This is a genomic window from Cupriavidus sp. U2 (assembly GCF_009663685.2).
In the GTDB taxonomy this organism is placed as follows: domain Bacteria; phylum Pseudomonadota; class Gammaproteobacteria; order Burkholderiales; family Burkholderiaceae; genus Cupriavidus; species Cupriavidus necator_C.
Map to the genome: position 1 here is coordinate 57,672 of NZ_RCOG02000027.1, position 227,994 is coordinate 285,665.

At 67.1% G+C, this 227,994-nt stretch carries 201 protein-coding genes and 1 pseudogene (1 of these 202 cut by a window edge); 99 read left to right on the forward strand and 103 right to left on the reverse strand.

Going from position 1 to position 227,994, the window contains the following annotated elements; genetic code table 11:
* Positions 1–60: 60 nt before the first annotated feature.
* Entirely contained in the window at positions 61–228 is a 168-nt protein-coding gene (locus D9X30_RS19840; RefSeq protein ID WP_194946553.1) for a hypothetical protein, read from the reverse strand.
* A gap of 349 nt (positions 229–577) precedes the next feature.
* On the opposite strand from D9X30_RS19840, the gene D9X30_RS19845 reads away from it, so the two are divergent.
* Positions 578–1,060, forward strand: coding sequence for a cupin domain-containing protein (locus D9X30_RS19845; protein WP_153948808.1), 483 nt, complete (start codon positions 578–580; stop codon positions 1,058–1,060).
* A 24-nt stretch (positions 1,061–1,084) separates the two neighbouring features.
* On the opposite strand, the gene D9X30_RS19850 is transcribed toward D9X30_RS19845, so the two are convergent.
* The 12 genes from D9X30_RS19850 to D9X30_RS19905 all read right to left on the reverse strand — a co-directional run bounded on the left by D9X30_RS19850 (position 1,085) and on the right by D9X30_RS19905 (position 14,656).
* Positions 1,085–2,347 carry an MFS transporter gene (locus D9X30_RS19850; protein WP_153948807.1) on the reverse strand — a complete coding sequence of 421 codons (1,263 nt, stop codon included), beginning with the start codon at positions 2,345–2,347 and terminating at the stop codon, positions 1,085–1,087.
* Positions 2,348–2,488: 141 nt separating this feature from the next.
* Positions 2,489–3,604 carry an NADH:flavin oxidoreductase/NADH oxidase gene (locus tag D9X30_RS19855; RefSeq protein WP_153948806.1) on the reverse strand — a complete coding sequence of 372 codons (1,116 nt, stop codon included), beginning with the start codon at positions 3,602–3,604 and terminating at the stop codon, positions 2,489–2,491.
* A gap of 131 nt (positions 3,605–3,735) precedes the next feature.
* Positions 3,736–4,620 carry a DUF1214 domain-containing protein gene (locus D9X30_RS19860; RefSeq protein ID WP_228770986.1) on the reverse strand — a complete coding sequence of 295 codons (885 nt, stop codon included), beginning with the start codon at positions 4,618–4,620 and terminating at the stop codon, positions 3,736–3,738.
* Positions 4,550–5,248, reverse strand: a complete 699-nt coding sequence (locus tag D9X30_RS19865) for a DUF1254 domain-containing protein (RefSeq protein WP_228770985.1) — start codon at positions 5,246–5,248, stop codon at positions 4,550–4,552. Before D9X30_RS19865 ends, D9X30_RS19860 begins: the two co-directional genes overlap by 71 nt.
* 113 nt (positions 5,249–5,361) lie before the next feature.
* Positions 5,362–6,000, reverse strand: coding sequence for a CDP-alcohol phosphatidyltransferase family protein (locus tag D9X30_RS19870; RefSeq protein ID WP_153948805.1), 639 nt, complete (start codon positions 5,998–6,000; stop codon positions 5,362–5,364).
* 69 nt (positions 6,001–6,069) lie between these two features.
* Entirely contained in the window at positions 6,070–6,360 is a 291-nt protein-coding gene (locus D9X30_RS19875; RefSeq protein ID WP_153948804.1) for an antibiotic biosynthesis monooxygenase family protein, read from the reverse strand.
* A gap of 115 nt (positions 6,361–6,475) precedes the next feature.
* On the reverse strand, positions 6,476–6,937 hold the full coding sequence (locus D9X30_RS19880) for a DUF2127 domain-containing protein (protein ID WP_153948803.1): 462 nt from the start codon (positions 6,935–6,937) through the stop codon (positions 6,476–6,478).
* Positions 6,938–6,978: 41 nt separating this feature from the next.
* A complete protein-coding gene (locus tag D9X30_RS19885) occupies positions 6,979–7,374 on the reverse strand; it encodes a hypothetical protein (protein WP_153948802.1) in 396 nt (131 codons plus the stop codon).
* 149 nt (positions 7,375–7,523) lie between these two features.
* Positions 7,524–9,008 carry an efflux transporter outer membrane subunit gene (locus tag D9X30_RS19890; RefSeq protein WP_153948801.1) on the reverse strand — a complete coding sequence of 495 codons (1,485 nt, stop codon included), beginning with the start codon at positions 9,006–9,008 and terminating at the stop codon, positions 7,524–7,526.
* 11 nt (positions 9,009–9,019) lie between these two features.
* On the reverse strand, positions 9,020–12,211 hold the full coding sequence (locus tag D9X30_RS19895; protein WP_153948800.1) for an efflux RND transporter permease subunit: 3,192 nt from the start codon (positions 12,209–12,211) through the stop codon (positions 9,020–9,022).
* A gap of 103 nt (positions 12,212–12,314) precedes the next feature.
* Entirely contained in the window at positions 12,315–13,553 is a 1,239-nt protein-coding gene (locus D9X30_RS19900) for an efflux RND transporter periplasmic adaptor subunit (RefSeq protein ID WP_153948799.1), read from the reverse strand.
* 227 nt (positions 13,554–13,780) lie between these two features.
* Positions 13,781–14,656: an alpha/beta hydrolase gene (locus tag D9X30_RS19905; RefSeq protein ID WP_153948798.1), complete on the reverse strand. Its 876-nt coding sequence runs from the start codon at positions 14,654–14,656 to the stop codon at positions 13,781–13,783.
* A 369-nt stretch (positions 14,657–15,025) separates the two neighbouring features.
* On the opposite strand from D9X30_RS19905, the gene D9X30_RS19910 reads away from it, so the two are divergent.
* Entirely contained in the window at positions 15,026–15,952 is a 927-nt protein-coding gene (locus tag D9X30_RS19910) for a LysR family transcriptional regulator (RefSeq protein WP_092598624.1), read from the forward strand.
* Positions 15,953–16,010: 58 nt separating this feature from the next.
* On the opposite strand, the gene D9X30_RS19915 is transcribed toward D9X30_RS19910, so the two are convergent.
* Complete coding sequence (locus tag D9X30_RS19915; RefSeq protein ID WP_153948797.1) at positions 16,011–17,288, reverse strand: M20/M25/M40 family metallo-hydrolase; 1,278 nt, start codon at positions 17,286–17,288, stop codon at positions 16,011–16,013.
* A 108-nt stretch (positions 17,289–17,396) separates the two neighbouring features.
* On the opposite strand from D9X30_RS19915, the gene D9X30_RS19920 reads away from it, so the two are divergent.
* Entirely contained in the window at positions 17,397–18,464 is a 1,068-nt protein-coding gene (locus D9X30_RS19920) for a GlxA family transcriptional regulator (protein WP_153948849.1), read from the forward strand.
* Here the strand turns inward: D9X30_RS19920 and D9X30_RS19925 are convergent, their stop codons facing one another.
* Positions 18,465–19,196, reverse strand: coding sequence for a BON domain-containing protein (locus tag D9X30_RS19925; RefSeq protein WP_153948796.1), 732 nt, complete (start codon positions 19,194–19,196; stop codon positions 18,465–18,467). It abuts the gene before it with no gap.
* Positions 19,197–19,640: 444 nt separating this feature from the next.
* Here D9X30_RS19925 and D9X30_RS19930 point away from each other — a divergent pair, with 444 nt between their 5' ends.
* Entirely contained in the window at positions 19,641–20,306 is a 666-nt protein-coding gene (locus D9X30_RS19930) for an SOS response-associated peptidase (RefSeq protein WP_153948795.1), read from the forward strand.
* A 15-nt stretch (positions 20,307–20,321) separates the two neighbouring features.
* On the opposite strand, the gene D9X30_RS19935 is transcribed toward D9X30_RS19930, so the two are convergent.
* Positions 20,322–22,442: a TonB-dependent receptor family protein gene (locus tag D9X30_RS19935; protein ID WP_153948794.1), complete on the reverse strand. Its 2,121-nt coding sequence runs from the start codon at positions 22,440–22,442 to the stop codon at positions 20,322–20,324.
* A gap of 269 nt (positions 22,443–22,711) precedes the next feature.
* Between D9X30_RS19935 and D9X30_RS19940 the strand changes: the two genes are divergently transcribed.
* Both D9X30_RS19940 and D9X30_RS19945 read left to right on the forward strand, forming a co-directional pair.
* The gene (locus D9X30_RS19940; protein ID WP_153948793.1) at positions 22,712–22,882 is read left to right on the forward strand and encodes a hypothetical protein; all 171 of its coding nucleotides are present in this window, start codon (positions 22,712–22,714) and stop codon (positions 22,880–22,882) included.
* Positions 22,883–22,995: 113 nt separating this feature from the next.
* The gene (locus D9X30_RS19945) at positions 22,996–24,078 is read left to right on the forward strand and encodes a calcium:cation antiporter (protein ID WP_153948792.1); all 1,083 of its coding nucleotides are present in this window, start codon (positions 22,996–22,998) and stop codon (positions 24,076–24,078) included.
* A gap of 95 nt (positions 24,079–24,173) precedes the next feature.
* Here the strand turns inward: D9X30_RS19945 and D9X30_RS19950 are convergent, their stop codons facing one another.
* The 3 genes from D9X30_RS19950 to D9X30_RS19960 are packed head-to-tail and all read right to left on the reverse strand — an operon-like array spanning position 24,174 to position 26,649.
* Positions 24,174–25,166 (reverse strand): tripartite tricarboxylate transporter substrate binding protein, encoded by a 993-nt coding sequence (locus D9X30_RS19950; RefSeq protein ID WP_153948791.1) that lies wholly within the window; start codon positions 25,164–25,166, stop codon positions 24,174–24,176.
* Positions 25,167–25,195: 29 nt separating this feature from the next.
* Positions 25,196–25,474, reverse strand: coding sequence for a muconolactone Delta-isomerase (gene catC / locus D9X30_RS19955; protein ID WP_153948790.1), 279 nt, complete (start codon positions 25,472–25,474; stop codon positions 25,196–25,198).
* Between the two features lie 50 nt (positions 25,475–25,524).
* Positions 25,525–26,649 (reverse strand): muconate/chloromuconate family cycloisomerase, encoded by a 1,125-nt coding sequence (locus tag D9X30_RS19960; protein WP_153948789.1) that lies wholly within the window; start codon positions 26,647–26,649, stop codon positions 25,525–25,527.
* 122 nt (positions 26,650–26,771) lie between these two features.
* Between D9X30_RS19960 and D9X30_RS19965 the strand changes: the two genes are divergently transcribed.
* Positions 26,772–27,653, forward strand: coding sequence for a LysR family transcriptional regulator (locus D9X30_RS19965; protein WP_153948788.1), 882 nt, complete (start codon positions 26,772–26,774; stop codon positions 27,651–27,653).
* Positions 27,654–27,668: 15 nt separating this feature from the next.
* Here the strand turns inward: D9X30_RS19965 and D9X30_RS19970 are convergent, their stop codons facing one another.
* Complete coding sequence (locus tag D9X30_RS19970) at positions 27,669–28,811, reverse strand: OpgC domain-containing protein (RefSeq protein WP_249641019.1); 1,143 nt, start codon at positions 28,809–28,811, stop codon at positions 27,669–27,671.
* Positions 28,812–29,135: 324 nt separating this feature from the next.
* Here D9X30_RS19970 and D9X30_RS19975 point away from each other — a divergent pair, with 324 nt between their 5' ends.
* Entirely contained in the window at positions 29,136–29,708 is a 573-nt protein-coding gene (locus D9X30_RS19975) for an FkbM family methyltransferase (RefSeq protein WP_194946552.1), read from the forward strand.
* 28 nt (positions 29,709–29,736) lie between these two features.
* Here the strand turns inward: D9X30_RS19975 and D9X30_RS19980 are convergent, their stop codons facing one another.
* On the reverse strand, positions 29,737–30,312 hold the full coding sequence (locus D9X30_RS19980; protein WP_153948785.1) for a TetR/AcrR family transcriptional regulator: 576 nt from the start codon (positions 30,310–30,312) through the stop codon (positions 29,737–29,739).
* A gap of 86 nt (positions 30,313–30,398) precedes the next feature.
* On the reverse strand, positions 30,399–31,250 hold the full coding sequence (locus D9X30_RS19985) for a class II glutamine amidotransferase (RefSeq protein ID WP_153948784.1): 852 nt from the start codon (positions 31,248–31,250) through the stop codon (positions 30,399–30,401).
* A 244-nt stretch (positions 31,251–31,494) separates the two neighbouring features.
* Between D9X30_RS19985 and clsB the strand changes: the two genes are divergently transcribed.
* Positions 31,495–32,736 (forward strand): cardiolipin synthase ClsB, encoded by a 1,242-nt coding sequence (clsB, locus tag D9X30_RS19990; RefSeq protein ID WP_153948848.1) that lies wholly within the window; start codon positions 31,495–31,497, stop codon positions 32,734–32,736.
* A complete protein-coding gene (locus D9X30_RS19995; RefSeq protein ID WP_153948783.1) occupies positions 32,733–33,710 on the forward strand; it encodes a lysylphosphatidylglycerol synthase domain-containing protein in 978 nt (325 codons plus the stop codon). The genes clsB and D9X30_RS19995 overlap by 4 nt, the downstream gene beginning before the upstream one ends.
* A 56-nt stretch (positions 33,711–33,766) precedes the next feature.
* On the opposite strand, the gene D9X30_RS20000 is transcribed toward D9X30_RS19995, so the two are convergent.
* Together D9X30_RS20000 and D9X30_RS20005 are read right to left on the reverse strand one after the other, a co-directional pair.
* Complete coding sequence (locus D9X30_RS20000) at positions 33,767–35,173, reverse strand: dihydrolipoyl dehydrogenase (RefSeq protein WP_153948782.1); 1,407 nt, start codon at positions 35,171–35,173, stop codon at positions 33,767–33,769.
* A gap of 208 nt (positions 35,174–35,381) precedes the next feature.
* On the reverse strand, positions 35,382–36,116 hold the full coding sequence (locus D9X30_RS20005) for a glutathione peroxidase (protein WP_153948781.1): 735 nt from the start codon (positions 36,114–36,116) through the stop codon (positions 35,382–35,384).
* Between the two features lie 236 nt (positions 36,117–36,352).
* On the opposite strand from D9X30_RS20005, the gene D9X30_RS20010 reads away from it, so the two are divergent.
* Positions 36,353–38,098, forward strand: coding sequence for a dipeptidase (locus D9X30_RS20010; protein ID WP_153948780.1), 1,746 nt, complete (start codon positions 36,353–36,355; stop codon positions 38,096–38,098).
* Between the two features lie 80 nt (positions 38,099–38,178).
* On the opposite strand, the gene D9X30_RS20015 is transcribed toward D9X30_RS20010, so the two are convergent.
* The 3 genes from D9X30_RS20015 to D9X30_RS20025 form a co-directional block, all read right to left on the reverse strand.
* The gene (locus D9X30_RS20015; protein WP_153948779.1) at positions 38,179–38,658 is read right to left on the reverse strand and encodes a nuclear transport factor 2 family protein; all 480 of its coding nucleotides are present in this window, start codon (positions 38,656–38,658) and stop codon (positions 38,179–38,181) included.
* 167 nt (positions 38,659–38,825) lie between these two features.
* Positions 38,826–39,902 carry an alpha/beta fold hydrolase gene (locus D9X30_RS20020; protein WP_153948778.1) on the reverse strand — a complete coding sequence of 359 codons (1,077 nt, stop codon included), beginning with the start codon at positions 39,900–39,902 and terminating at the stop codon, positions 38,826–38,828.
* A 295-nt stretch (positions 39,903–40,197) separates the two neighbouring features.
* A complete protein-coding gene (locus D9X30_RS20025; protein ID WP_153948777.1) occupies positions 40,198–40,500 on the reverse strand; it encodes a hypothetical protein in 303 nt (100 codons plus the stop codon).
* A 438-nt stretch (positions 40,501–40,938) separates the two neighbouring features.
* Between D9X30_RS20025 and D9X30_RS20030 the strand changes: the two genes are divergently transcribed.
* Positions 40,939–41,916, forward strand: a complete 978-nt coding sequence (locus tag D9X30_RS20030; protein ID WP_153948776.1) for a hypothetical protein — start codon at positions 40,939–40,941, stop codon at positions 41,914–41,916.
* A gap of 94 nt (positions 41,917–42,010) precedes the next feature.
* Here D9X30_RS20030 and D9X30_RS20035 read toward each other — a convergent pair whose 3' ends face one another.
* Both D9X30_RS20035 and D9X30_RS20040 read right to left on the reverse strand, forming a co-directional pair.
* Positions 42,011–43,003 (reverse strand): tripartite tricarboxylate transporter substrate binding protein, encoded by a 993-nt coding sequence (locus tag D9X30_RS20035; RefSeq protein WP_153948775.1) that lies wholly within the window; start codon positions 43,001–43,003, stop codon positions 42,011–42,013.
* 177 nt (positions 43,004–43,180) lie between these two features.
* Positions 43,181–44,935 (reverse strand): FAD-dependent oxidoreductase, encoded by a 1,755-nt coding sequence (locus D9X30_RS20040; protein ID WP_153948774.1) that lies wholly within the window; start codon positions 44,933–44,935, stop codon positions 43,181–43,183.
* Positions 44,936–45,362: 427 nt separating this feature from the next.
* On the opposite strand from D9X30_RS20040, the gene scpC reads away from it, so the two are divergent.
* The 8 genes from scpC (at position 45,363) to D9X30_RS20080 (ending at position 52,428) form a co-directional block, all read left to right on the forward strand.
* Positions 45,363–46,889, forward strand: a complete 1,527-nt coding sequence (gene scpC / locus D9X30_RS20045; protein WP_153948773.1) for a succinyl-CoA:acetate CoA-transferase ScpC — start codon at positions 45,363–45,365, stop codon at positions 46,887–46,889.
* Positions 46,890–47,185: 296 nt separating this feature from the next.
* Positions 47,186–47,458 carry a hypothetical protein gene (locus tag D9X30_RS20050; protein WP_153948771.1) on the forward strand — a complete coding sequence of 91 codons (273 nt, stop codon included), beginning with the start codon at positions 47,186–47,188 and terminating at the stop codon, positions 47,456–47,458.
* 9 nt (positions 47,459–47,467) lie between these two features.
* Entirely contained in the window at positions 47,468–47,992 is a 525-nt protein-coding gene (locus D9X30_RS20055) for a helix-turn-helix transcriptional regulator (protein ID WP_153948770.1), read from the forward strand.
* A gap of 112 nt (positions 47,993–48,104) precedes the next feature.
* Positions 48,105–49,064 carry a patatin-like phospholipase family protein gene (locus D9X30_RS20060; RefSeq protein ID WP_153948768.1) on the forward strand — a complete coding sequence of 320 codons (960 nt, stop codon included), beginning with the start codon at positions 48,105–48,107 and terminating at the stop codon, positions 49,062–49,064.
* A complete protein-coding gene (locus D9X30_RS20065; RefSeq protein WP_194946551.1) occupies positions 49,048–49,887 on the forward strand; it encodes an AraC family transcriptional regulator in 840 nt (279 codons plus the stop codon). Before D9X30_RS20060 ends, D9X30_RS20065 begins: the two co-directional genes overlap by 17 nt.
* A gap of 81 nt (positions 49,888–49,968) precedes the next feature.
* Positions 49,969–50,367, forward strand: a complete 399-nt coding sequence (locus D9X30_RS20070) for a cupin domain-containing protein (RefSeq protein WP_153948764.1) — start codon at positions 49,969–49,971, stop codon at positions 50,365–50,367.
* A gap of 220 nt (positions 50,368–50,587) precedes the next feature.
* Positions 50,588–50,956, forward strand: a complete 369-nt coding sequence (locus D9X30_RS20075; protein WP_153948762.1) for a hypothetical protein — start codon at positions 50,588–50,590, stop codon at positions 50,954–50,956.
* A 221-nt stretch (positions 50,957–51,177) separates the two neighbouring features.
* Positions 51,178–52,428 carry a BON domain-containing protein gene (locus tag D9X30_RS20080; RefSeq protein WP_194946550.1) on the forward strand — a complete coding sequence of 417 codons (1,251 nt, stop codon included), beginning with the start codon at positions 51,178–51,180 and terminating at the stop codon, positions 52,426–52,428.
* Positions 52,429–52,504: 76 nt separating this feature from the next.
* On the opposite strand, the gene D9X30_RS20085 is transcribed toward D9X30_RS20080, so the two are convergent.
* Both D9X30_RS20085 and D9X30_RS20090 read right to left on the reverse strand, forming a co-directional pair.
* The gene (locus tag D9X30_RS20085) at positions 52,505–54,448 is read right to left on the reverse strand and encodes a methyl-accepting chemotaxis protein (RefSeq protein ID WP_283780843.1); all 1,944 of its coding nucleotides are present in this window, start codon (positions 54,446–54,448) and stop codon (positions 52,505–52,507) included.
* A gap of 215 nt (positions 54,449–54,663) precedes the next feature.
* Positions 54,664–55,428 carry an SDR family NAD(P)-dependent oxidoreductase gene (locus D9X30_RS20090; protein ID WP_029050733.1) on the reverse strand — a complete coding sequence of 255 codons (765 nt, stop codon included), beginning with the start codon at positions 55,426–55,428 and terminating at the stop codon, positions 54,664–54,666.
* 160 nt (positions 55,429–55,588) lie between these two features.
* Between D9X30_RS20090 and D9X30_RS20095 the strand changes: the two genes are divergently transcribed.
* Positions 55,589–56,215 (forward strand): TetR/AcrR family transcriptional regulator, encoded by a 627-nt coding sequence (locus D9X30_RS20095; protein WP_153948759.1) that lies wholly within the window; start codon positions 55,589–55,591, stop codon positions 56,213–56,215.
* Between the two features lie 72 nt (positions 56,216–56,287).
* Positions 56,288–57,586, forward strand: a complete 1,299-nt coding sequence (locus D9X30_RS20100) for an MFS transporter (RefSeq protein WP_153948757.1) — start codon at positions 56,288–56,290, stop codon at positions 57,584–57,586.
* Between the two features lie 24 nt (positions 57,587–57,610).
* Here the strand turns inward: D9X30_RS20100 and D9X30_RS20105 are convergent, their stop codons facing one another.
* On the reverse strand, positions 57,611–58,477 hold the full coding sequence (locus D9X30_RS20105; RefSeq protein ID WP_153948846.1) for a LysR family transcriptional regulator: 867 nt from the start codon (positions 58,475–58,477) through the stop codon (positions 57,611–57,613).
* A 122-nt stretch (positions 58,478–58,599) separates the two neighbouring features.
* Here D9X30_RS20105 and D9X30_RS20110 point away from each other — a divergent pair, with 122 nt between their 5' ends.
* The 4 genes from D9X30_RS20110 to D9X30_RS20125 all read left to right on the forward strand — a co-directional run bounded on the left by D9X30_RS20110 (position 58,600) and on the right by D9X30_RS20125 (position 61,445).
* Positions 58,600–59,022, forward strand: coding sequence for a VOC family protein (locus tag D9X30_RS20110; protein ID WP_029050737.1), 423 nt, complete (start codon positions 58,600–58,602; stop codon positions 59,020–59,022).
* 43 nt (positions 59,023–59,065) lie between these two features.
* The gene (locus D9X30_RS20115) at positions 59,066–59,761 is read left to right on the forward strand and encodes a fumarylacetoacetate hydrolase family protein (RefSeq protein ID WP_153948756.1); all 696 of its coding nucleotides are present in this window, start codon (positions 59,066–59,068) and stop codon (positions 59,759–59,761) included.
* Positions 59,762–60,160: 399 nt separating this feature from the next.
* Positions 60,161–60,610: a copper resistance protein CopQ gene (locus D9X30_RS20120; protein ID WP_153948754.1), complete on the forward strand. Its 450-nt coding sequence runs from the start codon at positions 60,161–60,163 to the stop codon at positions 60,608–60,610.
* A gap of 229 nt (positions 60,611–60,839) precedes the next feature.
* Positions 60,840–61,445, forward strand: a complete 606-nt coding sequence (locus D9X30_RS20125) for a TetR/AcrR family transcriptional regulator (RefSeq protein WP_153948753.1) — start codon at positions 60,840–60,842, stop codon at positions 61,443–61,445.
* Between the two features lie 145 nt (positions 61,446–61,590).
* On the opposite strand, the gene xth is transcribed toward D9X30_RS20125, so the two are convergent.
* A complete protein-coding gene (gene xth / locus D9X30_RS20130; RefSeq protein WP_153948751.1) occupies positions 61,591–62,562 on the reverse strand; it encodes an exodeoxyribonuclease III in 972 nt (323 codons plus the stop codon).
* 116 nt (positions 62,563–62,678) lie between these two features.
* On the opposite strand from xth, the gene D9X30_RS20135 reads away from it, so the two are divergent.
* Together D9X30_RS20135 and D9X30_RS20140 are read left to right on the forward strand one after the other, a co-directional pair.
* The gene (locus D9X30_RS20135) at positions 62,679–65,012 is read left to right on the forward strand and encodes an ATP-dependent DNA helicase (RefSeq protein ID WP_153948750.1); all 2,334 of its coding nucleotides are present in this window, start codon (positions 62,679–62,681) and stop codon (positions 65,010–65,012) included.
* A gap of 81 nt (positions 65,013–65,093) precedes the next feature.
* On the forward strand, positions 65,094–65,420 hold the full coding sequence (locus D9X30_RS20140; protein ID WP_153948749.1) for a thioredoxin family protein: 327 nt from the start codon (positions 65,094–65,096) through the stop codon (positions 65,418–65,420).
* 181 nt (positions 65,421–65,601) lie between these two features.
* On the opposite strand, the gene D9X30_RS20145 is transcribed toward D9X30_RS20140, so the two are convergent.
* Entirely contained in the window at positions 65,602–66,075 is a 474-nt protein-coding gene (locus D9X30_RS20145) for an Lrp/AsnC family transcriptional regulator (RefSeq protein WP_153948748.1), read from the reverse strand.
* A 206-nt stretch (positions 66,076–66,281) separates the two neighbouring features.
* Between D9X30_RS20145 and hppD the strand changes: the two genes are divergently transcribed.
* The 3 genes from hppD to D9X30_RS20160 all read left to right on the forward strand — a co-directional run bounded on the left by hppD (position 66,282) and on the right by D9X30_RS20160 (position 70,202).
* Positions 66,282–67,355: a 4-hydroxyphenylpyruvate dioxygenase gene (gene hppD / locus D9X30_RS20150; RefSeq protein WP_153948746.1), complete on the forward strand. Its 1,074-nt coding sequence runs from the start codon at positions 66,282–66,284 to the stop codon at positions 67,353–67,355.
* Between the two features lie 193 nt (positions 67,356–67,548).
* A complete protein-coding gene (locus D9X30_RS20155) occupies positions 67,549–68,937 on the forward strand; it encodes an amino acid permease (RefSeq protein WP_153948744.1) in 1,389 nt (462 codons plus the stop codon).
* 68 nt (positions 68,938–69,005) lie between these two features.
* Positions 69,006–70,202: an amino acid aminotransferase gene (locus tag D9X30_RS20160; protein WP_153948742.1), complete on the forward strand. Its 1,197-nt coding sequence runs from the start codon at positions 69,006–69,008 to the stop codon at positions 70,200–70,202.
* 108 nt (positions 70,203–70,310) lie between these two features.
* Here the strand turns inward: D9X30_RS20160 and D9X30_RS20165 are convergent, their stop codons facing one another.
* Positions 70,311–71,066: an SDR family NAD(P)-dependent oxidoreductase gene (locus D9X30_RS20165; RefSeq protein WP_153948741.1), complete on the reverse strand. Its 756-nt coding sequence runs from the start codon at positions 71,064–71,066 to the stop codon at positions 70,311–70,313.
* A gap of 161 nt (positions 71,067–71,227) precedes the next feature.
* Between D9X30_RS20165 and D9X30_RS20170 the strand changes: the two genes are divergently transcribed.
* The gene (locus tag D9X30_RS20170) at positions 71,228–72,148 is read left to right on the forward strand and encodes a LysR family transcriptional regulator (protein WP_153948740.1); all 921 of its coding nucleotides are present in this window, start codon (positions 71,228–71,230) and stop codon (positions 72,146–72,148) included.
* A 127-nt stretch (positions 72,149–72,275) separates the two neighbouring features.
* On the forward strand, positions 72,276–72,965 hold the full coding sequence (locus tag D9X30_RS20175; protein ID WP_249641020.1) for a hypothetical protein: 690 nt from the start codon (positions 72,276–72,278) through the stop codon (positions 72,963–72,965).
* A 55-nt stretch (positions 72,966–73,020) separates the two neighbouring features.
* Here the strand turns inward: D9X30_RS20175 and nfsB are convergent, their stop codons facing one another.
* The 3 genes from nfsB to D9X30_RS20190 all read right to left on the reverse strand — a co-directional run bounded on the left by nfsB (position 73,021) and on the right by D9X30_RS20190 (position 75,944).
* Complete coding sequence (gene nfsB / locus D9X30_RS20180) at positions 73,021–73,674, reverse strand: oxygen-insensitive NAD(P)H nitroreductase (protein WP_153948737.1); 654 nt, start codon at positions 73,672–73,674, stop codon at positions 73,021–73,023.
* A 174-nt stretch (positions 73,675–73,848) separates the two neighbouring features.
* On the reverse strand, positions 73,849–75,273 hold the full coding sequence (locus tag D9X30_RS20185; protein ID WP_249641021.1) for a heavy metal sensor histidine kinase: 1,425 nt from the start codon (positions 75,271–75,273) through the stop codon (positions 73,849–73,851).
* Complete coding sequence (locus D9X30_RS20190; protein WP_153948736.1) at positions 75,270–75,944, reverse strand: heavy metal response regulator transcription factor; 675 nt, start codon at positions 75,942–75,944, stop codon at positions 75,270–75,272. Before D9X30_RS20190 ends, D9X30_RS20185 begins: the two co-directional genes overlap by 4 nt.
* A gap of 186 nt (positions 75,945–76,130) precedes the next feature.
* Between D9X30_RS20190 and D9X30_RS20195 the strand changes: the two genes are divergently transcribed.
* Genes D9X30_RS20195 through D9X30_RS20205 form a run of 3 tightly spaced genes read left to right on the forward strand, consistent with a single transcriptional unit; the run spans position 76,131 to position 82,011 of the window.
* Positions 76,131–79,349 (forward strand): efflux RND transporter permease subunit, encoded by a 3,219-nt coding sequence (locus tag D9X30_RS20195; RefSeq protein WP_153948735.1) that lies wholly within the window; start codon positions 76,131–76,133, stop codon positions 79,347–79,349.
* Positions 79,346–80,530 carry an efflux RND transporter periplasmic adaptor subunit gene (locus D9X30_RS20200; protein WP_153948734.1) on the forward strand — a complete coding sequence of 395 codons (1,185 nt, stop codon included), beginning with the start codon at positions 79,346–79,348 and terminating at the stop codon, positions 80,528–80,530. Before D9X30_RS20195 ends, D9X30_RS20200 begins: the two co-directional genes overlap by 4 nt.
* A gap of 20 nt (positions 80,531–80,550) precedes the next feature.
* Positions 80,551–82,011 carry an efflux transporter outer membrane subunit gene (locus tag D9X30_RS20205; RefSeq protein ID WP_153948733.1) on the forward strand — a complete coding sequence of 487 codons (1,461 nt, stop codon included), beginning with the start codon at positions 80,551–80,553 and terminating at the stop codon, positions 82,009–82,011.
* A 694-nt stretch (positions 82,012–82,705) separates the two neighbouring features.
* On the opposite strand, the gene D9X30_RS20210 is transcribed toward D9X30_RS20205, so the two are convergent.
* From D9X30_RS20210 to D9X30_RS20225, 4 genes are all read right to left on the reverse strand, one after another.
* Entirely contained in the window at positions 82,706–83,287 is a 582-nt protein-coding gene (locus tag D9X30_RS20210; RefSeq protein ID WP_153948732.1) for a hypothetical protein, read from the reverse strand.
* Positions 83,281–84,486 carry a glycoside hydrolase family 19 protein gene (locus D9X30_RS20215; protein WP_249641022.1) on the reverse strand — a complete coding sequence of 402 codons (1,206 nt, stop codon included), beginning with the start codon at positions 84,484–84,486 and terminating at the stop codon, positions 83,281–83,283. The genes D9X30_RS20210 and D9X30_RS20215 overlap by 7 nt, the downstream gene beginning before the upstream one ends.
* 1,905 nt (positions 84,487–86,391) lie before the next feature.
* Entirely contained in the window at positions 86,392–87,045 is a 654-nt protein-coding gene (locus D9X30_RS20220; protein WP_153946069.1) for a response regulator transcription factor, read from the reverse strand.
* Positions 87,042–87,458, reverse strand: a complete 417-nt coding sequence (locus D9X30_RS20225; RefSeq protein ID WP_153946068.1) for a response regulator transcription factor — start codon at positions 87,456–87,458, stop codon at positions 87,042–87,044. The genes D9X30_RS20220 and D9X30_RS20225 overlap by 4 nt, the downstream gene beginning before the upstream one ends.
* 291 nt (positions 87,459–87,749) lie before the next feature.
* Between D9X30_RS20225 and D9X30_RS20230 the strand changes: the two genes are divergently transcribed.
* The 3 genes from D9X30_RS20230 to D9X30_RS20240 are packed head-to-tail and all read left to right on the forward strand — an operon-like array spanning position 87,750 to position 90,291.
* Positions 87,750–88,571 carry an alpha/beta fold hydrolase gene (locus D9X30_RS20230; protein WP_153946067.1) on the forward strand — a complete coding sequence of 274 codons (822 nt, stop codon included), beginning with the start codon at positions 87,750–87,752 and terminating at the stop codon, positions 88,569–88,571.
* Positions 88,572–88,600: 29 nt separating this feature from the next.
* Complete coding sequence (locus D9X30_RS20235; protein WP_153946066.1) at positions 88,601–88,798, forward strand: hypothetical protein; 198 nt, start codon at positions 88,601–88,603, stop codon at positions 88,796–88,798.
* Positions 88,780–90,291, forward strand: coding sequence for an MFS transporter (locus D9X30_RS20240; protein WP_153946065.1), 1,512 nt, complete (start codon positions 88,780–88,782; stop codon positions 90,289–90,291). Before D9X30_RS20235 ends, D9X30_RS20240 begins: the two co-directional genes overlap by 19 nt.
* A 69-nt stretch (positions 90,292–90,360) precedes the next feature.
* Here the strand turns inward: D9X30_RS20240 and D9X30_RS20245 are convergent, their stop codons facing one another.
* Positions 90,361–91,539 (reverse strand): HlyD family secretion protein, encoded by a 1,179-nt coding sequence (locus tag D9X30_RS20245; protein WP_153946064.1) that lies wholly within the window; start codon positions 91,537–91,539, stop codon positions 90,361–90,363.
* Positions 91,536–93,035: an efflux transporter outer membrane subunit gene (locus tag D9X30_RS20250; RefSeq protein ID WP_153946063.1), complete on the reverse strand. Its 1,500-nt coding sequence runs from the start codon at positions 93,033–93,035 to the stop codon at positions 91,536–91,538. Before D9X30_RS20250 ends, D9X30_RS20245 begins: the two co-directional genes overlap by 4 nt.
* Positions 93,036–93,300: 265 nt before the next feature.
* Between D9X30_RS20250 and D9X30_RS20255 the strand changes: the two genes are divergently transcribed.
* The 5 genes from D9X30_RS20255 to D9X30_RS20275 all read left to right on the forward strand — a co-directional run bounded on the left by D9X30_RS20255 (position 93,301) and on the right by D9X30_RS20275 (position 97,482).
* A complete protein-coding gene (locus tag D9X30_RS20255; protein ID WP_153946062.1) occupies positions 93,301–93,456 on the forward strand; it encodes a hypothetical protein in 156 nt (51 codons plus the stop codon).
* Between the two features lie 151 nt (positions 93,457–93,607).
* The gene (locus D9X30_RS20260) at positions 93,608–94,618 is read left to right on the forward strand and encodes a helix-turn-helix transcriptional regulator (RefSeq protein WP_153946061.1); all 1,011 of its coding nucleotides are present in this window, start codon (positions 93,608–93,610) and stop codon (positions 94,616–94,618) included.
* Positions 94,611–95,087, forward strand: a complete 477-nt coding sequence (locus D9X30_RS20265) for a DUF3331 domain-containing protein (protein ID WP_153946060.1) — start codon at positions 94,611–94,613, stop codon at positions 95,085–95,087. Before D9X30_RS20260 ends, D9X30_RS20265 begins: the two co-directional genes overlap by 8 nt.
* A 6-nt stretch (positions 95,088–95,093) precedes the next feature.
* On the forward strand, positions 95,094–96,494 hold the full coding sequence (locus D9X30_RS20270) for a cytochrome ubiquinol oxidase subunit I (RefSeq protein WP_153946059.1): 1,401 nt from the start codon (positions 95,094–95,096) through the stop codon (positions 96,492–96,494).
* Positions 96,495–96,510: 16 nt separating this feature from the next.
* Entirely contained in the window at positions 96,511–97,482 is a 972-nt protein-coding gene (locus tag D9X30_RS20275; protein WP_153946058.1) for a cytochrome d ubiquinol oxidase subunit II, read from the forward strand.
* A gap of 75 nt (positions 97,483–97,557) precedes the next feature.
* Here D9X30_RS20275 and D9X30_RS20280 read toward each other — a convergent pair whose 3' ends face one another.
* The gene (locus tag D9X30_RS20280; RefSeq protein ID WP_153946057.1) at positions 97,558–98,031 is read right to left on the reverse strand and encodes a Dps family protein; all 474 of its coding nucleotides are present in this window, start codon (positions 98,029–98,031) and stop codon (positions 97,558–97,560) included.
* Positions 98,032–98,329: 298 nt separating this feature from the next.
* On the opposite strand from D9X30_RS20280, the gene D9X30_RS20285 reads away from it, so the two are divergent.
* Complete coding sequence (locus tag D9X30_RS20285) at positions 98,330–99,802, forward strand: sensor histidine kinase (RefSeq protein ID WP_153946056.1); 1,473 nt, start codon at positions 98,330–98,332, stop codon at positions 99,800–99,802.
* 90 nt (positions 99,803–99,892) lie between these two features.
* On the opposite strand, the gene D9X30_RS20290 is transcribed toward D9X30_RS20285, so the two are convergent.
* Positions 99,893–100,030 (reverse strand): hypothetical protein, encoded by a 138-nt coding sequence (locus tag D9X30_RS20290; RefSeq protein ID WP_153946055.1) that lies wholly within the window; start codon positions 100,028–100,030, stop codon positions 99,893–99,895.
* An 8-nt stretch (positions 100,031–100,038) separates the two neighbouring features.
* A complete protein-coding gene (locus D9X30_RS20295) occupies positions 100,039–100,302 on the reverse strand; it encodes a hypothetical protein (protein ID WP_153946054.1) in 264 nt (87 codons plus the stop codon).
* A 294-nt stretch (positions 100,303–100,596) separates the two neighbouring features.
* Here D9X30_RS20295 and D9X30_RS20300 point away from each other — a divergent pair, with 294 nt between their 5' ends.
* The 3 genes from D9X30_RS20300 (at position 100,597) to D9X30_RS20310 (ending at position 106,490) form a co-directional block, all read left to right on the forward strand.
* On the forward strand, positions 100,597–102,915 hold the full coding sequence (locus D9X30_RS20300) for an FdhF/YdeP family oxidoreductase (protein WP_153946053.1): 2,319 nt from the start codon (positions 100,597–100,599) through the stop codon (positions 102,913–102,915).
* A gap of 460 nt (positions 102,916–103,375) precedes the next feature.
* Positions 103,376–105,499 carry a di-heme oxidoreductase family protein gene (locus tag D9X30_RS20305; protein ID WP_194946450.1) on the forward strand — a complete coding sequence of 708 codons (2,124 nt, stop codon included), beginning with the start codon at positions 103,376–103,378 and terminating at the stop codon, positions 105,497–105,499.
* Between the two features lie 31 nt (positions 105,500–105,530).
* The gene (locus tag D9X30_RS20310) at positions 105,531–106,490 is read left to right on the forward strand and encodes a glycosyl hydrolase (RefSeq protein ID WP_228770768.1); all 960 of its coding nucleotides are present in this window, start codon (positions 105,531–105,533) and stop codon (positions 106,488–106,490) included.
* Positions 106,491–106,522: 32 nt separating this feature from the next.
* On the opposite strand, the gene D9X30_RS20315 is transcribed toward D9X30_RS20310, so the two are convergent.
* On the reverse strand, positions 106,523–107,524 hold the full coding sequence (locus tag D9X30_RS20315; RefSeq protein WP_153946052.1) for a hypothetical protein: 1,002 nt from the start codon (positions 107,522–107,524) through the stop codon (positions 106,523–106,525).
* A gap of 243 nt (positions 107,525–107,767) precedes the next feature.
* Between D9X30_RS20315 and D9X30_RS20320 the strand changes: the two genes are divergently transcribed.
* The gene (locus D9X30_RS20320) at positions 107,768–108,475 is read left to right on the forward strand and encodes a glutathione S-transferase N-terminal domain-containing protein (RefSeq protein ID WP_153946051.1); all 708 of its coding nucleotides are present in this window, start codon (positions 107,768–107,770) and stop codon (positions 108,473–108,475) included.
* A gap of 30 nt (positions 108,476–108,505) precedes the next feature.
* Here D9X30_RS20320 and D9X30_RS20325 read toward each other — a convergent pair whose 3' ends face one another.
* Positions 108,506–109,324, reverse strand: coding sequence for an IclR family transcriptional regulator (locus D9X30_RS20325; protein WP_153946050.1), 819 nt, complete (start codon positions 109,322–109,324; stop codon positions 108,506–108,508).
* Between the two features lie 101 nt (positions 109,325–109,425).
* On the opposite strand from D9X30_RS20325, the gene D9X30_RS20330 reads away from it, so the two are divergent.
* Positions 109,426–110,397, forward strand: a complete 972-nt coding sequence (locus D9X30_RS20330; RefSeq protein ID WP_153946049.1) for a Bug family tripartite tricarboxylate transporter substrate binding protein — start codon at positions 109,426–109,428, stop codon at positions 110,395–110,397.
* Between the two features lie 29 nt (positions 110,398–110,426).
* A complete protein-coding gene (locus D9X30_RS20335; RefSeq protein WP_153946048.1) occupies positions 110,427–112,790 on the forward strand; it encodes a cytochrome P450/oxidoreductase in 2,364 nt (787 codons plus the stop codon).
* Here the strand turns inward: D9X30_RS20335 and D9X30_RS20340 are convergent, their stop codons facing one another.
* The 7 genes from D9X30_RS20340 to D9X30_RS20370 all read right to left on the reverse strand — a co-directional run bounded on the left by D9X30_RS20340 (position 112,791) and on the right by D9X30_RS20370 (position 120,235).
* The gene (locus D9X30_RS20340; RefSeq protein ID WP_153946047.1) at positions 112,791–113,795 is read right to left on the reverse strand and encodes a transketolase family protein; all 1,005 of its coding nucleotides are present in this window, start codon (positions 113,793–113,795) and stop codon (positions 112,791–112,793) included.
* Positions 113,792–114,637 (reverse strand): transketolase, encoded by an 846-nt coding sequence (locus tag D9X30_RS20345; RefSeq protein ID WP_153946046.1) that lies wholly within the window; start codon positions 114,635–114,637, stop codon positions 113,792–113,794. The genes D9X30_RS20340 and D9X30_RS20345 overlap by 4 nt, the downstream gene beginning before the upstream one ends.
* 19 nt (positions 114,638–114,656) lie before the next feature.
* The gene (locus tag D9X30_RS20350; protein ID WP_153946045.1) at positions 114,657–115,988 is read right to left on the reverse strand and encodes an MFS transporter; all 1,332 of its coding nucleotides are present in this window, start codon (positions 115,986–115,988) and stop codon (positions 114,657–114,659) included.
* An 84-nt stretch (positions 115,989–116,072) separates the two neighbouring features.
* On the reverse strand, positions 116,073–116,822 hold the full coding sequence (locus D9X30_RS20355) for an SDR family NAD(P)-dependent oxidoreductase (protein ID WP_153946044.1): 750 nt from the start codon (positions 116,820–116,822) through the stop codon (positions 116,073–116,075).
* Positions 116,823–116,965: 143 nt separating this feature from the next.
* A complete protein-coding gene (locus tag D9X30_RS20360; protein ID WP_153946043.1) occupies positions 116,966–117,868 on the reverse strand; it encodes a LysR substrate-binding domain-containing protein in 903 nt (300 codons plus the stop codon).
* An 87-nt stretch (positions 117,869–117,955) separates the two neighbouring features.
* A complete protein-coding gene (locus D9X30_RS20365) occupies positions 117,956–118,957 on the reverse strand; it encodes a class I SAM-dependent methyltransferase (RefSeq protein WP_228770767.1) in 1,002 nt (333 codons plus the stop codon).
* A gap of 213 nt (positions 118,958–119,170) precedes the next feature.
* A complete protein-coding gene (locus D9X30_RS20370; RefSeq protein ID WP_153946042.1) occupies positions 119,171–120,235 on the reverse strand; it encodes a VWA domain-containing protein in 1,065 nt (354 codons plus the stop codon).
* A 72-nt stretch (positions 120,236–120,307) separates the two neighbouring features.
* Between D9X30_RS20370 and D9X30_RS20375 the strand changes: the two genes are divergently transcribed.
* From D9X30_RS20375 to D9X30_RS20390, 4 genes are read left to right on the forward strand one after another with little or no spacing between them, the layout of a single operon-like run.
* Positions 120,308–121,249 carry a S1C family serine protease gene (locus tag D9X30_RS20375; RefSeq protein ID WP_153946041.1) on the forward strand — a complete coding sequence of 314 codons (942 nt, stop codon included), beginning with the start codon at positions 120,308–120,310 and terminating at the stop codon, positions 121,247–121,249.
* Between the two features lie 12 nt (positions 121,250–121,261).
* Entirely contained in the window at positions 121,262–122,275 is a 1,014-nt protein-coding gene (locus D9X30_RS20380; RefSeq protein ID WP_153946040.1) for an AAA family ATPase, read from the forward strand.
* Positions 122,253–123,251: a DUF58 domain-containing protein gene (locus D9X30_RS20385; RefSeq protein ID WP_153946039.1), complete on the forward strand. Its 999-nt coding sequence runs from the start codon at positions 122,253–122,255 to the stop codon at positions 123,249–123,251. Before D9X30_RS20380 ends, D9X30_RS20385 begins: the two co-directional genes overlap by 23 nt.
* Positions 123,248–124,321, forward strand: coding sequence for a VWA domain-containing protein (locus tag D9X30_RS20390; RefSeq protein WP_153946038.1), 1,074 nt, complete (start codon positions 123,248–123,250; stop codon positions 124,319–124,321). Before D9X30_RS20385 ends, D9X30_RS20390 begins: the two co-directional genes overlap by 4 nt.
* Positions 124,322–124,342: 21 nt before the next feature.
* On the opposite strand, the gene D9X30_RS20395 is transcribed toward D9X30_RS20390, so the two are convergent.
* The 3 genes from D9X30_RS20395 to D9X30_RS20405 form a co-directional block, all read right to left on the reverse strand.
* Positions 124,343–124,816: a PaaI family thioesterase gene (locus D9X30_RS20395; RefSeq protein ID WP_249641023.1), complete on the reverse strand. Its 474-nt coding sequence runs from the start codon at positions 124,814–124,816 to the stop codon at positions 124,343–124,345.
* Between the two features lie 123 nt (positions 124,817–124,939).
* On the reverse strand, positions 124,940–126,181 hold the full coding sequence (locus D9X30_RS20400; RefSeq protein ID WP_249641024.1) for a GGDEF domain-containing protein: 1,242 nt from the start codon (positions 126,179–126,181) through the stop codon (positions 124,940–124,942).
* A gap of 235 nt (positions 126,182–126,416) precedes the next feature.
* On the reverse strand, positions 126,417–127,190 hold the full coding sequence (locus tag D9X30_RS20405) for an IclR family transcriptional regulator (protein WP_153946037.1): 774 nt from the start codon (positions 127,188–127,190) through the stop codon (positions 126,417–126,419).
* Between the two features lie 192 nt (positions 127,191–127,382).
* Between D9X30_RS20405 and D9X30_RS20410 the strand changes: the two genes are divergently transcribed.
* Positions 127,383–128,609, forward strand: a complete 1,227-nt coding sequence (locus D9X30_RS20410; protein ID WP_153946036.1) for an MFS transporter — start codon at positions 127,383–127,385, stop codon at positions 128,607–128,609.
* Here D9X30_RS20410 and D9X30_RS20415 read toward each other — a convergent pair whose 3' ends face one another.
* The 5 genes from D9X30_RS20415 to D9X30_RS20435 form a co-directional block, all read right to left on the reverse strand.
* Complete coding sequence (locus D9X30_RS20415) at positions 128,610–129,377, reverse strand: class I SAM-dependent methyltransferase (protein ID WP_153946035.1); 768 nt, start codon at positions 129,375–129,377, stop codon at positions 128,610–128,612.
* 67 nt (positions 129,378–129,444) lie between these two features.
* A complete protein-coding gene (locus tag D9X30_RS20420; protein WP_153946034.1) occupies positions 129,445–130,314 on the reverse strand; it encodes an ABC transporter permease in 870 nt (289 codons plus the stop codon).
* Positions 130,315–130,333: 19 nt separating this feature from the next.
* Positions 130,334–131,206: an ABC transporter ATP-binding protein gene (locus D9X30_RS20425; RefSeq protein WP_153946033.1), complete on the reverse strand. Its 873-nt coding sequence runs from the start codon at positions 131,204–131,206 to the stop codon at positions 130,334–130,336.
* Between the two features lies 1 nt (position 131,207).
* Positions 131,208–132,233: an ABC transporter substrate-binding protein gene (locus tag D9X30_RS20430; RefSeq protein ID WP_153946032.1), complete on the reverse strand. Its 1,026-nt coding sequence runs from the start codon at positions 132,231–132,233 to the stop codon at positions 131,208–131,210.
* 42 nt (positions 132,234–132,275) lie between these two features.
* The gene (locus tag D9X30_RS20435; protein WP_153946031.1) at positions 132,276–133,154 is read right to left on the reverse strand and encodes a TauD/TfdA dioxygenase family protein; all 879 of its coding nucleotides are present in this window, start codon (positions 133,152–133,154) and stop codon (positions 132,276–132,278) included.
* A gap of 210 nt (positions 133,155–133,364) precedes the next feature.
* On the opposite strand from D9X30_RS20435, the gene D9X30_RS20440 reads away from it, so the two are divergent.
* The 5 genes from D9X30_RS20440 to D9X30_RS20460 all read left to right on the forward strand — a co-directional run bounded on the left by D9X30_RS20440 (position 133,365) and on the right by D9X30_RS20460 (position 138,553).
* Positions 133,365–134,348 carry an aliphatic sulfonate ABC transporter substrate-binding protein gene (locus D9X30_RS20440; protein WP_153946030.1) on the forward strand — a complete coding sequence of 328 codons (984 nt, stop codon included), beginning with the start codon at positions 133,365–133,367 and terminating at the stop codon, positions 134,346–134,348.
* 171 nt (positions 134,349–134,519) lie between these two features.
* Positions 134,520–135,611 carry a pyruvate dehydrogenase (acetyl-transferring) E1 component subunit alpha gene (gene pdhA / locus D9X30_RS20445; protein ID WP_153946029.1) on the forward strand — a complete coding sequence of 364 codons (1,092 nt, stop codon included), beginning with the start codon at positions 134,520–134,522 and terminating at the stop codon, positions 135,609–135,611.
* Positions 135,604–136,584 carry an alpha-ketoacid dehydrogenase subunit beta gene (locus tag D9X30_RS20450; protein ID WP_153946028.1) on the forward strand — a complete coding sequence of 327 codons (981 nt, stop codon included), beginning with the start codon at positions 135,604–135,606 and terminating at the stop codon, positions 136,582–136,584. Before pdhA ends, D9X30_RS20450 begins: the two co-directional genes overlap by 8 nt.
* 23 nt (positions 136,585–136,607) lie before the next feature.
* Positions 136,608–137,741 (forward strand): dihydrolipoamide acetyltransferase family protein, encoded by a 1,134-nt coding sequence (locus D9X30_RS20455; RefSeq protein ID WP_153946027.1) that lies wholly within the window; start codon positions 136,608–136,610, stop codon positions 137,739–137,741.
* Positions 137,742–137,896: 155 nt separating this feature from the next.
* On the forward strand, positions 137,897–138,553 hold the full coding sequence (locus tag D9X30_RS20460) for a peroxiredoxin (RefSeq protein WP_153946026.1): 657 nt from the start codon (positions 137,897–137,899) through the stop codon (positions 138,551–138,553).
* Positions 138,554–138,892: 339 nt separating this feature from the next.
* Here D9X30_RS20460 and D9X30_RS20465 read toward each other — a convergent pair whose 3' ends face one another.
* Positions 138,893–139,855 carry a chemotaxis protein gene (locus tag D9X30_RS20465; protein ID WP_153946025.1) on the reverse strand — a complete coding sequence of 321 codons (963 nt, stop codon included), beginning with the start codon at positions 139,853–139,855 and terminating at the stop codon, positions 138,893–138,895.
* Positions 139,856–140,338: 483 nt separating this feature from the next.
* Between D9X30_RS20465 and D9X30_RS20470 the strand changes: the two genes are divergently transcribed.
* Positions 140,339–141,721, forward strand: coding sequence for an NCS2 family permease (locus D9X30_RS20470; protein WP_153946024.1), 1,383 nt, complete (start codon positions 140,339–140,341; stop codon positions 141,719–141,721).
* Positions 141,722–142,295: 574 nt separating this feature from the next.
* Positions 142,296–142,610, forward strand: coding sequence for an H-NS histone family protein (locus D9X30_RS20475; RefSeq protein WP_092598452.1), 315 nt, complete (start codon positions 142,296–142,298; stop codon positions 142,608–142,610).
* A 28-nt stretch (positions 142,611–142,638) separates the two neighbouring features.
* On the opposite strand, the gene D9X30_RS20480 is transcribed toward D9X30_RS20475, so the two are convergent.
* A complete protein-coding gene (locus D9X30_RS20480) occupies positions 142,639–143,208 on the reverse strand; it encodes a hypothetical protein (protein ID WP_249641025.1) in 570 nt (189 codons plus the stop codon).
* A gap of 269 nt (positions 143,209–143,477) precedes the next feature.
* Positions 143,478–144,407, reverse strand: coding sequence for a LysR family transcriptional regulator (locus D9X30_RS20485; RefSeq protein ID WP_153946022.1), 930 nt, complete (start codon positions 144,405–144,407; stop codon positions 143,478–143,480).
* Between the two features lie 128 nt (positions 144,408–144,535).
* Between D9X30_RS20485 and D9X30_RS20490 the strand changes: the two genes are divergently transcribed.
* Both D9X30_RS20490 and ahbB read left to right on the forward strand, forming a co-directional pair.
* Entirely contained in the window at positions 144,536–145,768 is a 1,233-nt protein-coding gene (locus D9X30_RS20490) for an MFS transporter (protein ID WP_228770766.1), read from the forward strand.
* Between the two features lie 154 nt (positions 145,769–145,922).
* Positions 145,923–146,921, forward strand: a complete 999-nt coding sequence (gene ahbB, locus D9X30_RS20495) for a siroheme decarboxylase subunit beta (RefSeq protein ID WP_153946020.1) — start codon at positions 145,923–145,925, stop codon at positions 146,919–146,921.
* Here ahbB and ubiT read toward each other — a convergent pair whose 3' ends face one another.
* The 4 genes from ubiT to D9X30_RS20515 all read right to left on the reverse strand — a co-directional run bounded on the left by ubiT (position 146,922) and on the right by D9X30_RS20515 (position 150,336).
* On the reverse strand, positions 146,922–147,374 hold the full coding sequence (ubiT, locus tag D9X30_RS20500) for a ubiquinone anaerobic biosynthesis accessory factor UbiT (RefSeq protein ID WP_153946019.1): 453 nt from the start codon (positions 147,372–147,374) through the stop codon (positions 146,922–146,924).
* A complete protein-coding gene (locus D9X30_RS20505) occupies positions 147,371–148,297 on the reverse strand; it encodes a U32 family peptidase (RefSeq protein WP_228770765.1) in 927 nt (308 codons plus the stop codon). The genes ubiT and D9X30_RS20505 overlap by 4 nt, the downstream gene beginning before the upstream one ends.
* A gap of 72 nt (positions 148,298–148,369) precedes the next feature.
* Positions 148,370–149,398 (reverse strand): ubiquinone anaerobic biosynthesis protein UbiU, encoded by a 1,029-nt coding sequence (ubiU, locus tag D9X30_RS20510; protein WP_194946448.1) that lies wholly within the window; start codon positions 149,396–149,398, stop codon positions 148,370–148,372.
* 86 nt (positions 149,399–149,484) lie between these two features.
* On the reverse strand, positions 149,485–150,336 hold the full coding sequence (locus D9X30_RS20515) for an IclR family transcriptional regulator (protein ID WP_153946017.1): 852 nt from the start codon (positions 150,334–150,336) through the stop codon (positions 149,485–149,487).
* A gap of 197 nt (positions 150,337–150,533) precedes the next feature.
* Between D9X30_RS20515 and D9X30_RS20520 the strand changes: the two genes are divergently transcribed.
* The 4 genes from D9X30_RS20520 (at position 150,534) to D9X30_RS20535 (ending at position 153,797) form a co-directional block, all read left to right on the forward strand.
* Positions 150,534–151,982 carry an NAD-dependent succinate-semialdehyde dehydrogenase gene (locus D9X30_RS20520; RefSeq protein WP_153946016.1) on the forward strand — a complete coding sequence of 483 codons (1,449 nt, stop codon included), beginning with the start codon at positions 150,534–150,536 and terminating at the stop codon, positions 151,980–151,982.
* Positions 151,983–152,058: 76 nt separating this feature from the next.
* Positions 152,059–153,216, forward strand: coding sequence for an iron-containing alcohol dehydrogenase (locus tag D9X30_RS20525; RefSeq protein WP_153946015.1), 1,158 nt, complete (start codon positions 152,059–152,061; stop codon positions 153,214–153,216).
* Positions 153,217–153,410: 194 nt separating this feature from the next.
* The gene (locus tag D9X30_RS20530) at positions 153,411–153,569 is read left to right on the forward strand and encodes a DUF3309 family protein (RefSeq protein WP_092598422.1); all 159 of its coding nucleotides are present in this window, start codon (positions 153,411–153,413) and stop codon (positions 153,567–153,569) included.
* Between the two features lie 39 nt (positions 153,570–153,608).
* A complete protein-coding gene (locus D9X30_RS20535; protein WP_153946014.1) occupies positions 153,609–153,797 on the forward strand; it encodes a DUF3008 family protein in 189 nt (62 codons plus the stop codon).
* A gap of 124 nt (positions 153,798–153,921) precedes the next feature.
* Here D9X30_RS20535 and D9X30_RS20540 read toward each other — a convergent pair whose 3' ends face one another.
* Genes D9X30_RS20540 through D9X30_RS20550 form a run of 3 tightly spaced genes read right to left on the reverse strand, consistent with a single transcriptional unit; the run spans position 153,922 to position 155,913 of the window.
* Complete coding sequence (locus D9X30_RS20540; protein ID WP_153946013.1) at positions 153,922–154,539, reverse strand: ParB-like protein; 618 nt, start codon at positions 154,537–154,539, stop codon at positions 153,922–153,924.
* 19 nt (positions 154,540–154,558) lie between these two features.
* Positions 154,559–155,038, reverse strand: coding sequence for a hypothetical protein (locus tag D9X30_RS20545; RefSeq protein WP_153946012.1), 480 nt, complete (start codon positions 155,036–155,038; stop codon positions 154,559–154,561).
* A 17-nt stretch (positions 155,039–155,055) separates the two neighbouring features.
* The gene (locus D9X30_RS20550) at positions 155,056–155,913 is read right to left on the reverse strand and encodes an SDR family oxidoreductase (RefSeq protein ID WP_153946011.1); all 858 of its coding nucleotides are present in this window, start codon (positions 155,911–155,913) and stop codon (positions 155,056–155,058) included.
* A gap of 254 nt (positions 155,914–156,167) precedes the next feature.
* Between D9X30_RS20550 and D9X30_RS20555 the strand changes: the two genes are divergently transcribed.
* Positions 156,168–156,818, forward strand: a complete 651-nt coding sequence (locus D9X30_RS20555) for a ParB-like protein (protein ID WP_153946010.1) — start codon at positions 156,168–156,170, stop codon at positions 156,816–156,818.
* Positions 156,819–156,854: 36 nt separating this feature from the next.
* Here D9X30_RS20555 and D9X30_RS20560 read toward each other — a convergent pair whose 3' ends face one another.
* Entirely contained in the window at positions 156,855–157,457 is a 603-nt protein-coding gene (locus tag D9X30_RS20560) for a hypothetical protein (protein ID WP_153946009.1), read from the reverse strand.
* 105 nt (positions 157,458–157,562) lie between these two features.
* Positions 157,563–158,642, reverse strand: coding sequence for a DNA topoisomerase IB (locus tag D9X30_RS20565; RefSeq protein WP_153946008.1), 1,080 nt, complete (start codon positions 158,640–158,642; stop codon positions 157,563–157,565).
* 209 nt (positions 158,643–158,851) lie between these two features.
* Between D9X30_RS20565 and D9X30_RS20570 the strand changes: the two genes are divergently transcribed.
* A complete protein-coding gene (locus D9X30_RS20570) occupies positions 158,852–159,481 on the forward strand; it encodes a DUF4142 domain-containing protein (RefSeq protein WP_153946007.1) in 630 nt (209 codons plus the stop codon).
* 7 nt (positions 159,482–159,488) lie between these two features.
* Here D9X30_RS20570 and D9X30_RS20575 read toward each other — a convergent pair whose 3' ends face one another.
* From D9X30_RS20575 to D9X30_RS20585, 3 genes are all read right to left on the reverse strand, one after another.
* Positions 159,489–160,424, reverse strand: a complete 936-nt coding sequence (locus D9X30_RS20575; protein ID WP_153946006.1) for an alpha/beta hydrolase family protein — start codon at positions 160,422–160,424, stop codon at positions 159,489–159,491.
* A complete protein-coding gene (locus tag D9X30_RS20580) occupies positions 160,411–161,601 on the reverse strand; it encodes a DUF3182 family protein (protein ID WP_228770764.1) in 1,191 nt (396 codons plus the stop codon). The genes D9X30_RS20575 and D9X30_RS20580 overlap by 14 nt, the downstream gene beginning before the upstream one ends.
* Before the next feature lie 76 nt (positions 161,602–161,677).
* The gene (locus D9X30_RS20585) at positions 161,678–162,187 is read right to left on the reverse strand and encodes a low affinity iron permease family protein (protein ID WP_228770763.1); all 510 of its coding nucleotides are present in this window, start codon (positions 162,185–162,187) and stop codon (positions 161,678–161,680) included.
* A 231-nt stretch (positions 162,188–162,418) separates the two neighbouring features.
* On the opposite strand from D9X30_RS20585, the gene D9X30_RS20590 reads away from it, so the two are divergent.
* Positions 162,419–162,772 carry a BON domain-containing protein gene (locus tag D9X30_RS20590; RefSeq protein ID WP_153946004.1) on the forward strand — a complete coding sequence of 118 codons (354 nt, stop codon included), beginning with the start codon at positions 162,419–162,421 and terminating at the stop codon, positions 162,770–162,772.
* A 103-nt stretch (positions 162,773–162,875) separates the two neighbouring features.
* Here the strand turns inward: D9X30_RS20590 and D9X30_RS20595 are convergent, their stop codons facing one another.
* From D9X30_RS20595 to D9X30_RS20615, 5 genes are all read right to left on the reverse strand, one after another.
* The gene (locus D9X30_RS20595) at positions 162,876–163,340 is read right to left on the reverse strand and encodes a PRC-barrel domain-containing protein (RefSeq protein WP_153946003.1); all 465 of its coding nucleotides are present in this window, start codon (positions 163,338–163,340) and stop codon (positions 162,876–162,878) included.
* An 82-nt stretch (positions 163,341–163,422) separates the two neighbouring features.
* Complete coding sequence (locus tag D9X30_RS20600; protein WP_153946002.1) at positions 163,423–163,992, reverse strand: hypothetical protein; 570 nt, start codon at positions 163,990–163,992, stop codon at positions 163,423–163,425.
* 109 nt (positions 163,993–164,101) lie between these two features.
* Entirely contained in the window at positions 164,102–164,434 is a 333-nt protein-coding gene (locus tag D9X30_RS20605; RefSeq protein WP_153946001.1) for a hypothetical protein, read from the reverse strand.
* 209 nt (positions 164,435–164,643) lie between these two features.
* Positions 164,644–165,465: a sensor histidine kinase gene (locus D9X30_RS20610; protein WP_228770762.1), complete on the reverse strand. Its 822-nt coding sequence runs from the start codon at positions 165,463–165,465 to the stop codon at positions 164,644–164,646.
* Between the two features lie 134 nt (positions 165,466–165,599).
* Positions 165,600–167,003, reverse strand: coding sequence for a sigma-54-dependent transcriptional regulator (locus tag D9X30_RS20615; protein WP_153946000.1), 1,404 nt, complete (start codon positions 167,001–167,003; stop codon positions 165,600–165,602).
* Between the two features lie 310 nt (positions 167,004–167,313).
* On the opposite strand from D9X30_RS20615, the gene D9X30_RS20620 reads away from it, so the two are divergent.
* The 6 genes from D9X30_RS20620 to malQ all read left to right on the forward strand — a co-directional run bounded on the left by D9X30_RS20620 (position 167,314) and on the right by malQ (position 182,196).
* Positions 167,314–168,330, forward strand: coding sequence for a sigma-54 interaction domain-containing protein (locus tag D9X30_RS20620; protein ID WP_249641026.1), 1,017 nt, complete (start codon positions 167,314–167,316; stop codon positions 168,328–168,330).
* 339 nt (positions 168,331–168,669) lie between these two features.
* Entirely contained in the window at positions 168,670–172,020 is a 3,351-nt protein-coding gene (locus tag D9X30_RS20625) for an alpha-1,4-glucan--maltose-1-phosphate maltosyltransferase (protein WP_249641027.1), read from the forward strand.
* Positions 172,017–175,418: a maltose alpha-D-glucosyltransferase gene (gene treS, locus D9X30_RS20630; RefSeq protein ID WP_153945999.1), complete on the forward strand. Its 3,402-nt coding sequence runs from the start codon at positions 172,017–172,019 to the stop codon at positions 175,416–175,418. Before D9X30_RS20625 ends, treS begins: the two co-directional genes overlap by 4 nt.
* The gene (gene glgB, locus D9X30_RS20635; RefSeq protein ID WP_153945998.1) at positions 175,405–177,678 is read left to right on the forward strand and encodes a 1,4-alpha-glucan branching protein GlgB; all 2,274 of its coding nucleotides are present in this window, start codon (positions 175,405–175,407) and stop codon (positions 177,676–177,678) included. Before treS ends, glgB begins: the two co-directional genes overlap by 14 nt.
* Positions 177,679–177,757: 79 nt before the next feature.
* Positions 177,758–179,905 (forward strand): glycogen debranching protein GlgX, encoded by a 2,148-nt coding sequence (gene glgX / locus D9X30_RS20640; RefSeq protein ID WP_153945997.1) that lies wholly within the window; start codon positions 177,758–177,760, stop codon positions 179,903–179,905.
* Positions 179,902–182,196, forward strand: a complete 2,295-nt coding sequence (gene malQ, locus D9X30_RS20645; protein WP_153945996.1) for a 4-alpha-glucanotransferase — start codon at positions 179,902–179,904, stop codon at positions 182,194–182,196. The genes glgX and malQ overlap by 4 nt, the downstream gene beginning before the upstream one ends.
* Before the next feature lie 4 nt (positions 182,197–182,200).
* Here malQ and D9X30_RS20650 read toward each other — a convergent pair whose 3' ends face one another.
* Positions 182,201–184,129, reverse strand: coding sequence for a hybrid sensor histidine kinase/response regulator (locus tag D9X30_RS20650; RefSeq protein WP_194946447.1), 1,929 nt, complete (start codon positions 184,127–184,129; stop codon positions 182,201–182,203).
* A gap of 126 nt (positions 184,130–184,255) precedes the next feature.
* Positions 184,256–184,417: a hypothetical protein gene (locus D9X30_RS20655; RefSeq protein ID WP_153945994.1), complete on the reverse strand. Its 162-nt coding sequence runs from the start codon at positions 184,415–184,417 to the stop codon at positions 184,256–184,258.
* Positions 184,418–184,675: 258 nt separating this feature from the next.
* Here D9X30_RS20655 and D9X30_RS20660 point away from each other — a divergent pair, with 258 nt between their 5' ends.
* From D9X30_RS20660 to treY, 4 genes are all read left to right on the forward strand, one after another.
* Positions 184,676–187,186, forward strand: coding sequence for a glycogen/starch/alpha-glucan phosphorylase (locus D9X30_RS20660; RefSeq protein WP_153946113.1), 2,511 nt, complete (start codon positions 184,676–184,678; stop codon positions 187,184–187,186).
* Between the two features lie 323 nt (positions 187,187–187,509).
* Positions 187,510–189,123 (forward strand): glycogen synthase GlgA, encoded by a 1,614-nt coding sequence (glgA, locus tag D9X30_RS20665; protein ID WP_228770761.1) that lies wholly within the window; start codon positions 187,510–187,512, stop codon positions 189,121–189,123.
* A 63-nt stretch (positions 189,124–189,186) separates the two neighbouring features.
* A complete protein-coding gene (treZ, locus tag D9X30_RS20670) occupies positions 189,187–191,136 on the forward strand; it encodes a malto-oligosyltrehalose trehalohydrolase (RefSeq protein ID WP_153946111.1) in 1,950 nt (649 codons plus the stop codon).
* 7 nt (positions 191,137–191,143) lie between these two features.
* Positions 191,144–193,783 carry a malto-oligosyltrehalose synthase gene (gene treY, locus D9X30_RS20675; protein ID WP_153945993.1) on the forward strand — a complete coding sequence of 880 codons (2,640 nt, stop codon included), beginning with the start codon at positions 191,144–191,146 and terminating at the stop codon, positions 193,781–193,783.
* 9 nt (positions 193,784–193,792) lie between these two features.
* Here treY and surE read toward each other — a convergent pair whose 3' ends face one another.
* From surE to D9X30_RS20695, 4 genes are all read right to left on the reverse strand, one after another.
* Positions 193,793–194,578 carry a 5'/3'-nucleotidase SurE gene (gene surE, locus D9X30_RS20680; protein ID WP_153945992.1) on the reverse strand — a complete coding sequence of 262 codons (786 nt, stop codon included), beginning with the start codon at positions 194,576–194,578 and terminating at the stop codon, positions 193,793–193,795.
* 142 nt (positions 194,579–194,720) lie between these two features.
* Positions 194,721–195,128, reverse strand: coding sequence for a hypothetical protein (locus D9X30_RS20685; RefSeq protein ID WP_153945991.1), 408 nt, complete (start codon positions 195,126–195,128; stop codon positions 194,721–194,723).
* Positions 195,129–195,352: 224 nt separating this feature from the next.
* On the reverse strand, positions 195,353–196,360 hold the full coding sequence (locus tag D9X30_RS20690) for a cytochrome-c peroxidase (protein ID WP_153945990.1): 1,008 nt from the start codon (positions 196,358–196,360) through the stop codon (positions 195,353–195,355).
* 231 nt (positions 196,361–196,591) lie between these two features.
* Positions 196,592–197,458 (reverse strand): LysR substrate-binding domain-containing protein, encoded by an 867-nt coding sequence (locus tag D9X30_RS20695; protein ID WP_153945989.1) that lies wholly within the window; start codon positions 197,456–197,458, stop codon positions 196,592–196,594.
* A 125-nt stretch (positions 197,459–197,583) separates the two neighbouring features.
* On the opposite strand from D9X30_RS20695, the gene D9X30_RS20700 reads away from it, so the two are divergent.
* From D9X30_RS20700 to D9X30_RS20730, 7 genes are all read left to right on the forward strand, one after another.
* Positions 197,584–198,171, forward strand: a complete 588-nt coding sequence (locus D9X30_RS20700) for a cysteine dioxygenase family protein (RefSeq protein WP_153945988.1) — start codon at positions 197,584–197,586, stop codon at positions 198,169–198,171.
* 102 nt (positions 198,172–198,273) lie between these two features.
* A complete protein-coding gene (locus D9X30_RS20705) occupies positions 198,274–199,887 on the forward strand; it encodes a rhodanese-like domain-containing protein (RefSeq protein ID WP_153945987.1) in 1,614 nt (537 codons plus the stop codon).
* Positions 199,888–199,942: 55 nt separating this feature from the next.
* Entirely contained in the window at positions 199,943–200,959 is a 1,017-nt protein-coding gene (locus D9X30_RS20710) for a Bug family tripartite tricarboxylate transporter substrate binding protein (RefSeq protein ID WP_502799660.1), read from the forward strand.
* Positions 200,960–201,024: 65 nt separating this feature from the next.
* Complete coding sequence (metC, locus tag D9X30_RS20715; RefSeq protein WP_153945986.1) at positions 201,025–202,239, forward strand: cystathionine beta-lyase; 1,215 nt, start codon at positions 201,025–201,027, stop codon at positions 202,237–202,239.
* Positions 202,223–203,254: a M14 family metallopeptidase gene (locus D9X30_RS20720; RefSeq protein ID WP_153945985.1), complete on the forward strand. Its 1,032-nt coding sequence runs from the start codon at positions 202,223–202,225 to the stop codon at positions 203,252–203,254. The genes metC and D9X30_RS20720 overlap by 17 nt, the downstream gene beginning before the upstream one ends.
* Positions 203,255–203,430: 176 nt before the next feature.
* Complete coding sequence (locus tag D9X30_RS20725) at positions 203,431–204,390, forward strand: Bug family tripartite tricarboxylate transporter substrate binding protein (protein ID WP_153945984.1); 960 nt, start codon at positions 203,431–203,433, stop codon at positions 204,388–204,390.
* A 4-nt stretch (positions 204,391–204,394) separates the two neighbouring features.
* Positions 204,395–206,641 carry a molybdopterin-dependent oxidoreductase gene (locus D9X30_RS20730; RefSeq protein ID WP_249641028.1) on the forward strand — a complete coding sequence of 749 codons (2,247 nt, stop codon included), beginning with the start codon at positions 204,395–204,397 and terminating at the stop codon, positions 206,639–206,641.
* 6 nt (positions 206,642–206,647) lie between these two features.
* Here the strand turns inward: D9X30_RS20730 and D9X30_RS20735 are convergent, their stop codons facing one another.
* Both D9X30_RS20735 and D9X30_RS20740 read right to left on the reverse strand, forming a co-directional pair.
* Entirely contained in the window at positions 206,648–207,019 is a 372-nt protein-coding gene (locus D9X30_RS20735; RefSeq protein WP_153945983.1) for a HEPN domain-containing protein, read from the reverse strand.
* A gap of 14 nt (positions 207,020–207,033) precedes the next feature.
* Positions 207,034–207,372, reverse strand: coding sequence for a nucleotidyltransferase domain-containing protein (locus D9X30_RS20740; RefSeq protein WP_153945982.1), 339 nt, complete (start codon positions 207,370–207,372; stop codon positions 207,034–207,036).
* Positions 207,373–207,576: 204 nt separating this feature from the next.
* Between D9X30_RS20740 and D9X30_RS20745 the strand changes: the two genes are divergently transcribed.
* A complete protein-coding gene (locus D9X30_RS20745) occupies positions 207,577–207,909 on the forward strand; it encodes a 2TM domain-containing protein (protein WP_502799666.1) in 333 nt (110 codons plus the stop codon).
* Between the two features lie 16 nt (positions 207,910–207,925).
* Here D9X30_RS20745 and D9X30_RS20750 read toward each other — a convergent pair whose 3' ends face one another.
* From D9X30_RS20750 to D9X30_RS20775, 6 genes and pseudogenes are all read right to left on the reverse strand, one after another.
* On the reverse strand, positions 207,926–208,687 hold the full coding sequence (locus tag D9X30_RS20750) for a LytR/AlgR family response regulator transcription factor (RefSeq protein WP_153945980.1): 762 nt from the start codon (positions 208,685–208,687) through the stop codon (positions 207,926–207,928).
* A complete protein-coding gene (locus D9X30_RS20755) occupies positions 208,684–209,616 on the reverse strand; it encodes a sensor histidine kinase (protein ID WP_153945979.1) in 933 nt (310 codons plus the stop codon). Before D9X30_RS20755 ends, D9X30_RS20750 begins: the two co-directional genes overlap by 4 nt.
* Before the next feature lie 138 nt (positions 209,617–209,754).
* Positions 209,755–210,942, reverse strand: a complete 1,188-nt coding sequence (gene rhmD, locus D9X30_RS20760; protein WP_153945978.1) for an L-rhamnonate dehydratase — start codon at positions 210,940–210,942, stop codon at positions 209,755–209,757.
* A 24-nt stretch (positions 210,943–210,966) separates the two neighbouring features.
* Positions 210,967–211,293 (reverse strand): annotated as a pseudogene (locus tag D9X30_RS20765) (MFS transporter); the annotation flags it as partial.
* Positions 211,294–211,414: 121 nt separating this feature from the next.
* The gene (locus D9X30_RS20770; RefSeq protein ID WP_153945977.1) at positions 211,415–212,167 is read right to left on the reverse strand and encodes an SDR family NAD(P)-dependent oxidoreductase; all 753 of its coding nucleotides are present in this window, start codon (positions 212,165–212,167) and stop codon (positions 211,415–211,417) included.
* Positions 212,164–213,027, reverse strand: coding sequence for a fumarylacetoacetate hydrolase family protein (locus D9X30_RS20775; protein ID WP_153945976.1), 864 nt, complete (start codon positions 213,025–213,027; stop codon positions 212,164–212,166). Before D9X30_RS20775 ends, D9X30_RS20770 begins: the two co-directional genes overlap by 4 nt.
* Before the next feature lie 125 nt (positions 213,028–213,152).
* On the opposite strand from D9X30_RS20775, the gene D9X30_RS20780 reads away from it, so the two are divergent.
* Complete coding sequence (locus D9X30_RS20780) at positions 213,153–214,121, forward strand: LysR family transcriptional regulator (protein ID WP_153945975.1); 969 nt, start codon at positions 213,153–213,155, stop codon at positions 214,119–214,121.
* On the opposite strand, the gene D9X30_RS20785 is transcribed toward D9X30_RS20780, so the two are convergent.
* Together D9X30_RS20785 and D9X30_RS20790 are read right to left on the reverse strand one after the other, a co-directional pair.
* On the reverse strand, positions 214,118–215,383 hold the full coding sequence (locus D9X30_RS20785) for an NAD(P)/FAD-dependent oxidoreductase (RefSeq protein ID WP_153945974.1): 1,266 nt from the start codon (positions 215,381–215,383) through the stop codon (positions 214,118–214,120). The two genes, D9X30_RS20780 and D9X30_RS20785, sit on opposite strands and share 4 nt — an antisense overlap.
* The gene (locus tag D9X30_RS20790) at positions 215,380–216,411 is read right to left on the reverse strand and encodes a LysR substrate-binding domain-containing protein (RefSeq protein WP_153945973.1); all 1,032 of its coding nucleotides are present in this window, start codon (positions 216,409–216,411) and stop codon (positions 215,380–215,382) included. Before D9X30_RS20790 ends, D9X30_RS20785 begins: the two co-directional genes overlap by 4 nt.
* 144 nt (positions 216,412–216,555) lie before the next feature.
* Here D9X30_RS20790 and D9X30_RS20795 point away from each other — a divergent pair, with 144 nt between their 5' ends.
* From D9X30_RS20795 to D9X30_RS20815, 5 genes are all read left to right on the forward strand, one after another.
* Complete coding sequence (locus D9X30_RS20795) at positions 216,556–217,581, forward strand: tripartite tricarboxylate transporter substrate binding protein (protein ID WP_153945972.1); 1,026 nt, start codon at positions 216,556–216,558, stop codon at positions 217,579–217,581.
* Between the two features lie 21 nt (positions 217,582–217,602).
* On the forward strand, positions 217,603–219,126 hold the full coding sequence (locus D9X30_RS20800; RefSeq protein ID WP_249641029.1) for a UxaA family hydrolase: 1,524 nt from the start codon (positions 217,603–217,605) through the stop codon (positions 219,124–219,126).
* 45 nt (positions 219,127–219,171) lie between these two features.
* Complete coding sequence (locus tag D9X30_RS20805) at positions 219,172–220,641, forward strand: NAD-dependent succinate-semialdehyde dehydrogenase (protein ID WP_153945970.1); 1,470 nt, start codon at positions 219,172–219,174, stop codon at positions 220,639–220,641.
* A gap of 50 nt (positions 220,642–220,691) precedes the next feature.
* Positions 220,692–221,495, forward strand: coding sequence for a 4-hydroxy-2-oxoheptanedioate aldolase (gene hpaI, locus D9X30_RS20810; RefSeq protein ID WP_092598277.1), 804 nt, complete (start codon positions 220,692–220,694; stop codon positions 221,493–221,495).
* 63 nt (positions 221,496–221,558) lie between these two features.
* A complete protein-coding gene (locus D9X30_RS20815; protein ID WP_153946108.1) occupies positions 221,559–222,971 on the forward strand; it encodes an FAD-binding oxidoreductase in 1,413 nt (470 codons plus the stop codon).
* Here the strand turns inward: D9X30_RS20815 and D9X30_RS20820 are convergent.
* Both D9X30_RS20820 and D9X30_RS20825 read right to left on the reverse strand, forming a co-directional pair.
* Positions 222,895–223,800: an EamA family transporter gene (locus tag D9X30_RS20820; RefSeq protein WP_153945969.1), complete on the reverse strand. Its 906-nt coding sequence runs from the start codon at positions 223,798–223,800 to the stop codon at positions 222,895–222,897. The genes D9X30_RS20815 and D9X30_RS20820 overlap by 77 nt on opposite strands.
* 218 nt (positions 223,801–224,018) lie before the next feature.
* Positions 224,019–224,198 (reverse strand): CsbD family protein, encoded by a 180-nt coding sequence (locus tag D9X30_RS20825; RefSeq protein ID WP_092598271.1) that lies wholly within the window; start codon positions 224,196–224,198, stop codon positions 224,019–224,021.
* A gap of 358 nt (positions 224,199–224,556) precedes the next feature.
* On the opposite strand from D9X30_RS20825, the gene D9X30_RS20830 reads away from it, so the two are divergent.
* The 3 genes from D9X30_RS20830 (at position 224,557) to D9X30_RS20840 (ending at position 227,271) form a co-directional block, all read left to right on the forward strand.
* Complete coding sequence (locus tag D9X30_RS20830) at positions 224,557–225,219, forward strand: ABC transporter ATP-binding protein (protein WP_153945968.1); 663 nt, start codon at positions 224,557–224,559, stop codon at positions 225,217–225,219.
* Entirely contained in the window at positions 225,216–226,013 is a 798-nt protein-coding gene (locus tag D9X30_RS20835; RefSeq protein WP_153945967.1) for an ABC transporter permease, read from the forward strand. The genes D9X30_RS20830 and D9X30_RS20835 overlap by 4 nt, the downstream gene beginning before the upstream one ends.
* Positions 226,014–226,215: 202 nt before the next feature.
* Positions 226,216–227,271: a porin gene (locus D9X30_RS20840; RefSeq protein ID WP_153945966.1), complete on the forward strand. Its 1,056-nt coding sequence runs from the start codon at positions 226,216–226,218 to the stop codon at positions 227,269–227,271.
* A gap of 95 nt (positions 227,272–227,366) precedes the next feature.
* Here the strand turns inward: D9X30_RS20840 and D9X30_RS20845 are convergent, their stop codons facing one another.
* On the reverse strand, positions 227,367–227,994 hold the end of the coding sequence (locus tag D9X30_RS20845) for an MFS transporter (RefSeq protein WP_153945965.1). It continues 632 nt past the right edge of the window; 628 of the gene's 1,260 nt are visible here — the last part of the coding sequence; its start codon lies off the right edge, out of view; it ends in the stop codon at positions 227,367–227,369.

The following is a 227,994-nucleotide window of genomic DNA, read 5'->3' on the forward strand; positions in this document are numbered from 1 at the left end:
GCCGGCGCAACAGCGCAGCCCCGCCAAGGCCTGGCGGGGTTTTCATTTGCGCGGCGGCGATCAGCCGATCATGCGCATCGGCAGCAGCGCATACACGAGCGTCAATGCGCCCACGATGGCTGGCGACACGTATTTCAGCGCAAGGCTCTGCGACTGCACGCCCAGATAGGCGTACATGCAGACAAGGATCATGGCGCAGGCAAAAACGAGCCCGTCATAGACTTGCATGGTTGGTGTCTCCCAGAGTTCGTTCTTCGACTACTTCTGTGATGACGGGCGTGCTTTCGGGGCGCCCGGGTACTGCCCACTGCAATCTATTTGCGCCGATGGTCGCGCCATCGATGGGGCGCGGCAATCATGGTAATCCCTTCGTTATTGGCGTTTGAACGATGCTGCAGCGCGGGATTGCGGACGATATCGATACCGCCTTGCGCGGCTGCGGAAGTCAAGGAGGAAAGTCCCGATGCCCGGACCCTGGCGCGGGATGCCGATCCCGGTGAGACAATGCTGCGCGGCATGGCAGGCCAGCCGTGTTGCCGCAGTGCCATGACCGCCAATACAAACAAGGGAGACCACCATGCCTCGACTTGCCGTGCTTGCCGCCGTCCCGGCCGCTTTCGTTGCCACTTTTGCCGCCGGGTTCCTGACGGCTCACGTGGACTTGCCGCTGGCCCATGCGCAGACGCCGCCGTCCGCGCTGACGCCGCAGATCATCAAGAACCTGGCTGCGATGAGCAACGACGACATCGGCCCGCAGGTGCCCAACATGGGCACGCTACGCAGCAAGGGGCTGGTGAACACGCCGAGCGGCACGATTGCCGTGCAGTCGGGCAATGTGCCCAAGCACTATCACACCAGCGCCGACGAGATCCAGTATGTGATTGCGGGCACCGGCACCTTCTGGCTTGGCAACGAACAGCACCAGGTGGGGCCCGGCGACCTCATCATCATTCCGAAAGGTGCGGCGCACGCAGGCTCGATCGCGACCAGCGGCGAGTTCCGGTCGCTGGCCATCAAGCTGCCACCGCAGGCCCCGAACGATACCCACCTGCTGCCCTGACAGCGGATCAGGGCCGGGCCCGGATCAACGGCGGGCCTCTCCCTGCCCTGCGGCGGCTTCGCCGGGCAGCAGCAGCACCACCAGCGCGGTACAGGCGGCGATGCAGGCCATCGCCAGAAACAGCGAGGCAAAGCTCGACGCCTTGACCACCGGGCCCAGCAGCCACACTGCCAGCGAGCTGATGCCGAACGACACGGCCAGCCGCATGCCGGCGACACGCGATCGCACGCTGTCATCGACGTAGCGCACGATCATCGCGTCGGTAAACGGGATGCTGCCGAAGATGCACACCATGGCGCCGAGCAGCGCCACGAACAGCCACCATCCTTGCGCATGGGCGGCAAGGACCAGCCAGGGGATCTGCGCCAGCACCAGGCACAGGTACAGCCGCTTGAGCGGCACCATGTCGATCAGCTTGCCGACGATCACCTGCGTGAACGACGCCAGCGCATAGATCACGGCCAGCAGCAGGCCGATCATGACCGGATCGTCGATCCGCCCGTCGAACCGCTCGGTCAGGAACTGGGTGTTGCCATTGGTGGTGAAGTTGAACAGCAGGCTGCCGGTCACGGCGGCCGCCGTCATCACGACCAGCGCCCGGGCCAGCAGCCGGGGCGGCAAGACCACCTGCGGTGGCTTGCGGCTGCGGCCCGGTGCCGGCCCTTGCGGCGCACAGAGCCACGCAAAGGCAAATCCGCAGACGATGGCGATGACGCCGGGCACGGCAAACGCCGCCCGCCAGCCCCAGGCCTGGACCAGAAACCCCGTGAGCAACGCGGCGCCGGCCACGCCAAGGTTGCCGGCGAGGCCGTTGAGCCCGATGGCCGAACCCGGCCGGCTCGCGCGCTGCACGAGCATCGGAATGCCCACCGGGTGATAGATCGACGCAAACAGGCCAATCAGGGCCAGCCCGCCTGCCAGTTGCCATGGGCCCTGTGCCAGCGCGGTCAGCAGCGCCGCCACGCCCAGCCCGAAGAAGAACACCAGCATCATCTGGCGGCGCCCCCACATGTCGCCCAGGCGGCCCGAAGGCACCGAGCCGAGACCAAACAGGAAGAACGCGCCCACGCCGTAAGGCATCAGGTCTTCCCAGCGGGCGAATCCGAATTCCGACGCGATGGTGCCCACCGCCGTGGCAAAGATCAGCAGGAACAGGTGGTCCAGCGCGTGGCCGACATTGAGCAGCAGGACCACATGCAGCGGGTGGTTATCGGTGGCCGCCTGGGCGGCCTGTGGGGCCTCGGTCGCGTTTTCAGCCGTCTGCGCCGGCGAAAGCTCGGTGTTCATTGGGTGTCTCCCCCGGGTTCGTTTTTGGTCTTCTGAACACCATAGTCTGCCGGATGCCGACGCCGCCGGCTTTCGCGTTTCCTGCGCCGAACCTCGCGAAAGGGACACCTCGGGGACACCTCTCCCCGCGCCGCGCGGCGCTTACCGCTGCCCGAAACGCGCGCTGCGGAACAGGTGCTCCAGGCCGCGCGGCTGCGAGCGCCAGTACTGCTTCGGCGCATCGACCTGCGCGCCAAGCTTTGCCGCCGCGTGCCACGGCCAGCGCGGGTCATACAGCATGGCGCGCGCAATCGAGATCATGTCGGCCTCGTTGTTGGCGATGATCGCCTCGGCCTGCTCCGGTTCGGTGATCAGGCCCACGGCCAGCGTCGGCAGGCCCACTTCGGCCTTCACGCGCTGGGCATAGGGCACCTGGTAGCCCGGCCCCAACTTGATGGCCTGCTGCGGCGACACGCCGCCGGTGCTCACATGCACGGCCGCGCAGCCGCGCGCCTTGAGCGCCTGCGACAACGCAATCGTGCCGTCGATATCCCAGCCGTTCGGCACCCAGTCGGTGGCCGACACCCGCATCCACACCGGATGCTCGGCCGGGAACGCCTCGCGCACGGCATCGAAGACCTCCAGCGGAAAGCGCATGCGGTTCTCCAGGCTGCCGCCGTACTCGTCGGTGCGGTGGTTGGCGATCGGCGACAGGAACTGGTGCAGCAGGTAGCCATGCGCACCGTGTACCTCGATACCCTGCACGCCGATCCGTGCCGCACGTTTTGCCGCGGCCGCGAAGTCGTCGCGGATCTTCTGCATGCCGGCGCGGTCGAGCGCCGTGGGCGGCACCTCGTCCGCCGCATGGGGAACGGCCGATGGCGCCACGGTCTGCCAGCCGGTCGGGGCATCGGGACGAATCTGCGCGCCGCCTTCCCACGGGGCCTGGCTCGACGCCTTGCGGCCCGCGTGGCCCAGCTGCACCGCCACGGCAATCGGCGAATAGCGGCGCACCGCATCGAGCACGCGGCCCAGCGCCGCTTCGTTGGCATCGCTGTAGAGACCCAGGTCGGCCGGCGAGATGCGGCCTTCCGGCGACACCGCCGTGGCCTCCACGATCATCAGGCCCGCACCGGACAGCGCCAGGCTGCCCAGGTGGATCATGTGCCAGTCGGTGGCCGAGCCCTCTTCCGCCGAGTACTGGCACATGGGCGCAATGGCGATGCGGTTGGCGAGCGCAAGATTGCCGATCTGATACGGATCGAAGAGATGAGGCATGGGGAGTTTCCTTGGAATCCAGGGGGCTCCCTGCGCGGGAGCGGGCAACGTCCCGGGGGATTGTAGACGCCGCCCGCAAACCTTGCTGACCCCGCTTCCATCGTGGATTTTCCCGCCTTGTCAGCCCGGGTTCACGAGGCCTCGACGATGTCGTCGAGCTTCCACTGCTTGTCGAACCACGGCTGCAGCGGGCCGTAGAGCCGGAAGATCGTGAACCAGCTCTTGCCCGGAATGGTCTGGATCCAGTTGGCCTGCTTGCCGGCTGGCGGCTGCGGACCGAAGTACAGGTCGGCGGAGCCGTCGGCATTCTTGACCAGCGACTTCTCGCTGGACAGGCTCGGGAACTGCTGGTCCGTCTGCAGCATCGAGCGGGTCTGCGTGTCGTACACCACCACCGACCAGAAGTCCTTGACCGGCACGTTGGGCGGCACGTGCAGGCGATAGGTCTTGGCCCCATCCAGCGGGTTGCCGGCGGCGTCGAGATTGGATGCCGCGTACTGCGAGCCGATGCCGGGCATCGCCACGGCCATCGCCGGCGTGTCTATCGTGGCGGCGTAGAAGAACAGCGTGCGCGCGTCGAAGTTGCGGGCGCCGTTGTCCAGCCATTCATAGCTGCCGCCGATGAACGGCGTGGTCCAGCGGCGGTCCGGGAAGATCAGCGTACGCGGGTCGCGATTGCGGAAGTCGATGGCACGGGCCGTAGCATTGCCCACCGCCACGCTGTCGGTCAGGATCTGCTTCATGCGTGCATCGGGCGCGAACGGCTTGCCCTTCTGCATGCCGATGGCCGTGAAGATGCCGGTCATGTCGGGGCCGTACGCGCCGGCCGGCTCTTCCTGGATGATCTGGTTGACCTCTTCATAGAACCGGAAGTTGTTGGCATGCACGGTGTTCATGACCTTGCCCGACAGGTTGATGAACTTCGTCTCCGGCGGGCGTGCCGCGTCAGCCAGCCGGTAGACCCTGAGCCCGGCCTTCAGGCCGGCCACGCCGGGACGCGGGTCGCCATGCTGCATGAACGCCCGGCCGAACAGCAGGTTGCCGTACCGGACTTTTGACGATGTAGTAGCCGCTGGCCGGCAGCTGTCCCGTGTAGCCGGGCGGCACGAACAGGTACTTGCCGCCCTTGCCCTTGTCCGGCCCCGCGTTGCCCATGTCCGTGACATAGCGGAACCAGAAATCGTCAACCACGCCGAGGATGTTCGGCGGGGTTTCCACCACCACCGGGCCGTCCTTGAGATCCATCCAGTTCCAGAAATAGATGGTCTCGCTGTTCGGCGTCAGGTAGATCGACTTCGAATCCATCAGCTGCTCGTACACGCCCACAGTGCTGTCCACCGCGCCCACGCTGCGCAAGCCCGTGCGGATGGCCACCATCGACGCCCCGGGCACGCCATTCAGGAACGCCTCGACCCCGCGCGCGAAATCGATGTTGTCAAAGACCTTCTGGGCCGTCGCGGCCGTCGGCACGCCGTCGAAAAACTCCAGCCTGCCGATGCGGGTATCGACCGACGCCGGCGTGGTGATCTCCGGCGGGATCGGCGTGGTCATCTTGTAGGAAGACGGTGCCTGCGACGCACACCCGGCAAGCCCGGCGGCAAGCAGCGCCAGGCTGCCCAGCCTGATGGCAACGGAATTCGGCATGAAAACGGCTCCTCGAGGATTCGGACACGCGCCGAACATAGCGCAGCCGCCTCAAGCCGTCGATTCAAAGTCTTCGCAGCCGATCTAAAAGATTTCGATGCCAACCAGCCTGTTCAGAACTTCGGAATCCGCAGCGTCTTGCTGATCATCAGGGAGCCGCTCAGCACGAACAGCAGCGACATCGGGTGGAACGTGCCCGGGCCGATGGCCATCGCGCCCGCTGGCAGGGCATCGCCGATCAGCCCGTGCGACGCGCACCAGGCCAGGATGCCGGTAAGTACCACGCTGGTGGGAATGGGCGTGCCTTCGAAGTACTTGACCTTGCCCAGGGCCGAGCCTTCGGCCAGGGTCTCGGCCGTGACGTTGAAGCGGGCCAGGCGGCTGACGCCGCAGCAGACGAAGTAGATCAGCGCGGCCAGGTCCCAGCCGCCGCGCATGCCGGCGGCGAAAGCCAGGGTGGCCGGGCCGACGCCGAACGAGATGATGTCTGACAGGGAATCCAGCTCACGGCCCAGCGCGGAATTGGCGTGGCGCCAGCGGGCGATGCGGCCGTCCAGCACATCGAAGATGAACGCGGCCGGCGCCAGCGCCGCCGCGATATAGAAATGCCTGAGCGACGGCTCGGCAACGAAATACATCGCGTAGAACACCGAGCCCATGCCGCATGCCGCATTGGCCAGCGTGAAGAAATCCGCCAGCTGCAGGTCGCGCAGCATCGAGAAATGCCGGGGGCGCTGCTGAGGGGTCGACATGCGGCGGGCTCCTTTGGCGCATCGGCGCCTGCGTCACGTGCGTGGGCGGTCAGTTGCGATCGGGGCCGCTCAGAGCACCGTGTTGACGTGATGGACGGCCGGCGGCGCGGCAAAGCAGTCGCTGACCAGCGTGCGCCATTGCTGGAATTCTTCGGACTCGCGGAAATGGACCATATGGTCTTCCACGGTCTCCCAGGCCACCACCAGCGCGTACTGCGACGGCTGTTCGATCGACCGCTGCAGATTCAGGCCATGGCAGCCCTTGGACCGCAGGAACAGCGGCTTGGCCTTGGCCACGTTGGCCTCGAACTGTGCTTCCATGCCGGGCTTGATCGTGATCTGTGCAATTTCGTGAATCATGATGGGTCTCTAGGGCGGTTGATATCGGTGGCTGTCTGACAGCACCGCGTGGCAGGGCAGCCGCACGCCACGCGCGCGGCATCGCGTCTACCTTAGCAGATTTGGGCTGCCCGGCTTACTTGACCGTGTGGCGTGCCAGGCTTTGCAACAGGTAGACCACCACCAGCGCGTTGGCCACCGCCAGCCCCACATGGATCCACGTGGGATGCCGCACGGCCTCGTACAGCTCCACCGGAATGTAGATCCCGCCCGACCAGACGCCAAGCCAGTTACCCCAGGCACGCCCAAACCACAGTCCGTAGGCCTCAGCGAAGCGCATCAGCGCGTACACCGCGGCCGATCCGCCGATGGCCCACAGCCGGCCGTCGCTGGGATGCGACAGCAGGGCCAGGAAGACCTTCGGATAGTGGCTGGCGGGATTCAGGTGGAAGCGGCCGACAATGGCTTCGGCCAGCGCCTGGGCGTCAGCGTGCAGCAACGCCACCAGGCCCAGCCCGGCCAGGATCACCAGGGCGCCCTTGGCGGCTTCGAACAGGGCAATGCTCTTGAGGCCAATTCCTTGGCTGACGTGCGCCATGACGGGGTCGGGAAAATCAGCGAAGTCGCCATTGTGCAACATCAACGTCCCTGGCGCTCCACCATCGGCCCATTGGCGTCGATGCCGCCGCCCGCCTCCAGCGGCCCGTTGACCGTCAGCGGACCGTCGACATAGAGATCGCCGTGCACCACCATCGATCCCTGCACGGTCAACGGCCCATGAAAGACCTTGAGTAGCGACCGCTCCATCGGCGGCGGATACCCGTGGCCGGGCGTGGCGAACCACGCAGCGGTCAGCGGGCCGTTGGCGTAGACATGGCCGTCCACGCTCAGGGTGCCGTTCACCGTGGCCGGCCCTTTCACCCGTGCCGAACCGCCCACGGCGATAGAGCCGGTGACGGACTGCGCGCCACAGACAACAGGCAGCACGGTGCCGAGCAGGACAACCGCGACGGCCATCCGGCGAAGGATTCGCATATCGGCCCCTCCCTAAAACAGAACTGGCGCGATCTTTCCAGTGTAGTGACCTGGAAACATCGCGCCAGCCATGTTTGTGACCGATTGTGTTTACCACCCTCCCCCGCTTGCGAGAGGGGGTGGCCACCACGGCGGCAGGCGAACCTGCCTCAGTTCTTCGCCACCGCCTCCGGCAACGGCCCCCAGCCGCCGCCCAGACTGCGCACCAGCGCCACCGTCGCCGCCGCACGCAGGCCGGCCACCGCGTTGGCATCGCGCTGCGACTGCAGCACGGTGCGGTCCGCGTCGATCACCGTCAGGTAATCGACGGCGCCCGCGTCGTAGCGGCTGCGCGAAATGCGCTGGGCACGCCTGGCGCCAGCCAGTGCGCCGTCGAGCGCCGTGGCCTGCTGGCTGAGCCAGCGCACATCGGCCAGGCTGTCTTCGACCTCGCGGAAGGCCACCAGCACGGTCTGCTGGTAGCGCGCCACACTTTCCTCGTGGGCAGCACGGGCGCCGGCCAGGTTCGAGCTGTTGCGGCCACCGTCAAAGATGGTTTGCGCCACCGTCGTGCCCACCAGCGGCCCGAGCATCCATGTCCGCGACGACCACTTGAACAGGTTCGACAGGTCCGAAGACTCGAAGCCGAACAGCGCCGTCAGCGAGATGCGCGGGAAGAACGCGGCCTTTGCAATGCCGATCCGCGCATTGGCGGCCGCCATCTGGCGCTCGGCCGCGGCGATGTCGGGCCGGCGCTCAAGCAGTTCCGACGGCAGCCCCGCCGGCACTGCCACCGGCGCGGTGTCGAACGGCCTGGCGGCCAGCCCGAACTGCGACGGGGCCACGCCGGTCAGCACCGCCAGCGCATGTTCCTGGTTGGCACGGCGACGCTCGATGCTGGCCAGGTCGGCACGCGCCGTGCCCAGTTCCGATTCGGCGCGGGCCGGGTCCAGGTCGGTCGTCTCGCCCGCCTCGTAACGCTTGCGCAGCAGCGACAGCGAATCCTCGCGCAACTTGATCGTCGCGTTCAGCAGTTCACGGTCGCTGTCGAGCGTACGCAGGGCGAAGTAAGCCTGCGCCACATCGGCCTGCAGCGCGAGCTGGACCGATCGGTACAGGTCCTCGGCGCCCTTTTCTTCGGCGCGGGCAGCGTTCACGCTGCTGGCCACGCGACCGAACAGGTCGAGCTCGTAGTTGGCGAACAGCCGCGCCTTGTACACGGTCTGCGGCGACACGCGGGTGCCATCGGGCAGGCCCTGCGACGCGGCCGACGGCTGCGTACGCGTCGGGTCGAAGCCCGCGCTCAGCTGCGGATACATGTCCGCCTCGGTGGCGCCCGTGAACGCCCGCGCCTGCTTCAGGCGGGCTGCGGCTGCGGCCAGGTCCTGGTTATGCGCGTTGGCGGCGTCGATCAGCCGGTCCAGTTCGGCGTCGCCGAACACGCGCCACCAGTCGCCGCGCTGCTGGCCTTCGGCCGGCGTGGCGGTCTTCCACTGCGCGCCTTCGGTGGCGGCTGCATCGGCCTCCTTGAAGGTGGCGGCGGTGGGCGTCTCGGGCACCTTGTAGGTCGGTGCCAGCGAGCAGCCCGCCAGCACCAGCGCGGCGGCCAGGGCACCAAGCCTGGGCAGGTACTGCTTCATCACGATGTTGTTCATGTCTTTCACCATCACTCTGCGGACGGCACGGCGTGCGAAGCCGGCACATCCGTCGCAACCGCTTCACGACGCTGCTTGCGGGTGGCCAGCAGGCGCAGTGCCACGTAGAACACCGGCGTCAGGAACAGGCCGAAGAACGTCACGCCCAGCATCCCCGCGAACACCGCCACGCCCATGGCATGGCGCATTTCCGCGCCGGCGCCGGTGGAGACCACCAGCGGCACCACGCCCATGATGAACGCGAACGACGTCATCAGGATCGGGCGCAGACGCAGGCGGCTGGCTTCGATCGCGGCCTGCACCACGGTGCGGCCCTGGTGTTCCAGTTCCCGGGCGAACTCCACGATCAGGATCGCGTTTTTCGCGGACAGCCCCACCAGCACGATGAAACCGATCTGCGTGAAGATGTTGTTGTCGCCACGTGTCAGCCAGACACCGGTCATGGCGGCCAGCAGGCTCATCGGCACGATCAGGATCACCGCCAGCGGCAGCGTCAGGCTTTCGTACTGGGCGGCCAGCACCAGGAACACCAGCAGCACGCACAGCGGGAAGATCCACACCCCGGCGTTACCGGCCAGGATGTCCTGGTACGTCAGCTCGGTCCACTCGAAGCCGATGCCCTTGGGCAGCGTTTCGGCGGCAATGCGCTCGGCAGCGGCCTGGGCCTGGCCCGACGAGAAGCCCGGGGCCGGACCACCGTTCATGTCGGCGGCGGTAAAGCCGTTGTAGCGCGTGACGCTATCCGGACCGAAGCCCTGCTTGACCTTCACCAGCGACGACAGCGGCACCATTTCGCCGGAGGTGCTGCGCGCCTTCAGTTGCAGGATGTCCTCGGCATGCTGGCGGAACTGCGCATCGGCCTGCACCTTGACCTGATACGTACGCCCGAACTTGTTGAAGTCGTTCACGTACGACGAGCCAAGATAGGTCTGCAGCGTCTCGAACACATCGGTCACCGGCACGCCCAGCTGCTTGGCCTTGGTACGGTCAAGCTGCACGTCGAGCTGCGGCACGTTCACCTGGTAGTTGCTGAAGATACCAGCCAGTTCCGGGGTTGCGCGCGCCTTGGTCATGAACGCGTTGGTGGCGCTGAACAATTCGTCGTAACCCAATGCGGCACGGTCCTCGATCATCATCTTGAACCCGCCGATCGTGCCCAGGCCCTGTACCGGCGGCGGCGGGAACACGGCGATGAACGCGTCCTGGATCGACCCGTACTGCTTGTTCAGGTCGGCGGCAATCGCATTGCCGGACAGCTCCTTGCTCTTGCGCTTGTCGAACGGGTCCAGCGTGACGAACACGATGCCGGCGCTCGGGCTGTTGGTGAAGCCGTTGATCGACAGGCCCGGGAAAGCCACGGCCGATTCCACGCCCGGATGCTTGAGCGCGATATCCGACATGCGGCGGATCACGTCCTCGGTGCGGTCCAGCGTGGCGCCGTCAGGCAGCTTGGCGAAGCTCACCAGATACTGCTTGTCCTGCGCCGGCACGAAGCCCTTCGGCACCATCTGGAACACACCCCAGGTGGCCACCAGCATCACGGCGTAGACGCCGAACACCGAACCCTTGCGGCGGATCACGCCCTTCACGCCCCGGCCATAGTTGTCCGAGCTGCGGCCGAAGAAGCGGTTGAAGCGGGCGAAGAAGCCACCGAAGACACGGTCCATGCCACGCGTCAGCCAGTCCTTGGGCGCGTCGTGGCCCTTGAGCAGCAGCGCGGACAGGGCCGGAGACAGCGTCAGCGAGTTGAACGCCGAGATGATCGTCGAGATCGAGATCGTCAGCGCGAACTGCTTGTAGAACTGGCCGGTCAGGCCCGTCATGAACGCCAGCGGCACGAACACGGCGATCAGCGTCAGGGCGATGGCGATGATCGGGCCGGACACTTCGCGCATGGCCTTGTAGGTGGCTTCCTTCGGCGACAGCCCTTCCTCGATGTTCCGCTCGACGTTTTCCACCACCACGATCGCATCGTCCACCACGATACCGATCGCGAGCACCAGGCCGAACAGGCTCAGCGCGTTGATCGAGAAGCCGAACGCATGCATCAGGCCGAACGTACCGACGATGGACACCGGCACCGCCAGCAGCGGGATGATCGATGCGCGCCACGTCTGCAGGAACAGGATCACCACCAGCACCACCAGCGCGATGGCCTCGAACAGCGTGTGGACCACTGCCTCGATCGAATGGCGCACGAACTGCGTCGGGTCATAGACGATGCTGTAGTCCACGCCTTCGGGCATGTTGGCCTTCAGCTCGGCCATGGTCTTGCGCACGTCGTTCGAGATCTGGATCGCGTTGGAGCCCGGCGACTGGAAGATCGGCAGCGCCACGGCGGACTTGTTGTCCAGCAGCGAGCGCAGCGCGTATTCCGACGCACCCAGTTCGATGCGCGCGATGTCCTTCAGGTACGTCACCACGCCGTCGGGCGAAGTCTTGACGATGATGTCGCCAAACTCCTCCACGGTCTGCAGACGGCCCTGGGCGTTCACCGACAGCTGCAGGTCGGTGCCCGGCAGCGACGGCGACTGGCCGATCACGCCGGCCGCCACCTGCACGTTCTGCTCGCGGATGGCGCGCACCACGTCGGACGCGGCCAGGCCGCGCTCGGCGATCTTCTCGGGATTCACCCAGACACGCATCGAGTAGTCGCCCGAGCCGAACATCTGCACCTGACCCACGCCCTGGATCCGCGCAAGGCGGTCCTTCACGTTGATCAGCGCGTAGTTGCGCAGGTACGTCATGTCGTAGCGGTCGTTCGGCGACACCAGGTGGACCACCATGGTCAGGTCAGGCGAGCTCTTGACCGTGGTGATGCCCAGCCGGCGCACGTCCTCGGGCAAGCGCGGCTCGGCCTGCGAGACACGGTTCTGCACCAGCTGCTGCGCCTTGTCCGGGTCGGTGCCCAGCTTGAAGGTCACCGTCAGCGTCAGGTTGCCATCGCTGTTGGCCTGCGAGTTCATGTACAGCATGTCCTCGACGCCGTTGATCTGTTCCTCCAGCGGCGTGGCCACGGTCTCGGCGATCACCTTCGGGTTGGCGCCCGGGAACTGCGCGCGCACCACCACCGAGGGCGGTACCACTTCCGGGTACTCCGAGATCGGTAGCTTGAACATCGAGATGGCGCCGATCAGGAAGATCAGCACCGACAGCACGCCCGCGAAAATGGGGCGATCGATAAAGAATTTCGAGAGATTCATCTTGGTCTCGGCGAAAGCAGTCCCCCTGGCCGTCCGCTCGTCGAGCGGACGCCATGTACTGCTGCAGGGGGAATTTCAGTTCGGTGTGGCTTCGGGCGGGCGCTCAGCTCACCTTGGCCCTGCCGGCCTTGCCCTCTTCCGCGGCCTGCTTGCGGTCGGGGGTGGTGCCGCGCGGCTCAAGCTCGCTGCGATAGGCCATGGCCACGGCCTTCGGGGCCACGGTGTCGCCCGGACGCACGCGCATCAGGCCGTTCACCACGATGTTCTCGCCCGGTTGCAGCCCCTTGCGGATCACGCGCAGCCCTTCGTACGTCGGTCCAAGCTCGACTTCGCGATACACGAGCTTGTTGGCCTTGTCGACCACGAGCACGAACTTCTTGCCCTGGTCGGTACCGATGGCGCGATCGTTGACCAGCACGGCCGGGTGCGGCGAGCCGCCGCCGAGCTTGACCTTGGCGTACAGGCCCGGCAGCAGGCGGCCATCCTCGTTGTCGAACACGGCGCGCACGCGGATGGTACCGCTACGCGTATCGAGCCGGTTGTCGATCGAATGGATCTTGCCCTTGTGCGGATTGCCGTCCTCGTTGGCCAGGCCCAGGAATACCGGCAGGTCGTTCTTGCCGCCACTGGCGCCCGGCGCCGTGTAGCGCAGGTAGCTCTGCTCGTCGACATCGAAGCTGGCATACACCGGCGAGACCGACACGACCGAAGTCAGCGGCGGCGACGCGGCGCCCGCGGCCACCAGGTTGCCCACGGTGATTTCCGCACGCGACACCTTGCCCGAGACCGGTGCAACGATGCGCGTGTAGCTCAGGTTCAGCTTTGCCACTTCCAGCGCCGCCTGCGCGCCGCGCACGTCCGCCGACATCTCGCTGGCGGCGTTGATGCGCTCGTCGAACTCGCGGCGCGAGATCGCGTTGTCGTCCAGCAGGCGCTGCGCACGGGCCTTCTCGGTCTGTGCATGCGATGCACGGACCTGCGCAGCGGCCAGCGCCGCTTCGGCGCGTGCCACTTCGGCGGCGTACGGGCGCGGATCGATCGTGAACAGGGGGTCGCCCTTCTTCACGATGGAGCCTTCCCGGAAATGCACCGTTTCGATGGTGCCGGAAACGCGCGGACGGATCTCCACGCGGTCCACGGCTTCGATGCGGCCCGAGAACTCATCCCATTCGGTGATGGTCTGGCCCACCGCGGCGGACACTTCCACGGCCGGCGCCGGGGGCGGCGTATTGGCCTGTGCTTCCCCGCCGTGCCAGGGTTGCAGTACCGAGGTTGCCACGCCCGCCCCAAGGATTGCCACGATGGCAAAGGCGATCAGCGTGCGTCGAGACTTGTCATTCATCTTTCTTCACTCCGTGTTTCGTCGGGTTTCTTCAACTGGAAAAGCAAAAATTCAGGCCGAACGCTGCCCGCCCGCCCAGAGGGCCGGAAAAACGGGAACAACAAGGGGTCCTCCGTCCCGGATCGGACAGAAGCAAGCCACTACAGGGGTGCCAGCCTCAAAGGGCGCTGGCGGGAGAATCCGGCACCGTCACAGCTTTCACGGCGCCGGCCGGCGTTCGGACCGGATTACGAGGCGTCGTCGGCCTTGGCGAAACTTTCGCGCAGGAACCGCGCACCTTCTTTGACCCATGCCTGACACATCTCATGGGACTGTTCCACCCCGTCGCCACAGGCGCCGGGCATGATCAGGGCCCTGGCCGGGATGCCGGCCTTGGACAATTTGGCGGCGAAGGCCTCGCCTTCCGCGCGCAGGGCGTCCTTTTCCGCCACCTGCACCAGCGTGGGCGGCAGTCCCGCCAGCCGCGAGGCCAGCGCCGGGGCCGCATACGGGTGCACGCTGGCAGCCGGCGTGGGCAGGTAGTCGCGATAGTTGCACGCCAGCTTGCGCAGCATTTCCATCGGCACCTGTCCGCCGGACGACGCGTGCTGCAGGCACGGATCGGTCACCGGCCGGATCAGCCACTGGCCCGCGGGCTGGGGCAGGCCACGATCACGCAGCATCTGCGCCGTGGCGATGGCCAGGTTGCCACCGGCCTCCTCGCCCACCAGCGCAAAGCGCAGCTTGTCGACCTTGAGCTTGCGGGCCTGCTTGAGCACCCACGACACCGTGTTGACGGCGTCCTCAGGCGCTGCCGGGAACGGATTTTCGGGCGCCAGCGAGTAATCTGGCGTCACCACCACGGCCGGGACCGACTCCGCCAGATCCCGCACCAGTTCCTTCGCGGCTTCGACACCGCCGTCGACAAAGCCGCCGGCATGCAGGTAGAGCATCCACGGCAACAATGGCGCACCGGCGCTCACAGGCCAATAACCTGCGGGGTAACCCACGCAGACCTTCATTTCGCGCTCGCCGCTGGCCACCACGTGCTGGATCACGATTGCCTCGCCCTGTTCTGCGGCCGGTTGTACGGCGGAACTACGGGGAGTCGTGGTCTTGGTCATGGTTGGCACGGCGGCCGGCAAAGACCGTCGATTACTGTATTGCGATGCAGCGAATTATGGTGATTGACAACGGTGGGATAAAGCGAGCTATTGCCAATGCACTGTTTCTGCGTTGGAATAATCATCGAAGTGAACCCACACGGCTTGAAATGGATACCTGAAATGTGATTCACTCCGGTCCTTCGGCATCTGCGCACTTGGGGAAACAGCGCAAACGCCGGCGCCCCACCCTCCACCCGTCCCCGCTCCGGCCGCCACTGGCGGACCGCCGGCAGCAAATCCAGGCCGCGCACTTGACATGCAGCGGACCCATACCGCCAGACATCCTTCGGAACGTAGCCCGGTCTTACTCCTTTCGAAAGCAACATCATGGATCGTCTTGTCTCAATGCAGGCATTCACTCGGGTGGTGGATGTCGGCAGCTTTGCGCGCGCGGCGGAGTCGCTGGACCTGCCCAAGGCCACCCTCACCCGCCTGATACAGAACCTGGAAACCCACCTTGGCGTCAAGCTGCTGCACCGGACCACGCGCCGGATCAGCGTGACCACCGATGGCGCGGCCTACTACGAACGCTGCGTGCGCATCCTGGCGGATGTGGAGGAAGCGGAGCAGTCGCTGACGCGCCACAACAACTCGCCGCGTGGCACGCTGGCCGTGGATACCACCAGCGGCCTCGCGCAACTGGTGTTGATGCCTCAACTGCACGACTTCTTCAATGCCTATCCCGAACTGAAGCTGGAACTGACCATCAACGGCAAGCCCATCGACCTGCTCAAGGAAGGCGTGGATGTGGTGCTGCGCGTGGGGGCGCTCGACGAGGCCATGGTGGCACGGCGCATCGGACAGGTGAAGCTGGCGTTCTATGCGTCGCCGATCTACCTGCGGCGTTTTGGCACACCGCACGACCTGACCGAGCTGTCGCAGCACAAGGCCATCAACTTCCTGTCCAACCGTACCGGACGCGAAACGCCGTGGACGCTGATCCGTGGCGGCGAGAGCACCGAAGTGCTGCTGCCTTCGGTGATCTCGACCAACGATGCCGACGTGTACCTGGGCTGCGCGGTGGAAGGCCATGGCATTGCACGCATCTCGCGCGCCATGGCCGAGCCGTATATCCACAGCGGCCGGCTCGTCGAGGTCATGACCGACTGGCAGACCGACGAACTGCCGATTTCCGCGATGTATCCGCAGAACCGGCACCTGTCGGCCAAGGTCCGCGTGTTCGTGAACTGGGCCGCGGAGATCTTCTCGCGGCATCCGCACTTCGGCGCCGCGCCGCAGCAGCTGGCGGCCTGATGTCCCGCCCCTCTCCCGCGTGCACGGCCCGCGCGCGGGAGAGGGTATCCCCCAAACCTCAGTGCTTCGCGATCTCCTGCAGCATCCGCGTCATCAGGTACAGGCGCGGTACGATCGAATCCAGCTCCACGTACTCGTCGCGTGCGTGATAGCCGAAGCCTGACAGGCCGAAGCTTTCCAGCACCACCGCCTTGCCCGAACGCCCTGCAAAGCCCGCATCGGTGCCGCCTCCGGTGCCCGGCATCAGGATCAACGACCGGCCGTCCATCTCCGCATAGATCTGCTGGGCCCGCGCGGCCAGTTCCTTCGAGCGCGTATCGGCCACGAAGGCCGGGCGCCCTTCTTCCATCGCAATCGTGGTCTTCGTGTCGGGAATCAGATGGCCCGCGTCGACCTTCTGCTGCAACGCCGCCTGCAACTTCTGCGCGGCGCCGCCGGCGGTCACGCGCACATCGCCGACGGCGGTGGCTGTCTCGGGAATCTGGTTCAGCGGACCGGTGGTCCTGGCCTGCGTCCAGTTCATCTGCGCCCCCGGTATCGTCTTGGCGAGGTCGCGCGTTTCCTGCATCTGGTAGGCCAGTTCCAGCAGCGCGTTGCGGCCCAGTTCGGGCGCCGCGCCGGCATGCGATGACCGGCCCTTGACCTGCATCGTCGCCGTGGCGGTGCCGGCGGCGGCCAGCAGCAGCGATTCCGATTTCGCCACCGACTTCGCCACGTTGGGCTCGCACGACAGCACCACGTCGTGCTGCGCGGCCAGCGTCGCAATGGTCTCGCCCGAGCCTAGCGAGCCGATTTCCTCGTCCGGGTTCAGCAGCACCGTGATCTGCGCGTAGTCCTTCCAGCCCTGCGCCTTGAGGATTTCCAGCGAATGCAGGATCACGGCCAGGCCGCCCTTGTCGTCGGCGATGCCGGGGCCATACAGCCGGTTGCCGTCCTCGCGGATCGGCTGCGACGCCAGGATGCCTGCCGGATACACCGTGTCCATATGGCCGATCAGCATGATGCGGCGCTTGCCCGTGCCGGTCAGCGTGGCCTTGACCATCGGCGCGGCGCTGGTGGTCATGGGCAGCCGCTCCACCTTCGCGCCCAGCGCCTGCAGCCGCTGCGACGTGTAGTCGGCCATGCGCGCCAGCCCCTGCATGTCGGCGCTGCCCGATTCGATCGTCACCATGTCCTTGAGCGACTGCACCACGGCAGGCTGCGCGGCGCGGGCGGCATCGAGCAGCGCCTGGTCGGGTCCGGCGGCCAGCGCGGCGCCGCAGGCCGTTGCGGCGGCCAGGGCGATGGCGGTGGCACCAGCCGTGGCGCGGGCAAGGCGGCGAAGGGAAAGCGGCATGCGGGTCTCCTGTTCTCTGTTGTCGTTGGAGCTCCAATGTATCGCTTGCGCTATCCGGGGGGGAGGTTCAATATCGCCAATCCCGATGCCAATCCCGCCATGCGCCCCATGCCCCCGCCCGCCGCGCCTCTGCACGTCAAGCTGCTCTGGTTGCCCGATGCCATGCCTGGCACGCTGTTCGGCGCGCTCGATGTCCTGCGTACCGCCGCGGGCGTGGCGCGGTTGCAGCAGCCGGGCGCGCCGGCCCGGCTGACCTGGGAGATCATCGGCGCCAGCGGACGCGCCCTGCCCGACCCGCTGCCCGGCCTGTCCACATCGCGCCGGGGCGCACCGCGCCAGGCCCAGGTGCTGATCATGGTGCCGGGACTGATGGCGGCCAGCGCGCCCCATCTGGGCGAACTGGCCGCCGCCGATACCGCCACGCAACGCCTGCTGGCCCGGCATATGGATGCTGGGGGCTGGGTGGCGTCGATCTACACCGGGATGGCTTACCCACTGATGCTGGGGCGGCTCGATGGCGCGCGCTGCGGCGCGCCGTGGATGTTCCAGAGCTGGTTCGCGCAACGCTTTCCGGCGTGCGACCTGTCGTCGGACGAACCGATGGGACTGCACGGGCAGGTCTTTCATTGCGTGGCGCCGGCCCTGCAGACGGAATTCATGCTGCGCGTGCTGGGCCATCTGCACGATCCCGACCTGGCGCAGGCAGTGGCCCGCCTGCTGCTCTACCAGCCCGAACGCCAGCAGTGGGTACCCGAGCTGGTTTCGCAGCGGTGGCTTGGCAAGACCGCCGACAGCCCGGTCTATCGCGCCATCGGCTGGCTGCAGGCGCATGTCGGCGAGCCTTACCGGCTGGCGGCCGTGGCGCGCGCCGCAGCCGTCAGCGAACGGACGCTGCTACGCCATTTCCGCCAGGTGACCGGACGCACCCCATTGGATTACCTGCACCGCCTGCGCGTGGAGCGCGCACGCATGCTGCTGGAAGTCACGCTGCATGGCACGCAGGCGATTGCCGAGGCCTGCGGCTACAGCGATGCCGCGGCCTTCCGGCGCCTGTTCCAGCGAACCATGCAGATGTCGATGTCGGAATACCGCTCGCGCTTTGCGCTGCGCACGCGGCGCCGCTACTGGCGCGTGGAAGACCAGGCAGCGCGCGTCGATGCCGGCATCGTCGACTAGTCAGCTGCTCAGGGCGATATGGTTGATGACGTCCTCCACGCCTTGCACGTACCACGCATCACGCTCCACCTGCTTGCGCGCGCCGTCGCTGGACGCGTAGCCGTCGAGCGTCACGACCCGGCCCTCGGTACGCACGCGGATGCGCGCGGCATCCACGAACGGGTCGGTTTCCAGCACCAGTTGCAACGCCTCACTCAGTTCCTCGTCGCTGTCGGCCTCGGCCGGCGCCACCACGATGTCGTTGATCACGTTGCGACAGCCGCGTGACCACCACGCCAGCACGCCGGCCAGGCGCATGTGCGACAGGCTGATCACCTGGCCGCTCAGCATGACCGCGCCGTCATGGACCGCCACCTCAATCCAGCCGCTGCGCTCGCCCACGGCTTCGCGCACCGGCTCCACTTGCCCCTTCACCTTCGCGCAGATCTTGCAGTTACGGAAGTCGATCGCATTGAGCAGCCGATCGCAAACGGCCGCGCGCAGATCGCCATCGCCCACTACCGGGCCGGCATGGGCAATGCGCAGGTGATCGATCACTGTGGAAACGCCGTCCAGACGGCGCAGCCGGGCCGTGGCGCGCGTCTTGTCCATGACGTCGGCCACTTCGCCCTCCAGAATCAGGGCTCCGTCTGATAGTCGCAGGTGAATGGTGGGATGGATCTGATGGCCCTGATATGGCACATGCGCCAACGCGGCTCGCGCCTGCGTCAGCACCGCTTCGCTACTCAGCATGATATGTGTCTCCCCATTTGACGTGGAGATGGGTGGGAAGCGCGCCCCTGCCTGCAAGCACGCGTGGCGCGGTGCGGCCGTTTTGCCCACGTGGTGCCGCGCCACACAGGCATTATAGGAAGCGCCCCGGCAAAGTCGCCGTCCGCCGGGCCACCCCTGCACCGGTGTTTCAAACGTACGTTGCCCGCCCGTAGCGGCATTGGCGTCACATGCTGGAACGCCCGGCGTCACCGGGGGCTTTGGACCCGGGCCATCGGCAATCCCGGACAAGTGCGCAGCCCGACACCGTCCAGCCATTCAGCCGGACGGCGTCCGCGGCGCTTCAGTCCGGCGAAACCTTCGGCATAACGTCCGGCGACACGAACGCGCCGCCGATGATCGCGTATTGACGGCCCGCGCCGCCGTGCCGACCATAGGCGGCAGAACCGCGCCCCCGGAGCCCCCATGTGCGTCAACTACGCCCCCGTCCAGAAACGCATCCTGCGCGAGATTTTCGGCGTGGAGCCCCCGCCGGGCCTGTACCCCGAGGAGACATGGCCCGACTATGCCGCGCCCATCGTGCGCCAGAAAACGGGCGAAGCCGCCTGGGAAAGCGTGCTGGCATCGTTCAGCATGGTGCCCAAGGCGACCATCCCGCCCGGCACGCGCTACTACCCCACCGCCAATGCGCGTGTGGAGACCATCGGGAAGCGGTCGTCCTTTGCCAGGTTCTGGAAGTCCTGCCAGCTGGCGCTGGTGCCGGCCACGGCGTTCTACGAACCGAACTACGAAAGCGGCAAGGCGGTGCGGTGGAAGATCGGCCTGCCGGGCGGCGAACCGTTTGCGATTGCCGGGCTGTGGCGGGCGTGGCCCGGTGGCGCCGTGTCGTTCACGATGCCGACGGTCAACGCCGACCATCATCCGCTGATGCAGCGGTTTCACAAACCCGGGGACGAGAAGCGCGGCGTGGTGATCCTGCCACGCGAAGACTGGGACGAATGGCTGAAATGCCGCGATCCCGAGGTGGCCAGGACGCTGCTGCGCCTGCTGCCCGCCGGGAAACTGGTGGCGGAGCCGGCCCCATTGCCGCCGCGCGGGACGACAAAGGGGCCGCCGCCACCTTCGGACTAGCCGTTCCGGCTACGCTCAGAACGCGGCGCGGGCCTGGATGTAGACCATGCGCGGCGCGCCCACCAGGCGGCCGGCATTGCTGTCGGTGGTACGCGTGTAGAACCGCTTGTCGAACAGGTTGTTGATGCCGACGGTGATGTCGGTGTTCTTGCGCTGCGGCAGCTTGAACATCGCCTGGATATTCCACGTACGGAAGCCCGGAATCAGGCCGTTGCTGCCGTCCGCGCTTTCGGCCACGGTGTTGGCCAGATCCGCGTATTGCTTGCTCTGGTGCGTGGTGGAGACGTTGAACGTCCAGCTGCGCCAGTCGTAGCGTGCGCCGATCGTGTCGGTGGTGCGCGAGTAGAACGGCACGTCCAGGCCGGCCGTGGTGCCCGATTTCTGGATGGCGCGCGTGTACGTGTAGTTGGCGTACAGGTTCAGGCCGCCCAGCACGCTGGCACGGTCGAACGTGTAGTCGATGGCCGCTTCCACGCCATCGTGGTCGGTCGCACCAATGTTCTGGAACGTGGCCGGGAACAGGCCCGGCACCTGCAGGATCTGGTTGTCGAACTTGATCTTGAACGCGGTCAGCTCGCCCTTGATGCGGCTGTCCGTCCAGCGGGTACCCACTTCGAACGTCTTGGCCACTTCAGGCTGCAGCGGATTGTTCGGCGTCTGCGAATTGAGCTGCGTGTTCTGCACCGGGCCGAACGACGTGCTGTAGTCGGCAAACACCGTCCAGGCGCTGTTCACCAGGTACGACACGTTGACCGACGGCAGCGCCTTGTTGTTCAGGCTTTCCCACTGCGTCGCGGTGTTGCGCTGCTGGCGGGACGTGTCGATATGCTCGAAGCGCACGCCCGGCACGATGCGCCAGTTGCCGTAGGCGATGCGGTCGTCGATGTAGACGGCGTGGGCGTCGGTGGCATTGTCGAACGTCGTGGTCGGACCGTTCACGCCGGTCTGGCGGTTCGTGCTGAACTGGTTGTCGTCGCCGCGTTCGCGGATGTAGCGGTAGCCGACCGTCACGTCATGGGTGGTCGGGCCCACGCCGAAACGCTGCGTGAAGCGCGGCTCGATGCCGAACGTCGTGTAGTTGCGCGGCTGGTGCGCGATCACGGTGGCGCTCTGCTGCAGCGTGCTCTGGCGATAGCTTTCGTTGAAGAACGTGCGGATCTCGAATTCCTGGTTCGCGGAAATCGTGTTCACGTAGCCCAGGTCGAAACCGTAGCGATTGCCGCTCCAGTAGTCGTCGGGGCGCGTGTTCTGGAACGGATTGGCGTTGTACTGCGCCACGCTCAGCCCGCCCGGCGTCTTCGACTTGACGTCGTAGTACGACAGCTTGCCGTAGACCTGCGACGTCGGCGTGATGTCGTAGGCGAACTTCACGGCCAGGTCGTTGACGTTGTCGTCGCTGCCCTGGCGCCATTCTCGGCCCGTCATGCCCGAGTACAGCAGCGCGATGCCCAGGCCGCTGTCGAGCGTGGTGCCCACGAACGCGTTGTACTGGGTGTTCTTGCCGCCACCTTCGGTGTAGATGTTCTCGCGCACCGACGCCTCGCCGCTGAACACGCCCGGAATCGGCCTGGTGTTGAAATTGATGATGCCGCCGACGTTCTGCGGGCCGTAGCGCACGGCGCCACCGCTGCGCACCACGTCGATCGATTCGATGTTGCCCAGGCTCACCGGGGCAAACGACAGCTGCGGCTGGCCGTACGGCGCCACGGCCATCGGGATGCCGTCGAGCAGCACCGTGGAGCGTGGCGTGTAGCGGCCGGACAGGCCCCGCACGCCGATATTGAGCGACACGGCGCTGCCTGCCGTGCCGGAGTTGTCGGTCGCCTGCACGCCCGGGATGCGCCGCATGACGTCGCCAATGCTCTGTGCGCCGCTCTGTTCGATCTGCTGCTCGCTGACCACCGTGCGGGCGCCGGGGAACGTCTTCACGCTGTTCTGCAGCCCCGTGCCGAGCCAGTTTCCGGAAACCTGAACCGTTTCGAGCATCTTTTCCGTCTCACCACCCTGCACCGGTCCCGGGGCGTCCTGGGCGGCCGCCCATTGCGGCGTCAGGCACAGCATCGAGACAGCCAGCGCCGTGGCGCACGGTGCAAAGTGGGGCGCGGCGAATGGCAGTCCGCGACGGCTCGAATTCATGGTCTTCCCTTGTGACAAGAAACTGACAAAGGCCACGAATGTAAGTGATAACGGTTCTCGTTTGTAGCCCCAATGGGAAAAGACGCGCTTAATGTATGTCGATCACGACAATGTGTTGCCCATAGGCGACATTTTGTCGATACCTGACGCTACGCAGCCCGCATTTGGGTGATTCCAGCGCCCCACCGAGAGAGGGTGGGCGCCTTATCGGCCCTCACCCATACTGACCGGCCACCGGCCAGAAGAGCCGGACCAACCTGGGTCAGAACATGCACGCAGTCTCGTTTGTCGGATACGCGCTCGCGTTTCTGGCGGTGATCATCATCGCCGCCCGCTGGATCTATCGAAATCACCCGGCCCTGCGGGACACCGATCCGCCGCCCCCCGAACGCCGCGACGATGGCGCCGGCGCGCGGCGCGGCGGCCCGTCGCACGACTGATCCGCGCACGCGCCGGGAACTGCCACGCCCTGTCGTTGCCTGAACCTCTTGCGCCCGCGCCACGCGGCGTGCACGCTCGCGCCTGTAAGCCACAAGAACAAAGGGAACAAGACATGGCAACTGCCAACAAACTGCCGGCCTGGACCATCTGGTCCCCGCTGGCCGCCTGGGCCGCCTTCGGCCTGGGCCTTGCAATGACGGGGCAGGCCTGGCTCATCGCACTGATGTCGATCGCATTGGCCGGTGCGGTGTTTTCGGCCGTCCATCATGCCGAGGTGGTGGCTCACAAGGTTGGCGAGCCGTTCGGCACGCTGGTGCTGGCCATTGCGGTGACCGTGATCGAGGTGGCGCTGATCGTATCGGTCATGCTGTCGTCCGGGCCGGAAAAAGCCGGCCTGGCGCGCGACACGGTGTTCGCGGCGGTCATGATTATCTGCAACGGCATTGTCGGCATCTGCCTGTTCGTGGGCGCGCTGCACCATCGCGAGCAGGCCTTCCAGGCGCCGGGCGCCAATGCGGCCATGGCCATCCTGGTCACCCTGCTCGGGCTGACGATGGTGCTGCCGAACTTCACCAGCACCACGCCGGGGCCTGTCCTGTCATCGTCCCAGCTGGCGTTCTCCGGCGTGATGTCGCTGCTGCTCTACGGCTGCTTTGTCTTCGTGCAGACCGTGCGGCATCGCGACTACTTCCTGGTGGACGGCAGCAACGACGAAAACGTCCATGCGCCGCCGCCGCCCACGCGCGTGGCCGTGGCCAGCGGCGTGCTGCTGGTGGTCTGCCTGGTGGCCGTGGTGGCATTGGCCAAGCTGCTGTCGCCGTCGGTGGAAAAAGCCGTTGCGAACGCCGGGTTGCCGGCAGCGGTGGTGGGGGTGGTGATCGCGGCACTGGTGCTGCTGCCCGAAGGGCTTGCCGCGCTGCGCGCCGCGCGGTCCGACCGCATCCAGACCAGCCTGAACCTGGCGCTGGGGTCGGCCCTGGCCAGTATCGGCCTGACCATTCCGACGGTGGCCATCGTCTTCATCACCATCGGGCAGCCGCTGGAACTGGGCTTGAGCGCCAAGGAAATGGTGCTGCTGTTCCTGACGATGATCGTGGCGTCGCTGACGCTTGGCATGGGCCGCACGACCATCCTGCAGGGCGTGGTCCACATGGTGATCTTCGCGGCGTACCTGTTCCTGACAATCGTACCCTAGCGGCAGGGCCCGACTCCCGCCTCGCCCTTCAATGGGCGAGGGGAAAAACACAATCAGGTCAGCTCCGCTGGCGGCAATCGGTCGCCACCGTCCGCTCAGTCGGCATGGATGCCCCGTTCGCGGATCAGCGTGCCCCACTTGACCGTTTCCTTGGCCAGGTGGTCCTTCAGCTGCGCCGGCGTGCTGCCGATCGGCTCCGCGCCGATGCCGGCCAGACGCTGTTGCACGGACGGCTTCTTCAGCGATTCGAGCATGGCGCGGTTCAACGTGTCGATCACCGCCTGCGGGGTCTTGGCCGGCACGAACGCGGCAAACCACGGCGATAGCTCATAGCCCGGCACGCCCGCCTCCGCCACCGTCGGCACATTGGGCAGCGCAGTCGATCGCTTGCTGGTGGTCACCGCAATCGGCGTCAGCTTGCCGCTGTCGATATGGGGCTTGGCCGACGTAATGCTGTCGAACATGTAGTCTACCTGCCCGCCCAGCAGGTCGGTCATGGCCGGGCCCGATCCCTTGTACGGGATATGCAGCAGGTCCACGTGCGCCATCGACGTGAACAGCTCGCCGGCCAGGTGGATCGACGTGCCGTTGCCGGCCGACGCATAGGTGTACTTGCCCGGCTTGGCTTTGGCGCTGGCGATGACCTCGGCCACCGTCTTCTGCGGATTCTTCGCCTTGTTGGCGACCAGCACGTTGGGCACCACGGCCAGCAGCGACACCGGCGCGAAATCCTTGATCGGGTCGTAGCTGAGCTTGCCGTACAGCGCCGGATTCACGGCCATGCCGTTGGCCACGATGATCAGCGTGTAGCCGTCGGCCGGCGAGCGCGCCACCATCTCGGCGCCGATATTGCCGCCGGCGCCAGGGCGGTTCTCGACCACGATGGCCTGGCCCAGCGACTTCGACATGTCTTCGCCCAGCGTACGCGCGATGTTGTCCATCGCACCGCCCGCGGGGAACGGCACCACCCAGCGGATCGGATGGTCGGGATAGGCGGCGTGCGCCGGAGCGGCTGCGGCAAGCAGCAGCGATGCGGAAATGGCAAATGCGGCCGGCACGCGGGCCGACCGTTGCAGCAAGGACTTCATGTCTCCGTTCCTTCTTTTCTGGTTGCCGATCAGCGGATCGACCACGGGTGCTTGGCCAGCGGGGTGACGTGGATCTTCATGTACGGGAACAGCGGCAGGCTGGCCAGCAGCGTGTGCAGTTCGTCGTTCGATTCCACATCGAACACGCTGTAGTTGGCATACTCGCCCACCACGCGGTACAGCGCCTGCCACTTGCCCTGGCGCTGCAGGTCCTGCGAATAGGCCTTTTCGCGGGCCTTGATCTCGTCGGCCGTAGCGGCCGGCAGGTCGTGCGGGATCTGCACGTCCATCCTGACAAGGAACAACATGGGATGTGTCTCCGGATTGAATGCGTAATCGGAATGTCTGACTGACCGCCTTAGCCAGCCTTGCGGCGATAGTGGCGCAGCTTGTCTTCGTCGATGGCCAGGCCCAGCCCCGGCCCCTTCGGCAGGTGCAGCGCAAAGTCCTTGAACACCGGGCGGTCCACCACGATGTCGTCCTTCACCAGCAGCGGACCGAACAGCTCGGTGCCCCACGCCAGTTGCGGCAGCGTGCAGAAGCCGTGCGCGGCGGCGATGGTACCCACGGCGCCTTCGAGCATGGTGCCGCCATAGAGCGCGATGCCGGCCGCGTCGCCCACGGCAGCCGTGCGCAGCATGCCGAAGATGCCGCCCGACTTGGCGATCTTCAGCGCAAACACGTCGGCGGCGCCCAGGCGGGCCAGTTCCATCGCGTCCTCTGGGCCGGTCACGGCTTCGTCGGCCATGATCGGTACCACGAAGCGCGCCGCCAGCCGCGCCAGCGCGGTGCGATGCTCGCGCGGGGTGGGCTGCTCGATCAGGTCGATGCCTGCGGCCTCCAGCATGGCGATACCGGTCGCGGCATCGGCTTCGTTCCAGGCCTGGTTGACGTCCACGGTCACGCGGGCCCGGTCGCCCAGCGCACGCTTGATGGCCGACACGTGCGCCACGTCGTCGCGCACGCTGCGGCGGCCGATCTTGAGCTTGAACGTGTTGTGCCGGCGTTCTTCCAGAAAACGCTCGGCTTCCTCGATGTCGCGGCCGGTGTCGCCGCTGGCCAGGGTCCAGAGCACCGGCAGCGTGTCGCGTACGGCGCCGCCCAGCAGCGTGACCAGCGGCACGCCCAGGCGCTTGCCCTGCGCGTCGAGCAGGGCCGACTCCAGCGCCGACTTGGCGAACCGGTTGCCGCGCGCCACCTTGTTCAGGCGCGCCATCGCGCCATGCACGTTGGTGGCGTCCTGCCCGGCCAGCGCAGGGCCCAGGTAGGTGTCGATCGTCAGCTTGATGCCCTCGGGGCTTTCGTCACCATACGACAGACCGCCGATGGTGGTGGCCTCGCCGATGCCCTCCACGCCGTCGCTGCAACGCAGGCGCACGATGACCAGCGTCTGCTGCTGCATCGTGGCCATGGCCAGCTGGTGGGCCCGGATGGTCGGCAGGTCCACCAGGATGGCCTCCATCGAAGAAATTGTCGCAGTCATACCTTTTCCATACTCAAATACGCGTTGCAGCGAGTATGGACCTTGACCTGACTGGCGTCCAAGACCGAAGATGTCTTGATCCATACCTGATGGGTATGCATCGACATATCCCCTCCTCCGCCATGGAACTCCGCCATCTCCGCTATTTCCAGACCGTCGCCCAGGAACTGAATGTGACGCGTGCGGCAGAAAAGCTGCATATGGCCCAGCCGCCGCTGTCGCGGCAGATCCGTCAGTTCGAGGAAGAAGTGGGCGTGGCGCTGTTCGACCGCGTGGGCCGTGGCCTGAAGCTGACCGAGGCGGGCCGCTTCCTGCTGGAGCAATCGCTGCAACTGACGCAGCGGCTGGAAGAAACGCTGGAAGGCACGCGCCGCATCGGCCGCAACGAAAAGCGCTGGTTCGGCATCGGCTTTGTGCCGTCGGTGCTTTATGGCGTGCTGCCGGAGCTGATCCGCGAATTGCGCGGCGATGACAGCGAGGTGGAAGTCGGCCTGACGGAAATGATCACGGTCCAGCAGCTTGAGGCGCTCAAGTCCGGCCGCATCGACCTGGCATTCGGCCGGCTCACCTTCAACGATACGGCGATCGTCCAGCAGGTGGTGATGGCCGAGACACTGGTCGCCGCCATGCCGGTCACCGCCCCGCCCCCGGCCGCGCCGTTCGATGCGGCCGGTCTGGCGCGCCAGCCGCTGATCCTCTATCCCGCCCGACCGCGTCCCAGCTACGCCGATCACGTGCTGTCGCTGTTCCGCGCGCAGGGCCTGCAACCGCGCGTGGTGCAGGAAGCCAACGAACTGCAGACCGCGCTGGGCCTCGTGGCGGCGGGCCTGGGCATCACGCTGGTGCCATCGTCGGTGCAGCGGCTGCATCGCGACGACGTGCGCTACGTGTCCATCGACGCCCCCGGCTTCATCTCGCCCGTGATCATGAGCTATCGTGCCGGCGATACCTCGCCGCACCTGACGCGCGCCATTGCCTGGGTGCGCAGCCAGGCGCGCCCGTAGCCGGCGAAACAGGGCCTAGACCGACACCATCTTCGACCTGGCCGCGACCTTCCGGGCTTCCTTGCGGCGGCCATACCAGCCGCCCACCAGCAGCAGCACCGCCACCGCGATGAGATCGCCCGTCAGGGCCACGGGCCGCGTCGGACGCCCCCCCGCGAAGCCATAGGTCAGACCTTCGATGCCCACCGACACCACGGCGCCCAGCACGAAGCAGAACAGGCTGTGGCGGCCGATCTGCACGACCGGACCCATGAAGCGGGCCATCCGCTCGATCCACCCGGCGCGCACGGCCAGGTACACCAGCCATGCCAGACCGAGGAAGCTGACCACGCGCAGCGCGGCCAGGCTCTGCTTGGGCAGCGGGAACGCCATCGTCGGGATCCACGCCGGCAGCCAGGACTCATACAGGTGCGGACGCATCCACAGGTAGGCGGCGCCCATGCAGAGCAGCGCCACCACCACGGCGCCGGCCGTAAAGGCACGGCGCACGATGGTCTGCTGTGGCAGGACGAAATCGGGACGCAGCCGCGCCAGCAGACCCAGGGCGAACATCAGCTGCCAGGCAAACGGGTTGAAGCTCCAGCCGCGCGGCTCGCTACTGGGCAGCAGCGGCAACAGCGTGGGCGACATGATCCAGAGCGCCACACTGCCGCAGATAAACGCCAGCGGTTGCGCGCGAGCCCAGCGGATGGCCAGCGGCGCAATGCCGATGAATACGGCGTACATCGGCAGCACATCGGACACGAACGGCTGGCGCGCCAGCGCGAAGACCTGCAGCAGCGTGGCCAGCGGCTGCGCCATGAAATCGAGCGCCTCCGTGGCGCGCACGGCCGGCGCGGGGATCTTGCACATCGCCAGCACAAAGCCGAACAGCAGCATCAGCACGCCGGTCAGCACGAACGCCTTGTAGATCTCCCAGCTGCGGCGGCGCAGGCGCTTACGTGCCGCGCTGGCACCGTCGCGCGCTTCCATGGCCAGATAGGCCGCGCCGGCCGAGCAGCCGGCCAGGAAGACGAACACCTCGGCGGCGTCGAAAAGCTGGAAATTCCGGATCGTATAGTCGGCCAGCACACTGCCGTTGACATGATCGACCACGATGAAGAGCAGCGCGATGCCGCGAATGAGGTCGATCTCGGTGCGCCGCTGATTGTTGTTCACTGCGTTCACAGGCGTACATCCCAAGGCTTGCCAGCGGCCCGGGAGGCGCCACGCGGCAATCACGGGTGGCATCTTACCGTGATCTCAGGGTTTACCTGTAAGAACAGTGTTTCGCAAAGTTACGATATGTGATAAACCCGGCAGGCGTGGATTTCAGCAAAACGGTCAGATATCGCGATGATTATTTCGGAGTTTTTCTATTATCGAATAGCAGTTTTACGAAAACGGGATTCATCCAAACGCCGCATGGCGATTTCCGCGGGAATCTTGCCTATAATTCTCGCTGCTTTTCCCATCCTTGCCTGGCAAAAGAGGCGCGACACCATGAGCACGATTCCGCAATGGCTTCATGACGAGGTCAACGACTATTTTGTTGTCCCGATTCGGACGACCCCGCACACCGTGCTCGATATCGGCGCGAATATTGGCGCATTTGCACTCCGCGCCCACCGCGAATGGCCATCGGCCACCGTATTCTGCTATGAACCCATGCCATTCAACGTGGAAAAGCTGCGTGAAAACGTCGACGGCGCCTGGTGCCATATTTCCGCCAGCGCAGTGCGCGCCACAGCCGGCGAGGACGATATTCACGTCGGGGACATGTTTGTCACGGGCGGATTCTCGAAAGGCGCGCGCATGACAAACCAGACCATTCGCGTCCAATGTGTGGCAGCCAGCGGTCTGCCATCCTGCGATCTGGTGAAAATCGACACCGAGGGATCTGAAGTCGAGATTCTGTCGCATCTTAATCTCGAAAATACCCAGGTCATCATGCTTGAGCATCACAGCCTGAGCGATGCCGAAACCCTCAGAAAAATGCTCAGCCCCGTTTTTGAATTGGTGCATGACGAAACCTCGCGCGAGGTCGGCACCGAAGTGTATTTCCGGCGTGGCTAACCATGCAAACGCGGGCCGGCGTTAGTCCTCATACCCCGGTAAATGCCGCATGCAACCGGGCAAGCGTGTGCCGCCCCGCGCGCACCACGGCTGTATCATGGGTGGTCTGGGCGCGCACGATCATCCCCTCGATACAGATAATCGCCTCTTCGGCGACCGCCTCTGGCTGATCCAGTCCCAGCTCCCGGGCGATGTCCCCGACAAAGGCCTGCAACGACGCCTTGTGCGATACCGCCTGTTCCAGTAGCCGGGCATCGTCGCCGGCACCGCCGCCCGATTCCGCCACCATATTGATAAAGGCGCAGCCGCGAAAATCCTCGCCCTCGAACCACTCGCCCAGCGTATCGGCCATGACGTCCAGATTCGGCCGCGCTGCCAGCCGGCGTCGCACACCCGTTTCAAACCACGTCATCCAGACGTCGTGCCGGCGCTGCAGATATTCGAAGATCAGATCGTTCTTCGACGCAAAGTGCCGATATAAAGACATTTTGGCCACACCCGATTCCGCAATGATGCGGTCGATGCCGGTGGCACGGTAGCCATCGCGATAAAACAGGCGTGCGGCGGTGTCGAGAATGCGGTCGCGAGCGGAAGGGGTGGCCATGGCGAGGTACGAGCTTCAGCGAAAAACACTGCCATTATAGTAGACAGGTCTGTCTCTGAGGCAGTGTACTCGCCGCTGCGGGCCAGTCACCCCGCCCCGTCCCGATCCGGCAACCGCGGCGTGAAACAACGCTGCTGGATATCGCCGCGACGCGCCACCAGCATGGTCGATTCCGGGATTTCTTCCCACACGCCCTGCACGTCGATCAGCGGCTCGGACAGTACGAGGAAGGCATCGTCCCCTGCAGCGATGATGCGCGGGTCATCGGGATAGAGCGCCCGCAACTGGCGAAACGACGTACTGTGGAACAGCGACCGTGAATCGCGTTCGCTGGAATAGCGCGCCGCCACGATCTGCTGCCCGTCGGTCACGCAGACGGTCATGTTGATGGGGTGCTCGATATCGTGCCGATGCCCGACCGACTCGATCAGCCCCACCATCTGCTCCAGTGCCCCCTGCGGATCGCGCTCCAGGCCGAATGTCAGTGCCAGGAAAAACATCACCTCGGAATCGGTCGAGCCCTCGATCCACCGGAACAGGTGCGGCGCCACGGACATCATCAGGTCCCGCCGCACCAGCGGGTAATCGCGGATAAGCCCATTGTGGGCAAACAGCCAGCGGCCAAACCGGAACGGGTGACAGTTCGTTTCCTGGGTCGGCGTGCCCGTGGCGGCCCGTATATGCGCCACGAACAGCGGCGCCCGTACCGCCCGCGCGGCCTCGCGCAGGTTGGTATCGCTCCAGGCCGGGTGCAGGCACCGATAGCGGAACGGCAGCTCGGAATGCCGCCCGTACCAGCCGACCCCGAAGCCGTCGCCATTGGTCGTGGTATGTCCGAGGCGGGAATTCAGGCTCTGGTCGATCAGCGAATGCTCGGGCTGAAACAGGACTGCCTCCATCGGAACGGAACGGCCCGAATAGGCCAGCCAGCGGCACATGATGCCTCCTCCAGTCTGTCAGTGCGGGATATCCACTTCAGCATAGCAAGTGGCCCGCCAGGATGCTGTTACGGCGCAATTGCGGGGCCGTCCTGTGGCAATTCCTACATTGGCTGCCGGGGACCGCGTTTCGATTCGGCCATGCCACGCGCCCAAAATACATCGAATACATCACGCTTGGCGGCCACTGGCCCGCTGCCCGCCCCTGATCTTCGCCGGGCACCATTCGTGCTACATGCCCGAAATGGAGCACGCATGGACCACCGGAAACCGCCTGCAGTTGCTGGAAAACGGCGACGAATACTTCCCGCGCCTGATCGCGGCCATCGGGGCGGCGCGCCATAGCGTGCTGCTGGAAACATTCATCCTGTTCGAGGACGACGTCGGCAGGCCGCTCGCCGATGCGCTGGCGGCGGCCGCGCGCCGTGGCGTCGCGGTCGGCATGACCGTGGACGGATTCGGCTCGGCCGACCTGTCGCCCGACTACCTTGCGAGGCTGGCCGAAGCGGGCGTCGTGGTGCGCGTGTTTGCGCCGGGGCGCCGGCTGCTGGGCAAGCGGACCAATCTCTTCCGGCGGCTGCATCGCAAACTGGTCGCCATCGACGGCGATCTGGCCTTCGTGGGTGGCATCAACCTGTCCGTCGAGCATCTGGTGCAGGCCAGCCCGTCCGCCAAGCAAGACTATGCCGTCGAGGTACAAGGCCCGGCTGCGCGCATCATTCATGAATTCATGCGCGAAGCCAGCGGCGACCGGCCCGCCAGGCAGCCTCGCGCACCCATCCGGCGGGCACCCCCGCCCCACCCCACCGATCACGCCGCGCCCGGCTCCGTGCTCTTTGTCACACGCGACAACCAGGCACACCGCAATGACATCGAGCAGCAATATCTGGCAGCCATTCGCACGGCGCGACACCAGATCGAGATCGCCAATGCCTATTTCCTGCCGGGATACCGGCTGCTGCAGGCAATCTGCAACGCCGCGCAGCGGGGTGTCGATGTGCGCCTGGTGCTGCAGGGCCGGCCAGACATGCTATGGGTCAAGCGCACCGTGGACATGCTGTACGCGCACCTGCGCGAATCGGGCGTGCGCATTTTCGAATACTGCGAGCGGCCCAACCACAGCAAGGTGGCCGTGGTGGACGACGATTGGGCCACCGTGGGATCGAGCAACCTCGACCCGCTGAGCCTGTCGCTGAACCTCGAAGCCAACCTCGTGATCCGCGACACCGCGTTCGTGGCATCGCTGCGGGACAACCTGCGCAACCTGATGTCCGCGCGCTGCCCCGAGGTCTGCGCCGCATCGAGGCCGCGCGGTGCGTGGTGGCATGGCATCGCCACGCCGCTGATCTTCCATTTCCTGCGCAAGTTTCCGGCGTGGGCCGGTTGGTTGCCGGCCCACACCCCGAAAATCGTGTCGCCGGTGCCAGTACCCGACACCCCGTCGCCAGAGCCGATGGTGCGTCAGACGCGACAGGACGGCCCATGACGACCGCCGCCAACCTGCGCCGCAGCCTGCGGCGCAACGTCCGATGGTCCATCGTCAAGCGCGTGGCGGGGCTGGTGTTCGTGGCGCTGGTGATCTACCTGATTTACCGGAGCCTCAGTGGCGTCGATTGGGCACAGGTCCTGCAGGCGCTGAAGCAGTACGACGCCGCAACGCTGCTGCCAGTGCTGGGGCTGGCCTGCGTCAGCTTCTCGCTGCATGCCTCGTTCGACCTGCTGGGGCGCCACTACACCGGGCATCACCTGTCCACGCCACGCGTCATGCTGATTGCCTTCATCGCCTATGTCTTCAACCTCAACGTCGGGGCGATGGTGGGCGGGCTGGGCATGCGGCTGCGGCTCTATTCGCGCGCCAATGTGAGCGGGTCCCAGGTGGCCGGCATCTACACCATCGCCATCATCACCAACTGGACAGGCTACATGCTGCTGGCCGGCGCGGTGCTGACGCTGGCAACCCCGGCGCTGCCGGCGGACTGGGGCATCACGCCATGGATGCTGCGCGCCGTGGGCGCGGCCATGCTGGCTTGCGGCCTGTTGTACTGGCTGGCGTGCGCCAAGGCTAGGACGCGCAGTGTGCGGTTCGGCCGGCATGTGTTCCGGCTGCCGGGTTTCCGCTTTGCGCTGGTGCAGAACGTGCTGTCGATCACCAACTGGATCGTGCTGGCGTGCATCATCGATCTGCTGTTGCCCAAGGCGGTCAGCCTGCCCCAGGCGCTGGCCGCCCTGCTGGTGGGTGCGGTGGCGGGCGCGCTGGCGCACATCCCGGCCGGTATCGGCGTGCTGGAAAGCGTATTCGTGGTGCTGCTGCGGCCCGTTGCGCCGGAGCACATCGTGGTGGCCGCCCTGATCGCGTACCGCGCGCTGTACTACCTGCTGCCCATGGTATTTGCCACGTCGGCCTATGCCTGGATGGAACTGCGCGGCGCGCGGGCCGCCCGTCGCGCGCAGGCTGGATAGAAAAAAAGGCAGGCAGCGCGCCGGCGCCACCTGCCTCCAGCATCGATCTGCAAATTTCAGGCTGCCACCTTCAGTTGCGTCAGCTTGGCCTCGGCATCGCGCAGCGCGGTACGCAGGCCCTCTTCCACCACCGGGTGATAGAACGGCATGGCCAGCATCTGCGAGATTGTCAGGTTCTGCTGGTACGCCCACGCCAGCAGATGCGCGATATTCTCGGCGCGCGGGCCGATCCATTCGGCACCCAGGAAGCGGCCCGTGGCCCGGTCGGCATAAATATGCATCAGACCCCGGTTTTTCAGCATCACACGGCTGCGGCCCTGATCCTCGAAGCTGACTTCACCGGTCACGAAGCGACCCTGGATCAGGTCCGCATGGCGCTTGCCCACCATGGCGATCTGCGGATCGGAGAACACCACGGCAATCGGCGCGCGTCGCGCCAGCGGACGCAGGTTCGGCCAGTGCGCGGCGTTCTCGCCGGCGATCCGGCCCTCGTCGGCCGCCTCGTGCAGCAGCGGCAGCACGTTGTTGGCGTCGCCGGCAATGAACACCGCCGCATCGCCACATTGCAGCGTGACCGGATCGAACACCGGCACGCCACGGGCGTCCAGTGCCAGCGCCGTGTTCTCCAACGCCAGGTTGTCGACGTTCGGCCGACGTCCCGTGGCAGCCAGCACGTACGCAAAACGCTCGGTCACCGGCTTGCCGTCCTCGCCCCGGAACGTGATCACCGCTTCGTCGCCCTCGCGGCGCATATCGGTCACGTTGGCATCGGGCAGCAGCGGGAATTCCGCATGGAAGGTCCTGGCCGCGTAAGCCCGGATTTCGGGATCGGACAACGGGCCCACGCCACCGCCAACGCCGAACACGCGTACCCGCACGCCCAGCCGGGACAGCGCCTGCCCCAGTTCGAGCCCGATCACGCCGGGGCCGAACACGGCCACGCTGGCGGGCAGGTCCTGCCACGAGAACACGTCGTCGTTGATGATCAGACGGTCACCGAACACCGTGAACGACGGCGGCACGGCCGGACGCGATCCGGTGGCGATCACCACGCGGCTGGCCCGCACCACGGTATTGGCGCCCACCTGCAGCACCGTGTTGTCGATGAACTGTGCATAGCCGCGCAGGCGGTCTTCCTCGGGAATGTTGTCGACGCCGCGCACGACAAAGCCCACGAAACGGTCACGCTCGCTGCGTACGCGGTCCATGACCTGGCGGCCGTCGACGCGGACCGGCCCGTCCACGTGTACCCCGAATGCGGCGGTATGGCGCGCCTCGTGGGCCGCCTCGGCTGCCGCGATCAGCAACTTCGACGGCATGCAGCCCACACGGGCGCAGGTGGTGCCATAGGCGCCGCCCTCGATGACCACGGCACGCTTGCCCGCGGCGATGGCCGCGCGATACGCTGCCAGCCCGGCGGTTCCTGCGCCAATCACTGCCACGTCGGTCTGAATCGTTTTCATGTGCGTTTCCTGTTCGTGAGTCTTTGCATCAATCGGCGGATGGGATGACACAGTCCTCGCCATGGCGCGGTCAGGGCGATGCCATCGGGTCCGGCGACTGCCGGCCCGCACCGCCGCCGGCTGGCCGGCGGAAGGTTGCGGGAGCATTGCGGGGGCGATAAAAGGTGCCCAGGACACCGGCCGGGGGAGCCGGGCCCGGGCGGGAGGATCAGGCGGCCGCCAGGTACTGTTCCAGCGCGGCGGCACCGCCAACGAGCTTGCCGTTGATGAACACCTGCGGCGCGGTCATCTCGCCGGACATGGCGCCCAGCACCTTGCCGCGGATCTTGTTGTCCAGCGGCACGTCGATGTACTCGTAGCCCTTGTCCTGCAGCAGTTGCTTGGCCTTCGCGCAATGCGAGCAGCCCACCTTCGAGAACACCACCACCTGGTCGGGACGCTTGGCGTTCGGGGCGATGTAGTTCAGCATCGTGTCGGCATCGGACACCTTGAACGGGTCGCCCGGTTCTTCCGGCTCGATGAACATCTTGTCCACCACGCCGTCCTTCACGACCATCGAATAGCGCCAGCTGCGCTTGCCAAAGCCCAGGTCGGCCTTGTCCACCAGCATGCCCATGCCGTCGGTGAACTCGCCGTTGCCGTCGGGGATCATCACGATGTTCTCGGACTCCTGGTCCTTGGCCCACTCGTTCATCACGAAGGTGTCGTTGACCGACACGCACAGGATCGCGTCCACGCCGGCAGCGCGGAACGCCGGGGCCAGTTCGTTGTAGCGCGGCAGGTGGGTCGACGAACACGTCGGGGTGAAGGCGCCCGGCAGCGAGAACACGGCAACGGTCTTGCCGTTGAACAGTTCGGCCGTGGTCACGTCCTTCCATTCGTTGTTTTCACGCACACGAAACGTCACATTGGGAACGCGTTGGCCTTCACGGGATTGCAGCATCGAAATCACTCCTTGGGTGAGTTAGGCGCCACGTGTTGTGGCGATGGAGTGGATTGTCGCGGTCTGAATGTGATCCGTAAAATTCATTGTCTCAACCAAGCCGATTGAAACTTTCTATGATCAATCGGAGGAATCCGATTGCTTTTGACTATCAGATACGGTTTTGACTGCTTCCGCTCGCACATCGTCGTCGTTATCATGCGGGCACACAAAAACCATGAAGGGACAACCGCTCCATGACTCGCCTGCCCATCCGGCTACCCGCCGCGACCCTGCTGGCCGCCACCCTGTTCGCCCTCGGCGCCACGAGCGCCACCAGCGCCACGGCGGCCACGCTGGCCAAACCGGAACTGGACCAGCTGGTGGCCAGCGCCACGGCCACCCCGCCCGCCAGCTTCGGCGCATTCCTGGACGCTGCCGTCAAGGCCGATCCAAAGCTCGCTGCTTCGGTGCGCGCCTACCGGGCCAGGCGGCCGCTCAAGGGCGACGACCTGGTCAACATCGGGCGCCTGCTGGGCGTCTACAACCGCGTGCACAACCAGCAGGCGGTGCTCGACAGCATCACCGAAATGGTGGCGCTACGCACCGTGCGCGACGACAAGGTGCCGCAGCACGAAAACCCGGCCATCGTCGCGTTCGGCAAGCTCGTCGAGCGCATGGCCAACGACTTCGGCCTGCAGTTCCGCAACGTGGACAATCGCGTGTTCGAGGTGACGCTGCCGGGCCAGGGCAAGGAGACCTTCGGCATCCTTACGCACGCCGACGTGGTGCCCGTGGTGGCCGACGAATGGGTGCTCGACGACGGCACGAAGCTTGACCCGTTCCAGGTCACGCGCGTGGGCGACTACCTCTACGGCCGCGGCACCATCGACGACAAGGGATCGATTGCGGCGGCGCTCTTCGCCATGAAGACCGTGCGCGAGAGCGGCGTGCCGCTGGCGCGCACGATTCGCCTGATGATCGAGACCACCGAGGAAACCGGCGGCGACGGCATGAAGTACTACCGCGACAAGACCACCCTGCCGGAGTACAACATCGTGCTCGACAGCAAGTACCCGGCCGTGGTGGCCGAAAAGGGCTCTGGCGCGCTGACCGTGCGCTTTCCGGACCAACCCACCGACGGCAAGCAGGCGGCCATCGTCGCGATGGCCGGCGCCGCATCGGCAAACGCGATTCCGCAGACGGCCACCGCGCGTATTGCCGGCGGCGACCTGAACGCCGTGGCCGCCACGCTGGAGCAGGCGCGGGCGGCCTTCATCGCCCAGCAAGCCGCGCAGGGCAAGTTCACGATCGACATCGCACGCAGCGGCGACGCCATCGACGTGAAGGTCACTGGCTCGTCGGCCCACGGGTCGCGCCCCGAAGAAGGCGTGAATCCCGTGCCGCGCCTGGCGATGTTCCTGCAGGCGTCGGGGGTGCCATTCGCGGACAACCAGTACGCGCGCGCCACGCGCTACCTGACGGACCTGTACGGCACCGGCTACCTGGGCGAGAAGATGGATGTGGGCTACCGCGACGACTTCATGGGCCCGCTGACGATGTCGCCAACGCTGATCCGCGAGCGCAACGGCAAGCTCGAGGTCACCGCCAACGTGCGCATGCCGCGCGGGTCCACGCCCGACGCCCTGCGTGCAAAGATCGCCGAGCGCATCCAGGCCTGGGCTGCACAGACGCACACCGCGCTGGAGATCCAGCATGAACAGGGCGACTGGATGGCCCGCGACCCCAAGGGCGCGTGGCTCTCAACGCTGCTGAACATCTACGGCGACACCACCGGGCTCGAAGCCAGGCCAGTGCCCACGGCCGGCAGCACGACGGCCAAGCTGATGCCGAACGCCATCAACTTCGGCCCGGCCATGCCCGGCAAGAAGTACACCGCGCACAACGCCAAGGAGTACAAGGAAGTCTCCGACCTGAACCTGGACATGCAGATGTTCACGGAGATGCTGGTGCGCGTGGGCAACCTGCAGAAGATGCAGTGATGCAATGAAGCCGTGATGCAAGACGCCCTCTCCCGCTGGCGGGAGAGGGAAACCACCGCGCGCTCCCGGTGGGCGGCGCCTCAGAACCCCAGATCGCTCAGGCCCGGATGGTCATCGGGCCGGCGGCCCAGCGGCCAGTGGTACTTGCGGTCCACCTCGCGGATCGGCGCGTCGTTGATGCACGCGAACCGGCGGCGCATCAGGCCGTTTTCGTCGAATTCCCAGTTCTCGTTACCGTACGACCGGAACCAGTTGCCCGAGTCGTCGTGCCACTCGTACGCAAAGCGCACCGCGATGCGGTTGCCGTCGTGCGCCCAGAGTTCCTTGATCAGCCGATAGTCGAGTTCCTTCTGCCATTTGCGCGTCAGGAAGGCCACGATATCGTCGCGTCCGTTCACGAATTCGGCACGGTTGCGCCAGGCGCTGTCGACCGTATAGGCCAGCGCCACGCGGTGCGGGTCACGCGTGTTCCAGCCGTCTTCGGCCGCGCGCACCTTGGCGGCGGCGGTCTCCAGCGTGAACGGCGGCAGGGGTGGACGAACTTCGGGTTGGCTCGACATGGGAAGGCTCCTTGGGAATCGGAAAAACCTGGAAATCAATCGGAAATCGGTGCCAAAGCTGGCAAGATCCATATGTAGACAGATCTGTCTCATAGTGTTGAGTAGACAGATCTGTATGTCAAGCGGCAATTCGTCGCAGCGCCCGGCTTGTGTGCGATCCGGGGCCGCTAGACACGCTGCCGGTCAAACCCCGATTCGCGCGCGAGGACAATCGCCTGCGAGCGATTCTCGACCTCGAGTTTCGAGAAAATGCTGGTGATGTGGTTACGCACGGTTTTTTCGCACAGCCCCAGGTGGGCGGCGATCTGCGCGTTGTCGCGGCCCTGCGCGATCAGCACGACGATGTCGCGTTCGCGCCGCGTCAGGGCGCCGAACGCCGGGTCGGTGGACGGTGCAGGCGCCGGCAGGAAGGCGCGCACTTCCTCGATCCAGCGGTCCCACGCGGGCTCGGTTTCCAGCAGCAGGTGGTTCCCGCTGTCCAGCGGCACGAAGCGGGCGTTGGGAATCATGCTGGCGATCAGCCGCCCTTCGTCGAACGGCACGCGCGCATCGCGCACGGCATGCATCACCAGCGTCGGGCAGCTGACCAGCGGCAGCAGGTCCACCACATCGATCTCGTTAAAGACGCGCATGAAGCGCGCGGCATTGACCGGCGACGTGGACACGCGCTCCAGTTCATTGAACCAGCGGTGCTGCTCGGCGGTGCCGCCCGGAATGAACTGTGTGGTGAAGAACTGCCGGAACGCCGGATTTTCCTGACCCCAGCCGATCTCGGCCAGCCGGATCATCAAATCGGCCTCTTCGCGCATGGCGTCGCCCTGGTTGCGCTTGAGCCGCCCCCGCGCGTAGCCGCCGTGCAGCACCAGATGGCTGACGCGCTCGGGATGCGCCACGGCATAGGCCACGGCGATCGACGCCCCCTGCGAGATGCCCAGCAACGCAAACGGCTCCACTGCCATGGCATCGACGATGGTTTCCAGGTCGCGCAGCCAGGCGTCGAACGACAGGTCTTCCACGTGGCGATCGGAAAGGCCGCAGCCGCGCTGGTCATAGCGGATCAGCGTGTGCTGCTCGGACAGCGCGCACAGCATATGGCTCCACACCGGGCTGCCAACATCGAACTCGAGGTGGCTCATCCAGTTGGCGGCCTTCACCAGCGGCGGCCCGCTGCCCGTGATGGCGTACGCCAGGCGTACACGGTCCGGGCTGGTGCATAGGCGAATCTGCTGCTTGAGCATCGGCATGGGCGGGTCGCGCACGGGGCAGGATACGGCAGACGCGGCGCGCCGCCGTGCAACGCCCGGCAACGGCTTACCGCGTCCGGCCATGCCGGGCGACTCACCTATCTTAGACAACGATCTCCAGCGCGCCGACATCAATACCGACTGCCGGCCCCGCAATGTGCGGAAGGCCAGACGCGGTGCATGGATGGTGCGCCGGATGCCGTACACCAGAGGGCGGTGTCCCGCGACGGACGTTGAAAGACCCGGCACTGCGGCAGGTGGTCTGCCGCGGCCGGGCAAAGCGCGCTAGCGCACGTCAGGCCGCGCGCATCGCGCAGTCCCCCTGGGCGCCGACGCTGCGCGCGCCGTCGGTGTACGCGTCGCGCGGACCGATGCGGTTGCCGCCATCGCTGAAGGCATCACGCGGGCCCATTCGCGCGCCATCCGCATAGGGATCGAAGGTGCCACGCAGGCACGATGACATGCTGACGTGCAGGGTCGATCCATTCGACGGAACGAATACTTCGCTCCACGCTGCGTGGGCGGTCTGGGTAATGCCGATGGTCAATGCGGAAACGGCTGAAACGGCAAGCAGGGTCTTGGCAACTTTCGTACACATCTCGACGACTCCAAACTTTCGAACTCCAATCAGAAGAACAACACGGAGGGCTGTGGGCCGGGATGGCATTGGCCGATCCGTGGAGTCATTGTCGGAAATCGCTGGCGAGCGTGTACGTGACCGGTGTCCCGGTTTTTGCCCGCTTCGGGGGAAAACCCGGTGCCACTGCGTGGGACTTCGGTCCCGTGCAGGCGAACGGACCGGGCCAGCGGCGCACAGCGGCGGTCTGCAAGCCGCGTCCAGCATGGCATGGCAGGTAGTCCTATCGTAATTCCCCGAGTAAACCCGCGCCAAGGACGCACGTCCCGCTTTCCGGTGCCGATTCCGATGAAAACGATTGCAGTCGGGACACCGGCCTCACGCGCGACACCCCAAAACGTCCGAGTATCCGCCCCACGTCCTCCATGGGACGGATTTCACGTATCAAGGAGTTTCGCAATGCAAGCTGCATCCCTTTCCGCCGACACACAACGCTACGCCCGCTGCATCGCCGCTTCACGCCGCATCCGCTGGGACATCGACCAGGACGTGATTCGCGGCCGCACGTTCGACCTTTCGCACAAGTTCATGCCCGACGGCCTGTCGCTCGTCGACGAACTGCCCTTCCTGAGTGCCTCGGAGCAGCGATTCCTGAGCCAGGTGCAAGGCCGTACCTACGCCAACATGTTCGGGCTGGTGGAACGCTTTGTCAGCGCCAAGGTGCTGGAGTTGACCGGGCAACACGCGCTGGGCGACCAGGTCGCGCTGGAGGCCCTGATCCGCTTTTCCGACGAGGAACTGAAGCACCAGGAACTGTTCCGCCGCATCGAACGGCTGGCCGCGCAGGACATGCCAGAGGGCTATCGATTCGACGCCCAGCCCAATGACGTGGCCGCGTTCGTGCTGGGCAAGCGCACGTGGGCCGTGCTGGCCGTGATCTGCCAGCTCGAACTGTTCTCGCAGGCGCACTATCGCGCCAGCATCGGCACGGCGCCGGACGTATCCGAGCTGTTCAAGGACGTGTTCCTGTACCACTGGCGCGAGGAATCGCAGCACGCGATCCTGGACGAGCTGGAGTGGATCCGCGAGAACGCGCGCGTGAGCGACGCCGAGCGCGATGCGGCCATCGACGACATGCTGGCGATCGTGGGCGGCTTCGACGCGATTCTGCAGGCACAGGCCCATGCCGATGCGGCCTACTTCATGCGTGTGATCCGCGGCGCGCAGGATGCCCCGCATGCGCCGGACGTGGAGGCGGTGATCCTCAAGGCGTACCGCTGGACGTACATCGTGACCGGCATGTTCGAACCGCGCTTCTCGAAGCTCCTGGAGGAGATGACCACGGAGGCACAGCGCGCACGCATCCAGGCCGGCGCGGCGCCGCTGATGTACGCGATGCCGGCCAACGGCGCGCCGATGCCGGCGATGGCGGCCTGAGCCAGCCGGCGGTCCGCCAGTCTGGAGATCTGGCTATCTGGCGGACCGGCGCCTCTGCTTCCCGGGGGCGCGTTACCCAGGCGTTACCCAGGCGTTACTCGGGCGTGATGCCGGCCTGCTTGATCTGTGCGGCCCAGCGCACCATCTCCTTGCGCAGCATGGCATCGGCCTGGGCCGGGCTCATCGTCAGCGGCTCGAAGCCTTCCTTGAGCAGCCGCGCCTTGAGTTCCGGCTGGGCCAATGCCGCATTGAGCGTCTGGTTCAGCTTTGCCAGCACGTCCCTGGGCGTACCGGCCGGCGCGCTGACGATGAACCACGTCTCGAACGCGTAGTTCGGCAGGCCGGCTTCGGCCATGGTGGGCACGTCGGGCATCAGCGGCGAACGTCTGGGCCCGGTCACGGCCAGCGCGCGCAGCTTGCCGGCCTGCACGTGCGGCAGCGCCGCGGACAGCACCGGGAAGCTCATCTGCACCTGGCCGGCAATCGTATCGACCAGGGCCGGGCCACCCCCTTTGTAGGGCACATGCAGGATGTCGGTGCCGGACTCGGTCTTGAACAGTTCGGCCGCCATATGGAACGTGCTGCCCGACCCGGCCGAACCGAAGCTGAGCTTGCCCGGCTGCGCGCGGGCCAACGCCACCAGTTCCTTGACGTTCTTCACCGGCAGCGCGTTGTTGACCACCAGCACGTGCTGCGACGTACCCATGGTGCCGACCGACACAAAGTCCCTGGCCGTATCGAATGGCAGTTTGGCGAATAGCGACGGATTGACCGCCAGGGCCACGTTGTTGATGGCCAGCGTGTAGCCGTCGGGCTTCGACTTGGCCAGCTGGTCCATGCCGATATTGCCCGAAGCGCCGGCACGATTGTCGGCCACGATCGACTGCCCCAGCTGCTTGCCCCAGGCATCGGTGATCAGCCGGCCAGCGATGTCCACGCTGCCGCCGGGCGCGAACGGCACGATCAGGCGGATGGGACGGTTGGGGAAGCTGTCTGCGGCCAACGAAGGCACGGCGGCAAGCGTGGCAGCCATCGCCGCAACGGCAATGCCCGCACGCCTGGCAAGGCTGGCGAAGGAAATACCCATGATGATCTGTCTCCTGGTTGGTGCGCCGGGCTTGGGCCCGGTCGAATACCTGAATCGCCCTGTCCGGCACGGTTTCCGGACAAGGCGCAGGCAGTGTAACCATGAAACAAAGCGCAGGGTTATCGTCTTCAGAACGACATTGATGCCTTCAACTCACGAATCGGACATCGTTCGCGATCAGACCCGGGCATGTTCCAGCGGGGCCAGGTAGTGGTGGATCTGCGCTACCACGGCCGCGCCCTCACCCACCGCCGCGGCCACGCGTTTGGTGGAGCCTGACCGGACATCGCCAATCGCGAACACGCCGGGCACGCTGGTTTCGAGCGTGTAGTCGGCCCGTTCGGTACAGGAATGATGCGCGTCGTAGCCGGTCAGGATGAAGCCCTTGTTGTCGGTCTCCACATGGCACGAGCGCAGCCATTCGGTGTTGGGCGCGGCGCCGATGAACAGGAACACGTGGCGCATCGGCACGGCCACGCATTCCGGCCCTTTGGCGCGCTCCTTGTACCGGACCGTGGAAAGCCAGCCATCGCCCTCCATCGCGGTGATTTGCGCGTGGGTGTGCAGATGCACGTTCGGCAGGCCCTTGAGCCGGTCGATCAGATAGCGCGACATGGTGGCCTCCAGCCCCTCGCCGCGCACCAGCATGTGCACCTCGGCCGCGTGCGACGCCAGGAACACCGCCGCCTGGCCAGCCGAATTGCCGCCGCCCACCAGCATCGCGTGTTCGTCCTTGCAGAGCTTGGCCTCCACTGGCGACGCCCAGTAGTACACGCCGCGTCCCTCGTAGCGTTCCAGCGAGTCGATCTGGGCACGCCGGTATTGCGCGCCGCTGGCGATCACCACGGTGCGTGTGGGAATACGGCGGCCATCCTGCAGTTCGAGTTCGATCGGATTTTCGCCACAATGCAGCGCCTTGGCTTCTAGCGGAATGGCGATGTGGGCGCCGAACTTGAGCGCCTGCACGAACGCGCGGCCGGCCAGCGCCTGGCCGGAAATGCCGGTCGGAAAGCCCAGGTAGTTCTCGATGCGGGCACTGGCGCCGGCCTGGCCGCCCGGCGACCGGCAATCGAGCACGGCCACCGACAGCCCTTCGGACGCGGCATAGACGGCCGTCGCCAGCCCGGCCGGACCGGCCCCGACCACGATCACGTCATAGACATGGTCCGGATCGAATTCGGGCACCAGCCCCAGGCAACTGGCAAGCTGGCCTTCGTCCGGCGCGCGCAGCACGCTGCCGTCGGGGCAGATCACCATCGGAAAATCGCTCTGGGGCGCCTTGCTGATGTCGAGCAGGCAGGTGGAATCGGTATCGGTCTCGATGTCGATGACCCGATGCGGATGGCCGTTGCGGCGCAGGAACGCCTGCAATGCCAGTAGCAACGGCTCGGTGCCCTTGCCGACCAGCACCGGCCCGCCCCCCTGCTCGATCAGTCCCACCCGACGCAGGATCAGCGCGCGCATGATGCGCTCGCCCAGGTCGGCCTCGGCCACCAGCAGCGCCCGCAGGCTGGGCGGCGGGATCACCAGGATGGTCACATCCTCCAGCGCCACCGCATCCACCAGTGCCGGCTTGCCGGTCAACTGTCCGACTTCGGCCAGGAACTGGCCCGGGCCTTCTTCCGTAATCGGCGTACGGTGGCCTAACCCGTCGCGACGGTCGATCCGCACGCGCCCGGCCAGCACCACGTGCATGCCGCGACCCGCATCGCCTACCTGGAAGATCAGCTCCCCGGCCCGCCATGTGCGAACCTGGCCAAAGCGCCGGATACGGTCGATCTCGGCTTGCGTCAGGGTGGGGAACATCTGGTGCCGGCGCGTTTCCAGGGTCGAGAATGGCGCCTCGAGTTCGGTCAGCGCTGGCTGCGCAGCCGGTGCGTCATCGGTGTCAGGATGGGCGTCGAGTTCCGACGTCGCCTGGGTCATCTCCATGCTTTCCCCCGTTGCTGTGAAGCGGCCGGCCACGCCGGCGCGTGATGCATCGATCGAAGACTGCGAAGACTGCCTGGCCGGGCATGCCGGCCGCGCTGGATTGGATAGTAGCCCCGCCAGCCCGGAAACACAGCCGCGATGTTCGCGCCCCCGGAAATGGTTCGGCATGCACCACTCTTGCGCAGGATCATGAAGTCACGGCAAGGCTCCATGTATGGTTCTGGCCGCCCTCTCCTTGCTTCACGCTACGCCGGTGGTGTGCCATCGGCGTGACTATGAAAAATCCGACTGAATCTCAGAGCTTTAAATCATGGTGAGAATATTAAGCGGTCGCTACACTGTGCTACGCGCCTCCAAGACGCACCGTCCGTCATGGACCCACGAGGCCCCTGGCGGCAGATCAGACAGCCCCCAGCAAGGAGACTAGATGTACCGCGATCGCATTCGCCTGGCCGCCCTCCAGGACAGGATCATGTCGGCCGATGAAGCCGCAGGCCTGATCCGGGACGGCATGACCGTCGGCATGAGTGGATTCACGCGCGCCGGCGACTGCAAGGCCGTTCCCGTCGCGCTGGCACGCCGCGCCGCCACCGATCCGCTCCAGATCACGCTGATCACCGGCGCCTCGCTGGGACACGATACCGACAAGATCCTGGCCGACAGCAACGTGCTGGCGCGCCGCCTGCCCTTCCAGTCCGACGCCACGCTGCGGCGCAAGATCAACGGCGGCGAGGTCATGTTCATCGACCAGCATCTGGGCGAGACCGCCGAACTGCTGCGCAGCGGCCAGATCGGCCCGGTCGACATCGCGGTCATCGAGGCCACCGCCATTACCGAATCGGGCGGCATCGTCCCTACCACCTCGGTCGGCAACTCGGCCAGCTTCGCCAAGATGGCGAAGCAGGTCATCATCGAGCTGAACCTGAGCATGCCGAGCGGGCTGGAAGGCCTGCACGACATCGCGTTCCCCGTGCAGCGGCCGTATCGCCAGCCGATCCCGCTGATTGCCGTGGAGCAGCGCATCGGCCTGCCCTATATCCCCGTCGACCCGTCGCGCATCGCAGCCATCGTCATCACGCAAGCCGACGACAGCCCGTCGAACGCGCTGCCGCCCGATGCCGAGACGCGCCAGATTGCCGGCCACCTGAATGCGCTGCTGGAGCGTGAAGTGCGCGCGGGCCGCCTGTCGCCGACCCTGCAGCCGTTGCAGGCCGGCATCGGCACGATCGCCAACGCGGTGCTGCACGGCCTGGCCGATTCGCCATTCCATGAGCTGACGATGTATTCCGAGGTGCTGCAGGACAGCACCATCGCGCTGATCGACGCCGGCAAGATGCGCGTTGCCTCGGCGGCGTCGATGACGCTGTCCGCGCCGGTGTATCGCCGCGTGCTGGACAATATCGAGCACTACAAGAGCAAGCTCGTATTGCGTCCGCAGGAGATCAGCAACCACCCCGAGGTGCTGCGCCGGCTGGGCCTGATCACCATCAACACGGCGCTGGAATGCGACATCTACGGCAACGTCAACTCCACGCACGTCGGCGGCACGCACATGATGAACGGCATCGGCGGCTCGGGCGACTTCGCGCGCAATGCGTATTTGTCGGTCTTCGTCACCAAGTCGGTGGCCAAGGACGGCAAGATTTCCAGCATCGTGCCCATGGTGACGCACGTGGACAACAGCGAGCACGACGTGGACATCCTCGTCACCGAGCATGGCCTGGCTGACTTGCGCGGCCTGGCGCCGCGAGAGCGTGCGCTGCAGGTCATCAACAACTGCACCGATCCGGCCTACCGGGACGGCCTGCTCGACTACTACCGCCGGGCTTGCCTGCGCGGCGGACAGACGCCCCATGTGCTGGAAGAAGCGTTTGCCTGGCACACCCATTACCGCGACCACGGCACCATGCTGACGGCCGCGGGCAAGCCGGCAAACGAACCGTTGGCGGCCTGACCGCCCCGCCGCGCCACCCGCCTCTCAGGACCCGCAGCATGTTGCGGGTCCGATGGCCCTCCAGGCCACCCGCTTGCGGCGGCCGGTTCCAGGGCGTCGTCGCCGCCCTCCCGTTGAATCTACCGTCCGTTGCCCGGACGCTCGCCGACACATGTTCGTGCGAGTTTGTGTCTTTTGTGTCCAAATCGCCATTTTCCCGGCGCGCCCTGATAGGGTCTCTCCCCCTGCTTTTCGTCAACCGTCTCGCAGATTGTCAGTTGACAACTCGCGAGCTGCCGCATATCGTGGGAGGCCTGATGGGTCGGGATAAACATCCAAGAAAAGAAATCGAAGCTGCAGTCCAGTACGCCGAGGGCGAATTCTGGCGTTGCAAGCTGGGCGGATCGCATGCCTGGGGCAAGCTGTATTGCCCCTATCACTGCGCCGCCTGCCGCTGCGGGGAATTCTGCATCGTGTCGATCTGGAGCACGCCGCGCAATCCGGAACTGCATGCCCGGTTCCTGCGTCGCGTGGTGGACCACTGCGCCATCCATCAAGACCGCAAAGCGCCCCCTGGTGTCTCGCACTGACAGGACAACATGGAATACAACTTCACCCTGAAATACCAGCTCCCCGATTCGGACAACGACCAGGACGACGTGGTGGAGCGCCTTGGGGCCAGCGGCTGTGACGATGCGCTGGTCGGCATCGGCATTCCGGGACGCATTGCGCTGATGTTCGCGCGCGAGGCTGACACGGCCCATGGCGCCATCGTCAGCGCCCTGGCCGATGTGCGCCGCGCCGCGCCGCATGCGCGGCTGATCGAGGCCACGCCCGACCTGGTCGGCCTGACCGATGTGGCCGAGGCCGTCGGCGTCTCGCGGCAGAACATGCGCAAGCTGATGATCAGCTACCCCGCGTCGTTTCCGCTGCCGGTGCACGAAGGGTCCGCGTCGGTCTGGCACCTGGCGGACGTGCTGCGCTGGCTGGCGCAGCGCGGCAGCTATGACCTGGACCCCGCGCTGGTCGATGTGGCCGAAGTCACGATGCAGGTGAACCTGGCGCGCAGCGCCACGCGCCTGGTGCCGGAAATCCGGCAGCAACTTGAGCGGTTGGTGGCCTGACGGGTCATTTCCACCCTGCCGGCCCTTTTTGCCGGACCGGAAGTGGCCTATCCTCTCCACACCACAATCTGTTCAAACCCCGACGGGCGAGGCTGCCCAGATCCTGAAGACCATGGAAAAGACTGCATTCGTGTTCGCCGGCGGCGGCAGTTTGGGCGCCATCGAAGTCGGCATGCTGCGCGAGCTGGTGAACTGGGGCGTCGCGCCAGATCTGGTCATCGGTGCCTCCGCCGGTGCCATCAACAGCGCCTACTTCGCCAGCAACCCCCACCCGGAAGGCATTTCGAAGCTGGAAGGCCTGTGGCGCAGCATCACGCGGGCCGAGGTGCTGCCGTGGTCGTGGCGCAGCATGCTTGGGATGATCATTGGCAATCGCGGCCATCTGGTGGAGTCGATGGCGCTGAAGCGCCTGCTCAAGCGCCATCTGGGGGACGCACGCGTGGAGGACGCGGCCCTGCCGCTGCACATTGTCGCCACCGACATGCATAGTGGGGCGGAAGTCCTGCTGTCGTCGGGGAATATCGTCCAGGCCGTGCTGGCCAGCGCTGCCATCCCGGGCGTCTTCCCGCCGGTGGAAATCAACGGCCAGAAGCTGATCGACGGCGGCGTGGCGAACAATACGCCCGTATCGACGGCCATCCGGCTTGGCGCCACGCGCATCATCGTGCTGCCGGCGGGCTTCGCATGCGCCGAACGGCGTCCGCCCAAGGGCGCGATCGAACATGCGTTCAACGCGTTGTCGCTGCTGGTGGCGCGTCAACTGGTGCATGACCTGGAACGCTGGGGCGAGCATGCCCACATTGCCGTGGTGCCGCCCCTGTGCCCGCTCGATGTCTCGCCGTACGACTACAGCCGGTGCGGCGAGCTGATCGATCGCGCAGCCGCGGCGACGCTGGCCTGGCTGCGCGCCGACGGCCTGTCGAGCCGCCGGGTGCCCGGCGCGCTGGAACCGCACGAGCACGATGCCGAGAACCCCAGCTGCAGCGCCGACATCGGCCTGCCCCCGGCCGGCGCCCCGCATGCCCACTCCCACACTCATGACCACTCGACCACGCATGGCGGCATCCACTGACGCCAGCATTGCGCTGCCGGGCAAGCGCGACTGGGTGCAACGCGATGCGTCCGCGCGCCAGATGGAACGCATCGAGGCATTCTTCGGCGGCCATGGCTATGACATGCACCGCCATGACACCTATGCCATCGGCTGCACACTGGCTGGCGTTCAGAGCTTTTCCTATCGACGGAGCATGGTTCATAGCCAGCCGGGTGGCACCATCGTGCTGCATCCCGATGAGCCGCACGATGGCCATGCCGGCACCGACGCGGGATTCCACTACCGCATGCTCTACATCGAGCCTGCACTGATCCAGCGCGTGCTGGGCGGCAGACCGCTGCCATTCGTGGCCGGTGGGCGTTCCGACGATCCGAGGCTGTTTGCGGCCGCCGGCACCTTGCTGCAGGCCATGGACAGCACCCTGGACCCGCTGGAGGAGGACGACGCGATCTTCGACCTTGCGCACGCGCTGGCCGCCGCGGCCGGGTCGGCGCGCGGACGCAAGGCGGTGGACTACCGCGCCGCCGAACTGGCCCGGACCTGCCTGCAGGACAACCTGGAGCGTCCGGTGACACTCGACGAGCTGGAGCAGGCCACTGGCCGCGACCGCTGGAGCCTGTCGCGCGACTTCCGCGTGCTCTATGGCACCAGTCCGCATCGCTATCTGGTGATGCGCAGGCTGGACATGGTCAGGCGGCTGGCAGCGGCCGGGCAGTCGCTGGCCGACGCAGCCGTCTGCGCCGGGTTCACCGACCAGAGCCACATGACCCGCCATTTCACGCGCGCCTACGGGCATTCGCCGGGCCGCTGGCTGCGCGCGTTGCGGGGCGCCGCGACCTGAGCCTGCACGATCGTACAAGACCGTGCGCCGACACAGGCGCAGACTCGGCCTTCTGTCCCATACGCCACAAGGAGCCTTGTCATGCAGCCATCGCCCGTCGCAGTCCCCACCCATCGCGCTGCCAGCGCCGTCAATTTCGCCCAGAAGCTGAGCCTGTTCACCGACCACTGGCAGCCGCGCGTCATTGCCGAGATGAACGACTACCAGTTCAAGATCGTCCGGATCGAGGGTGAGTTCATCTGGCACCAGCACGCCGATACCGATGAGACGTTCATCGTGCTCGACGGCCAGTTGCGTCTCGACTTTCGCGATGGCCACGTGATCGTCAATGCGGGCGAAATGTACGTGGTACCCAAAGGCGTCGAACACAGGCCGGTCGCGGAGGCGGAAGTCCGCATGCTGCTGATCGAGCCGCGCGGTGTGGTCAACACTGGCGACCAGGGCGGCGACCGCACGGCGCAGAACGACGTCTGGATCTGACGCGCCGGTACTCTGGTAGTTGGCATTTGCCCAACGAATTGCGATGTCAGGTGTTGGAATGACGTAGCAGTTTGCGTAGTTTTATCCGCAGAATGTGACGGGCGCCAGGCGCCCGGCCGGCTTACGGCGGTGGCATGTTCCCTGCAATCAGACGCATCGAGCGCGGCGCCGCGTCTCGACCCTGATCCGGAGCGTATTGCTCCTTTCCCGGAGAACTGCCATGTTGATTCCGCCACAGTTGCGGCCGGGCGTCGTCGCGCCGCCTCCCCACGGTCAAGCCCACATCATCCGTTACCGGATTCGCGACGTTATCCTGCTGCTGCGCGTCCTGCTGCTCTGCTTCCACACGGCCGCCCATGCGGACAAGGCATTACCCCCGCCCGCCGCGCCGCGTCCCACGAATTTTCTGGAAGCAGTGGCCACGGACTACGCGAACAGCCACCCATTCCACACGGTGGAAGGTATTGCGCCGGTGCGCGAACCCCATGCGGTGCCCGGCGACCCTGCGCCTGTTCCGCCCGCCCCCGCTTCGCCCGCCGCCAACGTTTCGCCGCCGGCCACAAACATCCGCCGCGTGAACACGCAGTGAGCCCAAACGCACCCGGCGCGGGCGTGCAGTCTTTACACGCAGCCTCGCAAGGCTTGCATGGAACGGCGTGGTTTCCCCAGCGCCCGGCCGCCCGCCATGCCAGTCCACACAAGGCGTCGTCGCCACGGTACGGAACTTGCCAGATTGTACGAATGGCCAACGGTGCGATGCGGCACGCCGCATTGCACGCATGGCGATCCCGCAACCTTCAGGAGCGCAATATGGGCGACTACCACAGCGAGCGCAATCGCCGGAACACCCCCTGGCGAGCCGATGAAAACCGACGCGACGACGACCTGGGCGATCCCTGGGACGATGGCCGCGGCTCACGCTGGCAGGATCAGGACTGGCAGCCCGAATCGTTCGGTGACAACTGGGACGACGCGCGGCGCCGCCAGCGGCTGACGCCGGGGCAGCTAAGCGAAGGCGGTCCGGCACCATCGGGCTATCGCGGCCGGGAGGATCGCGGCAGCGATCTGCAATACGGACTAAACGGCGGTTATGGCGAGTCCCCGGAAGACGACCAGGACTGGCGCCAGCGAGAGCAATACCGCAGCCGCCAGTACGCCAGCGAATATGGCGATTACGGCGATCTGGGCGATGAGCGCAGACGCGCCGACTATGGCGTGCACCGCCGGCAGGGCGAGTTTGGCCAGTATGGCTCCGGCGGCAACTACGGCAGCTACGGCAATGACGAAGAGGACGACCGCGGTAGCGGCGACCCCTGGCAGCGCAGCCAGCCGGGCCAGGGCGGCCGAGGAGGCCGGGGGTCGGGCGAACGGCGCAACGAACGCGGCTTCGGCAATGCAGACCAGGCCTGGCTGCGCACGGCAGAGCAACGCGCCCCGGCATATCGGGGCCAGAGCGGCGGCCAGCGCAGCGGCCACACCGCCTACTTCAACGACCTGCGCAGCGATACCCGCTACTGGACGGAGCCGCGCGACGAGTGGGGCGAAAGCCGTCCCGACTACCACGCACAACGCTACGGGCGCGACTACATGGGCGGCGGCAGCGATGACCGGGAGCGCGGTTATTCCCAATCCGGACGCGACGCCGGCGGACGCTGGCGCGATGCGCGGCGAGACCATGACGACGACCGCGAGTCGGAGCACGGCGCACTCTACAACCTTGGCCACCGCATCGGCCAGGCCGTCAGCGACTGGTTCGGCCCCGGCGCCATGAAAAAGCGCACCGGCCCGCGCGGCTACACGCGCACCGACGAGCGTATCCGCGACGAGATCTGCGAACGGCTGACCTTTACCACCGGCATCGACGTGCGCGAGGTGTCGGTCGACGTCGACAAGGGCAAGGTCACGCTTGGCGGCACGGTACAGACGCGCGGCCAGAAATACGATATCGAGGATCTGGCCGACAACACGTTCGGCGTGACGGAAGTGGAAAACAACATCCGCGTCCAACGCCAGGACGTGGATGCCGCTGTCACCGGCGCCGGCGGCTTCAACGGCTGGTAAGGCCAGTCAAGCCCGCCGGGAAGACGCGCCCGCTGCGAAGCGGGCGCTTTGCTTTGGGGCTTCCGTTTTACGCAGTCTATGCCGCGAACCGGAACACGCTCATTGTCTGCTCCATCCGCTCGGCCTGTTCCTGCAGGGCCCTGGCTGCCGCCGCAGCCTCTTCCACCAGCGCCGCGTTCTGCTGGGTGACCTGGTCCATCTGGGTGACCGCCTGATTGACCTGCGCAATGCCGCCGCTCTGCTCGTGCGACGCGCGGCTGATCTCGTCCATCATCGTCGTCACGCGCTGCACCGCCGTCACCACTTCGCTCATGGTGGCGGCGGCATCGACGGCCAGCGCCGTGCCATCGGCGACACGGCCTGCCGACTGCGAAATCAGCGTGCGGATTTCCTTGGCCGAATTGGCGGCGCGCTGGGCCAGCGTGCGTACCTCGCCCGCCACCACCGCGAAGCCTCGCCCTGCCTCGCCGGCTCGGGCAGCCTCGACGGCCGCATTGAGCGCCAGGATATTCGTCTGGAACGCAATGCCGTCGATCACGGCGATGATATCGACGATCCGGCGCGAATCGGCCTCGATCTCGCTCATGGTCTGGCGCATGCGGCCGACGGACTGGCCACCCGCCACGGCAATGCCGGCGGCTTCGGCAGCCAGCGTGCTGGCCTGGCTGGCGTTGCCGGCGTTCTGTTGCACGATCGACGTCAGTTCCTCCATGCTGGCCGCCGTCTGCTCCAGCGACGACGCCTGCGCCTCGGTGCGCTGCGACAGGTCCGCATTGCCTTGCGCGATCTGCCCCGCCGCCACCAGCACGTTCTGCGCGCTGTCGCGCGTATCGCCGATGATGCCGCGCCATGCCTCCACCAGCGTCATCAGATGCCGCTTGACGTCGCTGAGTTCGTCCCGGCCGCGCGCCGCGATCTGCACGCCCAGGTCGCCGTCGTTGATGCGTGCCACCAGGTCGGCCACATCGCGCACGTCGTCACGCATGCCACGGCTGAATCCGGCAAACAGGTAGAGCGCGCCGCCCACGGTCAGCAGCGCAATGGCGGCCAGCACAGCCAGCTTGCGCTGCTCGGCGGCCACGCGCCGCGCCAGCATGACGTCCGCCAGGGCCGTGAACTCGCGGCTGACCGCCGATACGGCTTCGATTGCGGCGGTGCCCTCGGCGAAGTACGACTTGGCGTCGATCGTGATACCGGCCGACCCCAGCATGCTGACCTTGAGCGTGCGATAGAAATTGTCCACGGCCGCCAGCTGCTTCATCGCCGTACCCACGCGGGCCTGATACTGTGGCGCGGCGCGCTCCACGCGCGCCATGTCGCGGCGTGCCGCCTCCAGCCCGTCCAGGATCTGGTCGGCCAGCGCGGCCAGCTCCGCCTGCTGCGCGGCGTCGGAATAGCCGCCCTGCGCGATGATGCCGGCGCCCCGCCCGCGCGCCAGCGCGCTGACTTCGGCCAGCTTGGGCATCGGACCCACGGTGAGGTTGATCAGGTAGTAGGAGCCGGCCTCGGGATCAAGCGCCAGCGACGAATGGTCGGCCACGTCGCCGATGAACAACCGCGTCTGCCTGACCAGCGCGGTATGGCGCTCGAACAGCGGCGCGGCAGGCGTGTCGAGGCCAAGCTTGCGGATCTGCTGCCAGGATTCGTCCAGCTTCTGTACGTCGGGCGCGATGCCAAACGATCCGATGGCGGCCGATTCCCCCAGCAGGCCCGCCAGATGCTGCGCGGCCTTGGCGTCGGCCGCCTCGAAGGTGGGCCGGAAACTGGCGTTGCCGAGCAGCACGCCATTGGCGGCGCCCCGGCGTACCTGCGTTTCGCGCATGAAGTCCAGCGCGATGCCGACGAGCTTGAGGCCGCGCTGCTCGTCCTGCGTATCGCGAATCGACTGCACCGACTGGTTCAGCACCGCGAACAGCGCCCCGCACAGCGGAATCAGGAACAGTACGGACAGCAGCACCAGCTTGCGCGTGATGGTCAGGCGGGACATCAACCGGATGGCGGGGGTGAGGAATGCGGGCACGATCGTCCTAGTTCAAAGGTCTCATAGCCCGCTGTAACGGCTTCAATTCATAGGAATAAAGCCATTTTTCCCGCTATTTCACTGACTTTTTGATGTCGCACAACTCCAGTGCGTTCGCCGCACAACGCGGGTGCCGAATGCCCAAAAAAAGCGCGGGCCGGCCGCTCATGCAAGCAGCCGGCCGCGCGCTCGTGCGCTGCGCGGAGGACGCGATGCTACGCCGTGGCGCCGCCGTCCAGGCCGATGGTCTGGCCCGATATATAACGGCCAGCCGGCGATGCCAGCAGCACCGCCAGGCCGGCGACGTCGCTGGCCTCGGCGATGCGGCGCATCGGGATATTGGCGGACAACGCCTTTTCGCGTTCGGGGTCGCCCCACAGCGCGTCGCGCGAAAAGTCCGTGCGCACCGGACCCGGGTTGATGCTGTTGACGTTGATGTTGTACTGGCCCAGCGTCTGCGCCAGGTTGCGCATGGCCAGATCGGTGGCGCCCTTCGAGATGCTGTACAGGGCCAGCATGGCGGAGCCGCGCCGCGCGGCAATGCTCGACATGAAGATGATCGAACCGTCCTTGCGTTCGATCATCTGCGGCGCCAGCGCGTTCACCAGCACCAGGTTGCCGCGCACGTTGCCGGCCATCACCTCGTCGAACTGCTCCGGCCCCTGGCCCAGCATCGAACCGACCGCCGTGCTGCCGGCGGCGTTCAGGACCAGCGCATCCACGCGGCCGAACCTGGCCAGCACCTGGTCTGCAAAGGCGCGCACGCTGTCGAGGCTGACGATGTCGCAGGCAATGCCCGTGGCATCGATGCCCTGTTCGCGCAAGCCGGCCGCCACCTTGTCGGACACCGCGGCGTCGCGGCCCGACACCACTACGCGGGCACCGGCCTGGCCCAGGGCGCGCGCCATTTCCAGGCCCATGCCTTTGGTGGAGCCAGTGACGACCGCGACGCGGCCAGACATATCGAACAGTTTGAACATGACAGGTTCTCCTTTGGGGATGAGGAACAGGTTGCAACACTTCCATTGCCGGCCGTCCGCTGCGTTTTCGCATGACGACCAACATTTATTGAATAAAGTATGGACATCATCTAAAATCCGGTCAAGCTCGTTTTCAAGAATTTGCGACAAGGAGATCGACATGGCACGCGCATCACGGGCAGTCGCCGATCAGCATAGGACAGCCATCGAGGCTGCGTCGGCACGATTGTTCCGGCAACACGGCCTGCACGGCGTCACGGTTGCGCAGGTGATGGCGGATGCCGGGCTGACCCACGGCGGCTTCTACGGCCATTTTTCGTCGAAGGACGACCTGGCGGCGGCAGGCTGCGCGCGGGCATTTGCCGATTCGGCGGCGCGCTGGCGGCAGCGGATCCAGCAGGCCGGCGGCGACCGCCATGCCGCCCGGCGCTTTCTGGTGGAGCAGTACCTTAGTGAAGTGCATCGCGACGCACCCGAGCATGGCTGCCCGGCGTCGGCACTGGTGGGCGACGTGGCGCGCGAACCGGCCGGCAAGCCCGTACGCGGCGCCTTTCTGGATGGCATCCAGCAGTTGCTGGCCGCCTGGAAGACGCTGGCCCCCGATACGACAGCCCGGGAGCCGGGTGCCGACGACACCGTCGCGCACCGCACTGCCCTGCTGGAAATGGCCACGCTGGTCGGTGCCGTCACGCTGGCACGCGCCACGGCGGGCGACGCCCTTTCCGACGACATCCTGGACGCCGCGCGCGCCTGGCTGCTGCACGCCGGCGAGGCCGCCCCCGCCTGATCGCCCTGGGCATCGCGCCAGACCCCGTCGATGCCATTCCTCCTTCCAATCCATCGCCCCCAACGGAGCCCCATGTTTGCGCAAGCCCTATCCCGCCGGCTGGACCGGCGCGGCATCCACTACGCGTGGATCGTCGCCGCCATCACGTTCTGCGTGATGCTGACCACTTCCGCCGCGCTCGGCCTGCCCGGCGCCTTCCTGAAACCGCTGACCACCGAGATGGGCTGGAGTACCGACCAGGTGTCATCGATCCTGGCCTTCCGCTTTGCGCTGTTCGGGCTGATGGCGCCGTTCTCGGCCATCCTGATGGAGCGATTCGGTGTCCGCAACGTGGTCTGTGCCGCTCTGGCGCTGATTGCCGGTGGCATGGCACTGGCGACGATATCCACGCAGATCTGGCAGCTGTTTGTCGCCTGGGGCCTGATGCTGGGCGTCGGCTCCGGACTGACGGCCCTGGTGCTGGCCGCACTGGTGGCCAACCGCTGGTTCACGGCGCGGCGCGGGCTGGTGATCGGCGTGCTGACCGCCAGCTCCGCCACGGGGCAACTCGCCTTCCTGCCCGTCGCGGCATGGCTGATCGAGCATATGGGCTGGCGCGTGGCAGTGCTGCCGGTACTGGCGGCATGTGCCGCGCTGGCAGTGGTGGTGCTGGGTTTCCTGCGTGGCCGGCCGGCTGACGTTGGCCTGGCGCCCTATGGCGAAGTACCGGCGGCGGTTGCCGCGGCGCCGGCGCCGGCCGCGCCCCTGTCGTGGTCGGGTCCGTTCGTGGTGCTGCGCGAGGCGGCCCGCACGCAGACCTTCTGGATCCTGGCCGGCACGTTCTTTATCTGCGGGCTCTCCACCAACGGGCTGATCCAGACCCACTTCATCGCCCTGTGCGCAGACTTTGGCATGTCGGCCGTACCGGCCGCCTCGGCGCTGGCGATGATGGGCGCGTTCGACTTCGTCGGCACCATCATGTCCGGCTGGCTGTCGGACCGCTACGACAGCCGCAAGCTGCTGTTCTGGTACTACGCGCTGCGCGGCCTGTCGCTGTTCTGGCTGCCGCACTCGGAATTCACGCTCTATGGCCTGTCCGTGTTCGCCATGTTCTACGGTCTGGACTGGATCGCCACGGTACCGCCCACCATCAAGCTGGCAGGCAGCACGTTCGGCCGCGAGCGCGCCCCGATGGTGTTTGGCTGGATCTTCGCCGCGCACCAGATCGGCGCGGCCACGGCGGCATTTGGCGCCGGGCTGTCACGCACGCTGTGGCTCACCTACTCGCCGGCCCTGTACGTTGCGGGCAGCGCTTGCCTGGTGGCCGCGCTGCTGGCGCTTATGGTGCGCCGCAAGGCACCAGAAGCCACACCGCAGCCTGCACGGGCCTGAGACGTCCCGGTCCTTCCTTGCCCCTCAGCGTTCGCGGCTTGCCGCCACGAACGCGTCGATCAGGGCGGCAGCCGGCGCACGCTTGAGCGCCGACTGCCGCACCAGCACGCCGATCTCGCGATACAGGGGCTGGCCCGGCATCGGCACTTCCTTGATATGCGGGGTCTGCCGCAGCGGCACCAGGGCCGACGGAATGATCGCGCAGCCCAGCCCTTCGCTCACCATCTGCAGGATCACGGCGGGCTCGTCCAGCTCCATGCCTTCGCGCACCCACAGCCGGTGCCGCCGCAGGTAGCGATCCACCAGCTGCCCGCCCGTGGAATGGCGGTTGTAGCGGATAAACGGCACGGTCTGCAGCAGGGTCTTCAGATCGTCCGGCGCGTCGGGCGGCGCCACGGCCACGAACCGTTCGCGGATCAGCGGCCCCCATTTCAGTTCTGGCGGAATGCCGAGCCGCGGCTTCACCAGCACGGCGATGTCGAGTTCGCGGGCATCCACCTGGGTCAGCAACTGCGTCGACATGCCCGGCACGATGTTCACGTGGGTGTCCGGGTGCGCCACCCTGAAACGCTGCATCGCCTGAGGTAGCAGGCTCGATTGCACAGTCGACACGGCCCCCAGATCCAGCGGCGCCATGTCACGCTGGGCCCGCGCACCTTTCATCGATTCGTAGAGGCCGACGATCCGCGCGGCATCGTCCAGCATCTGGCGGCCTTCGTCACTCAATGCCACCGATTTGCCCGACCGATCGAACAGCGTGCAGCCCAGATCCTCTTCCAGGCGGCGGATCTGGGTGCTTACGGCCGATTGCGTCAGGCCCAGCCGCGTGCCGGCAGCGGAAAACGAGCCGGTTTCGGCGGCCACGAGGAAAGTCTTGAAGTAGCGCAGCAAGAGGCGGTTCAAGCATCGAAATTTTCGATACTTAGTCAAAAAATGATTCGTTTCATATTACGAGTTCTGCTGATTACAATCAACGACACACTCCACAACCGCCTTGCAAAAGAGTCACAGCGATGAGCGCCATTCCCCTGTTCCACCTTGCCTTCCCGGTGCACGACCTCGCCACCGCGCGCCAGTTCTATGGCGATCTGCTCGGCTGCCCCGAGGGGCGCAGTTCCGACGCCTGGGTGGACTTCAACTTCTACGGCCATCAGGTCGTGGCGCATCTGTCGCCGGACGAATGCGGCCATCGCGCCACCAGCGCCGTGGATGGCGACGACGTGCCGGTGCGCCATTTCGGCGCGATCCTGCCGATGGCCGAATGGGAACGCCTGGCCGACAAACTGCGCGCCGCCGGCACGAAGTTCGTGATCGAGCCGCACGTGCGCTTCAAGGGCCAGGTTGGCGAGCAGGCCACGATGTTCTTCCTGGACCCGTCCGGCAACGCCCTCGAATTCAAGGCCTTTGGCGACCTGAGCCAGGTGTTTGCGAAGTAATCCGGGGCAACCCGTCCCAACTGATAGCGAGACAGAGCGAGACATGACCGATTTCGTGATCCAACCCGCGCCGCAGGCGAGCGTGGCCGTTGCCGGCAGCCAGGCCCGTTTTCCGATCCGCCGCGTGTTCTGCGTGGGCCGCAACTACGCCGCGCACGCCCGCGAGATGGGCAAGGACCCCGACCGCGAGCCGCCGTTTTTCTTCACCAAGCCGGCTGACGCCGTGGTGGCGGCCGAAGGTCTCGTGCCGTATCCGCCGCTGACCGAAAACCTGCATCACGAGATCGAACTGGTGGTGGCCATTGGCAAGGCCGGCGCCAACGTCAAACCCGAGCAGGCGCTGGATCTGGTGTGGGGCTACGGCGTGGGGGTGGACCTGACGCGCCGCGACCTGCAGGACGTGGCCAAGAAGATGAGCCGCCCATGGGACTGGTCGAAGTCGTTCGACGCCTCGGGTCCGTGCGGCCCGCTGCAACCGGCCTCGGCAATCGGCCATCCGGCCAAGGGCGCCATCTGGCTCAAGGTCAACGGCGAAACGCGCCAGCAAGGCGACCTGACCGAACTGATCTGGCCCGTGGCCGACGTCATCGCCTATATCTCCGAGGCCATGACCCTGCAGCCGGGCGACCTGATCTTTACCGGCACCCCGGCAGGCGTGGGCGCGCTGAACCCCGGTGACGCGGTGACGGCTGGCGTCGAAGGTGTCGGCGAGATCGCTTTCACGATCGGCAAGCGGTAAACCGGGCCCTACGGCTGCCACAAGGCGGTGATGTCGGAGCGCCCGGCATTACCGCTTTTTTCTTTTGGATTCAATAACTTATCGTGGGGAGCCACCGCAGCTAGAGCGAACCCTCCACCTCGAACATCGGAATTTCTTCAAATTCTCCTTGCTTATCTATCTAGTAGTAGATAATATTCGAGCCATGGACGACGCAACGCAGCAAACGACACAAGCCGCGCAGCCGAATCCAAGCATCACAAAGTTGTTTGTCAGTACCGGAAGCGGTCTTTTTTTTAGCGCAACGTATCTATCTAGCAGTAGATAGCAGCAAGAAGAAAGACCCCTGATTCGCAGCACAGACATCGGCCAGCGATCCACACACGAACCCGGATCGCCGACCTTGCCAAGGAGAGCATCATGAACGCAAAGACCATCGTTACCGCCGCCGCCCTCGCCGCCGCTTTTGTGACTGGCGCTGTCCAGGCCGCCCCCGCCGCGCAGAAGACTGGCGAAGTCTACGGTTACAGCTACCGCGTGCAAGACCAACGCAGCGCATTTTCCGATGGCGCCCGCCAGGGCAAGTTCGATTCCTTCAGCGAAGGCGCCCGCCTTGGTAACCGCGACGCCTTCACCGACGGTGCCCGCGTGACGAACCGCGACGGCCTGGTGGCCAGCATCGGCAACCGCGACGCCTACACCGATGGTGCGCGCGTCGGCAAGGCCGACCCGTTCACCGACGGCGCCAAGATCGACAAGTTCGACCCGTACACCGATGGTGCCCGCACCGTCGCCGGCCTGGACCGCACGGGTGTCTCGTCCGAACCGTCGCGCAACTTCGACGTGTACACCGACGGCGCCCTCGCCTGAGCCCCCGCCACGGCCGTGCCCCGGTAGAGACCGCGGGCACGGCCGGAACAGATACCAGGAGCTTCATCATGACCTTGCGTGACACAGCCCTGATCCTGGGCGGCTGGGTGGTGCTCTGCCTCACCAGCGGCGCAGTCCTCTCGCTGGTTGCGCAGAACCTGTCCATCTGAAAGGCCGGGCGGGCGAACAACCGGAGGGTCCATCGCCACAAAAGGCGCGGACAGTTGACATGAAAACGCATTCCGTACGCGATCAATTGCTCGAGCACGCCTCCGTGCTGATCCGGCAACGGGGCTACAACGGTTTCAGCTACCGCGACCTCGCGGAGCTGGTAGGCGTGAAGACATCGAGCATCCACTACTACTTCCCGGCCAAGGACGATCTGGTGCTGGAAGTGGTGCGCCTGTACCGTGAACGCTCGCAGGCCCGGCTGGCGGCCATCGACACATCGCTGCCGCTGATCGAGCAGGCCGAGCGATATGTGGGCCCGCTGCGCAACGATATCGAGCTGAACCAGATCTGCCTGGCCGGCATGTTGTCCGCCGAGGTGCTGGCGCTGCCCGATGCGATCCGCAGCTACCTGCAGGCACATTTCCAGGCAAATGAAACCTGGATCGCGAACCTGTTGCGCCGCGCCGAGGCCGAACGCGGCCAGCCGTACCCGGTGCCGCCGCCGTTGCTGGCCAAGGTGCTGTATGGCGCGATCCAGAACGGCATCATCACCGCGCGGATGTCGGGCTCCAGCGACCGGCTGGACGCCGCGGCCGACATGCTGCTGGGTGCCGTGCGCGGTTCGATGTGCGCAGTGGCCGAGCACGAACCGGCGATGGCCTGATGACCATCCGGGCCTGAACAGTTTTCTGGGCGCCCCGGTTCAGGCGCCCGACGCCCGCCGTCCGCTCTCGCGACGGGCGTCACCCATTTCTCCGACGCCGGGATCGTCCTCCGGCGATTTTTTTCGTTTACGTTTTTTCGTTTGTTTACGAGGCGCCTTTCCCGGCTGCAGCCTTCTTCGCGGCGGCCCGCTTTGCGGGCGCCTTCTTCGGGGCCGCTTTCGTTGTCGCCGCCTTTGTCACCGCCTTTGTCACCGCCTTCGTCGCCGCCTTTCTCGTCGTGGATGTCTTCGCGGTTGCCTTCGCCGCCCCCTTCGTGACTTTCCCGCCCGGCTCCTCGCCGCCAGCGTCGATCACGACCCATGCCGGCGCATGATCGCTGGCCTTCTCCTCGCCGCGCACCCATTTGTCGACGCCGGCGTCGCGCATCCGCAGGCCGGGGCTCAGCAGCAGATGGTCGATCCGCAGCCCCGAATTGGTTTGCCAGTGCTGGCGAAAGTAATCCCAGAACGTGTAGATCTTCTCGTCGGGATAGCGCGCACGCAGCGCATCGGTCCAGCCCTGCGCCAGCAGGCGGCGGTAACATTCGCGGCTTTCCGGCTGCAGCAGCGCGTCCTTGAGCCATGAACGCGTGTTGTAGATGTCGTCATCGGTGGGCACCACGTTGTAGTCGCCCGCGATGACCACCGGGTGGCCGCTCTCCAGCAGCGTCTGCGCATGCCGGATCAGCCGTTCGAACCATGCCAGCTTGTAGTCGAACTTCGGGCCCGGCTGCGGATTGCCGTTGGGCAGGTACAGGCACGCGATCAGCACGCCCTCGACGGCGGCTTCCAGGTAACGGCTCTGCGAGTCCTCGTCGCCGCCCGGCAGCCCCCGCCGTACCTCCACCGGATCGGCGCCCCTGGCAAGGATCGCCACGCCATTCCACGACTTCTGGCCGTGCCAGATCGCCCCGTATCCGGCCGCGCGAATCTCGTCGATCGGAAACCCCTCGTCTACCGTCTTCAGCTCCTGCAGGCATGCCACGTCGGGCGCCTCGCGTTCCAGCCAGTTCAGCAGCGCCTGCAGGCGCGTGCGTACCCCATTGATATTGAAGGTGGCGATCTTGAGCGAATGCATCGGAACGTTCTCCTTTCAGGCCGGTTTCCATCTTAGATTCGCGCGCCAGAATTTCCTGTCGGTGTCCGATCACTGTATATTCATACAGTCCCGCGATCCTTACTCCCTTTTGCGTCTTGTCCGCCACATCTACCAACCCGCCCCGCTATACCGTTGCCGTGCGCACCTTGTGCGAGTTCACGGCCAAGGCGGGCGACCTCGACCTGCGCTTCACGCCCTCGCCCACCGGGCAGGAAGGCGTGGCCGGGCATGGCGTGGTGACAAGCCGGCGCGGACCGGGCTATGAGGCCGAGGTGGCCCTGTCGGGCGATTTCGAGGGCCTGCGGGTGCGCGGGCGTGCCGACGGCTACAACCCCGTGACCAACCGCGTGGAAGAAATCAAGACGGTGCGCGGCCAGAAGGTGGAGATTCCGCAGAATCACCAGGCGCTGCACTGGGCCCAGGCCAAGATCTACGGCTGGTTGCTGTGCCAGTCGCGCGAACTGAAGCAGATCGACGTGGCGCTGGTGTATTTCGACATCGTGAGCCAGCAGGAACGCGTGCTCAAGGAACGGTTCGAGGCCCAGGCGCTGCGCGAATTCTTCGAGGACAGCTGCCGCCGCTTCATGCACTGGGCCGAACGCGAGGCCGCGCATCGCACGGGCCGCGACGCCGGGCTGGCCGCGCTGGCCTTCCCGCACGGCACGTTCCGCGAAGGGCAGCGCCTGCTGGCGGAATCGGTCTACAAGGCCAACGCGTCGGCGCGCACGCTGCTGGCGCAGGCGCCGACGGGCATCGGCAAGTCGATCGGTACGGTGTTCCCGGCACTCAAGGCCATGCCGACGCAGCGCATCGACAAGGTGTTCTTCCTGTCGGCGCGATCCACGGGGCGCGCCGTGGCGCTGCATGCCACGCGGCAGCTCAGGCAGAACGCCGACGAGACGCCACTGCGCGTGCTGGAGCTGACCGCCCGCGACAAGGCCTGCGAACACCCCGAGCTCGCCTGCCACGGCGAATCGTGCCCGCTGGCGCAGGGCTTCTACGACCGCCTGCCCGCTGCCCGCGACGCCGCCAGTCGCGCGCCGCTGCTGGACCGCGCCACCACGCGCGACATCGCCCGCGCGCACCAGGTCTGCCCGTATTACCTGGCCCAGGAGATGATCCGCTGGAGCGATCTGGTGGTTGGCGACTACAACTACTACTTCGACCGCAGCGCGCTGCTGTACATGCTGACCGCGATGAACGAATGGCGCGTCAGCGTGCTGGTGGACGAAGCGCACAACCTCGTGGACCGGGGCCGTGCGATGTACACGTCCACGCTCGACCATGCGGCGTTCCGCGGTGTGCGGCTGGCCGCGCCGGCGGCGCTGAAGCGGCCGATGGACCGCGTCTACCGGCAGTGGCATGCGCTGGCCAAGTCCGGCGATGCCCCGTACGAAACGCGCGACGAGGAGCCCGCCGCGTTCGTCGAGGCGCTGGTGCAGCTTTGCACGGCCATCATCGACGACATGAGCGACCATCCGCAGCGGCACGACGCCGCGCTGGAACGCTTCTATTTCGACGCCATGCATTTCCTGCGGCTGGCCGAGCAGATGACCGAATACGGCGGCAAGCATTCGCTGTTCGACATCACGCGCACGCCGCGCAAGCGGACTGGCTTCGACGCCGACCTGTGCATCCGCAACCTGCTGCCCGCTCCCTACCTGGCCCCGCGCTTCGCGGGCGCGCATTCGACCACCCTGTTCTCGGCCACGCTGCAGCCCGCCGACTACTACCGCAACCTGCTGGGGCTGCCCGCCAGCGCGGTAGGCGTGGAAGTGCCGTCGCCGTTCCAGGCCGAGCAGCTCGATGTACACGTCGCGCGCCATATTTCCACGCGCTTCGCACAGCGCCGGCGCTCGCTGCCCGCCATCGTGCAACTGATGGCCGACCAGTTTGCGCGGCGCCCGGGCAACTACCTGGCGTTTTTCAGCAGCCACGACTATCTGCAGCAGGCGGCGGCGCTGCTGGCCGAGCAGCACCCCGGCATTCCTGCCTGGTCCCAGGCGCGAGGCATGACCGAGGCAGGCCAGGCAGCGTTTCTGGACGCCTTCGCGCCCGGCGGCCAGGGCATCGGCTTCGCGGTGCTGGGCGGGGTGTTTTCCGAAGGCGTGGACCTGCCAGGCGACCGCCTGATTGGCGCCTTCGTGGCCACGCTGGGCCTGCCGCAGATCAATCCGGTCAACGAGCAGCTGCGCGAGCGCATGGAAACCGTGTTCGGACAAGGCTACGACTACGCCTACCTGTATCCGGGCCTGCGCAAGGTGGTGCAGGCCGCCGGCCGCGTGATCCGCACCCAGCAGGACCGCGGCGTGGTCTGGCTGATCGACGACCGCTATGCGCGCGCCGAAGTGCAGGCCCTTTTGCCGGCATGGTGGGAAATTCTTACCGGGCCGCCGGCGCACGCGCGCCCGCTGTCGCTGGCAGAATGACGGCTACGCCGCTGGCGCGGAAATCGCGTGTCGGGGGCATCAGACCATCCCCAGACCCATGTATCGACGGAGCCCCAACCGATGAGCATGACCCACACATTTGCCACGACCGAGCCGTCGCGCGACGAGATCGATGCGCTGCGCGGCGCCACCATCCTGGAGTTTGGCACCCCCTGGTGCGGCTTCTGCCAGCGCGCGCAACCGCTGATCGAATCGGCCTTCGGCCAGCACCCGGCCATCGACCACATCAAGGTAGAGGACGGCAGCGGACGCCCGCTGGGCCGCTCGTTCCGCGTGAAGCTCTGGCCCACGCTGGTGTTCCTGCGCGACGGCAAGGAGGTGGCGCGCCTGGTGCGCCCGAACGACACCCGCGACATTACCGAGGCCATGCGCAAGATCGACCAGTGATTTCCCGAAGCTCCCGTCCCCGGGTTCGCTTTGTCTCACTGAACGTTCCATTCGCGCCTTGATGGCGTGCGATGGCCGGATCGTGGTGGGGAAGGATTGATGGCGATGCGGTAAAGGTCCAGCATGATCGACTCCTCGCGCTCTCGCACGGCGGGCGCGGGGAACAATCATCGCTGGCAGTTCACAAATCCAGCGGCATCGCGCTGGTGCACTTGATTTCGTCCAGGCACACGCTTGACTTCACGCCGCTCACGCCGGGGATGCGCATCAGGGTGTCGAGCAGGAAGTCGGACAGCGACTTCAGGTCCTTGGCCACGACCTTCAGCACGTAGTCGATGTCGCCGGTCACGGAGAAGCACTCCTGGATCTGGGCCAGTTCCGCCACCAGCCCCTTGAATTTGGACAAATCGCGAATATGGCCGCGTTCCATCGTCACGTGGATGAACGCCGTCACGCCGAACCCGAGCGCCGTGCTGTCCAGCCGCGCCTCATACCGCTTGATGATGCCGCCCTCTTCCAGTCGGCGGTGGCGGCGCAGCGTCTGGGCCGGTGACAGGTTGATCGCCTCGGACAGTTCCAGGTTGGTGGCGCGCCCGTGTTCCTGCAGTTCCGCCAGCAAGCGGCGATCAATGCGGTCGAGGTCGGTTTGCTGCATTCTGATTTCCTGAGATGGCGGTTCGGCGAAATCTTATCTCATCTTTCAGGGTTTCCCTGCGTGCCTTACGAAATCCTATTTAGCCGGGCGGGTTCTACAATTTCCTCACGTCATGCAGCGCGCCAAGCGTCCCCCAAGCCACTCGCGCGGCTGCCTCACCGAAATATTATTTCCATCCCCGCTCTCGCCCCCGAGGTACTCCGATCATGGCCGACCTGTTTGAAAACCCGATGCAACTGATGGGCTTCGAGTTCGTTGAATTCGCCTCGCCCACCCCCAACGTGCTGGAACCGCTGTTCGAGAAAATGGGCTTTACGCTGGTGGCCCGTCACCGCTCGAAGGACGTGATGCTGTATCGCCAGGGCGACATCAACTTCATCGTCAACAACGAGCCGCATAGCGAAGCCGCCTATTTCGCCGCCGAACATGGCCCCAGCGCCTGCGGCATGGCCTTCCGCGTGAAGGACTCGCACAAGGCGTACAACCGCGCGCTGATGCTGGGCGCCCAGCCGGTGGAAATCGCCACGGGCCCGATGGAACTGCGCCTGCCGGCCATCAAGGGCATTGGCGGCGCGCCGCTGTACCTGATCGACCGTTTCGAGGACGGCAAGTCGATCTATGACATCGACTTCGAATACATCGAGGGCGTGGACCGCCATCCGAAGGGCCACGGCCTCAAGCTGATCGACCACCTGACGCACAATGTCTACCGTGGCCGCATGGCTTACTGGGCCAACTTCTACGAACGTCTGTTCAACTTCCGCGAAATCCGTTATTTCGACATCCAGGGCGAGTACACGGGCCTGACCTCGAAGGCGATGACCGCGCCGGACGGCAAGATCCGCATTCCGCTGAACGAGGAATCGTCCAAGGGGGCCGGCCAGATCGAGGAATTCCTGATGGCGTTCAACGGCGAAGGCATCCAGCACATCGCCTTTGCCGTGGACAACCTGCTCGAAGTCATCGACAGCCTGCAACTGGCCGGCGTCGAGCTGATGAGCGCTCCGAACGACTACTACTATGAAGCCCTGGACACCCGCCTGCCCGGCCACGGCCAGCCCGTGGACCAGCTCAAGGCCCGTGGCATCCTGCTGGATGGCACCACCGAAGGCGGCAAGCCCCGCCTGCTGCTGCAGATCTTCTCGAAGACCGTGCTGGGCCCGGTATTCTTCGAATACATCCAGCGTTCCGGCGACGACGGCTTTGGCGAAGGCAACTTCAAGGCGTTGTTCGAATCACTCGAGCGCGACCAGATCGAGCGCGGCACGCTGAAGGTGTGACGCATCCGGCCCGGCGCTGAACCGGGCTGCCCCGTTTCTTCTGCGTTTCCAAGCGTGTGCCGGTAAACTCTCGGGTTTTCGCCGGCGCGCACCCCCGCGTCCGGCGTTACCCGCGCCGGCGTTTTTTCAAAGCGCCCAACCCCAAAGAGGCGCGCCGCCATTCCACAAGAATGGGTAGAGGATAGACACCCCAATGCATGCTTCCGATAGCCAAGGCACGCTCAAGCGTGGCCTGAAGAATCGCCATATCCAGCTGATTGCGCTAGGCGGCGCCATCGGCACTGGCCTGTTCCTGGGCATTGCCCAGACCATCAAGCTGGCCGGCCCATCCGTGCTGCTGGGCTACGCGCTGGCCGGCATTGTCGCGTTCTTCATCATGCGCCAGTTGGGCGAGATGGTCGTCGACGAACCGGTGGCCGGCTCGTTCAGCTACTTCGCCAACAAGTATTGCGGCCACTTTGCCGGCTTCATGTCCGGCTGGAACTACTGGGTGCTGTACATCCTGGTCAGCATGGCCGAACTGTCGGCGGTGGGCATCTACGTCCAGTACTGGTGGCCGGGCATCCCGACATGGGTATCGGCGCTGGGCTTCTTCGTCGTCATCAACGCCATCAACCTGGCCAGTGTGAAGTCATTCGGCGAGATGGAATTCTGGTTCTCGATCATCAAGGTCGCGGCCATTGTCGGCATGATCGGCTTTGGCGGCTACATGCTGGGTACCGGCGGCGCCGGCCCCGAAGCCGGCGTAGCCAACCTGTGGCAGCACGGGGGCTTCTTCCCGAACGGGCTGGGCGGACTGGTGATGGCGATGGCCGTGATCATGTTCTCGTTCGGCGGTCTGGAGCTGGTGGGCATTACCGCCGCCGAGGCCGACAACCCGGGCAAGAGCATTCCCAAGGCCACCAACCAGGTGATCTACCGCATCCTGATCTTCTACGTTGGCGCGCTGGCCGTGCTGCTGTCGCTGTACCCGTGGCAGAAGGTGGTCACCGGCGGCAGCCCGTTCGTGCTGATCTTCCATGCGATGAACAGCGATATCGTGGCCACGGTGCTGAATGTGGTGGTGCTGACGGCGGCGCTGTCGGTCTACAACAGCGGCGTCTACTGCAACAGCCGCATGCTGCTGGGCCTGGCGCAACAGGGCAACGCCCCGCGTGCGCTGATGAAGGTGAACCGTCGTGGCATTCCGCTGGCCGCGCTGGGCGTATCGGCCCTGGCCACCGGCCTGTGCGTGCTGGTCAACTACTTCATGCCGGGCGAAGCCTTCGAGCTGCTGATGGGTCTGGTGGTGTCGGCCCTGATCATCAACTGGGCCATGATCAGCATCATTCACCTGATGTTCCGCCGCGCCAAGCGCGCCGAAGGCAAGACCACGGCGTTCCAGAGCCTGGGCTATCCGCTGACCAACTATGTGACGCTGATCTTCCTGGCCGGCATCCTGGTGGTGATGTTCCTGACCCCGGGCCTGCGCATTTCGGTCTACCTGATTCCGGTCTGGCTGGTCATTCTTGGCGTAAGCTATCGCCTCCGGCAGAAGAGCGCCGGTTCGGCCATGCCCGCCGCGAGCGCCCAGATCCAGTAACCTGCCTGGGCGGCCCGTGCGCACACCGGGCCGCCGCCCCCCCTGAACCCGCAAGCCAGACGCATCCCATGTTCGAACACATCGAAGCCTTTCCCGGTGACCCGATCCTCTCGCTCAACGAGGACTTCCAGCAGGACCCGCGTACCAACAAGGTCAACCTGAGCATCGGCATCTACTTTGACGACGAAGGCCGCCTGCCCGTCATGCAGGCCGTGGCCGAAGCCGAAGCCGCGCTGCTGTCGGACATGGGCCCGCGCCCCTACCTGCCGATGGCCGGCATCGCCGCCTACCGCCAGGCCGTGCAGGCGCTGGTGTTCGGCGAGGACTGCGCCGCCCGTGCCGAAGGGCGTATCGCCACGCTGCAGACGCTGGGCGGCTCGGGCGCGCTGCGCGTGGGCGCCGACTTCCTGAAACGCTATTTCCCGACGGCGGAAATGTGGATCAGCGACCCGAGCTGGGAAAACCACCGCGTGGTGTTCGAGCGCGCCGGCTTCAAGGTCAATACCTACCCGTACTACGACGCCGAAACCGGCGGCCTCAAGTTCGACGCCATGCTGGCGGCCCTCGACGCCATCCCGCAGGGCGGCATCGTGCTGCTGCACGCCTGCTGCCACAACCCGACCGGCGTGGACCTGAACGAAGACCAGTGGCGCCAGGTGATCGGCGTGCTGAAGGCCCGCAAGCTGCTGCCGTTTGTCGACATGGCCTACCAGGGCTTTGGCTCGGGCCTGGATGACGACGCCTTTGCCGTGCGCGAACTGGCCCGCCGGAACGTGCCCGCGCTGGTGGCCAATTCGTTCTCGAAGAATTTCTCGCTGTACGGTGAACGCTGCGGCGGTCTCTCGGTGATCTGCCAGAGCGCCGACGAAGCCAGCCGCGTGCTGGGCCAGCTGACCGGCGCCGTGCGCGCCAACTACAGCAACCCGCCCACCCACGGCGCCCGCGTGGTGGCCCGTGTGCTGACCACGCCGGCCCTGCGCCAGAGCTGGGAAACGGAACTGGCAGCCATGTGCCAGCGCATCACGCGCATGCGCCAGGCCATCCACGACCAGCTGCGCGAGCATGTCAGCGGCGAGAAGCTGTCGCGTTACATCAAGCAGCGCGGCATGTTCACCTACACCGGCCTGTCGGCCGACCAGGTGGACCGCCTGAAGAATGAGCACGGCGTCTACGTGCTGCGCTCGGGCCGCATGTGCGTGGCCGGCCTGAACGAACGCAACGTCGGCGTGGTGGCGAACGCCATCGGCCAGGTGCTGAAGGGCTGATAGCTGGGCCGCCCCCCTTCGACGCGCCTTCGCGTTTTAAGCAAACAGCCACCCTCTGGTGGCTGTTTTGCTTTGCCCGGACGATATCGTCCGAACCATGCCTGCCGCTCAGACCTGCGCCTGACCGCCATCGGCGGCAATTTCGGCGCCGTTGATGAAGCTCGAATCGTCGGACGCCAGGAACGTCACCACGCGGGCGATTTCCTCCGGGGCGCCCAGCCGGCCCATCGGCACCAGCGAGGCCAGGTAGCCCAGCAGCCCGTCCTGGCCCGCCTTGGTGTCGCCGCCCAGCTCGGCCAGGCCCACCGTGTGCGTGGAACCGGGGCTCACCACGTTCACGCGGATGCCGCGATCCTTGAGGTCCAGCACCCAGCTGCGGGCCAGGCCGCGCACCGCCGCCTTCGAGGCGCTGTAGATGCTGAACGCCGGTGTGCCCGTCGATCCGGCAATCGAGCCGGTCAGTATGATGGAACCGCCCTTGCCCATCAGCGGCAGGGCCTTCTGCACCGTGAACACCACGGCGCGGACATTGCGATTGAACGTATCGTCGAAATGCTGCGCCGTGATCTCGCCAAGCGGCGCCATGGTGCCGCCGCCGGCATTGGCGAACAGCACGTCCAGCCGCCCATCGCCCTCGCGGATCGTCTTGACCAGCGCATCGAGATCGGCCTCGCGGGTCACGTCGCCCTGCACGCCCACCGCGCCATGGCCGATGGCTGCCACGGCCTTGTCCAGTTCCGCCGCGCGGCGGCCCGTCACATACACCTTCGCGCCTTCCCGGGCCAGGTCCTGCGCGGCGGCCAGTCCGATGCCGCTCGTGCCGCCAGTTACCAGGGCGATCTTGCCTTCCAGTCGCTTGCTCATGATGTGTTCCTTTCGTGTTGAAGAGTGGATGAGCTCAACTGTAGGCGTTAATGATTTTCGAATAAACAGCGACCAAATTAAATCATTATTCATTCCCATGAATAATCTGGCATACTGCGTGCGGTGCCACGCCCTGCCCGTTTTTTGCCTTTCCCTGACCCATGGATCAACTGCAAGCCCTGCGCGTGTTCGTCCGCATCGCCGAGTCCGGCGGCTTCAGCAAGGCCGCCGACACGCTCAACATTCCGCGCCCCACCGTCACCAAGCTGATCCAGGACCTGGAATCGCACCTCCGCATCAAGCTGTTCCAGCGGTCCACCCGCAAGGTGGTGGTGACCGACGAGGGCCAGGCGTACTATCGCCGCGCGGTCAAGCTGCTGGCCGATGTGGATGAGATGGATACGCTGTTTGCCGATGCCCGTGGCGCACCGCGTGGGCGCCTGCGCGTGGACATCGGATCATCGCTGGCCAACCTGATCCTGCTGCCCAACCTGCCGTCCTTCCGCGCGAAGTATCCCGAGATCCAGCTCGAAGTCGGCGTCGGCGACCGCCATGTCGACCTGATCGGCGATGCCGTCGATTGCGTGATCCGGGGCGGCGACCTGACCGATACGTCGCTGATCGCCCGGCATGTCGCCAGCCTGGACTGGGGCACCTACGCCGCCGCGCCGTACGTTGCCGCGCGCGGCAAGCCGACGCACCCGGCCGCGCTGCAGACCGACCACGACGTGGTGGGCTACTTCTCGTCGCTCACGGGCCGCGTGATGCCGCTGCTGTTCGAGCGCGACGGCGAGCGCATCGACGTGGACGTGCGCAACCGGCACGGCGTGTTTGTCAACGAGAGCACGGGCCACCTGACGGCCCTGGTCAGCGGCCTGGGCGTGGCGCAGACCTTCGGCTTCATGGCGCGGCCGCATGTGGAATCCGGCGCGCTGGTCCCTCTGCTGCCTGAATGGAGCCGGCCGCTGCATCCGTTGCATATCGTGTTCCACCCGTCGAGAAACCAGAGCGCGAGGCTGCGGGCGTTTGTGGACTGGGTGGTGGCACTGTTCGCGCCGTACGACTGCACGGGCAGGCGCTAGGCCTGCGCCACGTGGCGGCCCCGCGTTGGCCGGCGTTACACTGCCGCCCATGCCCGATGACCGCCAACCCACTTCCCCACCGCCTTCGCCGCAACCCCTGACCGCCTGCTTCCGGAGCGGCGACGCCATGCGCAGCCGGCGCGTGAGCGAGGTGATCCTGTCGGATACGCTGGACATCCCCGCCCCGCCGGCGCGGCTGCTGGCGGACTGGGCGCGCGAGATTGCGTCGCAGATGACGCTGGAGCCCGGCGATGTCGAGGTCATGCCGCTGGCCCGTGCGCGGATGCGCTGGCCCGACTACGCGCGCTGTGTGCAGGCCGTGGCCGACTGGACGGCGTCGCTGGGCCTGCCGGGCCTGCTGGCCCAAAGCGATATCGCGTTGATGGTCTGCCGGGGCGCCCGGTATCACCATGACGGCGACCAGTACGGCGGCGCGGCCTTCTGCAATCTGTTCCTGAGCGACGACAAGGGACAGGACGTACATTTTCCATCGCTGGACCTGCGCATCCCCCTGCGTCGCGGCACGGTGCTGCTGTTCGATACCTGCCAACCCCACGGCGTGGTGCCGCGCGGCGCGGACCGCTTCGATCCCGCCGATTTCCCGGCCAACCAGGACGGACACGACAACACGCAGCTGTTCCTGACCTGGGAACTGCCCATCGAAGAGGCACCGGTGGCCCGCGCCCTACGCGTGACGTTCGACCATGACCGGGCAGCCGCCGCACAGGTCGAGGAAGAGCAGGTGCGGCGCGATGGCCGGCGAGTCTGGGTATGCCCGGTCACCGGCCAATGGCTGCTGGCTGACCCGCAGACCTGACGGCACCGCCGGCAAGCGATAGACGGGGCCAGAACCGCGTCCGGCCCCGCCCGCTTCAGATATGCGTGAATACCGCCTCTTTCGGCAGGCGGGACTTCGGCAGGCCGGCATTGAAGTCCTTTTCGCTGCGCCGGCCCAGCGACACCAGCACGACGCTGGTCAGGCCGCGCTCACGCAGGTTCAGTGCCGTGTCCAGCGCGCCCGCGTCGAAGCCCTCCATCGGTGTGGCGTCGATGCCAAGCATCGCGGCGCCCAGCAGCAGGCCGCCCAGCGCCAGGTAGACCTGCTTTTCCATCCATTGCGGCACGTCGCGCAGCGTGTAGCGGTGCAGGTCCACATACGAGCGGCGGCTCTTGTCCTGGCCTTCGCGGGCGCCTTCCACCTTGAACCGGCCGTCGCGTTCCTCCTGGTCCAGCACGGCGCGCAGGTGGGCTTCGTCCAGGTCGGCACGCATGCACAGCGCAATCACGTGCGAGGCATCGACGATCTTCGGATGGTTGTACGAAAACGTGCCGGTGGCCGCCCTGGCGATGGTCTCGCGGCCCTGGGGCGTCGATGCCACCACGAAATGCCACGGCTGCGAGTTGACCGACGACGGGCTGTTGTGCAGCCACGCCAGCAGCATGTCCACCTGTTCCTGCGGCAAGGTCTGGCCGCCTTCGTAAGCCTTGACGGTATGGCGGGACAGGACGGCATCGGTGAAATTCATGAGGGGCTCCGGATCGTGGATAAGTAAATCGACTATGCGTCGCATTATCGTCGCCGCGATGCTATCGAAAAACCGGGGAAATCTGTCAGGACTTTCACTTCGGGAGTGAAAATGACCAGGCCTTCCAGGGCGCCCGCCGCGGCAGGCGCGGGTGCCCGGAGGGCGATCGCCCTCTCAGCGGCCTGGAAACACCAGCCGGAACGTGGTCAGGTCGTCGGGCACCGATTCCACCTGCACCGCGCCGTGGTGCAGTTCCATGATGGTCTTCACGATGGCCAGCCCGATGCCCGACGATTCCCCGGAATTGGCGCGTGCGGGGTCGCCACGGAAGAATCTGTCGAACAAACGCGGCAGGTGCTCGGGCGCGATGCCCGGCCCGTGGTTGGCCACTTCGATTACCACCGTGCCGGCTTCGTGCCGGCTCCGGAGCGCAATCACCGCCGATTCGGGAGAGTGATGCACGGCGTTCGACAGCAGGTTGCCCAGCGCGCGCCGGAACAGCGTGGCATCGGCGTAGAGCGTGCCCCGCGCGTCCACGTGGATGGCGATGCCGCGCGCATCGGCCAGCAGCTCGAAATAGTCGGCCTGACGGGCCAGTTCGGACGGCAGGTCGAGTTCCACCCGGTGCATGGCCACCTGCGCATTGTCGGCGCGCGCCAGGAACAGCATGTTCTCGATCATGCGCGACAGCCGCTCGTATTCCTCGACGTTGGATGCCAGCAGCGCCTGGTATTCCTCCACAGACCGCTCGCTCGACAGCGCCACCTGGGTCTGGCCCAGCAGGTTGCCGATCGGGGTGCGGAAATCATGAGCCAGGTCGGCCGAGAACTGCGACAGGCGCTCGTAGCGTTCGCGCAGGCGGTCGATCATGCGCTGCAGCGCGCTGGCCAGTTCGTCCAGTTCCGCCGGCAGCCGCGACGGATCGACCGGCAGCACGCCGCTGGCAAACGTCACCGACGCCGTGCCGGCCGCAATGCGCCGCAGCGGCGCCATGCCTGCGTGCAAGGCCGCGTAGCCCAGCAAGCCCGCGCCCAGGGCCCCAAGGCACGCGGCGATGCAGAGCTTCAGCCGATAGTCGCGCAGCAGCACCACGCGCGACGCCGCCACCTGGTAGATCTCCGCCCGCACCGTCCGCGCGCCCGCGCCGGTGCCCAGGCGCGCCTGCATCGCCAGACCGCGCGCCGGTATCGCGCCAGGTGTCTCCCATGACTGGATGGCCGCTGGCGATGGCGGCGTGTCGGCGCCAATGGCGTCCACCGCCGACATGTTGCCTGGCTGCGCGCCCGCCTGCGTCAGCAGCGCGCCATCCGTCGCCAGCAGCCGCAAGCCGAATTCCTCGTTGCCCGCGACAATGCCGCGAATCTCCTGCCACCGGCCGGCCTGGGCGTCGGCGGCCGGCAATTCGGCCAGCTCGGCGCGCGCACGAACGGCCTTGCGCAGCAGTTCCGAATCGTCGCGCTCGATGATCTGCGTGGCCAGCGCCCGGTACAGGTACAGGCCCACGCCCGCGAAGGCGCAGCCGGCGATCAGCGCGAATGCCACCGCCAGCCGCGCGGTCAGCGAGCGGAGCAGCAGGCGGGTATGCCGGCGCGCTGTCACGACGCGCGCAGTTCCAGCACGTAGCCGATGCCGCGCACGCTGTGGATCAGCTTGGGCGCGAAATGGTCGTCCATCTTGGCGCGCAGGCGCCGGATGGCCACATCGACCACGTTGGTGTCGCTGTCGAAATTCATGTCCCAGACATGCGATGCGATCTGCGTGCGGCTCAGCACCTCGCCGCTGCGGCGTGCCAGGAAATGGAGCAGCGCAAATTCGCGCGGCGTCAGGTCGATGCGCTGGCCGGCGCGCATCACGCGATGCCGGATCAGGTCGATTTCCAGGTTGGCCACCTCGATGCGGTCGGCCTCGCGCACCGGCCCGCGCCGCAGCAGCGTGCGCACGCGCGCCAGCAGTTCCACGAAGGCGAACGGCTTGGCCAGGTAGTCGTCGCCGCCCAGCTCCAGGCCGCGCACGCGGTCTTCCACCTCGTCGCGCGCCGTCAGGAACAGCACGGGCGTGTCCTTGCTTTCGCGCAGCCGGCGCAGCACGTCCCAGCCGTTCATGCCGGGCAGCATCACGTCAAGGATGATCAGGTCGTAGTCGTCTTCCATCGCGTGGTGCAGGCCATCGGCGCCAGTGCGCGCCAGATCCACCACAAAGGACGACTCGGCCAGCCCCTTGCGCAGGTATTCGCCCGTTTTCGGTTCGTCTTCGACTACCAGGATCTTCATCGGTCCAGTCCTCAACCATCGGCGGCGCCAATCCGCCGCATTGCCAGCAGGATGGTAGCGACCGGCGCCGCCGGTTTGGATGACAAGACTGTAATCGTTTTGACCGGAATTCACAGGGCGGGCGGTTTCTAGAATCGGCTCCATTCCTTACGATTGCCGCGCCATCGGGGCGCTGGGAGAGAAAGCATGTGGATTGTCAGGCTCGCCCTGCGCAGGCCCTATACCTTCATCGTGCTCGCCATCCTGCTGTTGCTGGGCGGCGTGGTGGCCATCCTGCGCATGCCGACCGACATCTTCCCGTCGATCGACATCCCGGTGGTCAGCGTGGTGTGGAGCTACAACGGCCTGTCCGCGCAGGACATGGCCCAGCGCATCGTCACCGGCTACGAGCGGTCGCTGACCACCGATGTCGACAACATCGAGCACATCGAGTCGCAGTCGCTGCCGGGCGTGGCCGTGATCAAGGTCTTCTTCCACCCCGGCGCCGATATCAACCGTGCGATCTCGCAAGCGACGGCGGGCGCGCAATCGATCCTCAAGCAGATGCCGCCGGGCGCCACGCCGCCGCTGGTGCTGAGCTACAACGCCTCGACGGTGCCAATCCTGCGCCTGGCGCTGGGCAGCGACACGCTGCCCGAGCAGGAACTATACGACCTGGGCAACAGCTTTATCCGCACGCAGCTGGCCACGGTGCAGGGGGCGTCGGTGCCGCTGCCCTATGGTGGCAAGGTGCGCCAGGTGATGGTGGACCTGAACGTGCCGGCGCTGCAGGCCCGCGGGCTGGCGCCGCTGGACGTGGTCAACGCCATCAACGCCCAGAACCTGGTGCTGCCCGGCGGCACGGCCAAGATCGGGGCGCTCGAATACCGCGTGGACCTCAACGGCAGCACCCAGACCGTGGCCGCGCTGAACGACCTGCCGGTACGCAGCGGCCCCGACGGCACGGTCTACGTGCGCGATGTGGCGCAGGTGCACGATGGCTACGCGCCCCAGACCAACGTGGTGCGCCACGACGGCAAGCGCGCCGCGCTGCTGGAAATCGAGAAGACCGGCAGCGCGTCCACGCTGACCGTGGTGGCGCAGATCCGCGCCCTGCTGCCGCACATCCTGTCCGGCCTGCCAAAGTCGCTGCAGGTGCAGCCGCTGTCGGACCAGTCCGTGTTCGTCACCTCGGCCATCGACGGCGTGCTGCACGAGGCGCTGGTGGCCGCCTGCCTGACGGCCATGATGATCCTGCTGTTCCTGGGAAGCTGGCGCGCCACGCTGATCATCGCCATCACCATCCCGCTGTCGGTGCTGGCCGCCCTCATCGGGCTGGCGGCGCTGGGACAGACGCTGAACATCATGACCCTGGGCGGCCTGGCGCTTGCGGTGGGCGTGCTGGTGGACGACGCCACCGTGGCTATCGAGAACATTGCCCACCACCGCGAAACGGGCAAGCCGCTGGAGCAGGCTATTCTCGACGGGTCGGGCGAGATCGCGCTGCCCACGCTGGTATCCACGATGTGCATCTGCATCGTGTTCCTGCCGATGTTCCTGCTCAGCGGCGTGGCGCGCTACCTGTTCGTGCCGCTGGCCGAGGCGGTGGTGTTTGCGATGATGGCTTCGTACTTCCTGTCCCGCACCCTGATTCCCACGCTGGCGCACTACCTGCTGCGCGGCGAGTCGAATGCGCAAACAGCCGGGCGCCGCGCAACGGGGCGCCGGGCGGGCGTGGCCGGCTGGTTCGGCGCGGCGCACCGCCGCTTCGAGGCCGGCTTCGAGCGGGTGCGCGGCGCCTACGGGCGCATGCTGTCCGCCGCGCTGGCCAGGCCTCGCCGGACCATGACCATCTTCGCGCTGGCCTGCGCCGGGTCGATGACGCTGGCGCCGTTCCTGGGCCAGGACTTCTTCCCGGCCGTCGATAGCGGCGAGATCCGCCTGCATATGCGCGTTCGCACCGGGACGCGTATCGAGGAAACCGCCCGCATCACCGATCAGGTCGAAGCCGACATCCGCCGCGTGGTGGGGCCGCAGCACGTGGCGGGCATCGTCGACAACATCGGCCTGCCGGTCAGCGGCATCAACCTGACCTACGATTCGTCGCTGCCGATCGGCACCGGCGACGCCGAGATCCTGGTGTCGCTGAAGCCCGACGCAGGCCGCTCCAGCGTGCTGATCGAACAGCTCGACGCCGTGCTGCAGAAGGATTTCCCGGGCGTCAGCTTCTCGTTCCTGCCGGCCGACATGGTCAGCCAGATCCTGAACTTCGGCCTGCCCGCGCCCATCGACATCCAGATCGTGGGCAAGGATCTGGCCGGCAACCGCAAGGTGGCGGATGAACTGCTGCGCAAGCTGGCCGGCGTACCGGGCCTGACAGACCTGCACCTGCAGCAGCCGGCCGACCAGCCCGCGCTGACCGTCGACGTGGACCGCACGCGGGCGCTGCAGGCGGGGCTGTCGCAGCACGAAGTGGCGCAGAACCTGCTGATTGCGCTATCCGGCAGCGGCCAGACCGCGCCCAACTTCTGGCTCAACCCGAAGAACGGCGTCAGCTATCCGCTGGCCGTGTCCGTGCCCCAGTACGCGATGGATTCGCTGCAGCGCCTGTCGAACATCCCGCTGGGCCTGGGCGCCGACACCGCGCAACAGGGCGGCGCCGGGCAACTCGGCCAGTTCGGCACCATCGCCCGCGGAAGCCAGCAAGGCGTGGTGTCGCACTACAACGTGCAGCCCGTGCTGGACCTGTTCGGCTCAGTGCGCGGCCGCGACCTCGGCGCCGTGGCCGGCGACGTGCAGCGCATCGTCGATCAGGTGCGCCCGCAACTGCCGGCCGGGTCAGACATCGTCGTACGCGGCCAGGTGCAGACCATGCACGCGTCGTTCACGGGGCTGCTCACGGGCCTGGCCGCCGCCATCGTGCTGGTGTATCTGCTGATGGTGGTGAACTTCCAGTCATGGCTCGATCCGCTGGCCATCGTCGGCGCCCTGCCCATGGCGCTGGCGGGCATGGCGTGGATGCTGTTTGCCACCGACACGACGATCAGCGTGCCGGCGCTGACCGGCGCCATCATCTGCGTGGGCATTGCCACGGCCAACAGCATCCTGGTCATCAGCCATGCGCGCGACAGCCTGTCGGCAGGCAAGAACGCCATCGACGCCGCCTGGGACGCCGGCTTCAGCCGCTTCCGCCCGGTGGCGATGACCGCGCTGGCGATGCTGTTCGGCATGGTGCCGATGGCACTGGGCTCGGGCGGCGCCGGCGCGCAGAACGCCCCGCTGGGCCGCACCGTGATCGGTGGCCTGGCCTTCGGCACCGTGGCCACGCTGGTGCTGGTGCCTGTCTTCTTCGCCGTGCTGCATGGCTGGATGGCCGGCCGCGCACGATCCGATCACAACACGCCCCTTCAGGAGCGCCTGGCATGACCCGAACCGACCTCGATCCCAAGGCGGCCGCGCCGCGCCGCAACCCCAGGCTGGCCATGCTGGCTCTGGCGGGCGCCGCCGTGGCGCTGGCCCTGACGGCCGGCATCGTGCCGCGCTGGCAAGGCCACGCCGTATTGCAGCAGCGCGCGCAGGCCGCGCAGACGCCCATCGTCAGCGTGGTGCAGCCGCGCGCCGCAGCGGCCGCGCACGACATCACCCTGCCCGCCGACGTCCGCGCCTACGAGGACGCCGCCATCCATGCGCGCGTCAACGGTTATCTGCGTCACTGGTACGCCGACATCGGCACCCCGGTCAAGGCCGGCCAGTTGCTGGCCGAGATCGACGCGCCCGAAGTGGCCGACCAGTTGCGCCAGGCACGCGCCGACGAAGCGACCGCCGCCGCCAACTACCAGTTGGCGAGTACCACGGCCAAACGCTGGCAGGACCTGCAGGCGACGAACTCCGTCGCCCAGCAGGAAACCGACCAGAAGGTGGCCGACATGAACGCCAAGGCGGCGCTGCTGGCGGCGGCGCGCTCGAATACCTCGCGGCTGGCCCAGCTTGCCAGCTACACGCAGATCCGGGCGCCATTCGACGGCGTGATTACCGCGCGCAACGTCGATACCGGGGCGCTGATCGATGCCGGCAGCGCGCCCGGCCAGGGTCGCGAACTGTTCCATATCTCGGCCGGCACGCGGCTGCGCGTCTATGCGCAGGTGCCGCAGGACGTGAGCGCGGCAATGGGGCCCGGCACGCAGGCCTGGCTGACGCTGCCGCAAGCGCCGGACAAGCGCTACCCCGCCACGGTGGCGCGCACGGCCGGTGCCATCGATCCCGTCACGCGCAGCCTGCGCGTGGAACTCGATGTCGATAGCCAGGACGGCCGCATCCTGCCGGGCGCCTACGCACAGGTGCATCTGGAAGTGGGCAGCGCACACGCCGGCCTCGATCTGCCGGCCAATACGCTGATGTTCCCCGCCGGCGGCCCGACCGTGGCCGTGGTCGGCCCGGACAACACACTGACGATCCGCCACGTGGCGCTGGGCCGCGACTTCGGCACCCATGTGGAAGTGCTGGACGGACTGCAAGCCAGCGACCGCGTCGTGGTCAACCCCGGCGACGGCATCGTGGCCGGCATGACGGTACGCGTGGCCGCGCCGGCAAAGGGAGGTCCGGCATGACGCTCACCATGAAACCGGTCATGAAGCGCACCCTCCATCGCACCTTCCACCGCACCGTCATCGTGCTGGCCTGCGCATGGCTGGCCGGCTGCGTCAGCGTGCCCTATCACGTCCCGGCGATGCCACTGCCGACCGTCTATCACGAAGCTCAGGACGGTGCCGCGCAGGGCGCACAGCCGGACGACGCCATCGCGCCGGACTGGTGGCGCGCGTACGACGACGCCACGCTCGACGCCCTGCTGGCCCGCATCGACGTGTCGAACCAGAGTCTGCTGAAGTCGATGGCCCTGCTGCGCGATGCCCGCGCCCAGGTGGATGCCGCCCGCGCCGATTACTTTCCGACCGTTGGCGCCACGGCCAGCGTCACGAGTACGCACCTGTCGGCCAACGTACTCGGTCACTCGCGGGCCGGCAAGACCACGCCCGACCACCTGCTAGGCCTTGGTGCCAGTTGGGAACCCGACCTGTTCGGACGCATCGGCAACAACGTCGATGCCGCGAAAGCGCGACTGCAGGCCAGCGCCGACGACCTAGCCGCCGTCCGCCTGAGCCTGCAGGCCGAAGCCGCGATCGATTACTTTGGTATCCGGTCGCTCGACCGCGAGGCCGCATTGCTTCAGCAGACCGTGGACGCATACGCGTCGGTGCTGCAACTGGTGACCAACCGCTACAAGGGCGGCATCGCCGCCGAAGGCGATGTCGCGCAGGCCCAGGCTCAGGTGGAAAGCACACGAGCGCAACTGGCCGACCTGCAACTGGCGCGCTCCCAGGTGCTGCATGCACTGGCCACGCTGGTGGGCGAACCCGCCAGCACGTTTGCGCTGCCGGCACTCCCCGCCCAAGCGGCCGACGCCGCAAGCGCCGATATCGCCCTGCCCGCCACTCCGGCCGCCGTGCCAGCCACCCTGCTGCAGCGCCGCCCCGACATCGCGGCCGCCGAGCGCCGCGTCGCCGCCGCCAACGCGCAGATCGGCGTGGCCCGCGCGGCGTTCTTCCCGACGCTGATGCTGAACCTGAACGGCGGACTCGAAAGCTCGGGGCTGGCCGGCTGGCTGACCGCGCCAAGCCGCTTCTGGGCTGTGGGCCCAGCCCTGGCCGCAACGATATTCGACGGCGGCAAGCGCCAGGCCGGCGTGGACAGCGCCCGCGCCCAGTTCGACGCCAGCGCCGCCGACTACCGCGAAACGGTGCTCAAGGCCGTACAGGACGTGGAAGACAACTACGCCGCACTACGGTTGCTGGACCACGAAGCCGCCAGCCAGCAAGCCGCCGTCACCGCGTCCAGCCGCGCCCTGCAACAGGCCACCGACCGCTACCGCAAGGGCGCCGCCGCCTACCTCGACGTCAACGTCGTGCAAGCCGCCGCCCTGACCGACGCCCGCGCGCTGGAAGCCGTGCACCGCAGGCAGTTGGCGGCCAGCGTGTCGTTGTTCCGGGCGTTGGGTGGGGGGTGGGAGGGCGCGGGCGCTGGACTCCAGTAGAACTGGTTGTTTTGCCTTTACGTGATTGGAAGCGATCGAGCGTCCGGAGCTTCCGCCCAGCCCTATATGCTTTGAAAGCAAATGCTTGGGAAACTGCAGGAACCGACAAGAGGATTACTTCGATCAGAAATTATTGCTCCACATCCGCGTCGATTCCTCCGTACTCAGACAGAATCCGGTGACTCACAGCAATTAAATGCGCCTCCGGCCTGGCTACTCACCAGATCAGTCGCATCCGTGATATTGGGAGATGCTTTGGAAAATTTCGTCATCCGTATCGGCCAACGTACTCACGACAAGCATCATTCTGTTTTTTTTCCACAGCCAACCACAGGGCCCTAACTCCACGCCCGAACACGCGATCATCTCTGGGCGGCCCTTGCAGCGCAAATCATACGATTCACATGGCAGCGCGTGGGATGCTGTATATGGCGTCCAGCCGGCCGAGATTAGTTGTTGCCGCACTTTCGAGTATTTTGCGCCAACCCTCATCTTTGGATAATCGCGAATTTTCTCGACCACACAGGTAGCACCAACATTAATATGCAAGAAGCATAAAAAAACAAAAAAATGGATCGCATCAAAACCCTCTTATCGTGCGAGCGCGTTGACAATATTACCGTTTTACCAGTGGACCGAAATTCCCTCAGCCCCTGAGCAGCGATACAAATACTTCATGAGCACAAACGGTACCTCAATTATTCAATCTCTGCTTCTCCTTGACCTCTGGAACATCCAGGTTTTTCCATACCTTCGAGAGTTTCCTCACAATGCTATTGGCGTCTTTATACTGAAAAACGGCTGACTTGCCATTTTTCCAAGTCCCGTCCCATCCCTCCGGAAACGCGCCCATACCGTAACAATCTCTAATGCAGGCATCAGCGCCGTCTAAGGCAATATGACGATATATGAATACGCGGTAAAAATGTCCGGAAAAATCGGCAGCCCGCGAGCTTATTGACCACCTCACGAGCACGACTAATGCCTGGTTTTTCAAGAGCACTCCCTCCACTACCTCAGGGGAAGCCCCGTTTATGTCATACCTATCAATAAGAACCCTCTGGTCATCACATGTCCATATTGGCAACACGAAAAATGGAGTCGCACCGAGCGAGCCCGCACTCTGATGCAAAAACTCTCGCTCGAACACGACGGCGCAGCCGGGCCGTATAGCAGTTCCATCAATAGATGTGTCACCTGTCTCTGCGGCAAATTGTGATTTTGAAAGCATTATAAAAACAATGCCCGCGACGATATGCAGTATATTTCTTACCATCCCTTCCTTTCCGTTAGCGACTCCCCCCATCGATCACCGCACGGCCCGTTCCCTTTATTCAGCATTTCAAAAACTCGCTTCGCAGCCAACTTTCGTCGAGCAAATTCTTTTAGCGCCGGGTTTATTTTTAAAGTAACACCGCGGATATCATTATCGTCGGCTTTTTTATTGATTGACCGAGAATGCCAAAACCACGCAGCCGAATCGGCGGCAACAAATGGATTAACCTTCACCAGATCGGGATCGTTTACAACGTCTATCCCACTGTGGACCTTATACTCTTCATAGGTGGGCAGCCATGTCATATGTAAAAGACCCCTACCACGATAGTCTTTGCCCGGATGTTGGTCGTTCCCGAACAGTACTTCGCCGAGCTTTCTATCGTTCTTCACAAGATGTTGCTTCGCGTACTGCTCCATTTCTGATAGCGACATCCGTGGGCACAATCTACCAAGACCCGCTTTCAGCGCCGAAGGGTATGTGCTCCATAGATGATCGCCGTTCGAATAATAAAGAATTTCACTGAAAGCCGTAAATCCACTACATTCGACCTCGCACTGCGCCAAGAAATGCGAAACCCTATGACATGTATTAATGCCGTAAATTGTTAATACATTGAATAGCGAATCCGAAAACGCATCGGCGTCGTTATCGCTTATACCATCGAATATTGCACGCAGTGTATCTTCAGCAGGAAAAAGATCAGTGGCACAGTTAGTGCACCTTAACTGACCGACTGAAAAATAATTCCCCACCACCCCCACCGGATGCATATGAAACACCGCCGGACCAGGTAAATCCGGCAGTCTCGCCTTGACCTCCTCCCACCACACCAGTTTCTCGATACGCCGTTGCTCGGCTGCGTACTGGGCATTCGCACCCGTCTCCTTTTCGAGTTCCGCGGTCAGCGATTTCCATTTGGACGGGTTGGCCCATTCGCTTTCGTGTCGGATAATCAGGCGCGATGCACGAAGCGACTGCCATCTGTCTTTCGCGGCCACGCATAGCTCGTCGATGGCGCGGTCGCCGTTACTGCCGGGGCAAATTGCCTGATAGACGCTTTTCATTAGCGGACTTAGTTTGTCCAGCGCAGCGGTGGCCGGCATGTCTTTGTCGCAGGCATAGTCGACGTACGCTTTTGATTTGGCGCATAGCGTATGGGCGGGGTCATGCGCGCCCTCGATGGGCTGGAAATCCACCCAATCCTGCGGATACTCGCGCGTGACGCGACCGCCCGCGAAATTCTGTTCTCGTACCCAGCCGCTGATTTCGTTGCCAAGNCACGCATAGCTCGTCGATGGCGCGGTCGCCGTTACTGCCGGGGCAAATTGCCTGATAGACGCTTTTCATTAGCGGACTTAGTTTGTCCAGCGCAGCGGTGGCCGGCATGTCTTTGTCGCAGGCATAGTCGACGTACGCTTTTGATTTGGCGCATAGCGTATGGGCGGGGTCATGCGCGCCCTCGATGGGCTGGAAATCCACCCAATCCTGCGGATACTCGCGCGTGACGCGACCGCCCGCGAAATTCTGTTCTCGTACCCAGCCGCTGATTTCGTTGCCAAGCATGTTGGCGCTATGCACTTTCCACCTGTTGAGCTTCAGGTTGTCCGCGCCAGGGCTCGTCTCCGTGAACTTGTGTTCCTTTCGCCGACCCAGTTCCGCTAGCGACAGCATTAGGACGACATCGGTGCGCGGAGCGTCCTTTCCCTCCTGATGGGCTGCCTTGTAGAGCTTTGTTCGCCTGTCGATACGCAGCAGGGTGGGTTCGGCAGGCAACCCAAGTGCCTTCCAGCGCGCGGTGTGTGGCGAGTGTTCCTGGATCCAGGCTCGGCTCGCCTGCAGGAATACCTTGATTTCGTCGCCACAGAATATCTCGATATGGACCATTCGGGTCGGCACTGCGTTGCCGAGCGAGTCGTACCGGCCGAGGTGGCCGAGCAACTGGCCCGCTTTGACCTTGATCGGTTTTGGAGGAACGACTACGCAGTCGAGCGCGGTGTCGGGTATGAATTCCTCGACCACCTGTCCACCATGCTCGCGCCCAAGAAATACCCAGCCGCCGACCGCAGCATCAGGCGCCAGGAAGTCTCCAACGCGGGCCGGAATCGGCGGGCCGCTGCGTGCGATTTTTCCCCAGTTGCCAGTGCGCTCGCTGATGCTGAACTGTGTGCCCTGCGGCAGGATGCCAAGCGCCGTGCCGCCGGCCCGTGCTGACCGCACGCGCAGGCCCTTCTGCTTGGCGGGCGCAGCGCGCAGGCCGGGCCTGTCGCGTTGCTGATCCCGGGCGAACGTCGTGACCTTGAACTCCGGTGACCAATGGGCCGGGCGGGGCAACGTCTTCCTGTCCTCGTAGCCAGCCAGGTCCTGCAGGTGCATGTACAGGCTGTAGAAAGTCAGCCAGGTCCCGCGTGGAAACTCCATCTTGTGGCGCACCAGGGCGAAACCCGTGCTGTAGCAAGCCTGGATGGCGGACTGCTGGCCGTTGCCGGGAAGCTCGGTAACTGGAAAGGTTCGATCAAGTCGCCACGCGACGACCTCGCCGTCGGCCATCGCCAGCACGCCGCCGTTCAGGTCGAGGAACTGGCCAGCGCCAGCTTCGGTGATATGGATGCCGCCGTGCCACATGCCGTGGGCGCTGACGGCAAAGGCGCCGCCGGGCTCGAGTCGGAGCAGGCGGTGGAGCTCGTGCTCGTCGGTGATCTCGACGCCGGGCGCGCCTTCCTTTGCAGCCTTTTTTCGTAGGGGGAAGGTGAAGCGGAGGGGTTTCAGTGGGGGCGGCGGCTTGTTGGGTACGGTGGTCGACTTCATGGCCGCCAGCTCCGCCACACACTGCGCAATATTGGACAACAGACGCAAAGGCCGATCAAAGGCCCTGCCGGGCCGGGACGCTCGGCCTCGAATTCGTTTGCTGACATGGGATCGTTGCAACGCACGTTACTGTGCGTCGCACGCTACCCGTGTTCGTCTCTTCGCAAAACAGAAAAAACCACTCCATCTGGCGTATCGCAAATGATCGCCAGTTTTCTCGAAAGATCGTGGATTACCGATGTTCGACAGGAGCGAATGGTGCGCTAAGCGCATCGCCTGGCGCACATAGCATCTGCCTATACCCCGTTCCGCGCCGAATCGATGATGCCGAGCGCCTCGGCCTTGAGCACGAAGTCGGCCAGCGAGCGGGCGCCCATTTTCTTCATGGCCTGGGCGCGGTGGATCTTGATGGTGATTTCGCTGAGCGTCAGTTCGGCGGCAATCTGCTTGTTCAGCAGGCCGCGCACCACGTAGGCCATGACCTCTTTTTCGCGGGGGGTCAATTCGTCGTAGCGTTGGCGCAGGCCGGCGTCGCGCGTGTCGGTCTGGCGTCGGGCGGCGTCGCGGGTCAAGGCGCTTTCGACGGCGTCCAGCATGTCTTGGTCGCGGAACGGTTTGGCCAGGAAATCCATTGCGCCGGCCTTCATGGCCTTGACCGACATGGCGATGTCGCCGTGGGCCGTCATGAAGATGATCGGGATTGGCATCTTGCTGGCGGCGAACTGTTCCTGCACCGCCAGGCCGCTCTGGCCCTTCAGCCGGACGTCGAGGATCAGGCAGCTGGGGATGTCAGGCCGGGGCGCCGCAAGAAAATCGGTGGCCGAGGCGAAGGTCTCGACCTGGTAGCCGACCGAGCGCAGCAGCATCGACACCGCACGGCGCATGGACTCGTCGTCGTCCACCACGTAGACCACGGACACCCCTTCTCCGGACGGGATCGCTGTATTCATGGATTCACTTTCGTTCCGGGCGCGGTCTCGGGGCGCGGCGCAAGCGCGCCGGACGCCACATCTTCCAGGAACCGCTGGACGGCCGCGCCATCGACAGGTTTGCACAGACATGCCTGCGCGCCGGCACGCAAGGCTTCGCGGCGGATGGCATCGGTGCAGAACGCGGTGATGAATATTACCGGAACCTGGCTGCCCTGCGCGTTCAGGGTGCGCAGCATCTCCAGTCCGCTGATCTTGGGCATCTGGACGTCGGACAGGATGCAATGCGCCTCCGCCGCCCCGGCAGCCTCCAGAAAGACCTGAGCCGATGCGTAAGTGCGCGCCTCCCAACCCAGCGAACGGACCAGCCGGGAAGTCGCCGCGCGAATGGAATCGTCGTCGTCAATGATGGCGACAACCAGTTTCTTGGCCAAGGCCGGTACCTCACAACAATCTTATGGCGCAATGGTAGCGGCCCGCATCGGTGGCCAACACTATGCCTTCGTATAGGCGTCGGCCCGCCGCGACACGGCGCGCGGACGTCCCGGCAGCCTGCCAGCACCCTCCGAAAGCCCGCTGCAAGCCCTTTGAAAGCCCGCGCCGGACGGTCTGCGCCGAATCGGGCGCCCGGACGTGCATATGCGAAAGCAGCGCCGATCACGCGGAACGCTCCGCCCCGCGCCGGCGGTAGCCTCAAGCCTCACTCTCTCCTCAGGAAGACCGACATGAGCTACATCACCACCCAGGACGGGACCCGTATCTTCTACAAGGACTGGGGCACCGGCCGCCCCGTGGTCTTCTCGCACGGCTGGCCGCTGCATGCCGACGCCTGGGACGCCCAGATGCTGTTCCTGGTGCAGCACGGCTTTCGCGTGATTGCCCACGACCGTCGCGGCCACGGCCGCTCGGACCAGCCCGCGCACGGCAACGACATGGACACCTATGCCGACGACCTGGCCGCCGTGCTCGACGCCCTCGACATCCAGGGCGCCACGCTGGTTGGCCATTCCACCGGCGGAGGCGAAGTGGCGCACTACATCGGCCGGCATGGCTCGAAGCGCGTGGCCGGGGCGGTGCTGATCGGCGCCGTGCCGCCGATCATGCTCAAGACCGAGGCCAATCCCGGCGGCCTGCCGATGGAAGTCTTCGACGGCATCCGCCAGGGAGTGGCCGACAACCGCTCACAGTTCTACAAGGACCTGGCGCTGCCGTTCTTCGGCTTCAACCGTCCGGGCGCCAAGGTGGCGCAGGGCACCATCGACAATTTCTGGCAGCAGGGCATGGCCGGCGGTGTGCTGGGCCAATACCTGTGCGTGAAGGAGTTCTCGGAAGTGGACTACACCGAAGACCTGAAGAAGATCGACGTGCCCACGCTGGTCCTGCATGGCGACGACGACCAGATCGTGCCGATCGACGATGCCGGCCGCCTGTCGGCCAGGATCGTCAAGGGCGCGACCCTCAAGGTGTACGCCGGCGCTCCGCACGGCATGTGCGTCACGCGAGCCGACGAGGTCAACGCCGACCTGCTGGCCTTCCTGAACCGCTGATCCATCGCCGCACCAACCGGAGAACCGACATGCGTCCGATTCTGGTTCGATCCATCCTTGCCGCCACCTGTCTGCTGGGCGCCGTGGCGGCCCACGCCACCGATCCGGCCACCAGCCCGTTTGCCGCCGACCGCTACGACTACAGCATGCTGCCGGCGGCCAAGGCCCCAGCCCCGACCCCGGCCAGGTGCCACGACGGCAAGGCGGCATGCCATCCGTCGCGTTAGGCGCCCTGCCGCGCGTCACGCGCGGCGGCGTGCTGCTGATGGGGCTGGCCCTTGGGTGCGCCACGGGGGTCGACTTCGTGGCCACCTCGATGCTGGCCACCGGCGCGGTACAGATCCGCGCCGGCGTCTACGCCACGCCCGACGACTTTCTCTGGTGCTTTACGTCCTATGCCGCGGCCGCCATCGTCGCCAACCTGATGCTGCGGCGCATCGCGGACCTGGTCAGCTACCGTGGCTTCACGATGCTGGGCCTGCTGGTGGCCATCGCGGGCGCCCTCCTGTGCGCGGTATCGAACAACATCGTGCAGCTCTCGCTGGCGCTGGCCGTGCAGGGGCTTGGTGCGGGCGGCCTGTTCGCTGCCGCGCGCACGCTGATCCAGATGATCGCCGCCCCGCAGGAGCGCCCGCGTCTGCTCTGGCCGTTCGTGCTGGGCGCCATCGGCATGCTGGCCGCGGCGCCGTGGATCACCGCCACGCTGATCCTTGATGCCAGCTGGCGCCTGATCTTCGTGGTGCAGGCCATCGGCGCCGCCGCCACGCTGTTGCTGGTGTCGGTCACCTATCCGCACCGCGTCACCCCGCCCCGCCCGCCTGACATCGACGCCCTTGCCGCGATGGACTGGTACACCGTGCTGCTGCTGGGTCTGGGGGCACTGGTGCTGGTGCATGGCCTGGCCGATCTGCGGCTCTACACCGCGGCCAGCACGCCCATCGTGGTTGTCCGCCCGCTGGCGGGTGCCGCCCTGATGACACTGGCCTTTCTGCGGCTGCACCGGCATCCCGACCCGTGGCTGAATACGCACCGGCTGGGCGGGAAACGCTATCTGACCGGCCTGGGCTTCTACGCCACCTACTCCTTCATGGCCGGGCTCTGGAACTACCTGATACCGATCGTGCTGCAGCTGGGCCTGGGCTTCTCCTTCGAGACCACCGGCATGGTAACGACGTTGACCGCCACGGCGGGCGTCGTGGCAGGCATCGTGTTCGTGCTGTATGGCGCGCGCCTGCCGGGTTCGCGACGCTGGCTGGCGCTGGGCTATGTCATGCTGGCCGGCGCGGCGTGGATGCTGGCCACGCGTCTGATGACGGACCTGTCGCTGGGCCGCGTGGTGCCGGCACTGCTGCTGCAGAGCGCGGCGCTGCCGTTCAGCCTGATCGTCGTGGCCAAGCTGACGTTCCTGGACACACCGCTCGACGATTTCTCGCACACCTACCAGTTCAAGAACATCGTGCGCCAGGTGGCATCGGCCGCCGGCACGGGCACCGCCGCCCAATGCCTGCAGTACGGCGAGGCGCTGGCGCGCACGCACCTGGTGGCACGCGTCGACCCCTACGGCATCGCACCGCTGCCGCATGGCGCCGCACTGATCGGTCTGTCGCAACAGATCGACCAGCAGGCGGTGTTGCTGGCCGGCGCCAACCTGCTGGCCATCGTGGCGCCCGGCTGCCTGCTGGTGGCTGGCTTTGCGCTCTGGCAGCGGTGGCTGCGGTGAGTTCCCCATAACCGTTTACGGCCTCCTCCCTGCCGCTTGCGGGAGCGCGGCGCAGCATCCACCGCGCGCTCAACGCTCGTTGGCCGCGATGATCTTCGCGATGTTGGCATCGGCGTCGCGACCCACCAGTGCGTAGACGTCCGTGGACAGCGGCGTCACGGCCGGCAGCGTGTTGAGGCTGGCGCCGTCGTGCTGGTGAACATCCACGGTCACCTGCATCGACAGGCCGATGCGCAGCGGATGCGCCGCCAGCTGCGCGGGATCGAGCGTGATCCGCACCGGCAGCCGCTGCACCACCTTGATCCAGTTGCCAGTGGCGTTCTGCGCGGGAAGCACCGAGAACGCAGCGCCCGTGCCGGCCGCAAAGCCGGCCACCTTGCCGTCGTAGCGCACCTGGGCGCCGTAGAAATCGGCCACCAGCGACACCGGCTGGCCCACGCGCATGTCCTTCATCTGGTTTTCCTTGAAGTTCGCGTCCACCCACACCTGGTCCAGCGGCACCACGCCCATCAGCGGCACACCGGCCGCCACGCGCTGGCCCACCTGCACCGCACGGCGCGCCACGAAGCCGGTGACTGGCGCCGGCAGTGTCGAACGCGCGTGGGCCAGGTAGGCGGCGCGATAGCTTGCGGCGGCGCGCGCCACGTCGGGATGCTGCGCGATGCTGGTGTTGTGCGTCAGGGCCAGGTTCGATGCCAGCTGTTCCTGCGCGGCACGCAACGCCGCCTGCGCTTCCCTGAGCGTTGACCGGGCGTGGTCGACATCCTCTTTCGATACGGCGCCGGTCCCGTCGACCGACATGCGCCTGCGTAGATCGTCACGGGCGTTCTCCACGCTGGCCTGGCGCTGCGCGATGTTCGCCTGCAGCGTGCCGTTGCCGAAATAAAGCGTGCGCACCTGGCGCACCGTTTCGGCCAGTTGCGCGGCCGCCTGCTGCAGCGCCACCTCGCTGTCGGTGGGGTCCAGCGCCACCAGCGGCTGGCCCATCGTCACGCGCTGGGTGTCGTCGGCCGCGATCGATACGACCGTGCCCGGTACCAGCGACGTCACCTGCACCACGTTGCCGGACACATAGGCGTCATCGGTGGACGCGAAGTGCCGGGCGATGGTCCACCAGTACGCGCCGGCGCCGATGCCCGTCACGGCGATCAGAGCGGCCACCGTGATCAGGCGGCGGCGCGGTACGGGGCGCATTTCGGCCGACGGCGCGGGCGCGGCGGGAGCAGCGGGCGGGGCGGGTGTGTTCATGGTGAGGTCGTGGTGGGATTGGGTGACGCGGCGGCCTGGGCGGCGGCATGTTCCGGCAACTGCCCGACGTAGCCGCCGCCCAGCGTCCAGACCAGCTGGAACTGGAGATCGAGTTGCTGCCCCTGCAGCTGGGCCACCTGGCGTTGCTGCGCCAGGACGCTGTCCTGCGCCGTCAGGACGGCCAACTGGTTGGCCAGGCCGGCCTGCCAGCGGCCGGAAGCCAGCGCATAGGCACGCTCGGCCAGCGCCTGTGCCCGCTGCCGCTGCGCAGTTTCGGCGGCCACGGCTTGCAGGCTGCCGACGGCATCGGCCGTCTCGCGCAGTGCATCGGTCAGCGTCTGGTTGTAGTCGGCCACGGCTGCGTCGTAGTCGGCGTAGCGCGCGTGCAGGTTGGCGCGCAGGCGGCCCCCCTCGAACACCGGCAGCCGCAGCGACGGGCCAAAGGCAAAGGCCCGGCTAGCGCCAAGCAGGAAATCGGACGGCGTGATCGTGGTCAGGCCAGCCATGGCGGACAGTGTGACGTCGGGCAGGAATTCCGCACGGGCCACGTCGATGTCTTTGGACGCAGCCTCCACGCGCCAGCGCGCGGCCACCAGGTCCGGGCGGCGCGACAGCAGCCCAATACGCGCGTCGTCGGGCAGTCCGGCCAGCGGATGACCATCCGAGCCGTTCAGCAGCACCGGCCGGGTGATCGTCAGTCCGCGGTCGGGGCCCTTGCCCAGCAGCGCGGCAATCTGGTGGCGCGTCAGGGTGATGGTGTCGTCGATATGCGTCAGATCCGCCTCGGCACTGGCCAGGTCGGCGTCCTGCAGCGTAATGCCCACCTGGGTATCGAGGCCAGCCACAAGCCGGGCCTTGCCCAGCGTGGACAGTTCGCGGCGCTGGGCAATCGTTTGCGTGGTGATGTCGCGCAGCACGTACAGCGTGGCCAGCCGCGCGTAGGCGCGCGCCACGCCCGTGGTCAGCAGCAACTGCGCAGCCTGGCCTTCTGCCTCGGCTTCGCGCACGCCGGAGATCGCGGCCTGCAGCGCGCTACGGTGCCGGCCCCAGAAGTCCAGGTCATACGTCAGGCCGCTGGACAGCTGCACCTGGTTGATCCAGCGGCCCGACAGCGGCGTGGCGCCAAGCAGGTCGGTCTCGGAAATGCGCTGGCGCGACACACCACCGCGGATATCGATGTCGGGATACAGGCCGCTGCGCGCGCCCTCGGCCACGGCTCGGGCTGCCTCCACGCGCGCCCGCGCGGCCTGCAGCGTCGGGCTGCCGGCAACCGCCTCGCGGGCCAGTGCGCCAAGCTGGGGGTCGCCAAAGCGGTCGATCCAGTCCTGCGACGGCCACCGGCCATGCTGGGCGGGCAGACTCTGCGCAATGCCGGTAACCACCGCCGGCGTCTGCGTCGGGCGGCTGTGGTCGAACGCGGCGCAGCCCGTCAGCGCCAGGGTAGTCAGCACGGCGGCGGCCACGGGCAGGTGCCGCCATCCGGTCGCGGCATGCATCACGGCCTCACTCCGATGGTTGATGCCGGGAATGATGGCCGCTGGCGCGCAAGGCCGTGGTTGCGAACGCCAAGTTATTTCGGGATGGCACTACCGGGTGGCGCGACCGCCGCTATCCGTGCGATTTCGCCCCTTTCCGGTGCATTGCGTTGGCGCGGCCTATACCTTCGTTTAACACCGCACCACCTACGCGGCAATTGTGGGCATCCGTACCCGGCTCCTAGCATTCCAGTCAACCACCGACTGCTTCCACGGGAGCCGCACCATGACACTTCAGAAGCTCTGGATGCCGATCATCGCCATCACCCTCGCCTTCGCTACGGTCGGCGTGGCTGGCGCCGTGGTTTACGGCATGTGGCAACAGGCCATCGAGCCGGTTCACGCCGCAGCGCACGCCGTGATGTCGCACCACCACCTGTGAGCACCGTCATGTCCGACCAGGAAAGCCTGTTGCTGATGTACGGCTGGATCGTCCTCGCCGTGCTGAACCTGATTTTGATTGCCGTCGCGTACCTCCAGTACGCCGGTTGAACGCCCGCCGCCGCACCGATACCGCATCCAGGAGCCCCGCCATGAAAGATGTAGCAACCACCGTCCTCGACGCCCCTGACACCTCTGGCGCCGCACCCGCCAGGGCAGCGCCCCAGCTTCGCGTGGCCGCCGCGCAGGCGCCCGGCTTCGTCCAGTGCGAAACCCGCTGGCGACACGCCCCCGAGGCGGCGGTCACGCCCGGCCACCGTGACGCCATCGTGGTGTCGCGCTGGACTTGCGACGGCGAGCCGCCTGACACGGTGTCGCACGCCGGCGATCCCACCCGGCACTGCATCGCCATCAACCTGCGGTCCAGCTCGATCCGCTTCCTGTGCGGCGGCATGCCGGTGTTTGACGGACGGCTGGGTGCCGGTGCGGTCCACGTGACCGCGCCGGGCACCGCCACCAGCGCCGTGTACGCTTCAGCCACCGACGTGCTTCACCTGTTCGTGCCCCAATCGGTGCTGGCGGCCTGCTACGCCGACCAGTTCGGCCACGACCACGACGGCGAATTGCGGCTCGAAGATCCGTTCTTCCATGCCGACCCGGCACTGGAACGCCTTGGCCAGGCCCTGGCCGTGGCGCATTCGCAGGACCCGGGCCTGGGCCGCATCTTTGCCGACAGCGTGGCCCTGGCCATCGTGGCGCGCGTGGTGGCTAATCATTTCCAGCGCATTGCGTCGAACACGCGTGCGGTGACCACGCTGCCCCAGTGGCGTCTGCGCCGCGCCATCGAGTTCATCGACGCGAACCTGTCCGCCCCCATCGGGCTGGCTGATATCGCGCGCAGCACCGGGCTTACGCGCATGTACTTTGCCGCCCAGTTCCGGCGCACCACGGGCATGCGCCCGCACGAATACCTGGTGCGCCGCCGTATCGAACACGCGCAGGACCTGCTGCGCGGCGGCGACGGCAGCGTGCTGGAAGTGGCCATGCGCTGCGGATTCCGCTCGCAAGCCCATTTCACCACCGTCTTCAAGCGTTTCGTCGGCGACACGCCGCACTGCTGGCGCGTCAAGGTCACCTCTACTCCCGGGAGCTCCCATGGCTGAAACCCTGTACCCCGCATCCGTCTACACCCACGATCTGGCGGACGTGCGCGACAGCGCCTGCGACACGTGGCTGCGCACCATCGCGCTGCTGGATCCGAAGCGCCAGACGCTGGCATCCTTGACCTACACCGCCGAGGACAACGCACTGCGCGCCCATGCCCCGATCGTCAGCATCATCGAACGGCTCAGCAGCGCCATGGCCGTGGTGAGCTGGCGCGACGCCACGCACTGCCGCTACGGGGCGCAGGTATGGACCATCGGTCCGGCCCGCGAGAGCGGCGTCTGCGCGTTGTCCGGCCAGCCCATCGACAAGAGCGACCTGGTGTTTCGCCCGCAGCGTTCGCGTCCGCCCGCGCTCAATGCCGACGCGATGATCCTGGCCTCTGCCATGGACAGCGCCGGCGTGGCGCTTGCGCCCGCGCTGGACGACACGCAGCCCGCCATCGCTTACCGGTCGAACGCCAGGTAACGCGCCATGCACGACGTCACCGACCTGTCTCGGCTGCAGTTCGCCTTCACCGCGATCTTTCATATCCTCTGGCCGATCCTGACCATCAGCCTGTCGGCCTTCCTGTTCATCGTCGAAGTGCTCTGGATTCGCACCAACGACGTGGCGTGGTACCGCCACGCGCGGTTCTGGAGCAAGCTGCTGCTGCTGAACTTTGCCGTCGGCGTGGTCAGCGGCATCCCGATGGAGTTCGAATTCGGCACCAACTGGAGCGGGTTCTCGCAGTTCACGGGGCAGTTCTTCGGCAACATCCTCGGCTTCGAGGGCGCCATGGCCTTCATGCTCGAAGCCGGCTTTGTCGGCATCATGATGTTCGGCTGGGAGCGCGTGCCGCGCGGCGTGCACCTGTTTGCCACTGGCATGGTGGCGCTGGGCTCGTCGCTGTCGGCCTTCTGGATCATGGTGGCCAATTCGTGGATGCAGACCCCGGCCGGCGTGGCGGTGAAAGACGGCAAGATCGTCGTCACCGATTACCTGCGCGCGATCTTCAATCCCGATGCGCTCTGGGGCATCAGCCACATGTGGATGGCCGCGCTGGAAACCGGGCTGGTGGTGGTGGCCGGCATCTCGGCCTGGTACCTGCTGAAGCGGCGCCAGCCGGCGTTCTTCGCACGCTCGTTCGGGCTGGCCATGGTGCTGCTGGCAATCGTGGCGCCGTTGCAGGTATGGCTGGGCGACGGCAGCGGCGTGGACGTCTTCGAGACGCAGCCCGCCAAGGGGGCCGCCATCGAAGGCCACTGGCAGACCAATGCGCCGGGCACGGCCGCGTCGTGGTCGCTGCTGGCCTGGCCCAACCAGGCCGCCCAGCGTAATGACTGGGCCATCGAGGTGCCCGGCATGCTAAGCCTGCTGGCGACGCACAAGGTACATGGCACCGTCACGGGCCTGGCCGATATTCCGCGCGCCGACCAGCCCCCGATGCTGCCGCTGCTCTACTACGCGTTTCGGGTGATGGCCGGCATCGGCGTGCTGTTCGTGGTGCTGGCGCTGTGGACGGCACGGGTGCTGCGCCGCACGCGCCACCAGCCCGCCAGCCTGAGCCAGCATCGGGCGCTGCTGCTGGCATGGATCGTCGCCATTCCTCTGCCGTACCTGGCCGTCGAGTGCGGCTGGATCGTGCGCGAGGTGGGGCGCCAGCCATGGCTGGTCTATGGCCTGTTGCGCACCCCGCAAGGGGTCTCGACCGCCATTTCCCCTGCCGACGTCACCGGCAGCATCGCGATGTTCGGCGCCTTCTACGCAGTGCTGCTGGTGACCTTCGCCTGGCTCGCCGCGCGCTGGCTGCGCCAGGGGCCGGACCTGTCGCTCAGCCCCCCGGCAACCGCCCCGGCGGCCCTGCCGGCGGCCGTCGAGCGCAGCACCTACTGACCACCGGAGATTCGCCATGGAAACCAACGCCCATACCCTGCTGGTATCGCTCTGGTTCTGCATCCTGGGCCTGATGCTGGCCGCCTATGTCGTCACGGACGGCTTTGATCTTGGCATCGGCATCCTGAGCCTGTTCGAGCCGGAGCGCGAACGGCGCGACGTGATGGTCGAATCGATCATCCACGTCTGGGATGCCAATGAAACCTGGCTCGTGGTGCTGGGGGGCGGACTGTTTGGCGCCTTCCCGGCCGCCTACGCCATGCTGCTGCCACAGCTGTACCTGCCGCTGATGGCGCTGATCGCCGGGCTGATCATGCGCGGCGCGGCCATCGAGTTCCGCCACGCCACCCATCGCGGCCCGTTCTGGGACCGCGTCTTCGGCGTCGGCAGCCTGCTGGCCGCCGTGGCCCAGGGCGTGATCCTCGGACGCATCATCACCGGGCTGGGTCCGGGCGCATGGAACGCCGTGTTCACGCTGGTTGCCGCCGTGGGCGTGGCCGCCGGTTACGCGCTGCTGGGCGCCACCTACCTGATCAAGAAGACGTCGTATCCGGTCGACGCTTCGGCGCGCAAGTGGACACTGGCAACGCTGCCGATCACCGTCGTCAGTGCGCTGGTGCTGTCCGGCGCCACGCTGCGGCTGAGCCTGATCGGCACCCACCGCTGGCACCAGCATGGCGTGCTGGCCGTGCTGCTGGCGCTGGGTGTGATGGCCGCACTGGCGGTCTCCTGGATTGCGGGGTCGACCTGGACCGGCCGCCGCCGGTCTCCGTTCCGCGCCGCCGTGCTGTTGTTTCTGGTGTCGTTCGGCGGCCTGGCTGTCAGCCTGTTCCCGAACGTGGTGCCGGGGCGCCTGTCGCTGATCGATGCCGCCTCCGACGACCGCACGCTGGTATTCATGCTGATCGGCATTGGCGTGCTGCTGCCGGTCATGCTGGGCTACAACCTGTACCAGTATCACGTGTTCCGCGGCAAGGTGGCCGTCTGAGCTGCATGCGGCGCCGGCTCGGAAAAAAAGAGCCCTCTCCAGCGGAGAGGGCTTTGGCGTTGCGCGTCGGCAACGTTACCTGACCGACTCTGCCGGGAACCACGCGCGGCGCTGCGCTTCGTCGATCCAGTTTTCCAGCAGGCTGGCGGTGGCCACGTCGGCATGGTCGTCGCATACCGCGTGGGCATCGAGCATGGCTTCGACCAGCGTGAGGTTGTCGGCATGCAGCTCGCGCAGCATGGCCTTGGGCGAGACGTCTTCGGCGTCGTTGTCGCGCACGCGCTGGAGCCGTGCAATGGCGCCGATCGAGCGTAGCGTCGTGCCGCCGAGCTTGCGCACGCGCTCGGCCACGTCATCGGTCATCGCGAAGATCTGGGTGGCCTGCTCGTCCAGCATCAGGTGGTAGTCGCGGAAGTGCGGGCCGGACATGTGCCAGTGGAAGTTCTTGGTCTTCAGGTACAGCGCGAAGACGTCGGCCAGCAGCCGGTTCAGGTGATCCGAGATTTCGGTGACGGCCAGGCCGGGATCGTCAAGCTGGGTAAGGGTCATGATGGGCTCCAGTAAGGCATAACAAAGGGCTATGCGCCCCGATTCTGTGCACTCGCGGGCGCCTGTGGCGCCGGCGGGTGTCCATCTCGACTGTGCACCTGCGGCGCTGACGCGGATTGTCCCCAGATCAACCGCTTGCAAAAACGCACCCAAGGTTCCCGAAGGGCGACGAATGCGTGGACATCTCCTATACCTTCATATGATTCCTCGACCAGTCATTCAGGACTAATATCAGGGTCGGATCATGCTGCCGGCCGTGGGCATGGGCATACCGATAACCAGCAATACGGGCGACAGGATGTACAACACAACCACCAACCGGCTGTTGATGGGCGCGGCAGGCCTGCTGGGCCTGTGTGTCTTCGCGATCGACGCCCTGACGCCACTCGATTTCGCCATCGCGGTGGTCTATGTGCTCGTCATCCTGCTGGTGGCGCTGACCGGATCGATCCGCGCCACCCGGGTCACCGCTGCCACGGCGCTGGTGCTCACAGTGGCGGCCTTTGCGATTTCGCAGAACCCCGACCCCGATCACGGCCAGCTGGCACGCTTCGTCTTTGCCCTGCTGGCCATCGGCACCACTACGCTGCTGGCGCTGCGCAACCTGGCCGACATGGCGCGGCGGCGCCGCACCGAGGCCGCCCTGGCGCGCAGCGAGGCATTCCTGGCCGAAGCCCAGCGGCTCAGCAAGACCGGCAGTATCGCGCTGCGGCTGCCGGCCAACACGATGACGTGGTCGGACGAGGCGTTCCGTATCCTCGGCTACCCGCGGGGCGAGGCGCCGCATTTCGGCATGGTGCTCACCCGCGTGCATCCGGACGATCTGGTCGAAGTGCAGCGCGTGCATGCGGCCATGCTCGGCGGCGTGGAGAGCGTGGATCTGCGGCACCGGCTACTGCTGCCCGGTGGCGCGATCCGTCACGTGCATCTGGTGGCGCGCCGCAGCGCCACGGCCGGCGACCAGCACGAGTACGTGGGCGCCCTGATGGATACCACCGACGCCATCGAGACGCAGCAGGCACTGCATCGGACCATGACCGAACTGGCGCATGTGTCGCGCGTGACCACGCTGGGCCAGCTGGCCGCGTCGATCGCACACGAGGTGACGCAGCCGATGGCCGCCATCGTCACCTGCGGCAGCTCGGCACTGCGCTGGCTGCAGCGCGACGAGCCCGAGATCGCCGAAGCCACCGAATCGATCGAACAGGTGATTCGCGACGCCAGCCGCGCCAACGACATCATCCGGCAGATTCGCGCCATGGCGCAGAAGTCGGAGCCCAAGTACGTGGATATCGGCGTCGACCACCTCGTGACGGCTTCGCTGGAACTGGTTAGGCGCGAGTTGCAGGACCATCAGGTAGCGGTCGATCTGGACCTGGATGCCGACGGCGTGCAGATTCATGGCGACTGGACGCAACTGCAGCAGGTGCTGGTGAACCTGATGGTGAACGCCGCGCAGGCCATGTCGCATGTGTCAGGCCGGCGCCGGCTCACGCTGGCCAGCCGCGTCATGCCAGACCATACGGTGCTGCTGGTGGTCAGCGATACGGGTCCGGGCATTCCCGACAAGGACATGGACCGCCTGTTCAACGCGTTCTACACGACCAAGCCGGACGGCATGGGCATGGGGCTGTCCATTTGCCGGAACATCGTGGAATCCCACGGCGGCAGTATCGCGGCGGAATCGTTGCCGGAAGGCGGCGCCAAAATGATGGTACGGCTGCCGCAACGGATGGCCGATGGCGGGCAGGCGACCCAGGAAGCGGCCTGATCCCGGCCCCCGGGGCGGCCCTGGGGCGAACATTGCGTCGCCCTCTGAACCCCGATCCAGCTTAAAAAAAGCCGGCGCCTGGGCGGCACCTCAGACGCCTGCCCAGAGCGCCGTGACCAGCGCCATGCCGCAACTGGCGGCACAGACGCCCAGCCATGCCAGCGCCAGCGTGACACGACCGACGGCCGCGCTGGCGGCCCGGCCGTCGATTTCGACATTGGCGATCATGCCGGCGCTCAGGCGGGCGTGTTGCCCGGAGGCGCCGATACGCCGGTCAGGTCCTGACCAACCTGGATAAAGCGGCCCTGGTCGGCCGGCGACACATTGAAGCGTGCGCCCTGCGTGTAGACGTCACGCGGCTGGTCGATGTTGTACTGCGGGTGCGATTGCGTGGCCGGGTGCTTGCCGGTCTCGGCGGCATTGGCCATGCCGGTGCCAAGGGCGCTGACGGCGGCCACGCCGCATGCCACGAGAACGGGAACGAGGTGCTTGCGAATCATGATGGACTCCTGGTTGACTTGCGTTGCAGACGGAAAAACCTTCTGGCTTCCCGCCGGGGCCTGCGTCGCAAGCCCGTGAATCCATCGTAGGCGGCACCGCCGCGCGGCGCATTCGTACGTGGGTTGCCTCGCGCTAGCCAATTTGTAGAGCACCATCATCCTTTGGTTTGCATGGCGCATCGCCGGGCGTGCAAAACCGAAACCCCTGCCGCCAGCGGCAACGCCCGCCACCCTGCCGCCGATACGCTTGGCCCATCCCGACGTATCGATTCCCTTCAGGCAGGAGCCGCCGCCATGGCCTTCAAGTCAAAGCCACGCATCGAACCCTATCCCCATGCCGCCGCCGGATGGGGCGCGCTGAAATACGTGGCCATCAACCTGATCAAGGAGCGCGTGCCCGGCCGCGACTACGCGATGCTGTTCCGGCAGAACAAGGCGGACGGCTTCGACTGCCCCGGCTGCGCCTGGCCAGACCGCGAACACGCCTCGACGTTCGAGTTCTGCGAAAACGGCGTGAAGGCCGTGGCCGCGGAATCCACCGGCAAGCGCGTGACAGCCGCATTCCTGGCGCAACACACGGTGACGGCCCTGATGGCGCAGACCGACTACGAACTGGAGCAGCACGGCCGCCTGACCGAGCCCGTGATCTACGACGGCCTGACGGACACGTACCGGGCGATCTCCTGGCAGGACGCATTCGCGCTGATCGGCACCCGCCTGCGCGCGCTGCCCGATCCGAACCAGGCGGCCTTCTACACCTCGGGCCGCGCCAGCAACGAGGCCGCGTTCCTGTACCAGTTGTTCGCGCGCATGGTCGGCACCAACAACTTCCCTGACTGCTCGAACATGTGCCACGAGGCCACCAGTCGCGGCATGCCCCATACGGTGGGTGTCGGCAAGGGCACCGTGACGCTGGAGGATTTCGAGACCTGCGACACCGTGCTGCTGTTCGGCCAGAACCCGGCCACCAACCACCCGCGCATGCTGGCCGAACTGCGCGACTGTGCCCGGCGAGGCGCCACGCTGGTGTCGATCAACCCGCTGCGCGAACGTGGGCTGGAACGCTTCACCAGTCCGCAGAGCCCGGTGGAAATGCTGACCATGTCCGACACGAAGATCTGCTCGGTGTTCGTGCGCCCTACGCTGGGCGGCGACTACGCGCTGATCAAGGGCGTGGTCAAGCGCGTGCTGGAACTGGACGACGCGGCGCTGGCCACGGGTGCGGCCCGCGTGCTTGACACCGCGTTCATCGCCGAACACACGCACGGCTTCGACGCTTTCGCGGCCGACCTGCGTGCCGAATCTTGGACCGTCATCGAGCAGGAATCGGGCGTGCCGCGCGAGGACATCGAAGGTCTGGCCGCCATCTACGCGCGTGGCCAGCGCGTGATCTGCACCTGGGGTATGGGGCTGACCCAGCACAAGCATTCGGTGCAGACCATCCAGATGCTGACCAACCTCATGATGCTGCGCGGCAATATCGGGCGAGAAGGCGCGGGCCTGTGTCCCGTGCGGGGCCACTCGAACGTGCAGGGCAACCGCACGGTCGGCATCGAGGAGCAACCGACGGAAGCCTTCCTCGACAAGCTCGGCGCGGCGTTCCGCTTCACCCCGCCACGCGAGCATGGCTACGACGTGGTGGAGAGCATCGAGGCCATGCTGCGCGGCGACGTGAAGATCTTCGTGGCGCTGGGCGGCAACTTCGCGGCGGCTACGCCGGACACGGCCCGCACGTGGGACGCGCTGCGCGCGTGCAACCTGACCGTGCATATCGCGACGAAGCTCAACCGCAGCCATCTGGTCCACGGCAAGGAGGCGTTGATTCTGCCCACGCTTGGCCGCACCGAGATCGATCTGCAGGACGGCGTGCCGCAGGGCGTAACGGTGGAAGACTCGGTCTCGAAGGTGCATATCTCGTTCGGGATGAATACGCCGGCGTCGCCAGACCTGATGTCCGAGACCGCGATCATCGCCGGCCTGGCCCATGCCACGCTGGGCAGCGCCACCGTTGACTGGCGCTGGTACGCGCAGGACTACGCGCGCATTCGCGACAAGATCGCCGAGGTCGTCGACGGATTCGAGCACTACAACGCCCGCGTGGCGGTACCGGGCGGCTTTCACCTTTATGTGCCCGCGCGCGAGCGGCAATGGCACACGCCGTCCGGCAGGGCCGAATTCCTGGTCAACCCGCTGACCCCCGACACGCCGATCGCCCAGGCCCGCGCCCGCCACGGCGAACGGGTGATGACGCTGATGACCACGCGTTCGCACGACCAGTACAACACCACGATCTACGCGCTGGACGACCGCTACCGCGGCGTCTTCAGCCAGCGCCGCGTGGTGTTCATCCATCCGTCGGACCTGCAGATGTTTGGCCTGCGCGACGGCGAATGGGTCGACATGACCACGGTCTGGCACGACGATATCGAGCGGCGCGCCGACGGGTTCCGGCTGGTTGCCTACGACATTCCACGCGGTTGCGTGGCGGCCTATTATCCCGAGGCCAACCCCCTGGTGCCGCTGGACAGCGTGGCCGACGTCTGCAATACACCGACTTCAAAATCGGTACCGGTGCTGCTGCATCGGGCCAGCGCGCCTACCGTATCTCTTTGAGCGTCAACGCATTGGGCGCCTGATATCTCGACGCCTGGCCCCCGGCCACTGCCATCCGCTGGCAAGTGGCCCTTTTCATGGCCGCCGCCGTGGCAATGTCTGCGGCTTTTGCGCAACGAAATCTGCACCAGATTGGCCCACGCGGCACGCACTCCGCAACAACCGAGGTGCCACCCCCCGGCAGAAAACCTCCGGTTTCCGTCATGTACAGGTCATCGACCCGGCTGTATCCGGCGCCCCGTCAAGCGGTGACGATCCTCGTCACCACAAGGCGCAATTTTTGTCACCCGATGCGCCAGATAATGACAATTGACATCTATTTAAGCGGCTCACGATAATCGCGGCGGCTACAGGGAATGGGCCGTTTCGCGGCGCATGGCAGCTGTCCGTGCCGAAGCCGGGAACAAAAAATCGAGAACGGAGCCCGGCGCGGCTCGGATAAGAACGAAGGGTCAATACAATGAAAAAAATCGCTCACCATCGTGGGCCGGCACTGCTGCTGGCCGCCGTATTCATGGCCGCTGCGTGCGGCGGAGGGGGCGGTGACGGCAGTCCGGCGCCTGCGCCGACTGTCACGCCATCGCTCTACGAACCGCTGTACGGTGCCGATACGCCGGTCATGGAACAGATCCAGTACCGGGAGCCCGACGGCACGCTGGTCACGATGATGGGCTCGCGCCCGACCGAGCGCCACGCGCGCGAGCGCGGCGAACCCTGGGACGCCCCGGACGCGGGTCCGGGCCGCTACCTGACCTTCCCCACGTTCTACTTCCAGAACCGCACGTTCGGCCTGGAAATCCGCGACCACGTACCCGCCGGCAAGCAGCTGATCGAGGTCTATCTGCGCGTGAACCAGGGCATCTTCGATGGCACCACGTTCAGCCTGTTCCGCAACGTGCTCGATCCCACCGTGCGTGACTATGGCTGGTCGCTGAACTACGGTTTCAACAATCCGAAGGAAGGCGGTCTGCCGATCTGCCGCGAGAACCAGCCGCGCGAAGACTGCATGATGACCTTCGACTCGAACTGGCGCACCGACCCGCACAGTCCGCTGAAGATCGGCGACAAGGTCGAGCTGGCCCCGGCGCCGCGGCTCAAGCGCGACCCGGTGGTGGATGGCGGCGGCAGCCGCTACTACTCGTTCGAGCAGCTCTACATCGTGGGCGTGGGCATGCGCCCGTGGTACGGCATCGCCCCGAACCTCGATTCCGAACCGCTGCCCGACGACGCCCTGCTGGGCGGCCAGGCCAGCCTGTCGTACAACTACTCGGAAGAACCGATGCGGGTCTTCCAGCAGATGGCCAACAACATCGGCATCACCAATACCCAGCGATTCGTCGAAGGACGCCGGCTGTTCCACACATCGTTCGCCGACGGCACGCACTCCGAGCACGATCGCGACAACCCCGTGTTCGCGGCCCATATCGGTCAGCTCGGCGCGCGCTACAACCAGCCGCGCTGCATCGAATGCCACACCAACAACGGCCGCAGCAAGCCGCTGGCGCTGGGCGCGAAGCTGGATACGATGTCGTTCCTGACCGCCAGCGGCGACGGCACGGGCCCCGACCCCGTCTACGGCCACAACGTGCAGCAGCACGCGCAGGATGCCAAGGCGGCCGCCTACGACGTCACCGTGCAGTCGTTCGACACCACCGTGCGCACGTTGCCCGATGGCGAGAAAGTGGAACTGGTCAAGCCGGTCTTCGCGTTCAGGGGCCCGGTTCCGGGACGCTACTCGGCGCGCCAGGCCGCGCAGGTCATCGGCATGGGGCTGCTGGAGGCCATTCCCGAGTCCACCATCCTTGGCCTGGCCGATCCCGATGACGCCAATGGCGACGGCATCCGCGGCGTGGCCAACCTCGTGGTGGACCCGCAGACGGGCAAGACCCACGTCGGCCGCTTTGGCTGGAAGGCATCGAAGGGCAGCATCCGCCAGCAGGTGGCCGACGCGCTGATCAAGGACCTCGGCGTGACGTCGCCCGTGTTCCCCGACTACGGCTGCCAGCGTGGGGCTGCGAACTGCCACACGGTCACCACGCCGACGTCTGTCAGCGAGAACGAACTGCAGCGCATGACGCACTACCTGTCGCTGATCGCCGTGCCGGCCCAGCGCAAGCTGCGCAGCGGCTTCCCCGACGGCGTCCGTGTGTCGCCCGAGCATGATGTGGATCCGGCCCGAATCGCGCGCGGCACCGACCTGTTCACGCAGGTGCGCTGCGCGGCCTGCCATACGCCAACCTTGAAGACCGGCGCCACGCACCCATTTGCCGAGCTTCGCGAGCAGGTCATTCATCCGTACACCGACCTGCTGCTGCACGACATGGGGCCCGACCTGGCCGACACGCTGTCCGAGGGCCGCGCGTATCCGAGCCAGTGGCGCACGGCGCCGCTGTGGGGCATCGGCTCGCTGCGCTTCGTGCAGGGTGGCGACGCCAGCGTGCGCCTGCTGCATGACGGCCGCGCCCGCACCATCCCGGAAGCCGTGCTCTGGCATGGCGGCGAGGCCACCGACAGCCGCAAACGCTACGAAGCCCTGCCGAAGGCCGACCGCGACGCGATCACGGCGTTCCTGCAATCGCTGTAGCGCGCGCAGGCGCCAGAACACGGAAACTCACATGCTGATGCACACCCTACGCAGCCGGGCCATGGCGCCGCTGCTCATGGCTTTCGCGCTGGCCGCCTGCGGTGGCGGCGGCGACGGCGGCACCCCGGCGTCCGCGAACGGCGGCTCCGCCGGCCACCTCTCGCCAAGCACGCCGACCGCGCCCACCACGCCGCCGTCCGCCACGCCGGGCGTGACCAAGAGCGCCAAGCGCGGCATCGCCTACGACCTGTCCAGCAAGGCCGACCTGGCGGCGCTGGCCCCCGGGGTATCGTGGTGGTACAACTGGTCGCCCAGACCCAGCGCATCGGCACCCGCCGACCCGCGCGCCGCCTATGGCATGGACTTCGTGCCGATGCTCTGGAACGACTACGCGTTCGATGCCGCCACGGTGGAGGCCTGGCTGAAGGGCCACCCGGAGGTCAAGTACCTGCTGCTGATGAACGAGCCGAACCTGACGGACCAGGCCAACCTGTCGCCTGCCGCGGCCGCCGCCGCATGGCCGCAGTTCGAGGCCATCGCCGGCCGCACCGGTGTCAAGCTGGTAGGCCCGGCCATCACGTGGGGCACCATGCCGGGCTACAGCGATCCCGTGGTGTGGCTCGACGCGTTCTACAACGCGTATCGCGCCGCCAACGGCAACCGCAATCCCCAGATCGATTACCTGGCCTTCCACTGGTACGACTATGGCCTGGGCGGGCAACTGGACCGCCTGGCCAGGTACGGCAAACCGTTCTGGGTCACCGAATTCGCCAACTGGCACGGCAATGCCGACGGCGCACAGGTCGATACGCTGGAAAAGCAGAAGACGCAGATGCGCGACATGGTGGCCACCTGCGAGCAGCGCCCCGATGTCTTCCGCTACGCATGGTTCACGGGCCGCTGGAACCCCGATCCGCATTTCACCAGCCTGCTGGGCGCCGATGGCGAACTGTCGGAACTGGGCCGCTATTACCTGAGCCTGCCGTTCTGACAACAGGCCCGGTTTGGGTTGGACTGCCGCGCCTAGCGGGACAGGTGGCGCTCCGATCCATGGGCCGGCGGCGTCACCGGTGCCGCCAGGGTTGGCGTCCCTGGCACGCGCGCCGCAGCCACCGCTTCGCGCTCCACACGGATCTGGTCGATCTCGGCCCCCACATCGCCCGCCTCGCTCACGCCCATCGCGAGGACCACGGTGCCCCGCGCCACCGGCACCGGCACCGGCGGCGACATGCCGCTGCATTGCGCCGTGATGCATGGCATGCCGTCGCCGCCCAACGGCACCCGGGCGATGGTGGTGGCCGCCGAACCCAGTTCGGCAAACGTTGCCGCGCCTTCGCCATTGACCACGAGCTGCCGGGTCACCAGCGCGAACGACACCGCGATCTGCGCCGGTCGCGCACCGTTGCCCGCGGCCGTCTTCGAAATCGTGTTCGCAGCCCGGATATAGAGTGGACGGAAGCGGAAGTAGTCGGTGAACTTGCCGTCCTGCAGCCGCTGCTCGATGGCCAGCACGGCCACCAGCCCGGGGCGCGACGGCGCATCGGCCAGCGCATAGCGTGCGAACACCGCGCAACGGACCCCACGGAATCCTGCCGCCGAGAAGCTCACATCGACAGTGCTGGCGTCGATTGCTTCGCGCTTCAGTTGTTCAGGGCTGCCCTGGTCCTTGCCGGCGTAGAGGTCGGCCTCGAGCCGCGTACCGCTGGCCACGAACGCGGTGCCGGCTGCGGTGGCGGCCCGGCCGGGCGAAGCCGATGCGTTCGAGGAAGATCTCGACGGGGTCTCGGCGCACTGCGACGACGCCAGCAGGTCCTTGATTTCGCGGTTCTCGGGCAGGGCCAGCAGGGCCCCCAGATCCTTGTCCGCCGACCAGTCCTTGCCGGCGGCCACCCAGGCCTGCGCCGCGCGCTTCGGTTTGCCACTGAGGTCGTCGGCCTTGAAGGCCGATACCGGTGGCACTTTCGGTGTCGATGTGCAGCCGGCGGCGAGCATGCAGCCGGCAGCGAGTCCCAAGAAGGTCCTCATGCTGCCCTCCCTTGAAAGAAGCTAGAGGATATGGCCCGCCCGTGCGCGGCCGATACCATCCAGATGACTGAACAGCCAAATGGAGAGTAGTCATCGGGGCGCATCGATGCCAGTGCGTGTCAGGCCGGCGCAACGGTCCGGCGTGGCCCGCAGTGTCAAGGATATTTACCGGCTGCCAGGCGAAACTGCGCCAAAGCCATTACCATGGCCGTTTTCGCCCACAAAACGACAAAGCTCATCACGATGACCGTTCTGTCCGACTTTCCGATCACCGGCAAATGGCCGGCACAACATCCCGACCGCCTGCAGCTGTATTCGCTCAATACCCCTAACGGCATCAAGGTATCGCTGATGCTGGAAGAAACCGGGCTGCCCTACGAGCCGCACCTGGTGCGCTTCGACAAGCACGACCAGACCTCGCCCGAATTCCTGTCGCTGAACCCGAACAACAAGATCCCGGCGATCATCGACCCCAACGGCCCTGGCGGCCAGCCGCTGGCGCTGTGGGAATCGGGCGCGATCCTGGTGTACCTGGCCGACAAGACCGGCAAGTTCATGCCGGCCGACCCCGCGCTGCGCTACGAGACCCTGCAGTGGGTCATGTGGCAGATGGGCGGTATCGGCCCGATGTTTGGCCAGGTGGGCTTCTTCCACAAGTTCGCGGGCAAGGACTACGAGGACAAGCGTCCGCGCGACCGCTATGTGGCCGAATCGAAGCGGCTGCTGAACGTGCTGAACGAACGCCTCAAGGGCCGCCAGTGGATCATGGGCGATGACTGCTCCATTGCCGACATCGCCACGTTCCCGTGGGTGCGCAATCTGCTGGGTTTCTACGAGGCAGGCGACCTGGTGGGCATCCAGGACTTTCCCGAAGTGTCGCGGGTGCTGGCCGCCTTTGTGGCGCGACCGGCCGTGCAGCGCGCGGTCGATATTCCGAAGCGGCCGGATTAACGCGGACGGCATCGGGCCGCCCCCCCGGGATCAGCCCGCGAACCCCAGCAAGACGCTGATGGCCGCGGCTTCCTCGCGCACCGCGCGGCCGATCGGTCCGTCGATCGACGGATCGAAGCCGCCGGTGGCGCCCAGCGCGGTCAGCACCGCGCAAACGCGGCCGGTGTAATCGCGCACCGGCGCCGCCACCGCACTGATACCTTTGAGGTTGGTATCGCGCACCGCCGCGCAGCCTTGCGCCCGCACGGGGTCGCGCAACGCCCCCAGCGGGTTGTTCGCATCCAGGTCGGCGCGTTGCCCCGGCGTCAGCGCATCGAATTCCGCACGCGCCAGCGCCTGCACGTTCGAATCGTCGAGCATGCCCAGAAACACCCGGCCCGTGGCCGACCACAGCAGCGGCATCACGGACCCCACCCGCACGTTCACCGTCACCGGCAGGCCCGGCTCCTCGATCCGTACGATGGTGGGCCCCTTGTTGCCCATCACCGCGATAAAGCACGTCACCTCCAGCCGCTCGCGCAGCCGCACCAGCGAGGCTTCGGACAGCCGGATCGGGTCGGCCTGGCGCATCGCGGCCAGCCCGATCTGTAGCGCCTCGATGCCCAGGTGGTACTGCTGGGTATTGGCTTCCTGTGCAACGAATCCTTCCTCCATCAGGCTCACCAGGTAGCGGTGCACCTTGGCCGGGCTTTCGCCGATCTGCCCCGCGATGGCCGTCAGGCTGGCGCGCCCGCCCAGGCGGGCCAGCGTCTTGAGCACGGCCATGCCGGTTTCAGCCGCCTGCACGCGCTGGCGGCGTTCGCGCGGACGGGGGCTGGGGTCCGGAGTGATTTCGGTAGCGGATGTCATGGCGCCCGAGGTTAACCCTCATTCATGAATTACGCAATGCGTATATGATTTACGCAAAACAGGCCGACCACTATGCGGCCAAATCCCGAGGAGACAACCCGATGCCCCGATTCCACCCCATCGCGCTGCTTGCGCTGTCCTTTGCAGTGGTCACCGGCGCACATGCCGCCGATCCCTGGCCTGCCAAGCCGATCCGGTGGATCGTGCCCTACCCGGCCGGCGGCGGATCGGATTTCCTGGCGCGCACCATCGGACAGGGGCTGTCCGCCCGCGTCAGCCAGCCGGTCGTGGTGGACAACAAGCCCGGCGGCAATACCGCGATTGGCGCGTCCGAGACGGCCCGCTCGGCGCCCGACGGCTACACGGTGCTGTCGGCCGACAACGGCACGCTGGTGTTCAACCCGGCGCTTTACAAGACACTTTCGTACAACCCCACGCGCGACCTCGCGCCCGTGACACTGCTGGGCCGTTTTCCGATGATCCTCGTGGTCGGCCCGGGCACCCAGGCCAAGACCGCGCAGGACTTCATCGCCCAGGTCAAGGCGACGCCGGGCGGCGTGAACTACGGATCGGCCGGCGCCGGCAGCCCGCACCATCTGGCGATGGAGCTGCTCAAGACCGAAGCCCACCTGACCATGACCCACGCGCCGTATCGCGGTGCGGCGCCCGCCCTGTCCGACGTGGCCGCCGGCCAGATTCCCGCGATGATGGTCGACTACGCTGCCGGAGCGGGCTTCATCAAGGGCGGAAAGGTGCGCCCGCTGGCGGTGGCCAACGCCACGCGCCTGCCCCAGTTGCCCGATGTGCCGACCTTCGCCGAACTCGGCTACAAGAACGTGGAAGCCGCCGCGCTGGTGGGCATGGTCGTGCCGGCCGCCACCCCGCCCGAGGTCATCAACACGCTGAACCGGCAGGTCGTGGCGTCCGTGAAAGACCCCGCCATCCACAAGAAGCTGGTCGACTTCGGCGTGGAGCCCGTGGGCAACACCCCGGCCCAGTTTGCCGACCTGTTGCGCAGCGAGACCGCGCGCTGGACCCGGCTGATCCAGGACCTGAAGATTTCGCTCGACTGACGCACCACCGCACGTAGCTGGAGTTCCGCATGACCCAGTCCATCCCACCCGCGCACGGCGCAGGTTGCCCGATCGACCACACCGCACTGCGCGCCGCCGGCGCGTCCCCTGTTCTGGCGCCGAACGGCTGCCCGGTCAGCCACAACGCCGCGGCGTTCGATCCGTTCGAGGACGGCTACCAGCAGGATCCGCCCGACTACGTGCGCTGGTCGCGCGAGCAGGAGCCCGTGTTCTACAGCCCCAAATTGGGCTACTGGGTGGTGACACGCTTCGACGACATCAAGGCGATCTTCCGCGACCACCTCACGTTCAGCCCGGCCATCGCGCTGGAGAAGATCACGCCCACCGGCGAGGAAGCCAACGCCGTGCTGGCGTCGTATGGCTATGCGATGAACCGGACGCTGGTCAACGAGGACGAACCGGCCCACATGCCGCGCCGCCGCGCGCTGATGGAGCCGTTCACCCCGGCGGAACTGATGCACCATGAACCGCTGGTGCGCCGGCTGGCGCGGGAATACGTCGACCGCTTCATCGACGACGGCCGCGCCGATCTGGTGGACCAGATGCTCTGGGAGGTGCCGCTGACCGTCGCCCTGCACTTCCTCGGCGTGCCCGAGGAAGACATGGACCTGCTGCGCCAGTATTCGATCGCCCACACGGTGAACACGTGGGGCCGGCCAAAGCCCGAGGAACAGGTGGCCGTGGCCCATGCCGTGGGTAACTTCTGGCAGCTGGCGGGCCGTATCCTCGACAAGATGCGTGCAGACCCGTCGGAGGCAGGCTGGATGCAGTACGGCATCCGCAAGCAGAAAGAACTGCCCGAGGTCGTCACCGATTCGTACCTGCACTCGATGATGATGGCCGGCATCGTGGCCGCGCACGAGACCACGGCCAATGCATCGGCCAACGCGATCAAGCTGCTGCTGCAGCACCCCGACGTCTGGCGCGAGATCTGTGAAGACCCGGCGCTGATTCCCAATGCCGTCGAGGAATGCCTGCGGCACAACGGATCGGTGGCCGCGTGGCGCCGGGTGGTGACGCGGGACACCGAGGTGGGCGGCATCCCGCTGGCGGCCGGCAGCAAGCTGCTGATCGTGACATCGTCGGCCAACCATGACGAGCGGCACTTTTCCGATGCCGACCTGTTCGATATCCACCGCGACAACGCCAGCGACCAGCTCACCTTTGGGTACGGTGCGCACCAGTGTATGGGCAAGAATCTGGCGCGCATGGAGATGCAGATCTTCCTCGAAGAGCTGACCAGCCGACTGCCGCACCTGCGGCTTGCCGACCAGCACTTCACCTACGTGCCCAACACGTCGTTCCGCGGCCCCGAGCATTTATGGGTGGAATGGGACCCCGCGCAGAATCCGGAACGCACCGACCCCACCGTGCTGGCACCCCGCGACGCGGTGCGCATCGGCGAGCCCACCGGCAATATCGGCCGCACGCTGGTGGTCGAGGCGGTCGAGCCGGCTGCGCAGGATGTGCTGCGTATTCGCCTGGCGTCGCAGGACGGGCGTCCCCTGCCGCGCTGGACGCCCGGCGCGCATATCGACGTCGAATGCGGCCACACCGGCATCTCGCGCCAGTATTCGCTGTGCGGCGACTCGGCCAATGCCAATGTGTTCGAGATCGCCGTGCTGCGCGAGACGGAAAGCCGTGGCGGCTCCGCCTGGATCCACGCCAACCTGCGCGTCGGCGACAAGCTCAAGGTGCGCGGCCCGCGCAACCACTTCCGGCTCGACGAAAGCTGCCGCAAGGCCATCTTCGTGGCCGGCGGCATCGGCGTGACGCCGGTCAGCGCCATGGCGCGGCGCGCGCGCGAACTCGGCATCGACTACGTATTCCACTACTGCGGCCGATCGCGCCAGGCCATGGCCCTGCTTGATGAACTGGCCGCGCTGCACGGCAATCGCCTGCATGTCCATGCGGCCGATGAAGGCCACCGCGCCGACTTTGCCCGACTGCTCGCGAGCCCGGACGCCAGCACGCAAATCTATGCCTGCGGCCCGGCGCGGATGATCGAGGCACTGGAAACCTGCTGCGCCAACTGGCCCGAGGACACGCTGCGCGTCGAACACTTCAGCTCCACGCTCGGCACGCTGGACCCATCGAAAGAACAGGCCTTCACCGTCGAGCTCAAGGATTCGGGCCTGACGCTCGACGTTCCGGCCGACCAGACCCTGCTCACCGCGCTGCGCCGCGCCAATATCGACGTGCAGAGCGACTGCGAGGAAGGCCTGTGCGGGTCGTGCGAGGTACGCGTGCTGGATGGCGACATCGACCACCGCGACGTCGTGCTCACCCGCACCGAGCGCGACGCAAACAACCGGATGATGTCGTGCTGCTCGCGTGCCGCGCGCGGCGGGAAGATCGTGCTGGCGCTATGACTAGCCCAGCCATCCCTTGATGGTCTGCCCCATCACCCCGGACGAAATGCCATAGCGGTCGTGCAGTGTCGGCAGCGCGCCGGCGTCAAGGAATGCGTCGGGCAGGCCCACCTGCCGGAACGGCACGTGCACGCCCGCGCGCATGAGCGTGCCCGCTACCGCCTCGCCCAGCCCGCCCATCACCGTATGGTTCTCGGCCACCACCACCAGGCGGCCCGGCTTGCGGGCTTCGCGCAGGATCGTTTCGTTGTCGAGCGGCTTGATGGTTGGCGCATGCAGCACCGCCACGCCCACGCGATCGGCCTCCAGCGCCTTGGCCACTTCCAGCGCACGCATCGTCATGATGCCCGACGAGATGATCAGCACCTCGGCGCCATCGCGCAACAGCCTGGCTTTTCCCAGTTCGAACGTGTAGTCGTACTCGTCCAGCACCACCGGCACATTGCCGCGCAACAGCCGCGCATAGACCGGCCCGTCATGCGCCGCAATGGCCGGCACCATCTGTTCGATATCGAGCGCGTCGCACGGGTCGATCACCGTCATGTTGGGCATGGCGCGCATCAGGGCCAGGTCTTCCGCCGCCTGGTGGCTGGGCCCGTAGCCGGTGGTCAGGCCCGGCAGCGCGCAGACGATCTTGACGTTGAGGTTGTCCTCGGCAATCGTCTGGTGCATGAAGTCGTAGGCGCGCCGCGTCGCGAACACCGCGTAGGTGGTGACGAACGGCACCGCCCCTTCATGGGCGAAGCCGGCGGCGGCGCCCATCAGCAACTGTTCGGCCATCCCCATCTGGTAGTACCGCCCGGGATACGCCTTGGCAAAAATATGCAGGTCGGTGTACTTGCCCAGGTCGGCCGTCATGCCGATGATGTCGGGCCGTTGGGCGGCCAGCGCCGTCAGCGCATGGCCGAACGGCGCGGCACGCGTGGCCTGCCCTTCGCCCGCAATCGAGGCGATCATCGCCGAGGTCTTGAGCCGGGCCTTGCCGGTCTGGATGGTATTGCTCATGCTTGTCTCCCGGCTTCCAGCGCCTGCAGCGCCAGTTGCCATTCGTGGGCTTCCACCCGGATGAAATGGTTCTTCTCGCGCTGCTCCAGGAAAGGCACGCCGCACCCCATGCGCGTATCGCAGACGATCATGCGCGGCTGCGGCGCCTGATGGGCGCGGGCGTTCTGGAAGGCGGTGGCGACGGCGTCGATGTCGTTGCCATCCACGCGCTGCACGTACCAGCCGAATGCTTCCAGCTTGGGCACCAGCGGCTCGAACGACAGGATCTGCGTGGACGGGCCGTCGGCCTGCTGGTTGTTCACGTCAACCATGGCGATCAGGTTGTCCAGTTTCCAGTGGCTGGCCGACAGGATGCCCTCCCAGATGGCCCCTTCGTCAAGCTCCCCGTCCGAGAACAGCGTGTAGACGAACGCGTCCGAGCCCTTGCGCTTCAGACCCAGGCAGCGGCCCACGGCAATCGTCAGCCCCTGGCCCAGCGAGCCGCCGGACATCTCCATGCCAGGCGTATAGCTGGCCATGCCCGACATTGGCAGCCGGCTGTCGTCGCTGCCGTAGGTTTCGAGTTCCTCGGCCGGCAGGATGCCGGCTTCGAGCAGCGCCGCATACAGCGCGATGGCGTAGTGGCCGTTGGACAGCAGGAAGCGGTCGCGCCATTCCCATCTGGGATCTTCGGGGCGGTACTTCATGGCGCCAAAGTAGGCCACGGCCAGCACGTCGGCGATGTCCAGCGCCTGACCGACATAGCCCTGCCCTTGCACTTCGCCCATCAGGATGGCATTGCGCCGGATACGGTAGGCGCGCTCGGCCAGCGACACGGGCGCGTCGAGATTGGTACGACTCATGATGACTCCAGTAAGGATTTCAGCGGTTGACGGCGCGGGCCGGCACCAGGGAGACCAGCAGCGCGCCGCAGACGACCGTTGCCGAGATGAACATCAGGCCTGCGGTGGACTTGCCAGTCAGGTCGTTGAGCCAGCCGACGATGGCCGGCGAGAAGAAACCCGCCAGGTTGGCCACGCAGTTCACCGCGGCAATGCCCGCGGCCGCCGACATGCCGCCCAGCAGCGCGGTGGGCAGCGCCCAGAACTGGGACGACGAGGCCATGATCCCGGCCGCCGCTACGCACAGGCAGGCAATGGCGGCCGCGACACTGCCCAGCATCGGCAGCGTGGCAAAGCCGACGGCGGCGACCAGCATGGGGATGGCCAGGTGCAGGCGGCGCTCGCGGCGTTGATCCGCCGAGCGGCCGATCAACGGTAGCGCGACGATGGCGCACAGGTACGGCACGGCGGTCAGAATGCCAACCCAGAGCGGATCGGACACACCTGTCTTGCGGATGATGGTCGGCAGCCAGAAGGTCAGTCCGTACTGGCCCAGCACCACACAGAAATAGATCGCGGCCATCAGCCACAGGCGCCGGTCCGCCATGAACGCGCGGATCGACAGGTGTTGCACCTTCTGCGCGTTATCCCCCTCCACATTGCGGGTCAGCAGCGCCTTTTCCTGGTCTGAGAGCCACTTCGCGCCCTGGATGCCGTTATCGAGGTAGAACAGGATCACAACGCCGAGCACCAGCGACGGCAGCGCCTCGATCAGGAACAGCCACTTCCAGCCGGCCAGGTCATGCACCCCGTGGAGCGCATGCATGATCCAGCCCGACAGCGGCCCGCCGATGATGCCTGCCAGCGGAATCGCCATGAAGAACATCGACAGCGCCTTGGCGCGGCGTTCCGACGGGAACCAGTACGTCAGGTAAAGGATGACGCCTGGCGCAAAGCCGGCTTCGGCAACGCCGAGCAGGAAGCGCAGCACGTAGAACTGCGTCGGCGTACTGACGAAGGCAAAGCCCGCCGAGATGACCGCCCACGTCAGCATGATGCGCGCCAGCCAGTTGCGCGCGCCGACCTTGTGCAGGATCACGTTGCTTGGCACTTCGAAGATGAAGTAGCCAAGGAAGAAGATGCCGGCGCCCAGGCCGTAGATCGTCTCGCTGAATTGCAGGTCATTGAGCATCTGCAGCTTGGCAAAGCCCACGTTGACGCGATCCAGGTACGCACCCAGATAGCACAGCATCAGGAACGGAATCAGGCGCCGCATGACCTTGGCATAGGTGCGCGACTCGAACGTGGCCGCATCGGCGTGCGGCATCACCACGTCGGCCGCAATGGCCGACGCTGCGTATTTCGTCTTCATGGAATGTCTCCTGCCGGTGCGCCGGGTGGTCCCGGGTGCGTTGACATGGTGGGTACGGCCGTGCGGTGCGCAGGCCGCCGGAACTCAGTGGATCAGCATGCCGCCGTTCACGTCGAGCGTGACGCCGGTCAGGTACGTGGACAGGTCGCTGACCAGGAACAGGCACGCGTTGGCCACGTCGTCGGCATCGCCAAGGCGGCCCAGCGGAATGCCCTTGATGATGTCGGCGCGCATGTCGGGCGTGAGCTTGTCGCCGGTGATATCGGTCTGGATCAGGCCCGGCGTGACCGAGTTCACGCGGATGCGGTCGCCACCGAATTCGCGCGCCATGGCGCGGGCCAGACCCAGCACGCCAGCCTTGGCGGCGCTGTAGTGCGGGCCGCCGAAGATGCCGCCGCCGCGCTGGGCCGACACCGACGACATGCAGACGATGCTGCCGCGCTTCTGTTCCTTCATCTGCGGCAGTACCGCCTGCGACATGTACAACGTACCGCGCAGGTTGACGTCCACCACGGCATCGAAGTGCGCGGCGCCGATATCGAGTGTGCGGATGGGCTGCGTGATGCCCGCGTTGTTGATCAGGCCATCGATGCGTCCGTAGCGCAGCAGCGTCGCGTGGACGGCGGCCTCGCACGACGCCTTGTCGGTGACATCGCACCGCAGGCCCAGATGGCCTTCGCCCAGATCGGCGGCAGCCGCTTCGGCCGCTTCCCGCTGCAGATCCACGATGACCACCGTGGCGCCTTGTGCCGCCAGCGCCCGGGCCGTAGCCTTGCCGATACCGCGCGGCGAGGCGGCACCCGTGACGATCACTACCTTGTTCTGGACCAGCATCTCGTGTCTCCTTCTGTTTCGACTTGATGATGGGTCCAGTTTTGTCGCAGGCGGAGCGTCGATCAATGCATTCGGGCTCAACTATCGTTGAGAAATTTTCAGATGTCGGCGGATGCCCCCCTTGGGAAAACCCTTGGCGACGCTCAGGCGGCCGCCCCTTCGAGCGGAAGGTTGACCTCGCGGTCGAGCCAGGCCAGAAAGCGCGCCACACGCGGCAGATCGGCGTTCTGTGCCGGATACGCGACGTGGTGGCTGGCCACCTCCACCGCGTATTGCGCCTCGAACACGGGCACCAGCGCGCCGTTGCGCAGCATCACCGATGCCAGCAGCGAGCTTTCCAGCGCGACACCGAGCCCCAGCGCGGCGGTTTCGAGCGACATGTACGAGCGGTCGAACGAGAAATCGAACGACTTCTGCGCGGCCGGCACGCCAAAGCGCGCGAACCACTGCTGCCAGCGCACCAGCGGCGTTTCGGAGTAGATAAGACGGCGGTCGGCCAGATCGGCAGGATCGCGCACGGGATGCTGACGCAGATAGTCGGGCGACGCCATTGGCAGGATGCGCTCGTGCCGCAGCGTCTTCACCTCCAGGTCGCGCCAGTGCGCATGGCCATGCCGGACATCGATGTCATAGAAGCCCGCCGTGAAGGACACGTCCTCATACGAACATGAGAGGTTCAGCTGGATGTCGCCGTTGTCCGCCTGGAAGGATGCCAGCCGGGGCAGCAACCACATCAGCCCGAAACTCGGACTGGTATGGACTCTGAGGATATCGACGGCCGCCGGGCTCGACGCGCGTTCGGTGGCCCGGCTCAGTTCGGCCAGCGCGCCAGTGACGTCGCGCAGGTACTGATCGCCCACCGGCGTCAGCACGAGCCCTCGGCCCTGCCGGAAGAACAGCGCCTGCCCGACAGCTTCCTCGAGCCTGGCAAGCTGGTGGCTGACCGCGGAGGCCGTCAGCCCCAGTTCTTCGGCGGCCTTGTTGACGCTCTTGTTCCTGGCGACGCTTTCGAAGGCGACGATGGCCTTGACGGGGGGAATTCGCATGACGGGCGGCTAAGGTTGAACGCGGCAGCCGCCATTATCTCCGCCGCGCCGCACGGTCCGCCAGAAGCAATGGGATCGCGTGCGACCCTACCTCGGCATCGACGTGCAAGAAGGCGCCCGGGCGACGCAGAACAGGCTCATCGCCGCCTGGGGTGTGCCTGGCCTGATGCCTGACAGCCGCTGCGCCATACGAATCTTCCATGGGGCCGGGCCGATCTGCCCGTCGAATACTTCAGCCCCCACCATGTGATTGTGCGGAAGCACCCTCACCCGCCATCCGCGTGGCTCCAGCACGCCGCGCAGGAGAGTCTCGGTCACACCATCGCCCGGGCGGTGATGCAACTCGGTCGCCAACGCCCAGTACTGCTCGTTATCGGCGGCCGCGTGACCGCCGCGCTTGAGCAAGCGGTAGATCGGCACGCGCAGCCTCCACATCAGCATGGCCAGCCCGCGGAAGTTCCAGGCGGTGAACTGAGGATCATGGTCGGTGATCAGCACCCCGCCAGGCTTGACCAGCCGCGCGGCTTCGACGAGCACGGCGGCCATGTCGTCGCAGTGGTGCAGCGACCCGTTGATGGCCACGATGTCGGCAATGCCCGTGGCCAGCGGCATGTCGTGCGCATCGGCTTGCAGCGGGACATAGCCAACGCCGGCTGCGCGCTGCAGGCTGCCCTCCGCGACGTCCACGCCGATGGCCACGCGCGGCGCGCCGCCCAGTGTGGCAAGCACGTTGCCGGGGCCGCAACCCACGTCCACCAGTACCTTGCCGTCGAGCGGTCCCGTCACGGCATGCCAGCGTTCGCGCCATTGCGGATAGCGATGGACATTGGCCAGCCAGTCGTCCATCCATTTGGGATGACTGAAGTAGTGTGCATTGGCGAGCATGCCGCGCGTATAGCGGATCGGCGCCCGGGGAAGCCAGCCATCCTGCACGCAAGCCCCCGCCTTCAGATAGGGCCGGAGGCGTTGCAGGTAGTCGTGGCCACGACCATTCCGCGCTTCGGGATGCCGCCGTGGCGTGGCCATCGGCGAGCGGGCCGCCGTCACAGGTTCCGGCCCGGCTGCTGCAAGCGTATCGGACTGTTCCATGTCTCCCCCACCAAGGCAAAAAGAATATTCCCGGCATCGCGCGGCTGCGCGACCGTTGGCGGGAAATTCAGGGTATGGGACTGGGTCGGCAAGTGCGCTGCGGCACGGCCGTTTGACACATTTCGGAAAAGTTAAGCAGTCATGCCGCAATGCAGCACTGTCCGAAAAGCCGCCATTTGTGCGCAGTTGGTGCGGTAGCCCACATAACGCGGGTCAGCGCCGGAACCAGAGGATGGAAAGCGCACATGCCGCCACCAGCAGAAGGCCGGCGACCGCCGCGAACAGCGCGCCGACTTCGGTCTCCCTGCGCTCCAGCGCAAAACGTGCGCTGAGCTGGCGGTACACGCGGCTCAGGTCGGCCGCCGAGCCGGCCTGGAAGTATTCGCCGCCGGTGATATTGGCGACGGCGCGCAAGGAGGGCTCGTCGAGCTGCATGAAGTAGGACAGCACCGGCTCGCCAGCCACGCCGCCCTGCGCCGATCCAAAGCCCACGGTGTACACGCGTACGCCCCGCTGGGCGGCCATGCGCGCAGCGTCCAGCGGGTCCGGGCCGGTGGTACGGCGGCCGTCGCTGAGCAGGATGACCGCGCCGTGCCGGTACGAGCCCGGCTGCACCGGTGGCCGCTCCTTCGCGCGCTTGCGCGCGGCGTCTGCCGCAGCGGCTTCGTCAAGTGACGTGGCGGGCCTGCCCAGCAATGGTGCCCCGTCGTTGAACAGGACGGCTTCGAGGTCGATGCCATCATTGGGAAACAATACGGCCAGGGCCTGTATCAGGCCGCTGCCGGTGGCCGTGCCGCGCTGCAGCTGGAAGCGGTCGAGCGCGTCGAGCATGTCCTGGCGGTTATCGGTCGGTGCCAGCACTTCCGCAGCGGTGGCCGCGAACGAGACAATGCCCAGCCGCACACTCGACGGCAGCCCCACCACGAGGTCACGCGCGGCCTGCTGGGCGGCGGCGATGCGCGTGGGTGCCACGTCGGTGGCCTCCATGCTGCGCGAGACATCCATCGCCAGCACCAGCGTGATGGTGTCCGAAGGCAGCGTGATGGTGGCGCTGGGCCGCGCGCAGGCCAGCAAGGCGGCACCCAGTGCAAGCAGGAACAGAACGGGGGGAATGTGGCGCCGCAGGCGTTGGCCGGGCCCCAGCGCGGCGCGCGGCAATGCAAGGCTGGCATAAAGCAGGGCCGCCTTCTTGCGCCGTGCGATCAGATACACGTAGGCGGCTGCCAGCAGTGGGAGCAAAAGCAGCAGCCAGAGCATTTGCGGCCAGAGAAACTGCATGCCCTGCTCCTTGGCGCGTGAGTAAGAGGATGGTACTGTATTTTTTAAGGCGCGACGGAACCGGGGGCTGCGATGAAACGGGTGACGATCTACGGGTTGGTTTCAGTGGCCGTCGTCCTGGTATTTGCCGCAGGCGCATCGGTTTCGTGGCTGGCTCAGCCACCGCCGCGCAAGCTCACGCAGGCCGACATCGACGCCGCCGTGCTGCACACGCTGCAGACCAAGACGCTGCCATCCCAGGCCGCCCGGGCCGCCGAATCCATCCGCGAATCGGTGGTCGAGATCCGCAGCTTCGCGCCCGACAAGGCACCCGATCCGCCGCCCGCCGCCAAGGCAAAGCGCGATCCGCCCGACGCCAGATCGAAAGCCGCCCAGAAGGCCGCACCGAAGGCGGCGCCGAACGCCAGCCCACAGCGCGATGAAGCCGCCGCGACCGATCCCCCCCGGCGCAGCGAGCAGCCCGAAGCCAGGTCGGAAGCCCGCCACATCGGGTCCGGCGTGGTCGTCACCGAAACCGGCACCATCATCACGAACTACCACGTGGTGGCCGATGCCAGCCGGCTGGAGGTCACCTTCCACAACGGCCAGACATCGGAAGCCTCGCTGCTGCAGGCGATGCCCGAGAAGGACCTGGCCATCGTGCAGCCGAAATCGATCCCCGACGACCTGCCAGCCGCCACGCTCGGGTCCAGCCAGAACCTGGCGCCAGGTATGGAGGTCGTGGCGGTGGGCTTTCCGTTCGGCATCGGCCCTTCGGTGTCCGCCGGCGTGATCTCCGGGCTTGACCGGCAGTTCGTGTCACCGGACCGCAAGCAGAAGCTCGACAAGCTCATCCAGTTCGATGCGGCGGCCAATCCCGGCAACTCGGGGGGGCCGCTGGTGAACATGAATGGCGAGGTGGTGGGCATCGTCACCGCCATCCTCAACCCCAACCCGAGCGGCACCTTTCTCGGTATCGGCTTTGCCATCACGATCGAAAGTGCCGGCATGGCCCTTGGATCATCTCCCTTCTAGACGCGGAGGCCCATGAACGACCCAGCCCGCGGCGCCCTCGACAGCGCCAACCTGATGGAACGCCTGCTGTACGAGGTGAAGCGCGTGGTGGTGGGACAGGACCACTTCCTGGAACGGGTGCTGGTCGCCATGCTGGCCGGCGGGCACCTGCTCGTGGAAGGCGTGCCGGGCCTCGCCAAGACGCTGACGGTCAACACGCTGGCACGGACCATGAGCGGATCGTTCAAGCGCATCCAGTTCACGCCCGACCTGCTGCCGGCCGACCTGATCGGCACCCGCATGTACAACCAGGGCACCGGCGAGTTCTCCACGGTGCGCGGGCCGGTGTTCGCTCACCTGCTGCTGGCCGACGAAATCAACCGCGCGCCGGCCAAGGTACAGAGTGCACTGCTGGAAGTGATGCAGGAGAAACAGGTGACCATTGCCGGCGAATCGCATCCGGTGCCGGCGCCGTTCCTGGTCATGGCCACGCAGAACCCGATCGAGACCGAGGGCACCTACCCGCTGCCCGAAGCCCAGGTGGACCGCTTCATGATGAAGGTGCTGGTAGGCTATCCCACCGAGGAAGAAGAGGTCGTGATCGTCAACCGCGTGACCGGCCCGCGCATTGGCGTGAACGCGATCGCCACGCCCGAGCACCTGGCCGGACTGCAGGAAGAGTGCCGCAAGGTGTACGTGGACCCGGGCCTGATCCAGTACGCGGTGCGCGTGGTGGCCGCCACGCGCAAGCCCTCCAGCCATGGCCTGGACGATCTGGAGCGTTACGTGACGTTCGGGGCCAGCCCGCGCGCCACGATCGGCCTCATCGAAGGGGCGCGCGCACTGGCGTACCTGCGCGGCCGCGACTATGCCCTGCCCGAGGACGTGACCGACCTGGTGCCCGACGTACTGCGCCATCGCATCGTGCTGTCGTACGAGGCGATCTCCGATGCGGTGACGGCCGACCAGCTGATTGCCCGCATCCTGCAGGCGCTGCCGGTGCCCGAACGGCCCATGGAATCCCATGTTCGGGCGACTGCGCGCTAGGAGGCGCCAAAGCGGCCCGACAGGCGTCGTCGCCGGAGACGGCGTGGCGCGCGTGGGCGCCAGCCAGACCGACGCGCTGCTGCGCCGGCTGGAATGGACCGTAGTCCGGCGGCTCGACGGCCTGCTGCAGGGCGACTACCGCACGCTGTTTCGCGGCTTCGGGCTCGATCTGGCGGACCTACGCGAGTACCACCCCGGCGACGATGTGCGCCATATCGACTGGAACGTCACGGCCCGGCTGCAGACGCCGCATGTGCGCGAGTACCAGGAGGATCGCGAGGTGGCGGCCTGGTTTCTGCTGGACCTCAGCGCATCGGTCGATTTCGGGTCCGGCACGGTGCGCAAGCGCGACCTCCTGGCCGATTTTTCCACCGTCATGGCGCTGCTGCTGACCCGCTACGGCAATCGCGTTGGCACCGTGCTGTACGGCGGCGCGGCCGATGCCTCGGCCGCGGTGGTGCCGGCGCGCGCCGGCCGCCGCCACCTGATGCATCTGCTGCACCGCATGCACGCCACGCCAGCCGCATCGCCGGGCGACACCCGCCTGCGCGACCTGCTGGAGCGTGCCCGCGCCGTCGCGAAGCGTCGCTCGGTGATGTTTGTCGTCTCGGACTTCATCAGCGCGCCCGGCTGGCAGGCATCGCTGGCGATGCTGGCGCGGCGCCACGAAGTGGTAGCCGTGCGGCTGGTCGATCCGCTGGAACTGGCACTGCCCGACCTGGGCGTGGTAGTGATGCAGGACGCCGAAACGGGCGAGCAGATGGTGGTGGATACCCACGACAAGGGCTTTCGCCAGCGTTTCGCGGCGATCGCCGAGGCCCGCGAGGCCGAACTGCGCCTGGGCTTTACCCGTGCCGGCGTGGACTGTCTGACCCTGTCCACCGACACCCGCCTGGACCTGGAACTGCTGCAGTTCGCACGCCAGCGCAGCCGCCGGCTTGGCGCCGCGCGCGACGCCGTCAGGGGCATCGCATGATCGATGCGCTGAACCGGATGCCGGTGCTGAGCTTCCTGTGGCCCGCCATGCTGTGGCTGCTGGCGCTCGTGCTGCTGCTGGGCGCGGGCTACCTGTGGCTCGATGCTCGCCGGCGCCGCGCTGCCGCGCAATACCCGGCCTTGCGCGTCGCCGGCATGGCAGGCGCGGCCAACACCGCCGGCAAGGCCCTGGCGAACTGGCGCCGCCATGTGGCGCCCGTGTTCGCGCTGCTGGCGCTGACCGCACTGGTAGTGGCCATCGCCCGCCCTCAGGCGGTGATGGTTTTGCCATCACGGATCGAGACGGTCGTGCTGGTGATCGACCTGTCGGGCAGCATGCGCGCGCAGGACGTCAAGCCCAGCCGCCTGCGCGCCGCGCAGGGCGCGGCCAAGGTGCTGCTCGATGCGCAGCCATCCGGCGTCAGTACGGGGGTGGTGGCGATGGCGGGCACCGCGGCCGTGGCGCAGGCGCCCAGCCGCCGCAAGGACGACGTGGCCGCCGCCATCGACAAGCTGCAGCCACAGGGCGGCACGGCGCTGGGCAACGGGCTGCTGATTGCGCTGACGACGCTGATGCCACAACTGACGGAAGACGCGGCGCGGCTGATGAACGACGACGGGCCCATTCCGAAACCGGTGCCGGCCGATACGGACGAGCCCGTCGCGCCGGGCTCCTACGCGGCCGGTGCGATCGTGCTGTTCTCCGACGGCGAGAGCAATGCCGGCCCGGCCGCGCTGCAGGCCGCCCAACTGGCCGCCGCCCACGGCGTGCGCATCTACACGGTGGGTGTGGGCACCGTCGAAGGCGTGGTGCTCAAGGCCGACGGCATGTCGGCCCGGGTCAAGCTCGACGAACAGGTGCTGAAGCAGGTGGCCGACGCCACCGGTGCCGAGTACTTCCGGCTGGAAGACGCGTCGCGGCTCAAGGCCGTGTACCGCGCCATCAACGCCCGGCTGGCCCATGGCAAGCGCGACCAGATCGAGGTCACCGCGTTCTTTGCCGCGCTGGGCGCCTTGCTGGCAACCTGCGCGGGGCTGCTGTCGCTATGGTGGTTCGGGCGCGTGCTGTAGCCTCAGACCGTCGCCGGCCCGCTATCGCGGCTGCAGCACCAGCAGTGTGGATGTGCCGTGCGCCAGCACGCGGCCCGAGGTATCGGTCACGCGGCAGTCTGCGGTGATGATCTGGCGGCCCTGCGTGATGACCCGCCCTTCGGCACGTACCCGCCCGGTATCGGGCTTGATGGCGCGCGAGAAATTGCCCCGGGTTTCCACAGTGGTGTAGCCGGTGCCCGCAGGCAGTACGGAATTGGCCGCGCATCCGGTCGCGCTGTCGATCAGCGTCAGCGCCCAGCCGCCATGCACGGTGCCCATCGGATTGAGAAGATGCACGCCCGGATCGCCCTCGAACGCGGCAAACCCGTCGCCCACTTCGACCAGCCAGAAACCCAGCGCCTGGCCAATCGGTGGCTGCGGCAGCCGGCCTTCGACGATGGCCTCCAGCACGGCCTTGCCCGTCATGCCCGCAATGTCGGCGGGGTTCGCCACGCCATAGTGATAATCGGTCACGCTCGTCTCCGTATTCTTGGGGGGTGGGATAAGGATGCTTGCAGCGTAGCGGGCAAGCTTATCCCAATATCCCGGCAGCTGCCGGCCGAGGACGTCCGGAGTCGGCGTGGGGTCAGGCCGCCATCACGCCGCGGTGACGCAGTCCTGCCCGGCCGGGACGGCGGGCTCCGGCGCGTCGTCGGGCCGCATGCTGGAGGCCAGCACGAACTGGTCGCGGCCGCGCTGCTTGGCCATGTAGAGCGCACGGTCTGCTTCGGCGAACAGGCTGCGCCACAGGCCGTCGCGGCTCGACGGTCCGCCATGCAGCTGTGCCACGCCGATGCTGACGCTGGCATGGCCGCAGCCGGGGCCGTCGCCATCGGGCAACGCAATCGCCCTGACCTTGCGCAGGATACGGTTGGCCAGCGCCGTGGCCTGATGCTCGTCGGTATGCGGGCAGAGGATGCAGAATTCCTCGCCGCCGTAGCGCGCGGCAATGTCCGACGCGCGCCGCGAGTTGTCGAGCGCGGCGGCGATGTCGCGCAGCACCTGGTCGCCGGCGTGGTGGCCGTGCCGGTCGTTGACACGCTTGAAATGGTCGACGTCGATCACCAGGCACGACAGCGGGTCGCCGTCGCGCTGCCAGCGCGCCACCAAACCCATCGCGGTCATGTCGAGCGCGCCGCGATTGAGCAGGCCGGTCAGCGCGTCGAGGCGCGCGCCGCTTTCGTTACGGGCGATGATCTGTTCCATCGCCATCAGGCTGAAGCCGAACAGGCCCAGCAGCACGGCCACCAGCGGTGCCAGTGGCCAGATCGACGCACTGGTCTGCAGGAAGAACGGCGTGATGGCCAGCCCCTTGAACGCGGCGCCGTAGCTGAGCGCCGCCACCTGCGAGCCAAGCAGCACAAGGTGCGATGCCAGCACCAGCGGCCCGCCGATGCTGGTGCGGCCACGGCGGCTGCGCAACATCGTGACGATGGTAATGAACGAGATCATGGCCAGCATGCCGTACGCCACGCCGTGCAGCAGCACGCGGCCGTCCGACAGGCCGGACATCAGCACCAGCAGCACCAGCGTGATCAGGCCGACGACGCGCAACGGCAGCGCAAGGTCCGCCAGTCCGTAATAGACACGCACGCCACGATAGATGGTCAGCCGGCCAATCAGATAGGCGCCGGCGCCCAGCGCCGATAGCTGCAGCGATTCGCCGGCGACGCTGGCGGCCACTACCAGGCCGGCGCCCGATGCCACCACATGCCCGACCGCCCACAGGCGCCCTGCCTCGCTGGCGCGCAGCGCGAGAACCAGCCCCGCGGCCATGACCAGCGTGCTGGAAAACACCACCATCATGACGACCAGAATCGTCTGCTGAGCCAGGTGCACGGGAATCCGTTTCCTCTTAAAGCTACCGGGGGCGGCTGCCGTTATGCACGTTAACCCTTGCTGGGTGACCGGACGTGAAGAACAGCGAATGGGAACGCCGCGAAGGGACAGCAAAAGAAGCGGCGAAATCACGCATCATAGCCCGCTGACCGGCCGCGGCGCACCCCCGGCAAGCCGGGTACCCGTCGCATTTTTGCAATGGCTTGCACCCTGCGGATCGCGCTGGGCGGAATGCTCAGTCGTCCTGCAGCGGGGTGGTCGTCGACGATCCGGCGCGGGCTGGCCTGACCTCCGGGAACGTGCCGCCCAGTGCCAGCGTCAACGCGCGGGCGGCATCCAGCACCTGATCGCGGAAGGCCTCGCTGAAGCGCGGCGTCGGGCACGTGAGCGTCAGCGCCCCCTTCAGTTCGCCACCGGGGCCGAACACCGGCGAGGACACGCCGGCGATATCGGGGCTGCGGTCGCCCACCATGGCGATCACGCCTTCGTCGCGAATCCGCTGGTAGATCTCGCCACGCGCCCCGGCAAAGGCCCGCAGCACGCGTCCGCCCGCGCCACGGTTACGCGGCAGCAGGTCGCCGGCGCGGATATGGTCGCGCACCGGCTGCGGCGAATCGACGCGATACAGGCACAGGCGGTGCTCGCCCTGCTCGACGTGGAACGCGGCCGATTCCCGGGTCACGCGCACCAGTTCGCGCAGGGCCGGCATCACCACACCCTCCAGCGAGAACGACGCCGCGTAGACCGCGTTGAGCCGTGCCACTTCGGAGCCCAGCGCATAGCGGCCGTCGGGTAGGCGCTGGATCAGCCGTGCATGTTCCAGCGAAGCCAGCAGCCGCAGCAGCGTGCTCTTGTACAGGCCGCTGCGCTGCGCCAATTCGGCCAGACCCAGCGACGTGTCGCCCTCGCGGAAGACCGACAGCACGAAAAGCGCCCGATCGACGGCAATCGCGCCGCCATCGGCGGCGTTCTTGTCGGCTTCGGACAGCTGGGCGGCTTTGCGTGGCATGGGCAGGCAGGACACATTGGAACGGGCGTCCACCGTATAGAACGGCCCGGCTGTTGTCAATGCAACCACACGGGCGCATCAATGCCCGGCGCGATGGCCGCAATGCCGGTATGATGGCGCCTTCCGGGTTTTCCCTAGGTCGTCGTACCAGGCGATCCGCATCCCGGCCCACCCGCGCCTCCTGAATCACCCATGTCCGCCCCGAGTCATCCATCGATCACGCCACCGCATGGCGAATCCGCCTCCGGCCAAGTGACGCGCCGCATCCTTGCCGTCGTGTTCTTCAACTTCATCGCCTATCTGGCCGTTGGCCTGCCGATTGCCGTGGTGCCGGGCTTCGTCCACGGCGACCTGGGCTACAGCGCCGTCCTGGCTGGCCTGGCGGTGAGCATCCAGTACCTGGCCACGCTGATGAGCCGCCCGTGGGCCGGCACGCTGTGCGACACGCAAGGCCCGCAACGCTCGGTGCTGACCGGCCTGGCGCTGGTCACGGGCAGCGGCGTGCTGACTCTGGTGGCGTCGCTGTTCGCCGGAAGCGACTGGCTGGGGCTGGCCTGGCTGCTGGCAGGACGCCTGATGCTGGGCGCGGGCGAAAGCCTGGTCACCACGGGCACCATCGCCTGGGGCATCGGGAGCGCCGGCGCGCGGCACACCGCCAAGGTGATCTCGTGGAACGGAATCACCACGTATGGCGCGCTGGCCGTGGGCGCGCCGGCAGGCGTGGTGCTGGCCAAATGGGGCGGCCTGGGCGCGATTGGCGTGGTCACCACGCTGATTGCCGGCGCGTCGCTGCTGCTGGCGCGACGCCGCCCGCCGGTGCCGGTGCTCAAGGGCGACCGTCTGCCGTTCCGCCGCGTCTTCCGCGCCATGACGCCGTTCGGCCTGTGCCTCGCGCTGGGCTCGGTCGGCTTTGGCGTGATCACGGCGTTCATCACGCTCTACTACAACAGCAAGGGCTGGGACCACGCCGCGCTGGCGCTGACGGCGCTCGGCACCTGCTTCGTGCTGACGCGCCTGGTGATGGCCGACGCCATCGCGCGGTTCGGCGGCTATGCCGTGGCGCTGGTGTCGTTTGCCGTGGAAGCCGCGGGCCTGGGCATCATCTGGATGGCCCACGCGCCCTGGCAGGCGCTGGCAGGGGCGGCCGTGGTGGGCTTCGGCTTTTCGCTGGTGTTCCCCGCGCTGGGCATGGAAGCGGTCAAGCGCGTGCCGGCCACCAATCGTGGCTCGGCGCTGGGCGCCTACGCGCTGTTCCTCGATTTCGCGCTGGGCCTGACCGGCCCGGTGGCCGGCTGGATCGCCGCGCAGGGCAACTACCCGGGCGTCTACCTGTTTGCCGCGCTGAGCGCCGTGCTGGCGCTGGTGCTGAGCCAGTTGCTGGCCGCGCGGTATCGCGGCCAGCTCGCCCCCGCCACCTGATTACAGACGTTCGCAGCAATACGCTTCGGTACTGTAGGGAAACGACACCTGGTCGCGGCCCTGCAGCGCCGGATCGCCGTCGATCACCGCATGCAGGCGCGCACGCACGGCGTCCTGCTCGGGCTGCGGCAGTGACGCGATAAAGCTGACCGACATCACGCGGTCTACGATCACCTGCTCCGGCGCGCCGGTATGCGTATAGGGAAAGCGCGTCAGGCCAAGCGGCCCGAAGCCATCGGCCGGGAAGACCTTCTTCCAGTCGCCCTTGTAGAAGCGCGGCGCATCGCCCTCGTAGGGCGTCATGATCTCGGTCAGCCTGGCCACCCAGCCCACCGATTCGTCGCGCACATTCCAGACCAGCCCGAGCCGGCCGCCCGGCTTCAGCACACGGCCGATTTCGCGCATGGCGGCGGCATTGGCAAACCAGTGAAAGGCCTGCGCGCAGACCACGGCGTCCACGCTGGCGTCGGGCAGCGGCATCGATTCCGCGCTGCCCTGCAAGGCGCGCACCGCCGGCAACCTGGCCGAAAGCTGGGCCCGCATGGCATCGACCGGTTCCACGGCAATGACGCTGGCGCCGGTGGGCAGCAGCAGGCGCGTGAACTTGCCTGTGCCGGCGCCCAGGTCGACCACGGTCTTGCCGGGTGCCAGGCCCAGCGTGTCGCGCAGCCAGGCGGCGAGTTCGGCGGGATAATCGGGACGCCCGCGGGCGTAGGTATCGGCCTGGGACGAGAAGCCCTGGGCGGCGGCATGATGGATAGTCGTCATGACCCCGCACGATACGCCGGCGGCGTGACATCGACAAGTCGCACCGCCGCAGGCGGCACGGCCTCTTTCAGTGCTGCAGGCCCCAGCGGCGTACCGTCAGGCGTTCCAGCGTGGTAAAGACCAGCCCTTCCACCGCCAGCCCGATCAGGATCACCGTGGCCAGGCCGGCGAAGACGCGATCGGTGTAAAGCTCGTTGCGGTTCTGGAAGATGTACCAGCCCAGCCCGCCCTTGCCCGACGACGCGCCAAACACCAGTTCGGCCGCGATCAGCGTGCGCCAGGCAAACGCCCAGCCGATCTTGAGGCCCGACAGGATGGCCGGCAGCGCCGCCGGCACGAGGATCAGCACCACATAGCGCAGGCCGCGCAGCCCATAGTTGCGGCCCGCCATGCGCAGCGTTTCGGGCACGCCACGAAACCCCGCGTAGGTATTCAGCGCCAGCGGCCACAGCACCGAATGAATCAGCACGAACACCAGGCTGCCGGTACCCAGCCCGAACCACAGCAACGCCAGCGGCAGCAACGCGATGGCCGGCAGCGGGTTGAACATGGCCGTCAGCGTATCGAGCAGATCGCGCCCGATGCGCGTCGACACCGCCAGGGTGGTCAGCGCAAACGCCAGCACGATCCCGGCCGCGTAGCCCTGCAACAGGATCGACAGCGACACCACGGCCTTGCCCGGCAGCTCGCCGCTGGCGATGGCCGCCGCGAACGCGCGCGCCGTGGCCAGGAAGGTGGGCAGCAACAGGTCGTTGTCCTGCACGCGGGCGATGGCTTCCCAGGCAACGGCCAGCACCAGCAGGATCAAGGCCTTGCGCAGCCAGCCCTGCTGCCACAGCTGCCGGTACCACGGCAGCGCACGGGACAGCGGCACGGCCGTGAAGGGTTCGAGTTCGCGCTCGTATTCGGGGCGCAGGGTGGGGAGGATCGTCGACATGATCTGGCAGTAGGAGCGTTCAGTGCGCGGCGGCGTGGCGGGCGCGGCCCGAAGCGGAATCGGCCCCGGCCGGCGTGTCGAACAGCATCGCGTGGATGCGTTGGGCAGCCTGCTGGAATTCCGCGCTGCCCTGGCTGACCAGCGAAAACTGGTGGCTGTTCAGTTCGGCACGGACGCGGCCCGGATGCGGCGACAGCAGCAGGATGCGGCTGCCCACCACCAGCGCCTCTTCGATCGAATGGGTCACGAACAGCAGCGTGAACGCGGCCTCGTCCCACAGCGCCAGCAGTTCTTCCTGCATGCGCCGGCGCGTCAGCGCGTCCAGCGCGGCGAACGGTTCGTCCATCAGCAGCACCTTGGGCCGCGTGGCCAGCGCACGGGCAATCGCCACGCGCTGCTTCATGCCGCCGGACAGCGTGTGCGGATAGGCATCGGCAAAGGCCGCCAGGCCAACCTTGTCCAGGAAATGCATGGCCACGTCGCTGGCCTCGGCCTTCGACAGGCCGCGCGCCTGGCGCAGCGGGAACATCACGTTCTGCCTGACGGTCTTCCACGGCGGCAGCTGGTCGAATTCCTGGAACACGACGATGCGGTCCGGGCCCGGTGCCTGCACGCTCTGCCCTTCGAGCCGGATCTCGCCCTCGGCCGGCGGCACGAAGCCGGCCACCGCCTTGAGCAGCGTCGACTTGCCGCAACCGGACGGCCCCAGCAGCACGAAGCGGTCCGACGCGTGCACGTCGAAGCTCACGCGGTGCGTGGCACGCACCACGCGCGTCGGCGTGCGGTATTCGAGCGACACGCCATCCACCTGCAGCAGCGGCTGCGGATGGGGCACCACGCGCAGGTGCGGGTTGCCGTGATTGCCGTGATTGCCGTGATGTCCGTCTGCCATGTCAGCTCCCCTGCGCGGTGGCCGGGTCCTGGAAGAAATAGTCCTGCCAGGACGCCGGACGGTTCTTGATGGCGCCCACGCGATGCATGAAATCGGCAAGCGGATAGGTGTTCTGCGGCGTCACCTTGAACTGCACCTGCGGGTTCTTGAGGATCTTCACCAGCAGCGCGCGGTCGATCTTGGCCTTGTTCACCCGGATGTAGAGGTCGGCGGCCGCCTCGGGGTTCTTCGTCGCAAACGCGGCGGCCTCGCCCAGCGCATCGACAAACGCGCGATAGGTCTTGGGGTTCTCGTTGCGGAATTTCTCGGTGGCGTACAGCACCGTGGCCGAACTGGGGCCGCCGAGCACGTCGTACGAGCTCAGCACGATGCGCGCGTTCGGGTTGCCGGCCAGTTCCTGCTCCTGGAACGGCGGGTTGCCGAAGTGGCCCGTGATTTCGGTGCCGCCCGCAATGATCGCGGCGGCGGCATCGGGGTGCGGCACGGCCACGGTCCATTTGTCGAGGCGGTTGAATTCCTTGTCGCCCCACTGCTTGGCGGCGGCCAGTTGCAGCACGCGCGACTGCACCGATACGGTTACCGCCGGCAGCGCGATGCGGTCCTTGTCCGAGAAGTCCGCAATCGACTTCACCTTGGGATTGTTCGAAACCAGGTAGTACGGGAAGTTGCCCAGCGATGCCACGCCCTTGACGTTCTGGCGGCCGTGCGTGCGGTCCCACAGCGTCAGCAGCGGGCCCACGCCGGCACCGGCGATGTCGATGGCGCCCGACAGCAGCGCGTCGTTCACGGCCGATCCGCCCGACAGCTGCGTCCATTCCACCTTGACGTCGACGCCCTGCTGCTTGCCGTGCTTCTCGATCAGCTGCTGGTCACGCGCCACGTTCAGCAGCAGGTAGACCACGCCGAACTGCTCGGCAATGCGGATCTTGCCCTCCGCGTGCGCGGTGCCGGTCAATGCCAGGCCGGCGGTCAGGACGGCCAGCGTGGCACGGCGGGCGAAGGGGGTGGCGAACGAAAATACTGACATGCGTAAGGCTCCGGGGACGCTTGAATGGAATGTGGGTGAGGCTCAGAACGGCGTATCGCCTTCGATCGTGGTGCGGAACATCACGCGGCGCAGGTGGTCTGGCGTGCCGGCCGCCAGGTGCAGCAGCGAGCGGTTGTCCCAGAACACCAGGTCGTGCTCGCGCCACTGGTGGCGGTAGACGTACTCGGGCCGTACGCTGTGCGCGAACAGTTCGTCGAGCAGCGCGCGGCTTTCGTCGTCGGGCAGGCCGACGATCTTCGTCGTGAAATGCTCGCTGACGAACAGCGCGCGGCGGCCGGTCTCCGGATGGGTGCGCACCACCGGATGCACCACGGGCTTGACCTGCGCGATCTGCTCGGGCGTCAGGTTCGGCCGCCAGGGGCTGCGCTTCTGCAGCTCGGCGTAGCGCGCCAGGTAGGTGTGTTCGGCGGTCAGCCCGTCGATCTTCTGCTTCAGCGCCGCCGGCAGGCCATCATATGCGGCGTGCATGTTGGCGAAGAGCGTGTCGCCGCCCTCGGCCGGCAGTTCGATGGCATGGAGCAGCGAGCCCAGGCTCGGCGTTTCCTTGTACGACAGGTCCGAATGCCAGAAGTGGCCCGCGTCGCCCAGCCCGATCGGCTTGCCGTCCTTCAGCACGTTGGACACGATCAGGATTTCGGGATGATCGGCCAGCTGGAACTGATGCAGCACATGAATCTGCAGCGGGCCAAAGCGGCGGCTGAACGCGATCTGCTGGGCCGGCGTGATGCGCTGGTCGCGGAACACCACTACGTGGTGGTCCAGGTGGGCGCGATGGATGCGCCGGAAATCTTCGGCGGAAAGCGGCCGATCCAGGTCGAGCCCGATCACTTCCGCACCGAGGGCGGCATTCAGCGGGCGAATCTCGAAATCCTGCACGGTATCTACGTCGGCAATCGTCATGGCAATTCTTGGCCTTGGGGGAAGCACAAGCCTTGCACTCTAGGGAGCCACGACGCCGCACACAACGAATCAAATCGCGCGCCGTTATGCGGCCAGCGCATATGGCCCGTCGTTCTGCGGCCGGCGCATAAGCAAGCGCACTTTCCTTCGTTCCCGTGCCGCGCCGCGCTCCGTACGCTCACCGGTTGGTTCTTTCGAAGGATTGCCGCAATGTCATCCCCCAACCCCACCCGCCGGCGCGTCGTGCTGGCCGGCATGGCCGGCCTGGGCGCCGTCGTCGCGCCCGCCATCTGGTCCACGGCGGCGCTGGCTGCCGACGCGCCCGAGACGCTGCGTATCGGCTACCAGAAGTCGTCGACGCTGATGATCTGGCTGAAGTCGCGGCAGGTTCTGGAACAGGCGCTGGCGCCGCGCAAGGTCAGCGTGCAGTGGCACGAGTTCACATCGGGGCTGCCGCTGCTGGAATCGCTCAACGTGGGCAACCTCGATCTGACCGCCGACGTGGCCGATGCCGTGCCGCCGTTCGCACTGGCCGCCGGCGCCAGCATGACGTACTACGCCATCGAATCGCCGTCGCCCACGGCGCAGGCCATCGTGGTGCGCAGCGACTCGTCGATCCGGTCGGTGGCCCAGCTCAAGGGGCAGCGCATCGCGTTCTCCAAAGGTGCCGGCGCGCACTACCTGCTGCTGGAGGCTTTGAACGAAGCAGGCCTGTCGATGCGCGACATCGAACCCGCATACCTGACCCCGGCCGATGCCCGCGCGGCGTTCGAGCGCGGCAGCGTGGCCGCCTGGGTGATCTGGGACCCGTTCCTGGCGGCGGTGCAGCGCCAGGCCAACGCGCGCATCCTGCGTGACGGCGTGAAGCTGTCGAGCTACCGGCGCTTCTACCTGGCCGCCACGCCCTATGCAAGGCGCCGGCCCGACGTGCTGGCCACGGTCTATGGCGAACTGCGGCGCGCCGGCGAATGGATCAAGGCCAACCCCGCCGAGGCCGCCGCATGGCACGCACCGCTGATCGGCCTGGACGCCGCCACCGTCGAAGCCGCCAACGCACGGCGCACCTATCAGGTACAGCCCGTGGACGGCGCCGCGCTCGACGAGCAGCAGCGCATCGCCGACGCCTTCGCCGGCCAGGCCATCCTGCCGCGCAAGGTCACCGTGGCCGCTTCGCCGGTGTGGAAGCCCGCGTGAACATGCCTGATACCTGAGCGCGCCCGCCACGGGAGCAGTTGAACGCCCGGTACGTCTTGCCGTGCGCCACCGCACGCCCCGTCCCCTGTTCCGTGCCCTATAGTCGAAGGCAGCAGCGTCCACAAGATGCTGCGCCGCACAGGACACAGCGAACCACAAGGGGACCACCACATGGGCACTGTTGCGCGCTTTGACATCGGCTTTACCCGCTATCTTTCGCCCGAGGGCGCGCCTGCCCCGGACCTTCCCGCCTTCGCCCGCGACCCCGCCGCCCTGCTGCCGCTGTATCGCGCCATGGTGCTCACCCGGCAGTTCGACCTCAAGGCCATCGCCATGCAGCGCACGGGCCAGATCGGTACGTTCGCGTCGGCGCTGGGCCAGGAGGCCATCGGCGTGGGCGTGGCCACGGCCATGCGGGCCGATGACGTACTGATCCCGTCCTACCGTGACCATGCCGCGCAATTTGTGCGGGGCGTCACCATGACGGAGAGCCTGCTGTATTGGGGCGGCGACGAACGCGGCAGCGGATTTGCGGCAGTGCCGCACGACTTCGGGAATTGCGTACCGATCGGCACCCAGGTCGGCCACGCAGCCGGCGTGGCCTACGCGTTCCGGTTGCGCCGCCAGCCGCGCGTGGCGGTCTGCATCATCGGCGACGGCGGCACGTCCAACGGGGCGTTCTACGAAGGCATGAACATGGCCGGCGCGTGGCAGGTGCCGCTGGTCATCGTCATCAACAACAACCAGTGGGCCATCTCGATGCCGCGGGCCAAACAGACTGCCGCGGCCACGCTGGCCCAGAAGGCCATTGCGGCCGGCATCCCGGGCGAGCAGGTGGATGGCAACGACGTCATTGCCGTGCACGAGCGCGTGGGCGACGCCATCGAACGGGCGCGCGACGGGGCCGGCCCGGCGCTGATCGAGGCCGTCACGTACCGGCTGGGCGACCACACCACGGCCGACGATGCCTCGCGCTATCGCGACGACGCCACGGTCAAGGACGCTTGGCTGCACGAGCCCATCAAGCGCATGCGCGACTATCTGGCCAGCGTGGGTGCCTGGGATGCCGGGCAGGAAGAGGCGCTGGTCCGCGAATGCCAGCAGGCCGTGGCCGCCGCCGTGGAAGCCTACCTGCAACTGCCCCACCCCGACGTTTCGGCAATGTTCGATTGCCTCTACGAGACGCTGCCGGCCGCGATGGCCGACCAGCTCGACACCGCGCAACGCTACGCCGCACAGGACCAGGAGACCCATCATGGCTGAACTGCATATGGTGGAAGCGGTCAACCTGGCGCTGGCCCACGCGCTGGATCACGACCCCGACGTGGTGCTGCTGGGCGAGGACATCGGCGTCAACGGCGGCGTGTTCCGCTCGACGGTCGGCCTGCAGCAGCGTTTCGGCGACGCGCGCGTCATCGACACGCCGCTGGCCGAAGGCGGCATCGTCGGCGCGGCCATCGGCATGGCGGCGATGGGCCTCAGGCCCGTGGCGGAGATCCAGTTCGCGGGCTTCATCTATCCGGCCATCGACAACATCCTGAATCACGCCGGCCACCTGCGGCACCGCACGCGCGGCCGGCTCAGCTGTCCGCTGGTGGTGTGCGCGCCCAGCGGGGCCGGCATCCACGCGCCTGAGCACCACTCAGAAAGCCCGGAGGCGCTGTTCGCACATATCCCGGGCCTGCGCGTGGTCATGCCGTCGTCGCCGGCCCGCGCCTATGGCCTGCTGCTGGCCGCGATCCGCGACCCGGACCCGGTGATCTTCTTCGAGCCAACCCGGCTCTATCGCCTGTTCCGGCAGGAGGTAGAGGACACCGGCGAGGCGCTGCCGCTCGATGCCTGCTTCACGCTGCGCGACGGCACCGACATCACGCTGGTCAGCTGGGGCGCGATGGTCCAGGAAACGCTGGCCGCCGCCGACCTGCTGGCCGACGACGGCATCGCTGCGGCCGTGATCGACGTGGCCACGCTCAAGCCGCTGGACATGGATACGATCCTGGAATCGGTGGCGCAAAGCGGCCGCTGCGTGATCGTGCACGAGGCACCGCGCACGGCCGGCGTCGGCGCCGAGATCGCGGCGAACCTGGCCGATGCCGGGCTCTATTCGCTCAGCGCGCCGGTGCAGCGCGTGACCGGCTACGACACCGTGGTGCCGCTGGCGCGGCTGGAGCACAGCTACCTGCCGTCGGTGGCGCAGATCGTGGACGCGGCACGGCGCGCACTGGACGCCGGCTAGGCACCGCCAAACAGGAGACAACGATGCGGATCTTCAAGCTGCCCGACCTGGGCGAAGGCCTGCAGGAAACCGAGATCGTGACGTGGCACGTCAAGCCCGGCGACACCGTGCAGGCCGACCAGCCGCTGCTGGCGGTGGAAACCGCCAAGGCGATCGTCGAGATTCCGTCGCCGTTCGCCGGACAGGTGGCCAGACTGTACGCGCAGCCCGGCGACATCGTCCACCTGGGCGCCCCGCTGGTGGGTTTCGAAGGCGCGGGCGCGGCCGACGATGCAGGTACCGTGGTGGGCAACGTCAAGGTGGGCATGCACGTGGTGCGCGAAGGCGAAACACGCGTGGGCGCCGCCGGCATCCAGGGCGGCCACGGCCTCAAGGCCACGCCTGCGGTGCGCGCGCTGGCGCGCAAGCTGTCGGTGGACCTGGCCATGGTGACGCCCTCGGGCCGCGACGGGGTGATCACAGCCACCGACGTGCAGCGGGTGGCCACCACGCTGGCCGAAGTCGGCCCGGCGGAGGTGGTGCGCGGCGTGCGGCGCGCCATGGCCCAGAACATGGCACGCGCGCAAAGCGAGGTAGCCGCCGCCACCGTCATGGACGATGCGGACCTGCACGCGTGGCAGACCGTGGGCAGCACGGCCACCGGGCATGACGTGACGATACGCCTGGTGCGTGCGCTGGTGGCCGGGGTACGCGCCGAGCCCGCGCTCAACGCCTGGTACGAGGGCCGCACCGGCCGCCGCCATCTGCTTGAACGCATCGATGTGGGCATTGCGGCGGACCTGCCCGAGGGGCTGTTCGTGCCGGTCCTGCGCAATGTGGGCAAGCGCGATGCGGCCGACCTGCGCCACGGGCTCGACCGGATGCGGGCCGACATCAAGGCCCGTACCATCGCCCCCGAGGAAATGCGCGGCAATACCATCACGCTGTCGAACTTCGGCATGATCGCGGGCCGCTATGCGGCGCCGATCGTGGTGCCGCCCACGGTGGCGATCCTCGGTGCCGGGCGCATCCGCGACGAAGTGGTGGCCGCCGGCGGGCAGCCGGCCGTGCATCGCGTGATGCCGCTGTCGCTGACGTTCGACCACCGCGTGGTCACCGGCGGCGAGGCGGCGCGCTTCCTGCACGCGGTCATCACCGACCTGGAACGCCCGGACTAGGGGCGAGTGACGCCCGCGTTACCGGGAAAATTCCGCCATCGGAACGAAGGCATTCGCGCGCCGGCTTCCTATACTGGATAGCCCCGGCCATGGCGACTGCCGCGCGTGCCGGACATCGCATCCGACAACTGCATACCACCTGAAGGAGCCTGACCATGGCCATCCGCATTGGCGAGACCGCCCCGGACTTCACCGCAGAGACCACCGAGGGCAAGATCAACTTCCACGAATGGATCGGCGACAGCTGGGCCATCCTGTTCTCGCACCCCAAGGACTTCACGCCGGTCTGCACCACCGAACTGGGCTACATGGCCAAGCTGAAGCCCGAATTCGACAAGCGCAATACCAAGATCATCGGCCTGTCGATCGACCCCGTCGGCGACCATTCGCGCTGGGCCAAGGACATCGAGGAAACGCAGGGCACCGCGGTGAACTTCCCGATGATTGGCGACCCGGACCTGACCGTGGCCAAGCTCTACGACATGATCCATCCGGAGGCCAGCGGCGGCGGCCCGCGCACCGCCGTGGACAACGCCACGATCCGCTCGGTGTTCTGGATCGGCCCGGACAAGAAGATCAAGGCCATGCTGGTCTATCCGATGAGCGCCGGCCGCAATTTCGACGAAGTGCTACGCCTGCTCGATTCGCTGCAGCTCAATGCCAAGCACACGGTGGCCACGCCCGTGAACTGGAAACCGGGCGACGACGTGATTATCCCGACTTCGGTTTCCGACGAGGACGCAAAGAAGAAATATCCGGACGGATTCAAGACGCTGAAGCCGTATCTGCGTACGGTGGCTCAGCCGAAGTAACTCGCGGCCGGGTAACTCGATGGGATGAGCCAATGATCCGGCATACCTGTTTGAGTTAGTCCATCTGGCCTGTGGAACTATCCACAGGTTGCGTGGATAATCGCCCTCTTGACAGCCCGCAAACCCGCGCCAGCCTTGAGATGAGCTGGACTGCCTTTTTTTTGGGCAAACGCCGTTGCGGGGGTTTTATTGCCTTCGGCGGCGATTTATGCAGGGCGTCCCAGAACCCCAAAACGACGCGCCCCTCGCCCGCATGACGGGAGAGGGGCGCAAGTTTCCGGTACGTCCGGCCGCGGTATTTCCGCCCGCGGTATTTCCTGCCTATTTCCGATTATTCGCTTACGGATGCCGCGCCAGCACGCCGCGGATCGTATCGGCCAGGTCCTTGGCCAGGAACTTCGACACGTAGGCGTCGGCACCCACCTTGCGCACGTGCTCTTCGCTGGCCTCGCCCGACAGCGACGAATGGATGATGACGGGCAGCGACTTCAGCCGTGCATCGGCCTTGATCTTGCGCGTCAGCGTGAAGCCGTCCATCTCCGGCATTTCCAGGTCGGTCAGTACCAGCGCCACTTCGTCGCGGATCGGCCGGCCCTGGGCGGTGGTCAGTTCGGCGATCTGGCCCAGCATCTCCCAGGCTTCCTGACCGGTCTTGGTCATCACCACCTGCACGCCCATGGCCTTGAGGCCGTTCTCGATCAGCCCGCGCGCCAGCGCGGAGTCGTCGGCGCACAGGATCTTGCTGCCCGGGCGCAGGTTCAGTTGCGGGCCCACCGTGGCGGGGTCGACGTCGGGCTGGCGGGTCGGCAGTACGTCGCGCAGGATCTGCTCGACGTCCAGCACCTGCACAAGGCGCGGGTTGTCGCCGCCGACATCGAGCTTGGCGATGCTGGTCACCAGCCCGCCCTTGACACTGTTCTCGGCCGAAATCACCTGGCTCCAGTCCAGTCGTACGATCTCTTCGACGGCCTCGACCGCAAAGCCCTGCGTCGAGCGTGCGTACTCCGTCACCAGCATGATGTTCAGGCCCGACTTCGGCGTGCATTCCAGCAGGCGCGGCAGGTCGATGACCGGAATCACCTGGCCACGGATATCGGCCATGCCCAGGATCGAAGGCTCGGCGCCCACCACCGTGGTGACCGGCGGCATGACCAGGATTTCCCGGACCTTGAAAACGTTGATGCCGAACAGTTCGGACTGTCCGCTATGCGTCGCATCGCCAAGTCGGAACAACAGCAACTCGAACTGGTTGTTGTTGGTCAGGTTGGTGCGCTCGTCGATGTCTCTCATCGCGCTGGTCATGCTGTGGCTCCGCTTCGGCTCGGTGTATGGGTGGATATGGGTGTTTGCCAAGGAGCTATCGGCGCCCCTGCCGTGACCTTTAGCCCGACATACGCCCCCGGCGGCCGGTTGTGACGCATCGGTGGCCCCGTTTGCGGCACTTGCAGGCATCGGCACGGCGGACGGCGGCCATTGCGGGAAATCCCTGAGCCGTCCCAAGCACCGCCGGGCCGTGGTTATTCAGGCGACGGCATGTTCCGCATGCGGCGCCAATGATGAACATGGCGGATGGCTCGCCTACCTTTGAGCCTCGCCGGATCCCGCCCGCCAGAGGCATCGGACCGGCACCCGGCCCAAGTGGTCGGACACCGAGGAACGAGACGCCCGCACCCCTTGCCCGATGCCAGCGGCAACTCGGCCCTCGCACCCCCGGAACCACGTGAGACGAGGCTGACGCCCGATCCGTACGCGGACGCGCGCAGCGCCCCAGCAAGGAGACAGACCATGATCGAACAGCCGTATCCGTCCGTGACGGACGTGGACGCTGCACCGCCGCAGGCCGGCGGCAAGCTCGACCAGTATTTCGAGATCAGTTCACGCGGCAGCACCCAGCGGCGCGAAGTGCTGGCCGGCGTGACCACTTTCATGGCGATGGTGTATGCCGTGTTCGTCGTGCCCGGCATGCTGGGCAAGGCCGGCTTCGACACCAGCGCCGTATTCGTGGCCGTCTGCCTGACCACGGCATTCGGCTCGCTGCTGATGGGACTGTGGGCCAGGCTGCCGATTGCCATCGGCTGCGCCATTTCGCTGACCGCGTTCATGGCCTTTGGCCTGGTGCTGGGTCAGAAGCTGTCGCCTGCCGTGGCGCTGGGCGCGGTATTCCTGATGGGCGTGGTGTTCACGGCCATCTCGGTCACGGGCGTGCGCTCCTGGATTTTGCGCAACCTGCCCGCGGGCGTGGCGCACGGCGCGGGCATCGGCATCGGGCTGTTCCTGCTGCTGATCGCCTCCAACGACGTGGGCCTGGTGGTCAAGAACCCCGGCCCCGGACTGCCGGTGGCGCTGGGCCACATCACGGCGTTCCCCGTGATGATGTCGGTGCTGGGCCTGGCCGCGATCTTCGGCCTGGAACGCCGCCGCGTGCCGGGCGGCATCCTGCTGGTGATCGTCGCGATCTCCGCGCTGGGGCTGATGTTCGACCCGGCCGTGAAGTACACCGGCGTGTTTGCGCTGCCGTCGCTGTCCGCACCGGGCCACGCGTCGCTGATCGGCGCGATGGACATTCGCGGCGCCCTGTCGGCGGCCGTGCTGCCCAGCGTGCTGGCGCTGGTGATGACTGCGGTCTTCGACGCCACCGGCACGATCCGCGCCGTGGCCGGCCAGGCCAACCAGCTCGACGCCACGGGCCGCATCCACAATGGCGGCCGGGCACTGACCGCCGACTCGGTCAGCTCGATCTTCTCGGCGTTCTTCGGTGGCGCACCGGCCGCGGCCTATATCGAATCGACCGTAGGCGTGGCCGCCGGCGCGCGCACCGGCCTGGCCGCCGTCACCGTCGGCCTGCTGTTCCTGGCCGTGATGTTCTTCTCGCCGCTGGCCGGCCTGGTGCCGTCGTACGCCACGGCGCCCGCGCTGATGTACGTGGGCCTGCTGATGCTGTCCAGCGTATCGCGCCTGCATATGGACGATATGGTCGATTCGCTGTCCGGCCTGGTCTGCGCCGTATTTATCGTGCTGACCTGCAATATCGTCACCGGCATCATGCTCGGCTTCTGCACGCTGGTCATTGGCCGCATCGTTGCCGGCGAATGGCGCAAGCTCAATGTCGGCACGGTGGCCATTGCGGTGGCGCTTGCCGCGTTCTACGCCGGCGGCTGGGCCATCTGACAAGAGCCTTCCCGGAACATCAGAAAAATTCCGCCGTGGCGATCGATGGCCATCGATTGGCCACGGTGCAGGCAACGGCGTCTCCTCCACCTGGGATGACCGGTGGATTTCCAGGCCCTCGGGACTTTCCCCCGGGGCCTTTTTTTATATCCACATCCGGCCATTCGCCCGCCTGACAAAAATACCAATACTGACAATCATTGCAGGCGGCTGCCCGCCCCGCGAATGAAAGGCCAACGAAAGCAACGGCCTTCGCTGGATAAAAATCGACATCGATTTGCCGGGATCGCAGCCGGCGCCTACATGAATATCCAACACTTGCGGTTGCCTCGCATTACCAATTCTGGTTAGGATGCAGACCGGCGCCATTGACCGCCAAATAGATTCCGGAACATTCCGATAAAAAGCCAGGGCAATCCGATTTGACGCCGAGACTTTGACGAATGTTTTCGCGATTCACGTTGGAATTCGCGTTTGAATCGTGCTTTTCCGGATAATTCTTGTAATATTTTTGTTATGCGGATCGTTTTGCAGCCCTACGCAATGCACCGCCAATCTGAACGGGGATCCAAAAATGCCAACTTACAAGCAACTGCTGGCTGAAAAAGAAGCACTGGAAGCAAAGCTCAGCGAAGTGCGCGCCAATGAAGTGGCCAGCGTGATCGAACAGATTCGCCAGTTGATGGCCGATTATGATCTGACCGTCGAAGACATCGCCCCGAAACGCCGTCGCGGACGCCCGGCCGGCAGCGGCGCGGCACACAAGGCCGCCGCGGCACTGCCGCCCAAGTATCGCGATCCGAAGACCGGCAAGACGTGGTCCGGTCGTGGCCGCGCACCGGCATGGCTGGGCAAGCGTCCCGAGCGATTCCTGATTGAACAGGCCTGATCTCCCACCGATTCGCGGGACGTGCGATCTAGCGCGTCCCCGCCCCCGCCTTCACGTCCGCCCCGGCCTCGCACAGGTATTCCGGCCGCAGCGCCCTGAACCCTTGCTGCGTGGGCTCCTGGACCACCATTGCACCGCCTTGCGCATCGGGCTGCAGCCGCAGCACGCGCGCCGTGCAGTGCGTCGCGGCCTCGTCCCGCACATACCGGATTTCATATTGCCCGTTGACCTGGGGGACGAACGACACCCCGGCGGCGCAGCGCGCCTCGTCGGCCGGCGGCGCGGCGTACGACGTCACGGCGACATAGATCCGCTTGCCCGGCAAGACCTTGCGCTCGCGCGTGCGCGACGGCGGCTCCGGCGCAATGCCCGCCATGTCCAGCGTCGAATCGCGTCCCATCGAGGCCAGTTGGCGGCCCATGCCGGCCAGCACCTGCGGACGCGGCGACGGACACCGGGCGGGGTCCAGGACGTTGAATGTCGTCCGGTCGTCGGTACTGGTCAGCAGGCGTACGCTGGCGTAGGGCACGTCCGACGGCACGCGGTAATATGACACGCAGCCCCCCAGCGGCAAGGACAGGGCGAGGACAACAGGCACGGCGGCAATCGAAATCCTGCACATAGCGGGCGCGAAGCGGACAGTTGACCGAGGTTGGTGCCAGAGCATAGCCTTTCAGCGGTCTTGCCGACGTGGGCCGGACCACGTTGAGGATATCCACAGTTTCTGTGGATATCCTGCCATGTCGCCCCGGCGGGGCCCAGTCTGTGCGGTATCGCACCGGACTGCTCAAGAAATAGGCAACCGGGGCGCTCGACGACGGTCTGCCGCCGCCCCCCGCCACACGGCCCGCAACGCATGAATGTAGGTCAGGTTCGGCCCAAACCCAAGTCCGGCATGCCGGGCGGCGCCACGCTCCAATGTTCGGCCAGGTAGTCCACGAACGCGCGCACGCGCGGCGGCACCAGCCGGCGCTGCGGCATGACCGCGTAGATGCCGGTGACCGCGATGGGATGGTCGGGCAGCACCTGCACCAGCCGGCCAGCCCGCAGGTCGTCGCAGACATGCCAGGTGGAATGCATGGCGATGCCGAACCCCGCCAGGGCCGCGTCGGCCAGCAGCTCGCCCGTATTGGCTTCGACCCTGCCGCGCACCCGCACCGCGATCTCGCCGCCCTTGCCGTCGTCGAACCGCCAGACATCCGCGCGTCCCTGCGCCCCCACCAGCACCAGGCACTGGTGCCGGGCCAGATCCTGCGGCGTCTGGGGCCAGCCGTGATCGCGCAGGTAATCGGGCGACGCGCATAACAGCCGCTGGTTGTCCGCCAGCTTGCGTGCCACCAGCGTGGAGTCCTCCAGCGACCCGATCCGGATCGCCAGGTCGAAGCCGCTGCTGACCAGATCGAGTACATGGTCGGTCAGGTGGACGCTGACGTTGACGCCGGGATATCGCCGCAGGAACGCGGTCAGCAGCGGCGACACGTACTGGCGCCCGAACGAGGCCGACGTGGTCACGCGCAGCGTGCCGGTGATGCCCGACCCCGACTGCCGCAGCGAACCTGACAACGCCTCCAGGTCTTCCACCAGCGCCCGCCCCTGGTCCGCCAGGGCCGCCCCCTCTGGCGTGGCATGCAGGCGCCGCGTGGTGCGATGCAGCAGCCGCACGCCGAGATCGCGCTCCAGCCGCTGCAGGCGCTGGCTGGCCACGGCCACCGAGATATCCAGGCTGCGCGCCGCCGCGCTGATCGATCCCTGATCCAGAACCCGTAGAAAAAGCCCGATGTCCGCAATGCGATCCATGATTCTCAATGAAATCTTGAAAGTGATTATTGATATTGCCTGTTTTTAAGAAGATGGGAAAGGCCGACACTGCGGCCTTCCCCGCGATCCCACCGTCGGCCCCGTGCCGGCTTTCAATGGAGATTCCCATGGCTGCGTCCCCCTCTTCCCCCTCCGCCGGCCCGCGCACGCGGATGCCCGCCGCCCTGTATGCCCTGACGGCCGGATCGTTCGGCATCGGCTGCGCGGAGTTCGTCATCATGGGCCTGCTGCTGCAGGTGTCGGCCGACCTGGGCGTGACCATCGCCGCAGCTGGCATGCTGGTGTCGGGCTACGCGCTGGGCGTATTTGCCGGGGCGCCCGTCCTGACGCTGCTGACCCGCCGCATGCCGCGCAAGGCCGTGCTGATGGCACTGATGATGATCTACACCGTCGGCAACGCGGCCTGCGCGCTGGCGCCCGACTACACCACGCTGATGATTGCCCGCGTGGTCACATCGCTGACGCACGGCACGTTCTTCGGCGTGGGCGCGGTGGTGGCAACGGGCCTGGTGCCGGCCAACCGTCGCGCTTCGGCCATTTCCGTGATGTTCTCCGGCCTGACGCTCGCCACGCTGCTCGGCATGCCGGCAGGTGCGTGGCTGGGCCTGCAGTTCGGCTGGCGCTCGACGTTCTGGGCCATGACGGCGATCGGCCTCGTGTCGTTGACGGTGATCGCGCTGCTGGTGCAATCCAGCCGCGACGACACCGCGCCCGTGCGGCTCGTCGACGAACTGAAAACCATCGGTCGCCCGCAGGTGCTGCTGGGTCTGCTGATGACGGTGCTGCAGGCGCTCGGCACGTTTGCCGTGATCACCTACATCCAGCCGATGCTGACGCGCGTCACGGGCTTCGCCGAAAGCGCGGTGTCGCCGATCCTGCTGCTGTTTGGCGGCGGCATGATCATCGGCAATATCCTGGGCGGGCGCATGGCCGACCGGCGACCCACGGGCGCCCTGCTTGGCGCGCTGCTGGCGCTGACGGTAGTGCTGGCAAGCATGACCCTGTCGCTGCACCATGCCGTGGCCGTGGTGGTCTTTGTCGGCGTGCTCGGCATCGCGGCGTTCTCCACGGTGTCGCCGCTGCAGTTGCGCGTCCTGCGCCACGCCCAGGGCGCCGGCCAGAACCTGGCATCGAGCTTCAACATCGCCGCCTTCAACCTTGGCAACGGACTCGGCGCGTGGCTGGGCGGCGCGGTGGTGGATCACGGGCCGGGACTGCAGGCCCTGCCGTGGATCGCGGCCCTCGCGCCGCTGGCGGCACTCGGCATTGCCCTGGTGGCCGTGCGCATGGCGCGCAGCGCATCGGGCAAACCCGGGGCGTACCATCTCGATCCTGCTTGACAACCGTCAACAAGGCCGCGACCGAACTTCACGATCATGCCCGCATGCTGCGGGCGTGCTCCGGTTCGTCGCAATACATGGCGCCTGCGCATCGACCCCGTGCGTTCCCCTCGCACCGATCCGACAGCACAACCCGCTCCCCGCGTACGACGCCATGTTCGACGAAAACGATCTCTACAACCGCATCCAGGACGACTTTCCGCTGCACGCGCGGCCCTACCAGGCCGCCGGCGAAGCCTTCGACCTTTCGGAGCACGCCGTGCTCAGCCTGCTGGCGCGCGACGTCGGCAACGGACGCGTCAGCCGCATCGGCGCGGTCTTCGCGCCCAACACCATCGGCGCCAGCACCGTCGCCGCGCTGTCGATCCCGCCGGCACGCATCGATCGCGTGGTCGAGCGCATCAACATCGATCCCGATATCAGCCAGAGCCATGCCCGCGAAGGCCATCGCTACAACCTCTGGTTCGTGGCCGGTGCGCGCGACCGCACCATGCTCGATGGCGTGCTGTCCCGCCTTGCCATGGATATCGGCCAGCGGCCTATCGACCTGCCCCTGGAACGCGAATACCGCGCCGACCTGGGCCTGCCGCTGGGCGTCACGCGCAGCCCGCGCCGTGCGCCGCTGCAGCCATCGCAGGTGTTGAATACCCCGATACGGCCCGACCTGGACGAGGCAGACTGGCGGCTCGCCGCCGCGCTGGAATCGGGCCTGGCGCTGACGCCGCAGCCGTATCACGCGCTGGCGCGGCGTACGGGACTGGCCCTGTCGGAAACGCTGGCACGGCTGGCCAGGTGGCGAAAGTCGGGCGTGATCCGGCGCTTTGGCGCCATCCTGCGACACCGCCCCTTCGGCTACACCCACAACGTGATGTGTGTCTGGAACGTGCCCGATGCCCGGGTGGACGCGGTCGGCCTGCGGCTTGCCCATGTGCCGCACGTGACGATGTGTTTCCGGCGCACGCGGCGGCTGCCGGCGTGGCAGTACAACCTGTTCGCGATGATCCACGCCCGCAGCGCCAACGAACTGCATACCACGCTGGCGCGCTTTGACGCCGTTGGCGGCCTGGCCGACGCGCCGTGCGCGGTGCTGCGGGCCAGCCAGTGCTACAAGCAGCGCGGCACCCGCTTCGGTGGCGCCATGCCCGAGTTCTGATTAGGCGCCACGCGGCTCGGGGAACAGCAGCGACAGTCGCTGGGCCAGTGCGCCCAGCCATTCGGGCCGAGGCGCCGCATCGAGCCAGTATTTGACTTCGAGACCGGGCGCCGTATCGCCGCGGATCGACAGACGGCGCTGGAAGAACAGCGTATCGGTGTCGGCATCGCCGCTGATCAGCCGCAGGTAGCTCAGCGCCGCCGCGTGCAGCGTCAGGTCGGTTTCCCGAGCATCGAACGGACCGGGAAGGAACCGTCCATGGACGCACTGGAAGCGCACTTCCAGCCCCATGTCATCCACCGTCAGCGAAAATGTGCGGCCATCCAGCGCCGCGGGCGGTTCCAGCCACCCCGCGCGGCGCATGGCCTCCAGGGCCACGACCAGCGGCGCCGCACGCATCGGCGCGGGCATATGGCGATGCACGCGCGTCATCATCGATTTCAGAATCGTCATGCCTCAGCCCCTTCCTCCGACAGCCAGCGAATGCCCGGCTTGCCGCTCCAGTAGCCATTGCTCGGGGCCGCGCCGGCCGGCAGCACGGCGCTTGGCGATGCGGCGCGTTCCCCGCGCCGGATGGCATCGAGATGGGCAATCACTTCGCGCGTGCCCGTGGCGTGCGGGCTGACCCGCACGTAATCGATGCCCGCCGCCGCCATCTTCAATACCTGCGCGCAAAGATCGAGGCAGGTCGCCGACTGGGTCTGGATGCCGTTGAGCGTGAAAAAGTCCTGGCCGTCTCCCGTTTTGGCCACGAGGCCATCGGGATACGCCAGGCAGCGGAAATCGCATGCGTCCTTGCGCAGCCGGTGATGCCGCGCGGTAAAGCACCGCGCCGAGAACGCCAGCGGCATGCGCCCCCAGACCATGGCTTCCAGCGCCAGCCCTGCCGGGCGGCCCGCCGCCAGCGCCGTCATCGTCGTGCCATCCATCTCCACCGACACCACGCAGCCTTGCGCGCCCAGCCCGGCCAGCCACGCCAGTGTGTCGGCGTGATAGACATTCAGATGCGGGCCGCCGATAAAGGGCCGTCCGCGCATGCCATGCACGGCGCCCAGATCGTTGGCCTCCACCAGAAAGTCCTCCTGCGCGCAGACCCGACGCATCACCGCGATATCGCTGTCCGACTCGACCAGTACCGGGGTGGAGAGCACCACCTGCTTGCCGGCATCGCGCAACATCTGCCCGATTTCGATCCAGTCGGCCAGCCGCATCTCGTGCCGGCGCGTGCAGACTGCCTCGCCCAGATAAACGCGGTCGACCGCCGTGTCGGCGACCGATGCATAGAACGCCAGCACCGTGGTGCGTGGCCAGTAGTACAACAGCGGGCCGAGCGCGATGCGGAACGGCTCGGGATTCGGTAGGGTCATGGTTGCCATGTGAGGCTGGAATTGGGCAGGTCTGGAAGCGGAGCGGGCCGGCGGCGCCGTGGCCGCTCCGGGAGGATGGCATTACCGCCAGGGCCGGTCGTACGCGCCCTGGGTCACCTGGTCGCCCTCGGCATGACGGCCCAGCGTGGCCTGCCAGTCCTGGCGTGGGACAAACCGCTTCGGGTCGCGGCACGCGTCATCGATGGCCGCACGCAGCACGCCCACCACATCGGCCACATAACGCGGGCTGCGCTGGCGGCCTTCGATCTTGATGGCCGCGATGCCGATATCGATCAGCGACGGCAACAGCGACACCGCATTGAGGCTGGTCGGCTCCTCCAGCACGTAGCCGCGCTCGTCTTCCACGGTGAAGCGGCCCTTGCATAGCGTGGGGTAGCCGGCCGGCTCGCCCGGCGCATAGCTGTCGATCAGAATGCCCGACAGCCGCGCATGCATGGTGCCGTCCTGCTCGTCCCACCGCACCGCATGGGCCGGCGAACAGACGCCCTTGTTATTGGGGGAATCGCCCGTGGCATACGAGGACAGCAGGCAGCGGCCCTCGGCCATCACGCACAGGCTGCCAAAGCCAAAGACCTCCAGTTCGACATCGGTCTGCCGGGCCAGCCGGGCAATCTGGGGTACGGACAGCACCCGGGGCAGCACTACCCGGCGAATGCCGAACTGCTTGCGCATCAATTCGATGGCGTCCGCATGCGTGGCCGAGCCCTGTACCGAAAGATGGATGCGCAGCGACGGGTGCCGCGTCGCGGCGTAGGCGATCAGCCCGGCGTCGGCCATGATCACGGCATCGGCCCCCAGCGCGGCAGCGGCGTCCACGGCATGGTGCCAACGCTCCACGTGGCCCATCTGGGCAAACGTGTTGATGGCGAACAGCACCTCCGCGCCACGCGCATGCGCTTCGGCAACACCGGTGCGGATATCGTCCTCGCTGAAGTTCAGGCCGCCGAAGTTGCGGGCGTTCGTGGCATCGCGAAGGCCCAGGTAGACCGCGTCGGCGCCGTGTTGGAGCGCCATGCGCAGCGCCGCGAGCGATCCGGCCGGCGCTACCAGTTGAGGGCGGCGAACAGCGGTCGCCGTAGATTGTGTCATCGCGTGATGATCCGGGAAGGGGAACCCCCGGATGCTAGCGATTCAGCGAGATTGGGCCTTTGACCCTACGCAAACGTTGAGAACGATCAACGCGCCGCCACGGTGTGCGTCGCCAATGCCGGCGCGCCCAGCCTGGCTGAAAGCCGGTCGGCCAGCGCGCGCACCTGCTGGCCGATGCGCTCGCCCGTGACCGTATCGATCTCGCTGGTCAGATAGCTGACGGCAATGGCGCCGGCGGCGCGGGCGGCCTGGGCGTCGAACACGGGCGCGCCGAAACAGGTCATGCCCTCGCGCATCTGGCCGTTGTCGACCGAATAGCCGATCGCCCGCACCTGCTGCAGTTCGGCGGCCAGCGCGTCCGTCGAGGCCACGCTAGCCCGGGTGAGCGGCGGCGGCAGGCCGTCGGCGAACAGCCGCTGCACATCCGCGGCAGGCAGCGTGCTGAGCATGGCCTTGCCCGTGGCCGTGTATGGCGCCGGCAGGCGCATGCCGATGCGGAACGTCACGCCCAGCGGGCGGTCGCCGTTCTGGCAGGCCAGGTAGACCACTTCGTCCCCTTCCAGCATCGACAGCGTGACCGTGGCGTCGTGGAACGCGTCGGTCTGATCCCACAGCGCGCGGAATTCCTCGGTGATCTGCGTCTGCGCCAGGAACGCGTTGGCCCAGGTCATCACGTGCGGACCCAGCGCCATCGCCCCGCCGGGCAGCCGCTTGACCAGTTGCAGTTGCACAAGCGTGTCGCACATGCCATGCAGCGAACTCTTGGGTGCCCCGGTCAGCCGGGTCAGATCGGCCAGCGTCAACGGATCGGACGACGCGGCGATGGCATCGAGCACCTGCACGGCCCGTACCACGGCAGGAGACGTGGGCCGGCTCGCGGCGCTGCCGGGGGCATCGGGATCGCTGGCGTAGGCGGTGGCGTAGGCGGATTTGGGCATGGATGTAACTCGCTGACAGGTTCGCGCATACGGCACGAGCCTGAACCATACGGAACGGGGGCGCCCTACTGGCGGTCTGCCCGGCATGGGCGTATGATCGGGTCATCGTTCGACATACGGAATATAGTTCAATCTATTGAACGCAGGCAAGCGATTTCATTGGCAGGCCTGTATTCGTGACTTCGGGGAAATACGCCATGCAACTCAAGGATCCTTCACTGTTTCGCCAGCAGGCCTATGTGGACGGCCAATGGCTGTCTGCCGACACGGGCGCCACGTTCGATGTGACCGATCCGGCCACAGGCGAGGTCATCGCCAAGGTGGCCGACCTCGGCGCCGCCGAGACGGCGCGCGCGGTCGCGGCCGCCGAAGTGGCCCAGAAAAGCTGGGCCGCGCTGACCGGCAAGGCACGCGCCAGCATTCTGCGCCGCTGGTTCGACCTGATGGTGGCCAATACCGACGACCTGGCCTACCTGATGACCCGCGAGCAAGGCAAGCCGCTGGCCGAAGCCAAGGGCGAGATCGCCTACGCCGCCAGCTTTATCGAATGGTTCGCCGAGCAAGCCAAGCGCGTGGACGGCGAGGTGCTGGCCAGCCCCGCCGCCGACAAGCGGCTGGTCACGCTGCGCCAGCCGGTGGGCGTCTGCGCCGCCATCACGCCCTGGAACTTCCCCGCCGCCATGATCACGCGCAAGGCGGCGCCGGCCCTGGCCGCGGGCTGTGCCATCGTCATCAAGCCTGCCGAACTGACGCCGCTGTCGGCGTTTGCCCTGGCCGAACTGGCCCATCGCGCAGGCGTGCCGGCCGGCGTGCTGCAGGTGGTGACCGGCGACGCCAAAACCATCGGTGCCGTCCTGACGGCCAGCCCGATCGTGCGCAAGCTGTCGTTCACGGGCTCGACCGAAGTGGGCCGCATCCTGATGGCGCAGTCCGCGCCCACGGTCAAGCGCCTGTCGCTGGAACTGGGCGGCAACGCGCCGTTCATCGTGTTTGACGATGCCGATGTCGATGCTGCCGTCGAAGGCGCCATCGCGGCCAAGTATCGCAACGGCGGCCAGACCTGCGTCTGCGCCAACCGCTTCTATATCCAGGACGGCATCTACGATGCCTTCGCCGCCAAGTTCGCCGAGCGCACCAGCCAGCTGCGCGTGGGCAATGGCCTCGAAGACGGCGTGGTCATCGGACCGCTGATCGAGGACGCCGCCATCGACAAGGTGGTGTCGCTGATGGACGACGCCACGTCCAAGGGCGCCCGCGTGCTGACCGGCGGCGGCAAGCACAAGCTGGGCGGCACGTTCTACACGCCCACCGTGATCACGGGCGCCACGGCAGACATGCGCGTGGCGCGCGAGGAAATCTTCGGGCCGGTGGCGCCACTGTTCCGTTTCAAGACCGACGCCGAGGCGGTGGCCGCCGCCAATGACACCGAGTTCGGCCTGGCGGCCTACCTGTACACGCGCGACATCGCCCGCGCGTGGCGTACCGGCGAGGCGCTGGAGTACGGCATGGTGGGTCTCAACACCGGCCTGATCTCGAACGAGGTGGCGCCGTTCGGCGGCATCAAGCAGTCGGGTGTCGGCCGCGAAGGCTCGCGCCACGGCATCGAGGAATACCTCGAGATCAAGTATCTTTGCCTGCAGGTGTAAGGTTGCCACGTGTGGCTCCCCTCACCCGCTGACGGGAGAGGGAAGCACCCCAAAAGACTCATACCCCGGAGACATCATGAACCCGTTTCGCTTCCAGACCGTGCCGACGGTCGTCGTCGAATCCGGCGCAGCGCGCCGGCTGGGCGCGCTGCTGCGCGAGGCGTTCCCGCAGGCGCGGCGCCTGTGCGTGATCACCGATGGCTTCCTGGCCAGGAGCGGGCTGCTGACGCCGGCACTGGAAGACCTGGGCAAGCATGACTGGCAGGTGACCGTGATCGACGACGTTGTCGCCGATCCGCCCGAGCATGTCGTGCTGGAAGCCACAGAACGGGCCCGGCAGGCCGATGCCGAAGTGGTACTTGGCCTGGGCGGCGGCTCCTCGATGGACGTGGCCAAGCTGATTGCGGTGCTGTTGCCGGCCACCCAGTCCATCAAGGACATGTATGGCGTGAAGAAGGTCACCGGCACGCGGCTGCCGCTGGTGCAGATGCCCACCACGGCGGGCACGGGGTCCGAAGTCACGGCCGTGTCGATCGTCACCACGGGCGAGACCACCAAGATGGGGGTGGTGGCACCGCAGCTGTTTGCCGACCTGGCCATTCTCGATGCGGAACTGACGCTGGGCCTGCCGCGCGGCGCCACGGCGGCAACCGGCATCGACGCGATGGTCCATGCCATCGAGGCCTACACCAGTGCGCATCTGAAGAACCCGGTCTCCGACATGCTGGCCGTGCGGGCGCTGGAACTGCTGTCGCAGAACCTGATGCGCGCCTGCGACAACGGCCACGACCTGGCTGCCCGCGAGGCCATGCTGCTGGGCGCGATGTTCGCCGGCCAGTCGTTCGCCAATTCTCCGGTGGCGGCCGTGCATGCGCTGGCCTATCCGATTGGCGGCATCTTCCACGTGGCGCACGGCCTGTCCAACGCGCTGGTGCTGCCGCACGTGATGAAGTTCAACGCGCCTGCGGCATGCAAGCGGTATGGCGAACTGTGCGACGTCGTGCTGCCCGGCACCACCGGCAGCGACGAGACCAAGACGGCTGCCCTGATCGCCCACATCGAGAGCCTGGTCGAGGCCACCGGCATTCCGCGCACGCTGCGCGAGGTGGGCGTCAAGGAGCCGGACCTGAACCGGCTGGCCAGCGATGCCATGCTGCAGACGCGCCTGCTCGTCAACAATCCGCGCGAAGTCACCGAGGCCGACGCGTTCGCCATCTACCGCGCGGCGTTCTGAGCCAGCGCCCGCGCCGCCCGGCCAGATGGCGCCTCGCAGGCATGGGCCGCAGGCGTCGTCTTATTCCTACACCCATATCAGCCCCTGCCCGCCTCTGGCGCGAGTGGTGCTGTCCTAACCTGCAAATAACAGGGACAGCCGCGCGGCGGCCCCAAAGCCGCAGCGTCGGTAGCACCACAACAAAGGAGCGCACTATGGGTATCGGCACCATTCTTCTGATCGTCCTCGTCCTGCTATTGATTGGCGCACTGCCAACGTGGCCGTACAGTTCCGGCTGGGGCTACGGGCCAAGCGGCGGCCTGGGGCTGATCGTCATCATTGTCGTGCTCCTGGTTGTGTTGGGCCGGATCTAGCCGATCCGGGCCATTCACCGCGAACCGAAGGAGATCGACATGCCAGCCAAATCCAAGGCACAGCAGATGGCGGCCGGAGCCGCCTTGTCAGCAAAGCGCGGCGAGCGCAAGGCCAGTTCGCTCAAGGGAGCATCGAAGTCGATGGCCAAGTCGATGAGCGAAGGGGAACTGAAGAAGATGGCGAGCACCAAGCAAAAGGGCAAGCCCACGCACAAGACCAAGAGTTAGGCCTGGCGCCAGGCCTGGCCGGCCTTCGGCACACGCCGCGGGCGGGCGCCCCCTTCGGCAGGACAAGGGGGCGTTCCTCCCGCGGCGTTTTCGTTTTCACGTCCGTCACGTCGTCCGCCTGCCCTCACCCCGCCCGCTGGCACTTGCCCACAAAGCCCGGCAGGCGCTTGGCCTTGCTGCTTCGCGCGAGCTGGATGGCCTGGATCATCGCGCGTGCGAAGCCTGGAATGCTTTCCATGTCTTCTGCCACGTGCCGGCGGAAAAACCCCGCCCATTGAAAATCGCCATAAGCGTTGCCCGGCTTGCGGTAGGCGCCCGCATTACGCGTAAAGGCCGCCAGGCTGCGATACGGGTCGTCGCGCATGCCCATTACCGTGGGGGGCAGGTCCTTGGACGACAGGTGTTCGCCGTGTTCGTCGTAAGCATGCAGATGGCCCAGTTCGCGCATCCGCTTCCAGAACTTGCCCGGCGCCAGGTGGCTCAGATCGTCGATGATGGCCACAGGTGCCTCGTGCCAGCCAAGTTCGAGCCACGCGCGGGCCCAATGGTGGTGGTCGGCGATATATAGTGCGCCACCCGGACCAGCGATCGTCTGGATGCGGTGCGCTTCCAGAAAACGCTTCTGCGCCGCGTTGCTGCGCGGCCGGGCCGAAACATCCATCTTCTCGCGCACCTGATAGATGCCCAGCGTGATCTGGGTGGGCCGGAGCGTGTCGAGCTCGGCGGTGGCATGCGTCACCATCGGCGCCTCTTCCAACTGGTCAGTTATGACTGGCGACCTGCCGGTCGACGTAGTGTTCGAGTTCGCTGCCCGGGTCCTCGTTGCCCGTGCTGTCCTCGGCCACGGCTTCCTGCGCCACCGGCGCGGCGTGCGCGGGACGCGCATCGCCATCGGCACCCTTGGCCGCACCCTGCCCCGGGATCGGCCAGCATTCGCCCTCGGCCGCGTCCAGCAGTGCGGGCGCGCGGGCGGGATCGAAATCGGCCCACTGGCCGCCTTCCCACTTGCCCTTGGCCTCCTCGCAGTCGCAGGCCCCACCCTCACGCAGCACGTCGAGCGCCTCTTCGCGGCGCTCGCCCTTGGCACGGGCCGCCAGCAAGACGCCCGGCGGGCGGGCGCCGCCCGGGTCCACGGACATGATCGACACGTCCCACACGGAAAAGCCGCGCGCATACAGCTTCTGCGCTGCCTGCTCGGCATCGGGGATGGACGCGAAGCGCCCGGCAACAATCGAAGACATGAAGTTTCTCCCTGTGTTCAGGCGTTAACGACTTCGCCGCCGTTGATATGGAGGATCTGTCCGGTGATATAGCTTGCCGCATCGGACGCCAGGAATACGTAGCCCGCAGCCACTTCGAATGGCTGCCCCGGACGGCCCATTGGCGTTTTCTTGCCAAACTCGGCCACTTCCTCGGCGGTAAAGGTCGATGGAATCAGTGGCGTCCAGATGGGGCCCGGCGCCACGCCGTTGACGCGGATGCCGCGCTCCACCACCTGCAGCGCCAGCGAGCGTGTAAAGGCCACGATGGCGCCCTTGGTAGCAGAGTAGTCCAGCAGATGCGCACTGCCGCGATACGCGGTGACCGATGTCGTATTGAGGACCACGCTGCCCTGCCCCAGGTGCGGCAGCGCCGCACGCGTCACGTGGAACATCGCGAACACGTTGGTCCGGAACGTGCGCTCCAGTTGGGCGGCGCTGACGTCTTCCAGCGATTCCTGCGGATGCTGCTCTGCCGCATTGTTGACCAGTACATCGAGCCGGCCGAAAGTCTTCAGCGTGTCTGCCACGACCTTGTCTGCGTGTTCCACCTCGCCGATATCGCCGGCGATGGCCAGTGCGCGCTGCCCGGCCTCTTTGACCAGCCTCTCGGTTTCCCGCGCATCGGCCTGCTCGTCAAGGTAGGCGAAGGCAACATCGGCGCCCTCGCGGGCAAATGCCACGGCGATGGCACGGCCGATCCCGCTGTCGCCGCCGGTTACCAGCGCCACCTTGCCCTTCAGGCGCCCACTGCCGACATAGTCGTCGGCGCCGCTGTCGGGCTTGGGCACCATTTCGTTTTCCAGGCCGGGCTGGCGGTCCTGATGCTGTGGCGGGAGTTTGCTTGGGGTGGACATGGGCGCTTCCGGTGGGGGATCAATGCAGACATGCGGCGCAAATTCCGTGCCGCGTCGTCGAACCTTGGCGGCCCTTTCGCGGCCCCTGTCCGGCGGACCTCCGGCGAACACGTCGGCGCGCCTGGCGCCCTGGAGATGCGTAACGGTTACAAGGCGTGGCAACGATTGCCAAAGCCAGGCGCGGCCGAGCCTGAGGCGCACGGCACAAACCTTGCTGCTTCCCGGCCAGTTCCTGCTCCGGAGGCCCGATACCCATGGCAAAACGCACGAGGCGGCTTGGCAAGGATGCGGCACTGATGGTGCCCATCGCTCACCTGCGTCCCACGCAGATCACCGTGGGCGCGTACCACGTCGCGCAGAAGATGCATGTCACCCGCCGGCTGGACCATGCCGACTTGCCGGCCTTTCTGGACCAGCACCGCGTGCATGTCGTGATCGGCCCCGAGCAAACGCTGTATATCGTCGATCATCACCACTGGGTGCGCGCATGGCAGGACATGGGCATCGACATGGTGCCGGCCCTTGTGCGCAACGACTTGAGCCACCTGTCGACCCGCAAGTTCTGGAAGCGGATGACTGACGACCACATGGTCCACCCTTACGATGAACGCGGGCGGCGCCGGCCGATCAGTGAATTGCCGGCCGACGTCCACAGCATGCGCGACGACCCGTACCGCAGCCTGGAGGCATTCGTCCAGCTGGCCGGCGGCTATCGCAAGGTCAAGACCGCCTATTCCGACTTTCGCTGGGCCGACTTCTTCCGCAATCACATCAAGGGCCCGCTGGATACCCACCACACGTTTGCGACCGCCCTTGCCAAGGGTCTGAAGCTCGCGACGAGCCCGAAGGCGCGCGACCTTCCCGGCTATCTCGGCCCCTGCAAGAAGACGCGTGGCAAGGCGTGATGCCTATCCGCGTCCGCGGTCATCGGAAGGCGGCCGTCAGGCGCCAGACGTCATCCGGCCGCCCCGCGCGCCGCGCGCCGCGCCCCGTGCCTGCGCCCGCGCATTGTCGCGTGCCAGCGTGAGCACGCAGCACAGCAGCAGGTAGGCGCGCTTGAACTCGCCTGCCGCCTCGCGCGGATTGCCCCGGCGAGCGTGGCGAAAGCCTGCGTCCAGGCGCGCCTCGATGCTGCGTTCCACATCGGGCTGCGTGTACAGCGATCGCGTACGGTTCTGCCACAGCGCCATGGTCGCGGTATGCCGGCCGTCGAGCGCGGCGGACGAAAGCGCCTCGTCGTCCTCGCCCAGCACCAGTCGCATCTCGCATAACGCCTGCATCAGCACGCGTGCCTGGCGCAGGTCGCTGCCGCGCGGCGCGCGCGCCGAGGCGCCTTTGCCATGCTGCGCTTTCGCGGCGAGCCGCGCTGGAGAAATCCGCCGCGCCACACGGCCGGGGCCGGCTGCGCTGTGGTCGCCGGCAACGTCCGCGACATCGGATGTGAGGGAATTTCCAGCAGTGGAAAGCGACTGACGCGTTTCCGTGAGAAAGGTTGCCGGGCTGCTGCTGTCAGCCCCGAGGTAACCGATGACTGCGTGTTCCACCTTGCGCCTCGATTGCTATGCGTGTTCTGCTTGTTGTCGGTACAAGGAATCAATGCAATTGCCGTGCCGGTTGAAGCCGTGCGGCCGGGCGCCCCTTGCCCCCCGCTACGCCGCCCTGCGCGCCGTCCCCGCGAGCGTGGCGGTACTTTCCAGCAGCGCCAGCAATCGCGCCTCGTCGGTACGGAGGCGCGCCGCTGTACGCGGTGCCGGTAAAGCCTGCAATGCGTCGGCCATGAATGCTGCCAGCACGTCCGGATGCACATAGCACTTGCGGCAGACCGCCACCGTGTTGCGCAGCCGCTGCGCAACGCTGCGAATCACCTCCACCATCGCCTTCTTGCGTGCCGCCTCGGTATCGGCGCGGGTCTTGCGCAGCAGCGCCAGCGCATGCACGCTGCCCCCCCAGGTACGGAAGTCCTTGGCCGTGAACTCGCCGCCCGTCACTTCGTGCAGATAGGCGTTGACATCGGCCGAGCCGATCTCGCGTACCTCGCCGTCGCTGTCCTTGTACTTGAACAACTGCTGGCCCGGCAGGTCCGCGCAATTGCGCACCACGCGCGCCAGCCGCGCGTCGTTGACCGACACGTCATGCGTGACGCCACTCTTGCCCGTGAACTGAAAGCGCAGGCGGCTGCCTTGCACGGCCACGTGCTTGCGCTTGAGCGTGGTCAGGCCGTAGGTGCGGTTCTGGGCCGCGTAGCGCGGCGTTCCCACGCGTACCAGCGTGGCGTCCAGCAGCGTCACCACGGCGGCCAGCACCTTCTCGCGCGGCATGCCATTGCGCGCGAGGTCGCGGGCCACGCGGCGGCGCAGATGGGGCAGCGCCTGCCCGAAGGCCATCAGCCGCGCGTACTTGTCGGCGTCGCGCAGCGCGGCCCAGTCGGGGTGATAGAGATACTGCTTGCGGCCGCGCGCGTCGCGGCCCGTTGCCTGCAGGTGACCGTCGGGGTCCAGGCAGATCCAGACCGATTCGTAGGCGGGCGGAATCGCCAGCGCATCGATGCGCGCCTGGGTGACGGCGTCCACGCGTTTTCCGTCAGGCAGGACATACGTGAACCCCTTGCCCGTACGCCGCCGCGAGATGCCCGGCTGGCTGTCGTCGACATGATGCAGCCCCGCCTTGCGCAGGGCTGCATCGAGCGAAGGGGTCTGGGTGTCGGGCTTGGCGACGGCGGTCGGGGTCATGTGCATGCGCCTACGCATGAGCCATGCCATCGCGCAATGGGCCGCCGAACGGGGTGACGCCCCAAACGCTTGAATATCTTACCGATCAAAAATGGCCCAGCGGGCGTGCTTTGCAAATTTCGCCACCGGACGGGAATGCTTCTTGCGCGCCTGGGTCGCGTACATGCCGCACATCCATCTCGCCCAAAGGCAAATGAAGGAGCCCCGTCATGCCCGAACATCGCAAACCAGAACACACACCCCGGCGATGGCCATGCCATGTGGCGGCCGCCACCATCGCCCTGTGCGGCGCCGCAGCAATGTCGCTGGCGCTCGCCGCACCCCCCGCCGCCCGGTCCGCCCCCGATATACCGCTGGCACCGACCCTGCCCACACCGGCCAAGCCGCCGGTCGTGTCGCTGTCCACCGACGACCTGCGCTTTGTGGATGAAGCGCAGATGACGAGCCACGTGGAGATCGCGGCCAGTGAAATGGCGCTCGAAGTGTCGAAGGATCCGAAGGTCCACGCATTCGCGCAGCAGATGTTGAAAGCGCACAAGGAGGCCCTGGGCACATTGCGCCGCATCGCCGCCGACAAGGGCATCACGCCGCAGGATCGCGTGCCGGAGGCGCCGGAGCTGACCCGGCTGAAATCCCTCAAGGATGAAGAATTCGACCAGGCCTATATCCGGACCATTGGCATCGACGCGCACGAACAGGCCGTGCTGCTGTTCCAGAACCAGGCCACGCGCGGCAAGGACCCCGCCCTGCGCGCCTTTGCGGCCCGCATGCTGCCGGCGCTGCGCGACCACCTGAACCAGGCGCGTGCGATGGACCGGCGCGTGACCGCCCGCCGCTGATCCGCGGTCAGGCGCCGCGCCCTGCCGGCGGCTGCGCGGCAATGACCTGAGGGTCGTTCTCGTCGTCGTTCCCGCCGGCCAGCATCGCCTCGCGCGCCTTGTCCTCGCCGCCGTCACCGTTGCGCTCGGGCTCCAGCCCGTCGTCATGATGCGGGGTCTTCGGCGCGGTCGATGCCTTGGACGGCCGCGCAGCCACAGCCGGCCCGGTACGGGCCTCAGTCACCATCTCGCGCAGCCAGCCCAGCAGCAGCTTGGTATAGGCACGCTGGCTGTCCTCGCTGGTCAGTCCGTGGTCGGCGCCCTTGAGCACGCGGTAGGTGATCGAACTGGCCTGGATACAGGCATCCACGTAGCTCAGCACCGCCGTGTGCGGCACGATATTGTCGTGCTGCGAGGCCACCACCAGCACATCGCCCTTGAAGTTGGTGCAGGCGCGCAGCGCGCGATTGGTGTCGGCTGCCACCACCTTGCGACGGTAGGCCACCAGGTCCTGGTCGCGGTGCAGTTGCCGTTTGGGCGACTCCCAGCCTTCGTCCATGTACAGCGCCGGGGCACGAAGCGCGAGCCAGCGCACGGGCCTGAGTTCGCACAGCACCGCGGCCAGGTAGCCGCCGTAGCTGCTGCCCACCACCGCAATGGCGTTGCGGTCCACCTCGGGATGCCGCACGAGCATGTCATAGGCGGCCAGCACATCGGCCAGGTTTCGCATGCGGCTGACCGTCTCGTACTGCGAAGACGTGCCGGCGTGTCCGGTCAGGTCGAAGGTCATGCAGACCGCGCCCAGGCCGGCCACCTCGCGGGCGCGGGCCAGGTACTGCTGCTGGCTGCCACCCCAGCCATGCACGAACAGCACGCCGGGCAGCTTGGTGGCGGGCGAGATCACGGTGCCCGCGATCATCCCCCCTTCGGTATGGAGCTGTATCGATTCTTCATGCGTGGCCATCGGATGTGGACTCCAGTCTTGCGTATTTGGTCAGTGCGCCGACACTGCGGTCTTCTCCCTGAAAATAGACGTCCGCATCGTCGGGCACGGTTGCGTCCTCGCCGTAGATCTCGCGTGTGCACGCCGTCGCGCGCACGCATTGCGGATCGTCGCGGAACGCGGCCAGCGCCGCCAGCTCCGCGCCCGTGGCGCCGCCCACGCGCCACGACTGTTCCAGTACGCCCAGCCGCGGACGGCCGTTGTCGGTGCCGAACGCCACATCGTAGTTGCAGCGCGACATCACCGAACCGGGAAAGCACTCGATGGCCGCCGCATGATAGGCCATCGCGGCCTGCACGGCGTCGCGCTGGTGGACTTCGAGCGGATGCGTCAGCAGATCTTCCAGCGTGCCACGGACCACGCGCAGCGTGGACCCGCCATAGACCTTCCGGCCGGTATTGTCGGGCGTCAGGTCCTGCGTGCCGCAGTAGCTGGCGCACAGGTCGCCGATCTGTATCTGCCCCACGCTGAACGTGATCACGTCGTCAAGATTGCGCTCCAGCACCAGCCCTTCGCGCTTCACGCGCTCCGCGTCCAGCGCCTGCAGCGCCTGGTCCAGCTCCGCCTCGGTTGCCACCACCTGCTGGCCAAGGCCGCCAATCCCGCACGGTTCCTTGATGCGGACCTTGCCATCGCGAAGCATCGCCCGTGCGCCACGGCTGGCGTCGTCGATCGAGAACGCCGTGAAGCCGGGCAGCACGTGCGCGTGTATGCGGGCGGCGAACGTGTCGCTCCACCCGGCGGGGACGGCAGCGTCGGGCGCAACCCGCCCATGCGAGATCGCCTTGGTGGCGATGAACGCATGCGGCACCACACCACCCAGCAGGTCGTCCGCCCCGGCGATGCCAAGCTGGCGCGCGCTGTCGACGCCGATCAGCGTATCGGCCGGCACGAAATAGAGCCGGCCATCCGAGGGTCTGTGCGTGGCCGCGTCGTAGCTGCCGGCAAACGTGAAGCCCGCAAGCCTGGCCACCCGCTGGGCAATGCCCTTTAGCGTGGCGCCCTGGTGGCTGCCCGGGTCATCGCAATCGGCGCGGCCGTACACCACCACGCGTACGTCGCGTGGCTGCGGATCGGGGGCCGGCGCGGCCTCCATGGCCACCGAGGTCGCTGCTGCATCGGGAGTCGGGGTTGCCAAGTCGGGCTCCTCTGCGGCCAGGCCGCGTGTTGAACGTTTCAGCGTTTCAGATGCGGGTGTAGCCGGTTGCCTGTGGCTACGCCGTGGCAGACGCCTGGGCGTCATCAACCGGTTTGCGGCGGGCGTGCCGCACGCGGGACTTTTCGGCGTGATTCACGTTGGCTTCGTCGATGGAATGGCTGCACTTGACGCCGCCTTCCTCGTCGGCCAGTTCGGCCAGATGGCGATAGAACTTCACCAGCTGGCGCAGTTCTTCCTCGTCGAGGTCCTCGATGGACACCAGGTGGTTGCTGGCCTCGCGATGCGACGCCAGCAGTTCGTTGAGCTTCAGGTGAACCGCCATGGCGTCCTTGTTCTGGCTCTGCTGGATCAGGAACACCATCAGAAAGGTGACGATGGTGGTGCCCGTATTGATCACGAGCTGCCAGGTTTCGGAATAGCCGAAGAGCGGGCCGGTGACGGCCCAGGCCAGCACGACGAAGACGGCGAGCGCGAAGGCCACCGGCGAGCCGGCCTGGCGGGTTGCGGCACCGGCAAAGCGGTCGAACAGGTGAAACAGACGACGACGCGTGGGCTGATGTGGCATGAAACGCTCCCGTGGCATGGCAGGACTGTCTACATTGTAGGGAGCACCCCAACGCAGTTTCAGTCGGTGGCGTCCTACAAGGATGTCATCCGGCACCGTGACATGTCGTTTTTACAAGCAACGATCCGGATACCCGGGTGCCCCGGTGGGCATGGCGATTGCGTCTCACCGGCATTCCGGACGCGGCTTCACCGCCGCGCGCCATCACCTTACCAGACGAGGACCGCCATCATGCAAACGGAAAGCGAAGCACCCCGCCGTACCAGCCCTGACGACGAAGACGAACTGCTGCGCGAGCGTGTCGGCACCTGTATCGCGGAATTTTGCGGCGGTGACATGCCGGACGGCGTGGCGGTACACGTGGTGGAACGCCGCGTGACCATCACGGGCCAGGTCGAGGACATCGACATCGCCCAGCGCATCGAAAAGGCTGCATCGACGCCGCCGGGCATCCTCGGCGTATCGAACCAGTTGACGACGCGGGTGCCGCCGCCGCGCGAAGCCCCCGGGCAGCCCCCGCAGGCCACGGGCATGCGCGCCGATCCGGCAGAGAAGCCGCCCGGGCAGATCAATCACAAGGTCTAGCACGGATACGGCCCCGCTCCCGGAAAGGGAACGGGGCCGCGCGAGCCGACCAGGCGCCGGCTGAACGCCGCGCCTGCCGGCAATCCGGTTCAGTCCAGGCCGCTCAGGCCCACGGGTCGTACCGGTCCTTTTCCCAGTAAGGCGAAATGCCGTAGTACTCGTGGATGCTGGTGGCCCACTGCGAATTTGCCATGGTGGGCCAGTGCTCCTTGTCGAAACCCGGCGCCGCCTTGATGCGCTCCTTTTCAATGCCGAGCACAAAGCACTTGCGACGCGTGTCCAGCGTCAGCGCCGACCATGGCAGCGCGTGGAGCTTTTCACCGATACCCAGAAAGCCGCCCATCGCCAGCACCGCATAGGCGATACGGCCGCCGAGCACGTCGAGCATGATGTGGTCGATGGTGCCGATTTCCTCGCCGGACGGATCGACCACCTTGTTGCCCTCGAGCGTGTCGGACGCCATCACGAACGGCCCGCATCCGGCCGTGGTCTGGTCAACGTCGCCAATGATAGACGCGCCGCGCGGCGGCGCACCGGCGGGCGGGGTCTGCGGGTCCATGGGCTTCATGAGCGGTTCCTCCAGGTGTGGACAGTTGAACGGCAAAGCACTGCAAAGTCAAAAGACGTCGGGCGGTGCCCAGTCCGTCCGGTTAGCGGCTCGCCGGCACCGGCGGGGCCAGCGGGTCGAAGTCCTCCCAGCGGCCATCGCGCCACTGGCCTTCCGCACGCTCGACATCGCGCGCGCCGCCACGGCGCAGTTCGCTGGCCACCAAAGCCGTATTGGCATCACTGACATGGGCGGCCAGCAGCACGCCGGCGTGCCGCACCGGGCCACTACCGCGCTCCGTACCGGCCAGCGCGCCCATCAACGACCCGGCATAGGCACCCACGCCCGTGGCAAACGCCATGACAAGCACCAGCACCCACGGCTGCACCGACGCGGCGCCGAACCAGGCGCGGGCGGCGGCCACCAGACAGATCCCGACCGCAAAGCCCAGCACGGCACCGATGGCGATGCCTCGCCCGGCACCGGGGCCAGCCTTGCGCGCACCGGGGTCCACGGCCTCGTCCCCCCCAATGGGGAAGGTGGCGTGCTGACCTGGCGGATTTACATAGAACATGGTCAGATCGTCCTGCCTGACGCCCTTGGCCATCAAACGTGATGCAGCAGTCTCGGCCCGGGCAAACGTTTCGAATCGTCCTGCGATGATCGTAGACATCCTGAGGCTCCGTTCAAAGGCATGTTGCAGTGCGAGGGTGGGGCAGCGATCACATCACGACCGCACGGGCGAGGAAATCGCCCTTGGCAGTTCCTGGCCCCATCCCAACTCAACGCTTCTTGTCGCCGCGATCGCTGACGCCGGTGCGATGCGCCGCGGCCTTTTCGCCGGCGGGCTGGTGTTCGCTGCCCTTCTTGAGCTTCCAGTCCACGTCGTCGCGGCGCGTGGCGGTCTGGCGCTCGGCGTGTTCGGCAGCCCCGGGCGAAATCGGGTCACTGGCCGGGAAGGTCATGTCGAGCGATTCATCCACGGCGGCCTGGTAGGTCTTGCCGGACTTGTCAGACTTGCCGGCCCCGGCCTTGTCCGCCGACTGGGTAGACGGCTTGTTCGACGGCTTGGCCGAAGGCTTGTGCGAACCCTTCGAAGCATGGGCATGTGACATGGCATCTCTCCTGTTCGGAATCGAATTCGGGTCCCTTGTATGCGGGGCTCCGTCTCTGAGCGATGCAAACGCCGGGCCAGCGCCGCACACCGCGCGCGCCGCCGTGGCGGGGTGCGCGCAGCGGCGCGTCATGGCGGGAATTGGTCGGATAAAGGGGGCGACCGGCTCGCGGTGGCGCTGCAGATTGTGCGCCATGCGGTAAAAAGTGCTCAGGCCGGACTGGCCGTCTTCACGCGGGGAAAGCGCACGGCAATGCAGACCGTGACGTTGTCGGTGTCGCCGCAGTTCTCGGCCGTCAGCGCGGCACCTTGCAGCTCCACCATGCGGCGGGTCAGCAGCAGCGCGGTACTCTGGCGCGGCGAATGCCCGCCGCCGGCCGGCGAGCGCCGGCCGAAGAAATCGCTCAACGCGGCAAGCCTGCCCTCACCCCGCGAGCGTTCCACGGGCGGGCTTTCGGTAATGCGGAACTTGACGAAGTCGGGTTCGGCGCTCAGGTACACCCGTACCGATCCGCCTGCCGCAGCGCGCCAGATGCAATGGACCAGCAGATGCCGGAGCAGCGGCCCGATGCGCAGGGCATCGCCCGGCACCGTAAAGCCGGCGCCCGTGTTGTCCTGGGCTTCCAGGGCCGCCAGGATGACCCCGCGCGCCTCGGCGGCGGCCCGTTTGTCCTCGATGGCCAGCCCCGCCAGCACGCGCAGATTGGTTTCTTCCCACGACGGGCCACGATCGTCGGCCAGCAGCCGCACCCCTTCTTCCATTTCCTCGATCAGCGCCAGCTGCTGCTGCATGCCAGAGCGCATGCCATCCAGCGCACGCTGCGCCGGGGCCGCCAGCGAATCGATCGTGCGGTCCAGCACATAGCTCCAGCTCTGGATCGCATTGAGCGACGACCGTAGATCGTGCGCGGCCTGTTCGATCAGCGCGCTCACCTCGCCGATGCTGCGCACGGCGGGCGGGGCGTCGTCTGGGGCACCGCCACCGGCCGAAGGCGGCACGGCAGCGGGAGGAATGCGCGGAGCGTCAGTCATGTTCAACCATCGGATCGGCAATCAATTCGGAAACCCTCATGGGTTTCACACCACGCAAGAACCATGCACTGACACCGTCAGCCCGTCTTGCGCGCCACGCCGCATGCGTTCGCAGCAGCCCTGTCCGACACCGCTCATGAGGCGGCAGGCGGGCTGGCGTCGCCGCCACGTGCTGCCCGCAGCCATTCCGGCAGTTCGCCCTTGGCTGCATAGTCCTCCAGCCGGTTGTACAAAGTCTTCAAACTGATGCCCAGAATTTCCGCTGCATGCTTCTTCACGCCGGCACATTGCTCCAGCGTGGCGAAGATCAGCTGGCGGTCGGCCTCGGCCAGCGACATGCCCACCGGCACCGACACCACGGCCGTGCCGGTGCTGGGCGCGGCCGCCACCTGCAGCGGGATCTGGACCTCGGTGATGACGTCCTGGTCGGCCATGATGTATGCGCGCTGCACGAAATTGCGCAGCTCGCGCACGTTGCCGGGCCACGAATGGATGCGCAGGCTTTCCAGCACGGCGGACGAGAACCGGCGCTGCGTGCCCTGCTCCGCGTTCAGTTGCTCCAGCATCGTGTTGGCGATCTGCATCACGTCGTCGCCCCGGGCGCGCAGCGGCGGCAGTTCGATCGGGAACACATTGAGCCGGTGATACAGGTCGGCGCGCAGCTTGCCTTCGGCCACGGCTTCCTCGGGATTGCGGTTGGTGGCGGCCAGCACGCGGACGTCGGCGTGGGTCTCGCGGTTGGTCCCCACGCGCATGAACGAGCCGGTTTCCAGCACGCGCAGCAGTTTCACCTGCAGCTCCAGCGGCATCTCGGTGATTTCGTCGAGGAACAGCGTGCCACCGTCGGCGCGTTCGAAGTAGCCCTTGTGCTGGCGGTCCGCGCCCGTGAAGCTGCCGCGTTCGTGGCCGAACATCTCGGTCTCGATCAGCGTGGGCGAGATCGCCCCGCAGTTGACGGCCAGGAACGGCTGGCGCCGGCGCGCCGACAGTTCGTGCACGGTCTGGGCGGCCAGTTCCTTGCCCGTACCGCTTTCGCCGATCAGCAGCACGGTGGCCTCGGTGGGCCCGACCTTGCTGAGCTGGTCGTAGACGGTCTGCATGGCCTCCGAGCTGCCCAGCAGGCGCCCAAAGCGCCCGTAGCGGCGCAGTTCGCCACGCAGCGAATGCACTTCGGCACGGAGTTCGCTGGTGGTGGCAATGCGCTTGAGCACGGTCTGCAGCCGCGTGACGTTGATCGGCTTGACCAGGTAGTCGGTGGCACCCAGGCGCAACGCCTCGACGGCCGATTCCACGCTGGCATAGCCGGTGGTCAGGATCACTTCCACCCCGGCGGAGCCGACTTCGTCGAACAGTTCCATGCCGTTGCCGTCCGGCAACCGGAGATCGGCCAGGATGGCATCGGGCATGCGCCAGCCGATCTGCAGCCGCGCTTCGCGCAGGCTGTTGGCACTGGCCGAGGAAAAGCCTTCGATCGCGACGATCTCTGCCAGCGCCGCGCAGGCGTTTTCGTCGTCGTCAACGATCAGGATATGTGGCATAGGAAGGTCGGGTGGCGTCGTATGACCGGCGTCTGTTTGTCATGGGCCTGCGGGTGGCGGCTGGTTGGCCAGGGCGAATGCGGACGGCACACGCCTGAGGATAGGCTGAAGTGTAACGACAGTCCCCTGGCCACGATGCCGGTGTCCGTCTGACACGCCTGTGGGACCTTGCCGCAACAGCGTTTCAGGCTGTAGCCACCCGGCGCGTGAACAGATAGCATGATAGACATCTTCCACCATTGCGACGCGCCCGCGCGCACCGGCCGACCCGACATTTTTCCGCGCCGGACCGCAGGCTCCCTCTACGCCCGTGTCAACCACCGCCACGCTCCCTTCCGGCCGTCCCGCCGCGCCGCCGCGCCCGGCGGGACGCCGCGCCGCACCCGCGCAGGTTTCGCTGCTGTGGGAAAGTACCTCGCCAGCCATGCAGCGGCTGATCGGCCAGCTGAACCGGGTGGCGGCCACCGACGTCACGATGCTGGCCGTGGGGGAAAGCGGCAGCGGCAAGGAGGTGGTGGCGCGTGCCGTGCATGAACGCAGCAGCCGCCGGTCGGGCCCGTTCGTGGCCGTCAATTGCGGCGCCATCGCGCCCACGCTGATCGAATCGGAGTTGTTCGGCCACGAGAAGGGCGGCTTCACCGGCGCACTGGAACAAAAGGCGGGCTACTTCGAGCAGGCCCAGGGTGGCACGCTGTTCCTGGACGAAGTTACCGAAATGCCGCTGGAGATGCAGATCAAGCTGCTGCGCGTGCTGGAAAGCCGCTCGTTCCACCGCGTGGGCGGCGATGCGCCGATGATCAGCGACGTACGCATCCTGGCTGCCACCAACCGCGACCCCATGGACGCAGTGCGCGGGGGCCAGCTGCGCGAGGATCTGCTGTACCGGCTGGCCGTCTTCCCGCTGCATATTCCGCCGCTGCGCGAGCGTCCCGAGGACATCATTCCGCTCGCGCGCCATTTCCTGGACGAGTTCAACGCGATGGAGCAGACGGAAAAGTCTTTCTCTCCCGGCTCGCTGGAACGGCTGGTGCGCTACGACTGGCCCGGCAATGTGCGCGAGCTGAAGAACTCCATCTACCGCGCCTACATCCTTGCCGATCGTCAGGTCGAGATCGGCAACCCGGGCCTGGCCAGCCAGCCGCCCCGCCCCACCACCGTGGACGGCGTGGTCAGCGTGCGCGTGGGAACCACGCTGGCCGACACCCAGCGCGAGATCATCCTGGCCACCCTGGCCAAGTACGACGGCGACAAACGCCAGGCCGCCAAGGCGCTGGGCATCAGCCTCAAGACGCTGTACAACCGTCTCGACGTGTATCGGGCCAGTTGATCGCCCCGGCTTCCGCGGCCGACCATTCCTCCTTCTCCCGACTGGCCGCCTGGCGTCCGCCAGATCCGCGCGCACGCTGCGGCCCCCGTTCGGGTGTCCTGAATGCATGCATTCCTATCAGGGCATTCCTGCGTCCCCGCCATTTCGACCCTGTACTTCTTACATTGCCGACCGGGCAGCGGCGTTGGCGTCATCCGTGCCAACCCTTGCTGCGCCGCACTTCCAGCGCGATACCGGCGCCCGGCATCCCGCTGGCACGTCCTCTGCATGTCCTTATGGAATTGACATGACGCGCGCCCGCTTGTCCTACGGGGCGCCCACGGCCAGAGGACGTGTGACGTGCGCATTTGCCAACTCAACCTGACGGAATCGCGAGCCCTGGACAACGACACCCTGATGCGCACCGCCAGGCTCGGATTCGACCATATCCTGCTGGCCGGCTGGTCAGCGTCCCATTCCCGCCCTGACGTCCTGAAAGCGGCGTTCGAAGCGTGCCGCAAGCACGGCCTGGCGCCGCTGCTCGACCTTGCGCTGGACCGGCTTCCCAACGACACGGCGGCCATGCATGACGGATGGATCGATCATGCCCGCCCCGCCGGCAGCCCGGATGCCACCGACAACCACCTGCCTGGCGTTCGCGTGCGCTGGTTCGACGACGCCACGGCGGGGCAGTTGCTGGCCTGGTGGACTGCCCAGCTCGGCGATGCCCTGGCCGCCGGCGCGGCCGGCTTCTGCTGCAGGGCACCATCGCGGGTGGCGGGTCGGCACTGGGCCCAACTGATAGAGGCGCTGCAACGCGACACCCCACCGGCCAATGGCGGCAAGCCGCTATATGGCCGCAAGCCGCTATTCCTGGCCTGGACCCCCGGCTGCACACCCCAGCAACTCGATGACCTGGCCGCCGCGCCGTTCGACGGCGCGTTTTCGTCACTGCCATGGTGGGACTATCGCAGCGCGTGGCTGACCGAGGAAATCGCGCGCCTGCGCCGCTTTGGACGTGTGCTGGCCGCGCCCGCGCTGGCCCCTGACGGCGTAGACGTCCTGGCTGCCCGGCGGGCGTTGTGGACGGCCGCCGCCATCGGAGACGGATGGTTGGTGCCAGCTGGTTACGAGACCGGCGCCGCTGCCGCGCATGGAGCGCCGGGCTCGGCGCTCGACGCGTCACCCGGCGCGCAGGCCGACGGCCATCCCGACGATATCGTTGACGCGCCTTACGACCTGACCCATGAACTGATGCAGGCCAACGCCTGGCTCGCCGCCCGCGATGACGAACCTGCCGTGGCAGTGCGACAGGTCAGCGGGCCCGATGCCCCGCTGACCGTGCTGGCCCGCGTGCCGCGCCACCTGGCCAACGGCGCCGCCGGCAAACCGGCGCTGACCGTGGTGCTGAACCCCTGTCCCGTGCAGCCTGCGTCGTTTGGCGTCGATCGGGTGCTGAGCGGCCTGCCGCAGCCGGCGGCCACCCTGACACCCGTGAACGGCGGCCCCGGGGGCACGCTGGAAGACGGTCTCGACAACCTCAGCCCATGCAGCACGATCACGCTGCCGCCCGCCGATATCCGCCTGTTCGAGGCCGTGCCCGCGCCCGTGATCGCGACGAACGGGCGCAAGGATACGCGCAACGGCACGCGTAAATCAGGGGGCCGGTCGGCCGACCGCGCGCTGGCCGCCGCCATGGAAGCGCCGCGCGTGGCCATCGAGAACCTGTCGCCGGCCACCGACAACGGCCGCTTTGCCGTGCGCCGCACCGTGGGCGAACGCGTGGAAGTCAGCGCCGATATCTGGATGGACGGTCACGACAAGCTGGCCGCCGTGGTGCTGTGGCGCGGCCCCGGTGAACAGGCGTGGCACAGGGCGCCGATGGTCCACATCGTCAACGACCGCTGGCGCGGCAGTTTCCCGATGGTGGCCATGGGTCGCCATGAATTCACGGTCGAAGCCTGGCGCGACACCTTCGCCAGCTGGCTGGACGAAGTCGGCAAGAAGCGCAAGGCCGGCGTCAATATCAAGCTGGAAATCGAGGAAGGCGCGCGCCTGGTGGCCGCTACGCTCGGCACGCCGGAAGCCAGTGGCATCGCCGATGCCGGCGCGATCCTGGCCGACCTGTCGGCGGCGGCCGACGACGCCCTGCGGCTGGAAATCCTGCTCTCGCCGCGTACCGAGGCCGCCATGCGCGCGGCGATGGAAACCCCGGCGGGCCGTCCGTTCGCCAGCCGCTATCCAGCCACCATGCCGGTCGAGGCAGACCGCCTGGCCGGCCGCTTTGCCAGCTGGTACGAACTGTTCCCGCGCTCCGAGAGCGGCGACGTGAATCGCCACGGCACGTTCGACGACGTGATCCGCCGCCTGCCCGCCATTCGTGCGATGGGCTTCGACGTGCTGTACTTTCCGCCGATCCACCCGATCGGGCAGGCGCACCGCAAGGGCAAGAACAACAGCCTGAAGGCCGAGCCCGGCGACGTGGGCAGCCCGTACGCGATTGGCAGCGCCGAGGGCGGCCACGACGCCATCCATCCGCAGCTTGGCACGCTTGAGGACTTCCAGCGCCTGCGCAAGGCCGCCAGCGACATGGGCATCGAACTGGCGCTCGACTTCGCCATCCAGTGTTCGCCCGACCATCCCTGGCTGCGCGAGCACCCCGAGTGGTTTTCCCATCGGCCAGACGGCACGCTGCGCTATGCCGAGAATCCGCCCAAGAAGTACGAGGACATCGTCAACGTCGATTTCTATGCTGCGCCACCGGCCGGCGAGCAGCTTTGGCAGGCACTGCGCGACGTGGTGATGTTCTGGGCCGATCAGGGCGTGCGCATTTTCCGCGTGGACAATCCGCACACCAAGCCGCTGCCGTTCTGGGAATGGATGATCGCGGACGTGCGGGCAAAGCACCCCGATACGCTGTTCCTGGCCGAGGCCTTCACGCGGCCCAAGATGATGGCGCGTCTGGCCAAACTGGGCTTTTCACAGTCGTACACGTACTTCACCTGGCGCAACACCAAGGCCGAGCTGATCGAGTACATGACCGAGCTGACGCAAAGCCCGCTGCGCGAGTTCTACCGCCCGCACTTCTTTGTCAACACGCCCGATATCAACCCGTTCTTCCTGCATGGCGGCGAGCGCCCGGCGTTCCTGATCCGCGCCGCGCTGGCCACGCTGCTGTCGGGCCTCTGGGGCATGTACAACGGCTTCGAGGTCTGCGAGAGCGCGCCGCTGATCCTGAACGGCGTGGAGCGCGAGGAATACCTCGACTCCGAGAAGTACGAGCTGCGCGTGCGCGACTGGCACGCGCCGGGCAACATCGTGGCCGAAATCTCGCGGCTGAACCAGATCCGCGCGAGCCACCCGGCACTCCAGAACCACCTGGGCCTGCGCTTCTATCACGCCAGCGACGACGCCGTGCTGTACTTCGCACGCTTCGTGCCCACCGGGGCCGAACATGCCGGCGCATTCGGAGACGACGTGCTGCTGGCCGCCATCAGCCTGGACCCGCGCGCCGCGCGCGAGACCGACATCGAACTGCCGCTGTGGGAATGGGGCCTGCCGGACAACGCCGCGCTGGACGCCGAGGACCAGATGTTCGGCACGCGCTTCACGTGGCACGGCAAGCGCCAGCACATCCGCCTGAATCCGCACGAACTGCCGTTCGCGCTCTGGCACGTCAGGCCTCAACAACAACCTGGAGACACGGCATGAAGCGACTCTCCGAGGGCGCCAACGCCGCACTGCTCAACGCCGACCCGCTCTGGTACAAGGACGCGGTGATCTACCAGTTGCACATCAAGTCGTTCTACGACGCCAATGGCGACGGCGTGGGCGACTTTGCCGGACTGCATGCCAAGCTGGACTACCTGGTCAGCCTGGGCGTCGACACGATCTGGCTGCTGCCGTTCTACCCGTCGCCACGCCGTGACGACGGCTACGACATTGCCGACTACCGCAACGTCCACCCCGACTACGGCACGCTGGCCGAGGCCAGGCGGTTCGTGTCCGCGGCGCATGCCCGCGGCCTGCGCGTGGTCACCGAGCTGGTCATCAACCACACGTCCGACCAGCACCCGTGGTTCCAGCGCGCGCGCCGGGCCAAGCCCGGGTCCGCCGCCCGCAACTATTACGTGTGGTCCGACAACGACCAGAAATACGCCGGCACCCGCATCATCTTCTGCGATACCGAGAAGTCCAACTGGAGCTGGGACCCCGAAGCAGGCGCGTATTTCTGGCACCGCTTCTACTCGCATCAGCCGGACCTGAACTTCGACAACCCGCAGGTGCTCAACGAAGTGCTGTCGGTCATGCGGTTCTGGCTCGACATCGGCATCGACGGCCTACGGCTTGACGCGGTGCCTTACCTGGTGGAACGCGAGGGCACCAGCAACGAGAACCTGCCCGAGACGCACGAGGTGATCCGCAAGATCCGCCGCCATCTCGATGAGCGGTATCCGGGCCGCATGCTGCTCGCCGAGGCCAACATGTGGCCCGAGGACGCCCAGCAGTATTTCGGCGGGGCGAGCGGCGGCGGCACCGCCGACACCACGGGCGCCGCCAGTCCGGACGGCGGCATTCAGGGCGACGAATGCCACATGTCGTTCCACTTCCCGCTGATGCCGCGCATGTACATGGCCATCGCGCGCGAGGACCGGTTTCCGATCACCGACATCATGCGGCAGACCCCCGAGGTGCCGCCAAACTGCCAGTGGGCGATCTTCCTGCGCAACCACGACGAACTGACGCTGGAAATGGTGACCAGCAGCGAGCGCGACTACCTGTGGGAGGTCTACGCTTCGGATCGCCGCGCCCGCATCAACCTGGGCATCCGCCGGCGGCTGGCGCCGCTGATGGAACGCGACCGCCGCCGCATCGAACTGATGAACAGCCTGCTGTTCTCGATGCCGGGCACGCCCGTGATCTACTACGGCGACGAGATCGGCATGGGCGACAACATCCACCTGGGCGACCGCGACGGCGTACGCACGCCGATGCAGTGGTCGCCGGACCGCAACGGCGGCTTCTCGCATGCCGACCCCGAGCGCCTGGTGCTGCCGCCGTTGCAGGGCCCGCTGTACGGCTACGAGGCCGTCAATGTCGAAGCGCAAACGCGCGACCCGCATTCGCTGCTGAACTGGATGCGCCGCATGCTGGCGCTGCGCCGCCAGCACCGCGCCTTCGGCCGGGGGACGTTGCGCTTTCTGTTTCCGGGCAATCGCAAGATCCTGGCGTACCTGCGCGAATACGCCGGCGAGCACATCCTGTGCGTGGCCAACCTGTCGCGCGCGCCGCAGGCCGTGGAACTCGACCTGTCGCAGTTCAATGGGCGCGTGCCCGTCGAAATGCTCGGCGCCACGCCCTTCCCCGCCATCGGCCAGCTGACGTACCTGCTGACGCTGCCGCCGTATGGCTTCTACTGGTTCGTGCTGAGCGAGGACGCGCAGCCGCCGGCGTGGCACGTCAACGCACCGGAGCAGATGATGGATCAGGTCACGCTGGTGCTGCAGAACCTTGGCGGACGTTCCGAACTGACCGACGCGGCGCGCCGCGTGCTGACCACCGAGGTCCTGCCGAACTACCTGGCGCGGCGCCGCTGGTTCGCATCCAAGGGCGAACGCATCGAGCGCGTGAACGTGGCCTATGCGTGGCCCGTGGCCCGCGTGGGCAACAGCGAGGAGGTCTGGCACTGCGAGGTCGAGGTATCGCTGCCGGGCCGCACCGAGTGCTACCAGTTGCCGGTGGCCCTGCTGTGGGATCGTGAAAATACCGACGGCATGTCGCAACTGATGACGGGCCTGTCGATGGCCCGCATCCGGCGCGGCGCCCGCGTGGGCGTGGCCACCGACGGCTTCGTGGTGGAATCCTACGCCCGCGCCGTGGTGCAGTCGCTGCGGGACAACGTCAGCGCCGAAACCCCGCACGGCACCATCCGCTACCTGGCCGAACCGGGGCTGTCCGAGGCCCCGCTCGAAGACGAACCAGTGCAGTGGATGTCGGCCGAACAATCGAACAGTTCACTGGCGTTCGGCAACACGGGGGTACTGAAGCTGGTGCGGCGCGTGGCCGGGGGCATCCACCCCGAAGCCGAGATGACGCGCTACCTGACCAGCCACGGCTACACCCATTCGGCACCGCTGCTGGGCGAAGTCGTACGCACCGGCGCCGACGGCACGCCGCACACGCTGATGCTGCTGCAGGGCTACATCCTCAACCAGGGCGATGGTTGGGACTGGACGCTGGACTACCTTGGCCGGTCGATCGACGATGCCCTGCCGGCGGCCGAAACCGGCAACGAGGACGAGTTTGGCGAAGCCATGGCCGGCTACGCCACCATGGTCGGCACGCTGGGCAGGCGGCTGGCCGAACTGCATGCGGTCCTGGCGCAGCCCACCGATGAAGACGCATTCGCGCCGGTAGCGGCCACCGAGGCGCAGGCTACCGACTGGGCAGAGGAGGCCCTGCGCTCGCTGGAAGAAGCGCTGGGCCTGGTCGAAGCGCGCCGCGCCAATGCCACGGGCGCGTTCGCCGCGGACATCGACACCCTGTTAGCCGCGCGCAGCAAACTGCCGCATCTGGTGTCGCGCCTGGCCGCCGCCGCGCCCGACAGCCTGCAGACCCGCATTCACGGCGACTTCCACCTGGGCCAGGTACTGATCGCCCAGAACGACACCTACCTGGTGGACTTCGAAGGCGAGCCGCGCCAGCCGCTGGCGTTCCGGCGGCGCAAGACGTCGCCGCTGCGCGACGTGGCCGGGTTGCTGCGGTCCATCGACTACGCCGCCGCCACGGTCGGCACCGACCGCCAGGAGCGCACGCACGCCGCGCTGCCGCCGGCACAGGCCGATCGCCGTGCCGCGCTGCTGGACCGCTTCCGCAACACCGCCGGTGACGCGTTCCTGAACTGCTACCAGCAGGCCATGTCTGCAGCGCCCCAGCCCTGGGCCGCCGCCGGCCAGCTGCAACCGCTGCTGCACCTGTTCCTGCTGGAGCGCGCTGCCTATGAAGTGGGTTACGAGGCGGCCAACCGCGTGGCCTGGATCGACCTGCCGACCAGTGGCCTGGCGCGCCTGGTCCGCAAGCTGCTGGGAGACGACCATGGCCAGGAATGATGCCGCCGCGCTTGAGTTACCGGCGCCGACACTGCCCGCCCCGGTCATCGATGCGTTGCGCGAGGCGCGCCTGGCCGATCCGTTCGGCGTACTGGGCCCCCACCGCGACGAACAGGGCGTGGTGGTGCGCACCATCGTGCCCGGCGCGGCAGCCGTCCAGCTGACCGGCGCCGATGGCGAATTCCTTGCCGACATGACGCGGCTGCACGCCGACGGCGTGTTTGCCGGTCGCCTGCCCGGCTTCGAAGGCCGGCAACCGACCGCCCCCGACTACCGGCTGCGCATCCGCTGGCCGGACGGCAGCGAACAGTTCGGCGCGGACCCGTATGCGTTCGGGCTGCTGCTGGGCGAGCTCGACCTGCACCTGTTCAACGAGGGCCGTCACCTGGAACTTGGCAAGTGCCTGGGCGCGCAATGCCTGACGATCGACGGTGAGCCGGGCGTCCGGTTTGCCGTGTGGGCGCCGAACGCGCGGCGCGTGTCCGTGATTGGCGACTTCAATGGCTGGAACGCGGCGCGGCATCCCATGCGCCTGCGCCACGGCGCGGGCATCTGGGAACTGTTCGTCCCGCAGGGCATGGGCGTCGGGCCGGGCAGCCGGTACAAGTACGACATGACCGGCCCGCATGGCGAAGTGCTGCCCGACAAGGCCGATCCGGTGGCGCAAGCCACCGAACTGCCGCCGGCCACCGCATCGGTGGTGGCGTGCGCCGGGCATGCCGCGCCGCCGTTCCGCTGGAACGATGCGGCGTGGATGGAGCAGCGCGCCCGCACCGACCCTCACGCCGCGCCGATGTCGGTCTATGAACTGCACGTGATGTCCTGGCAGCGCGCAGCCAACGACAGCGGCCGGGGCTGGGAAATCCTGGCCGAGCGCCTGGTGCCCTATGTGCGCGACCTCGGCTTCACGCATATCGAACTGCTACCCATCACGGAACACCCGTTCGGGGGCTCGTGGGGCTACCAGCCGCTGTCGCTGTTCGCGCCCACGGCGCGGCTGGGATCGCCCGAACAGTTCGCATCGTTCATCGACCGCTGCCACCAGGCCGGCATCGGCGTGATCCTGGACTGGGTGCCGGCGCACTTTCCGACCGACCCGCACGGGCTGGCGATGTTCGACGGCACGGCGCTGTATGAACACCAGGACCCGCGCGAAGGCTATCACCAGGACTGGAACACGCTGATCTACAACCTGGGCCGCAACGAAGTGCGCGGCTTCCTGCTGGCCAATGCCGTCCACTGGCTCGAACATTTCCATGCCGACGCGCTGCGCGTGGATGCGGTGGCGTCGATGCTCTATCGCGACTACAGCCGCAAGTCGGGCCAGTGGGTGCCAAACCGTTTTGGCGGCCGCGAGAACCTGGAATCGGTGGCCTTCCTGCGCGAGATGAACACCGTGGTGCACGAACGCTGTCCCGGCGCGCTGACCATCGCCGAGGAATCCACCGCCTGGCCCGGTGTGACGGCCAGTGTGGAATCGGGCGGACTGGGCTTCAATTTCAAGTGGAACATGGGCTGGATGCACGACACGCTGCGCTACCTTGGCCACGAGCCCATCCATCGTCCCTGGCACCACGGCGACATGACGTTCGGCATGGTCTACGCGTGGTCGGAGGCGTTCGTGCTGCCGCTGTCCCACGACGAGGTGGTGCATGGCAAGGGATCGATGATCGGCAAGGCGCCCGGGGACGACTGGCAGCGATTTGCCAACCTGCGGGCGTACTACGGCTTCATGTGGACGCACCCCGGCAAGAAGCTGCTGTTCATGGGCGGCGAGTTCGCGCAGTGGCGCGAATGGAACCATGACGACGAGCTGGACTGGGCGCTGCTGGACCAGCCCGCGCATCGCGGCGTGCATTCGCTGGTGCGCGACCTGAACCGCCTGTACCGCGACCTGCCGGCGCTGCACGCGATGGACCATCGGCCTGAAGGCTTCCAGTGGATCGTGGGCGACGACCACCAGAACAGCGTGTTCGCGTACCTGCGGCGCGCCGCGCCCGACAGCCAGGACGTGGTGCTGGCTGTCGTCAACATGACGCCGGTGCCGCGCCACGGCTACCGCCTGGGTGTGCCGTTCGCCGGGACATGGGAGGAATGCCTGAACACCGACGCCGAAATCTACGGCGGCAGCAACCTGGGCAATGGCGGGCGCGTGCAGGCCGACGCAACCCCATCGCACGGCCAGCCCGCGTCGTTCTCGCTGACCCTGCCGCCACTGGCCACGCTGATCCTGCGGTATGCGCCGGAGCATGCCGGGTGACGCCGAAGCGCGCGCTGCCCGCGCGGCGGGCCATGACGACAACCGACAACCATAACCAGAACAACGAGGAGCTTTACGCATGGCGAGCCTTACCGTTGATCGCCTGCTGCCTGGCAAGCCGTATCCGCTTGGCGCCCACTGGGACGGACTTGGCGTCAATTTCGCGGTGTTCTCCGCGAACGCCAGCCGCATCGACCTGTGCCTGTTCTCGGCAAACGGGCGCAAGGAAGTGCAGCGCCTGGCGCTGCCCGAATGTACCGACGAAATCTGGCACGGCTATCTGCCGCACGCCCAGCCGGGTCTGCAGTACGGCTTCCGCGCCTTCGGGCCCTATGAACCCACGCGTGGCCACCGCTTCAACCCGCACAAGCTGCTGCTTGACCCCTACGCCCGTGCGCTGAGCGGGCCGGTGCGATGGTCCGATGCGCTGTTTGGCTACCGCCTCAACAGCCCGCGCGCCGACCTCACGCCCGACCGCCGCGACAGCGCGCCGACGATGCCCAAGGCGGTCGTCATCGACGAGAGCTTCAACTGGGGCGATGACCGGCCGCCGCAACAGCCGTGGGCCACGACCTCGATCTACGAGGTGCACGTGCGCGGCGTGTCGATGCTGCGCGAGGACGTGCTGCCGCAATATCGCGGCACCTTTGCCGCGCTGGCCGATCCGCGCTTCATCGAGCACCTGCTCACGCTGGGCGTCACGGCGATCGAACTGCTGCCCGTACACGCGTTCCTGCAGGACCGCTTCCTGATAGAGCGCGGCTTGCGCAACTACTGGGGCTACAACACGCTGGCATTCTTTGCCCCCGAGCCGCTCTACCTGTCCGGGCGCCAGCACCATGAAGTGAAGATCGCGATCCGGCGCCTGCACGCGGCCGGCATCGAGGTGATTCTGGATGTGGTCTACAACCACACATGCGAGGGCAATGAACTGGGGCCCACGATGTCGTGGCGCGGGCTGGACAATGCCAGCTACTACCGGCTGATACCCGGCGACGAGCGCCACTACATCAACGACACCGGCTGCGGCAACACGCTGAACCTGTCGCACCCGCGCGTGCTGCAGATGGTCATGGACTCGCTGCGCTACTGGACGCAAGTGTTCCACGTGGACGGCTTCCGCTTCGACCTGGGCAGCACGCTGGGCCGCGAAAGCAACGGCTTCGACCCGGGGTCGGGCTTCTTCGACGCCATCCTGCAGGACCCAGTGCTGTCGCGCGTGAAGCTGATCTCCGAGCCCTGGGACCTGGGCCCCGGGGGCTACCAGGTAGGCAACCACCCGCCCGGCTTTGCCGAATGGAACGACAAGTTCCGCGACAACGTGCGCCGCTTCTGGCGCGGCGACGCGGGCCAGCGCGGCGAACTGGCGGCGCGGCTGACCGGCTCGGCCGACCTGTTCGACCGCCGCCACCGCAAGCCGTGGGCCAGCGTCAACTTCATCACCGCGCACGACGGCTTCACGCTGGCCGATGTGGTCAGCTATGCGCACAAGCACAACGAGGCCAACCACGAGGACAACCGCGACGGCAACGACGACAACGCCAGCGCCAACTGGAGCCCGGACGGCAGCATCGAAGGCCCCACCGACGACGAGGCAGTGCTGGAAACGCGCGCCCGGGTGGCACGCGCCATCATGGCCACGCTGCTCCTGTCGCAAGGCACGCCAATGATCACGGCCGGCGACGAATGGGGACGCAGCCAGCAGGGCAACAACAACGCCTACTGCCAGGACAACGAGCTGTCGTGGCTGAACTGGGACGATGCCGCCCATCCTTCGAATGCGCCGATGCGCCAGCTGGTCAGCCGCCTGCTGGCGCTGCGCCGCCGGTTGCCGGTACTGACCGAGAACCGCTTCGTCCATGGCCGCTCGCAGCCAGCGCCGGGCCTGGCCGATATTGCCTGGTTCGGACCCGATGGCAACGAACTGACCAGCGAGCAATGGGCCAATCCCGAAGACCGTACGCTGGCGCTGCGCCGCGCCACGCACTGCCCCGAGGAAGAGGTGGAGGTCATCGTGCTGTGCCTGAATGCCAGCCACGAGGACGTGGTCTTTCGCATGCCGGCGCCGGGCGAGGACTGGCATCTGCTGTTCGACAGCACCGCGCCCGACCTGGAAGACGAACCCGTGGCGCTCGACGACGAAGGTCGTCCCGCGTACAAGGTGCCGGCGCGCGGCCTGGCGCTGCTGTCCGCCGCCGTGCCCAAGGACGAGGATCCCTCGCGATGAGTCACGACGACGCGCTGCAACGGCTGGCTGAACGCGCGGGGCTGCAGGTGCATTGGCGCGACGCGTGGAACCAGCCGCAGACGCTGTCGCCGGAAGCCCTGCGCACGGTGCTGACCGCGCTGGACCTGCCCTGCGGCACGGCCTGCGAGTGCGAGGCATCGCGCGCCCGGCTGGCGGCCGACGACGCGGCGCACGCGCTGCCGCCGCTGATCACCGCGGACCAGGGCCGGCCCGTGGTCGTGCCATGGGCACACCCGTTGCCGGAGCGGCCTTATCGTCTGGAATGCGAGGACGGCACGACGATCGAGGGCATCGCCCGGCGCACCGGCGACGGCACGCTGCAAATCGCGCCGGTCTCGCAATGGGGCTACCACCACCTGCTGCTGGGCGATGTGGCGACCACGCTGGCGGTGGCGCCGCCGCGCTGCTTCAGCGTGGCCGACGCGCTCGCGGCGTCGCCGCGCCCGGTGCTGGCAAGCAAGCCCTGGGGGCTGTCGGTCCAGCTGTACGGGCTACGGCGCGGCGCCGATGGCGGCATTGGCGACCTGACCACGCTGGCGCTGACTGCCGAAGCGGCGGCAGGCGCGGGTGCCGACGCCATCGCCATCAATCCGTTGCATGCGGGATTTCCGGCACTGCCCGAGCGTTTCAGCCCGTACTCGCCGTCCAGCCGCATCTTTTTCAACCCGCTCTACGCCGACCCCGCGCGCATCTTTGGCCAGGCCGCCGTGGACCACGCGGTGGCGACCCTCGGCATCGGCGCGGCACTGGCCGAAGCCGAGCGGCGCACCGAGATCGACTGGCCGGCCGTCGCCCAGGTGCGGCTGCGCTTGCTGCACTGGCTCTGGCAGCATCACGACACCTTGCTGTCCGCTGTGCAGAAGCAGGCATTCGCCGCGTTTCGCGCACGCGGCGGCAAGGCATTGCTGGCGCACGCCACGTTCGAAACCATCCAGGCCGAGCGGCTGGCCGCCGCAGCCGACGGTGACGCCGCCCGCGACGCCGCCGACTGGCGACGCTGGCCGGCGTCGCTACGCCACCCCGATGGCGCGGCAGCCGCTGCCATCGCGACAAGCGCCGCCGACGCCATCGGCTATCACGCCTTCCTGCAATGGCTGGCCGCCGATGGCCTGGACGACGCGCAGCAGCGTGCGCGCGCGGCAGGCATGGCGATTGGCGTGATTGCAGACCTTGCCGTCGGCACCGACCCCGGCGGCAGCCACGCGTGGACGCGCCAGGCCGAAATCCTCAACGGCTTCCACGCCGGCGCCCCGCCGGACCTGTACAACCCGCTGGGGCAGGACTGGGGCGTGGCCGTATTCTCGCCGCGCGGCCTGCGCCGCAACGGCTATGCCGCCTTCATCGAGATGCTGCGGGCCAATCTGGCCCACGCCGGCGGCCTGCGCATCGACCATGTGCTGGGTCTGGCGCGCATGTGGCTGGTGCCCGAAGGGGCGCCCGCCAGCGCTGGCGCCTATCTGACCTATCCGCTCGACGACCTGCTGCGCCTGGTGGCCATCGAGTCCTGGCGGCACCGCGCGATCATCATCGGCGAAAACCTTGGCACGGTGCCGGAGACGCTCGATACCGCACTGGCAGCACGTGGCGTGCTGGGCATCGACGTGCTGTGGTTCGTGCGCGAGGCGGACGAGGCGGACGAGGCAGACACGGCGGACGAGGCAGACGGCGATCGCGCCGCCGGCGATGCCCGGCCGGACACGCCCCCCTCGCCTCCCGCGCAGGCTCCCGGCGAAACCCCTGCCGCGGCCGGGCCTGCCTGCCCCGCATTCCTGCAGCCCGATCGCTGGCCCGCGCTGGCCGTGGCCACCACGACCACGCACGACCTGCCGACCATCGCGGGCTGGTGGGCGGGCCGCGACATTGCCTGGCGCGCCCGGCTGCACCAGCTGGCCGCCGACGAGACCGAGGCCGGCCTGATGGCGTTGCGCGCTGCCGAGCGCAGCGCGCTGTGGCAAGCCATGCGCGACGCAGGCGTGGCACACGGGGCCGAGCCGCCCGCCGACACCGCGCCCGTGGAAACCGTGCTGCGCTGGCTGCATCGCGCCCCTACCCCGCTGCGGCTGGTGCCGGTGGAAGACCTGCTGGCGCTGCGTGAACAGCCGAACCTGCCGGGGACGGTCTCCGGCCATCCCAACTGGCAACGGCGACTGGACGCCGATCCGCGCGACCTGTTCACGCGCCCCGAGGTGGCGCGGCGGGTGGCGGCACTGCGCGACGGGGACGCGCAGGCAGACAGCGGGGGCGAAGACAGCGGAGACAGCGATGCGTGACGCGTCAGGGCGCGTGCGGGTCCGTCAGCGCGCGGCAGAGCGCCTCCACGGTCAGCGGCTTGACCAGGTGCGCGTCGAAGCCCGCCGCTTCGGTGCGGCGCCGGTCGTCGGGCGAACTGCGTCCGGTCAGCGCAAACACGCGCGGCCCCAGGCCGCTCTGGCGCAGCGCATCCAGCACCTCGTAGCCGCTCATGTCTGGCATCTCCAGATCCAGCAGCACCACGTCGGGCGCGAAGCTGCGTGCCGCTTCCACCGCGCACATGCCCGTGTAGACCGGCTGGGCGTGATGGCCGAGCACGGTCAGCAGTTCGGCCATGCTGTCGGCGGAATCGGCGCTGTCATCGACGATCAGGATGCGCTGGCCCGTACACTGGGCCGTTCCCGGACGCGGCACGCTGGCACCGTCCATCTGCACCTCGGGCAGCATGACGGTGAACGTGCTGCCATGGCCCTCGCCCGCGCTGCTGGCCTGGATGGCACCGCCGTGCGCCTCGATCACGGCCCGTGCCAGGGCCAGGCCGATACCCAGCCCGGAGCGCGCGGTCTCGTCGCCTTCCTGCGCGAACAGGTTGAAGATGCGGTCCAGCGCCTCCGGCGCGATGCCGCGCCCGGTATCGCTGATCGTGGTCACCACGTTGCCGCCGTCCGCGCGCACCCGCACCGTCACCGTGCCGCCGCGCGCCGTGTACTTGGTGGCATTGCTGAGCAGGTTCGACAGCACCTGCTCCAGCCGCGCCGCATCGCCGTTCACGAAGACGGGATCGGCGGGCAGCACCACGTCGAACTTCTGGCTGGCACCCTCCAGCGCGGGGCGCATCGCCTCGATGGCGGTGGCAACCACCTCGTTGTACAGCAAGGGCACTGGCTGCACCTTGAGCTTGCCCGACGTCACGCGCCCCACATCCATCAGGTCGCTGACCAGCCGCGTCAGCAACTGCAGTTGCCGGCCGATGATTTCCGCGCAATGGCGGATGCGGGAGTCGGCCACCGGCGTCAGCCGGATCACATCGACCGCATTGCGGATCGGGGCCAGTGGGTTGCGCAGTTCGTGGGCCAGGATGGCAAGGAACGCCTGTACTCGGCGCCCCGCGTTATCGAGATCGGCCAGGCGGGCCGCGTCGGTCACATCGCGCGCGATCCACAGTACGCCCGACACGCCCTGGGCGGCATTGCGCAGCAATACCTGGCGGACATGGCACTGCACCAGCGTGCCGTCATGCCGCTGCAGGCGCTGCTCGCCCGACCATGCGCCGCTGCCCCGCACGGCATCGAGCAAGCCCGGGGTGACGGCGGGCCGGTGGCCGGATGGCACATCGGAAACCGTGTCCGGCGCCATGTCGGCCCGGGGGTGCACCAGCGACAGCGGCTGACTCACGGCCTCCTGTGCCGTGTACCCGAACAGCGCCTGGGCGCCGGCGTTCCAGCTTCGGATCTGCCCTTCGGGGTCAAGCTCGCAGATGGCACAGTCGTCCATCGTGTCGAGCAGTTGGTGCCAGCGCGCCTCGACCGCACGCGCGTGCTCCTCGGCCGCGTACTGGACCGTGATGTCGCGGTAGACCACGCCAAAGGCTTCGGGTCCGCCATTGCGTCCTCCGTCGGGCCCCGGCAGGGCCACGATCACGGTGCTGGCATAGAACACGCTGCCGTCGCGGCGCAGGCGCCAGCCCTTGGATTCGGCCCGTCCGGCCCTCCGGGCCGTCGCCAGCAGCTGATCGGCGCTGGCCGACCCGTCGTCCGGATCATCCGGATCGTCCGGCGTGGCGGGATGAAAGCGCGACAGCGGCGCACCGGCAGCCTCGTCGGCGGTGTACAGCAGCACGCGCCGCGCGGCCTCCGTCCACGCACTGACACGACCATCCGCCGACAGCGCGAAGATCGCGGTGTCGTCGACCGCATCGAGCGCATTGAGCAATGCGCAACCCGGCAGGGTCATGGGTACGCTCCCTCTTCTCTTGTTGCCGCTGCCCTTCTTGGAGGCAGTCGCCGCATCCAGCGCTCCGGCCCGGCGGGCCGGCATGTCTGCGTCGGTTGTAAAAACTACAAGGGGATGCCGAAAACGCTAGCCGTGTTCGCGCGCCGACCTGCTGACCGACGGCGGCGGCGGATGCTTGTCCGGCAGGTTGCGGGCGGGCTGGTCCCCTTTTTCCTTGTTGTGATCGGGGCTCTGGTCGGGCCGACGGTCCGGCCGACGCACGGGGTCATGCGGGATGTGGGTAGCCATGGCGCGTCTCGCAGTGGTTCGCAGGATGGGAAGGCTCATTGCGCTGCAGTTTCCATACCAGCACCGGCACTAATGATTCCCCGGTGCCCCCTCATTTCTTTTGTAGCCTGAAACCAGCACGAAGTCTCGATCCACGTTGATCTGTTCAGGAGTCAAGTGATGACCGATGCATCCCGGCTGCGGCCGGCCCCCGCCGATGCAACGCGCGGCACCCAGAGCACGACTGCCCAGGAGAACCCGGACGACACGCGCACCGCGATGTCCAGCGCCACCATCCGGCGCGCCTTTCTGGACCATGTGTTCTATACCCAGGGCAAGCTGCCCGGCCATGCCAGCGGCAACGATCTCTACCAGGCGCTGGCGCACACCGTGCGCGACCGGCTCGTGCAACGCTGGATCAGCACCGCCGAGACCTACCAGACGCAGCCATCGCGCACGGTGGCCTATCTGTCGGCCGAATTCCTGATGGGCCCGCATCTGGGCAACAACCTCGTCAACCTGGGCATCGTCGACGAGGTGCGCGCGGCCATGACCACGCTGGACCTGGATCTGGACGACATCCTGTCGCACGAGGAAGAACCGGGGCTGGGCAATGGCGGCCTGGGCCGGCTGGCTGCCTGCTTCATGGATTCGCTGGCAACGCTTGAAATTCCCGCGCTGGGCTACGGCATCCGCTACGAATACGGCATCTTCCATCAGAACATCATCGACGGACAACAGGTGGAAACCACCGACACCTGGCTGCGCCACGGCAATCCATGGGAGATCCAGCGATCCGAATGGGCGGTGCAGGTGCGGCTGGGCGGTCACACCGAGCACTACACCGACGACCGGGGCCGTTACCGCGTGCGCTGGGTGCCCGAAAAGACCGTGGTGGGCGTGCCGTTCGATTCGCCCATCCTGGGCTACCGGGTCAACACCGTGAACACGCTGCGTCTGTGGCGCGCCGAGGCCACCGAGGCGTTCGACTTCCACACCTTCAACCGGGGCGACTACCTGGGCGCCGTCAGCAAGAAGGTGACGTCGGAAAACCTGACCAAGGTCCTGTACCCGAACGACGAAACCCAGCAGGGCAAGGAACTGCGGCTCGAGCAGCAGTACTTCTTCGTGGCGTGCTCGCTGCAGGACATGCTGCGCCTGCTGGCCTCGCACGGCATTCCGGTGTCCCGCTTCCACGAGAAGTTCGCCGTGCAGCTCAACGACACCCACCCCGCCGTGGGCATTGCCGAGCTGATGCGGCTGCTGGTGGACGATCACGGCCTGACCTGGGACGATGCCTGGTACATCACCCGCAACGCGTTTGCCTACACCAACCACACGTTGCTGCCCGAGGCACTGGAGCAGTGGCCCCTGGAACTGTTCCGGCGCGTGCTGCCGCGCCACCTGGAAATCATCTATGAGATCAACGCGCGCTTCCTGGACGAGGTGCGCATCCGCTTCTATGGCGACGAATCGCGGCTGGCGCGGCTGTCGCTGGTGAACGAGAAGGACGGGCGCTACGTGCGCATGGCCGGGCTGGCCTGCGTGGGCAGCCACGCCATCAACGGCGTGGCCGACCTGCACTCGCGCCTGATGCGCGAGGACGTGCTGCAGGACTTTTACGCGATGTGGCCGGAGAAATTCACCAGCATCACCAACGGCGTCACACCCCGGCGCTGGCTGGCGCTGTCCAACCCCCGGCTGACCCGGCTGGTCAGCGATGCCATCGGTGATGGCTGGATCAAGGATCTGGACCAGCTGCAGGCGCTGGAGCCGTACGCCGACGACGCCGGCTTCCGGGCCCAGTGGCAGGCCGTGCGCCGCGACAACAAGCGCGACCTGGCGCAGCTGATCCGCGACACCACCGGGGTGACGGTAGACCCGGCGTCGATGTTCGATGTGATGGTCAAGCGCATCCACGAATACAAGCGCCAGCACCTGGCCGTGCTGCACATCATCGCGCTGTATCACCAGATCAAGTCCGATCCGCATGCCGAGATCCCGCCGCGCACCTTCCTGTTTGCGGGCAAGGCCGCGCCGGGCTACCACTATGCCAAGCTGATGATCCGTTTTGTCACGTCGGTGGCGGAGGTGGTCAACCGTGACCCGCAGGTGCGCGACCGGCTCAAGGTGGTCTTCCTGCCAAACTTCAACGTGACCTACGGCCAGAAGATCTACCCCGCGGCGGACCTGTCCGAACAGATCTCGCTGGCCGGCAAGGAGGCGTCGGGCACCGGCAACATGAAGTTCGCCATGAACGGGGCCATCACCATCGGCACCATGGACGGGGCCAATATCGAACTGCGCGACGCCATCGGCGCGGACAATTTCTTCCCGTTCGGGCTGAACGCGTCCGAAGTCTATGCGCTGCGGGCGGCCGGCTACCATCCGTCCACGTATTACGAATCGAGCCCCGAACTGCGTGCCGTGGTGGACCTGATCCAGCACGGGTTCTTTTCCAAGGGCGACGCGGCCGTGTTCCGCCCGCTGTTCGACGGGCTGCTGCAGCACGACCCGTACATGCTGATGGCCGACTTCGCGTCGTACCTGCAGTGCCAGCGCGATGTTTCCGCCGCCTATGCGGACCCGGCGCGCTGGCAGCGCATGTCGGTGCTGTCCACGGCGCGCTCGGGCCGGTTCTCGTCGGACCGGGCAATCCGCGAATATTGCGAGCGGGTCTGGCATGTCGACCCGGTTCCCGTGTGCCTGCTGCGGCGGTCAAGCGGCCAGGTGCAGGGGCAGCGCCGCGCCGGCGACACCATCGCCGGCTTCAGCGAACGCTGCCAATAGTCGCGGGGCGTCACTGGGGGCAGCCAACGCAGTACCGCTGCCGCCACAATCCAGGGTGACCGATCCATCGATTGCAGATTGGTCGACGTCTGGCCCGCTTGCTGCACTTTCTACAAAAGTGGCGGCACCTTATACATCGGCGTTGCTCCGCGCCTCGTCGCGCCAGTCCAGCCGCCTCAGGCGTCACGCGGCACGCCAGCCTGCGCCGGGGCTGGCACAAAGTTCGCATTGCTGTTCCCCTGCATCCTGCGGCCCCTGTGTGCGGCGCCGCACGGAGCATCCACCCCATCCCAGCAGAACGGCAAACCAGCGGGAGTCTTTCCTTGAACGCGAACACCCTGTTTGTGGCGGCAGAAGCCCAGCCCCTGGCCAAGACTGGCGGGCTGGCCGACGTGGTAGGCGGACTTGCCCGTGCGCTGCTGCAGCGCGGCGCCGATGTCACGATCCTGATACCCGGTTACCCGCGCGCCATTGCGGCGGCGCGCGACGTGCGCAGCCTTGGCGCGATCCACCTGCCGATGGCCCTGCCGCCGGGACACAGCCCTGCGCGCCTGCTGCAAGGCCAGATGCCGGATAGCGGCGTGCGCGTGGTGTTCCTCGACTGCCCCTCGCTCTACGACCGACCGGGATCGCTGTACGTTGACGCCACCGGCCGCGACTTCTGCGACAACGCCCAGCGTTTTGCCGCGCTGGCGCATGCCGCCACGGCCATCGCGGCGGGCGAAACGCCGCTGCCGGTGCCGAGCCTGGTCCATGCGCACGACTGGCACGCGGCGCTGACGCCGCTGCTGATGCGCACGCGCGGCCTGCGCACGCCCACCGTCTGCACGATTCACAATCTGGCCTTCCAGGGCGTGTTTCCCATGGCCGTGGCCGGGCCGCTGGGCCTGCCCCCGGAATCGCTGACGCCCGATGGCATCGAGTTCTGGGGCAAGATCAATTTCCTGAAAGCCGGCATCCGTTATGCCGACCGCATCACCACGGTCAGTCATACCTATGCGCGCGAAATCCTGACGCCCCACTTCGGCCATGGGCTGGACGGCCTGCTGGTGCATCGCGCGGCCGTGCTGGGCGCCATTCCGAACGGTGTCGATACCGACACCTGGTCACCCCGCACCGACCGCCTGCTGCCGCAGTGCTACGACGCACGCAACCTGGCGGGCAAGCGCGCCTGCAAGGCCGCCCTGCAGCAGCGCCACGGGTTGCCGGTGGATGCCGACCGCCCGTTGATCGCCATGGGCAGCCGCCTGACACACCAGAAGATGGCCGATGTCGCGCTCGACGCGATCGCCCTGGCACTTGCCACACACACCGACGCGCAGTTCGTGATCCTGGGCTGCGGCGATCCCAGGCTCGAAGCCGCATTTTGCGCACTGGCCCAGCGCCATCCGCAGCGCGTGGGCGTGGCCATCGGCTATCGCGAGGAAGATGCGCACCTGCTGCACGCAGGCGCCGACATGCTGTTGCACGGCAGCCGCTTCGAGCCCTTCGGCCTGACGCCGGTCTATGCCATGCGCTATGGCACCGTGCCAATCGTGTCGCGCGTGGGTGGCCTGGCCGACACCGTGCGCGACGTGGGCGACGGCACCGCACCGGCCGCCCGCGCGAACGGCATTGTTTTCGACGGCGAATCCGTCGAGGCGATGTGCGCAGCCATGACCCGTGGACTAGGATGGTATGGTCGCCAGCGCCACTGGCGCAGCCTGCAGCGTACCGGCATGCAAACCGACTTCGGCTGGGAAGGCCCCGCGCGCCAGTACCTCGCCATGTATGGCTCGCTGGCACCGGCGCTGGCTCACGTGCCGGTCGTGGACGTGGAAGCCGTGGCAGCGGCGCCGACGGTACAGCCGGCGCGCGGTGGTCGCCGTCCGGTGGCAGTGCCCGACGCACCGGCGCTGTCGCCGTCCGACGCCGGCGCGGCCGCGACGCCCGCCTGAGCCGCGTCCCGCGTGCCACCTAACTGGATGTGCGATGTGCCTGCACGAAGGTAGCCTCAGATGATGACTGCTACGCCATCCCCGCCGCCCCGTGACGGCGCACCGGTCCGCCGGAACTGGCAAACCCTGGGCGCCGATGCGAGGCTGCTGCCCTGCGGCGACGAAGCCGCCGAGGGCTACTGGTTCGGCCCGGTGCGACTGGCAGACGGCCGCGTGCGCTTCCGCCTGTGGGCGCCCGACGCCGCCGCGCAGGGTTATGCGATACGGCTTGAAATCGCTGGCATGGCCCCCGTGGTGATGACGGAAGGCAAACGCGGCTGGTTCGAGGCGGTGGTGCCGTGCTGCCACGGCGTGCGTTACTGGTTCCGGCTCGACGATGGCACCATCGTGCCCGACCCGGCTTCGCGCCTGCAGGCCGATGACGTGCATGGCGCCAGCGTGCTGTGCCTGCCGGAGGCCGGCGCGGCCTACGCCTGGCAGCATACGGAATGGCGCGGGCGCCCGTGGCATGAAGCGGTGATCTACGAGCTTCACGTGGGCCTGTGCGGCGGCTACACCGGCGTGATGTCCGAACTGCACCGCCTGGCGGCACTGGGCTTCACCGCCATCGAACTGATGCCGCTGTCGGAGTTTCCCGGCGCCCGCAACTGGGGCTACGACGGCGTGCTGCCGTTTGCTCCCGAGCACAGCTATGGTTCGCCCGACGAACTGCGCGCGCTGATCGACGCCGCCCATGGGTTGGGCATGATGGTGCTGCTCGACGTGGTCTACAACCACTTCGGGCCCGACGGCAACTACCTGCACCAGTACGCCAGCCCCTTTTTCCGCACCGACCGGCAAACCCCGTGGGGGCCGGCCATCGATTTCCGCCGCCCGGAGGTCCGCCGCTTCTTTGGGGAAAACGCGCGCTACTGGCTGGAATCGTTCCGCTTCGACGGGCTGCGGCTCGACGCCGTGCACGCCATCGAGGATGAGGGCTGGCTACCCCAGCTGGCGCAGGAACTGCGCGCATGCCTGCCGGACCGGCACGTGCATCTGGTGCTGGAGAACGATCACAACGACGTGGCGCTGATCGAGGCCGGTTACGACGCGCAGTGGAACGACGACGCCCATCACGCGCTGCACGTGCTGCTGACGGGCGAGCATGACGGCTACTACCGCGAATATCAGTCGGCACTGCCCGGCGCCACGGCCGCGACAGACATCGGCACGCCCGCGCTGCATCACCTGGCACGGGTGCTGGGCGAAGGTTTCGCGTGGCAGGGCGAAGTGTCGCCGCACCGCAGCGGCGACGAGAATGGCCCGCTGCAGGGCCGCGAGGTCCGGCGCGGGCAGCCCAGCGCCGGGCTGCCTCCCACCGCCTTCGTGATGTTCCTGCAGAACCACGACCAGACCGGCAATCGTGCGTTCGGCGAACGCCTGACCACGCTGGCGGACCCCGACGCCCTGCGCGCGGCGGTGGCGCTGCAACTGCTCTGCCCGCAGATTCCGCTGGTGTTCATGGGCGAGGAGCATGGCGCGCGCACGCCCTTCCTGTACTTCACCGACCATCCGCCGGAACTCGCCCAGGCGGTGCGCGACGGCAGGCGGCGCGAATTCGCCGCGTCGTCGGCCTTCCGCGACGACGCCCATGCCGCGCGCATCCCCGACCCGAACGCGCCGGAGACGTTCGATGCCTCGCGTCCGGTCTGCGACGATACCGACGGCGATTGCCGCGCGTGGAACCACTACTACGGCGAACTGCTGTCGATCCGCCGCAACGAGATCGTGCCTAGGTTGCGCCATTGCCAGCCGATTGGCGTCACGCCACTGGCCGACCGCGCGCTGGTGGCGCGCTGGCGCCTGGGCGACGGGAGCCAGCTGTCGATCTGGCTCAACCTTGGCGCCGAGCCCGTGGAAGCCGACTGCGCCGGCGGCCGGATGCTGCATGCCAGCCAGGCAGGCGCCATTGCATCGCTCAACGCCGGCATCCTGACCGAACGCTGCTGCGTCACCTGCCTGCATCCCGCCTGACACCGCCATGACCACACCCGCCGACGTGCATCACGCCGACCTCGATCATGCCGGCGTGCCCCGCGCCACGGCGCGGCTGCAACTGCATGCCGGCTTCACCTTTGCCGATGCCGCTACGCTGGTCCCCTATTACGCCGGGCTCGGCATCAGCCACCTGTATCTGTCCCCGATCACCGAAGCGCGGCCGGGGTCCACGCACGGCTATGACGTCACCGACTGCACGCGCATCAGCACGGCGCTGGGCGGCGAAGACGGCTTTGTGGCGCTGGCCAGCCAGGCGCGCGAAGCCGGCCGGGGCATCGTGCTGGACATCGTGCCCAACCACATGGCCGCCGACGCCAAGCACAACGCATGGTGGCGCGATGTGCTGGCGCAGGGCGAACGCAGCCCGTTTGCCCACTACTTCGATATCGACTGGCAATCGTCCGACCCCGCCCTGCGTGGCAAGGTGCTGCTGCCGGTTCTGGGCGACCCGTACTGGCAGGCGCTGGAGTCGGGAGCGCTGATCGTGGAACGCCGCAGCGATGGCCGGCCGACGCTGCGCTACGGCGACCACGACCTGCCGCTGTCGATACCGGACGGCTCAGCCTTGCCCACCGACGCGCAGGCACTGCACGCGCTGCTGGAACGCCAGCCCTACCGGCTGGCGTGGTGGCGCACCGGGGCCGCCATGCTGAACTGGCGCCGCTTCTTCGAGATCACGGAACTGGTAGGCGTGCGCCAGGAGTGCGAGGACGTGTTCGAGGCCACGCACGCGCTGCCGTTCCGGCTGTACCGCGAGGGCTGGATCGACGGGCTGCGCATCGATCATGTGGATGGCCTGGCCGACCCCGCCGGCTACTGCCGCCGCGTACGCGCGCGCCTGGACACCCTGCGGCCCGGCCGGCCTGCCGCGCTGGCGCGCGCGCATCCCTGGCTGGTCGTCGAGAAGATCCTGGGCGAGCGCGAACCGTTGCCGCGCGACTGGCAGGTGGATGGCACCACCGGCTACGACTTCATGGACGAGGTGGGCGCGGTGCTCCACGACCTGCACGGCGTGGCCCCGCTGAACATGCTCTGGCTGCAGATCAGCGGCGACGACCGCACGTTTGCCGAACAGGTCCATGCCGGGCGGCATCGCGTGCTGGCCCGCCATCTGGTCACCGAGGTCGCGTCGCTCTGCGCGCGGCTGCTTGCACGCGCACGCAGCGACATCGCCACGCGCGATCTGTCGCCGCACGCGCTGCAGCATGCGCTGTCGGCGTTCATGACGGCCATCCCGGTGTACCGCAGCTACTACGTGCCCGGCGACGATGACCGGGACCGCTCGTTCGACGAAGACATGGTGTCGGCTGCAGCCGATGCCGCGCGCCGCCACCTGGCGCCGGACGAATCGGCCGCGCTCGATTTCATCGTGGCCGCCTTGCACGCCGACGCCCCGCTCGACAGCGCCGCCGGGCAGCTTCGCACCAAACTCCAACAGCTGATGCCGGCGCTGGCTGCCAAATCCACCGAGGACACCGCGTTCTACCGCTATGGGCGGCTGTTGTCCCGCAACGAGGTGGGCAGCGATCCGGGCACGCTGGCCATTGCAGCCGAACGCTTTCACCAGCGGATGCAGGCGCGCGCCGATACATGGCCGCACGCCATGCTGGCCGTATCCACCCATGACCATAAGCGCGGCGAGGATGCGCGGATGCGGCTGGCCGTGCTGAGCGAGTTGCCCGAGGCATGGGCGGACGCCGTGGCCGGCTGGGAGACGCATCTGGCGCCGCTGCTGGCGGCATCACCCCGGGGCCCCGACGGTATCGACCGCCTGATGCTGTACCAGACGCTGGTGGGCGCATGGCCGGCCGATCCGCGCGCGCTGGCGTCCGAGGAAAGCCAGCGCGCCTTCGTCGACCGTATCCTGGCCTGGCAACGCAAGGCCATTCGCGAGGCCAAGCGTCACGGCAGCTGGACCCATCCTGACAGCGAATACGAGAACGCATGCGAGGCGTTTCTGCCCGCCATGGCCATCGGCGGCCCGGAAAGTGTGCTGGAGCGCATCGGCGCCTTCGCGGCGCGCATCGGCACGGCTGCGGCGCTGAACAGCCTGGCGCAGACGCTATTGCAGCTGACCGCGCCCGGCGTGCCGGACCGCTACCAGGGCAATGAAACCTGGGACTTCAGCCTGGTCGATCCCGACAACCGGCGCGCACCCGATTACGCGCGGCTGCAGGCGCAACTGGAATGCCGCGCGGGCTGGCCGCACTGGCTTGCGCACTGGCGCGACGGCCGCATCAAGCAGCAACTGATCCGCAGCGTGCTGGCTTTTCGGCGCGATAACCCGGCGCTGTTCGACCGGGGCAGCTACCGTGCGGTGTCCGTGAGCGGCGATCTGGCCGGGTCCGTGCTGGCGTTTGCACGACAGTGCGGCAACGTGGAAGCCGTGGTGGCCGTGACCCGGCTCGCCGCGCGCCATGTGGACCCGGCCGTGCCGCGTATCCCACCGCATTGCTGGCACGATACGGGCCTGCATACGGGCGATGGCGGCGGTAGCGGCATCAGTAACGGCGACGGCTGGACCGACATCCTGACCGGTCATGCCGTGACATCGCACGCGGGATGGCTGCGTGCCAAGGACGTATTTGCCACGCTGCCCGTGGCGCTGCTGGTGCGACGCTGACGGCAGGTGCTAACCGAGGGCGGCGGCCAGTTGCGTGGCCAGTTGCGCGGCCGCTTCGTCGTCGGTGCGCTCGAAGCGCAGCGGCGTGACCGACACCGCGCCCCGCCCCACCACCATCGCTTCGGCATCGTCCACATCGGGCCGGGGGCCGCGCGAGAACTGGAGCCAGTGGTACGGAATGCCGCGCGGGTCCACATGCGCGCGCACGTCGATGGCCTTGACCAGCCCCATGCCCTGGCGCGACACCACCAGCGGGCCGGCGTGCTCCGCTTCGACATCGGGAAAATTCACGTTGAGGCACGCCCCTTCCGACCAACCTGTCGCCAGCAGGCGGCGGATCACATCCGGCGCCAGCGCGCGCGACGTCTGCCATTTCACTGCATCGCGATCGGTGAACACCTGGCTCAGCGCGATGGAACCGATGCCGAGCAGCATGCCGGTCATGGCGGCGCCCACCGTGCCGGAGAACACGGTTTCCAGCCCGAGGTTGCCGCCCCGGTTGATGCCGGACAGCACCAGATCGGGCGGCGCGTCGCGCATGAGATGGCGCGCGGCCATCACCACGCAGTCACCCGGCGTGCCGCTGATGCCGAAGCGGCGCGGGCCATGTCCGGTCACGCGCAGCGGCGCGTGCAGGCTGATCGAGTGCGACGTGCCGCTCTGGTCGTGATCCGGGGCGACGATCCACACCTCCCGGGCCAGCGTGGCCGCCACCTGCTCCAGCACGGCAAGGCCGGGTGCCTCGATGCCATCGTCATTGGTCAGCAGCACACGGTCGACTACGAAATCGGACATGGGGGCACTCTTTGGAGGACGAATGAACGGCCCCTACTGTATCGCAACCATGCCCGCCCCCGTGGCTGCGCGATGGCCCGGGATGCCTCGTTGAAGCAAAAATACGCCCGCATCGCCGGATGCGGGCATGGCCGTCGCAGCCTTAGTGCAGGCGGTGCGCGTCGCTGTCCAGTGCCCGCTCTGCCGCGTCGCCGGTGGCGCCGCGATAGTAGAGATGGACGCCGATGGCCAGCGAATCGTGACGGATTTCATGCAGAGCACGCCACGCCTGCACGGGGTCCTTGAAGACCAGATAGTGCGCCTCGCGTTCCACCAGCGCGGCCACCTCGTGCAGCCCGTGGTTGTGCAGTGCGCCGACCAGGTGATCCAGACTGCGATGCGTGCGGGCGTCCGTACGCGGATAGAGCATGTGCAGCACGGCAACCGGCGAAGCCGCCGGCTGGGCGGTGAACGCGGCAACGATGTCCTGATGATGGATGGCCGTGACGGCATCGTCATTGGCCTGCGTGTGGAAGGACTGAAGTCCTGCGTCGAGGGTCGTGTTGTTCATCTCAGCACCTCCTGGTCAAAATCTGAACGACAGTGGTGCAAAGATAGGGGATATTTGACGCGCCGCAATACGCGTTTCTCGCAACAGTGAATTCCAGCTATTCCGCCGAACGGAACGCGGGGCAGGTTGTCCATGGATCGCATTTCTTTCGAGCAGCTTTCCACAGGCTTTCAGTTGGCTTTCGCCGCTGCCCCACGCACGGCGCAGCGGCAGCGACTTACCCGTTATTCGAACGGACGCGGCTTCGGCGTCTTGTCGTTCGAAGGCGGCAGGATGGGCAGCGTCAGGCGCGGCTGATCGCCCGTCAGCGTATGCAGGAAGGCCACGATATCGGCGTTTTCCTCCGCCGTGAACTTGCGTCCGAGTTGCAGACGCCCCATCACGTCCACCGCCTCGGTCAGCGTCGCCGCCTCGCCGTCGTGGAAGTACGGATACGTCAATGCCACGTTGCGCAACGTGGGCACCTTGAAGCTGAAGCGGTCGGCGTCCTTCCCCGTCACGCCGGCCCGGCCTTCGGACGGGTTTTTCGTCTTGTAGGGCTCGATCAGGCCCATCTTCTGGAACGACCCACCGCCCAGGTTCGGACCGTTGTGGCAGGCCACGCAGCCGGACGACTTGAACAGCTGGTAGCCGCGCAGTTCCTGCGCGTCGATGGCCGTCTTGTTGCCTTTCAGCCATTTGTCGAAGCGGGCATTCGGCGTGACCAGCGTCTCTTCGAACGCGGCGATGGCCAGCGTGATCTCGTTCATCGTCAGCTTGCCGGATGGGAACACCTTGCGAAACTCGGCCCGGTATTCGGGAATGGATTTCACGGTGTCGACGGCCAGGTCATGCGTAAAGGCCATCTCGATCGGATTGGCAATGGGCCCGTGCGCCTGCTCCTGCAGGTCCTTGGCGCGGCCGTCCCAGAACTGTACGAAGTTCAGGCTCGAATTGAGGACGGTGGGCGAATTGAGCAGTCCCTTGTTCCATTTGTCGCCGATGGACGTCTTCAGGTTGTCCGAGCCGCCCATGCTGAGGTTGTGGCACGAATTGCAGGAAATAAAGCCCGAGCGCGACAGGCGCGGATCGAACCAGAGTTTTGCGCCCAGGGCCACGCGGGCCGGGTCCTTGATCTTTGCGGGTTCGATGGGTTGTACGGGTTCGGCCGGCTGCGACGTGGCGGACGCCACGCCGGCGGCGATCGATGCCGTGATCCACAGCAGTGCTGGTAGGAATTGTCTGAGCTTCATGGGAGGACTCCGAATTTCTTTGGACCGCTCCGGCATCACCGATGCATTGGAACGGGCTCTCGGATTAGGCTCCCATGGCCTGTGGCTTACCCTGACGGGCATCAATGCCGCCCTGAAAGCCGACGGAAAGGTGCCCTCGCATATCCATACACGATCTTCTTCGTTGGCGCAGTGTTGCGCGCGCCCTACGATCTCGTCTTTGCCCTTTGGGAATTCGCGGCCTGGCCAGCGTCAGGCGCTGGCCAGGCCGCGTTGCAAGGCCGTTTTGAGCATCGAGAAGACATGTCGCGCCACAGGATTGACCGCATTGGGACGCGCCCACAGGTAGTACGTGACATCGGGCAGCCGTGGCAGGCCATCGCTTTCGCCCAGGATGCGCATGTCGGCCTGCAGCAGGTCGATGCTGCGCGCCGTGATGCCCAGGCCGGCGCGCAACGCCGCCTTGATGCCGATCAGGCTCGGCGCCAGATAGGCGATGCGCCACGGCACGCCGGCCTGCGTCAGCGATTCCAGCGACAGCTTGCGGAACAGGCTTGGCTCGTCGGCAAGGATCAGCGGCACCGCCGTGCCACGCTCATAGACAAAATCGGCCGCACAGACCCAGATGGTGGGCGTGGTACGCAGCACGATGCCTTCGAGCGCGCTGTCCTCGCGCGTGGAAACGGTCAGGTCGATCTCGCCGCGCCGCAGCGACTCCATCAGGAACGGGCTGCGGCCGACATGGATCTCCAGTCGCAGGGCCGGCGACGACCGCGCAATATGCGACAGCAGCACCGGCAGGATGGTGTCGGCCACGTCGTGCGGCGCACCAATGCGCAGCGAACCCGTCAGGTCGCCCTCGCGCAACACCCGCAGCGCCTCGTCGTTGGTGCTCAGCAGTTGCCGCGCATACTCGAGCAGCTTCTTGCCATGCCGCGTGAACTGCTTGCTGCGGCCCTGCCGCTCGAACAGCGGCAGGTCGAGCTGCTCTTCCAGCCGCTGCATCTGCTGGGTCACCGCCGACTGGGTACGCTGGACGGCCTCGGCGGCCGCCCCGAACGTATCGTGATCCGCAATGGCTACCAGCGTGCGCAGCAAGTCGAGGTCAAGGTTTCGCATTCATTAGCGACGCTAATGGATTTTCGTCGCGCATTAAGTGGTTTTCAGAACAGGTGTTCATTACAGTGAAACACGAAGCACCGTTCTACCCCCGAAAAACAGAGATTGCAAGGATTGATCGCACCATGTCCCTCGCAGCACAGCGCCAGTCCGCCGTTGGCGACACCATCGAATGCATTAGAAACATTGTAGACAAGGGCGGCGTGACGCGCGCCAGCCTGGCTGAAGTGCTACCCCTCGTGGAAGACCTGGCCGCCCGCACCGAACTGTGGAGTGAAGCCGACTATCCGCCGCCCGAGGCCAACGAGCGTCAGGCCCGCTACCTGATTGCCGAAGACCCGGACCAGACCTACGCGCTGTACCTGAACGTCATGCGGCCTGGCAAGCGTATTCCGCCGCACAACCACACCACCTGGGCCTGCGTGGCCGGCGTGAGCGGCGTGGAGGTCAACGACGTCTACGTGCGCACCGACGACGGCAGCCAGGCCGGCGTGGGCACGCTGGAACATTCGCACACCGTGGAAGTGGGCCCACGCCACGGCATCGCCCTGCTGCCCGACGACATCCATTCGGTGGAAATCCGCGGCGATGCCGTCATCCGTCACCTGCACATGTACGGTCGCGCGCTGGAAACGCTGACCGAACGGCTGACGTTCGACCTCGAGACCGGACGCTGCCAGATCATGAACATGGGCGTCCAGACCCGCCGCTAAGCCACACCTGACCGGGGCCGCCGAGCGCGCCCCGCCAACTCCTGAATCGAAGCCGACTCCTCGCTCCTGCGGCGAGGATGGCCCCCTTTTTGCCCAATATTCATGACCCAGCCCACCTACACCGCCGTCGATGCCGTCACCCTGAAGGGCTGGCTGCACGATGCCGACGAAATCGCGCTGTTCGACGTCCGCGAGCACGGCCAGTATGGCGAGGGCCATCCGTTCTATGCCGTACCGATGCCCTACAGCCGGCTGGAACTCGATGTCGGCCGGCTGGCCCCGCGCACCGATGCCCGCATCGTGCTGGCCGACGACGGCGATGGCGTGGCGCAGGCCGCCGCGGCGGCGCTGGCATCGCTCGGCTATACGAACCTTTTCGTGCTCGACGGCGGCATGCCGGCCTGGCGCGCCGCCGGCTATACGCTGTTTGCGGGGGTCAATGTTCCGTCGAAGACCTTCGGCGAACTGGCCGAGCACCACTACCACACGCCGCGCGTGACCGCGCAGGAGCTGGCCGCGATGCAGGCCGGTCCCCAGGCGCCGGTCGTGCTCGACGGACGCCCGGCCAGCGAATTCCGCAAGATGAACATCCCGGGCGCGATCTGCTGCCCCAACGGCGAGCTGGCCTATCGCCTGCGCGACCTGGTGCCCGACAGCACCACCCCGATCGTCATCAACTGCGCGGGCCGCACGCGCAGCATCATCGGCGCCCAGTCCCTGATCAACTTCGGCGTCGCCAATCCTGTCTACGCGCTCGAAAACGGCACGCAGGGCTGGTACCTGAACGATTTCCCGCTCGAACACGGCGGCACCGCGCGTTATCCCGACAATGGCCTGCCGCGGGACATCGACGCCGCCCGCAACGCCGCCCAGGCGCTGACGCAACGCTTCGACGTCCCCCACATCGACGCCGCCCAGGCCAAGGCATGGCTGGCTGACACGACGCGCACCACATTCCTGTGCGACGTGCGCACCGCCGAGGAATTCGCCGCCCAGACGCTGCCCGGCGCACAGCACACGCCCGGCGGCCAGTTGATCCAGGCTACCGACCAGTACGTTGGCATCCGCCGCGCCCGGCTGGTGCTGTTCGATGCCGAAGGCGTACGCGCCCCGGTGGTGGCCAGCTGGCTGCGCCAGATGGGCCATGACGCCGTCGTGCTCGAAGGCGGCCTGCAGGCCGGCCAGGCCGCCGGCGTACGCGCCCCCCAGGGCCCGACCCATGAAGTGACCGCACTGCCGGGCACATCCGCTGCGCAGCTGGCCGCGGGTCTGGCCGACCAGTCGATGCTGGCGCTGGACCTGCGCGGCAGCATGGCCTACCGCGCCGGACATGTCGCCGGGGCGCGCTGGTCCATCCGGTCCCGCCTGGCGCAGGACCTGCGCGGCGTGCCGCACGACACCACGCTGGTGCTGATCGGCGATGCCGATGGCGACGATCCCGCCGAGCTGGCCGTAGCCGATCTGCGCGCGCTGGGCTTCCGCGATCTGCGCCGGCTGCAGGGCGGCTTTGCGGCCTGGCGCGATGCCGGCCATGCGGTGCGCCAGGGCACCGACACGCTGCCCGACGCGCGCTGCATCGACTACCTGTTTTTCGTACATGACCGCCACGACGGCAACAAGGCCGCCGCGCGCCAGTACCTGGCCTGGGAAACGGGCCTGATCGCCCAGCTCGACGCGCAGGAACTGGCCACGTTCCGCTTCCCGCCTGCCGGCTGATTGCCACCCGCGCCAGTCCACTTTCCACCTGCCATAGAAGAACGAGGTCGCCCCCATGTCCCGTCCGATGTCATCCCGCCTGTCGTCACGTCTTGCGCAGTACCTGGTTGCCGTATGCACCGTCACGCTGTCCGCCGCCGCCCCGGCGCAGCAGCCCATGGCACCCGTCAACGGATTTCCGTCGCAGCCGCTGCGGATCGTCTCGCCGTTCCCGGCCGGCGGCGGCAACGATGCCGTGACCCGCGTGGTGGCCACGCGGCTGTCGCAGGTACTGGGCCAGAGCGCCGTGACCGACAACCGGGGCGGCGCGGGCGGCAACATCGGCACGCGCTACGTGGCCGAGGCCAAGCCCGACGGCTATACGGTGCTGACCTCGCAGGTGTCGATCATGGCCGTCAACCCGACGCTGTACCGCGCGCCCGGCTTCGATCCGGTCAAGCAGTTCATCCCGGTCACGCAGATCAACGCGGCGCCGCTGGCCATCGTGGTATCGGCCAACGCCCCGTGGAAGACCTTCGAGGAACTGGCCGCGCAGGCCAGGGCGCAGCCGAACCGGATCACGTTCGCCACGCCCGGCAACGGCACGCTGTCGCACCTGGTGGGCGTGGTGCTCGACAAGGACAGCCAGGTTTCGCTCCAGCACGTGCCCTACAAGGGCGCGGGTCCGGCCATCAACGACCTGCTTGGCGGGCAGGTGGACGTGCTGATCACGTCCACCTCGTCGGTGTCCAGTTTCATCCAGACCGGCCGCATGCGTGCGCTGGCCGTCACCAGCCCGCGCCGTCTCGGGGTATTCACCAAGGTGCCGACTCTTGAAGAGCTGGGCTATCGCAATGCACGCTTCGAGGACTGGTACGGCTTCTTCGTACCGGCCGGCACGTCGCCGGAACGCGTTGCGCTGCTGAACCGCGCCATCGTGCAGGTGCTGCAGATGCCCGAGGTGGTGAAGACCATCAACGAAGGCGGCAGCGACGTGGTCGCCAACAGCTCCGAGGCGTTTGCCGCGCAGATGAAGCAGGACATTGCCCGCTGGTCGCAGATCGTCAAGCTGTCCGGCGCGCACGTGGACTGATCGACCGGTGCAGGCACGCGCCTTGCGACCCCTCACACAACATGCGCCAACCCACAGGCCAGCCAATGACGAAAGCGATCCCCACCCGCCTTGCCCATGCCGGACGCACCGCCGCCGTGCCCGGCGGACAGCCGGTCAATCCGCCCGTGGTGCGCGCCAGCACCGTGCTGTTCGAGTCCGTCGCGCAGCAGCGCGAGATGCGCGCCCGGCGCGATACCGAGCGGCTGTTCACCTACGGCGCGCGCGGCAACCCCACCAACTTCGCGCTCGAAGACATGGTGACCACGCTGGAAGGTGGCTATCGCACGCGACTGTTTCCGTCGGGCCTTGCCGCCGCCGCGATGACGATCCTGGCCTACGTGCGCCCCGGCCAGCATGTGCTGCTGCCCGATTGCGTCTACGAGCCGGTGCGCAACCTGGCCAACGGCTTCCTGCGCCAGCACGGCATCGGGGCCGACTTCTATGCCGCCAACGGCGCCGACCTGGACGCCAAGCTGCGCCCGGAGACGCGGCTGGTCTATGTCGAGGCGCCCGGTTCGCTGGTGTATGAAATGTGCGACCTGCCCGCGCTGGCGGCCCGCGCCCACGCGCACGGTGCGCTGGTGGCGGCGGACAACACCTGGGGCTCGGGCCTGCTGTACCGCCCCTTGACGCTCGGCGCCGACATCTCGCTGATGGCCGCCACCAAGTACCTGGGCGGCCATTCCGACGTGATGATGGGCACGGTGTGCACCACCGAGGCCGCGTGGCAGCCGCTGGCCACCATGGCCGATGCCTTCGGCATGACCGTGAGCCCCGACGACGCCTACCTGGTGCAGCGCGGCATCCGTTCGCTCGGTGCGCGCCTGGCCCAGCACCAGACCAGCGCGCTGGCCGTGGCGCAGTGGCTGCTCGACCGCCCCGAAGTGGCCGATGTCTTCTGCCCCGCGCTGCCGCACGATCCCAATCACGCGCTGTGGCAGCGCGACTGCCACGGCACCAACGGCCTGCTGTCGTTCACGTTGCGCTCGCAGGCGCCGGTGGCGCCCGAACGCTTTGTCGACAGCCTGCAGCTGTTCGGCATCGGCGCCTCGTGGGGCGGCTTCGAAAGCCTGGCCGTGCTGGCCGACATGCGCCGCGCGCGCAGCGTCACGGACTGGTCGCAGCACGGCACCGTGATCCGCCTGCATATCGGCCTGGAAGCCGTCACCGACCTGCTGGCGGACCTGGATCAGGCATTCGCCGCCATCGCTCATCTCGACTCCACAGAAAAGGACACTTCCCATGCCCATCATCGGTGACTGGCTGCGCCAGCAATCCGTCCCCGCCCGCACCAGCGGCCAGCTGCCCGTTGGCTCGATGGCCTCGGGCATGTCCGTCACGCTGCCCTATGTGGCCGTACGTGGCGCACGGCCCGGGCGCACGCTCTGGCTGCATGGACAGGTGCATGGCGACGAGATCAACGGCATGGTGGCGGCTCTGCGTTTCGCGCGCAGCCTGGACCCCGCGGCCATGCGCGGCAACGTGGTGGTCACGCCCACCGGCAATCCGCAGGCGCTGGACGCGCGGCGCAAGCGCAATCCCTATGACGAGCTTGACCTGGACCAGACCTATCCGGGCAGCGCCGGCGGCCTGGTATCCGAGCGGCTGGCCCATGCGCTGATGACCGAGGTGCGCGGCGTGGCCGACGTGCTCATCAACCTGCATACGATGAATCCGCTGTTCGACGCCCGCCCCTACACGGTCTACAAGGTCCACCCGGGCAGCAGCGTGACCGAGGCCGAAGTGCTGGCCGCCATGGCGCCGTTTCATCCCCACGTGGCCTGCCAGCAGGACGTGGGCGGCAAGGGCGAGCTGCCCGGCAACATCGCCGGCGCGCTCGACTACCAGTGCCTGGCCGCCGGGGTCTGCGCGTTCATGCTCGAACTGGGCAGCGGCAGCCGCTTCGAGGCCGACAACATCGCCGTGGCCGAGACCGGCTTCCACACGCTGGCCGTGCAGATGGGCATTCTCGACGGCCCGCCGGCCAGGCCCGCCGCCACCACGCTGCGGCGCGTGACACGGCGCGGCTGGATCACCGCCGATGACGGCGGCCTGTTCATTCCGGCGGCGCGGGCCGGAGACAAGCTCGGCGAAGGCGCATCGATTGGCGACACCCTCAAGCTCGACGCCTCGCTCACGCCCGTCAAGCCGCTCATGCGCGACGGCGTGCTGATCGGCCTGCGCAGCGACCCCGTGGTCCACACCGGCGAGCGCCTGGCGTTCGTGGCATGGGAATGGGACACGGTATCGATCCAGCCTTTACTTACGGCATGACAACGGCTTGCCCTCTCCCCCGCCCCTCTCCCGTGAACGGGAGAGGGGAGAAAACCATGGGCCATTCGCATGCGCTGGTTCGCTACCCTCTCCCGCCTGCGGGAGAGGGACCGGGGGAGAGGGCAGACGCCACACCGCCTTACCAAGCCTTGAAGCAAGACCATCGGAGCCTCACCATGTTTGCCCGCCGCGCCTTCGTTCTCAGCCTCGCCCTCATGACACCCCTGGCCCATGCGGCCTGGCCCGACCCGTCGAAGCCGATCCGCGTGGTGGTTGGCTTTCCGCCGGGCGGCGGTGCCGATGCGCTGGCGCGTGCCATTGCGCCGGCGCTGTCGGACCAGCTCAAGGCCAATGTCATCATCGACAACCGGCCCGGCGCGGGCGGCCTGATTGCCACCGACATGGTGGCCAAGGCCGCGCCCGACGGCTACACGCTCTACATCGCCACGCCGGGATCGTTCACGATCTGGCCGAACCTGCGCAAGCTGGCCTACGGCCCACAGAAAGACTTCGCGCCGGTCAGCGTGCTGGTGACCATGCCCAACGTGCTGGTGACCGGCGCCGACACGCCGTACAAGGACGTGCAGGGCCTGCTGGCGGCCGTGAAGCGCGCGGACGGCAAGTTCTCGTACGCATCGGGCGGCAATGGCACGATCGGCCAGATCGCTGCGGAGCAGTTCAAGATGCTGGCCGGCGTGCAGATGCAGCATGTACCGTACAAGGGCACCACCCCGGCGCTGACCGACGTGATGGGCGGCGTGGTGCCGATCACATTCTCCGATCCGTCGGCCAAGCCGTTGATCGCGTCAGGCAAGCTGCGCGTGCTGGCGGTGACCACCGCCAAACGCTCGCCCCAGTTCCCCGGCGTGCCAACCGTGGCCGAAGCCGGCGTGCCCGGCTACGAGGTCACCAACTGGTACGGGCTGGTGGCGCCGGCCGGCACCCCGCCCGATGTCATCACGCAGCTGAACAAGGCGCTGGTCAAGGTCATGGCCGACCCCGAGATCCGCCACCGGCTGGCCATATCGGGCATGGATGCCACCTCGGACACGCCGCAGCAGTTCGCGAAGCTGCTCGAAAGCGAGCGCGCCAAGTGGGGCGACCTGATCCGCAAGGCCGGCATCCAGGGCGATTGATACCGTGACTGTCCGCCGCTACCCGCAACTGGCGCACTGGGGAGCCTTCACGGCCGTCGTCGAGGATGGCAGGCTGGTCCGCTGCGAACCGTTCGCCGCCGACCCCAACCCGTCGCCCCTGCTCGATGCCATCGTGCCGATGGTCTACTCGCCCACGCGCATCCGTACGCCGATGGTGCGGCGCGGCTGGCTGGCGCAGCGCGAGGCCAGCGACGGCCATGCACGCGGACGCGACGATTTCGTCGAGGTGCCGTGGGACGTCGCGCTCGACCTGGTGGCGGGCGAGATCCGGCGCGTACGCGCGCAACATGGCCCGGCCGGCGTATTCGGCGGCTCCTACGGCTGGTCGTCGGCCGGGCGGCTGCACCACGCGCGCTCGCTGATCCGCCGTTTTCATTTCACGGGCGGCGGCTGCGTCGACCAGGTGGGCAACTACAGCTGGGGCACCGCGCAATTCCTGCTGCCCCACGTCATCGGCACCGACCGGCCGCTGACCGGCCGCGTCACGGCCTGGCCCAGCCTGATCGCCCATACCGAGGTCTTCGTGGCCTTCGGCGGACTGGCGCTGAAGAACGGCCAGGTGTCGTCGGGCGGCGCCGCCGAGCATACGCAGGAGTCCTGGCTGCGCAAGCTGGCAGCCAGCGGCGCCACGGTCATCAATATCAGCCCCACGCGCGACGATTGCCCCGATTTCCTGGGCGCCGAATGGATTCCGATCCGGCCGAACACCGATGTCGCGCTGATGCTGGCGCTGGCTTACGAACTGCGCCGCACGGGCGCGCACGACGCGGCATTCCTGCAGTCGCATTGCAGCGGCTGGGCCGAACTCGAATCCTATTTGCTGGGCCACGCCGACGGCGAGCCGAAGACGCCCGCGTGGGCGGCCGCCATCACCGGCATTCCGGCCGCGCGCATCGTCCAACTGGCCGCCCAGCTGGCCGGCAAGCGCAGCTACCTCACCTGCAGCTTCGCCGTCCAGCGCCAGCATCGCGGCGAGCAGCCGTACTGGATGGCCATTGCGCTGGCGGCCATGCTGGGCCAGATCGGCCTGCCCGGCGGCGGTTTCGGCTTCGGGCACGGATCGATGAATGGCGTAGGCAACCCGCGCGTGGCCACGCCGGGCCCGGAAATGCCGGTCGGCCGCAACCCGGCCAATCTCGACATCCCCTGCGCACGGCTGTCGGACATGCTGCTGAATCCGGGCACCGCCTACCGCTTCAAGGGCGAGACGCGCCACTATCCCGATGTGAAGCTCGTGCACTGGGCCGGCGGGAACCCGTTCCATCACCACCAGCAGCTGGGGCGGCTGCGCCAGGCATGGGCGCGTCCGCAGACCGTGATCGTGCAGGACATCTGCTGGACGGCCACCGCACGTCATGCCGATATCGTGCTGCCCGTGACTACCGCGCTGGAACGCAACGATATCGGCGGCTCTTCGCGCGACCGCTATGTGCTGGCCATGCACCAGGCCATCGCTCCATTGCATCAGGCGCGCAGCGATCTCGACATCTTTACCGATCTGTCCGACCGCCTCGGCTATCGCGAGGCCTTCACCGAGGACCGCGACGAACGCGGCTGGATCGCATCCATCTACGCCCGCTGCCGCGACGCCCAGGCAAGCGCCGGCATCGAGCTGCCGCCGTTCGATCAGTTCTGGCGCAGCGGGCATGTGGCCCTGCCCGCACCCACCGACGACTTCGTGCTATTCGACGATTTCCGGCAAGACCCGCTGGCGCATCCGCTGCGCACGCCAAGCGGACGCATCGAGCTTGCCAGCCCGACACTGGGCGCCATTTCCGAAGACTGCGGCACCCATCCGAACTGGCAGCCGCCCGTCGAATGGCTGGGCGCGGCCGAAGCGCGGCGCCACCCGCTGCACCTCGTTTCCGTGCAGCCGGCCGACCGGCTCCATAGCCAGCTCGATGCCGCCCCACTGGCCCAGGCCGGCAAGGTGGCCGGCGCCGAACGGATCACGCTGCACCCGGCCGATGCCGCCGCGCGCGGCCTGCACCCCGGCATGCGGGTGCGCGTGCACAACGCCCGCGGCGCCATTGCCGCCGGCCTGGCGGTGAGCGACGGCGTGGCCCCCGGCGTGGCAATGATCGCCACGGGCGCCTGGTACGACCCCGATGCCGACGGCGTGGACCGCGCCGGCGCCGCCAATACGCTGACGCTCGACATCGGCACATCGGACCTGACCCAAGGGCCGAACGCCATGAGTTGCCTGGTGGAGGTGTCGCGGGAGGGGTAGGTTCGGTTAGCCGTCCGCGGGGATGCGGTGGCCAAGGTAAGCATGGATCGCCGTCACGAACGATCCTGCCTGTTCGATCATTTGACGGGCGTCTTCGGACTCCACAGGCTCGCCTTCATAGTCGGCGACATAGCGGCGCGTTTCCGCCTGCTTGAGCAAGCGGCCCATTTCACGGGGGATAGGGCCGTTCTTGATGAGTTGATCGCTGAAGGCGTTCAGGACACCCTTGTGGGTCTTGCCGATCTCGGCCCCTGCGGCAATCAGCGCGGCACGTGCGGCATCGAACATGGCGTAGTAGCCGCGGTTGCACGCACCATCGGGATCCCCCGCCTCGAGCAGAAGCCGGGCCGACGCCAGCGCCTGGTCCGCCTTGGCCATCAGGTCTGCGGCCTTCACAACCGCACCCCTTCTCTTGCAATATTCCGAAGCAGAGCCGGATTCGCGAATCGCTCGGGATGATCCCACTGGTCGAGCCAGATCGGCAGCGGAGAAATGTTGATGCCGGTGTCGAGTAGTACGTCGTACGCGACGTCGGCCATGGCCAGCGTTGTGGGTAGCGCACGCTGATGCTCCCCTTTCAGCAGGATAGCGACGTCCGCATCGCTGTCGGGACGGAAGGTGCCCCGGGCCCTGCTGCCAAAGACGATGGCGCCCGCCACGTCGAAACGCGGTGCGAGTACGGCCAGAAACTGACGAACGGCACTTTCAGTGTTAGGGTCAAGGCGATTCATGTGTCACCTGCGATGCGATTCGTGTCAATCATAGCGCGTCTGGGTGAATCGGAAGTCAGTTGCCCGCCGCCGCTGGCGCCATGGTTCCGTCGCTGACGCCGCAAACCCGTCGATTCAGCCCCTGCCCCTGGCAAGTGCCTCCGCCGTGGCTTATACCTGTCACATCGCAACGACATTCACGACGAGGAACGAGCCATGCGCCCTATGCACCCCCCCTTTCCGAACGCCAGCGCCGATGACGACGAGGCCTGGGCCTACTGGCGTGCCCGCCGCATGGTGCGGGCGCTGCGCGGCTGGTATATCCATCTGCTGGTCTACGTGGTGGTGAACAGCTGGCTGTGGCTGCGCTTTTTCTACTTTCCGACACCGTCCTGGTCGCACTACGCCACCTCGGGCTGGCCGTGGCCGCTGACGACCACGCTGGCCTGGGGGCTGGGGCTGGGCGTGCATGGTATCCTTGTCTGGACGCGCCTGTCGCGTTGGGGCCGCGACTGGGAAACCCGCAAGATTCAGGAATTCATGAACCGGCAGCAGTGACCGGCCGGCCCGCCGGCTACATCTGCCGGAATTTGTGCACGTAGGCGCGCGATACCGGCAGTTCCGTGTCGCCGCCGCGCATCCGCACGAACAGGCGCCCGGAATCGTCGCGCCGCGTGCCGGCCACGTGCTCCATGTTGACGATGGTGGAGCGGTGCACCTGCCAGAAGACTTCGGGGTCCAGCCCGTCGATCAGTTCCTGCAGCGGCGTGCGGATCAGGTGTTCACCGTCCTGCGTGTGGACCACCACGTATTTGTCGTCGCTCTGGAAATACAGCACGTCCTGGATCGGCACGTGGCTGGTGGTGTTGCCCCGGCTCGCGCGCACCCACCGCAGCGGCCCGGCACCTTCCGCGCGCGCCTGTCCCCGCGCCAGCTGACCCAGCAGCTGCGCCAGTTCGGGCAGCGGCGCGGACTCCTGAAACGCCTTGCGCAGCCGTTCGATAGTGCGGCCCAGCCGCTCGTCGGTGACGGGCTTCACCAGATAGTCGACGGCGGCGCGTTCGAATGCGTCGAGCGCGAACTCGTCGTAGGCGGTGACGAACACCAGGCGCGTGTCGGTCTCGATGCCCTGCGCCACTTCCAACCCGGACAGGCCCGGCATCTTGATGTCGAGAAAGGCCACGGCGGGCACCAGCCGGGCGATGGCCTCGGCCGCTTCCAGGCCGTTGGCGGCTTCGGCAACGATGTCCAGCTCCGGCCAGAGCCGGGCCAGCTTGCCCCGCAGATGCGCGCGCAGGTGTTCCTCGTCATCGGCGATCAACGCGGTGGGCTTCATGCGGGGTCTCCGTTCTGGCGCGCGCGTGGCAGCGGGATGTCGATCAGCACGGCGGTGCCGGGCGCGCGGTCCTCGATGCGGACGTGGGCATCGCCGTCATAGAGCACGGTCAGCCGCTCGCGCAGGTTGGACAAGCCCACCCCGGCATTGCCGCCCGGCCTGAAGCCCATGCCGTCGTCCTCGATCGTGGCCAGCATGCGCGCCCCGCGCCGTTCCAGCCGCACGAGCAGGCGGCCGCCTTCCACCTTGGGCTCCAGCCCGTGCTTGACGGCGTTTTCCACCACGGGCTGCAACAGCATCGGCGCCAGCGGCACGGTGTCCAGCGATCCATCGACGTCCACCATGTACTGCAGCCGCTCGCCCATGCGAATCTTGATCAGCGCCAGGTAGTCGCGCAGCAGCGTGGCTTCCTGCGCCACGGTGCCCTGCGTGGCCCGGCTGGCCGCCAGCGATGCCCGCAGGTACGCGATGAAGTGTTCGAGCATCAGCGTGGCCTTCTGCGGCGCGGGCTCGATCAGGCTCACCACGTTGGCCAGCGTGTTGAACAGGAAATGCGGCTCGATCTGGGCCTGCAGCAGCCGCATCTGCGCTTCCACGAGCTGTTTCTCGGTGGACAGCGTGCGCACCTGGTCGCGCGCCATGAATTCGGCAATTTTGCGTTCTTCCCAGCCCCGGCCCAGCAGGCCGACCCGGCTCCAGGTCATGATGCCGTGCACGGCCAGGCCGATGCCCCAGCCCATCAGCGGCGCACGCACCCACGGCCGCTCGGGCGACGTCACCAGGTTGACGACGATCAGCAGCGCGTTGACCCCCACATAGACCAGCGCATGCATGTAGAAGAAGCGCAGCGCCCGCACGCGGCGGCGCGCGTCCTGATAGGCGCGCTGGTCGGCGGCGGTACGCCAGAGTTCTGGATCGACGGAACGCAAGGTGGAATCCCGGGGGCGGGGGTGGAGTTGCCGCGAGATTACCACCGGCCCGGCACGGCGGACACGGGAAAAGTGCGGATCGACAGGAATCCGGCGCCGCCCGTCGGTATGCGGCGCCAGTGGCCGATCTACGCCGGACTACCTCGGAAACGGCCGGTGCAGCGGCAGTTCCGGGTTCAGCCGTACGCCAAACCCTGGCGCATCGAGCGCGGACGCCTTCATCCGGCCATTGATGGGCACCGGCTCGTCCAGCAATTGCGGATCGAACATCGGCACGATCTGGTCGGCGCCCGGCGACATGCTCAGGAACTCGGCAAACGGGCTGTTATGGCGCGTGATGACGAAGTGGTAGCTGTAGACCGACGACCCGTGCGGCACCACGAGCTTGCCGTGGGCGTCGGCCAGGGCCGAGATGCGGATCAGTTCGGTGATGCCGCCGCACCACCCCACGTCGGGCTGGATGATGTCGCAGCAGCCCATCTCCAGCAGCATCCTGAAGCCCCAGCGCGTGGCCTCGTGCTCGCCGGTGGTCACCAGCATGCCGCGCGGCACGTTGCGGCGCAGTTCGGCATAGCCCCAGTAGTCGTCGGGCGGCAGCGCCTCCTCGATCCATTTCAGGCCGAAGTCGTGGTACGCCGCCTGCGCCAGGCGCGTGGCGTATTCCACGTCCAGACTCATCCAGCAGTCGTACATGAGCCAGAAGTCCGGGCCGCAGGCCTCGCGCATCTGCCCCAGCAGTTCCAGGTTCCTGCGCAGCCCCGCCTCGCCCTCCGCCGGGCCGTGGTGCAGCGGCAGCTTGCCGCCGATAAAGCCGTGCTTCCGGGCGAAGTCGGGCCGCGCCCCGGTCATGTAGAACTGCAGTTCGTCGCGCACCGGACCGCCCAGCAGCGCATGCACCGGTTCCTTTCTCACCTTGGCCAGCAGGTCCCAAAGCGCCAGGTCCACCCCCGATATCGTGTTCAGCACGATGCCCTTGCGGCCGTAATACAGCGTGGCGTTGAACATCTGGTCCCAGATCTTCTCGATATCGGTGACCTTCTGGCCCTCGATAAACCGCGCCAGGTGCTTCTCGACGATCCAGCAGCCCAGTTCGCCGCCCGTGGTGACGGCAAACCCGACCGTGCCGTCGCTGGCCTCGATTTCCACCACCAGCGTGCCCAGCACGTTGATACCGAAGCTCTGCCGGCTGCGGCGGTATTCGGGGTACTTCGCCATCGGCGTGGCGATGTGGTCATCGATCCAGTGGCCGGCGCCCTGGTCGTGATAGTCGGCGCCGGCGCCGCGCAGCGTGAAGGCACGGACGTGCCGGATGGTGGGCATGCTCATGTTGCGGTGCTCCAGGAATCGGAATCAGGAAAATTGGCGATGGGTGGCCGCGTCGGCGTGCGCCTGCACCGGGCGCGCGCCGCGCAGCCCCAGAAACAGCAGCCCGCCCACCACGGTAATCGCGGCCAGCAGGTTCATGCCCGCCGTGTGCGACGCAAACGCCTGCTCGGCCCACGTCTTGATGTTCGGCGCGACAAACCCGCCCAGCGCGCCCAGCGAGTTGATCAGCGCAATGCCGCCGGCCGCCGCCGCGCCGCCAAGGTAGCTGGTGGGAAAGGTCCAGAACAGCGGCTGCACGGCGATAAAGCCGGCCGCCGCGAAGCACAGCGCCACGAGCGCCAGCATGTGGGATTGCATGACGAGTGTCTCCTCTGCGCAGGACCGGCCGTCGGCGAGACGCCGGGGCGTGCGCATGGGTTGAGGTAGCCGCCCCGGGATGCTTGCCCCGGGGTCTGTGCCGCGGGAACTTCGCTCAGTAGGTGGCGCGTCCGCCCGACAGGTCGAACACCGCGCCCGTGCTGAAGGCGCAGTCCTCGGTCGTCAGCCAGGCGATCATCGACGCGGCCTCTTCCACTTCCAGGAAGCGGCCCATCGGGATCTTCGACAGCATGAACGCGATGTGCTGCTCGGTCATCGAGTCGAAGATCGGCGTGCGCGCCGCTGCCGGCGTCACGGCATTCACCAGCACGCCGCTCTGCGCCAGTTCCTTGCCCAGCGACTTGGTCAGGCCGATCACGCCCGCTTTCGACGCGCTGTAGTGGGATGCGTTCGGGTTGCCCTCCTTGCCGGCCACCGACGCGATATTGACGATGCGCCCGAACTTGCGGGCCATCATGTGCGGCACCACCGACCGGCAGGTCAGGTAGCTGCCGATCAGGTTCACCTCGATCACGCGCCGCCAGACGGCGGGGTCCAGTTCCCACGTGGGGGCATTGCCGCCCGTGATGCCGGCGCTGTTGACCAGCGCGTCGATGTGCCCCAGCTTCTGGATCGTGGCTTGCGTGGCGTGGTCGACGGCATGCTCGTCGGTCAGTTCCACGACCTCGCCGGTGACCTGGCCCAGCTTCGACAGCGCGTCGCCAGCCTTGACCAGCTGCGCCTCGTTGACGTCCCACAGCGACACCACGGCGCCCGAACGCAGCATCCGTTCGGCCACGGCGTAGCCAATGCCCTGCGCACCGCCGGTAATCACGGCCACGCGGCCCTTCAGGTCGAGCTGGTTCATTGCTGGTCTCCCACGTTGGCCGCCACGGTGCGCTGCTGCTGTTCGCCCAGCCCGGTGATGCCCAGGCGCATGGTCTGCCCCACCGTCAGGTACACCGGCTGCGGCTTCTGCCCCAGGCCCACGCCGGGCGGCGTGCCGGTGGAAATCACGTCGCCGGGCTGCAGGCTCATGAACTGGCTGATATAGGACACGACGGTCGGCACGTCGAAGATCATCGTGCGGGTGTTGCCGTGCTGGTACCGCTTGCCGTCCACCTCCAGCCACATCTCCAGGGCCTGGGCATCGGGCACTTCGTCGCGCGTGACCAGCCATGGGCCCATCGGGCCAAACGTGTCGCAGCCCTTGCCCTTGTCCCACTGCCCGCCGCGTTCCAGCTGGTAGGCACGCTCGGAGATGTCGTTGACGATGCAGTAGCCGGCCACATGGTCCAGCGCATCGGCCTTGGACACATAGCGCGCTGTCTTGCCGATCACCACGCCCAGTTCGACTTCCCAGTCCACCTTTTCGGCGCGCGGCGGAATCTCCACGTCGTCGTTCGGCCCGACGATCGCGCTGGTGGCCTTCATGAACAGCACCGGCTCGGTGGGAATCGGCATGCCCGATTCGGCCGCTTGGTCCGAATAGTTCAGGCCCACGCAGATCATCTTGCCCACGTTGCCCACGCACGGGCCGATGCGCGGCGCACCTTGCACCAGCGGCAGCGATGCCGGGTCGAGGGCGGCCAGGCGGGCCAGCGTATCGGGGGAAAGCGTGGCGCCGGTGATGTCCGGCACATGGGCAGAGAGGTCGCGCAGGCGTCCCTGGGCATCGATCAGGCCGGGTCGTTCCTGGCCGGCCGCGCCGTGGCGAATCAGCTTCATCTTGTCTCCTGTCTTTTTGGTGATGGTGAGAAGCGTCCGTTGCACTGTAAGCCGCCAGCCTATATCGTTCCAATCAATTTATAAGAGCAGGCAATTCCATTCTGGAATAGCCAAGGAGACACCGCATGTCACTGACACGCCGCCTGGTGAACCGGCTGAAACTCAAGCATTGGGCGCTGCTGAGTGCCCTGGCCGACACCCCCACGCTGAACCAGGCCGCCGCGCTGATCCACGTCACGCAGCCGTCGGCCACGAAGATGCTGGCCGATATCGAACAGGCGTTTGGCTTTGCGATCTTCGAGCGCCACGCGCGCGGCATGCGGCCGACGCCGCTGGGCATCGAAGTGGTCACCTATGCCCGCCACACGCAGGCCAGCCTGGACCGCTTTCTGGAGGATATGGAAGCGCGCCGCCGGGGCGGCCACGGGCATCTGGTGTTCGGGGCGATCATGGGCGCCGCGCCTGACCTGGTGGCGGCCGCCGTGGCCGACATCAAGCGCGAGCGGCCGCGCCTGGGCGTGCGCATCCTGGGCGAAACCAGCGACCAGATCGGCGTGCTGCTGGAGCGGCACGAGATCGAACTGGCCGTCGGGCGCTTTGCCGGCCCACTCGACCACAACAGGTTCGACTTCTGCGCGCTGTCCGACGAACCGCTGCGGATCGTGGTGCGCAGCGGGCACCCGCTGGTGCAGGCGTTCCGGCAACACGATCACGAGGGCCCGGGCTGGGACGAACTCGTGCGCTGGCCCTGGGTGCTGCAGACGCTGACCAGCCCGGCGCGGCTGATGCTGGAAAACCAGTTCGCGCAGGCCCAGGTGTCCACGCCGCAGGACGTGATCGAGTGTTCGTCGATCTTCGCCACGCTGCAGCTACTGCAATCGGGCGATGCCATCGCGATGCTCCCCGAATCGGTGGTACGCGATCACGTCCGGGCATCGCTGCTGGCCACGCTGCCCGTGGAGGTGGGGCAGGACATGAAGGCGTTCGGCATCCTGACCCGCAAGAACGAGGCGCTGTCGGACGTGGCCACGGCGTTCGTCGGCTACCTGCAGGCGCGCGCGCAGGCGAAGGCCGCGGCGGCTTCGGCAGCTTAACGGCCGAAGCGGCGCGGATCGTACGGCGTGGGGTCCACGTACGGCGTTTCGCGGTCGAACAGTTCGGCCAGCAGGCGCGCCGTGGCCGGCCCCAGCGTCAGGCCCTGGTGGCCATGGCCGAAGTGAAACCACAGGTTGGCATGACGCGGCGCGCGCCCCACCACCGGGCGCATGTCGGCGATGCACGGTCGCGCGCCCATCCACGGCTGTGCTTCCACGGGCTGGCCCAGCCGCACCAGATCGCCGGCCAGCATTTCCGCCCGCACCGACTGCACCGGCGTGGGCGGCGATTCATGATGCGCGAACTCGGCGCCCGTGGTCAGCCGCAGGCCCTGGCGCATCGGCGCCAGCAGGATGCCGTTCTCGGCGTCGAGCAGCGGCCTGTCCGGCATGGCGTCCACGTGGTAGTGGCGGTGGTAGCCGCGCTTGACGAACAGCGGCAGCCGGTAGTCGAGCCGGCGCGTCAGCCCCGCCGCCCATGGCCCCAGCGCGATCACGGCGTGTTCGGCCTGCACCGCGCCATCGCGCGTGTGCACCATCCAGCCGCTGCCCGACTGGCGCAGCGTATCGGCGTCGCCCTGCAGCAGCACGCCACCCTCGCGCTCGAACAGCGCCGCGTAGCGCGCCACCAGTTCACCGGGATCGCTGACCGTCCACGGGTCCTGCCAGTGCACCGCGCCGGCCATCGGCCGCTGCAGCACCGGCTCGGCGGCAGCCAGTGCCGCGCTGTCCAGAACCGCGTGGCGCAGATCGTGCGCGGCCGCGACCGTGCTGGCCGCCTGGGCCGCCGCGTCGAACGCGGCCGGCGTCCGGTATGCCTCCAGCCAGCCCGATTTGCGGACCAGATCCTGGGCACCGGCGCGTTCGATCAGCGGCGCATGTTCGTCGATGCAGTGGCGGATCAGCGCCGCGTAGGCACTGACCGTGGCCATATAGCGTTCCGGCGCCGACGCGTGCCAGTAGCGCGCCAGCGACGGCACCAGCGACGGCAGCGCCCGCAGGTGGTAATGCACGTCGTTGCCACGCCGTGCCGCCACCCGCAGGATCGCCTGCCAGGCGCGCGGGAACGCGTACGGCTGCACTGCCTCGCGCTGGATGATGCCGGCATTGCCGTACGAGGTCTCGCGGCCCGGCGCCTTGCGGTCGATCAGGCACACGGCATGGCCGCGCTGTTGCAGCGCCAGCGCCGTGGCAACGCCAACGATGCCGGCACCCAGCACAACGACTTCGGTCTGGCGGGACGTTCTGGAAGTTTCTGTCATGAGCTCTTGCTTGCGGGTTTAGCGGTCTTGCGCGTCCGGGCGCCCTTTCCGGAACTCCCGGAGCTGCCGGGGCTGCCGGGGCTGCTGTTTGCCATGTCGATGTCCCGCGCCGTCTCGCGCAGGCAATCGGCCAGTTCTGCCACGCTGGGCGGAAGCCGGCGGTCGCGCAGCGTGATGAGGCCTACGGGCGGCAGTTCCACTTCCACGGGCATCGCCAGCACGTGGAAGCGCCCTTCCGCCTGCAATTGTCGGCCCACGGAGCCTGCCACGAAGCCCACCGCCTGCCGCTGCGCCACGAAGGTGGTGACCGCCAGGTACGACGACGACTCGATCACGTCGGCCGGCGGCTGCTGCCCGTGGCGGAAGAACGCCTGCTCGATCTTGACGCGCAGTGACGCCCACGGCGGCGGCAACACCAGCGGATGCCGCGCCAGGTCGGTCCAGTCGGGGCTGGCCTGCCGCGACAGCGGATGGCTGGCGGCCACGACGGCCACCATCGGATCCTCGTAGAGCGCGTCGGTGATCAGGTCCGGCGCGGCGTAGCTGGGTTCCAGGCGGCCAACGATCACGTCGAGTTCCGACAGCCGCAGGCGGGGCAGCAGGTGCGTGAGGTCGCCCTCCTCGACCAGCACCGTCGCACGCGGCGAGCGGTCCTTGAGGCGCGCCACGGCCCGGGCCAGCAGCACGGGCAGCGTGGCGCCCATCGATCCCACGCGCACGCGGCCTGCCGCGCCGCTGGCCACGGCCTCGATCTCGTCGCGCGTCACGTCGTACTGGGCCAGCACGGCACGCGCAAAGCGCACCAGCGATTCGCCAGCCGGCGTGGGCTCCGTGCCGCGCGTGGAGCGCGTGAACAGCGTCAGCCCGAGCATTTTCTCCACTTCGGCCAGCACCTTGGACACGGCCGGCTGGCTGACCGACAGGAATTCGGCGGTGCGGCCCAGATGCCGGAACTCGTCCAGCGCCACCAGCAGTTGCAGGTGGCGAAGCTTGATATTGGAGCGGAAGGCCCGGTCGATATGCGCCATGGCAGCGAGTCTACCTAACCGGAAGGTTATGAAGCAATGCCAATTTTCTATTGGATGGTTATGTTCGGGGCGCCCACAATCGCTCCCAGAGCGGGTTGGCATCGACGCCGGTCCGCGACCTAAAACAAGATCGGAGACATCCCCATGACGCAAGGTCTTCCCGCCAGCCTTTCACGCCGCCGGCTACTGCTGGGCAGCGCCGCCACCGCGGCCGTTGCCGCCACCGGCACGGCCAGCCTGCTTGTGCCGCGCATGGCACGCGCCGCCGGCGAATATCCCGACCGGCCCATCACGTTCATCTGCCCCTGGCCGGTAGGCGGCACGGCCGACCAGTCGATGCGGGCCCTGTGCCAGGTGGCGTCGGGAGTTCTCAAGCAGTCGATCGTGGTGGAAAACCGCGCCGGCGCATCGGGCATGATCGGCACCAAGGCGCTGGCCCGCGCCAACCCCGATGGCTACACCATCGGCCAGATCCCGATTTCGGTCACGCGCTTCTCGCAGCTGGGCATGCTGCAGCTGGACCCGCGCACCGAACTGACCTACCTGGCACGCACCTCTGGCCAGACCTTCGGCATCGCCGTGCCGGCCGGCTCGCGCTTCAAGACGCTGGCCGATGTGGTGGCCGAGGCCAAGGCGCACCCGGGAAAGCTCACCTACGCGCATGCCGGCATCGACGGCGCCACGCACGTCGGCATGGAGCAGTTCGCGCTGGCCGCCAGCGTGAAGTTCAACGCCATCGCCTACAAGGGCGGCTCGCAGGCCCTGCAGGACGTTCTGGCCAACCAGGTGGACCTGCTGGCCGATTCCAGTTCGTGGGCGCCGCATGTGGAAGCCGGCAAGCTGCGTCTGCTGGCCACCTGGGGCGAGCAGCGCACGCCGCGCTTCAAGGACACGCCCACGCTCAAGGAACTGGGCTACAACGTCGTCGTGGAAGCCCCCAACGGCATCGGCGCGCCCAAGGGCCTGCCGCCCGATATCGAAAAGAAGCTGCGCGATGCGTTTCGCGCCGCCGTGGCCAGCGCCGAATTCAGGACCGTGGCCGCCCGCATCGACGCGCCGGTCATGTATCTGGACGGCCCCGACTACAAGAAGTACGTGGCCGAGGTCTACAGCCAGGAAACGCAGCTGATCCAGCGCCTGAAACTCAAGGAAATGCTCGCGCAGAGCTAACCCGCCCCAACCCTGTCAATCGTGACCCTGAACCCCGTCATTCGCCTGCACGCCAACGACAACGTCCTGATCGCCCGCGCCGACCTGACGCTGGGCCAGCACCTGGAGGACCTGGACGTGCGCGTGCGCGCCCAGGTGCCCGCCGGCCACAAGATCGCCGCCCGTGCGATCGCACGCGGCGAGCGGGTCAAGAAATACGACACCGTGATTGGCGTGGCCGACCGCGACATTGCCGCCGGCGAGCACGTGCACAGCCATAACCTGCGGCTCGTGGACGACTACCGCGATCCCGCGTTCTGTGCCGATGTGCGCCCCGTGGCCTACGTGCCGGAACGCGAACGCGCGACGTTCATGGGCTATGTGCGGCCGGACGGCCGCGTGGGCACGCGCAACTTCGTCGGCATCCTGTCGTCGGTGAACTGCTCGGCCACGGTCATCAAGCACATCGCCGCGCATTTCACCACGGAGCGGCTGGCCGCCTATCCCAATGTCGATGGCGTGGTGGCGTTCGCGCAGAGCAGTGGCTGCGGCATGTCGTCGCCCAGCGAGCACTTCGACCTCCTGCGCCGCACCATCGCCGGCTATGCGCGGCATCCGAACCTGGCCGGCGTGCTGATCGTCGGCCTGGGCTGCGAGCGCAACCAGGTGGCATCGCTGGTGGAATCGCAAGGGCTGGTCCCCGGCGAGAACCTGCACACGCTGGTGATGCAGGAAACGGGCGGCACGCGCGCCACGATCGAGGCGGGCATCCGCGCCATCGAGGCCATGCTGCCGGCCGCCAATGCCTTCCGGCGCCAGCCCGTGAGCGCCAGCCATATCAAGATCGGCCTCGAGTGCGGCGGCTCGGACGGCTTCTCGGGCATCACGGCCAACCCGGCGCTGGGTGCGGCCATGGATATCCTGGTGCGCCACGGCGGCACCGCGATCCTGTCGGAAACCCCGGAAATCCACGGCGTGGAGTACATGCTTACGCGCCGGGCGGTGACGCCCGAGGTGGGCCAGAAGCTGCTGGATCGCCTGGCCTGGTGGGAACGCTACACCGCCGGACACAACGCCCAGTTCAACGGCGTGGTCGGGCACGGCAACCAGCAGGGTGGCCTGGCCAACATCTTCGAGAAATCCCTGGGCTCGGCCATGAAGGGCGGCACCACGCCGCTGCAGGCCGTGTACGAGTACGCCGAGCCGATCGACCGCGCCGGTTTGGTCTTCATGGATTCCCCCGGCTACGACCCCGTGGCCGCCACCGGCCAGATCGCCAGCGGCGCCAACCTGATCTGCTTCACCACCGGCCGTGGCTCGATGTTCGGCTCGAAGCCGGCCCCGACCATCAAGCTGGCCTCGAATTCGCCGATGTTCCGCCGCCTGGAGGAAGACATGGACATCAACTGCGGCCTGGTGCTCGACGGGGAACTGAGCGTGGCGCAGATGGGCGAACGGATCTTCGAACACATCCTGCGCGCCGCATCCGGCGAACCCACCAAGAGCGAACTGCTTGGGCTGGGCGATCACGAGTTCGTGCCCTGGCACGTGGGGATCGTGAGCTAGGCCCTTCGCATATCAGACGCTTCCAACATCCGACCCCGCCATCGCATGCTGACCACTCTCACCGACCCCACCCTGCTTCGCAGCCAGAACTTCATCGACCAGCAATGGTGCGACAGCCGCGCCCGCCTGGAAGTGACCGACCCGGCCACGGGCGCAGTGATCGCCGACGTGCCCGACAGCGATGCCGCCGACGCCCGGCGCGCCGCCGATGCCGCCGCCGCGGCCTTCCCGGCCTGGAGCCGCCGCACCGCCCGCGACCGTGCCCAGATCATCAAACAGTGGCACGCGCTGATCCTGGCCAACGAGCAGGACCTGGCCCGCATCATCTCCGCCGAGCAGGGCAAGCCCATGCACGAGAGCGTGGGCGAAGTGCGCTACGGGGCGTCGTACGTGGAATGGTTCGCCGAGGAAGCCACGCGCATCTGCGGCGACGTGGTGGCCGAGGCCGTGCCGGGCCGCAAGATGATCGTGCTCAAGGAGCCGGTGGGCGTGGTAGCCGCCATCACGCCATGGAACTTCCCGCTGGCGATGATCGCCCGCAAGATCGCGCCCGCGCTGGCCGCTGGCTGCACCGTGGTGGCCAAGCCCGCCGAAGATACCCCGCTGACCGCGCTGGCGCTGGTCCGCCTGGCGGAACGCGCGGGCCTGCCGCAAGGCGTGTTGAACATCGTCACCGCATCGCGCGCCAACACCCCGGCCGTGGTCGATGCCTGGCTGGCCGATGCGCGCGTGCGCAAGATCACGTTCACGGGCTCCACGCCGGTGGGCAAGCACCTGGCCCGCGAGTCGGCCGGCACGCTCAAGAAGCTGTCGCTGGAACTGGGCGGCAACGCCCCGTTCATCGTATTCGACGATGCCGACCTCGATGCGGCCGTGGAGGGCCTGATGGCCGCCAAGTTCCGCAACGGCGGCCAGACCTGCGTGTGCCCGAACCGCGTGTACGTGCAGGCCGGCGTCCACGACGCCTTCGTCAGCAAGCTGGCCGCCCGCGTGGGTGCGCTGCACGTGGGCCCGGCCTCCGACTCCGCCGCGCAGATCGGTCCGATGATCAATGCCCGCGCCGTCGACAAGATCGACCGCCATGTGCGCGATGCCGTGGACCAGGGCGCCCGCGTGGTGGTGGGCGGCGAGCGCGTGCGCACCGCCGATGGCCCGCACTACTACGCCCCGACCGTGCTGGCCGGCGCCACGCCCGCGATGGCGCTGGCGCACGAGGAAACCTTCGGACCCGTGGCACCTGTGTTCCGCTTTACCCACGAGGATGAAGTGATCCGCGACGCCAACGACACGCCGTTCGGGCTGGCCGCCTACTTCTATTCCAACGACGTGCGGCGCATCTGGCGCGTGGCGCAGGCGCTGGAAACCGGCATCGTGGGCATCAACGAAGGCGCGCTGGCGTCCGAGGCGGCGCCGTTCGGCGGCGTGAAGGAATCGGGCTACGGCCGCGAAGGATCGCGCCACGGGCTTGACGATTACATGCATACCAAGTATCTGTGCCAGGGCCAGTTGCACTGACAACGCCCCATCGAACCCCGTTCGACACCCGCACCGACAGGAGACACCCCATGCCCGCCCATAACCCGTTCAAGGCCGCGCTGGCCGCCCGCCAGGCCCAGATCGGCCTCTGGATGTCCGCCGCCACGCCCTACGTCGCCGAAATCAGCGCCACGGCCGGCTTCGACTGGCTGCTGGTGGACGGCGAACACGCGCCCAACGACGTGCGCACCATCCTGCAGACGCTGCAGGCACTGGCCCCGTACCGCTCGCAGCCCGTGGTGCGCGCCGTGTCGGGCGAGACCGCACTGATCAAGCAGCTGCTGGACATCGGCGCCCGTACGCTGCTGATTCCGATGGTGGACACCGCCGAACAGGCCGCCGCACTGGTGCGCGCCACGCGCTACCCGCCGTTCGGCGTGCGTGGCGTGGGCAGCGCCGTGGCGCGCGTGTCGCAATGGAGCGCCCGCAAGGACTACCTGGCCGTGGCCGATGACGAGGTCTGCCTGCTGGTGCAGGCCGAGACCGTGACCGCCATGCAGAATCTGGAAGCGATCTGCGCGGTTGACGGCGTGGATGGCGTCTTCATCGGCCCGGCCGACCTGGCCGCGTCGATGGGCCATCGCGGCAACCCGGGGCACCCCGAGGTGCAGGCGCAGATCGAGACGGCCATGCGCACGATCATCGCCAGCGGCAAGGCCGCCGGCACGCTGACCTCAGACAATGCGCTGGCGCGTCGTTACCTGGAACTGGGCTGCACTTTCGTGGCCACCGGCGTCGACGTGCTGGTCTACGCCAACGCGGCGCGCAAGCTCGCCGCCGAATTCCTGCCGGAGCGCGCCCAACAGGTGTCCGCGCCCGGCGCCGCCTACTGAGTATCCAAGATGTCCTCGCTGCCTTCCCAAGCCCTGCCCTCCCAGACCGACCTGCTGCAGGCCATGCTGGCCATCGTCGGCCCCAACGGCTGCCTGACCGCCGACGCCGACACCGAGCCGTACGTGACCGACTACCGCCGCATCTATCGCGGCAAGTCACCGCTGGTGGTCATGCCCGCCACCACCGAACAGGTCAGCCGCGTGATGGCGTGGTGCCATGAGCACAACGTGCCCGTGGTCCCGCAGGGCGGCAATACGTCGCTGATGGGCGGCGCCGTGCCCGACGACAGCGGCACGGCCGTAGTCATCAGCCTGAAGAAGATGAACCGCGTGCTGGCCATCGACACTGTCAACGACACGATGACCGTGGAGGCCGGCGTGACGCTGTCCGGCGCACGCGCCGCGGCCGACGATGCCCGCCGCCTGTTTCCGCTGCGCATCGGCTCGGAGGGCTCGTGCCAGATCGGCGGCAACCTGTCGACCAACGCAGGCGGCACGGCCGTGCTGCGCTACGGCAACATGCGCGATCTGGTGCTGGGCATCGAGGTGGTGCTGCCCGACGGGCGCATCTTTTCGTCGCTCAAGGGCCTGCGCAAGGACAACACAGGCTACGACCTCAAGCACCTGTTCATCGGCGCCGAAGGCACGCTCGGCATCATCACCGGCGCGGTGCTGAAGCTGATGCCACAGCCGCGCTCCACCGCCGTGGCCTTCGTGGCCGTGGACGGCCCGGAAGCCGCCGTCAAGCTGCTGGGCGAGGCCCGTGCGCTGTCGGGCGGCGCGGTCACGGCCTTCGAACTGATCTCGGCCCCGGCGCTGGACCTGGTGCTCGAATACCTGGGCGACGTGCCGTCGCCGCTGCCGGGGCGGCATGACTGGATGGTGCTGATCGAGCTGACATCGGGCACCGACGAGGAAACGCTCGGCGGCACGCTGATGGAAATCCTGGAATCCGGCCTGGGCAACGGCTGGGTCGTGGATGCCGCCGTGGCGTCGAGCCTGGCCGACGTGCAGCAGTTCTGGCGCATCCGCGAGGAAATCTCGGACGCCCAGACGCGCACCGGCGGCAGCATCAAGTGCGATATCTCGGTGCCGGTGTCGCGCATCGCGCAATTCATCGAGAAGGCGTCGGCCGAGGTGCTGGCGCTGGAGCCGGCCACCCGCATGGTGATCTACGGCCATATGGGCGACGGCAATGTCCACTTCAACCCGCTGCGCCCGAAAGACCGCGATGCCAGGGACTTCCTGGCGCAGTGGTACAAGCCCGTGTCGGATCTGGTCGACGGTCTGGCCCACGCCGAGAACGGCTCCATCTCGGCCGAGCACGGCATCGGCGTGGCCAAGCGCGACGACCTGGGCCGCTACAAGTCGCAGGTGGAGCTGGAGCTGATGTGGCAGGTCAAGCGCGCGCTCGATCCGAAGAACCTGTTGAACCCGGGGCGGGTGCTGCCACCGATCGCTGGGCCCGCTGACTGAGCCAAACCCCGCCGAGCACCAGCACCATGCCCGCGATCTGCGCCGTGCTCAGCGTCTGCCCCAGCACGATCCAGCCGATCAGCACCGCCGTGAGCGGGCTCAGGAACCCCAGCGTTGCCACGGCGCCGGGGCCCAGCCGCGCAATGCCCCGGACCCACAGCACATAGGTCAGCGCCGCGCCGATCACCGTCAGCCACGCCATGCCCAGCGCGTTGGCCAGCGTGGGCGTGGGCAGCGGCGGTTCCAGCCATAGCGCGAACGGCACCAGCAGGATGCCGCCCGCCGTCAGTTGCCAGGCCGTGAACGTCAGCGCCGGCACCGGCGGCTGCCAGCGGCGCGTGAGCACGGTGCCCAGCGCCATCGACACCGCGCCAGCCAGTCCGGCCGCCACGCCCACCGCATCCAGCGTGGCCTTCGGGGTCAGCACCAGCAACGCCACGCCCGCCAGCCCGGCCAGCGCCGCGGCAATCGCGCCCACCCGGATCGCCGATCCCAGCAACACACGCGACAGCGCGATCACGATCAGCGGCTGGATGGCGCCGAGCGTGGCCGCCACGCCACCGGGCAGCCGGTAGGCCGAGACGAACAGCATGGCCCAGAAGAACGAGAAATTGAGCGCGCCCAGCACCAGCAGCCTGGGCCACCAGCTCCGCGCTGGAAACTGCCGGCCCAGCAGCCAGAGCAGCATGCCCGCCGGCAGCGCACGCAGCGTGGCAACCGTCAGCGGATAGCCGGCCGGCAGCCAGTTGGTGGTCACAAGGTAGGTGGTGCCCCAGATGGCGGGCGCCAGCGCGGTCAGCAACAGGTCTGTCGAACGGCGTGTGGCCATGGGGATTCCCTTTGGGACCAGTGCAGGTGGATGAACACGATGATTGTGCGCACATTACAGCACCGCCCCGCCCGGCGGAAGCCGACGGATATGGAACACAGCATTTACCGCCCGTCATGAATCGGGCCACCATGAAGAAAGCGGGGCCGCAGCCCCGCTTTACGGTGATCGGGCGCCGCCAGTGGCTGGCGGCCCCCTGCCTCGCGCCGGATCAGACCCTAGCGCGGGTTCTTCTTCATGTCTTCCTTGGTATCGCCATAGCTGGCCTGCGTGCGGCCGGCCACCTGCTGGGCCTTGCCCTTCATTTCGGTGGAAGTCTTGCCGGTTACCTTGCCGGCCAGTTCCTTTGCCTTGCCCTTGGCCTCGTTCATGCGGCCCTTCACCTGGTCCTTGTTCATGATCGCACTCTCCTGATGGGTCGGTTCGTAGGGCGTCCGTCGTCCGCGCGCTGGCCCGGCTGACGGGCGCTGCGGCAGGCAACGGCGCTACTGGACAGTGTAGAAAGGGCACGGGAGCTGTCGTGTAGGACATGGCCGCAACAGGATGTCGGACGGTGCCAATGCGGTTCTCCCGGCGCCGGTGCGGCTGGCCCTTGCTCACGCCGCGTCGGCGCCCACAATGGGGGCAGGCCTGCGCATGCATCGCGCCCGAGGCCGCCTGACGTCAAACGATATGCCTCGCTTAATCCGCCATTCATCGAATGACGATACGCTTGCGGCACTCCGCCTTCCACCCGCCTTGCCCCCGCCCCGCTCCATGGACGGCCACCTGCATATCCACGACCTGACCGGCCACGGCCGCGGCCCTTATACGTTCGATGTGACGGGCGGCAAATGCACGGTGCTGTCAGGCCCCTCGGGCAGCGGCAAGAGCCTGCTGCTGCGCATGATTGCCGACCTCGATCCCAGCAATGGCAGCGTACACATCGGCAACACGCCGCGCGAGGCGCTGAGCGGGCCGGCGTGGCGACGCGAGGTGATCTATGTGGCGGCCGAATCGGGCTGGTGGGCCGACGACGTGCGCAGCCATTTCGACGACCTCGGTCCTGCCGACATCGCCGATGCCACCGGTCGCCCGGGCACACCCGGCACCGCCGATACCCGGCTTGCGCGACTGGCGCGCCGGCTCTGCCTGCGCGACGACATCCTGGCCGCGCGCGTCAGCCATCTGTCCACCGGAGAACGGCAGCGGCTGGCGCTGCTGCGGGCCATCGTCCGCCGGCCCCGCTTCCTGCTGCTCGACGAGCCCACCTCGGCTTTGGATCACGACACCACACTGGCCGTGGAAGCCGTGCTGCGCGAAGTCATGGCCGAGGGCGTCGGATTGCTGGTCGTTTCCCACAACACCGAACAGGCAGCGCGCCTGCAGCACGCGCACTGGCGCCTGTGCCCGTCCGGACTGGAGCCCCTGCACCCATGAACCCGATCCTGCTGACAACGGGAGACCTGACGCTGGCCAGTCTGCTGATCGTGGCCGGCGCGGCGCTGTCGCTGGCCATGTCGCTGGGCATCCATCGCGCCCTGCTCTGGGCCGCGGCCCGCATGGTGGTGCAACTGATGCTGGTAGGCCTGGTGCTGCGCGCGGTCTTTGCGCTGTCGTCGCCATGGCTCACGCTGCTGGTGGTGACGGCGATGATCTTCGCCGCGGCGCGTGAATCCGGCAGCCGGCTGGAGCGCCGCTTCGCGCCGCGCTGGCAGATGGCGATCGGGCTGGCGTCGGTCAGCGCCCCCACGCTGGTCATCACGGTGCTGGCCCTGCTCACCGCCCTGCGCCCCACGCCGTGGTACGACGCACGCCACGCGATTCCGCTGGCCGGCATCATCCTGGGCAACGCCATGAACGCGGCCAGCCTGACGCTGCACGCCACGCTCAACGCCGCGTGGCACCAGCGCCAGGCCATCGAAGCCAGGCTGGCCCTGGGGGAGGACCGCCATGCCGCCTTGCGTCCGATCCTGCGGCAGGCGGTGCGCGGCGGACTGCTGCCGACGATCAATACGATGGCGGCAGCGGGCATCATCACGCTGCCAGGCATCATGACCGGCCAGATCCTGGCCGGCATGGACGCGATGGACGCCGCGCGCTACCAGATCCTGCTGATGTCCCTGCTGGCCGGCGGCAGCCTGCTGGCCGTGGTGTCGGCCGGCTGGCTGGCCGTATGGCGCCTGACCGACGAGCGCCACCGCCTGCGCCTGGACCGCCTGCACGCGGCCTGAACCGCTACCCAACTGCAATATCCCTGACACCATTGACATGGCACTTCGTAGAACTGCCATGTAGTGACGCATTTCCGTGCAACAGTCTCATCTCGAATGAGAAAAATCTCACTCAGAGTGACGAAGAAGCGAGCCAAATCAAAGCTGAAAAATTCATGCCTTCCGATCATTGCGGATTCCTTCCCAACCTGGAGAACAAGGCATGAAACTGAAACTGGCAGCGGCTGCTGCAATCACGATGTTTGCCGCGGGCGCTCAGGCGCAGTCGAGCGTCACCCTGTATGGCGTGGCGGACGTCGGCGTGGAATACCTGAACCGCACCGCCGGCGACCACAGCAACGTGCGCATGCAGTCCGGCAACGGCATCACCACCGGCTCCTGGTGGGGCATGCGCGGCACGGAAGACCTGGGCGGCGGTCTCAAGGGCGTGTTCGTGCTGGAGAGCGGCTTCAACCTGGACACGGGCACATCGGCCAGTAGCCGCCTCTTCAACCGGCAGGCATTCGTGGGCCTGCAGGGCCGGTTCGGCGCCCTGATGCTGGGCCGCCAGCAGACGCCGATCTACGACTTCACGCTGGCGTTCGACCCGATGGCCGCCACCTCGCAATACTCGATCGTCAATCTGGACCCGTTCATGGCCAGCCGGGCCGACAACGCCATCCAGTACAAGGGCACGTTCGGCGGCCTGACGGCGGCGGCGCTGTACAGCTTAGGCTATGACAACAGCGCCCCGTTGGGCTTCGGCAGCGGCGAGGTGCCGGGCAACTACAAGAAGGGCCGCGAGTACGCCGCCAGCCTGCGCTACACGACGGGTCCGTTCGACGTCGGCGTGGTGTACGACCTGCGCCAGCCCGACACCGATATCAAGGACCAGCGCGCGTCCGTGGCCGGCAGCTACGCCTTCGGCCCGGCCAAGGTCTTTGCTGGCTATCGGTGGGAAAACCTGAGCGGTGCAGGCGCGGCCTTCAAGCACAGCAACATCTACTGGATCGGACTGGGCTACCAGGCCACGCCGGCACTGATGCTGAAGGGCGCGGTGTACTACAACGACTATGCCGAAACCAGCGCCGACCCGGTCGTCTTCGTCGCCACGGCCGACTACGCGTTCTCCAAGCGCACCAGCGCCTACCTGGACCTGGGCTACGCGTGGAACCGCACCGGCAAGGGCGTTGCATCGCGCGCCAGCCTGAGCGCCGACAACATCCGGGCGGGCGACAGCCAGTTCGGCGCGATGGTGGGGGTACGCCACCGCTTCTGACCCCGCCGCAAGACACTTTCCGATTTTGCCCGGCCGCGCGCCGGGCTTTTTTATATCGGCTTGCTCGAAAAACAGCCCGCGGACGTGCCGGCAATTCAGCGCCGGCCATCCGCCAGCTTCCGCGCATCGGGATGGCCGCGCAGCCGCCACATCGCCACGCAGCCAAGTGCCGGACCGATGGCCAGCATGCCGAAGCCGGCGCGCCAGCCCAGCCATTCGACCACGTCGGGCACCAGGTGGATGCTGGCCAGCGTCAGCAGGAAGCCGGCGCATGTCTGCGCCGTCAGAAGCGTGCCGATCGATGACGGTTCGGCCAGTTCGGTCACGCTGGCCGAGAACTGGGCGGAATCGGCGATGACCGACACGCCCCAGACCAGCGCCATCGTTACCAGCACCGCCATCGGTGCCGTATCGAGCCAGCCCATCAGCGCCGCGCAGCTTGCGCTGATGGCCATGGCGCCGATGGTGACGGCCGTGCGGCCCACGCGGTCGGCCAGCCATCCGCCCGCCCAGGCTCCCAGCGCGCCAATGGCAATCGCCGCGAAGGTCAGCAGTTCCGCCCGCCCACGCGCATCGGCCATGCCGCGTGCGGCAAACGTCTGCTGCAGGAACAGCGCCAGCCAGGCCCACATCGCATAAAGCTCCCACATGTGGCCCAGATAGCCCAGGTTGGCCAGGCGCACTGCGGGCTGGCGCCAGGCCTGCGCGATCTTGGTCGGGTCG

Excerpts from the sequence above, each read along its gene's own strand:
- D9X30_RS19840 (WP_194946553.1), bottom strand. The coding sequence starts at position 228 with ATGCAAGTCTATGACGGGCTCGTTTTTGCCTGCGCCATGATCCTTGTC.
- D9X30_RS19845 (WP_153948808.1), top strand. The coding sequence starts at position 578 with ATGCCTCGACTTGCCGTGCTTGCCGCCGTCCCGGCCGCTTTCGTTGCC.
- D9X30_RS19850 (WP_153948807.1), bottom strand. The coding sequence starts at position 2,347 with ATGAACACCGAGCTTTCGCCGGCGCAGACGGCTGAAAACGCGACCGAG.
- D9X30_RS19855 (WP_153948806.1), bottom strand. The coding sequence starts at position 3,604 with ATGCCTCATCTCTTCGATCCGTATCAGATCGGCAATCTTGCGCTCGCC.
- D9X30_RS19860 (WP_228770986.1), bottom strand. The coding sequence starts at position 4,620 with ATGCAGCATGGCGACCCGCGTCCCGGCGTGGCCGGCCTGAAGGCCGGG.
- D9X30_RS19865 (WP_228770985.1), bottom strand. The coding sequence starts at position 5,248 with ATGCCGAATTCCGTTGCCATCAGGCTGGGCAGCCTGGCGCTGCTTGCC.
- D9X30_RS19870 (WP_153948805.1), bottom strand. The coding sequence starts at position 6,000 with ATGTCGACCCCTCAGCAGCGCCCCCGGCATTTCTCGATGCTGCGCGAC.
- D9X30_RS19875 (WP_153948804.1), bottom strand. The coding sequence starts at position 6,360 with ATGATTCACGAAATTGCACAGATCACGATCAAGCCCGGCATGGAAGCA.
- D9X30_RS19880 (WP_153948803.1), bottom strand. The coding sequence starts at position 6,937 with ATGGCGCACGTCAGCCAAGGAATTGGCCTCAAGAGCATTGCCCTGTTC.
- D9X30_RS19885 (WP_153948802.1), bottom strand. The coding sequence starts at position 7,374 with ATGCGAATCCTTCGCCGGATGGCCGTCGCGGTTGTCCTGCTCGGCACC.
- D9X30_RS19890 (WP_153948801.1), bottom strand. The coding sequence starts at position 9,008 with ATGAACAACATCGTGATGAAGCAGTACCTGCCCAGGCTTGGTGCCCTG.
- D9X30_RS19895 (WP_153948800.1), bottom strand. The coding sequence starts at position 12,211 with ATGAATCTCTCGAAATTCTTTATCGATCGCCCCATTTTCGCGGGCGTG.
- D9X30_RS19900 (WP_153948799.1), bottom strand. The coding sequence starts at position 13,553 with ATGAATGACAAGTCTCGACGCACGCTGATCGCCTTTGCCATCGTGGCA.
- D9X30_RS19905 (WP_153948798.1), bottom strand. The coding sequence starts at position 14,656 with ATGACCAAGACCACGACTCCCCGTAGTTCCGCCGTACAACCGGCCGCA.
- D9X30_RS19910 (WP_092598624.1), top strand. The coding sequence starts at position 15,026 with ATGGATCGTCTTGTCTCAATGCAGGCATTCACTCGGGTGGTGGATGTC.
- D9X30_RS19915 (WP_153948797.1), bottom strand. The coding sequence starts at position 17,288 with ATGCCGCTTTCCCTTCGCCGCCTTGCCCGCGCCACGGCTGGTGCCACC.
- D9X30_RS19920 (WP_153948849.1), top strand. The coding sequence starts at position 17,397 with ATGCCCCCGCCCGCCGCGCCTCTGCACGTCAAGCTGCTCTGGTTGCCC.
- D9X30_RS19925 (WP_153948796.1), bottom strand. The coding sequence starts at position 19,196 with ATGCTGAGTAGCGAAGCGGTGCTGACGCAGGCGCGAGCCGCGTTGGCG.
- D9X30_RS19930 (WP_153948795.1), top strand. The coding sequence starts at position 19,641 with ATGTGCGTCAACTACGCCCCCGTCCAGAAACGCATCCTGCGCGAGATT.
- D9X30_RS19935 (WP_153948794.1), bottom strand. The coding sequence starts at position 22,442 with ATGAATTCGAGCCGTCGCGGACTGCCATTCGCCGCGCCCCACTTTGCA.
- D9X30_RS19940 (WP_153948793.1), top strand. The coding sequence starts at position 22,712 with ATGCACGCAGTCTCGTTTGTCGGATACGCGCTCGCGTTTCTGGCGGTG.
- D9X30_RS19945 (WP_153948792.1), top strand. The coding sequence starts at position 22,996 with ATGGCAACTGCCAACAAACTGCCGGCCTGGACCATCTGGTCCCCGCTG.
- D9X30_RS19950 (WP_153948791.1), bottom strand. The coding sequence starts at position 25,166 with ATGAAGTCCTTGCTGCAACGGTCGGCCCGCGTGCCGGCCGCATTTGCC.
- catC (WP_153948790.1), bottom strand. The coding sequence starts at position 25,474 with ATGTTGTTCCTTGTCAGGATGGACGTGCAGATCCCGCACGACCTGCCG.
- D9X30_RS19960 (WP_153948789.1), bottom strand. The coding sequence starts at position 26,649 with ATGACTGCGACAATTTCTTCGATGGAGGCCATCCTGGTGGACCTGCCG.
- D9X30_RS19965 (WP_153948788.1), top strand. The coding sequence starts at position 26,772 with ATGGAACTCCGCCATCTCCGCTATTTCCAGACCGTCGCCCAGGAACTG.
- D9X30_RS19975 (WP_194946552.1), top strand. The coding sequence starts at position 29,136 with ATGAGCACGATTCCGCAATGGCTTCATGACGAGGTCAACGACTATTTT.
- D9X30_RS19980 (WP_153948785.1), bottom strand. The coding sequence starts at position 30,312 with ATGGCCACCCCTTCCGCTCGCGACCGCATTCTCGACACCGCCGCACGC.
- D9X30_RS19985 (WP_153948784.1), bottom strand. The coding sequence starts at position 31,250 with ATGTGCCGCTGGCTGGCCTATTCGGGCCGTTCCGTTCCGATGGAGGCA.
- clsB (WP_153948848.1), top strand. The coding sequence starts at position 31,495 with ATGGAGCACGCATGGACCACCGGAAACCGCCTGCAGTTGCTGGAAAAC.
- D9X30_RS19995 (WP_153948783.1), top strand. The coding sequence starts at position 32,733 with ATGACGACCGCCGCCAACCTGCGCCGCAGCCTGCGGCGCAACGTCCGA.
- D9X30_RS20000 (WP_153948782.1), bottom strand. The coding sequence starts at position 35,173 with ATGAAAACGATTCAGACCGACGTGGCAGTGATTGGCGCAGGAACCGCC.
- D9X30_RS20005 (WP_153948781.1), bottom strand. The coding sequence starts at position 36,116 with ATGCTGCAATCCCGTGAAGGCCAACGCGTTCCCAATGTGACGTTTCGT.
- D9X30_RS20010 (WP_153948780.1), top strand. The coding sequence starts at position 36,353 with ATGACTCGCCTGCCCATCCGGCTACCCGCCGCGACCCTGCTGGCCGCC.
- D9X30_RS20015 (WP_153948779.1), bottom strand. The coding sequence starts at position 38,658 with ATGTCGAGCCAACCCGAAGTTCGTCCACCCCTGCCGCCGTTCACGCTG.
- D9X30_RS20020 (WP_153948778.1), bottom strand. The coding sequence starts at position 39,902 with ATGCCGATGCTCAAGCAGCAGATTCGCCTATGCACCAGCCCGGACCGT.
- D9X30_RS20025 (WP_153948777.1), bottom strand. The coding sequence starts at position 40,500 with ATGTGTACGAAAGTTGCCAAGACCCTGCTTGCCGTTTCAGCCGTTTCC.
- D9X30_RS20030 (WP_153948776.1), top strand. The coding sequence starts at position 40,939 with ATGCAAGCTGCATCCCTTTCCGCCGACACACAACGCTACGCCCGCTGC.
- D9X30_RS20035 (WP_153948775.1), bottom strand. The coding sequence starts at position 43,003 with ATGGGTATTTCCTTCGCCAGCCTTGCCAGGCGTGCGGGCATTGCCGTT.
- D9X30_RS20040 (WP_153948774.1), bottom strand. The coding sequence starts at position 44,935 with ATGGAGATGACCCAGGCGACGTCGGAACTCGACGCCCATCCTGACACC.
- scpC (WP_153948773.1), top strand. The coding sequence starts at position 45,363 with ATGTACCGCGATCGCATTCGCCTGGCCGCCCTCCAGGACAGGATCATG.
- D9X30_RS20050 (WP_153948771.1), top strand. The coding sequence starts at position 47,186 with ATGGGTCGGGATAAACATCCAAGAAAAGAAATCGAAGCTGCAGTCCAG.
- D9X30_RS20055 (WP_153948770.1), top strand. The coding sequence starts at position 47,468 with ATGGAATACAACTTCACCCTGAAATACCAGCTCCCCGATTCGGACAAC.
- D9X30_RS20060 (WP_153948768.1), top strand. The coding sequence starts at position 48,105 with ATGGAAAAGACTGCATTCGTGTTCGCCGGCGGCGGCAGTTTGGGCGCC.
- D9X30_RS20065 (WP_194946551.1), top strand. The coding sequence starts at position 49,048 with ATGGCGGCATCCACTGACGCCAGCATTGCGCTGCCGGGCAAGCGCGAC.
- D9X30_RS20070 (WP_153948764.1), top strand. The coding sequence starts at position 49,969 with ATGCAGCCATCGCCCGTCGCAGTCCCCACCCATCGCGCTGCCAGCGCC.
- D9X30_RS20075 (WP_153948762.1), top strand. The coding sequence starts at position 50,588 with ATGTTGATTCCGCCACAGTTGCGGCCGGGCGTCGTCGCGCCGCCTCCC.
- D9X30_RS20080 (WP_194946550.1), top strand. The coding sequence starts at position 51,178 with ATGGGCGACTACCACAGCGAGCGCAATCGCCGGAACACCCCCTGGCGA.
- D9X30_RS20090 (WP_029050733.1), bottom strand. The coding sequence starts at position 55,428 with ATGTTCAAACTGTTCGATATGTCTGGCCGCGTCGCGGTCGTCACTGGC.
- D9X30_RS20095 (WP_153948759.1), top strand. The coding sequence starts at position 55,589 with ATGGCACGCGCATCACGGGCAGTCGCCGATCAGCATAGGACAGCCATC.
- D9X30_RS20100 (WP_153948757.1), top strand. The coding sequence starts at position 56,288 with ATGTTTGCGCAAGCCCTATCCCGCCGGCTGGACCGGCGCGGCATCCAC.
- D9X30_RS20110 (WP_029050737.1), top strand. The coding sequence starts at position 58,600 with ATGAGCGCCATTCCCCTGTTCCACCTTGCCTTCCCGGTGCACGACCTC.
- D9X30_RS20115 (WP_153948756.1), top strand. The coding sequence starts at position 59,066 with ATGACCGATTTCGTGATCCAACCCGCGCCGCAGGCGAGCGTGGCCGTT.
- D9X30_RS20120 (WP_153948754.1), top strand. The coding sequence starts at position 60,161 with ATGAACGCAAAGACCATCGTTACCGCCGCCGCCCTCGCCGCCGCTTTT.
- D9X30_RS20125 (WP_153948753.1), top strand. The coding sequence starts at position 60,840 with ATGAAAACGCATTCCGTACGCGATCAATTGCTCGAGCACGCCTCCGTG.
- xth (WP_153948751.1), bottom strand. The coding sequence starts at position 62,562 with ATGCATTCGCTCAAGATCGCCACCTTCAATATCAATGGGGTACGCACG.
- D9X30_RS20140 (WP_153948749.1), top strand. The coding sequence starts at position 65,094 with ATGAGCATGACCCACACATTTGCCACGACCGAGCCGTCGCGCGACGAG.
- D9X30_RS20145 (WP_153948748.1), bottom strand. The coding sequence starts at position 66,075 with ATGCAGCAAACCGACCTCGACCGCATTGATCGCCGCTTGCTGGCGGAA.
- hppD (WP_153948746.1), top strand. The coding sequence starts at position 66,282 with ATGGCCGACCTGTTTGAAAACCCGATGCAACTGATGGGCTTCGAGTTC.
- D9X30_RS20155 (WP_153948744.1), top strand. The coding sequence starts at position 67,549 with ATGCATGCTTCCGATAGCCAAGGCACGCTCAAGCGTGGCCTGAAGAAT.
- D9X30_RS20160 (WP_153948742.1), top strand. The coding sequence starts at position 69,006 with ATGTTCGAACACATCGAAGCCTTTCCCGGTGACCCGATCCTCTCGCTC.
- D9X30_RS20165 (WP_153948741.1), bottom strand. The coding sequence starts at position 71,066 with ATGAGCAAGCGACTGGAAGGCAAGATCGCCCTGGTAACTGGCGGCACG.
- D9X30_RS20170 (WP_153948740.1), top strand. The coding sequence starts at position 71,228 with ATGGATCAACTGCAAGCCCTGCGCGTGTTCGTCCGCATCGCCGAGTCC.
- D9X30_RS20175 (WP_249641020.1), top strand. The coding sequence starts at position 72,276 with ATGCGCAGCCGGCGCGTGAGCGAGGTGATCCTGTCGGATACGCTGGAC.
- nfsB (WP_153948737.1), bottom strand. The coding sequence starts at position 73,674 with ATGAATTTCACCGATGCCGTCCTGTCCCGCCATACCGTCAAGGCTTAC.
- D9X30_RS20190 (WP_153948736.1), bottom strand. The coding sequence starts at position 75,944 with ATGAAGATCCTGGTAGTCGAAGACGAACCGAAAACGGGCGAATACCTG.
- D9X30_RS20195 (WP_153948735.1), top strand. The coding sequence starts at position 76,131 with ATGTGGATTGTCAGGCTCGCCCTGCGCAGGCCCTATACCTTCATCGTG.
- D9X30_RS20200 (WP_153948734.1), top strand. The coding sequence starts at position 79,346 with ATGACCCGAACCGACCTCGATCCCAAGGCGGCCGCGCCGCGCCGCAAC.
- D9X30_RS20205 (WP_153948733.1), top strand. The coding sequence starts at position 80,551 with ATGAAGCGCACCCTCCATCGCACCTTCCACCGCACCGTCATCGTGCTG.
- D9X30_RS20210 (WP_153948732.1), bottom strand. The coding sequence starts at position 83,287 with ATGGTAAGAAATATACTGCATATCGTCGCGGGCATTGTTTTTATAATG.
- D9X30_RS20220 (WP_153946069.1), bottom strand. The coding sequence starts at position 87,045 with ATGAATACAGCGATCCCGTCCGGAGAAGGGGTGTCCGTGGTCTACGTG.
- D9X30_RS20230 (WP_153946067.1), top strand. The coding sequence starts at position 87,750 with ATGAGCTACATCACCACCCAGGACGGGACCCGTATCTTCTACAAGGAC.
- D9X30_RS20235 (WP_153946066.1), top strand. The coding sequence starts at position 88,601 with ATGCGTCCGATTCTGGTTCGATCCATCCTTGCCGCCACCTGTCTGCTG.
- D9X30_RS20240 (WP_153946065.1), top strand. The coding sequence starts at position 88,780 with ATGCCATCCGTCGCGTTAGGCGCCCTGCCGCGCGTCACGCGCGGCGGC.
- D9X30_RS20245 (WP_153946064.1), bottom strand. The coding sequence starts at position 91,539 with ATGAACACACCCGCCCCGCCCGCTGCTCCCGCCGCGCCCGCGCCGTCG.
- D9X30_RS20250 (WP_153946063.1), bottom strand. The coding sequence starts at position 93,035 with ATGCATGCCGCGACCGGATGGCGGCACCTGCCCGTGGCCGCCGCCGTG.
- D9X30_RS20255 (WP_153946062.1), top strand. The coding sequence starts at position 93,301 with ATGACACTTCAGAAGCTCTGGATGCCGATCATCGCCATCACCCTCGCC.
- D9X30_RS20260 (WP_153946061.1), top strand. The coding sequence starts at position 93,608 with ATGAAAGATGTAGCAACCACCGTCCTCGACGCCCCTGACACCTCTGGC.
- D9X30_RS20265 (WP_153946060.1), top strand. The coding sequence starts at position 94,611 with ATGGCTGAAACCCTGTACCCCGCATCCGTCTACACCCACGATCTGGCG.
- D9X30_RS20270 (WP_153946059.1), top strand. The coding sequence starts at position 95,094 with ATGCACGACGTCACCGACCTGTCTCGGCTGCAGTTCGCCTTCACCGCG.
- D9X30_RS20275 (WP_153946058.1), top strand. The coding sequence starts at position 96,511 with ATGGAAACCAACGCCCATACCCTGCTGGTATCGCTCTGGTTCTGCATC.
- D9X30_RS20280 (WP_153946057.1), bottom strand. The coding sequence starts at position 98,031 with ATGACCCTTACCCAGCTTGACGATCCCGGCCTGGCCGTCACCGAAATC.
- D9X30_RS20285 (WP_153946056.1), top strand. The coding sequence starts at position 98,330 with ATGTACAACACAACCACCAACCGGCTGTTGATGGGCGCGGCAGGCCTG.
- D9X30_RS20290 (WP_153946055.1), bottom strand. The coding sequence starts at position 100,030 with ATGATCGCCAATGTCGAAATCGACGGCCGGGCCGCCAGCGCGGCCGTC.
- D9X30_RS20295 (WP_153946054.1), bottom strand. The coding sequence starts at position 100,302 with ATGATTCGCAAGCACCTCGTTCCCGTTCTCGTGGCATGCGGCGTGGCC.
- D9X30_RS20300 (WP_153946053.1), top strand. The coding sequence starts at position 100,597 with ATGGCCTTCAAGTCAAAGCCACGCATCGAACCCTATCCCCATGCCGCC.
- D9X30_RS20305 (WP_194946450.1), top strand. The coding sequence starts at position 103,376 with ATGAAAAAAATCGCTCACCATCGTGGGCCGGCACTGCTGCTGGCCGCC.
- D9X30_RS20310 (WP_228770768.1), top strand. The coding sequence starts at position 105,531 with ATGCTGATGCACACCCTACGCAGCCGGGCCATGGCGCCGCTGCTCATG.
- D9X30_RS20315 (WP_153946052.1), bottom strand. The coding sequence starts at position 107,524 with ATGAGGACCTTCTTGGGACTCGCTGCCGGCTGCATGCTCGCCGCCGGC.
- D9X30_RS20320 (WP_153946051.1), top strand. The coding sequence starts at position 107,768 with ATGACCGTTCTGTCCGACTTTCCGATCACCGGCAAATGGCCGGCACAA.
- D9X30_RS20325 (WP_153946050.1), bottom strand. The coding sequence starts at position 109,324 with ATGACATCCGCTACCGAAATCACTCCGGACCCCAGCCCCCGTCCGCGC.
- D9X30_RS20330 (WP_153946049.1), top strand. The coding sequence starts at position 109,426 with ATGCCCCGATTCCACCCCATCGCGCTGCTTGCGCTGTCCTTTGCAGTG.
- D9X30_RS20335 (WP_153946048.1), top strand. The coding sequence starts at position 110,427 with ATGACCCAGTCCATCCCACCCGCGCACGGCGCAGGTTGCCCGATCGAC.
- D9X30_RS20340 (WP_153946047.1), bottom strand. The coding sequence starts at position 113,795 with ATGAGCAATACCATCCAGACCGGCAAGGCCCGGCTCAAGACCTCGGCG.
- D9X30_RS20345 (WP_153946046.1), bottom strand. The coding sequence starts at position 114,637 with ATGAGTCGTACCAATCTCGACGCGCCCGTGTCGCTGGCCGAGCGCGCC.
- D9X30_RS20350 (WP_153946045.1), bottom strand. The coding sequence starts at position 115,988 with ATGAAGACGAAATACGCAGCGTCGGCCATTGCGGCCGACGTGGTGATG.
- D9X30_RS20355 (WP_153946044.1), bottom strand. The coding sequence starts at position 116,822 with ATGCTGGTCCAGAACAAGGTAGTGATCGTCACGGGTGCCGCCTCGCCG.
- D9X30_RS20360 (WP_153946043.1), bottom strand. The coding sequence starts at position 117,868 with ATGCGAATTCCCCCCGTCAAGGCCATCGTCGCCTTCGAAAGCGTCGCC.
- D9X30_RS20365 (WP_228770767.1), bottom strand. The coding sequence starts at position 118,957 with ATGGAACAGTCCGATACGCTTGCAGCAGCCGGGCCGGAACCTGTGACG.
- D9X30_RS20370 (WP_153946042.1), bottom strand. The coding sequence starts at position 120,235 with ATGCAGTTTCTCTGGCCGCAAATGCTCTGGCTGCTGCTTTTGCTCCCA.
- D9X30_RS20375 (WP_153946041.1), top strand. The coding sequence starts at position 120,308 with ATGAAACGGGTGACGATCTACGGGTTGGTTTCAGTGGCCGTCGTCCTG.
- D9X30_RS20380 (WP_153946040.1), top strand. The coding sequence starts at position 121,262 with ATGAACGACCCAGCCCGCGGCGCCCTCGACAGCGCCAACCTGATGGAA.
- D9X30_RS20385 (WP_153946039.1), top strand. The coding sequence starts at position 122,253 with ATGTTCGGGCGACTGCGCGCTAGGAGGCGCCAAAGCGGCCCGACAGGC.
- D9X30_RS20390 (WP_153946038.1), top strand. The coding sequence starts at position 123,248 with ATGATCGATGCGCTGAACCGGATGCCGGTGCTGAGCTTCCTGTGGCCC.
- D9X30_RS20405 (WP_153946037.1), bottom strand. The coding sequence starts at position 127,190 with ATGCCACGCAAAGCCGCCCAGCTGTCCGAAGCCGACAAGAACGCCGCC.
- D9X30_RS20410 (WP_153946036.1), top strand. The coding sequence starts at position 127,383 with ATGTCCGCCCCGAGTCATCCATCGATCACGCCACCGCATGGCGAATCC.
- D9X30_RS20415 (WP_153946035.1), bottom strand. The coding sequence starts at position 129,377 with ATGACGACTATCCATCATGCCGCCGCCCAGGGCTTCTCGTCCCAGGCC.
- D9X30_RS20420 (WP_153946034.1), bottom strand. The coding sequence starts at position 130,314 with ATGTCGACGATCCTCCCCACCCTGCGCCCCGAATACGAGCGCGAACTC.
- D9X30_RS20425 (WP_153946033.1), bottom strand. The coding sequence starts at position 131,206 with ATGGCAGACGGACATCACGGCAATCACGGCAATCACGGCAACCCGCAC.
- D9X30_RS20430 (WP_153946032.1), bottom strand. The coding sequence starts at position 132,233 with ATGTCAGTATTTTCGTTCGCCACCCCCTTCGCCCGCCGTGCCACGCTG.
- D9X30_RS20435 (WP_153946031.1), bottom strand. The coding sequence starts at position 133,154 with ATGACGATTGCCGACGTAGATACCGTGCAGGATTTCGAGATTCGCCCG.
- D9X30_RS20440 (WP_153946030.1), top strand. The coding sequence starts at position 133,365 with ATGTCATCCCCCAACCCCACCCGCCGGCGCGTCGTGCTGGCCGGCATG.
- pdhA (WP_153946029.1), top strand. The coding sequence starts at position 134,520 with ATGGGCACTGTTGCGCGCTTTGACATCGGCTTTACCCGCTATCTTTCG.
- D9X30_RS20450 (WP_153946028.1), top strand. The coding sequence starts at position 135,604 with ATGGCTGAACTGCATATGGTGGAAGCGGTCAACCTGGCGCTGGCCCAC.
- D9X30_RS20455 (WP_153946027.1), top strand. The coding sequence starts at position 136,608 with ATGCGGATCTTCAAGCTGCCCGACCTGGGCGAAGGCCTGCAGGAAACC.
- D9X30_RS20460 (WP_153946026.1), top strand. The coding sequence starts at position 137,897 with ATGGCCATCCGCATTGGCGAGACCGCCCCGGACTTCACCGCAGAGACC.
- D9X30_RS20465 (WP_153946025.1), bottom strand. The coding sequence starts at position 139,855 with ATGACCAGCGCGATGAGAGACATCGACGAGCGCACCAACCTGACCAAC.
- D9X30_RS20470 (WP_153946024.1), top strand. The coding sequence starts at position 140,339 with ATGATCGAACAGCCGTATCCGTCCGTGACGGACGTGGACGCTGCACCG.
- D9X30_RS20475 (WP_092598452.1), top strand. The coding sequence starts at position 142,296 with ATGCCAACTTACAAGCAACTGCTGGCTGAAAAAGAAGCACTGGAAGCA.
- D9X30_RS20485 (WP_153946022.1), bottom strand. The coding sequence starts at position 144,407 with ATGGATCGCATTGCGGACATCGGGCTTTTTCTACGGGTTCTGGATCAG.
- D9X30_RS20490 (WP_228770766.1), top strand. The coding sequence starts at position 144,536 with ATGGCTGCGTCCCCCTCTTCCCCCTCCGCCGGCCCGCGCACGCGGATG.
- ahbB (WP_153946020.1), top strand. The coding sequence starts at position 145,923 with ATGTTCGACGAAAACGATCTCTACAACCGCATCCAGGACGACTTTCCG.
- ubiT (WP_153946019.1), bottom strand. The coding sequence starts at position 147,374 with ATGACGATTCTGAAATCGATGATGACGCGCGTGCATCGCCATATGCCC.
- D9X30_RS20505 (WP_228770765.1), bottom strand. The coding sequence starts at position 148,297 with ATGGCAACCATGACCCTACCGAATCCCGAGCCGTTCCGCATCGCGCTC.
- ubiU (WP_194946448.1), bottom strand. The coding sequence starts at position 149,398 with ATGACACAATCTACGGCGACCGCTGTTCGCCGCCCTCAACTGGTAGCG.
- D9X30_RS20515 (WP_153946017.1), bottom strand. The coding sequence starts at position 150,336 with ATGCCCAAATCCGCCTACGCCACCGCCTACGCCAGCGATCCCGATGCC.
- D9X30_RS20520 (WP_153946016.1), top strand. The coding sequence starts at position 150,534 with ATGCAACTCAAGGATCCTTCACTGTTTCGCCAGCAGGCCTATGTGGAC.
- D9X30_RS20525 (WP_153946015.1), top strand. The coding sequence starts at position 152,059 with ATGAACCCGTTTCGCTTCCAGACCGTGCCGACGGTCGTCGTCGAATCC.
- D9X30_RS20530 (WP_092598422.1), top strand. The coding sequence starts at position 153,411 with ATGGGTATCGGCACCATTCTTCTGATCGTCCTCGTCCTGCTATTGATT.
- D9X30_RS20535 (WP_153946014.1), top strand. The coding sequence starts at position 153,609 with ATGCCAGCCAAATCCAAGGCACAGCAGATGGCGGCCGGAGCCGCCTTG.
- D9X30_RS20540 (WP_153946013.1), bottom strand. The coding sequence starts at position 154,539 with ATGGTGACGCATGCCACCGCCGAGCTCGACACGCTCCGGCCCACCCAG.
- D9X30_RS20545 (WP_153946012.1), bottom strand. The coding sequence starts at position 155,038 with ATGTCTTCGATTGTTGCCGGGCGCTTCGCGTCCATCCCCGATGCCGAG.
- D9X30_RS20550 (WP_153946011.1), bottom strand. The coding sequence starts at position 155,913 with ATGTCCACCCCAAGCAAACTCCCGCCACAGCATCAGGACCGCCAGCCC.
- D9X30_RS20555 (WP_153946010.1), top strand. The coding sequence starts at position 156,168 with ATGGCAAAACGCACGAGGCGGCTTGGCAAGGATGCGGCACTGATGGTG.
- D9X30_RS20565 (WP_153946008.1), bottom strand. The coding sequence starts at position 158,642 with ATGACCCCGACCGCCGTCGCCAAGCCCGACACCCAGACCCCTTCGCTC.
- D9X30_RS20570 (WP_153946007.1), top strand. The coding sequence starts at position 158,852 with ATGCCCGAACATCGCAAACCAGAACACACACCCCGGCGATGGCCATGC.
- D9X30_RS20575 (WP_153946006.1), bottom strand. The coding sequence starts at position 160,424 with ATGGCCACGCATGAAGAATCGATACAGCTCCATACCGAAGGGGGGATG.
- D9X30_RS20585 (WP_228770763.1), bottom strand. The coding sequence starts at position 162,187 with ATGCCACATCAGCCCACGCGTCGTCGTCTGTTTCACCTGTTCGACCGC.
- D9X30_RS20590 (WP_153946004.1), top strand. The coding sequence starts at position 162,419 with ATGCAAACGGAAAGCGAAGCACCCCGCCGTACCAGCCCTGACGACGAA.
- D9X30_RS20595 (WP_153946003.1), bottom strand. The coding sequence starts at position 163,340 with ATGAAGCCCATGGACCCGCAGACCCCGCCCGCCGGTGCGCCGCCGCGC.
- D9X30_RS20600 (WP_153946002.1), bottom strand. The coding sequence starts at position 163,992 with ATGTCTACGATCATCGCAGGACGATTCGAAACGTTTGCCCGGGCCGAG.
- D9X30_RS20605 (WP_153946001.1), bottom strand. The coding sequence starts at position 164,434 with ATGTCACATGCCCATGCTTCGAAGGGTTCGCACAAGCCTTCGGCCAAG.
- D9X30_RS20610 (WP_228770762.1), bottom strand. The coding sequence starts at position 165,465 with ATGACTGACGCTCCGCGCATTCCTCCCGCTGCCGTGCCGCCTTCGGCC.
- D9X30_RS20615 (WP_153946000.1), bottom strand. The coding sequence starts at position 167,003 with ATGCCACATATCCTGATCGTTGACGACGACGAAAACGCCTGCGCGGCG.
- treS (WP_153945999.1), top strand. The coding sequence starts at position 172,017 with ATGAAGCGACTCTCCGAGGGCGCCAACGCCGCACTGCTCAACGCCGAC.
- glgB (WP_153945998.1), top strand. The coding sequence starts at position 175,405 with ATGGCCAGGAATGATGCCGCCGCGCTTGAGTTACCGGCGCCGACACTG.
- glgX (WP_153945997.1), top strand. The coding sequence starts at position 177,758 with ATGGCGAGCCTTACCGTTGATCGCCTGCTGCCTGGCAAGCCGTATCCG.
- malQ (WP_153945996.1), top strand. The coding sequence starts at position 179,902 with ATGAGTCACGACGACGCGCTGCAACGGCTGGCTGAACGCGCGGGGCTG.
- D9X30_RS20650 (WP_194946447.1), bottom strand. The coding sequence starts at position 184,129 with ATGACCCTGCCGGGTTGCGCATTGCTCAATGCGCTCGATGCGGTCGAC.
- D9X30_RS20655 (WP_153945994.1), bottom strand. The coding sequence starts at position 184,417 with ATGGCTACCCACATCCCGCATGACCCCGTGCGTCGGCCGGACCGTCGG.
- D9X30_RS20660 (WP_153946113.1), top strand. The coding sequence starts at position 184,676 with ATGTCCAGCGCCACCATCCGGCGCGCCTTTCTGGACCATGTGTTCTAT.
- treZ (WP_153946111.1), top strand. The coding sequence starts at position 189,187 with ATGACTGCTACGCCATCCCCGCCGCCCCGTGACGGCGCACCGGTCCGC.
- treY (WP_153945993.1), top strand. The coding sequence starts at position 191,144 with ATGACCACACCCGCCGACGTGCATCACGCCGACCTCGATCATGCCGGC.
- surE (WP_153945992.1), bottom strand. The coding sequence starts at position 194,578 with ATGTCCGATTTCGTAGTCGACCGTGTGCTGCTGACCAATGACGATGGC.
- D9X30_RS20685 (WP_153945991.1), bottom strand. The coding sequence starts at position 195,128 with ATGAACAACACGACCCTCGACGCAGGACTTCAGTCCTTCCACACGCAG.
- D9X30_RS20690 (WP_153945990.1), bottom strand. The coding sequence starts at position 196,360 with ATGAAGCTCAGACAATTCCTACCAGCACTGCTGTGGATCACGGCATCG.
- D9X30_RS20695 (WP_153945989.1), bottom strand. The coding sequence starts at position 197,458 with ATGCGAAACCTTGACCTCGACTTGCTGCGCACGCTGGTAGCCATTGCG.
- D9X30_RS20700 (WP_153945988.1), top strand. The coding sequence starts at position 197,584 with ATGTCCCTCGCAGCACAGCGCCAGTCCGCCGTTGGCGACACCATCGAA.
- D9X30_RS20705 (WP_153945987.1), top strand. The coding sequence starts at position 198,274 with ATGACCCAGCCCACCTACACCGCCGTCGATGCCGTCACCCTGAAGGGC.
- D9X30_RS20710 (WP_502799660.1), top strand. The coding sequence starts at position 199,943 with ATGTCCCGTCCGATGTCATCCCGCCTGTCGTCACGTCTTGCGCAGTAC.
- metC (WP_153945986.1), top strand. The coding sequence starts at position 201,025 with ATGACGAAAGCGATCCCCACCCGCCTTGCCCATGCCGGACGCACCGCC.
- D9X30_RS20720 (WP_153945985.1), top strand. The coding sequence starts at position 202,223 with ATGCCCATCATCGGTGACTGGCTGCGCCAGCAATCCGTCCCCGCCCGC.
- D9X30_RS20725 (WP_153945984.1), top strand. The coding sequence starts at position 203,431 with ATGTTTGCCCGCCGCGCCTTCGTTCTCAGCCTCGCCCTCATGACACCC.
- D9X30_RS20735 (WP_153945983.1), bottom strand. The coding sequence starts at position 207,019 with ATGGCCAAGGCGGACCAGGCGCTGGCGTCGGCCCGGCTTCTGCTCGAG.
- D9X30_RS20740 (WP_153945982.1), bottom strand. The coding sequence starts at position 207,372 with ATGAATCGCCTTGACCCTAACACTGAAAGTGCCGTTCGTCAGTTTCTG.
- D9X30_RS20745 (WP_502799666.1), top strand. The coding sequence starts at position 207,577 with ATGCACCCCCCCTTTCCGAACGCCAGCGCCGATGACGACGAGGCCTGG.
- D9X30_RS20750 (WP_153945980.1), bottom strand. The coding sequence starts at position 208,687 with ATGAAGCCCACCGCGTTGATCGCCGATGACGAGGAACACCTGCGCGCG.
- rhmD (WP_153945978.1), bottom strand. The coding sequence starts at position 210,942 with ATGAGCATGCCCACCATCCGGCACGTCCGTGCCTTCACGCTGCGCGGC.
- D9X30_RS20770 (WP_153945977.1), bottom strand. The coding sequence starts at position 212,167 with ATGAACCAGCTCGACCTGAAGGGCCGCGTGGCCGTGATTACCGGCGGT.
- D9X30_RS20775 (WP_153945976.1), bottom strand. The coding sequence starts at position 213,027 with ATGAAGCTGATTCGCCACGGCGCGGCCGGCCAGGAACGACCCGGCCTG.
- D9X30_RS20780 (WP_153945975.1), top strand. The coding sequence starts at position 213,153 with ATGTCACTGACACGCCGCCTGGTGAACCGGCTGAAACTCAAGCATTGG.
- D9X30_RS20785 (WP_153945974.1), bottom strand. The coding sequence starts at position 215,383 with ATGACAGAAACTTCCAGAACGTCCCGCCAGACCGAAGTCGTTGTGCTG.
- D9X30_RS20790 (WP_153945973.1), bottom strand. The coding sequence starts at position 216,411 with ATGGCGCATATCGACCGGGCCTTCCGCTCCAATATCAAGCTTCGCCAC.
- D9X30_RS20795 (WP_153945972.1), top strand. The coding sequence starts at position 216,556 with ATGACGCAAGGTCTTCCCGCCAGCCTTTCACGCCGCCGGCTACTGCTG.
- D9X30_RS20805 (WP_153945970.1), top strand. The coding sequence starts at position 219,172 with ATGCTGACCACTCTCACCGACCCCACCCTGCTTCGCAGCCAGAACTTC.
- hpaI (WP_092598277.1), top strand. The coding sequence starts at position 220,692 with ATGCCCGCCCATAACCCGTTCAAGGCCGCGCTGGCCGCCCGCCAGGCC.
- D9X30_RS20815 (WP_153946108.1), top strand. The coding sequence starts at position 221,559 with ATGCTGGCCATCGTCGGCCCCAACGGCTGCCTGACCGCCGACGCCGAC.
- D9X30_RS20820 (WP_153945969.1), bottom strand. The coding sequence starts at position 223,800 with ATGGCCACACGCCGTTCGACAGACCTGTTGCTGACCGCGCTGGCGCCC.
- D9X30_RS20825 (WP_092598271.1), bottom strand. The coding sequence starts at position 224,198 with ATGAACAAGGACCAGGTGAAGGGCCGCATGAACGAGGCCAAGGGCAAG.
- D9X30_RS20830 (WP_153945968.1), top strand. The coding sequence starts at position 224,557 with ATGGACGGCCACCTGCATATCCACGACCTGACCGGCCACGGCCGCGGC.
- D9X30_RS20835 (WP_153945967.1), top strand. The coding sequence starts at position 225,216 with ATGAACCCGATCCTGCTGACAACGGGAGACCTGACGCTGGCCAGTCTG.
- D9X30_RS20840 (WP_153945966.1), top strand. The coding sequence starts at position 226,216 with ATGAAACTGAAACTGGCAGCGGCTGCTGCAATCACGATGTTTGCCGCG.